The following is a 217,415-nucleotide window of genomic DNA, read 5'->3' on the forward strand; positions in this document are numbered from 1 at the left end:
CAATAATGACGGGGTTCATACATGTAAAAACATGCACTGGCTTTTAACACACTGTTGAGTTCTCAAGAAACGGACGCGTACAACCTTACTTGAAACCGTCTGGCTTCTCGCTCGGTGGCGTTCATCTCGTTGTGTCTTAATTCTTTCAGCCCTCCCGGTCCCTGTCAAATTGACCGGACCGGCTGGACTTGCGGGAATTAAGTCACCGACGAACACGTCACAACGCACACCATTGTCACCGGAGTGAGGAGGAGGGTTGTGCCGCACCGCGTCGGCTTCTAAAGATTAGCAGCGCTCCCGACTGCTCGGGACGGTTCGTCATCTTCCACGGACACAGAACGATCACAACCGAACATAGACTCCCCACGTGAGCAGTGACACGCCGCCAGTGGCGAAGAAGGTCCCGACTGAGCGCATCCACCATGGCGACACCGTCATCGACGAGTACGCCTGGCTGAGCAACAAGGAAGATCCAGATACCAAGGCCTATCTTGAGGCGGAGAACGAGTTTCTCAAGCAGCAGACCGCTCACCTCGCCGATCTCCAGGAGCAGGTGTTCCAGGAGATCAAGGGCCGCACCCAGGAGACCGACCTGTCGGTGCCGAGCCGCAAGGGCGCGTGGTGGTACTTCAGCCGCACCGAGGAAGGCAAGCAGTACGCGGTCTCCTGCCGTGTCCCCGCCGACAGCGACGCACCGCCGCAGATCACGCCGGGCGTCCGGCTCGACCGCGAGCAGGTCATCCTCGACGGCAACGAGCTGGCCGGTGACAGCCAGTTCTTCTCGATCGGCACGAGTTCCGTCACTTCCGACGGCACGATGCTGGCCTACTCCACGGACTACAAAGGCGACGAGCGTTTCTCGCTGAGGTTCAAGAACCTCGAGACGGGTGAGCTGCTGCCCGACGAGATCACGGACATCTTCTACGGGGGCGCCTGGTCGGCCGACGGCTCGGCGTTCTTCTACACGCGCGTCGACGACGCCTGGCGCCCGTACCAGGTCTACCGGCACACCCTCGGCACCGAAGAGGACGTGCTGGTCTACGAGGAGGCCGACGAGCGCTACTGGGTCGGCATCGGGCTGACCCGCAGCGAGAAATACCTGGTGCTCGGCGCGGGCAGCAAGATCACCAGTGAGGTGCGCGTCCTCGACGCCACCGACCCGGCGGGCGAGTTCCGGGTGGTCCGCCCCAGGAAGACCGGCGTCGAGTACGGCGTCGAGCACGCCGGCGACTTCTTCTACGTCCTGCACAACGAGAACGCCGAGAACTTCGAGCTGGCCACGGCCCCGCTCGACGACCCGGGCACCTGGACCCCGTTGATCGCCCACCGGGACGACACCAGGCTGCTGGAGATCGACGGGTTCGCCGGCCACGCCGTGGTGCACTTCCGCCGTGACGGGCTCACGGGCCTGCGCGTCCTGCCGTACGCGGACACGGGCGAGGGCTGGCGCGAGCAGGCCGAGGCCGCCGAGCGGAACGCGTACGAGATCGATTTCCCGGAGCCGCTCTACGACGTGGGCCCCGCCGGGAACCCCGAGTTCACGACCACGCGGCTGCGGCTGGCGTATACGAGCATGGTCACCCCGCCCAGCGTGTACGACTACGAGCTGGCCACCCACGAGCTGATCCTGCTCAAGCAGCGCCCGGTGCTCGGCGGCTACGACTCGGCTGATTACGAGCAGTTCCGCGAGTGGGCCACGGCCGAGGACGGCACGAAGATCCCGGTCTCGATCGTGAAGCGGAAGGATGCCGGCAAGCCCGCACCGACCGTGCTGTACGGGTACGGCAGCTACGAGACCTCCATCGACCCCAGTTTCTCGGTCGCGAGGCTGTCGCTGCTGGACCGCGGGTTCGTCTTCGCCGTCGCGCACGTCAGGGGCGGCGGTGAGATGGGCCGCCGCTGGTACGAGGAGGGCAAGCTCACCAGGAAGCGCAACACGTTCACCGACTTCGTGGCCGCGGCCAGGCACCTGAAGGCGACCGGCTGGAGTGAGCGGATCATCGCCAGGGGCGGTTCGGCCGGCGGCCTGCTGATGGGCGCGGCGGCGAACCTGGCGCCGGAGGAGTTCGCGGGCGTGGTGGCCGAGGTGCCGTTCGTGGACGCGCTCAACACCATTCTCGACCCGTCGCTGCCGCTCACCGTGATCGAGTGGGACGAATGGGGCGATCCCCTGCACAACCCCGACGTGTACGCCTACATGAAGAGCTACACGCCGTACGAGAACGTGGACGGCCGGTCGTACCCGCCGATTCTGGCGATCACCAGCCTCAACGACACCCGTGTCCTCTATCACGAGCCGGCGAAGTGGATCGCCAGGCTGCGGGCGACGGCGCAGGGCGGGCCCTTCCTGCTCAAGACCGAGATGGGGGCCGGCCACGGCGGGCGGAGCGGGCGCTACGACGCCTGGCGCGAGGAGGCGTTCGCGCTCTCCTGGATCATCGAAAGGGGTACGTCATGACGTATCAGGCCGACGACCAGCGCTACGAGCGCCAGCCGTACAACCGCAGCGGCCGCAGCGGCCTCAAGCTGCCCGCGGTCTCGCTGGGGCTGTGGCACAACTTCGGCGACAACCGGCCGATCGAGAACTCGCGGGCGATCCTGCGGCGGGCGTTCGACCTCGGGGTGACGCACTTCGACCTGGCCAACAATTACGGCGTCCCGTACGGCTCGGCGGAGCGGAACTTCGGTGCCATTCTGCGCGAGGATTTCGCCAAATATCGGGACGAGTTGATCATCTCCACCAAGGCCGGATATGACATGTGGCCCGGCCCGTACGGCGAGTGGGGCTCGCGCAAATACGTCCTGGCCAGCCTCGACCAGTCGCTCCAGCGCATGGGCCTGGAGTATGTCGACATCTTCTACAGCCACCGTCCCGACCCGGAGACGCCGCTGGAGGAGACCATGGGGGCGCTCGACCGGGCGGTGCGCTCGGGCAAGGCGCTCTACGCGGGCATCTCCAACTACTCGGCCGAGCAGACCACCCAGGCCGCGCGGATCATGCGCGAGCTGGGCACGCCGCTGCTCATCCACCAGCCGTCGTACTCGATGATCAACCGGTGGATCGAGGACGGGCTGCTGGACGCGCTGGAGGAGGCGGGGATGGGCTGCATCGTGTTCTCGCCGCTGGCGCAGGGCCTGCTGACCGACCGTTACCTCAACGGCGTCCCCGCCGACTCGCGGGCGGCGACCAGCCGCTTCCTGAGCGAGGACAAGATCGACCGGGAGCTGGCGCACGACCTCAACGAGATCGCCAGGGGCCGGGGGCAGACGCTGGCTCAGATGGCGCTGTCGTGGACGCTCAGGGACCCGCGGGTGACGAGCGTGCTGATCGGCGCGAGCAGTGTGAAGCAGCTGGAGGACAACGTGGCCTGCGTGGACGGCCCGGACTTCACCGAGGACGAGCTGCAGGCCATCGACAAGCTCACAGGTCCTCGTGCCGCTGGAGGAAGGTGAAGGAGGCCCAGCCGGGCAGCACCGGCAGCCAGAACGTGAGCAGCCGGTGCAGCAGGACGGCCGACGTGGCCACCGTGCTGGGCACCCCCGCCGCGATCAGCCCCAGGGAGAGCGCGGCCTCGACCGCGCCGAGCCCGCCGGGCGTGGGCGCGGCCGAGCCGATCGCGTTGGCCGTGAGGTAGACGACGGCGACGGCGGTGAAGCTGATCTCGCCGCCGAACGCCGCCACGGAGGCGTGGAGGCAGGCCACGAACGCGATGGTGATCATGAGAGTGCCCGCGCACGCCTCGACCATCTTGTGGGGCGACTGGAGCACGTCGAGCAGCCGCGGCAGCACGTTGGAGAACAACCGGCGCAACCGCGCGGTGAGTATCCTGCGCAGCGGCGGCACCCCGAGCACCACCACGACCAGCAGCGCCACCGCGAGCAGCGCCACGACGAGCCCGCGCGACGGCGTGAAGGAGGTGGCGGTGCTGGAGCCGGTGATATAGGCGAACAGCAGCAGCAGCCCGATGTGGAAGACCAGCATGGTGAGCTGGGAGGCGCCCACGCTGGCCACCGCGCTCGCCGGTGAGATGCCGCGTTTCTGCAGGTAACGGGTGTTGATCGCGACCCCGCCCACGGCGGCGGGCGCGACCAGCTTGACGAACGAGGACGCGAACTGCACCAGCACGGTGCGCCAGAGCGGCAGCGGCTCGGGTACGAATCCGCGCAGCATCAGCGCGGCGGCCACGAAGCTGACGAACGAGGCGACCAGCGCCAGCCCCGACCAGGCCCAGTTGGCAGTGGTGATCACCTGGTAGACGTTCACCTGGCTGAGCTGGGACAGCACGATGTAGGCGGCGATCGTGCTGGCGATGATCGTGATCAGCGTGCGCGGCTTGAACCGTTCGAGGCGGACCTCCTCGACCTTGCCCTGTGGCTTGAGCGCGACGATCTGCTCGCGGATGCCGGGCAGCACGTGCTTGGCCTTGCCCAGGGCCGCGCGGGTCTCCCTGGTCAGCGCGATGCGCTGGAGGAGGGGCATGGCGGCGGCCAGCGCGTCGGGGCCCATCACGGCGGCCGCGGCGCGGACGGAGCGCTCGGGCCCGACCCGCAGCGCCAGGTAAGTGAGCAGCTGGGCGATGTCGATCCGGAGCAGCAGGTCACCGGCGGCGATCTCGCCGCTGCGCGCGTCGGTCAGCACGACCCGTCCGCTCCGGTCGAGGTGGACGCCGTCGCCGGTGAGCCGCCGGTGCGCCAGGCGCTGGATCTGCAGCAGCTCGACCTGCTCCCAGATCTGGGCGAGCAGGGCGTCGTCGATCTCCTCGTCCGGCACCTCGTCCAGCGGGCGCGTCTCGATGTGCTCGTAGGCGAGCAGCGCGGCCTCGGTGCCGATCTCGCTGGTGCCGAGCAGCCGGGGCGTGCTGGCGCCGGCCGCCTGGGCCGCGTACGCCATGAGCGCCTCGCGTTCGAGCTCGGCCCGCAGCGACCTGATCGCCCTGCGGCGGGTTTCGGAGTTGAGCCTGATGCGCCGCCACAGCCGGTAGGGCAGCCCGGCCACCTGCCGGTCGCGGTCCAGCACGGTGACGTGGAGGCTGGTGCCGTCCCTGAGCCCGATGGCGTAGCGGCGGCTGCCCTGCAGGTCGTCCTCGATGCGGCGGGCCGAGACCACCGAGAACGACAGCTTGCGCAGCGCGGCCACCACGGCGCTGCCCGGCGGCCGGGTGTTGGGACTGCCGACGCCGTAGAGGGTGGCGTAGCCGATGGTCATGCCGACCAGCACCGTGACGATGGCGCTCGGGATCGTGATCTGCCGGCCGGAGAAGAACGCCAGGATGTACAGCGCGATGGTGGCCCACATCAGCATCCGCCACGTGGGGCGGCGCGAGATGCGTACGGCGGTGGCGTACGCGACGACCGAGGTGAGCAGCGTGTTGATCGGCTCGATCGTCCGGTCGCCGGTGAGCAGCACGCGCAGGTCGTCGAGGGTGCCCGAGACGAGCCACTGCCCGAGCAGGAACGATCCGGCCATGCCGATGATCGCGGCGATCAGCCCCTCGGCGACGCGCAGCCCGTCGCGGTGGAAGACCCGCTCGACCGCGAACGCCGCCGGCACGATGAGCACGGCCGCGCCGCCGAGGAAGGCCGCGATCCTGCTCAGGAGGGGTACGAGCTCGGCGCCTTCCTTGACGTCCTGCTCCAGGCCGATGAGCGTCTGCTTGGCGACCAGGGCGAGCAGGATGACCGCGCCGAGCACGATCAGCGTGGCGAAGAAGCGCAGCAGGTCGGAGGGGCGGCGAAGACGCTGGGGCAGGAGCGGCTCTACGACGTAGACGTCGTCGGCCGCGCGTGACTCGGCCACGGCTGGATCCCCCTCCGCGAGGTCCTCCGTGTCATCTCGTTCCCTGATTTCGGCCACCGACAGTGATTCTGCACCTTCCCGGCTGGACCGTACGATCTTTTAGTTTCCAGTCTGCTCAATCGTGCCCGTAGTCGTGACACCGGGCCGCGAACGCCGGGCATATTCCCCTGGCCGATCCGGCGTCCAACGTAGGCTATGTCCCATGTCGGGTGAATTGAGGATTCTCGGGGCATGTCCGCTGGACTGCCCCGACACCTGTTCCTGGATCGTCACCGTCGATGAGGGCAAGGCCGTGAAGCTCCGCGGCAACCCCGACCACCCCTATACCCGGGGCGCTCTGTGCGTGAAGGTCAACCGGTATCTGGAGCACACCCAGGCCGGCGACCGCATCCTGTACCCGCTGCGCCGCACCGGCCCCAAGGGCTCCGGGCAGTTCGAGCGCATCACGTGGGACGAGGCGCTGGAGGAGATCTCGGTACGGCTGCGCGCCATCGTCGAGGAGCACGGCGGCGAGGCCATCTGGCCGTACCTGGGCACCGGCACGCTCGGCTACCTGCAGGGCTGCGACGGAGTGGCGGGCCGGCGGTTCTGGAACGCGCTCGGCGCCTCCAAGCACTGGCTCAACATCTGCTCGGCGGCCGGCAACAGCGGCCTTAACCGCACGAACGGCACGGCGGCCGGCATGGACCCGGAGAACTTCGCACTCGCCAAACTGATCCTGCTCTGGGGCACGAACACGCTCACCAGCGGCCACCACCTGTGGAAGTTCATCCAGGACGCGCGGGCGGACGGCGCGTACGTGGTCGCCATCGACCCGATCCGCACCAGGACCGCCGACCAGGCCGACGAGCACCTGCCGATCAGGCCGGGCACGGACGCGGCGCTCGCGCTCGGGCTGCTCAACGTCGTGCTGGCGGAGAACGCGCAGGACGAGGAGTTCCTGGCCGCGCACACTGAGGGCTGGGAGGACTTCCGCGAGGAGATCCTGAGCCATCCGGTCGAGAAGGTGGCCGAGATCACCGGTATCCCGGCCGCGGCCATCCACAGCCTGGGGATGCGGCTGGCCCACACCCGCCCGACCGCGATCCGCGCCACGCACGGCCTCCAGCGGCACGCGGGCGGCGGCACGGCGCTGCGCACGATCGCCGCGATCCCCGGCGTCACCGGCGACTGGCGGCACCCCGGCGGCGGCGTCGCGTTCTCCACGAGCGGCCACGTCCACATGAACGTCGACACCCGCGAGGACCTGCTGCCCAAGCCGGTCCGCACGCTGGTCATGACCAAGCTGGCCTCGCAGCTGGATGACGTGAAGTGCCTGTGGGTGTACGCCGCCAACCCGCTCGGCTCGACCCCCGACGCGAACGCGATCAGGCGTCAGCTCGCCCGCGAGGACCTGTTCACGGTCGTCATGGAGCAGTTCCCGACCGACACCGTGGACTACGCCGACATCGTGCTGCCCGCGACCATGCAGACCGAGCACTACGACCTGCACGCCGGGTACGGGCACATGTACCTGCTGTGGAACGAGCCCGCCGTGGAGCCGTCCGGCGAGTGCCTGTCCACGACGGAGACGTTCCGGCGGCTGGCGGCGCACATGGGGATGACCGAGCAGGCGCTGTTCGACTCCGACCTGGAGCTGGCCGAGCAGCTGCTGTCGAGCGGGCATCCGTCGCTGGCGGGCATCACGCTCGACCGGCTGCGCAAGGAGGGCTGGGTACGTATGAACTATCCACAGCCCTTCGCCCCGTTCGCCGACGGCTTTCCGACGCCTTCCGGGCGGCTGCGCTTCCCGCCGTCCGGCCAGGCGTACGTGCCGCCCCACACGGTCCAGGCGTCGGGGCGTTCGGCGTACCCGCTGACGCTGGTCACGCCCGCGTCGCACACCTTCCTCAACACGATCTTCGGCAACAACCCCGAGCTGCGACGCCGCGCCAAGGACCCGGTGGTGCTGGTCAATGCGGCCGACGCGGCGGCCCGCGGTCTGGTGGACGGGCAGCGGGTACGGGTGCACAACGACGGCGGCGAGTTCCTGGCCGACGTGGAGATCAGCGACCGGGTGTCGGCCGGGGTGGTGGCCTCCACGAAGGGTCGCTGGCCGAAGCTCAGCCCGGGCGCCACCAATCCCAACGCGGTCGTGGCGGAACGGGACGCCGACATGGGCAAGGGCCCCGGTTTCCACGACAACCTGGTCGAGCTCAGCCCTTGTGCCGGGCCATGAACGCTTCGATCCGGTCGAGGATCGGCTTCCCGTGAGGGCCGCCGAGCACGGGGGCGGCTTTGGCGCGGTCCTCGTTCTCGTGGCAGCACCCCGAGACGCTGGGGCCGACGCCGACTATGTCTGAACTGACATAGTCGGTGATCGAGCACCATATCCTGTGGCGCACCATGACCTCAACGCTGGGATTCGCGATCCTCGCCGTGCTGGCGCGTGGCGGCCGCACGGGATACGACCTGGCCGCGGCCATGCGGCGGCCGGTCGGCTACTTCTGGACGGCCGGTCACAGCCAGATCCACGCCGAGCTGCAGAAGCTACGGGCCGGCGGGCTGGTCTGCTTCGAGACCGAGCGCGGTCCCGGCCCGCAGGACAAGAAGGTCTACCACTTGACCGCCGACGGCCTGGCGGCGTTGCGGGAATGGGTCACCGAGCCTCCGCGCGAGCGGCCGGAGCGCGACGAACTGGTGCTGAAGACGTACACGTCGTGGCTGGCCGAACCGGGGCTGCTCAGGCGGATGTTCGCCGACCAGCTGGCCAGGCACGAGGCCCGGCTGGCCGGGTACGAGCAGGAAAAGGCGGCCTTCGGCGGGCCGCCGCCGTTCGGCGATCCCCGGTTCGGGAACTACGCGACGCTGCGGTGCGGGCTGAGCTACGAGCGGCACCGCGCGGACTGGTGCAGATGGATGCTGGATCAGCTCAGCGCGAGCTTGTAGCCCTCGTGGGAGGCCGTGAAGCCGAGCGAGTCGTAGAAGCGGTGCGCGTCCGTACGCGACTTGTCGGAGGTGAGCTGCACCATGGCGCAGCCGCGCGCCCGCGCCCGGTCGACAGCCCACTTGATCATCTCGCGGCCGAGGCCCCGGCCCCGGGTGGACGCGGCGACCCTGACGGCCTCGATCTGGCACCGCTCGGCGCCCAGCCGTGACAGCCCGGCCAGGTACGTGAGCTGCATCGTGCCCACCACCGTCCCGCCCTGCTCGGCCACGATCAGCTCGTCATACGGGTTGGCGTCGATCCGCTCGAAGGCCGCCAGATAGCGCTCGTCCCCGGGATCGCCCTCGCGGGTGGCGCCGAGCGGGTCGTCGGCCAGCATCGCCACGATCACGGGCACGTCGTCCTTGCGGGCCTGGCGGAGGATCAGGGACGGCTCCCTGTCTCCTGGCCCAAGATGCGCAATGTCGGTTTCCTGCATGTCCGAATCATGTCAGGGACAGCTCAGGGTCCTTCCCCGATGCCCCTAGGGAGCCCGAAAAGGCAGCATGGCCATATGAACGAAATCAGTCGACGCGATGAGGTCTCGCTGTCGGGCGCCGCTCTTCGCGGTGCCCCTTGGAAGGCCGCCGCCATCGGCGGTGGCGTCGTGACCGCGGCCAGCTTCGGGATGGGCCTGCTCACGGGGGGCGGCGATCTGGTGTGGGCGCTGGGCCTCGGCATCAGCCTGTTCGCCCTGATCGCCGCGATCGGAGCGGTGTCCAAGCCGGAGGTGGGCGACCGGGTGACCCGGCAGGCCCGCATCTGGTCGCTGCGGCACCCGTGGAAGTTCGCGCTGCTGCCCGCGGGCATCACGGCGGTGCTGGACTATCCGGTGCAGCTGGTGCTGGACGGTGAAGGGGTGTTCGGCTCGGCCGTGCACGCGCTGTGGCACGGCGCGCTGGTCTATCTGATCGCCGGCATCCTGACGCTCACGATGCAGGGCCGGGCGCGCTCCGCCCGGTGACCCCGCGTGCGTGCGTTATCCGACCTGCGCTTCCCGCTCGGCCTGGCTTCTACAGACGCAGAACTCGTTGCCCTCCGGGTCGCGCATCGTCACCCAGCCGGTGCCATCGGGCTGGCGCCGGTCGTCGTAGACGGTCGCGCCCAGCCCGATCAGCCGCTCGACCTCCTCGTCCCGGGTCCCGCCCGCGGTCCCGTTGACATCGAGGTGGATCCGGTTCTTCCCGGTCTTGCCCTCGGGCACGCGAATGAACAGCAGGAACGGGTCCCGCTCGGTCCGCAGCATGACCTCGTCGTCGCCCGGCTTGTCGCCTTCGCCCAGCGGCAGCCCAGTGGCCTGGCTCCACCAGCTCGCGATCTCGTACGGGTCGGCCGCGTCGATGGTGACGGCATGAATTTCGATCATGCGGACACCCAATCCGACACCGTCAAAGACGTCAAGCCGGTGTCGCGTCAATCCCACCAAATGGTGACCCACCGGTCGCGGGGCACCGGCCACATGCCCAGCTCCAGCACCGTCGCCGCGACCTCGTCGGCCCTGGCCGGATCGAGGCAGACCCGCCGGCACGCGCTGGCCGCCAGCTCCTCCAGCGACGTGAAACGTTCCAGGGGCGCTTCCCGCTCCTCCACCTGCACCGGGTAGCCGAGCGCCGCCGCCAGCGCCACGCAATCCTCCGCGACCGGCCGCACCGGCCGGCTCACCCCGTGGAAGTGCTCCCACAGCGGTGTCATCCAGCTCATGGGATGGCGATGCGGCAGCTCCAGCACCACCCGCCCGCGCGTGCGCTCGTCGAGCGCCCGCAGGAAGTCCGCCAGGTCGGGCACGTTGTAGACCACGTGCGCGGCGATGGACGCGTCCACGACGGGCACCCGGTCCACGACGTCGGGCCAGCGGCCCTCGACCGTCGTGGCGGGGACCCCGAGCTTGTCCGCCCTGAGCGTCAGCCCCTCCAGCATGGCGGCCGAGGTGTCCACCGCGTAGAGATGGCCGATGCGCCCGCGCAGCGGGAGGGACGCCGCGCCGGGGCCGGAGCCCACGTCGAGCAGCGTGCCCTGGTCGGGCAGGGCCTCGGACAGACGCGTCATGGTCGGCCCGTCGTCCGGCTCCGCCAGCGCCCGGTCCGTACGGGTGCCGAACCGCTCAGGCGAATGGCTCCACGGATCTTCAGGAGCCTGGGCCATGATCTCCTCGGGGATGGCCCAGGATTCCAGTCGCTCTCGCCACTTGGCGGCGAGTTCTTCGGCGTCCATGGAGACGAGCATGCCATGCATGCCACGGGTTACCAGCGGGTAGCATTGCAGAGTAAGGTTACTCGCCAGTACATAAGAGCGCGGTTCAAGGAGATCGACCCCCCATGGGCCACTACAAGAGCAACGTGCGTGACCTGGAATTCAACCTCTTCGAAGTCTTCGGGCGAGGCGAGATCCTCGGCACCGGGCCCTTCGCGGAAGTCGACGAGGATGTCGCCCGCAGTGTCCTGGACGAGGTCAACAGGCTGGCGACCGGCGTGCTCGCCTCCTCTTTCGAGGAGGGAGACAGGACGCCGCCGGTGTTCGACGCGGCGGCCGCCACGGTGACCATGCCCGAGGGCTTCAAGAAGTCGTACAAGGCGCTGGTCGAGGGCGGCTGGGCGCATCTCGACCTGCCCGCCGAGCTGGGCGGTCCCGGCATCCCGAGGACCCTGGCGTGGGCGGCGGCGGAGATGGTGCTGGGGGCGAACCCGGCGCTCTACATGTACGCCGCGGGCCCGAATTTCGCCTACACCCTGTGGAAGCTGGGCACTCCGGAGCAGAAGCGCTTCGCGGAGCTGGCCATCGAACGCGACTGGGGCGCCACGATGGTGCTCACGGAGCCGGACGCCGGCTCCGACGTGGGCGCCGGGCGTACGAAGGCGGTGCGCCAGCCCGACGGGAGCTGGCACATCGAGGGCGTCAAGCGCTTCATCACCAGCGGCGAGCACGACTTGACCGACAACATCTTCCACCTCGTGCTGGCCCGCCCCGACGGCCACGGCCCCGGCACCAAGGGACTGTCGATGTTCCTGGTGCCGAAATACCACGTGGACCTGGAGACCGGCGAGCTCGGCGAGCGCAACGGCGTCTACGTCACGAACGTCGAGAAGAAGATGGGCCTGAAGGTCTCCACGACCTGCGAGCTGACGTTCGGCGACCAGCACCCGGCGGTCGGCTGGCTGGTCGGCGAGGTGCACGACGGCATCAAGCAGATGTTCATGGTGATCGAGCACGCCCGCATGATGGTCGGCACCAAGGCCATCGCCACGCTGTCCACCGGCTACCTCAACGCCCTGGAGTACGCCAAGGCGCGGGCCCAGGGCGCGGACATGACCCGGATGGCGGACAAGTCCGCCCCGCGGGTGACCATCACCCACCACCCGGACGTGCGGCGCGAGCTCATGCTGCAGAAGGCGTACGCCGAGGGCATGCGCGCCCTGGTGCTCTACACCGCCACGTTCCAGGACGCCGTGCTGATCGACCCGGAAGACCGGCACTCGATAGCGATGAACGACCTGCTGCTGCCCATCGTCAAGGGCGTCGGCTCCGAGCGGTCGTACGAGCTGCTCTCCCGCTCGCTGCAGACCCTGGGCGGCTCCGGCTACCTGCAGGACTACCCGATCGAGCAGTACATCAGGGACGCCAAGATCGACTCCCTGTACGAGGGCACGACCGCGATCCAGGGGCTCGACCTGTTCTTCAGGAAGATCCTGCGCAACCAGGGCGCGGCGCTCGGCTCGCTGCTGGGCGAGATCGGCGAGTTCGCCGCCTCCGAGGCGGGCAACGGCCGGCTCAAGGAGGAGCGCAAGCTGCTCACCGAGGCCGCCGGCGACGTCAAGGCCATGGCCGACACCATGGCGGGCTGGGCGCTCGGCTCGCTGGAGAAGCCGGAGGAGGTCTACAAGGTCGGGCTCAACACCACCAGGTTCCTGCTGGCGCTGGGCGACCTGGTGATCGGCTGGCTGCTGCTGCGCCAGGCCGAGGTGGCGCTGGCCAAGCTGGGCCAGGGCGAGGACCCGTTCTACCTGGGCAAGGTCGCCGCCGCCACGTTCTTCGCCAAGACCGTGCTGCCCCGCCTCGCGGCCGAGCGGCAGGTGCTGGCCGCGACCGGCCAGGAGCTCATGGAGTTGCCCGAGGAGGCCTTCTAAACCCGGCCACCCCGGCAGAACGCCCGCGTCCCGCGCGGGCGTTCTGCCGGTATTTTCCGCCGCGAAACCCGCTCCCGGCGAGTACCTTCACGGCATGAGCTCGTCTTCCCACGACCACCCGCTGTCCCCTCCGCGGGTCGAAGAGGTCTCCGACGGCGTCTACGCCTACATCTAGCCCGACGGGAGCTGGTGGATCAACAACACCGGCTTCCTGGCCGGGCGCCGCGGCGTGATCTGCGTCGACGCGTGCTCGACCGAGCGCCGCACGCGGGCGTTCCGCGAGGCCATCGGCAAGATCACGGATCGGCCGATCACCACGCTGGTCAACACCCACCACCACGGCGACCACACCTTCGGCAACTGGCTGTTCCCCGAGGCGACGATCGTCGGGCACGAGGGCGTGCGCGCGCAGATCCTGGCCGAAGGCGTCCCCACCTACCTCGCCGCATGGTCGCCCGAGGTGGAGTGGGGCGCGATGGAGCCGACGCCGCCGTTCCTCACCTTCACCGACGGCATCACCCTGCACTCCGACAACCTGCGCTGCGAGGTCAGGCACGTCGGGCACGCCGCGCACACGACCAACGACTCGTACGTGTGGATCCCGGAGCGGCGGCTGCTGTTCTCCGGCGACCTGGTCTTCAACGGCGGCACGCCGTTCGTGCTGATGGGCTCGGTGGCGGGCGCGATCGAGGCGCTCACTCAGCTCAGGGAGCTGGGCGCGGAGACGATCGTGCCGGGGCACGGCGCGGTGTGCGGGCCCGAGGTGTACGACCGGGTCGAGGGCTACCTGCGCTTCGTGCAGGAGACCGCCGGGCGCGGCCGGGAGGCGGGCCTGTCGCCGCTGGAGGCGGCCAGGGAGACCGACCTCGGCGAATGGGGCGGGCTGCTGGACTCCGAGCGCATCGTGGGCAACCTGCACCGCGCCTACGCCGACCTCGACGGCCGGGAGATCGATCTGGCGACAGCCGTCCTCGACATGATCACCTATAACGGGGGCCGGCCGCTGTCATGTCTCGCCTGAGGGGTGTGATCACAGATACCCGGGTATGACCGTGGGCGTACTCGCCGTTTGCCTGGAGGTCGTCATGGGTGTCGGGGTCAGCATCTTCTTCCTCACGCTCGGCGCCATCCTGAGATTCGCGATCGAGCCCGATGTGTTCGGTCAGAGCGTGCACATGGACATCATCGGCCTCATCTTCATGATCGTCGGTGGCGTCGGCGTGGTGCTGAGCATCGTGCTGGCCCCAAGGCGAGGCCAGACGTCCGACAACAGGCTGATGCACCGCGAGAACAACCCGCCGGAGCTCTAGACGCTCAGCTGCACGGCGGCGCGGCTCGCCAGGATGGGCTTGATGTGCTCCGCGATCACCGCCTGATGCTGCGGGTGGTCGCGGTAGAGCAGGTAGTCGTCGACGTCGTCGAAGTCGGCCACCACAGCGTAGTCGTGGTTGCCCTGGTTGATGCCCGCGTCCGGACCCACGGTGTAAGAACGTAGCTGCGGGATGACGCCGGGCAGCTTGCGCAGCTCGGCCGTCACCGCGGCCTTCTGCTCGTCGGTCGCGTCCGCGGTCCACGTGAACAGCACGATGTGACGAATCATGAGGTGAACCCTATCGACATTCCTTCACGATCAGAGTTATTCTCGAACTGAGATTGACTCAAACTGAGAAGGACTTGCTCGTGGAAGAGTTCCTGACCGCCTACAACCCGCGGCTCTACGCCCCGGTCGCGGTGACGGTCGACGTGGTGGCGTTGACCATCCGGGACCGGCGGCTGCACGTCCTGATCGTCGAGCGCGGCGTGGAGCCGTACGCGGGGGCGTGGGCCCTGCCCGGCGGGTTCATCAGGCCCGACGAGGAGCTCGCCGAGGCCGCGGTGCGGGAGCTGGCCGAGGAGACCGGCGTGGCCACCAGGCCGGCGCATCTGGAGCAGCTGGCGAGCTACGGCGGCCCCGGGCGCGATCCGCGGATGCGCGTGGTGTCGATCTCGTACCTGGCCTTCGCCCCTGACCTGCCCGACCCGGAGGCCGGCACGGACGCGGCCGCCGCCGTGTGGCAGCCGGTGGACGACGTGCCGACGCTGGCCTTCGACCACGCCCGCATCCTGGCCGACGGGGTCGAGCGGGCCCGGTCGAAGCTGGAGTACACGCCGCTGGCCACGGCGTTCGCAGGCGAGCTGTTCACCATCTCCGACCTGCGGCTGATCTACGAGACCGTGTGGGGCACGCCGCTGCACGCGGGCAACTTCCACCGCAAGGTCCTGTCCGTGCCCGGGTTCGTCGAGGGCACCGGCGAGACCACCGAGACGGGCGGCCCCAGAGGCGGGCCACGCGCCAAGCTCTACCGCGCCGGCGACGCCCGGCTGCTCCACCCCGCGCTGCTGCGGCCCGCGCGCGAGGAGGAGATCCGATGATCACCCACTCTTGAGGAGAGGCACATGGGCAGCGGAATCTGGTCCACGGACGTCTACATGTCGGCCGTCCACTATCGCTCGGCCACCGGCCGGAGCGCCTTCGCCTACAGCGACAACGGCGCCCGGAACGCGCACCCCGACCTCGACCCGTACGGCGTCACGCGCGAGAGCCGCGACTCCGCCGAGCACCCGGACTCGCTGGCCATCGCCGTCCTGTTCGATGTGACCGGATCGATGGGGCGGGTGCCGCGCGTCCTGCAGACGCGGCTGCCCGACCTGCTCGGCCTGCTGCTGCGCAAGAGGTACGCCACCGACCCGCAGATCATGTTCGGCGCGATCGGCGACGCCACCTGCGACCGCGCGCCGCTGCAGGTCGGCCAGTTCGAGTCCGACAACCGCATGGACGACCAGCTCGGCCTGATCCTGCTGGAGGGCGGGGGCGGCGGGCAGAAGCGCGAGTCGTACGAGCTGGCGATGTACTTCATGGCCCGGCACACCTCGATCGACTGCCACGAGAAGCGGGGCAAACGCGGCTACCTGTTCATCATCGGCGACGAGATGCCCTACCCCCGCCTGTCCGGGCGGGCGGCCAGGGACGTCATCGGCGACCGCATCCCCGAGCGGCTCGGCGTGGAGGCCATCGTCACCGAGCTGACCAGGAAATACGACACCTACTTCATCGTTCCCAAGGGCGCCAGCCACGCCGGCGACCAGGAGGTCCTGACCGTGTGGCGGCGCCTGCTCGGCCAGAACGTGCTGGAGCTCGACGACCTCGACGCCGTGTGCGAGGCCATCGCGCTCACGGTGGGGCTCGGCGAGGACGCGATCGACCTGGACGAAGGGCTGGACGACCTGGCCGAGCTGGGCTCCGCCGCGGGCGGGACGGTGTCGAGGGCGCTCGGCCGGGGGTCGCGGCGCGAATGAGCGAACACGTGATCGTCGTCGACCTCGGGTACGGCGACGCGGGCAAGGGCACCGTCGTGGACTGGCTGTGCGCCACGCGGGATGTGCGCGCGGTGGTGCGGTTCAACGGCGGTGCCCAGGCCGGGCACAACGTGGTGCTGGCCGACGGGCGGCAGCACACGTTCGCGCAGTTCGGGTCGGGGACGTTGCGCGGGGTGCCGACGTATCTGTCGCGGTTCGTGGTCGTCGACCCCCTCGCGCTGTCCGCCGAGGCGGCCCACCTGGCCCGGCTGGGGGTGCCGGATCCTTTTGCGCTGATCACCGTGGACCGGGACGCGTTGCTCGCGACGCCGTACCACATCGAGGCCGGACGGCGGCGGGAGCTGGCGCGCGGCGAGGCCCGGCACGGGTCGTGCGGGATGGGGGTCGGGGAGGTGATGGCGTACGCGCTCGAGCACGGGCCGTCGGCGCCGCGTGCGGGTGACGCGCCCGGAGTGCTGGAGCGGAAGCTGCGGGTGCTGCGGGAGGCGCTGGGTGTGCAGGGGCCGCCTGTGGAGGACTGCGTGGCCGCTTACCGGGCGTTCGGCGAGCGGGTGCGGCTCGTGGACTCCTCGTTCGGCGACCGGCTGGCCTCGTCCGGGCCGGTGGTGTTCGAAGGGGCTCAGGGGGTGCTGCTCGACGAGCGGTGGGGATTCGATCCCTACACGACCTGGAGCACGACGACGTTCGACAACGCCGAGGAACTGCTGGGCGGGGCCGGCGCGGTGCGGCTGGGGGTGCTTCGGACGTACACCACCAGGCACGGGCCCGGGCCGCTGGTGACCGAGGACCCCGCGCTGGCGCTGCCCGAGCCGCACAACACGACCGGGCCGTGGCAGGGGCCGTTCCGGTTGGGTCACTTCGACGCGGTCGCTCACCGGTACGCCGCCGAAGCGGCCGGCGGGGTGGACGCCCTCGCGCTGACCCACCTCGACGTGCCCGTGTCGCGGATGTGCATTGCCTACGATCCGCCGGTTTCCTTCGAGCCCGACACGGAGCGAACAGCACGAATGATGCGGGCGCGACCTATTTACCAGGAAGGTGTATCAAACTGGGTCGGCGCGGTCTCAGACGTGATGGGAGCGCCCGTGTGGATCGAATCGCACGGGCCCACCGCGGAGAGCAAGCGCGCTCTCGTGCCGGGCCCGCGGTGATCGCCGGAAGAGGGGTCCTTCCGGCGGTCACCACACTCCTTCTCAGCTCCAGGCCAGCATGCGGAGCGGGTCCTCCAGCATGGCGCCCACGTCCCGCAGGAACAGCGAGCCCTGCTCGCCGTCCACGATGCGGTGGTCGAATGAGAGCGCCAAAGTCGTGACCTTGCGCACCGCCAGCTCGCCGTCCACCACCCACGGCATGTCCCTGACCTGGCCGAACGCCAGGATGGCGGCCTCACCGGGGTTCAGGATGGGGGTGCCGGCGTCCACGCCGAACACCCCGACGTTGGTGATCGTGATCGTGCCGCCGGACATCTCGGCCGGCTGGGTCCGGCCTGCCCTGGCCGTCTCCGCGAGCTTGGCCAGGCTCTTGGCCAGGTCCGGGAGCGACATCTCATGGGCGTCCTTGACGTTCGGGACCACCAGGCCTCTCGGGGTGGCGGCGGCTATCCCGAGGTTCACGTAGTGCTTGACGACGATCTCCTGGGCCTCCTCGTCCCAGGAGGAGTTGATCGCCGGGTGGCGTCTGGCCGCCGTCAGGACGGCCTTGGCCACCAGGAGCAGCGGGGAGACCTTGACCTCGGCGAAGTCGGCCAGGGTGCGCAGGCGGTGCACTGCTTCCATGGTGCTGGTCACGTCGACCTGGAGGAACTCGGTGACGTGGGGCGCGGTGAAGGCGCTGGTGACCATGGCCTGGGCGGTCATCTTGCGGACGCCCTTGATGGGGATGCGCTCTTCCCTGCCGGGCCGGGTGGGGGCGGCCTGGGGGGTCGGCTGTGCGGCCTGCTCCGCTGCCGCGTGGACGTCCTCGCGGGTGATCGAACCCTCCGGCCCGGTGCCCGTGACGGTGCCGAGATCCACGCCGAGGTCCTTGGCCAGCTTGCGCACCGGTGGCTTGGCCAGGACGGTCACCCGGCCGGGCGCCGTATCCGTGTCGGGTGCGGAGGCGGCGGGGCGGACCCGGCCGTCGACCTCCGCTCTGGACGGGTCGGCCACCGGAGTGGCCGGGGTGCCGGCCGGAGGCTGCTTGCGGGGGCGGCGTTTGGCGGCGCCGGTCTTGACGCCGTAGCCGACCAGGACCGCCTGGCGTTCCTCCTTGGGCGCCGGGCTGCCGTGCGCGCCGGGTTCGACGGCGCCTTCCGCCGGCGGCTTGGGGACCATGTCGTCGGCCAGGGCCTCAACCCGCCCCTCCGGCGCGGCGACCCCGGGCACGGCCCCCTTGGGCGCGGCGGCCTCCGGAGCGCCCCTCTCCGGCGCTACGGGCCCTGGAGCGGCCCTCTCCGGCGCTACGGCCTCCTCGGTGGTGTCCACGGCGATGATCGGGACGCCCACCTCGATCGTCTGGCCCTCCTCGCCGAGCAGGCCCGCCACCACCCCGTCCCACGGGATCGGCAGCTCGACGATGGACTTCGCCGTCTCGATCTCCACGACGATCTGGTTGACCTTCACGTGGTCGCCCGCCTTGACGTGCCAGCGGACGATCTCGGCCTCGGTCAGCCCCTCACCGACGTCCGGGAGCTTGAACTCGCGTCGCATGGCTGCCCCTCCTCAGTACGCGAAGGTGCGGTCGACGGCGTCGAGCACCCTGTCGAGATCGGGCAGGTAGTGCTCTTCCAGCTTCGACGGCGGGTAGGGCGTGGAGAAGCCGCCGGCCCGCAGGACGGGAGCCTCCAGGTGGTAGAAGCAGCGCTCGGTGATCCGGGCCGCGAGCTCGGCGCCGAACCCGTTGTTGACCGGCGCCTCGTGCACGACCACGACCCGCCCCGTCCGGCGTACGGAGTCCAGGACCACCGGCTCGTCCAGCGGGTTGAGCGAGCGCAGGTCGACGACCTCCAGCGAGCGCCCGTCGTCCTCGGCGGCCGCGGCCGCCTCCAGGCAGGTCTTGACCATCGGTCCATAGGCCAGCAGCGTGACATCGGTCCCGGGGCGCACCACCTTGGCCGCGTGCAGCGGCGTCCACCAGTCGGTGGAGGTGGTGTCGATGTCGGCCTTCTCCCAGTAGCGGCGCTTGGGCTCGAAGAACACCACCGGGTCGTCGCTGCGGATGGCCTGCTGGATCATGGTGTACGCGTCGGCCGGGTTGGAACAGGCGACGACCCGCAGGCCGGCGGTGTGGGTGAAGTACGCCTCGGGGGACTCGCTGTGGTGCTCGACCGCGCCGATGCCGCCGCCGCAGGGGATGCGTACGACGACCGGCAGCTTGATCGCGCCCAGCGACCGCATCGGCATCTTGGCCAGCTGCGTGATGATCTGGTCGGCCGCCGGGAAGACGAAGCCGTCGAACTGGATCTCGCACACCGGCCGGTAGCCGCGCAGCGCCAGCCCGATCGCGGTGCCGACGATGCCCGACTCGGCCAGCGGCGTGTCGATGACCCGGTCCTCGCCGAAGTCCTTCTGCAGCCCGTCGGTGACCCGGAACACGCCGCCCAGCTTGCCGACGTCCTCGCCCATGATGAGGACCTTGGGGTCGTCCTCCATCGCCTTGCGCATGCCCTCGTTGAGCGCCTTGGAAAGGCTCATCACGCTCACTTCTCGAACCCCTCCAAGTAGGCGGCGAACTGGGCGCGCTCCTGGTCCATCAGAGCGTGGGGCTCGCTGTAGACGTGGTCGAAGATGGCCAGCGGCTCGGGGTCGGGCATGGCCAGGCAGCGCCTGCGCAGATCGGCGCCGAGCTGGTCGGCCTCGGCGTCGACGGAGTCGAAGAACGCCTGGTCGGCCAGCGTGTTCTTGAACAGGTAGGACTTCACCCGCTCGATCGGGTCCTTGAGCTTCCACGCCTCCAGCTCGCTGGCCACGCGGTAACGCGTCGGGTCGTCGGTGGTGGTGTGCGCCCCCATCCGGTACGTGAACGCCTCGATGAGCGTCGGCCCCTGACCGGTGCGCGCCGCTTCCAGCGCCTTGCGCGTCACCGCCAGGCAGGCGAACACGTCGTTGCCGTCCACCCTGATCCCCGGGAAGCCGAAGCCGGAGGCCCGGCGGTAGAGCGGGATGCGGGTCTGCTTCTCCAGCGGCTCGGAGATGGCCCACTGGTTGTTCTGGCAGAAGAACACGATCGGCGCGTTGAACACGCTGGCCCAGATGAAGGACTCGTTCACGTCGCCCTGCGAGGTGGCGCCGTCGCCGAAGTAGACGATCGTGGCGGCGTTGGCGTCGTCGCGCTGGATGCCCATGGCGTACCCGACCGCGTGCAGCGTCTGGCTGCCGATCACGATCGTGTAGAGGTGGAAGTTGTGCTCTTTCGGGTCCCAGCCGCCGTGGTTGACGCCTCTGAACAGGCCCAGCAGCTTCACCGGGTCCACGTCGCGGCACCATGCCACGCCGTGCTCGCGGTAGGTGGGGAAGGCCATGTCCACGTCGGTCAGCGCGCGGCCCGAGCCGATCTGGGCCGCCTCCTGGCCCAGCAGCGAGGCCCAGATGCCCAGCTCGCCCTGGCGCTGCAGCGCCACGGCCTCTAGATCGACGCGCCGGACGAGCACCAGGTCGCGGTAGAGCGACCGGATGTCCTCCGGGGTCAGGTCGATGTCGTAGTCGGGGTGCTCGACCCGCTCCCCCTCTGGGGTGAGCAACTGGACGAGCTCCGGGGGTGCGTCAGCACCGCGAGAGGCGTCGACTGTCACGTGCCGCTCCTGTGCGATCAGGGCCGGTGTCGGATGGGGTTGCCACCTCTGGCCAGCCTTCTAGGCGATGAACCATGTGGTGGTGGTTCGTACGCGTTTGGGGACATGGTGGCAGATATCACAGTCCTGCGCGCAAGCCCCATGTTCTCCCCGTTCCCGTTGTATCCACGGCCACACGCACCGGTAGGCTGGCTTTCCCAACACCACCCTTATGCAGGAGGAACGCAGTGGCGCGCGTCATCGTGGACGTCATGCTGAAGCCCGAGATCCTCGACCCGCAGGGCCAGGCGATCGCGCGGGCGCTGCCCCGGCTGGGCTTCTCCGGCGTCTCAGCAGTACGTCAGGGCAAGCGTTTCGAGGTCGAGCTGGACGGCCCGGCCGACGAGGCGGCGCTGGCCGAGGTGCGCAAGATGGCGGAGACGCTGCTGGCCAACACCGTGATCGAGGACTACAGCGTCCGGGTTGAGGACTAGCAGGGAGATTCGTCACACTGGTTTCCCCTTGGGTGCTTAAAGCCGCGTTCCGACGTGCCACAATGCCACGGGCGTGCCAACACTAAATAACAACAACGTGATTTTGCGGTTAGCCCCGTTTTCACAGGGAAACCTACTCAGGGTGACATTCTGGCGCCCGGAGGAGTCCGGTGGATATTGAGTTCTCGTTGGCACTGCCTCGGGATGCGATCGGCATACCGATGGTCAGGCGAGTGCTAGGCGATGCTCTTCGGTCGCTCAACGTGAGCGAGACCTGCATCGCCGACATGCTGCTCGCCGTGTCCGAGGCGTGTTCCAATGCGGTGCGGCACGGGGGACCCGCCAACCGCTACGAGGTGACGGCGTCGATCGGCTACGGCCGGTGCGACGTGCGCGTGGCCGACAACGGCACGGGCCTGCCGTCGATCCCACCGCACTTCCCCCCTCCCGACACCGAGAACGGCCGTGGCCTGCTGATCATGCGCTCCGTGGTCGACGAGCTCTCCTTCGGCGTCACGCCCGGTCGTGGCACCACGGTCCACCTGCGCAAGCAGCTCGAGCGCGACGATGCGGCCGATGCCCGTCCTCGCCAGCTCGCAGCCGTCTGACCTGCTTATACGCTGCTCGTATGAGCCGATGCGGACCACGTGGCGGCACCCGATAACCTGAATACACCGCCGCCGTCCGACCCCGAAGAGACGGTGGCGCGTGCGCGTTCGGAGGGGACGACTGTCATGAGCGCTGCCCGTGTGGGCGTAGTCACGTTTCCAGGAACTCTCGACGACCAGGACGCCGCCAGGGCCGTACGCCTCGTGGGTGCGGAGGCGGTTCCGTTGTGGCACGCCGACCACGACCTGAAGGGAGTGGACGCCGTGTTCCTGCCCGGCGGCTTCTCCTATGGCGACTACTTGCGTTGCGGCGCCATCTCGCGGTTCGCGCCGCTCATGGATGAGCTCATCCCGGCCGCCCAGGCGGGACTGCCGGTGCTCGGCACCTGCAACGGGTTCCAGATCCTGTGCGAGGCGCACCTGCTGCCGGGCGCGCTGACCCGCAACGGCTCGCTCCACTACGTCTGCCGCGACCAGATGCTCAGGATCGAGCAGACCGCGACCACGTGGACCAACTCGTTCGAGCCGGGCCAGGAGATCGTGCTGCCGATCAAGCACGGCGAGGGCCGCTACGTCGCCTCCGCGGACACGCTGGCCGAGCTGGAGGCCAACGGCCAGGTGGTGGTGCGCTACCTCGGCAATCCCAACGGCTCGCTCAACGACATCGCGGGCATCAGCAACGCGGCGGGCAACGTGGTGGGCCTCATGCCGCACCCCGAGCACGCGGTCGAGGAGCTGGTCGGCGCCCCGAGCACCGACGGCCTCGGCTTCTTCACCTCCATTCTCAAGAAGCTGGTGAACGCATGAGCGGGCGAAGCGAGCGACCAAACAAACACGCCGACAGCGTCAAGCGGGCGGCCGAGACTCCCGAAGAGCCGATGCCCTTCGCCGAGCTGGGGATGAAGCAGGACGAATACGACCGGGTCAAGGAGATCCTCGGTCGTCGTCCCACCGGCTCCGAGCTGGCGATCTACAGCGTGATGTGGTCGGAGCACTGCTCGTACAAGTCGTCCAAGGTGCATCTCAAGCAGTTCGCCACCAAGGCGCCCAAGTCCGAGGCGCTGCTGGTGGGCATGGGCGAAAACGCCGGCGTGGTCGACATCGGCGACGGCTGGGCGGCCACATTCAAGATCGAGTCGCACAACCACCCGTCATACGTCGAGCCGCACCAGGGCGCGGCCACCGGCGTCGGCGGGATCGTCCGCGACATCATGTCGATGGGCGCGCGCCCGATCGCGGTCATGGACTCCCTGCGCTTCGGCGGCGCCGACGCCGTGGACACGCGCCGGGTGCTGCCCGGCGTGGTCGAGGGCATCAGCCACTACGGCAACTGCCTGGGCCTGCCCAACATCGGCGGCGAGGTCGTCTTCGACCCCGGCTACATCGGCAACCCGCTGGTCAACGCCCTGTGCGTGGGCCTGCTCCGCAAGGACCAGATCAAGCTGGCCACCGCGCCCGGGCCGGGCAACAAGGTCGTGCTGTTCGGCGCGTCCACGGGTCCGGACGGCATCGGCGGCGCCTCGGTGCTCGCGTCGGCGACCTTCGAGGACGAATCGCAGGCCAAGCGGCCCGCCGTGCAGGTCGGCGACCCGTTCATGGAGAAGCTGCTCATCGAGTGCTGCCTGGAGCTGTACGCCGCCGACGTGGTCGTCGGCATCCAGGACCTCGGCGCGGCCGGCGTCTCCTGCGCCACCACCGAGCTGGCCGCCAAGGGCACCGGCGGCATGCACGTCGACCTCAACCGGGTCCCGCTCCGCGACCCCTCGCTCAGGCCCGAGGAAATCCTCATGAGCGAGTCGCAGGAGCGCATGATGGCCGTGGTCCGGCCCGACGACATCGCGGCGTTCATGGCGATCTGCGAGAAGTGGGACGTGCCCGCCACTGTCATCGGCGAGGTCACCGACACAGGGCGACTGGTGATGACGTGGGACGGCGAGGTCATCGTCGACATCCCGCCGGGCACCGCCGCTGACGACGGGCCCGTCTACGAGCGCCCCTTCCACGAGCCGGCCGGGCAGGCCGCGCTCAACGCCGACACTCCCGACCGGCTGGAGCGGCCCACCGATCTGCGGGCCACCCTCCTCAAGCTGCTCGGCTCGCCCAACCTGGCCTCCAAGGAGTGGGTGACCTCCCAGTACGACCGCTACGTCCGGTCCAACACCGTGCTCGCCCAGCCGGCGGACGCGGGCATGCTGCGGATCTCCGAGTCCATCGCCGGCGCCGAGCCGACGACCCGCGGCATCGCGCTGGCCACCGACGGCAACGGCCGTTACGCCAAGCTCGACCCGTACGCGGGGGCGCAGCTCGCGCTCGCGGAGGCGTACCGGAACGTGGCCGTGACCGGCGCCAAGCCGCTCGCCGTCACCAACTGCCTCAACTTCGGCTCCCCCGAGGACCCGGAGGTCATGTGGCAGTTCGCCGAGGCCGTGCGCGGCCTCGCGGACGCCTGCAAGACGCTGGGCGTGCCGGTGACCGGCGGAAACGTGTCCTTCTACAACCAGACCGGCGCGACCGCCATCAATCCCACGCCGGTCGTGGGCGTGCTGGGGGTCATCGAGGACGTGGCCAAGCGGGTGCCGTCCGGGTTCGTCGCGGAAGGCCTGCGCGTCGTGCTGCTCGGCGACACGCACGCGGAGTTCGGCGGCTCGGAGTGGGCCAACGTCGCACACCGTCACCTGGGCGGGCTGCCGCCGCACGCGAACCTGGAGGCGGAGCGGGCGCTGGCCACCGTGCTGGTGGAGGCCGCCCGGCGAGGGCTGCTCGAAGGGTCCCACGACCTGTCGGACGGCGGGCTGGCCGTCGCGCTGGCCGAGTCGTGCCTGGCGCGGGGCATCGGGGCCACCGTGGCGCTCAGTGGCGAGCCCTTCACCGACCTGTTCAGCGAGTCGGCCTCGCGGGCGCTGGTCGTCGTGCGGCCGGAGGCTTACGAGGAGTTCGCCTCGCTGTGCGGGCGGCACGACGTGCCGTGCTACGGGCTCGGGCGCACCGGGGGCGCTTCGCTGGTGGTCGAGGACGTGTTCGAGGTCTCGGTCGAGGAGCTGCGGGAAACGCACTCGGCGACGCTTCCCGCGCTGTTCGGCTAAGGGTTGCGGGGAGGGCCGGCACGGGGTTCCGTGCCGGTCCTCCTGCCTTGCTAGAAGGCCTTCTTCATGCAGACCACGTAGACGGTGCCGCTGACCGCGGTGCCGTTGTTGCCGCCGGGGCTCGCGCTGGGGCTGGGGCTGGGCTTGCTGTGGCTCTCGGCGCTGAAGTTGTCGTTGCCGCCGCCGTTGTCGTCCTTGGCCACGTCCACCGTCCAGCCGTTGCTGTTCGTCGGCATGCTGGTCATGACGATGGCGTTCTTCAGGGTGCTGAAGGAGAAGCCGCCGCCGGTCACCATGCCGCCGTAACCGCAGGAGGCCGTCGCGGAGCCGATCGAGTTCAGGGACGCCGTCTTGGTGTAGGTGGTGTAGGTGGCGCCGTCCTTGCCGTCCTTGCCGTTCTTGCCCGGGTAGCCGCGGGGGCCGGGGTTGCCGGGCTTGCCCTGAGGACCTTGCGGTCCCGCGGGGCCGGCGGGACCGGTCGCGCCCTTCTCGCCGTCCTTGCCGTCCTTGCCGGGCAGGCCCTGCTCGCCCTGCTTGCCCTGGGGGCCCGCGGGGCCCGTCTCGCCCTTGGGGCCCTGCGGGCCCATCGGGCCCGGCTTGCCCGGTGCGCCCTGATCGCCCTTCGGGCCGGAGGTGACGGCCGTCGACTCGGTGGCGCCGCCGATCACGATCCGCTCCTCCGTCTTCCGGCACTTCGTCGCCGGGTTGACGATGCGGGCGTACCGAGTCTTCTTGTGGACGCAGGCGTACACCTCACTGCCCGCCGACGAGGCGGTGGCGACGCCACCGACGGTGAGGAGCGAGGCGGCGAGCGCTCCGACAGCGGCGAGGGTGAACGTACGCCCACCACGGATCTTGATGGCCACGGCTTTCCTTCCAGCGGACATGTGTTGCTCGTGTTGTGCATGAGATTCACGTTTCAAACGTTCCAAAAGTTGGCAAGGGTCACATAACGCATTCATCACGAAACACAGTGTTACTGACGGTTTGACCGATTGTTGGCGACTTAGGTGTGTAAAAGGACGCATTGGTGTTGGCGATCTCCCGTGGATAATCGGTCTGTGCCAACCCCGAATCCCGCCCCCTACCTGCCGCCGGCCACCCAGCCGGTGCGCGGCGTGGTCTGGGGCGTCCACCTGGTCCTGCCGCTGCTGGGCCTCTGGGTGCTGCTGGCCCAGCCGGACTTCAACGTCCTGTGGCACCACAACCCCAGCCACTTCTGGATGATCATCGCCGTAGCCGGCCTCAACGTGGCGCTCGGCATGATGATCAGCGAGGCGTCGCGGCGCCGCCAGGACGCCCGGCTGTTCCTGGTGTCCATGGTCTTCCTGAGCAGCGCCGGGTTCTTCTTCATGCACGGCCTGGCCACGCCCGAGTTCCTCCTGCCGAAGGGCTCGCTGGGCTTCGACATCGGCCAGCAGGTGGGGCTCTCGGTCGCGGCGGCGTTCGCCTTCGCCTCCGCCCTTCCGCTGGGCGGGCAGGCGGCCAAGCGGGTGCTGGGCTCACAGCACTTCATCCGCGCGGCACTCCTCGGCTTCTTGATCATCTGGGGGGTCGCGTCGCTGGTGCCGGATTTGACGCCGCTCAGCGTGCCGCCGCTGGTGGCGCCGGTCCCCTGGCTGGTCTGGGGGTCCATTCCGGGCCTGCTCCTGTACGGGACGGCCAGCGTGATGATGTTCCTGCTGCACCGGCGGCGCCCGTCGGCCATGCTGATCAGCCTGATCACCGCGTACGCGCTGCTGGCCGAGTCCATGATCGCCGGAATGTCGCAGCTCAACTGGCACCTGTCGTGGTGGGAGTGGCACATCCTGCTCACCCTGGCCTTCGTCTTCGTGGCCTACAGCGCCTACCTGCAGTTCAGGCGGGAGGGGTCGAGCGCGGGCCTGTTCGACGGGGTGACGCTGTCGGCGACCGTGCGGCGCATCCAGCAGGACTACGACCAGGCGCTGGAGGAGCTGGTCGAGCACGTACGCCGCGGCGAGCCGCTGGCCGCGGCCCGGCTGTCGGGCAAGTTCCGGCTCAACGAGGGCCAGGCTGCGGTGCTCGACCGGGCCGGCGAGGCGCTGGCCAACGAGCGTGAGCTGTCCGAACGCCTGGCCGCGCTGGTGGACGTGAGCGCCCAAACCAAGGTGGGCCTGGCCGAGCAGGAGCTCCTGGCCACGTCGCTGGAGCGGGTGCGGCAGGCGTACGGCGACGTCAAGATCGCCCTCGTCGCGGACGGCAAGACGGAGATCGGCTCGCGCGTCTACCGGTTCACCGGCGGCGACCCGGTCAGGCATGACCACCTGCTGGCCTTCCCCCTGACCGTGAAGGGCAAGCTGGCGGGCGTGCTGGAGGTGCCCGTCGGGCGGACCCGCCACGACGAGGCGCTGGCCGCCACCCTGGCCGGGCAGCTGTCCCTCTCCCTGGAGAACGCCCGCCTCTACCGAGAGCTGCACACGCTGTTCCACCAGTACATGTCGCCCGACGTGGCGCACGCGCTGCTGGCCGACCCCGCGCAGGCGGCGCTGGGCGGCGAGCTGAGGGAGCTGACCGCGCTCTTCGCCGACCTCAAGGGCTTCACGACGTTCTCGGAGAAGGTCACGCCCGCCGAGATCGTCGAGATGCTCAACCGCTACCACACGGCCGCCGTCCCCTGCATCCTGAACAACGGCGGCACGGTCGTGCAGTTCGTCGGCGACGCGATGCTGGCGCTGTTCAACGCCCCCGCCACGCAGGCCGGGCACGCCAGGGCCGCGTGCAAGGCGGCGCTGGAGATGCAGCGGGCCGCGGCCGAGGTGGCCGAGGAGATGGCCTGGAAGCGGGTGGACGACGTCCCGTGGCCGACGTTCCGGATCGGCGTCAACACGGGTCCCGCCCTGGTCGGCAACATCGGAAGTCCCGAGCTGCGCGGGTTCAACGCGATGGGTGACTGTGTGAACGTGGCCGCCCGGCTCGAGGGCATCGCCGAGCCGGGCACGGTCGTCATCGGGGAGACGACGTTCAGCCAATTGGGCGGTGGCGCGTCGGTGACGCCTCTGGGGCGGCTGAGCCTCAAGGGCAAGGAGGAGCTCGTCGCCGCGTATGTTCTGACGGAATTGCCGTAGAAGCCTGGTGTCCGTACCGACATAATCGGGCGCATGGAGTCAGACCCCGGCGAGTTCCTGTCCATGCTGACCGACGAGGACAGGGCGGCCGTGCGCGCGGCCGGTCGGATCCGGCGGTGGGAGCGGGGCACGACCGTGATCAACGAGGGCGACACGTCCGACTGGGTCCTCGTGCTGCTCGATGGCCGGGTCAAGGTGTCCTCGCACACGAGCGGCGGAACCGAGGTGGTGCTCGCCATTCGCGGCCCCGGCGGGCTGCTCGGCGAGCTGACGGCCATCGACGGGTCGCCACGCTCGGCCACGGTGACGGCGCTGGAGCCGATCACCGGCATCGTGGTGCGGGACTTCCCCTCCTTCCTGGAGTCCCACGGGCGCATCGCCGTACTGCTCATGCAGCTCATCAGCGGCAAGCTGCGGGACGCGGACAGGAAGCGCATCGAGTACGGCGCGTACGACACCACGGGGCGCGTGGCGACGCGGCTGCTGGAGCTGGCCGATCGGTACGGGGAGCAGACCAACAGCGGGCTACGCGTGGCGCTGCCGTTGTCGCAGGACGAGCTGGCGGGCTGGACCGGCGCCTCGCGGGAGGCCGTCAGCAAGGCGCTGCGCACGCTGCGCGACCGCGGGCTGATCGAGACCGGCAGGCGACGCGTGACGATCCACGACCTGGAGGGGTTGCGCAAGCGCGCCAGGTGACCCCTGCGCCAGAAGGCGACGTACGCCGTACGTCATAGTGGAGGGCATGGTCGCGGTCACCCCCGAAGACGACAGCCGCCTGCGTTACGCCTGGCGAGTGTGCTCGGTCACCAGCCTGGGCCTGATTCTCATCGGCATCGCCGGCAGCACGCTGAACGTCGCGCTGCCGACGGTCGTGCGGCACTTCCACGCCAGCGCGCTCGAATCCGGCTGGATCCTGCTGGCGTTCCTGCTGGTCAACACGGCGAGCCTGGTGTTCTTCGGCCGGGTGGCCGACCTGCTCGGCCGGCGGGAGGTCTATCTGGCGGGGTTCGCCTTGTTCACGGTGGCCTCGTTGCTGGCCGGGCTGTCGCCGGACGTGTGGTTCCTGGTCGCGATGCGGGTGGTGCAGGCGGTCGGCGCGGCCATGATCCTGGCGAACGGCACCGTGATCATCGCCGACGCGTTCCCGCCCGAACGGCTCAGCCAGGGCATGGGCGTCTACATCGGCACGTTGTCGGTGGCGCAGCTGGCCGGGCCCACGATCGGCGGGCTGATCGCGGAGACCGCGGGCTGGCAGTGGATCTTCTGGGTCAACGTGCCCGCCGGGCTGATCGCGCTCGGCTGGGGCGCGGCGATCTTACGCAAGGTGCCCAGAGGGCCGCGGCAGCCGGTGGACGCGCTGGGCAACGTGCTGGTGTTCGCGGCGCTGTCGGCGCTGCTGCTGGCGCTGTCGGAGGCGGGCTCCAGCGGGCCGGCGAGCCCTGTGGTGCTGACGGGCGCGGCGGTGTTCGTGGTGCTGGTGCCGCTGATCGTGCTGGCCGAGCGGCGTTCCTCGAACCCGGTGCTGGATCTGCGGCTGTTCGGCGGGCGGCTGCTGGCGTGCGCGAACCTGGCCTCGTTCTGCAACGCGCTGGCGCGTTCGGCGCTGATCCTGGTGGTGGCGCTGTATTTCCAGGCGGCCAGGGGGCTGGACGCGTTCGAGGCGGGGCTGAGCGTGCTGCCGGTGCCGGTCGGGATCGGGCTGGCCTCGCCGATCGTGGGCATGCTGGGGCGGAGGGTGTCGCCGTACGCGCTGTCCATCGGCGGGGCGGTGATGAGCGCTCTCGGGCTCGGCACGCTGATGCTGACGGCCGATCGCGCGACGCCGTACTGGGTGATCGGGATCGGCCTGTTCGTGGCCGGGTGCGGCAGCGGAACATTCCTCACCGGCAACACCACGCAGGTCATGCGGGCGCTGCCGGTCGGGAGCCTAGGGGTGGTGAACGGGTTCCGCGTCATGGTCATGAACGTAGGCATCGTGATCAGTGTCGGCCTGTCGCTCAGCGTCCTGACCAGCGCCGTGGGTCCTGCGCTGCGGGCCCAGGTGTACGCCGGGACGCTGTCCACGCTGTCGCCGGTGGCGGTGGGGCAACTGATGGACGGGTTCCAGCGGACGTACGCGGTGCTGTTCGCGGTCGCGCTGGCCGGTGCCGTGCTCGCGGCCCTGGCCAGGGGTCAGAGGGCGGCGGCCAGCCTGGATTCCACGTCGCGGTAGCGGGTGACCGGGATGAGGTGGACGCCGGCGAAGGCGCCGGAGTCGCGCAGGGCGAGGACCTGCTCGCAGGCCGCCTCGACCCCCGCCATGCGGTCCGCGGCCACCCGGCCGATCAGCTCCTCCGGCAGGTCGATGTCCGGGATCGCGGCCGCCAGCGTGCGGGCGTGGCGTTCGCTGGCCAGCACCATGACGCCCGCGTAGACGGGCACGTCCACCGGGTTGGCCTCGCGCCAGCGGAGCTGGGCCTCCAGCGAGAAGCTGACCTGGGCGAACAAGAAGTCGGCGGCTCGCTTCCAGGACGGCAGCGGGCGCAGTCCCGCCGCGGCACCGACCCGCACGTCCGGCGAGAACCCCCGCGCTTCCGCGATCATCGAGCGGACCGTCAGGTCGCTGGTGCGGTTGCCGCTCATGGGCTTGTCGCCGTAGACGAAGAGGAACTGGTCCACGCCGTACGCCGCCGCCGTCAGCAGGTCGCGGCGGAAGCCCAGCAGGTTGCGGTCGCGGGAGTTGAGGCAGGCGATGCCGCGCCCGCCCATGGCCTGCACCTCGTGCGCCACGGCCACGCTCGACACGGTCGCCCGGCCGATGTGGTTGTCGGGGATGAGGAACGAGTGGGCGATCTTGCCCAGCGTGCCGATCTGGTGCCTGACGTGCTTCAGATCGGGCTTGGTCGGGGGTTCGATCTCGCAGATCAGCTCGAAGGTCACGGGCACGACCCTAACGTCTGGCCGCCAGCGCCTCTATGCCGCTGAGCACGAGATCGACTCCGAACGTGTCGTAGAGCCCTGAGTCCATCCCCTCCACCAGTGGCCCGGCCATATCCACCAAATGCGGATATTTCTCGATAGGCAGCGACTGGAGACCGAGGCGCTTCTGCCTGGTGATCTCGGAGATCTCCTCGGGAGTGTGCACGCCGGCGAAGCGCACCGGCGCGTCGGCGATGGCGATGGCGCTCTGCAGCACGTATTTGGTGATCAGGCAGCTCTCCTGCACGCTGAACCCGGCCTCGCGGCACAGGCCGAGCGCCTGGTCCCAGACTGCGAGGAAGTTGGGCACCGACGTCTGGTCCACCTGCTCCAGCACGTTCCTGGCGCATGGGTGGGTGCGCAGCGTGCGGATCAGCCCTTCGGCCAGGTCACGCAGCCGCTCGTTCCAGGCCTTGTCGTCCGCGGGCTTGGGGGCGAAGTCCGCGATCAGGTGGTCGGCCATGCCGCTCAGCAACTGTTCCTTGTTCTTGAAGTGCCAGTAGAGGGCCATCGGGGTCACGCCCAGGTCCGTGGCCAACCGCCTGATCGTCACGGCGTCGAGCCCTTCGGTGTCGCCGATCTCCAGGGCCCGCTCGACGATGGCCCTCGCGGTCAGTTTTCCCATCACGGTTGACAACTATACGCCGTACAAGTTCAACTATACGACGTACAAGTACGGCGTATAGGAGGAAATTTCATGCGATGGTGGGCGCTGGGTGCCGTGACTTTGGGCACCTTCATGACCTACTTGGACAACAACGTGGGCAACGTCGCGTTGCCGACGATCCAGCGGGACCTCGGGCTGACGATCTCCGGGCTGGAGTGGATCGTGAGCTCGTACATCCTGGTCTTCGCCGGCCTCATGCTGGCCGGCGGGCGGCTCGCGGACGTGTTCGGGGCTCGCAGGGTGTTCCTCGGCGGGCTGGCCGTCTTCACGCTGTCCTCGCTCGTGGCCGGGCTGGCCACCAGCGGGGCGACGCTGATCGCCGCCCGAGCCGTGCAGGGCGTCGGGGCGGCGCTGCTCACGCCCACCGCGCTGACGCTGATCAGCCAGATCTTTCCCGACCCCGCCGAGCGCGGCCGGGCCGTGGGGGTCTGGAGCGCGGCAGGGGCGCTCTCCATGGCACTCGGCCCGTTCGCGGGCGGCTTCATCAGCGAGAACCTGCACTGGGGCTGGATCTATCTGATCAACGTCCCGATCGGGCTCGTGACGTTCGGGCTGGGACTGTGGGCCATCAAGCCGGCCTTCAGGAAAGTACGGCACAGCCTCGACCTGCCGGGGCTGGCCACGTCCGCCATCGCCCTGTTCGCCCTGACTTATGCGCTCATCGAGGGCGAGGTCGCGGGTTGGACCTCGCCGGAGATCCTGGCCGCGTTCGGCGTGTTCGGGGCGGCGGCCGTCGCGTTCGCGCTGGCCGAGTCGCGGGCCGCGGAGCCGATGATCGCGGTGTCGCTGTTCAGGTCCAGGGTGTTCACCGGCGGGCTGCTCACCAGTGGCATCTGGTCGTTCGGGGTGTTCGGGATCTACTTCTTCAGCGCCCTGTGGCTGCAGAACGTGCTCGGCTTCTCCCCCACCCAGGCGGGCGCGGCGTTCGTGCCGATGGCCCTGGTCATGGCCGTGATCGCGGTCCTGTCGCAGCGGATCAGCGGGAAAATCGGCATCGGCCGCACGGTGGCCCTCGGGATGGCGCTCATGGGGACGGCGATCTTCCTGCTGTCCGGGGTGGGCGCCGACGGCGACTACGCGGACGTGGCGCCCTGGTTCCTGATGTACGGGCTGGGCGGCGGCATGCTGGTCCCCTTGACGGCCGCCGTCCTCGGCGGGATGCCCAAGAGCAGGACGGGCGTGGCCTCGGGCGTGCTCAACGTGTCACGGGAGGTGTTCGGCCTGCTCGGCATCACCGTGCTGGGCGCGGTGCTGAGCGCCAAGCAGAGCGGCAGCGACCGGGCGCCGCTGCTCGCGTTCCTCGATGCCTACCAGTTCACGCTGGTCGTCGCGGCGATCGTGGTGCTGCTGGCGATCCCGGTCGCGCTCTACTCCCTGCGCGTCACCCCTCAGGACGAGGACCCTCAGGCGGCCGCCCCCGTCAGCGTCGGGTCCTCGAACTGAGTGCGGTAGAGCTCCTCGTAGCGGCCGCCGGCGGCGAGCAGCTCGGCGTGCGTGCCGCGCTCGACCACCTGCCCGTCCTCGATCACCAGGATGAGGTCGGCGGCGCGGATCGTGGAGAGCCGGTGCGCGATCACCACGGCGGTCCTGCCCTCCAGCGCCTCACCGAGCGCCGCCTGCACGGCGGCCTCCGAGGTGGAGTCCAGCGCCGCCGTGGCCTCGTCCAGGATGACCACCCTGGGCTGGGCCAGCAGCAGCCGGGCGATCGTCAGCCGCTGTCGCTCGCCGCCCGACAGGCGGTAGCCGCGCTCCCCCACCACCGTGTCGAGGCCGTCGGGCAGCGACTCGATCAGCGCGGCGAGCCTGGCCCTGGTGAGCGCGTCCCACAGCTCCTCCTCGGTGGCCGTGGGCCGGGCCAGCAGCAGGTTCGCCCTGATCGTCTCGTGGAACAGGTGTCCGTCCTGGGTGACCATGCCGAGCGTGTCGCGGATGGAGTCGAAGGTCAGGTCGCGTACGTCCACGCCGCCGAGCCGGACCGCGCCGGAGTCGACGTCGTACAGCCTGGGCAGGAGCTGGGCGATCGTGGACTTGCCCGCGCCGGAGGAGCCGACCAGTGCCACCATCTGGCCCGGCTCGGCCCGGAACGAGACGCCGTGCAGCACCTCGACGCCGCCGCGGGAGTCGAGCGCGGCCACCTCCTCCAGGGAGGCGAGCGAGACCTTGTCGGCCGCCGGGTAGGCGAAGCGCACGTCGTCGAACTCGACCGAGACCGGCCCGTCGGGGACCTCTCTGGCGTCCGGGCGCTCCTGGATGAGGGGCTTGAGGTCGAGCACCTCGAAGACGCGCTCGAAGCTGACGACCGCGCTCATCACGTCCACGCGGGCGCTGGCGAGCGCGGTCAGCGGGGCGTACAGGCGGGTGAGGAGCATGGCCATCGACACGAGCGCGCCGGGCGCGAGCTGGTCACGCAGCGCGTAGAAGCCGCCGAGGCCGTACACCAGGGCCAGGGCCAGCGCCGACACCAGGGTCAGCGCGGTGACGAAGGCCGACTGGGTCATGGCGGAGCGCACACCGATGTCCCGCACCCGCCTGGCCCGGGTGGCGAACTCGGCAGACTCGTGCGCGGGCCGGCCGAACAGCTTCACCAGCGTCGCGCCCGGCGCGGAGAAGCGCTCGGTCATCTGCGTGCCCATGGCCGCGTTGTGGTCGGCCGCCTCGCGGCGCAGCTTCGCGATCCTGGTGCCCATCCGCCGGGCGGGCAGCATGAACACCGGCAGGAGCAGCAGCGCGAGCAGTGTGATCTGCCAGGAGATGCCGATCATCGCGGTGAGCGTCAGCATCAGGGTCACGACGTTGCCGACCACGCCGGACAGCGTGTCGGTGAAGGCCCGCTGCGCCCCGATCACGTCGTTGTTCAACCGGCTGACCAGCGCGCCGGTGCGGGTTCTGGTGAAGAACGCGATCGGCATCCGCTGCACGTGGTCGAAGACGGCCGTACGCAGGTCGAGGATGAGGCTCTCGCCGAGACCCGCGGACAGCCACCGGTTCACCAGCCCCAGCCCCGCCTCCGCGATGGCCAGGCCCGCGATCAGCAGCGCCACCACGACGACCACGTCGACGGGCTCCGACTTGAAGATCGCGTCCACGACCCGGCCCGCGAGCAGCGGGGAGGCCACGGCCAAGCCCGCCAGCACCACGCTGAGCAGCATGAACAGCGCCAGCCTGCGGCGGTGCGGACGGGCGAAACCGGCGATGCGCCGGAGCGTCGCCCTGGACAGGGGGCGACGCTCCGGCCGGTTGTTCATCGAGTACAGCTGTTGCCATGCGGTCACTTCCATGCTCATGGCATGGAAGGCTATTTCCTCAAGTTAAGTTGAGGTCAAGAGCCGATCTTCTTGCCCTGGCCGTGCCACACCACGGCGACCGACGGGCGCGGCTGGTCGCCGTCGGGCCAGCGGCTGGAGGGGTTCTCCGGGCTGGCTCCGTCGGTCTCGCCCGGGTGCTGCACCGCCACGAACACGCTGCGCTGGTCCTCCGTGATCAGCGGGCCGCAGGTCTCGGCGCCGAGGGGGACGGTGAGGAACTGACGCAGGTGGCCGCGCTCCTTGCCGCGTACGGGCATCACGAACAGGCCGTCGTTGCTGCCGAGCTGGTTGCCGTCCGTGGAGATCCACAGGTTGCCGTCGCGGTCGAACGCGAGGTTGTCCGGGCACGAGATCGGCGAGACCTTGGTCTTGTCGTAGCCGGCGAAGTACGTCGTCGCGTCATTCGGGTCACCGCAGACCAGCGGGAGCGACCAGGCGAACGTCTTCTCGCCCGCGTCGTTCCGCTTCTCCACGATCTCCAGAACCTGGCCGTGCTTGTTGGAGGGGCGCGGGTTGGCCTCGTCCACCTGTGCCGCGGTGCGGTTGCTGTTGTTGGTGAGCGCCACGTAGATGGCGCCGGTGACCGGGTTGCGCTCGACGTCCTCGGGGCGGTCCATCTTGGTCGCGCCCACCTTGTCGGCGGCCGTACGGGTGTAGACCAGCACCTCGGCGGCGGTCATGCCCTCCACGAACGACTTGTCGCCCGACACCAGCGGGATCCACTCGCCGGAGCCGTCGAACAGGCCGTCGGCGGGCAGCTTGCCGGAACCGTCGATCTCGGCCTTCGGGCTGTCGCCGGTGAACTTGGCCACGTACAGGGTGCCCTCGTCCAGAAGCGCCCGGTTGTGCCGGTCGAATCCGGGGATGTAGCGGTTCTTGGAGACGAACTTGTAGACGTACTCGAAGCGTGCGTCGTCACCCATGTACGCGACCAGGCGGCCGTCGCGGGACAGCGTGGTGGTGGCGGCCTCGTGCTTGAAACGGCCCAGCGCGGTGCGCTTGATAGGCGTGGCGTCGGGGTCGAACGGGTCGATCTCCACGATCCAGCCGAACCTGTTGGCCTCGTTCGGGTGCTTGGCCAGGTCGAAGCGCTCCTCGACACGGTCGAACCGGCGGTTGCCCGACGGGGTGCCGTTCGTGAGCGTGTAGCGGGCGGCGTACGGCTTCTGCTCCGCCGGCACCTTGTCGGCGTTGACGAAGTACTGGTCGAAGTTCTCCTCGGCGGTCAGCACCGTGCCCCACGGGGTGGTGCCGCCCGCGCAGTTGTTCAGCATGCCGACGGGAGTGCGCCCCTGGGGGTCGGCGGCCGTCTTGAGCAGGTCGCTGCCCGCGGCCGGGCCGCTGAACTTCATGGGGGTCTGGGCGGTGATGCGGCGGTTGTAGCGGCGGCGGCCCTTGGTGATCAGCTTCCACTCGCCGGAGCCGCCCGCACGCTCGATCTCCACGATGGAGCCGCCGTGCGCGGCCAGCCCGATCTTGATCTGCTCCTCGGTCGCGGCGGCGCCGCCGGTGTAGCCGCGGAACATCAGCTTCTCGTCGGAGTACTCGTGGTTCACCCAGAGCAGCGCGCGGTCGCGGCCCATCGGGAACAGCGTGACGTAGTCGCAGTTGTAGCCGAACTGCTTGCTCTGGGCGTCGGCGCTCTGGTTGTCGAAGTCGAAAGCCGGCGCGCCGGGCAACACCGGGTCGCCCCAGCGCACGACCACGGAGGAGCTGTAGCCGTCGGGAACGCGCAACGCGTCGTCCTTGTTCGGCGCGATAGGGGTGAAGCGGAGGTCGCCGCCACCGGGCCGGCCCTTGGCTGCGGCTTCCGCTTCCGGCTCGTCGGCGAGCGCCGGCGCCGCCCCCGCCACGCCCACACCCGCCACGAGGGCACCGAGCGCGCCCGCCCGCAGCATGCCGCGGCGCGACAGCGCCTCCTTCACCACGTCGCCGAAGTAGACGTTGTCCGTCGTGTTGGCCACGTCATGCGCGCACGCGTTGCCGCAGCGGAACTGACAGGTCAGCGCGGATCGGCCACCTTTGTGCGGGGTGGACAGCAACGGCAGCAGCCGTCCGGCCCCGGTGGGGTTCGCCACAGGTCCTCCATTTATGTGCGCGGTTGTACGGCCCGGAGGCTACGGTCGCCGTCGAAACCGGAGGTGAACGACGACCTCCGAATCGATGAACGCTTCCCGGGAGACAATGGTGGGGTGCCACCACGCAAGATGGACCAGGAAAAGCTGAGATCGGCCCTCGACGGCCAGCTCATCGCCCTCGACCGGCCGGCCTACGACGGGCCCGCATCCGCCCTGCCCGACGCTCTCGTCACGGCCGTGCTGGCCGCCTACGACCGGGGCCTGCCGCCGGAACGCGACGCGGCCAGGCAGGCCGTGCGCTACCTGCTCGACAAACTGGCGACCGCCGCGCCGGGCCGGACCGTCGAAATACGCGTGCCGCCGTACGCGGCCGTCCAGGCGATCGCCGGGCCCCGCCACACCCGCGGCACCCCGCCGAACGTGATCGAGACCGACGCCCGCACCTGGATCGAGCTCGCGCTCGGCCGCCTGACGTGGGACGAGGCCATGGCCAAAGGCGCTGTGTCGGCGAGCGGCGCGCGCGCCGACCTGTCAGAGCACCTGCCGCTCTAGGTTCGGAGACCGCCGTTCATCCAGGGGAATTTCTCCTGGAAGCAGCGGTCGGCCAGTTGACCGGGCAGTTGGGCGCATTCCTGGACGACGCTCCAGAACCAGATGGCCAGGATCGCGAAGAGGATCAGGGACAGGACGCTGATCACGATGCCCGCGACGGCGCGGCCCTTGCCGGCGCGCTTGGCGAGCGCCACGCAGCCGAAGACGATCGACAGGATGGCCGTGATCACGCCGATGAAACAGACGAACACCAGGAAAGGGCTGGCCACCCCCAGGACGAGTGCGGCGGTGGCCAGGCCGCTGCCGGTCCGGTCCTGCTGGTAGGGGCCGTAGGGCGAGCCCGCGGGTGGCGGGCCGTAGCCGGGCGGGCCGCCGTACGGGCTGGACGGGGTGGTGCCGGGCACGACGGGAGGCCCGTGCGTGCCGTACGGCGCAGGGCCTTCGTGGGCAGCGGCGCCGGGCTGAGCCGTGGGCTGCTCATAGCGCGACGGCGTCGGCTTGGGCGGCGGCTCCTCCTCCGGCGGCTTGCTCTCCCAGCCCGGATAGGGCGGGGTGGCGCCCGGGACCGGGAGCACCTGGGTCGTCTCGGTGTCGTCGCCCGCCGGCGGCGGGACCTCGGGCGCGGTCGGCAGGTCGGGATGGGGCGGTTCGCCGGGCCGCGGTTCGCCCGGCCGCGGTTCGTGCGTGGGCGGCACGTCGGCGGGCGGCACCACGGGCGGCGCCGGAGTGATCGGCTCCTCCTCCGGCGGTTCTTCCGGGGTGGGCGGCTTCTCGCCCGGGGTGGCCGGCTCCTCCTCGGGCGCCGTGCCGCCGGTGGGCCCGGTGCCGGGCGGGCCGCCTGGGGCCCACTCCGGCCGGGTCTCGTCGCCTCCGGTCGGCCCGCTCTCGTACGGCCGCGGTTCGGGCGGGCGCTCTTCCCGCCCCTGCTGGTCATCCTCCTGAGAGGCCTCGCTCCACCACTCGGGCGGGTGCTCGCCCTCTTCCCTGCGGCCTTCGCGCGGGTCCTGCCCCGGGCGGGGCTCGTTCGGATCCCCAGATGTGGTCACGTCTGCGTCTCCCGACGGGTCTGCATGCCGGATACTTCACCCTTTCGCGGAGGGCGACGGCTAAACCACGCCGACACGGTAAGAGGCCGCTCATGCTTCGGTCACTATGCGCCAAAGCGCGCAGGTCATCCCACGCACCGTGACATCGGACCCGGGGCGCGAGCACAGAAGCGCTCAACCTAGACTGAGTCATGTGCTGAAGGGCGACGGCCGGCTCGGCCATGACCTGGACCCCAACGACCGCGCACCTAAAGACGCCTGTGGCGTCTTCGGCGTTTGGGCCCCAGGCGAGGAAGTTTCCAAACTCACCTACTACGGGCTGTACGCGTTGCAGCACCGCGGGCAGGAGTCCGCGGGCATCGCGGTCAGCGAGGGGAGCCGCATTCTCGTCTACAAGGACATGGGCCTGGTCGCCCAGGTCTTCGACGAGTCGGTGCTCGGCACCCTGCGCGGCCACCTGGCCATCGGGCACTGCCGCTACTCCACGACCGGATCGAGCGTGTGGGAGAACGCGCAGCCCACGCTGAGCTCCACCGACGGCGGTGGGCTCGCGCTCGCGCACAACGGCAACCTGATCAACACTCCGGTGCTGGCCCAGCGCCTGACTCCGGGGACCACCAGGGCGACCACCGACACCGAGGTCCTCACGACGCTGCTGGCCCAGGACCGCACCCGCTCCGTCGAGGACTCCGCCGCCGAGCTGCTGCCGCAGGTCAAGGGCGCCTACTCGCTGGTGTTCATGGACGAGAAGACGCTCTACGCGGCCCGCGACCCGCAGGGCATCCGCCCGCTGGTGCTCGGCCGGCTCGAACGCGGCTGGGCGGTGGCCTCGGAGACGGCCGCGCTCGACATCGTGGGCGCCACGTTCATCCGCGAGATCGAGCCGGGCGAGATGCTCACCATCGACGAGCGCGGCGTCAGATCCCGCCGCTTCGCGCTGGCCGAGCCGAAGGGCTGCCTGTTCGAATACGTCTACCTCGCCCGCCCGGACACCACGATCGCGGGCCGCGGCGTCCAGGTCACCCGGGTCGAGGTCGGCCGCGTGCTGGCCCGTGAGCACCCGGTGGAGGCCGACCTGGTCATCCCCACGCCGGAGTCCGGCACCCCGGCCGCCGTCGGCTACGCCCAGGAAAGCGGCATCCCCTACGGGCAAGGCCTGGTGAAGAACTCCTATGTCGGCCGCACGTTCATCCAGCCCTCGCAGACCATCCGCCAGCTCGGCATCCGGCTGAAGCTCAACCCGCTGCGCGAGATCGTCGAGGGCAAGCGGCTGGTGGTCGTGGACGACTCGATCGTGCGCGGCAACACCCAGCGCGCCATCGTCAAGATGCTGCGCGAGGCGGGCGCTCTCGAGGTGCACGTACGCATCTCCTCGCCGCCCGTGGCCTGGCCGTGCTTCTACGGCATCGACTTCGCCACCCGCGCCGAGCTGATCGCGGGCTCGCTGACGGTGGAGGAGATCCGGGCCTCGCTCGGCGCCGACTCGCTCGGCTACATCTCCCTGGAGGGCCTGACCAAGGCCACCACCATCCCCGCCGACCGCCTCTGCATGGCCTGCTTCGACGGCTCCTACCCCATCCCCATCGACGAGGATCACGTGGGCAAGTTCGTGTTGGAGAGCAAGGCGTGAACGAGCGTAGCGAGCGAACAAACAGACACAGCAGTACTGTGCTCACGCTGCCGACGAAGGAGGCTGCGTGAGCACATATGAAGCCGCCGGCGTCGACATCGCGGCCGGTGAGCGCGCCGTCGACCTGATGAAGGACAAGGTGGCGCGCTCGCGGCGGCCGGAGGTGGTGGACGACGCCAGCGGGTTCGCGGGGCTGTTCGACGCCTCCGCGCTGCTGCGCTACCAGCGGCCGCTGCTCGCCACCTCCACCGACGGCGTGGGCACCAAGGTCATGATCGCCCAGCAGTACGGCAAGCACGACACGATCGGCATCGACCTGGTCGGCATGGTCCTCGACGACCTCGTGGTGTGCGGGGCCGAGCCGCTGTTCATGACCGACTACATCGCCTGCGGCAAGGTGGTGCCCGAGCGCATCGCCGAGATCGTCGGCGGCGTGGCCGAGGGCTGCCGCCTGGCCGGCGCCGCGCTGGTGGGCGGCGAGACGGCCGAGCACCCGGGGGCGATGGGACCGGACGAATACGACCTGGCGGGGGCCGGCACGGGCGTCGTGGAGGCGTCCGCCATGCTCGGGCCCTCCCTCGTCCGCGAGGGTGACGTGGTGCTGGGGCTGGCGTCCTCCGGCGTGCACTCCAACGGCTACTCGCTGGTGCGGCACGTGCTGCGCGAGTCCTCGCTGTCGCTCGACGCCGAGCTGCCCGAGCTGGGGCGGGCCCTGGGCGAGGAGCTGCTGGAGCCCACGCGGATCTACTCGCTGGACTGCCTGGAGCTGGCCCGCTCGGTCGAGGTCCACGCTTTCGCGCACATCACCGGCGGGGGGATCGAGGGCAACCTGTCACGGTCGCTGCCGGGGCAGCTGGACGCCGTGCTGGACCGGACGTCATGGACGCCGCCTGCCGTCTTCGGGGTGCTGGCCGGATACGGCCGGATCGCCCAGAAGGATATGGACCGGACGTTCAACCTCGGGGTCGGAATGGCCGCCGTGGTGGCTGCGGACGCGGCTGACGAGGCCATCCGGGTGCTGAGTGGCCGTGGGCTGCACTCCTGGGTCCTGGGCGAGATCGTCCCCGGAACCGGCCAGGCCCGCTACCGCTGAGTCTCTTCGCGGAGCCCGGCGCCGCACGCGTTGCCGCCGGGCTTCGCCGCCTGCAGACCCGCACGGTGCCACAAGACGGGTGCCCAGCATGGCGCACATGTCGCTTGCCAAAATGCGGCAAACGTGACGAAAGCCCCACGGTTGCCCGTGGGGCCCGACGAGCGTGGCGAGGGCCGGCGGGCAGCCGGGCCCTCGGCCACGTCAACCAGGAGTGCGGCTATCGACGACCGGACGGACGGCCATCATCGTCGTCCTCGGCGCCGTAGTCATCGGCGTAATCGGCATAGCGATCCGCCAGCTCATCGTTGAGGTCGTCGGCGTCGTCATTGCTGGAGTCTCCGACCCCGAGTTCGTCGCGAAGACGGTCAAGATCCGTGCCACCGCTGTTGTACTTCAGCTGGCGAGCAACCTTGACCTGCTTGGCCTTTGCTCGGCCGCGCCCCATTGGCTCGACCCCCTCGTGTGGGGTCGTCCCCGACCCCTCGTCGCTAACGCACCACACACTGACGCCGCCCGACTTTGGGCGTCAGCCTATCGTTCGCCTATTACCGTACCTGTTTTGTGCCCAGCTCGGTACGTCGTATGGGCGTGGGGCGTCAGTGGCCCAGCCAAATCGCCCGAATACGCCCGACTTCCGACATTCTGCGCTCAGCTAGCCTATCCGCTGCGACGGCTGGAGGAACGCCCTCATCGGCCGCGATCCCGAAGATCTTCAGAGTCGTGTCGTAGATCTGGGCGGCCTTGGATCTGGCCCGATCCATGCTGAACCCCCGGATCTCGTCCGCGACCTGGATCACGCCTCCCGAATTGACCACGTAGTCGGGCGCGTAGAGGATCCCGCGCTCGGCCAGTTGTTTCTCGACTCCGGGATGGGCGAGCTGGTTGTTGGCCGCGCCGCAAACGATCTTCGCTTTCAGCACGGCCACGGTGTCGTCGTCGAGCGCGCCGCCGAGGGCGCACGGAGCGAATACGTCGATGTCGGCGGAGGTCAGGGCGCGGGCGTCGGCCACGACCTCGACCTCCGGGTGGCGCAGGCGTACGCGCTCGACGGCCATGGGGCTGACGTCGCAGATCACCACCTCGGCGCCGTCTTCGCGCAGGAGATCGACCAGGCGGTGACCCACCTTGCCGACCCCTTCGACGCCGATTCGCCTGCCGTGCAGCGACGGCGTGCCGTACACGACCTCGGCCGAGGCGCGCATGCCCTGGAAGACGCCGAACGCCGTGAGGATGGAGGAGTCCCCCGCCCCGCCGTTCGCCAGCGTGCGGCCGGTGACGAAGCGTGACTCGCGGGCGACGATGTCCATGTCCTCGCTGTAGGTGCCGACGTCGCAGGCGGTGATGTAGCGCCCGCCGAGCGACTCGACGAACCTGCCGTACGCGCGCAGCAGCGCCTCGCTCTTGTCCTTGGCCGGGTCGCCGATGATGACGGCCTTGCCGCCACCCAGGTCGAGACCGGCCAGCGCGTTCTTGTAGGCCATGCCCTTGGCCAGATTGAGCACGTCGGCGAGAGCCGCCTGCTCGCTCTCGTACGGATAGAACCGGGTGCCCCCGAGTGCGGGGCCGAGAGCTGTGTTGTGGATGGCGATGATGGCACGCAGGCCGCTCTGCTCGTCGGCGCAGAACACGACCTGCTCGTGGACGTCCTTGTGGGACGAGCCGAAGACGTCGGTCACGGTAGTGACTCCCTGTCCGGTCCGCCGCTCCGTTGCGGCGGAGATCACCTACACAGTAGTAAGCCACAACGGTGCACGCAGGGTCGCTTCATGACACGATGCCACCGTGCTGCCCTATGCCGCCTACCTCCGCGTCTATGAGCCACTGACCGCGTTCGCCGAGTCCGAGCGCAAGGTGTGGGCCGACTACGCCGACTCACGAGACCGCCCGCGCCGCGCGAACGCGCTCAATGCGGAGCACGGCGAGTCGGTCATGCGCCTTCTCGGCATGCCCCCTCAACCCGTTCCCGCTCAGGAGAGCCCCAACGCCTATCTACGGCGCGTTGAGGACCGTCTGTACGTTTGCCCTTGGCAGACCAGGCTGCGCTCGTGGCTGGCGTTCTCAAGGCTGCGTGGCGCCACTCCCGTGAAGCTGATGGATCAGATGGTGCCCAAGACCATCGCCGAGCAGACCGCCGACGACTTCGATCGGTTCAAGCGGAAGGCCGGCGCGTCCGCCCTGCGGACGCATATTCGCACTACGGCGTGGCACGTGCCCCCATCGTGGTTCGTGCCGTTTGATGGAAACGAGCGCTGGCTGGTGCTCGGCTCGGCCACTCCTGGACAAGATGTGAAGACCACCGCTACCGGACGTAACCTCATCTACGTCACCTCCATGGCACAGGCCAGGAGGCGCGCGGCGCGGGCGCTCAATGTGCTGCGCAGGCACCTGGGCGATGTGGCGGCCAACTTCGACGTGGAAGACATCGCCAGGTGGCTGGAGGAGTTCCACCCGCACTCTCTGGTCGAGCTCGACTACGGCGGGCTCGTGCACCTCATGGACGACGATGCGCTGCAGGCCGACCAGTCGGTCGCGGAGCTCTCGGCCGCTCTGACGGGCCTGGACACGGGTCAAGAAGAACTTGCCTACGCCATGTACCAGAGGGTCATCCTCCGGTGGAAGTCAATGCAACAGCTGGAATCTGCCAACTGAACCCCAATAAGGGTGTCTGACCTGCATGAGTAGGTCACGTCTCACGGCTGCTCTCTTCTGCGAACTGAGTAGTTTGCCGTTTTCACTGCGATACCACGAAACGTGTCGCTAGAATCACCGAGCGTGACATGGCCACAGGGGCGCGCAGTTGGGTCGAAGAAGGGCTCGCCAATCGCTCTGCGTGGCGGTATGGTCACATCGGGTGATGCCGCATATGGTTCAGAAAAGCCGCACGCTCTGCGCCATAGGTGGACATCCGTGACACGCGCAAAAGGCAGTCACAGGATCGCGAAGCCGGTCCACACGGAGGAGAGGCCGCACAAATGTCAGCTCGTACACCCGAGGCCGAGCCACTGCTTACGCCCGCTGAGGTCGCGACCATGTTCAGGGTCGACCCCAAGACCGTGACGCGGTGGGCCAAGGCGGGCAAGTTGACGTCGATCCGTACCCTCGGAGGTCATCGGCGTTACCGGGAGACCGAGGTCCGCGCACTGCTCGCGGGGATTCCGCAGCAGCGCTCGGAGTAATCAGAGGGTCGTCACAGATCCTCAGGGGGGTTGCATAGGTGGACCTGGCCAGCACAGGGGCCCGGTCCACCAAGGTGACGACTTGACGTCGCAATGGAAGTTGGCGCCGCCCGCCCGGCGCCACTCTTCCGGGCCCCTCACACCAGGCGTTCGAGCAACCCGGTCACATTGTCGTCGTAGGCGGCGGCGACCCCGAGCAGCGCCACCATGTGATCGACGAGCATCCGCTCGAGCGCCGCACGCTCGATGTCGCGATGCTCGAGCCAGTCGAGACCGGCCGTCTCCACGGTGGCGATCCACGACCGCAACGTCATGCGCAGCACCGGGCTCGGCTCCGGAACGCCCATCTGCTTCTGCACGAGACGGAAGAGGCGCTGCCTGACGCCGTCCACGATCTCCCCGACCTCGCCCGTCCTGTTGGCCGGGCCGCCACGCAGCAGCGCCGCGAATCCGGCCGCGTGCTCCTCGACGAAGTCGAAATAGCGCCGGAGCCCGGAGGCCAGCTCCTCGATCGGAGTGCCGCCCTCCTGGGGGCGACGCAGCCGGGACTCCAACTGCTCCGCCGCGCTCTTCAGCGCGGCCACGTAGAGCTCCTGCTTCCCGCCGAAGTAGTGATAGACGAGGGCTCGCGACGCACCTGCCGCCGAGGCCACGTCGTCGATCGAGACGTCCTCCGCGTCGCGGGTGCTGAACAGCTCCAACGCCGCCGCCATGAGCTCTTCGCGCCGGCGGTCCACGCTGAGCCTGCGCCGAGCCGGCCGTGCCGTATCGGCTGACTTCCCGGGTGTCACACCTGCACAGTATCCGACTGCCTGACCAATAGCTGACGTGTGATTATGCCGGTCGAATGTCGCACTTGCCGTGAGCGAGATCAGTCAATCCGTGACCGAGGCCGTACCCTGCAGCGAACTCGATCGTTTGGTGAGACAGGTGCCCATATCCGCATCGCGGGGGAGACACATGTCAGGACCGCCCGTCAACACGTCCACCATCACTGAGCTGAGGGAGGTAGACGCCCTGCCTCGGCCCAGACCGACCATCCGCAACGTCGCAGAGCGAGCCGGCGTCTCGAAATCGCTGGTCTCTCTCGTGCTACGCGGATCCCCGCACGTGAGCGAGCATCGGCGCCAAGCTGTGCTGCAGGCCGCTCGCGAACTCGGCTATCGGCCGAACGCGGTCGCGCGCAGCCTGGTCGAAGGCCGTACCCACCTGGTGGGCGCGCTCGTCGCCGACCTGCACAATCCGTTCTACGCCGAGTTCCTCGACGGCCTGCAGGAGAGCCTGCACGGCGACGGCCTGCGCATGCTGATCGGGAACAGCCAGTGGGACCCCGCGTTCGAGGACGAGGCCGTGGAGGCCTTCCTCGAGCTCAGGGTCGACGGGCTGGTCCTGCTGGGCATCGCCCCCACCAGCGAAACGCTGATCGAGGCCACCGCCTACACCCCGACGGTGGTCGTAGGGGAACGTGACATCGAGCTCGGCGGCGTCGACATCGTGGTCGACGACGACCAGACCGGCGCCCGCCTGGCCATCGACCACCTGGTCGACCTGGGCCACAAGCGGATCGCGTACATCGAGGGTCCGCGCTCCTCGCGCTGCGAGGGGTATCTCGTGGCGATGCGCCGGCATTCGCTGGCGCCGTTCATCATGGTGGAGGCCGCGGACTCCTCCGAGGAGAGCGGCAGGGAGGCGGCGCTCGCGCTGCTGACCCGCGATCCCAGGCCCACGGCGATCTTCGCCGCCAACGACGTGGTCGCGCTGGGCGTGCTGGCCGCCGCCGGCGACCTGGGCCTGCGCGTGCCGGAGGACCTCTCGGTCGTCGGGTACGACAACACGCAGATGTCGGCCTCCCGGCACGTCTCGCTGACCTCGATCGACCAGCCCAGGCGCACCATGGGCAGGTCGGCGGCCGCGCTGCTGAGCGACAGGATCGGCGACCCCGCCAAGGTCTCGCGGCTACGTGAAGTGCCCCCCGAGTTGATCGTGCGACGGAGCACGGGACCCGCCTAAAAGACGCCCAAAGCTGGGTCAAGCCGTGTGGCGGCGCGGCCGCACGGCGGTTTACTCGGCAGGGTCATGCTAATTGTGGCCGGATCCGATCCGGTCACGATCTGATCCGGGGGAACAGTCATGCGTGATCCGGAACTGGTGTCCTGCGCCCAGCGCGCGGCGGCCGAACTCGAGCGCGCCTGGGGGCACTGGCGCGCGGGCAGAGGACGGGGCGCCGACGGCGGCGCGGAATCGGTCGCCAGCTATGTCGCCCACTCCCTCGACCATCCGTGGGGCCGCCCCCGCGTCGTCCTCGGACTCGACGCCGAGGACGCGCGGGAGCTGGCCGCCCTGCTGGATCGGCAGGAGGTCGGCGAGCACGTCTGGTAGGGCATAAAGGGCGTCCACGTAGCGGGTTTGACGTAAGTTGGACGCCATGCGTGCTCTCCCCGCCTCCGTCCTCGCCGTTTGCGGCCTGATCGCCTCAGCGTGCGGCGGCACCGGTTCCGGTGGCGTCACGGCAGGTCAGGCCGCTCCTGCGACCACGACCCAGCAGGGTCCCACGCAGGAGACGCAGCAGAGTCCCGCGAGGCAGGCGCCGCCGGAGGCCGAGCCGCTCGACGGCAAGGTCATCGTCATCGACCCCGGCCACAACGGCGGCAACTATCGCGACCCGGCGGCCATCAACCGCCAAGTCGATGTGCTGACCAAGCGGAAGGCCTGCGACACAACAGGCACCCAGACCGCGAACGGCTACAGCGAGGCCGCCTTCACCTGGGACGTCTCCAACCGGCTGGCCAAGATCCTCGAGGCCCGTGGCGCCACGGTCAAGCTGACCAGGGCCGACAACAACAGCGTCGGCCCCTGCATCACCGAGCGGGCCGCGATCGGCAACAAGGCCAAGGCCAACGCCGCGGTCTCCGTGCACGCCGACGGGGCTCCCACCAAGGAGCGCGGCTTCCACGTCATCATCCCGAAGAAGATCAACGGGCCCGTGGACAAGGTCGTGGGCTCCTCCAACAGGCTGGGGCTGGCCTTACGAGCCGCGTTCGCCGCGGGCACGGGCCTCCCCTACTCCACCTACATCGGGAGCAAGGCCCTGAGCTACCGCAACGACCTGGGCGGGCTCAACCTCTCGACCGTGCCGAAGGTCTTCATCGAGTGCGGCAACATGAAAAACCCGGTCGAGGCGGCCAGGTTCCAGGATCCGAAGTTCCGGCAGAAGATCGCATTGGCGCTGGCGGACGGATTGCAGCACTATCTCAAGGCATGATCCCACGTCCTGAGCTCCGCCATGATCTTTCCGTCTCTTATGAGCTGACCACCGGCGCGACCGTGTCCGGCGACCTGGTCGACGCCGTGCGTCTCGCGCTCCCCCAACTCGATCTGCGCCCGGGTGACTCCGGCGAGATCGACGTACGGCGCGATCCGGAGCTGGGCGAGGAGGCCTACCGGCTGACGGTCGGCTCGCGGGGCGTTGAGATCGCGGCGGGCGGGCGGGCGGGCGCGTTCTACGCGGCGCAGTCGCTGCACCAGTTGCTGCCCCACGCCTCCTACCGGTCCGCGGCGGCACCATCATGGCCGGTGCCCGGGGTGCGGATCGAGGACGCGCCGCGGCTCTCCTGGCGCGGGCTGCACCTGGACGTGGCCCGGCACTTCTTTCCCAAGCGGGAGATCCTGCGCCTCGTTGATCTGATGGCGGCGCACAAGCTGAATCGGCTGCACCTGCACCTGGTGGACGACCAGGGGTGGCGGGTGGAGAGCCGGGCGTACCCGCTGCTGCACGAGGTCGCCTCGCACCGGCCGCGGACGGCGATCAACTACTACCGGGAGCCGGAGGCGTACGACGACGTCCCGCACGGCGGCTACTACACGCTCGACGACCTGGCCGAGATCGGCGCCTACGCCCGGGCGCGCTGCGTCACGATCGTACCCGAGATCGACGTGCCGGGGCACGCGTCGGCGATCCTGGCGGCCTACCCGGAGTTCGGGGCCACCGGGGAGCGGTACGACGTGCTGGACCGGTGGGGCGTCTCCCCCGCGATCCTGTCGCCGCTGCCGCCGACCGTGGAGTTCCTGACCACGATCTTCGACGAGCTGATCGGGGCGCTGGGCGAGACGCCTTACGTGCACATCGGCGGCGACGAGGTGGTGCTCGACCACTGGGCCGCGTCGGCGGAGATCAGCGCATACCGCGACTCGCTGGGGCTGGCCACCGCCAACGACCTGCAGGCGTGGTTCCTGCGGCGGCTCGCTGACCTGCTGGCCGAACGGGGGGCGCGGGCCGTGGTGTGGGACGAGGCGTTCGTCAGCGGCGGGCTGCGGCAGGACACGGTCGTCATGCCGTGGCGCGGCATGGGGGTCGGCCGGCGCGCCGCGGCGGCCGGGCACGACGTGGTCGCGACGCCGGTGTTCCCGCTCTACTTCGACTACGCCGAGGCCGCCTCACCCGACGAGCCGATGGCGATCGGTGACACGATCACGGTGGAGGACGTGGCCGCGTTCCGGACCGCTCCAGAGGAGTGGAAGGACGAGGAGCGGGCGCGGATCGTGGGAGCGCAGGCGCAGCTGTGGACCGAGCGGGTGGCGGACCCCCGTACGGTGGACTACCGCCTGTGGCCGCGGGCCTGCGCGCTGGCCGAGGTGGCGTGGTCGGGCACCGGGCAGGCGGGCTTCATGGAGCGGCTCGAGGAGCACCTGGGGCGGCTGGAGGCGATGGGCGTGGAATATCGGCCGCTCGCCGGGCCGCGTCCGTGGCAGCGGCGGCGCCCGCACCGGCCGAGCGTGGTGCGGGTGGCGGACGTGATGGACCGCCTCGACACCATGACACACGACGCGGAGTCGACGCGGCCGAGCGTCTGAGTCACCTGGCGGGACGGTCGTTGAGTATGCGCTGGAACAGCCGGTGGTCCTGCCATCTGCCGTCGATCTCCAGGTAGCGCGGGGCGGTGCCGTAGAGCTCGAAACCGGCTTTGCGCAGGACGCTCTGCGAGGCGACGTTGTCGAGCAGGGTGCCCGCCGCGATCCTGTGCAGGCCCAGGTCCTGGTCGGCGATCCGGCACACCTCCAGCACGGCCTGGGTGGTCAGACCGCGCCCGGTGTATCCGGCGTCGATCCAATAGCCGAGGTCGGCGCTCAGCCACGGGCCACGGACGATGGTGTTGAGCGTCATGCGGCCCACGATCTCGTCGCCGTCGGCGAGCACCCATGCCACGGCCCGGCCGGCCGCCTGCTGCTCCAGCAGGTCCTTGAGCCGGTGCGCCTGGCCCCGCAGGGTGTAGAACTCCTCCGACCGGCGAGGCTCCCAGCGCCGCAGGTGATCGCGGTTGCGGAGGTAGGCGCGCAGCAGGGGCTCCGCGTCGTGCTTGGTGGCCGGCCGCAGGATGACGCCGTCGGCGAGAGGCACCGGTTCGATCACGGTCCCACCATAGGGCTCATGCGGTGCGGCCGATGGCCTCGGCGATGGATTTCATGCCGTGGCGGCGTACGCGCCTGGCGAGCCGGCGGTGGATGCGGGCGGCCCAGAGCGGACCGCCGTAGATCCAGCCCGTGTAGCCCTGCACCAGGGTCGCACCGGCGAGGAGACGCTCCCAGACGTCGTCCGCGTCCTCCACGCCGCCCACCGACACGAGCGTGAGGCGGTCGCCGACGCGGGCGCGCAGGCGGCGCAGCACCTCCACGGAGCGGCCCTTGAGCGGCCGGCCGGACAGGCCGCCGGTCTCGCCGCCGTGCCTGATCGTGGTGTTGGTCGCGATGATGCCGTCGAGTCCCAGCTCCAGCGCCAGGTCCGCGACCGCGTCCACGTCCTCGTCGGCGAGGTCGGGGGCGATCTTCACCAGCAGCGGGGCGCGACGGGGCGTGCTGTCGGCGACCTCCTTGACCGCGGTCAGCAGCGGCCTCAGCAGCGAGACCGCCTGCAGGTTGCGCAGCCCGGGAGTGTTGGGCGAGCTGACATTGACCACCAGGTAGTCGGCCAGCGGGGCCAACTCCTTGGCGCTGGCCACGTAGTCGGCCGTGGCCTGGGACTCGGGCACGACCTTGGTCTTGCCGATGTTCACGCCGACCACGACCGGCACGCCGCGGGGGCGGCGCAGCCGGCGGGCGGCGGCCACGGCGCCGGCGTTGTTGAACCCCATCCTGTTGATCACCGCGTGCTGCCGGACGAGACGGAACAGGCGCGGGCGCGGGTTGCCCGGCTGGGCGTGCGCCGTGATGGTGCCGACCTCGACGTGCCCGAAGCCGAGCGCGGCGACGGCCTCGGCGCAGGCGGCGTCCTTGTCGAACCCGGCGGCCAGCCCGAGCGGCCCGGGGAAGTGCACGCCGAACGCGGTCACCCGCAGAGCCGGGTCGTTCGGCGCGAGCGCCCGGTGCAGCAGCCGCTTGATCAGCGGCAGCCGCGCGAGGAGCGCGAGGGCGCTCACGGTCAGATGGTGCACGGCCTCGGCGTCGAAACGCCGCAAGACCTGCGTGAACACGAGGCGATACATCACGCGTCAGGCTATCAAGCCGGCCTCGTGGGCGATGATCGCGGCCTGTACGCGGTTGCGTACGTCGAGCCGGGTGAGGATGGCGCTCACGTACGCCTTCACCGTGCCCTCCACGATGTACAGCCTGGCGGCGATCTCCGCGTTGGACAGCCCGGCGCCGAGCAGGGCGAGCACCTCGCGTTCGCGGTCGGTGAGAGCCTCGATCCGGTCGCGCGCCTGCGCTCCCCTGGCCATCCTGCCGCCCGAGAGCTGGGCGATGACCCGCTGCGCGACCTTCGGCGACAGGTACGCCGCCCCTTCCGCCACGGCGTGGATCCCGGCGATCAGCTCACGCGGGTCGCCGGACTTCAGCAGGAAGCCGGAGGCCCCGATGTCGAGCGCCTTGGCGATGTAGTCGTCCTCCCCGAACGTGGTGAGCATCACCACGGCCGTCTCCGGCGCGACCCGGCGGATCTCGGCCGCCGCGGCCAGGCCGTCGAGCCTGGGCATGCGGATGTCGAGCAGCGCCACGCCAGGGCTGTGGCTGATGGCCAGGTCGACGGCCTGCCTGCCGTCACCCGCCTCGGCCACCACCTCCAGTGCGGGGTCCGAAGCGAGGATCGCCCGTATCCCCGCGCGGATCATGGCTTCGTCGTCGGCGAGAAGAATCCGGATCACCGCTCTATAGTGACGGACATGGCACAGGTGAAGGTGTACGGACGCAGGGACGTGTGGGCGGGGCGGCAGCGGGAGATCTCCGACCTGGTGCAGTCGTGCCTGGTGAGCGCGTGGGGCCTGCCGGAGGACAAGCGGTTCCACCGGTTCCTGCTGCTGGACGCCGACGACTTCGTGTGCCCGCAGCGCAGCGAGCGCTATCTGATCATCGAGGTGGTCTGCTTCACCGGGCGCAGCGACGACGCCAAGCGCGCGCTGATCCGGGAGATCTACGCCGAGTGGCCGCACGACTCCGCGGACCTGGAGCTCACGATCATCGAGATGCCCAAGGTCAACTGGGGCATCCGCGGAGTTCCCGCCGATGAGCTCGCGCTGTCGTACAAGGTGGAGGTCTAGCGAAGGCGAGTTGGAGGCGGACGGTATGGTCCGACTCATGAGCACTCACTATGACGTCGTCGTTCTCGGCGCGGGACCGGGAGGATACACGGCCGCGGTCCGCGCCGCCCAGTTGGGGCTGCGCGCCGCGGTCGTCGAGGAGAAATACTGGGGTGGCGTCTGCCTGAACGTGGGCTGCATCCCGTCCAAGGCGCTCCTGCGCAACGCCGAGCTGGCCCACATCTTCCACAACGAGGCCAAGACCTTCGGCATCAGCGGCGAGGTCACCTTCGACTACAGTGCGGCTTTCCAGCGCAGCCGCAAGGTGGCCGACGGGCGGGTCAAGGGCGTTCACTACCTGATGAAGAAGAACGCCATCACGGAGTACGACGGGCGCGGCACGTTCCTGGACGCCAACACGATCCAGGTGAACGGCGAGACGATCACGTTCTCCAACTGCATCATCGCGGCCGGGGCCACCACCAGGCTGATCCCGGGCACGCAGCTGTCGGAGCGGGTGGTGACGTACGAGGAGCAGATCCTCACCGAGGAGCTGCCGCGCAGCATCATCATCGCGGGCGCCGGCGCGATCGGCGTGGAGTTCGCGTACGTGCTGCACAACTACGGCGTCAAGGTGACGATCGTGGAGTTCCTCGACCGGGTGGTGCCGCTGGAGGACGAAGAGGTGTCGGCCGAGCTGGCCAAGCGCTACAAGCGGCTCGGCATCGAGGTGCTGACCTCTACCCGCGTGGACGCCATCGACGACACCGGCGCCTCCGTCAAGGTCACCGTCACCAAGGACGGCCAGACGCAGGTGCTGGAGGCCGACAAGGTCCTGCAGGCCATCGGGTTCCAGCCGCGGGTCGACGGCTACGGGCTGGAGAAGACGGGCGTGGCGCTGACCGACCGGGGCGCGATCGCGGTGGACGGGCGGTGCCGGACGAACGTGCCGCACATCTACGCCATCGGCGACGTCACGGCGAAGCTGATGCTGGCGCACGCCGCTGAATCCATGGGTGTCATCGCCGCCGAGACGATCGCCGACGCGGAGACCATGGAGCTGGACTATGTGATGATCCCGCGGGCGACGTACTGCCAGCCGCAGGTGGCGAGCTTCGGCTACACCGAGACGCAGGCCCGCGACCTGGGCTATGACGTGAAGGTGGCGAAGTTCCCGTTCACCGCGAACGGCAAGGCGCACGGGCTGGGCGACACGGCCGGGTTCGTCAAGATCATCAGCGACAACACACACGGCGAGCTGCTCGGCGCCCACCTGATCGGGCCCGAGGTCACGGAGCTGCTGCCGGAGCTGACGCTGGCGCAGCAGTGGGATCTGACCGTGCACGAGGTCGCACGGAACGTCCACGCGCACCCGACGCTCGGCGAAGCGGTCAAGGAGGCCATCCACGGCCTCGCCGGACACATGATCAACATGTGAGCTTCGGGTGATCGGTACGGCGGGACCGTACCGATCACTCCAGGCGTACGGTGCCACGGCCACCCGACGGTGACGGGTCTGCGAAGCCGTCGCTCGCGGCGATGGCCTCGCGCAGGCTGCCGGTCAGCATGTCGGCCTGGTCGATCAGCTGCCGCAGTCCCTCGGTGTCGCCGGTCCTGGCCAGCAGGTCCCGATAGGTGTCGTTGCTGCGCTGCAGATCGCAGGCGCGCAGCGCCGAATCCGCGGCCCGTACGCGGTGCGCGTACGCCTCCAGCTCCCGCACTCGCCCCGCGACGGCCGCCGCCGACCGGCCGAGCGCCTCTCTTTGGGGCCCCAGCACGGCGGCGAGCTCCGGTGTCATGACCTCGGCCAGCGCCTCTGCCTGCTCGGCTCGCAGGGCCGTCTGAGTACGCAGCAGGTCGGCGATGTCCCACAGCACCTCGGGGAGCACGACGTCGTTGGCGATGCCGTCCAGGAGGCCGAGCCGGTGCACCCGGGAGCCGGTCACGTCCTCGATGGCCTGCCGCGCCCTGGCCAGCAGGTCCAGCCCGGCCGGGTCCAGCTCCGCCGGGAGGACGTAGCGGCCGGCGTACCGTCGGGCCAGCCGCCCCGCGCTGGGCCGGGCGACACCGACGAAGAGCACCGTGATGAGGAAGACCATCATGGCCGCGAGCCCGGCGGACTCGTGGTCGGTGTGGAAGGCGGCCGCGGCGAACAGCGCCCCGCCCCCGCCGGTGACGGCCGCGCCGGCGCCGAAGAGCCAGCGCACCCAGCGCGGCGGCTCCTGGTCCGGGCGGCCGAGCAACGGCGAGGCCGCGCCCATCAGCCGCGAGCGGTCGCGCTTCGGAATGGCGGGATCCACGATCGGCTCGTCGATCCAGCCTCCCATCGCCGGCATCTCCTTCACCGCGCCACGGTCCGGATGGGCGGATATGCCGGCGGGCTGAGGGTGAGGAGCAGACGGATCGATGCTCGCACGGGACCTCCATGGCGGAATTGGACGCCCTTCGAGCACACCCCGCCCGGCCCCGGCCGGTCCAGCAGGCCGGTGTGCGGATGTCGTGCAGATGTCGTGCAGCTATTCTTGTGGGCCGTGTCCCGACTTCCCGAGCTGTACGTCGCCGTCGACGTGGAGGCGGACGGGCCCATTCCCGGCCCGTACAGCATGATCTCCCTTGGCATGGCCGTGGCCGGGCGGGCGGAGCTGACGTTCTACACGGAGCTGCGGCCGATCTCGGACGAATACGTGCCCGCGGCGCTGGCCGTCTCCGGCCTCGACCGCGACCGGCTGCTCCGCGAGGCCCCCGCGCCGGAGGAGGCGATGGCGGCCGCCGCCCGGTGGGTCAACGGGCTGCGCAGGATCGGGCGGCCCGTGTTCCTGGCCGCGCCCGCCGTGTGGGACGGGATGTTCGTGCACTGGTATTTCCTGCGGTTCACCGGCAAGAGCCCGTTCGGGGCGACCGGTTCCGGGGTCGACCTGCGCAGCTATTGGATGGGGCTGACCGGCTGCGAGTGGGCCGAGTCGCGCAAGGGGGCCATCAAGCACGAGCTGGGGCTCGAAGGAGTGCCGCACACGCATCACGCCGGGGAGGACGCCGCCGAGCTTGCGCAGGTGTTCGAGGGGGTTCTGGGGCGCCGGCGGCCGGAAGTCTGAGCCGACTCTCACCAGATCTTCAGATTCCGCACAGAATTCTCTGAGGCTGCGCGGAGAAGGTTCCGGATATGACCTCAACCTCGGAGAGGCCGGCGCAACGCCGCCGGCTTGCCCAAGCAAGCCCCATCACGCTGCGCACCGGCCTCTTGGGTCTGGTCGCGATCGGCATCGGAGGCGCCGCCTTCGAGCTCGCCGCCGAACGCCACTGGGGTGGCCCCGCGCAGCTGGTCCCCTGGGCGGCGCTGGCGTTCCTCGGCATCGCGCTGGCGATCCTCGCCCTGGGCGACTCCCCCCGGGCGGTCGCCGCGGTCCGCTGGCTGGCGCTGGTCGTGCTGCTCACGGCGGCGTTCGGCGTCTACATGCATGTGTCGGTCAACTACAGCGCGGGTGCGTTCGACCCGAACTGGGACACGCTTTCCATGCTGTCCCAATGGTGGTCCGCGCTCACCAAGTCGGTCGGTCAGGCGCCGCCGCTCGCGCCCGGCATGCTGGCCCAGAGCGCGCTCCTCCTCCTGCTGGCCACCCTGACCTCGAAGACACGAGCCGTGAACGGCTCGTGAACGCCGACAAACATATCCGGTGAAGCGGGAAACACGGGTCACCCCGGCCGCCGCCCGCGCCCGCGCTAAGGTCTGCACCTCCACCAAGGGCGCCGCCCTGACGTGCTTCGGCGGGCGCACCACGTACATCTTCGCCTGCGACACCAGCGCCGACGAATATCAAAATATCAGGCCCGCGCCGAATACTTCGTGGCCGGCGACCCGTCCGCCCGATTCGAGATCCACCAGCTCGCCGGGGTGGGCACCTGCGGCAAGGCCGAGCACGGCGATCTGGCCATCAGTATGTACCGGGCCTCGGTGTTCGACGACGACCGCCGGATTGCCACCAGGCTCACGGCTTCATTAGGGATCCTCAAGGATCGTAGTGGCTTGGTGACAGCGGCAGTTCTTCGGCTGCAAGGGCTGAGGAGGTATGGGGGTCGGTGAGTCCTGGAAGCGTTCATGCATCGCTCATACGTTCTACCCGGCAGGGCCGAAGGCTGGTAATCTTTCGGTCGCTGAGAGTGATGGCCTGGAGGTGGTTGGGGGTGCAGGTCGTGCGGGCGCGCCGGTTGGCTGTTGATCCGGCACCGCGCCGGGCGGGCGCACCGCCTGCGCACCCAGGGCTCGCGCAGGTGAAGCCTGCCAGGGGTCTGGCGGCGATGTCGGCCGATGCTCGCTGTCGCGTGCCCGCCGGGGGCGGCCGATGCCGCGAGAGCGGGGGTTGCCGGTGAGGCGAGGGCTGACGCTGGCCGCAGGTCAGAGTGCCCGGATGGCGTGTGCCCGGGTGTTGCTGCGCGGTGGGGTGGAGGAGCAGACGGGTGAGGTGGTGTCCGCGGCGGTGCTGGCCGAGCGGGCCGGCTGGTGTGCCGAGCTGGTCTGCGGGATGACGGCCAGTTTGCTGGGCGCGCATTGGACCATGGCCGATGTCGCTCTGCTGGCTTCTGGGGTGGATACGGGCGGGCGCGGGCTGCCGTCGAGCGCGTGGATGGCGTTGAGGCGGCTGGGCTGGACGGGCGGCGCGCCCGAGGGCATCACGGTCAACGACCGGATCGTGCGCATGGCTCAGGAGCAGGCCGGACGGCTGCTGCGCTCGGCGCACTGGCGGGCCGAGCTCGCCGCCGCGGTGCTGGCCACCTGGCCTGCCGACCCGGGCAAGCGTACGGCCGGGGAGTGGGATGCCGTGCGTGCTGCGATTCCCGGCGGGCGAGACCTTCCGTCCGCTGTGATCAAGGCGCGCACCCGGCAGATCGCCACCTTCCTGCGGGACAAGGGGCGGCTGCCGGCCGATGTGTTCGAGCTGGAGAACGCGCCGAGCGCGACGCGGATGCTGCTGCTGGCCGCCTGCGACCGGCAGCAGGCCACCATCCAGCGCAGCGAGAACGACCCGCAGCGGGCATTGTTGCGGCTGCAACTGCCCACCCGCCCCGACCCACGCTCCTATGCCGACTGGAGGTGGGTGGCCTGCCCGATCCCCCTGCCCCCCACCGTCCCGGCCGATGCGGTGCTGCACCTGCCCACCCTGCGCGTCCACGGCGGGAGCGTGCGCGCCGATCTGGCCTTCACCCATCCCGTCCCCGCGGCCCGGCGCGCCGGCCACACTGTCGCGCTGGGCGTGGACTGGGGGCTGAGCACCCTGCTGTCGGCCGGCGCGGTGCGCCTGCACGGCGACGGCCGGATCACCACCCTCGGCGCCGGCGCCCAGTTCCGCGCCGCCGGCGTGCTGGCCAAACAGCACCGGCTGCGTCGTCTGGGCGAGCAGCTGCACGCCAAGACCGGCCACTACCAGCACCTGCTCGACGGACGAGCACCCCATCCGGCCCTGCCAGGCAAGCAGGCGCTGCTGAGCGAGGAGATCCGGCACATCTGCGAGCGCCGCACGAACCTCAACGATGCCCTGGCCTGTGCGGCCGGCCGCTGGGTGGTCGATCAAGCCATCGCCGCCAAGGCCACGGTGATCTATCTGGAGGACCTGCGCTCGCTGGAAGCCCGTGGGATGGGCCGCACCCTGAACACCCGGCTGTCGCAGCAGGTGCGCGGCCAGATCGCCGTCCGTATCCGGCATCTGGCCGCCGAGGCAGGCATCGCGGTGGTGACCGTCCCGGCCAAGAACCAGGCGACGGCGCCGGGTGGGCCCGGTCTTGGACCGGTCCGTCCGGCGGGTCTTGGTGGCGGGCGGGCAACGGACCGGATGAGGCTGCCCCGCGCAGCCCACCGGCACCAGGACGGGACGACGATCAGCACACCCACCCAACGGCACCGGCCACGCGGGGCAGCATTAGGCGCAGGCTTCCACCTGCACGCCCACGCCACCGCGCCACGGTGGGCACCACCCATGCCAGACACAACGCCTGACATGGGATCGCTAAGCTGATCAGAGACGCTGTACAAGTACCACTAGGACTTGCGGAAAGGCGCGATGATCTCGCGTACGGCCGCGGCCGCGCCCCAGCCGTCATCGTTGTGGGCGATGTCACTCAGCAGCTCCCGCAGATGGAACACCCGCATGCGATCCCGCCAGCCGGGGGCCAGGGGCGCGGCTTCGGCGTACGCGGCGAAGAAGCGGTCGGCGGCGGGCGGGCGCGGCGAGTAATAGAGCATGCTGAGGTCGGCCTCGGCCCAGCTGTAGGAGACGGCGGGATCGATCAGTGCGGGGCCGCCGGCCCGGTCGGCGAGGATGTTCTCGCGCCACAGGTCGCCGTGCGTCAGCACGGGCGGCTGGGGCGGCATGAGCTCGGGCAGTGCGGCGCAAAGGCGTTCGAGCGCTCGCCGCTCCTCGCCGTCGAAGGCTGCCTCCACCAGCGGCTCGGTGAGCCAGCGCAGGATCCGGCGCTGGGCGAAGAAGGCGTGCCCGTCGGTGTCCCAGGTGTTGTCCTGGCGCAGGCGGCCGAGCCAGCCGTCCCGGTGCCAGCCGAAGCGGTCGCTCGCCGTGGCCGCGTGCAGGGCTGCCACGCCGCGGGCGAGGTCCTCCCAGAACCGCTCGTCGTCGTCGCGGCGCGGGCACAGCGGCTCCAGCACGAGCAGGTCGGCCGTCACCGCCAGCACCTCGGGGGTGGTGACGCCGCCGAGGTCGCGGAGCGTGCGCAGCCCCTCCGCCTCGATCTCGAAAAGGCCGGTCCCCGCGGCGCGCAGGGTCTTGGCGAACACGCGGGAGCCGTCGCGCAGGGTCACCATGGCGGCCGTGGCGACGACGCCGCCGGTGGCCGGCTCCGTGGACACGGCGTCGAATCCGGCTTCGCGGAGGCGTACGAGAAGGAGGTTCATCAGCGCTTACGGTAGACCAGCAGGTAGCGCCAGAACAGCAGCCTGCGGATGGTGGATCCGGGCAGCAGGACGTCCGCCTCCCGCCGGACCTCCGGCAACGCGAGCTGGGGCGGCTTGACCGGTGCTTCGACGGCATCCGCGGACGTCCCCGCGGTGGCGAGGCGGGCGAGGGCGTTGACCGGCACGGCAGCCAGGCTCCACGCGTAGTCCATGGGCGTCCGCTCCGGGTAGCAGCCGAGAATCGCCAGGACTCCCCCGGGCGCCAGCGCGTCACGCAGCGCGGCGACGGTGCCGAACGGCACGTGGTGGATGCTCGCCAGGCAGGAGATGTAGTCGTAGTGGCCGGCACGCAGCTCCATCCGCGTGATGTCGGCGTGGAGGAAGCGCGGACCCGCGCCGCCGGAGGCCGCGACGGCGGCTTCGATCACCTCGGCGGCCGGGTCGACCGCGTCGACCTCGATCCCGCGAGCCGCGAGCCGGTGCGCGAATCGGCCGGTGCCGCAGCCGACGTCCAGGGCGGTCTTGCAGCCCGCGGGGACCCGGCGCAGCATCGCGCGGTGGTAGTGGTCGTTGTGGTTGAAGGCCATGTCGTCCTTGTGTACGGCCGTAAGGAAATACTCGTCGAGTCCGGAGGCTACTCCATTACTGTCTGCGCCACCGCGGCTCGACATCAGGCCGGGCGCTTTCGCGTACCGGCGTCACCCGCCTCCGGCTCGGGGGCGCGGGGGATGATCGCCAGGCCGGCGGCCAGGCAGGCCAGGGGTATCGCGGGCAGCACATAGCGAGGGTCGTAGTCGGCGGTCGCGGCCGGGATCACCAGCAACGCGAGGGCCATGAGCCACGGCACCGGCGAGGCTCCATGTCGTCCCTGCCCGCGACGCCGCCGGATCGCGGCCACGGCGCCGGCCGCGATGCCGATCGCCCCGGCGACCATCAGCGCGCCCAGGGCGGGGCCGGGCAGATAGCAGCGGGCCTGGTAGGCGCGGACCCAGCGGGCGTAGGGCGGCACGACGCGGGTACGACCGGTGTCGCCCCCATAGGCGGCGGCCAGCCGGGTCCGGCCGACGGCGGCGGCGGTGTTGAGCGCTCCACGGGCACGTTTGGGGAAGCGGTATTTGGCCGCGGTCCAGGTGGTGGGGTACGGAGGGTGGCCGGGCGCGAACGCGCGCAGGGTGTCGCGGACGACCACGCGCAGATAGTCGGCCGGCTGAGCCTTGATCGCGGCCGTGGCGAACCGGCGGGCCAGGTCGTTGGAGCGCGGCCCGTAGATGCCGCCGACGCGGCGGAACGGCGAGTCCTTGGAGAACATGGCCGCGTACACCGGCGAGGCGACCCGCCGATCGCTCGGCGGCCACTTGGGGCACAGCACGACGAGGTCGGGGCCGGGCTTGATGCGCGCGCAGTCGGCGAAGGCGGCGGTCCGCCCGTACAGCCAGACCGCGCCATGCCGGTTGAAACCGAACTCGCCGTAGTGACTGTGGAACCACATCACGTACGCGGTGACCGGCGCCAGGAACGCCACGACCGCCACGATGATCCCCGCTCCCCGCCTGCGCCAGGGCACCGACGGGGCACCGCCTCCCGCGATCCCGGCCAGGATGATCAGGATCAGCGGAAGGCCGGCCGCCCGGGTCACCGCCGCGCACCCCACCAGGAACGCGGCGAGCCCGGCCGTCCACAGGGTCACGGGCCGCCGCCACAGCAGCGCGGTCACCGCCGCCATCACCAGGAACCCGAACAGCTCGTCGGCGACCAGCAGATGCTCCAGTTGGAGGCGGTCGCCATCGAACAGCACCGGTGCCGCCACCGCGCAGCCCAGCACCTGAGGCAGCCACCACCGGCGCGGCCACCGGGCGCGGGCCGTCCGCCACACCAGCGCGTACACCATGGCCCCGGTCAGGAGGCCCAGCACCGCCTGCGCGGCCACCACGGCGGTGAAGCCGTGGAACGGCCGCAGCAGCCACAACAGGATGGGATATCCGCCGGGGTGGTGTGCCGCGGGCGTCAGCGTCAACGCCGCCCGGACGTAGACGACCGAGTCGCCGGTCCACAGCATCGAGGGATAGCCCGCGGCGGCGACCGCCCGCAGCACGATCGCCGCGGCCAGCATCACCCCGAACAGCGTGTGCCGCGCCGTCCACCGGCCGCACCCCGCGAGCCGGATGCGGCGCGGCACGCCGTCAACCTGCCGATCCAACCCAACCCACCCCAGCAGCCCCCCGGCCGAACTCCCCTGCGCTGAGCATGCCCCTCAGCACACTGAGTCACGCGGGCGTGCGGCTGGACGGCCGGACGGGGATCTGGCCCGCCTCCTCTCTCATCCGTTGGCGGGTGCCAGCCACAGTGCGACGATCGCGTCGATCAGTCCGGTCGCGGCATCGTGCCAGTTGGCGCGCGGGGTGGGGATGCCGTCGGCGAGAGCGCGTTCGCGTTCGGCGCACATGTGGATGATCAGCTGACGTGCCATGTCGTCGCGCTCGGCCCGGACTTCGGCCGGCAGCTCGGGGCGGCATCGGTTGAGCCCGTCGACGATCCGCAGGAGCGTGGGCGAGGTAAGGGTTTCCTCGACCACGATGCCGCGCAGTGCCGGATCGGTCATCACCTGGGCGGTGAACCGGGCGTACCAGGTGGGGTTGCCCATGGCGTCCAGGTGGTCGGTGAGCGGGCGTACCAGGCAGGACACCCAGTCCCGGATCTCGTCCGAATCGCCGGTCTCGGCCAGCATCTCTTCGCTGAGCCGCTCGACCTGCTCGGCGTGTTTACGCATGATCGCGCGAATCAGGTCCGTTTTCGTGCCGAAGTGGTAGCCGACCGCGGCGTTGTTGCCCTGCCCGGCGGCCTCGCTGACCTGCCGGTTGGACACGGCGAACACACCGTGCTCGGCGAACAGCCGCTCGGCCGCCGTCAGAATCTGCGCCCGGGTGGCGCTGACCTGCTCGGCCCGTACGGACCTACCTGCCATGCTGCACCACGACCTCCTCCGAACCGGCGTTCAGTCCCCGGTCGGTCAACCGGGGACGCGTCTCTTAAGTCCCAGCGACCGGCTTACCTTTGGTTCTTCCGCCGGGAACGCACGGCCTCCGCCAGGACGCCGAGCAAGCTTTCCGTCTCGTCCCAGCCGACGCAGGCGTCGGTGATGCTCTGCCCGTAGGTCAGGCTCTCCCGGGGGGCAGGCTCCTGCCGGCCCGGCACGAGGAAGCTCTCCACCATGAGCCCGGCGATCCCGGTGTCACCCTCGGCGATGCGAGCGGCCACCTCCCGGGTCACCGCCGCCTGCCGTACATGGTCCTTGCCGCTGTTGCCGTGGCTGGCATCCACGATCAGCCGCTCCGGGCGCTGCGCCTTGCGCAGCAGGGCGAGGGCGTCGCGGACGGAGTCCGGGTCGTAGTTCGGGCCGCGGCGACCGCCGCGCAGAATTATGTGGCAGTCCGGGTTACCCGTCGTGGTGACCACCGAAGCGCGGCCTTCGTCGTCGATGCCGAAGAAGACCTGCGGGTGGGAGGAGGCGAGCACGCCGTCGATCGCGACCTGTACGTCGCCGTCCGTGGCGTTCTTGAACCCGACCGGCATGGACAGACCCGAGGTCAGCTGGCGGTGGACCTGGCTCTCCGGCGTGCGCGCGCCGATCGCGCCCCAGGTGACGGCGTCGGCGATGTACTGCGGGCTGGTGGGCTCCAAGAACTCGCAGCCGACCGGCAGGCCCGTGCTCAGCACGTCGAGGAGCACGGTACGGGCCATGCGCAGCCCCCGTCGCACGTCATGGCCGCCGTCGATGTCGGGGTCGTTGATCAGCCCTTTCCAGCCGATGGTCGTACGCGGCTTCTCGAAGTAGACGCGCATCACCACACACAAGGCGTCGCCGTGGTCGCGGGTCGCCTCGGCGAGACGGCGGGCGTAGTCGAGCGCCGCCTCCGGGTCGTGAACCGAGCACGGGCCGATGATGAGCAGCAGCCGATCGTCATCACCGGCGAGGACATCGCGTACGGCGCGGCGGCTCGCGGCCACCAGGGCCGCGCGTTCCTCCCCAAGCGGTTGTTCCGTACGCAGCTCGGTTGGTGTCGGCAGGGCTTCGAACGAGGTGATGCGCAGGTCGCTGGTCGTGGTCATGGGCTCGTGTCCTTTGTGTTAGACGGCGGTACGGCCCACGCCCAGTTATCCGGAGCCGCCCGCCAAACGACGAAAAGCAGAGACGGGATCGTCTCTGCTTTGTGGCTCCGGATGATCAATCAGTCAGCGCATGTGACCCTCGGCCCCATCCGGAGCCTGCACATAACGCCAAAATCGACTGACCAACATGAGGCCAGACGCTACCAGGCGCCTGGCACCAACCTCAAATCAAAACGGTGACCGCCCCCGAACCCACGGCCGGACGCCCGCCCCCATCTGGACGGAAGCGGGCGTCCTGCTGCTCGGTGCGGGAGGCCGCCGGCTCAGCAGTGCTTGCTCAGCGATATGCGCTTGATGGAGGAGAACTTGCGGTAGTTGAACTCGCCGGAGGCGGTCCACTCGTATTGATACCGCCGGCTGGGCAGGTTCTTGACGAACTTGGCCCGGTCGGTCGGGTCCTGGATGTCGGCGTTGGCCAGTGCGCCCATCACGGCGCCGTTGGAGTTCATGAGGCGCGCCCACATCAACCAGGCGTCGTTGTTGGCGCCGCTGGTGACCGTGGCGACGAATTCCGCGGTGCCGTCCGGGTACAGCGTCCATTTCGCGCCGGCGAACATCGTGCAGTCGCCGGTCCTCATGTCGTATTTCCAGGTGAAGACCTTGGGCGTCTGTGCCTGGGCGGTGCCCGCGGTGGCGAGAGACAGGCCCATGATCACGGCTGCCGTGGCCGCGGTCACGCTCGCCATCTTGCCGATCTTGCGCGTGGTCCTTTTTTCCGTTGGCTTCATGTGCACAGCGTGCGCGACGCGATGACCGTCCCACATGAGCATGGGGCTACTCAAATACCGCTTTCCCCTGGCACGTGGTCGGTCCTGCTCCTGGTCGTGTTCGTGCCGCCGGCCACCCGGCTGTACAAGCGAGCGGTCGGCCAGTGACCTCGAACACGGCCTCGGAGCATCGCCTCACCTGCCAACGGCCTCCTGGAGCGGGAAGTGGCAGGCGGCCGCGTGCAGGGGCTCGTCACCGGACGGCTCCAGAGGCGGCACCTCCTGGGCGCAGACGTCCTGAGCCTGCCAGCAGCGGGTGCGGAACCGGCACCCCGACGGCGGGTCGAGCGGCGAGGGCACCTCGCCCTTGAGCAGGATCCGTTCGCGCCGCGCTCCCGGGGTGACGTCGAGCACCGGCGCCGCGGACATCAGCGCGGCGGTGTAGGGATGGCGCGGGTGGTCGAACACCTGCTTCGTCGGGCCCGTTTCGACGATCTTGCCGAGGTACATGACCGAGACGCGGTCGGCGACGTGCCGGACGACGGACAGGTCGTGGGAGATGAACACGTACGACACGCCCAGCCTGGCCTGCAGGTCGGTGAGCAGGTTGAGCACCTGCGCCTGGACCGACAGGTCGAGCGCGGAGACGGGCTCGTCGCACACGATGACGTCCGGTTCGAGGGCGAGCGCGCGGGCGATGCCCAGCCGCTGGCGCTGACCGCCGGAGAACTCCTGGGGGTACCGGCGGGCGTCGCTCGCCCGCAGCCCCACCATCTCGAGGAGCTCGGCCACCCGCTTGCCGCGCTCCTTCGCCGGCACCAGGTCACGGTGCGTACGCCACGGCTCGGAGACGATGTCCTCGGCGCACAACCGGGCGTTCAGTGACGCGAACGGGTCCTGGAACACCATCTGGACCCGGCGGCGCCACCTGAGCAGCTCCTTGCCGCGCAGGGCGAACGGGTCCGTGCCCTCGAACCTGACGTGGCCCTGGTCCGGGCGCTCCAGCATGAGCAGCACCCGGGCGAGGGTGGACTTGCCGCAACCGGACTCCCCCACCAGGCCCAGCGTCTCCCCCTGCGCCAGCCGCAGGTCGACTCCGTCCAGCGCGCGCAGGCGACCGCGGCCGGCCACGTGGAAGGTCTTGCTCACCCCTGCCACGTCCAGCAGGGGCACCGCGGCCTCCTGCGTGGCGAGCGTCGGCGTGGCCGGCTCAGTCATCGGTCAGCTCCCTCCAGTGGTGACACGCGGACAGGCGTCCCGGTCCGGACTCGACGAGGACCGGGCGCTGCTCCGCGCACACGTCGCGGGCGATCGGGCAGCGTGCGCGGAAGGCGCAGCCCGAGGGCACCGAGTGCAGATCGGGCGGGCTGCCCGGGATGGACTTGAGGTTGGTGCCGCGCGCCACTTCGGCCGGCACCGAGTCGAGCAGCCCGCGGGTGTACGGGTGGCGGGGCCGGGCGAACACGTCCGACACCCGGCCGGTCTCGACGATGCTGCCCGCGTACATGACGGCCACGTGATCGGCCTGCTCGGCCACGACCGCGAGGTCGTGGGTGATCAGGATCAGCGCCGTCTGCTGCTCGGTGCGCAGCTCCCGCAGCAGCTCCATGATCTGGGCCTGCACGGTGACGTCGAGGGCGGTGGTGGGCTCGTCGGCGAGCAGCACCTTGGGGTGCAGGGCCACCGCCAGCGCGATGAGCAGCCGCTGCCGCATGCCGCCGGAGAACTGGTGGGGATAGGCGCCGACGCGGGCGGCCGGCTCGGGGATGCCGACCCGTTCCATCAGCTCGATGGCCCGCTGCCGCGCCGCGCGGCGCGACAGGCGCTCGTGGATCCGGAACGGCTCGGCGAGCTGGGCGCCGACCGTCTGGACGGGGTTCAGCGCGGTGAGCGCGTCCTGGAACACGATGGACAGGCCAGGACCGGCCAGCCGCCGGCGCTGCGACGGTGACAGGGTGAGGATGTCGGTCCCGTCCAGGCGTACGGCGCCGCCGGCCACGTGCGCCACCGGGTCGAGGAGGCCGACGATGGCCTGCGCCGTCATGCTCTTGCCGCAGCCCGACTCGCCGAGGAGCGCCAGCGTCTCACCGGAGTGGACGGAGAAGCTGACCTCGCGTACGGCGCGCACCGTCCCCGAGGGGGTCCGGATGTCGACCGCCAGCTGATCCACTTCGAGCGCCGGGGACTCGCTCATGACCGCACCTCCTTCTTGCCGCGGCGGGAACGGGGCAGGGTGAGCCGCCACCGCTGGCCGGGGTCCATGGCCAGGCGCGCCCAGGACGCGAGGATGGTCGCCGACACGGTGGTCACCACGATGGCGAGCCCCGGGAAGACGGCGATCCACCAGGCGCTCTGCAGCACCTGCCGCCCTTGCGCGACCATCAGGCCCCAGCTCATGTCCGGGGGCTGGATGCCGATGCCCAGGAAGCTCAGTGACGATTCGGTCAGCATCACGAAACAGAAGTCCAGGGTCGCGACGGTGAACAGGGTGGGCAGCACGGTCGGCGCCACGTGCCGGCCGATGATCGCCCAGCTCTTGGTGCCGAACGTGCGTGCCGCGTCGACGAAAAGGCGGCTCTGCAACTCGGCCGACTCCGCCCGCGCGGCTCGCAGGTAGATCGGGATCCGCGCGATCGCCAGGACCAGGATGATGTTCCCGGCACTGGGGGAGAAGACGTACAGCACGACCACGGCCAGCAGCAGCGAGGGGAAGCTGAGGATGACGTCGGCGATCCGCATGGAGACGTTCTCCCGCCAGCCTCGGTGATAGCCCGCCCACATTCCCCAGATCGACCCGATGACGAGGGAGACCACGACGGCCGGGATCGCGACGGAGAGCGTCGTGCGGCTCGCCACGACGAGCCTGGCCAGCAGGCTGCGCCCGAGCGAGTCGCTGCCGAGCGCGAACGCCCAGCCGTCGTCGAAGCTGAACGGCGGCCGGTTGGCCGCTCGCAGGTTCTGCTTCACGGCCAGATCGCCGAGCAGTATCGGCCCCACGATGGCGGAGAGTGCCACGACCAGCAGGATCACCACCGCCAGGCAGGCGAACCGGTCCCGCAGCAGCAACTGCCACCAGGTGGTTCGCCGGATGGCCTGAGTCGAGGTCATGCCGTCACCCCCTGACGGACCCGGGAGTCCAGGAGCGCGTAACAGGCGTCGATGACGATGTTGAGCGCGAAGATGGTGATCGCCGTCACCAGGACGGCGGCCTGCAGCACCGCGAAGTCGCGCTGCAGGATCGAGGTGATCATCAGCTTGCCGATGCCCGGCCAGCCGAAGATCGTCTCGACGACCACGGCCCCGTTGACCAGCCCGACCGTGAGGTCGCCCGCCACGGTGAGCGCCGGCGGCGCGGCGTTGCGCAGCGCGTGGCCGAAGACCACCCGCAGCTCCCCCGCGCCCTTGCTCCGGGCGACCTTGATGTAAGGGGCGGACAGCGCGGTGACCATCGCCCCGCGCACCACCTGTACGAGCACGCCGAACGGCCGGATCAGCAGGGTGACCACCGGCAGCACCCACGCCGCCGCGCCCTCCGTACCCGAGGTGGGCAGCCAGCCGAGGGCCACGGCGAAGACCAGCACGCCCATGATGGCGAACCAGAAGTCCGGCATGCTCGCCGCGGTGGTCGAGGTGAAGCTGGCGACCCGGTCGGCCAGGGAGTTCGGGCGGTAGGCCGCCCAGCTCCCGACGACGACAGCGCCGAGGATCGCGAGGATCATGGTGGCGCCGGCCAGCTGCAGCGTCGCCGGGAACGCCCGCAACACGGCCGCGGCGGCGGGTTCGGCGGTCCGCAGCGACTCGCCGAAGTCCAGCTGGACGACCTGGGCCAGGTAGTCACCGAATTGGACGAGCAACGGCTGGTCGAACCCGTGCCGGGCGGCGAACTCGGCCCGCATCTCCGGAGTGGCGCTGAGAGGCAGGTAGAGATTCGCCGGGTCGCCGGTGAGCCGCGCCAGGCAGAACACCCCGAGGACCACGACGACCAGCGGGATCGCACTGGAGGTGATGCGACGCCGCAGGAAGGTCAGCACTCCTACTCCTCTCAGCCGGCCGGGTGCATCTCGGCGAGGCGCATCTCGTCGTTCGTGGCGGCGTTGGGCTTGTACGTGACCTTCTTGGACAGAGCGAGGATGCCCGTCATGTGCGCCATGACCGCGTCCCGTACGACGTCCTTGTTCTGGTACTCCAGCGCCTTGGCGAACGCCGCCTGGCGTTCGTCACCCGAGGCCTCCTCGGCGGCGGCGATCAGGTCGTCGAGTTCCTTGGTGCCGAAGCTGCTCTGCGCGCCCTTGCTGCCGTAGATCTGGCCCATCGTGAAGGCCGCGTCACCGGCCTGGTTGCCGTGCTGGGCCTGCAGCAAGGTGGGGCCGACGTTCTTGGGGAACGGGGCCAGCAGGTACTCCAGCCAGGCGTTCACGTCGAGCATTTCGATCTTCACCGACAGCCCCGCCTCGATCAGCGAGTTCTGCACGACCTCCATCGCCTCGGCGGCCTTGGGGTAGATCCCGTTCCGTCCAATGATCTTGATGGGGGTGTCCGTGGGGACGCCGGCCGCCTTGGCTTCCGCGATCAGCTTCTTGGCCTGCGCCATGTCGTACGGCCAGGGCTGGACGGCGGAGCTGTGACCGGTCACGCCTTCAGGGACGAGCTGGCCCGCCGGCTTGCCGAGCCCGGCGAAGACGGAGGCGATGAGCCCGTCCTTGTCGATGGCGTAGTTGATCGCCTGGCGCACGCGGAGGTCGTCGAGCGGCGGCTTGGCGGCGTCGATGCGCAGGTAGGAGGTCTCGTTGTTGGGGAACTCGACGGCGGCGTCGCCGGCGCCGTCCTCAGGGGCGAGGCCGATGGCGACGTCCGCCTCGTCGCTCTTGATCATGGCCGCGCGGATGCTGCCCTCGCCGCGCCAGACGTATTCCGCCGCGGCGAAGTCCGGCGCCTTCCCCCAGTACCCGGTGAACCGTTCCAAGCGCAGGCTGCGGCCGGCGTCCCACTTGGCGATCTTGTACGGGCCGGTGCCGACGGGCTCGCGGACCTTGCCGGTCGTGCTCGTGGTGGTCGGCACGATCTCGACGAAGGACAGCCGCAGCGGCAGGATCGGATCCGGCTTGGCCGACTTCACCTTGAGGGTCGTCTCGTCCACGGCCGTCGCCGTGAGCTCGACGCCGCCGAAGACGTAGCCGTCCACGTTGCAGTCGATCTTGGAGCCGACCGTGCGGTCGATGGAGAAGGCGGCCGCCTTGGCGTCGAACGCGGTGCCGTCGTGGAACTTCACGCCCTTGCGGAGGGTGAAGGTCCACTCGGTCGGCGAGTCCTGCTTCCACTCCGTGGCCAGCGCCGGTTGGAGCTGACCGGTTCCGGGGTCGCGCTCCGTGAGCGCCTCGGTGATGTTGGCCCGGGTGACGCGCCCGGTCGCGGTGAGGGAGGCGTCGCACGGCTCCAGCGTCGGCGGCTCCTCGGGCAGCACGATGCGGACGGTGTTCACGGCCCCGGACGAGGCTTCCGGGCCGCTGTTCGCGACCGAGCAGGCGCCTGCTGACAGCATGGCGGTGAGCGCCAAGAGGGCGGAGGCCGCCTGGCGGCGGCGGGGGGTATTGGTGATCATGGTTCCTCCGAAATCGCCTGGTCCCGGTGCCGGGCAGGCCAGGTGCTATGCGACAGGCGTCACGTTGAGAGCGGCCAGGCCGCGCTCGATGATGCGGGCGAGCTGCTCGCGGTGCTCCGGGGTGACCTCCGCCAGCGGCGCGCGGACGGGGCCGGCGGAGCGGCCGCGGATGTCCAGCCCGGCCTTGACGAGGGAGACGGCGTAGCCGGGGGTCGTCTGGCGCAGCTCCGCGAGTGGGGCGTAGAACTCGCGCAGCAGGAGTTCCTGGGTCGCGTCGTCGTCGTTCTCGAACGCCTGGAAGAACGCGACGGCGACCTCCGGGACGAAGGCCAGCACCGCCGAAGAGTAGGCGCGGGCGCCGAGGCCGGCGTAGGAGCGGGCGAAGACCTCGGCGGTCGGCATGCCGTTCAACAGCGGGAGCCGTCCGCCGGTGGCGGTCCGAATGAGCTGCAGCAGCTCCATGTCGCCGTGCCCGTCCTTCAGCGCGACGATGTTGTCCACCTCGGCGAGCTCGGCCACCGCCTCAGGGGAGAAGATCGCCGTGCCGCGCTGGTAGAGGATCACGTCCAGATCCGTGGCGGCGGCCACCTCACGGTAGTGCGACACGAGCCCGGCCGACGGGCCGACCTGCAGGTACGGCGGGAGCGCCAGCAGCCCGTCGGCTCCTGCCGCCTGCGCGGCCCTGGCGAACTCCGCGGTCGTCCGGGTGCCTCCACCGACGCCGGCGAGCACGGGGACCGCTCCGGCGACGCGCTCGACGGCGGCCCTGACCACCGTCTGGTGCTCGGTTGCCGTCAGCGACGCCATCTCCCCGGTCCCGCAGGCGACGAAGATCGCGCCGGGCTTGGCGGCGAGCACGTCGGTGAGGTGCGCCCTGAAACGGGACAGATCCACGTCCCCCGATTCCGTGAACGGAGTGACGGGGAAGGCGAGGACACCGGACAGGGCGGCGACGACTCGCGAAGCGGTGGGAGACATCAACGGCAACCTCTTGTCTACATATGGAGACTGTATCTATATTTGTAGCCGAGACATTAAGATGGTGTTTCGGTAAACGTCAAGAGGTGGTTGATGACGCAACACGCCCCGGACCTACCCGCGCCGCCCGCCGAGACCGGTGGCGGCGTCCGCAGCGTCAAATCGGCCGAGCGGACCATCGCGGTGCTCGAATACCTGAGCTCCGCCACGCGGGCCTGCTCGCTACGCGAGGTGGCCACCACCTTGGGCCTGCCTCGGGCCAGCGGTTATGCGCTGCTCACGACGCTGGTGAACACGGGCTGGGTCGAGACCGACGGCGCCGGCCGTTACCAGATCGGCATCCGCGCGCTCCGTGCCGGGGCCGCGTACGTCGAGCGGGACGACGTGGTCCAGCGGGCACAGCCGATGATGAACGAACTGAACAACGATCTCGGCGAGACCGTGCACCTGGCCCGTCTCGACGGCGCCGAGGTCGTCTACCTGGCCACCAACATCTCCCGGCATTCCCTCGCCGTCGTCTCCCGGCCCGGCCGGCGCCTGCCGTCCTGGGCGACCGGGCTCGGCAAGGCGATCCTCGCCCACCGGCCCTGGGAGGAGGTGGACGAGCTCCTGCCGGAGACCCTGGAGCCGCGCACCGCCTATACGATCACCGACCGGGCGGCGCTACGCGCCGAGTTCGAGGAGATCCGGCGCCGCGGCCACGCCGTCGACGAGCAGGAGTCGACCATCGGCCTGCGCTGCTTCGCCGTCGCGCTCGACTTCGGGACCACCCCCAACGAGGCGCTCAGCTGCTCCGTCCCCGTCGTCCGCCTCAGCCCCGAGCGTGAGGAGGCGATCGTGGCCGCCTTGCTCCGGGCCCGGGCACGCATCAGCCACTGACCAGCCGCTGGCCGCATACCATGACCGTGGTAGCCGGAGCGGTGGGCCACCTACCGCCACTGGACGACGCGACCTGGGCGGGAGGTCGCATAACGTCTCTATTCATGGCGGTTTCGGATATGTCGCTGTTTTGTGTCGTGCGTCTGGCGGCCCGGCATCGGCAGGCCGTCGACCTGGGCCTCGCCGCGTTCATCGCGGCGGGGTATCTGCTCTCGATCGGCGCGCGCCCTTTTTTCGCCCGTGAGCTGAGCACTCTGGACGTCGTGATGGCGGCCGTCACGTTCGTGCTGATCGCTGTGCGGCGGCGATGGCCGCTGGCGGTGCTCGGTCTGGCGGTGGCGACGTCCATGGCGAGCATGGTGCTCGGTGAGCCGCGGGCGGCGGGGATCCCCGCGGCGGTGATCGGGGCGTACACGCTGGCCACGGTCAGCACCCGGCGGTTCGCGTGGACGGCCGGGGCCTCGGCGGCGGTGCTGCTGTACGGGGCGGGCATGATGTGGCCGGGTCCGGCATTGCCTGGGACCGCCTGGTGGGATCGGGGCAACATCGCCGTCCTGGCCGCGGTGGGGATGGCCGTGGCGGTGGGCGACGCCATCCGCACCCGGCGGGCGTACCTGGCGGAGGTGGAGGAACGGGCGCGCCGGGCCGAGGACTCCCGCGAGGAGGAGGCCCGCCGGCGGGTGATCGAGGAACGGCTCCGCATCGCGCGGGAGTTGCACGACGTCGTGGCGCACAACCTCGCGCTGATCAGCGTGCAGGCGGGGGTGGCCGGCCACCTGATGCAGAGCCGGCCGGAGCAGGCCGCCGCGGCGCTGGAGCACGTCCGGAAGGCCGCCAACACCGCGGTCGCGGAGCTCGGCACCGTCCTCAGCGTGCTGCGCCAAGATGGCGACCCGGAGAAGACCACCGAGCCGGTCCCCGGCCTGACCGCCTTGCCCGCGTTGCTGGACACCGTCGGGGCCGTCGGGCTCCAGGTGCGCTGCCGGCACGTCGGACCGGTGCGGGTGCTGCCCGCGGCGGCCGACCTGGCCGCGTACCGGATCATCCAGGAGTCGCTCACCAACGCCCACAAGCATGGCACCGGCGAGATCGCGGACCTGCGCCTCACCTACACCGACGACGGTCTGACCATCGAGGTGACCAACCCGGCCCACGCAGCGGAGTCCGGCGCCGGGGTCGGCACCGGACATGGGTTGATCGGCATGCGGGAGCGCGCCGCCGCGGTCGGCGGAACGCTACGGGCCGGTCCGCGACCGTCGGACACCTTCGCCGTGCACGCCTTCGTGCCGGCGCCGAGCCGACCTGGAGAACAGCCATGACGATTCGGGTGGTGCTGGCCGACGACCAGGCCCTCATCCGGGCAGGGTTCCGAGCCTTGATCGAGTCGGCGGACGATCTGGAGGTCGTCGGTGAGGCAGGGAACGGACAGGAGGCCGTGGACCTGGTCCGCGGCACCCGTGCCGACGTCGTGCTGATGGACATCCGGATGCCGGGGACGGACGGTCTGGAGGCCACCCGTCAAATCACCGCTGACGACTCCCTCGCCGGGGTACGCGTCCTCATCCTCACCACCTTCGAGATGGACGAGAACGTGCTGCGGGCGCTGCGCGCGGGCGCCAGCGGATTCCTGAACAAGGGCGTGGACCCCGGCGCGCTCCTCGACGCCATCCGGACCGTCGCGGCCGGAGAGGCGTTGCTGTCGCCGGGCGCCACCCGCACCCTCATCACCCGCTTCCTCAACGAGCCCGAACCGCCCGCGGAGCGCTCCGCGCGACCGGCGCTGGAGGTCCTGACCGATCGCGAGCGGGAAGTCCTCGGGCTCGTGGCCGTCGGACTGTCCAACGACGAGATCGCGGCCCGGCTGTACGTTTCTCCGCTGACCGCGAAGACCCACGTCAACCGGGCGATGACCAAACTCGGCGTCCGTGACCGCGCCCAGTTGGTCATCATCGCCTACGAGACCGGACTGGTCCGCCCCGGCGACGCGCTCCCCCGATAGCGCTCGGTGCCGTATGACCGGCCGGTGTCATGCCCAGGGCGCCATCGGGTACCAGGGGATGATCTCCCGGCGGGCGAGGACGCGAACGTCCCAGTAGAGCACCATGAACACGCCGGCCACGATGAACCCGGCGGCGATGATGACCGCGGACCGGCTCGGCTTGGCACTGATCCACCGCTGCACCCGGCCGCCCATCATCAGGCCGAACACGACGAAGAGGATCGTGATGACCGCGATGTTGCCGATGGACTGCAGCATGAAGGCCGCGGCTCCGTACAGGATGTTGCCGCTCTCGGCCGCGTCCCGGAACATCTGCCGGAACAGCGGGAACGGACGGCCGATCAGGAACGCGCCGATGAGCGCGCCCATGAGAATCATCGGGGCGTTCGGGAAGCGGGCCGAGATCCGCGCCAGCGGGTCCTTGACGACGCCTGCGGCGGCCAGCCCCAGATAGATCATGACGAGTCCGATCAGACCATAAATGACCATGGTCTGCACGGTGCGGGCGGACAGCTGACCCGCGACGCTCGGCGCCGTGGAGAACTGGGGCATGCTCGTGCCGACCAGTGCGACGATCACCCCGTACACGCCTGACACCACGAGCATCCCGGCCGACATCCAGCCGAGCGGCTTGAGCATGTGCGCGATCCGGGCGCGAATCGAGTGCGCGCCGCCGACCAGAGGAGCCAGCGCGCCGAACGCCGCGATGTTGCAGGCGGTGAACGTCCCGGCGATCCCGGAGACCAGAGCGAACGCGATGCCCGCCGCGATCCCGGCGATGGGCGTCTCCTTGGCGTCGTGGCCGAGCAGCGTGTTGGCCACGTTGTCACCGATGACGCCGTCGACGAACTCCGCGGACCAGATGACCGTCAGCAGGAACCCGGCCAGCGCGCTGAGCCCGACGACGAGCGCCCGGCGCCTGGGGAAGTGACCGCTCACGAACAGGGACGTGGCCTTGGGCCCGGTGTCGAGTTCGATCGAATTGGCTGCCTTTGGAAGTTTCGCATTCTTCGAGGTATCTACCATTGGAGGTCTCCAGTGCCGGGGGACGTGGCATCGCCCATGATGAAGGCGGACGCTGGCGATGTTTATGCAGCATTGCTCAATTCGCCGCACGCAAAGTGGGCAGGGTCGTCGAACTCAGCGGCTTCATGCTGAACCGTTCTATTGAACGCGACCCGCTCCGGCTTCGGCATCCGCCGCACGGGTGATGTGATCGACCGGTTCATCCGCTTCGGGGCTTACGTTCAAGGCGGACCCCACCAGCGGATTCGGCTCACAGTAAATTCCCAGAAAAGGCCGGTAGTCTCCCGCACCATGATGTGGCAGCGTAAGTTCAACGGCGCGCTGGCAAGGTATGCCGGGATCCGCATCGAAAGCACCAGAAAATCCCGGAAAGTGGCCGAGAGACCGAAAAAGGCCGCCGATGTACCGTTCAGGCCGCCCGCCGATCCCGAGGTCGATCGCCTGCTGTCGGCCCCCGTGTTCGTCATCTCCCCCGTCCGGTCCGGCTCGACGCTGTTGCGGGCGATGCTGAACGCCCACCCGGACCTGCACGCCCCGCACGAGCTGCACGTGCGCCGGCTGGGCGTGGAGTTCGGCACCAACCTGGCGGAGAAGGCGATGGCCGCGCTCGGGCACAACCAGGCCGATCTGGAGCATCTGCTGTGGGACCGGGTGCTGCACCGCGAACTGGTGCGCTCAGGCAAGCGGTTCATCGTGGACAAGACCCCGGCCAACGCCTTCGCCTACGAGCGGATCGCGGCGTGCTGGCCCGACGCCCGGTTCGTGTTCCTGCTGCGCCACCCGGCCTCGATCGCGGCCTCCTGGCACGAGGCCAGCCCGGACAAGCGCACGCCGCAGGAGGCGGCGGCCGACGCGTTGCGCTACATGAAGGCGGTGGAGCGCGCCAAGGCGGCGCTGCCGGGCCTGACCGTGCGCTATGAGGAGCTGACCGCCGAGCCGGAGAAGACCCTGCGCGGCATCTGCGAGTTCCTCGCTCTGGCGTGGGCGCCCGAGATGCTCTCCTACGGCACCCCGGACGTGGTGACCAAGGGGCTCGGCGACTGGAAGGACAAGATCCGCTCGGGCAGCGTGCAGCCGGGCCGTGATCTGCCCCGGCCGGAGGAGGTCCCGGAGGTGCTCCGGGACATGTGCCGGACCTGGGAGTACGTCACATGAAGATCCGGTACATGCTCCTGCACGCCTACGGCATGGGCGGCACCATCCGCACGGTGGTCAACCAGGCCAACGCGATGGCCGAGGCGGGTCACGAGGTCGAGATCGTCAGCGTGGTACGGCGGCGCAAAGAGCCGCAGTTCGCCATCGACCCGCGGGTGCGCCTGTCGGCGCTGGTGGACCAGCGGACCGGCGTCGCGGCCGACTCACTGGTCCGCAAGGTGTGGCGCCGGGCCCGCGGCAAGATCGTGCCGTACGGGGAGTTCGCCGCCGACTACTTCACCGAACGGGTGGAGGCGGCGGTCATCGACTACGTGTCCGCGCTGGACGACGGCATCCTCGTCACCACCCGCCCGGCACTGAACCTGATCTCGGCCCGCCGCGCGGGCAAGGGCGTGATCCGGGTGGCGCAGGAGCACATGAACGTGGCCGCCTACCACCCGGCGGTGCGCGAGCAGATCGCCCGCCACTACGGCCGCTTCGACGCGATCGCGGTGCTGACCGAGACCAGCCGGGCCGAATACCACGCCCTGCTGGACCGTACGCCGATCGTGCGCATCCCCAACGCCGTGCACATGGACGATCGCAAGCACTCCGACCAGAGCAACCCGATCGTGATCGCGGCGGGCCGGCTGGTGCCGCAGAAGGGCTATGACCTGCTCATCCCGGCCTTCGCCGCGGTCGCGGAGGCGTTCCCGGACTGGCGGCTGCGGATCTTCGGCACCGGCCCGTCCAAGGACCGCCTGCAGGAGCGGATCGACGAGCACGGCATGGGCGAGCGCATCCGGCTCATGGGCCGCAGCGACCACATCCACGAGGAGCTGGCCAAGGCGTCGATCTACGCGCTCAGCTCCCGGATCGAGGGGCTGCCGATGGCGATGATCGAGGCGATGGGCCACGCCCTGCCGATCGTCGCCTTCGACTGCCCCACCGGGCCCGCCGATGTGCTGACGCCCGGCAAGAACGGGCTGCTGGTGCCGCCGCGCGACGTCGAGGCGCTGGGCGAGGCGCTCGGCCGGCTGATGGGCGACCCGGAGCTGCGCCGCCGCATGGGCGCGGCCGCGGCCGAGACGGCCCACGATTTCACGCCCGCCGTGGTGATGCCTCTGTGGGAGGAGCTCTTCGCCGCCTTGGCCGGCGGCGCGCCGATCAGCGGCGATTTTCCGCGCTGATCAGGCGCTCTCGTGCGTCACTCCCCCGCGACCAGCCGCCCGCGCAAACGGGCTGGCCTCCAAGACCACCCGAACATTATTCTAGGTGCCGCCGCTACCACGGAAGGGGCCGCATGGGGACCCTCGTCACCTATCAGCTCAAGGACTCCGTCGCCACGATCACCATGGACGACGGCAAGGTCAACGTGATCTCGCTCCAGATGATCACTGAACTGAACGCCGCCCTCGACCGCGCCGCCGCCGACTCGGCCGTCGTGCTGCTCCGCGGCCGGGAGGGGACCTTCTCGGCCGGGTTCGACCTGGGAACGCTCAGTGCGGGCGGCGACGAGGCCATCGAGATGGTGCGGGGCGGGTTCGAGCTGTCCGCGCGGCTGCTGTCGTTCCCGACCCCGGTGGTCGTGGCCTGCACCGGGCACGCGGTGGCGATGGGAACGTTCCTGCTGGTGGCGGGCGACTACCGGGTGGGGGCGGCCGGGCCGTACCGGCTGGCCGCCAACGAGGTGGCGATCGGCATCACGATGCCGTACGCGGCGGTGGAGATCCTCCGGCATCGGCTCACGCCCGCCCACTTCACCCGCGCCGTGATACTGGCCGAGACCTTCGCGCCCGGCGATGCGGTCACGGCCGGGTTCCTGGACCGGGTGGTCGAGCCGGCGCGAGTGCACGACGTCGCCATGGAGACCGCCGAGACGCTGGCCAAGCTTGACCTGCGGGCGCACGCGGCAACCAAGCTACGCGCCCGGCGGCACCTGCTGGAGGCCCTGCGCGCCGGGATCGCCGACGAGTTCGGAACGCCGGCGAGCCTGACCTCAGGGAATCTGTGATGGTTCGCCGCCGCGACCCGCACGGGTGCCGGCCGAAGGCGCCGGCCGCCTGAACGTCCAGGTGCCGCCCGCCGACAGCTCCGCGATGAGACGGTGATCGGGTGAGAGCCCGCAGGCGGGGTCGGTGCGGCTCGCGTCGCCGGTCAGCGCGTACGCCTGGCAGCGGCAGCCGCCGAAGTCGAGCTCCTTGCGCGGGCAGCTCGCGCACGGCTCGCGCATCCAGCCGGTGCCCCGGTAGGCGTTGAAGGCGGGCGAGTGCTCCCAGATCCAGCCGAGCCGGTGATCGCGCGCGTTGGGCAGCTCCAGGGGCAGGTCGTACGCCGCCGGGCAGGGCAGCACGCGGCCGTCGGGCGCGATGGTGATCGAGATCGCGCCCCAGCCGCCCATGCAGGGCTTGGGCACGCCGTCGAAGTAGTCAGGGATCACCCAGATCAGCTCGACATTCGTGGCTTCCCGATATTTCCGCACCATGGCCTCGGCTCGGGCGAGCTGATCCCTGGTCGGCAGCAACGCGGACCTGTTGAGCAGCCCCCATCCGTAGAACTGGGTGTTGGCCAGCTCGATGCGCTCCACGCCCCACGCCAGCCCGAGCTCGATGATCTCGCCGACGGCGTCGAGGTTGGCCCGGTGCAGCACCACGTTGAGCCCGAGCGGCAGCCCGCTCGCGGCCACCACCGCGGCGGCCCGCTCCTTCCTCTCGAACGACGCGATCCCGGCGATCCGGTCCGACTCCCCCGCGGTGGCCGACTGGACCGACAACTGGACGCTGCGCAACCCCGCCGCCGCGAGCTCGTTCATCCTGCGCTCGGTCAGCCCGACACCGCTGGTGACCAGCTGCGTGTAGACGCCTGCGCGGTCGGCCGCCGCCACGATCTCCGCCAGATCGGGTCTCAGCAGGGGCTCGCCACCGGACAGATGCGTGTGCACGATGCCGAGTGCCGCCGCCTCCTCGAGTATCCGCCGCCACTCGTCGGTGCTCAGCTCGCTCGACCTGGCCGCCAGCTCGGTCGGGTTGGAGCAGTACGGGCAGCGCAGCGGGCAGGCGTGCGTGAGCTCGGCCAGCATGGCCCAGGGGGCGCTCACCGCCCCTGTTCCTGCGCCATTCACCGGAGCCATCCTTCCGCTCGGACCCGCTCGAGGAACTCCACCACGTCGGACCCGACGCCCTCGGGCAGCTCGGCGACGATGTCCGCCACGGTCCGCGCGCCGTCGCACAGGGCGACGATGGCCGCCGCCTCCTCGTTCAGCACGACGATCCGCTCGGGCACGATCAGCAGGTCCGCCTGCCGTACGGGGTCGTGGCGGAGCATGACCGATCGGGACAGCGCCGGGCGCCAGGTCGGCCCACTCATCGGTACGCCCCGTCCACCGCGTCGAGCAGGGCCCACAGCAGGTCGCACTTGTAGGTGAGCGCGGCGATGGCCTGTTCCTGGTCGGCCCGGGTTCCGGCCCAGTCGAGCACCAGGGCCAGGGCCTCGCCGCTGTCCTGGCGACCCTGGGAGACGCGTACCTGGAAATATCGCAGTCCCTCCGGGTCTATCCATGGGTAGTGCCGTTCGAAGGCCGCGATCCTCGTACGCATGAGGTCCGGCGCGAACAGCTCGGTCAGCGACGCCGCGACGGCTTCCAGCGCGGAGCCGTTGCGGCACAGGTTCACGTAGCCATCGACGGCCAGCCGCACGCCGGGCAGCACGCCCTCGCCCGACAGCAGCAGCGACCGCTCCAGGCCGGCCGCCTCGCCCAAGCGCAGCCACCGGTCGATGCCGCCCTCGCCGGGCGCGGCGCCGTCGTGGTCCTGGATCCTCCTCAACCACATCCTGCGCAGCTCTGGCGTGGTCAGCTTGGCGAGGATGAGCGCGTCCTTGATCGGAATGTGCCGCTGGTAGTGGAAGCGGTTGAGTATCCAGCCCCGCAGCTCGTCACGGGTCAGCTCGCCCGCGTGCATGCGCTGGTTGAAGGGGTGCAGGTGGTGATAGCGCTTCTCCGGTACGGCGCGCAGCTCGGCCTCGAAGCCGTTCACAGGTCGATCACCATCCCGTCGGCGGCCACCTCGATCCCCAGCTCGGCGAGCGCCTTGTGCTGCTCGGCCGCCGGGTCCACGAGGGGGTTGGTGTTGTTGAGGTGGGTGTACAGACGGCGGCCGGGCAGCCGGGAGAGCCGTTCCATGGTCGCCTCGATCGGCAGGTGGCCCATCTGGGTGGCGGTCTTGGTGGAGATACCGGTGCGGCGCGGCTCCTCGTCGTCCCAGAACGTGCCGTCGACGATCACGCACGCGGCTTGTTCGAATGCCTCGTCCAGTGCGTCCGGCCACACCCCCATGGCTGGCGCGTACACCAGCGGCCCGAGGCGCAACGCGGACACCCAGCCCGTGGCCTCGGGGGAATCGGCGGCGTACCGGGGCCGCTTCCCCGACACCGGGATCGTGTCGGCGTCGGCCCAGGTCAGCTGGAGGTAGGGACCCAGAAGGTCGGCGAAGGGGCGGAGCGCGTGCCGTACGACCGGGGTGGAACGCACCTCCAGCGCGTCGGCCTCCCTGAGCCTGAGCAGGCCGATCGTGTGGTCGAGCTCGGCGTCGGTGAGAATCACGCCCTTGAGCGGCGACTCGCGAGGGCCAGGGCCTGGCCGCAGCCACGCGCACGACTCGATCTGGTCGGCGATGTCGGGGGTGGCGTTGACGACGTAACCGCCGTCGTCGAGCTGGACGGCCAAGCTGGCATGACGTCGGCGGCGGCCCGGATGGGCGCGCGCCCCGGAGCAGCCGGGGCACGCGCAGTTCCACTGGGGCACGCCGCCACCGGCCGCGGTGCCGAGCACCTGCAGTCGCATGGCGACGCCCGGTTACCTGGAGGCCAGGAAGTACGCGGTCATCTCCATCGATGCCTCGACGACCTGGTAGTCGGGCTTGTGCCAGGTCGTTTCCTCGCCACGGCCCCTGACCTTCTTCTCGTGGGTCCTGGGGGGTTGCTTCTTGCCCTGATCGTTCGGCTGGGACATGCGTACCTGCCTTCCCTAGGGTGTTACAACCGATCTGACCTTGCGGAGAGGTCGGCGTCAATGCCTTAGATCGGAGCTATATCGCCGATATTCTTAACTTTTCGGCCTTTGGGACTAACCGCCGGCTTCTTCATCCGACGTCTCCCCGCGGTCTTGACACGCCACCCGGGCATCTCACTATCTTGCTCATATGAATAGCTCTTCAGATGACCGTGTGTTGGCGCTGGACAGTTGCGCTGCCCGGGTGGTCGACGCCGATCGGGTCGCCGCCGTGCACGAGCGGATGCCATCCGCCCAGGATCTGACGGACACGGCCGACGTCTTCGGCCTGCTCTCCGATCCGAACCGGCTGCGGCTGCTGGTCGCCCTGCTGGACGGTGAGCTGTGCGTGTGCGACCTGGCGGCGGTGACCGGCCAGAGCGAATCGGCCGTCTCCCATGCCCTGCGGCTGCTGCGCGCGCATCGCATCGTCGCCGCGCGCCGCTCCGGCCGGATGGCCTACTACCGGTTGGAAGACCCGCACGTACGGATGCTGCTCGACCTGGCGCTGGCCCACACCGAGCACACCGAGGCCCTGCACCCAGAACGCGACGGGAACGGCTGATGGGCGCCGGTCACGGACATGGGCACGGCCACGGGCACGGGCACGCGGGCAGCCGCCACCGCTGGCGGCTGGCGGTCTCGTTCGCCCTGATCGGCGTGTACTTCGTGGTCGAGCTCGTCTACGGCCTGCTGTCGGGCTCCCTCGCGCTGCTGTCGGACGCCGGGCACATGGCCGCGGACGTGGTCACTCTGGGCGCGGCGCTGGTCGCCACCCGGATCGCCACCCGTCCCGACACCACCGGCCGCCGCAGCTATGGTTCGTACCGGGCCGAGGTGTTCGCGTCCCTGCTGGCCGTGGTGCTCATGCTCGGCGTCTCGGTCTATGTGGTGGCCGAGGCCATCGGCCGCATCGGCGGCCCCGCCGAGGTCTCTTCGGGACCGATGCTCGTCGTCGGCGCCATCGGCCTGGTCGTCAACCTGGTCGCCCTGCTCCTGCTGCGCTCCGGCGCCAGCGAGAGCCTCAACGTCAAGGGGGCCTACCTCGAGGTCGTGGCCGACACCGCGGGGTCGGTGGGCGTCATCGTGGCCGGTTGGCTCGTCGCCTCGACCGGGCAAACGTTCTGGGACACGCTCATCGCCCTGGGCATCGGGGCGTTCGTCGCCGTACGCGCGGTCTCGCTCGGCCGCCAGGTCTTCGCCGTGCTGGGCCAGCACGTCCCGGAAGGCATCGACGCCGTCGCCGTCGCGAGCGACCTGGCCGCCATCGATGGCGTACGGGACGTCCACGACCTGCACCTGTGGACCCTGACCTCCGGCATGAACGTCGCCACCGCCCACCTCGTCACCGGCGACCAGAGCAACAACCACGCCGTCCTGGACCGGGCCCGCGACCTGCTCCGCCAGCGCCACGGCGTCGCCCATGCCACCCTCCAGGTCGAACCCGCCGACCACAACGGGTGCGACGAACTGGGCTGGTGATCGCCGGCCTGTCCACCTCGCTCGGCGCCCACCCCGTCAAGGCACCGGTGCGCGCCCGTCGCGGGCACGACGTCGCGGGCGGGGTGGCAGCCCGTCGGCGGCCTATCGGGAGCCCGGCCGGGCGGCCAGGTCGGTGACCTGTCCGGTTGTGCTCGTAGCGGCCAGGGCCGTGGCGAACAGGATGAGCTGGTTGAGGATTTTGAGGAACAGGAGCATGCCGGCGGCGCCCGCGACGACTTGGTAGGCGGGGTTGGCCGCGGTCAGGTTGACGTAGGCCTGGCCGAGGGTTTTGAGGATCTCCAGGCCGAAGGCGATGACGAGGGCCGGCCCGAGCACGCGGCGCAGTGGCAGCCGTAACCGGGGCGGCGCGGCGAGCAACGCCATGGCCAGCAACGTATTGACGCCGAAGCCGAGCACGACGACCGCGGCGGTGAGCACCCATTGGGCAGGGAGGGCGTCCACGCCCACGGTGAGCACGAGGAGCCAGGTCAGCAGCCGCTCCGCGGCGAAGGCGACGGCGAGCGACAGACCCAGCAGCAGTCCGAGGCCGACCACCACGCCGAGATCGATGAGCTGGCGCATGAAGAAGTTGCCCGGATACTCCTCCAGCCGCCAGATCGCTCTGCTGGCCGAGCGCAGCGTGTCCATCCAGAACAAGCCCGTCAGCGGCAACGCGACGAAGGCCACCAGGCCGGCGGTTCCCCGGGCGTCCCGCAACGCCTGGACGTCCAGGCGCGGGAAGTTCTCGCTCAGGTAGTGCTGCACCGTGGCGAGCACGGTCGGGTCGTCGAGAACGCGGCCCAGGATGGCGAAGGCCAGCAGTCCCAAGGCGAACGTGGCGAAGAAGGCGTAATAGGTGAGCGCGGCCGACAGTCTGCCGCCATCGGCCTGGTCATAGCGTGTCACGGCGCGTACCAGGTGGTCCATCCAGCCGTGCCGGCTGCGGGTCCGCCGCCAGCCGGCCGCCAATCCCTTGGCGGATCGCCGGAATGGCCCAGTGACGTTCATGTGGGTGCGCCTGCCTCTCCGCGGTGTTCACGCGAATGCTGATGGGACGATGCCATCGTGGCGGCCCTCCGCAGTGGCGTCACACGTAGACGTTGACCGTATCGTCTCGCGGCGATACGACCGCCATGCGCCATATCGCCGCCGCCCACCCCGAACGCACGGCCGCTACCCTGCTAGCCGCGCCAAATACGTCGGTAGGCCTCGCGGTAGCCGCGCGGTTCCCATGATGTGGTGTCGTGCACGTTTTCCGCCGTGGTCAGGTGCACCGGCGTCACATAGCCGCTCGGCGGCCGGCCGGCGAACGCGCGGTTGAGTTCGTCGATGATCTGGCTGCCCTGAGCGTTCAACGGCTCTGGGACGGTCGCCTGCTGGAACTGCCGGTCCCGGATTCGCTGGAACGCCGATGGATCACCGTCCCCGGCGCCGATGGAGTAGGGAGGCCCCTCCCCTTTTCTGCCGGCGGCGCGCATTGCCGGAGCGGCGTCGGCGAAATAGACGTCGTTGATGGCGACGGAGTACGTCCATCGGTCTTGGAAGCGTGACAGCAGGGCGGAGACCGCCTGCGGGGTGCGGCTGCCTGTGTCGGGAAGCGGGATGTTCTCGTACGAAAGAAGCTCGACGCCGGCGCAGCTCAACAGGGCCTTCTTGATCAGCCGGGACTTGTTCTCCGCGAAGGGGATCGAGGAGTCTGTGAAGATCACGACGCCGGCGTCGCCGTTCGACCTGGCGATGATCCAGTACGCGCTGATCCGCGCGACGTCCTCCACCCGGCTCGTGACATTGGTGAAGAGCTTGGGATTCGTGCTGGGGCCCGGCGACGTGGTCGCGTGCCAGCCGACGAGCGGGATGCCCGCGTCGTTGGCCTGCTCGATCTGCTGAGCCACGGAGGCCGGGTCGAAGCCGCCGATGACGATCCCGGACGGCCGGAGGGCGATCGCCTGGCCCACGGCCCCTTGTATGCCGGCGGGCGTGCCTTGGCCGTCGATCACGCGGACGCGCCATCCTATGGACTGCGCGGCCTCCCGCACCCCTTTGGCGGTGCCGGCCACGCCGGGGTTCGTCATGGTCGAAGCGACGAAGACGACGCTCTTGCCGGGAACGGCGCGTGGCCCGCTCGTGGGACCGTCCCAAGGGGTGTTCACCGCTTCGGCCCGCGCGACCGCCCGCTTGGCCGTGTTCGCCACGTCGGGGCACAGGCTCGTCGCCCCGTCCCGGCCTGGAGCGCGGTCCGGCGCCGGTCCGGGTGCGCCGCGCGAGCAGCCGCCGGCGACCACGGCGGCCAGCACCAGCGCCGTCACGCCACGCGAGAGGCGGGTGAGGTTCATGCCCGGTTCCCTGCCGAGGAGGTGGTGGCAGCGCCGGCGCGCGTCCGGCGCCGGGCGGAGTAGCCGGCCAGCCCGACCGCGATGAGCAGGGTGACACCGTTGAACAGGGGTGCCACCCAGAAATCCGCCCCGAGCTGGCTGATGCCGGACAGCCCGATGGCGAGGACGGCGATGGCGACGAGGGTGCCCCAGGGGTTGGCCCGCCCCGGCTTGATCGTGGTGGAGCCGAGCAGGGCGGCGACGAACGCCGGTAGCAGGTGCTCCAGCCCGACGCTCGGGTTGCCGATGTGCTGCTGGGCGGCGAGCAGGATTCCCGCGAAGCCGGTCACCAGGCCGGAGACCGCGAAGGCGAGGATGACGTACCGGCGGACGGGGATCCCGACGAGTTCCGCCGCCCGCGGGTTCGACCCGATGACGTAGAGATAGCGGCCCAGCGCAAGGCGCTCGAGCGCGACCCACAGCACGGCGGCCAGGACGAGCACGTAGAACGCGGGTATCGGCAGGTTGAGGAACGTCGAGTCGTACAGGTCGGTGAGGCCCGCGGGCAGACCTTGCGGGCCGGGGAAGATCCGGGCGCCGTGGGTCACCCAGCCCGTGACGGCGTACATGACGCTGCCGGTGCCGAGAGTGGCGATGAACGAGTCGATGCGCGCGTACTCCACGAGAAAACCGTTGATCATGCCGACCGCGATCCCGCCGGCGAGCACGGCCAGGCAGGCCTGGGGCCACGGCCATCCCAGGTTGACGATGAGGAGCAGCGTCATGACGTGGCCGAGGCCGAGGCCGTAGCCGATGGACAGGTCGAAGTTCCCCGTGACGATGGGGATCATCGCGCCCTGCGCCAGGATCGCGGTGATCGAATAGGCGGAAATGATCGCCGTCAGGTTGGCCATCGTGGGAAACGTGTCCGGCAGGGCGAGCGCGAACACGACGAACAGGACGAGGGCCAGCGCCGGCAGCCCGTAGCCGCCGATGAGATGGCCTGCGGAGAGCCGCCGCCGCACGAGCTCACTGATCAGCAACGGTCCGCCCGGCAGGTGGTGGCGTGGCCGTGGCCGCGTGGGTGAGGGCGGCGACGGTGAGGGCGTCACCGCTCAGCTCGGCGATCACCGCTCCGCGAGCGAACACCAGCGCGCGGTCACACATGTTCACGACTTCCTCGAAGTCGGCCGAGACGAGGAGGGCGGCCAGCCCGGTCGCCAGCGCCTCGCCGAGCAGCCGGTAGATCTCGACCTTGGCGCCGACGTCGACGCCGGCCGTGGGCTCCTCGAGGATCAGGAGACGGCTGCGGGCCCCGAGCCAGCGCCCGATCAGCACCTTCTGCTGGTTTCCGCCCGACAGAGCGGCGAAAGGCGCTTCTGTGTCGGCGGGGTGAACCTGCAGGCGCGTGATGACCGTCGCCGTTTCCGCGCGCTCCCGAAGCGGTCCCGTCAGGCTCAGCGGCGATCGGCCGCGGGTCGCGGGGTTCGCCAGGAGGTTCTCCCGCACGGTCAGCTCCCCGGCCGCGGCTTCTTCCTGCCGGTTGCCGGTCACGAGACCGACGCCCGCGCCGACGGCGGCCGCGACCGAGGACGGCCGGTACGGCCGGCCGTCGAGGAGCACCCGGCCCGACAGGACGGGGCTCGCGCCGGCCAGCGCCCGGCCGAGATCCACGTGCCCGGCGCCCGCGAGTCCGACGAGGCCGAGCATCTCGCCGGAGCGGAGGGCGAACCCGACCGGGCCCGTCTGGCCGGTACGCACGCCGGCCAGGCACAGGATGACCTCTCCTGGTCTGCGGAGCCGGTGCCGGTGGACCTTGGGCTCCCGGCCGACGATGTCGCGCACGAGACCGGCCGGCCGGCGACCGGCGAGCGGCCCCCGGCTGACGAGGCGCCCGTCGCGAAGAACGGCCACGCTGTCGGCGACCCGGTAGACCTCGTCGAGGCGGTGAGTGACGTACAGGATCGCGTGGCCCCGGTCACGGAGCGTACGCAGGAGGTCGAAAAGGACGACGCAGTCGGCAGCGGGCAGGGCGGCGGTCGGCTCGTCGAAAACGAGGATTTTCGCTTCTGTGGCCAGCGCGCGGGCGATGGCGACGAGCGAGCGCTCCGCCCGCGTCAGCCGCGCGATCGGCGCGTCCGGGTCGAGGCGGCAGGCGACCCTCTGGAGGGCATCCGTGCAGCGGTGACGCACCGCGCGCCAGGAGATGAGGCCGCCGCGCCGGGCGTATCCCATGCCGAGGGCGATGTTCTCCGCGATGGTCATCCACTCCACGAGGCCGAGGTCCTGATGGATGAACGCCATGTCGGCGGAGGCGGCCCGGCTTCCCAGTGGGTGGCCGGCCACGACGACCTCTCCTCCGTCGGCATGATGGATTCCGGCCAAGATCTTGATCAGCGTCGATTTACCGGCACCGTTCGCGCCGAGCAGGGCGAGGATGTGGCCGCGGTGGAGGTCGAGGTCCACTCCCCGTAGCGCGTGGATGCCGCCGAAGTCCTTACGGAGCCCACGGATCCGGACAAGCGGATCGGGGCCGGTCGCTGATCCCGGCCTGGCCGGGCGGTGACTCCAGATGTCGTCGTGCACAACTGCCTCCGCGGGAATTCACCACCCCGGCGGACCGGCTCCTTGAGCTCGCCAGATATCCGTTTCATCGTACAGAATCAATGGTCAAAGGCTTGCCGCGACATTCCTTCGACGTCACTCCCGGCGCGGGGCCCAGGATTTGACGATCTGTGCCCTCGACGTGAAGTTCAGCTTGCGGAGGATGTTCCCGACATGGCAGTCCGCGGTGCGTTGCGAAATGACCAGGGCATCGGCGATCTGCTTGTTGCTCAAACCCTTCGCGACGAGTTCGGCGATCTCCCGTTCCCTGCGGGTCAGGACGGACGTCACGTCGGATTCGGGCCGAGGGCTTGCCGCGCCGCGTACGAGCTTCTCATCCAGTGCGTAGGCGGCGGCCTGCTCAAGAGTGAACTCCGAACCGCGGATGAAGGCCGCCTCGAACGTCTCGTCTCCGAGGTGTCGCCGGAGCTCGGACTCGCACCGGTCGTGAGCATCCGCCAGATGCCGGAGCCCCGAAAGGGACGTTCCGATCGACCGCCAGACCACGTGGGCCGCACCCAGCGTTTGGGCGGCCTGCTCGTGGTGCTCGTCACCGGCCAGAATCCAGGCCAGTCCCTCGATGCTCTGAGCGAGGCCCAGATGGTCGTTGCAGCGCAACTTCAGCCGCACGGCGTCCCGCATCATGGTCCCGGCGCTGCGAAGATCGCCCCGCCGCCATCGGTCGAGGGCCGTTACCCACAGCGCGTAGGAGACCGACCACTCGGCCTTCGCGCTGCTGGATGTTTCCAGTACTTCTTCGCAGAGCGCCGAGGAACGCGGATCGTCCATGAGAACCGCGGTCATGGCCAGTTGGAAGATGACCACCCACGCATGACCCCGATTGCCGAGGGCGCGGCGCCGGGCCAGGGCCTCTTCCAGGAGCGCGAAGGCTTGGGCGAAATCTCCGGCCAGCAACGCGGAGAACCCGGTGATGTGGGCCGCCCCGGCCAGTTGAGCCTCATCTCCGTGCCGCTCCGCCAGTGTCCGGCACTCTTCCAGCAACGGCTTCGCGGCATCCGCGTCGCCTCGCAGGAGCACGAGCCACGCGTCGACCCACAAGGCTTTGGCCCGTATGGTGCTGGGCTCGTGGTCCTGGGCCAGCGCCCGCTCCAGCCAATGGTGTCCTTCACTCGGGGAACTCCAGGAGAGCCGATGACTCCACATGGCGGCGGCGATCTCGAGCGCGGCCCATGCCTCGCCCGGCTCGCTCAGGCAGAACTCCAGCGCGGACCGCACGTTCCCCTGCTCCTGGGTGAGGCGCCCGAGCCAGTCCATCTGATGCTCGCTGAACCATTCCGCCTCGGACCGCGCCGCCAGGCTGCGACACCAGTCGCGATGCCGCAGCCGTATGGCCTTGTCCTGGCCGGACGCGACGAGCCGCTCCCATCCGTATTCGCGCAGCGTATCCAGCATCTCGAAACGCACGGCAGAGCCCTGCTCACGGTGCTGCAGAATCGACTTGTCCTCCAGCTGAGCCAGCAAGTGCGGCACTTTTCCCGAGACCACCTCGTCCCCTGAGCACACGTGCTCGATCGCTTCGAGGTCACAACCGCCGGAGAAGACCGACAAACGTTCCCACAGCAGCTGCTCCTCAGCGGAACAGAGGTCATAACTCCAATCCAGCAGCCCTCGTAGCGTCTTCTGACGCGGCGGTACGTTGGAGGGCCCTTTCGTCAGCAGCCGGAATCGGTCGTCGAGGCGCTCGAGGATCTGCTCCACGGACAGAACCAGTACGCGCACCGCCGCGAGCTCGATGGCCAGCGGGATGCCGTCCAGTCGCCGGCACAGTTGCACCACCGCCATGCTGTTGGCGTCGTTGACCCTGAACTCGTGCACGGCGGACGCGGCACGGTCCTCGAACAGCCTCACCGCCTCGTTCTGCAGGGCGCCGTCCATGGACCCCTCAGCCGCCTCCGGCACCGTCAACGGTGGGACATCGAGAATCGCCTCGTCCGCGAGGTGCAGCGGCTGCCGGCTGGTGGCCAGGATGCGCAGCTCGGGGACCGCGGCCAGCAGGTCGCCCGCCAGGACCGCACACTGGACGGGGAGGTGCTCACAGTTGTCCAGGACCAACAGCAACTTCTTGTCGCGCAGGTATTCGGCAAGGGAGGCCATATCCGGCCAAGGGCATCCGACGGTGCCGGCGACCGTCTCAGCCAGCAGGTCCCCTGCCATCAGCGGCGCCAGATCGATCAGCCAGACGCCGTCCGGGAACTCCCGTGCCATCTCCGCGGCGATCCGCCGCGCCAATCGCGTCTTGCCCACGCCGCCGACACCGGTGAGGGTCAGCATCCGGCCACCCGAGAGCAAGCGCTTGCCCTCGGCTATTTCGTGCCTGCGGCCGACGAAACTAGTGAGCTCAAATGGCAGATTCCCCGCGCACGGTTGCGCCATGGCCCCCATAGCACCACAACCTGGTTCATCCTGACTCACGAAGTTCGTGAGAGAACGCACTGTAACCCTTCCTCCCAGGCTACCCGCCCGGTTCTAGGGCCGGAGCCACACCGCATCCGTATGCCCAGGTCAGTCCGCGTACGCGCGGGAGACCCGCCCATGGCCAGGCCTGCCGAAGCGCATCAGCCGGGGCGTGCCGCTTCCCGCCGAGCGGACAAGCCTTGGTAAATATCAAGCCTTAAAAATGGTCTCCCCGCCGTGCCGTATCGAATGGGCGCGAGCGGTCATTCCCGCCTGCATTTCCTTGATGACCGGCATGGCGCCCTCCGCTACCGCTATGCGGCATGAAACGGTGTACGAATTCTCCTGCCTTTGACCAGGAGCCAGATCATGAGCACGACCTCGCCCACGAAGGTGAATGTGGCGGCCTCGAGCGAGTAGCCCGGGACCAGGAGAACGCCGAGCTCGTCCACGAGATAACCGAGCCCGGCGATCGCGAGCAGGACACCGACCGACTTGGGCACGTAACCCGACTGGTACGCCAAGTATCCGAGCAGCAGCAGGTGAGGACCGAAAAGGCTGAGACCGGCGTGCCAGATGTCCTGGAAGGCGTTGATCTTCAGCAACGCCTCACCGTGGAGCTGATGTGCGGTGTATGCGCCTGGGTACTCGGCATTCCCGACGAGGGGCAGCGCTCCGGCGAGTTGGGCGATCGCAACGATGAACACGCCCGCGTACACCACCCTGGGCCAGGCCGCGAGCGTGGCGATGCCTTCGTGCACCGGCTTGAAGAAGACCATGAGCGCCCAGGCCGCGATCACGTCCAGAATGGCGGTCAGGAGCAGGTTCGACTCCGATCGACGTGGCGACGGCAGCATCGAGCCCCACGACGAGATGGGGCGAAGGCCACGAGCGCCTCGGGATGTAAAACTTTTTCGACATCACCAATGTAACGAGTCTTTGACGCGATGTCTAGAATCTTTTACATCCGCCGTCGTGCCGAGGGCCACCGCGTCGTCCAAACGGGCCCGTGTTGGACGGCGCGGTGGCGGTTCGGAATCGATGTGTCTACGGCAGGCGGTTCAGGAGGTGCCGCTGGCCACCGGTTCGGGCTGCGGGTGGGCGTCGGCGGGGGCGGCGCGCCGGCCGTCTCGCTTGGCGCGGCGCTTTTCCTTGCGGTTTTCCACCATGGTGTAGAGGGTCGGGACCAGGATGAGGGTCAGCAGGGTGGAGCTGATCAGCCCGCCGATGACTACCACGGCCAGCGGCGTGGAGATGAACGCGCCACCACCGGTGATGCCCAGTGCCATCGGCAGCAGGGCGAAGATCGTGGCCAGGGCGGTCATCAGGATGGGGCGCAGGCGCTTGCGTCCGCCCTCGATCACCGCCTCCTGCAGTGGCATGCCCTGCCGGCGGTATTGGTTGATCAGGTCCAGCAGCACGATGGCGTTGGTGACGACGATGCCGATCAGCATCAGCAGGCCGATCATCGCGGCCAGCCCGAGCGGGGTGCCGGTGATCAGCAGCAACCCGATGGCGCCGGTGGCGGCGAACGGGATCGACACCAGCAGGATCAGCGGCTGGATCAGGCTGCGGAAGGCGGCGACCATGACGAGGAACACCAGCGCCACGGCCGCGACCAGGGCCAGGCCCAAACTGGTGAACGCCTCGGCCTGGTCGGCGCTGGCGCCGCCGATGGAGTAGCTCGCGCCGGCGGGCAGGGTCAGGGTGGCGAGCTTGCTGTCCAGGGCGGTGCTGGCGGTGCCGAGGTCGGATCCGGTGTTCTTCCCGGTGACGCTCGCGGTGCGCTCGCCGTCGACTCGGGTGACCGCTGACGGTCCGTTGACCTGCTTGACGGTGGCCACATCCCGCAGTTGGACGTTCTCGGCCAGCTCCAGGTCGCGCAGCTTCGTGAGGGACGTGGGCGCGTCGCCCTGGGAGAGCACGACGTCGGCGGTGGTGCCGTCGAAGGAGAGCTGGGTGACAGTGGTGCCGGTGAAGGCCTGCGTGACCGCCTGGCCGATGCCGCTCTCCGTCAGGCCGTGTTCGGCGGCCTTCTCGCGGTCGACGGTGACGTCGACCCTGGGGGCGGTGTCGGCGATGCTGCTGGTCACCTCGGTGATGCCGGAGATGGACGCCATGGCCTGCTGCACGCTCTGGGTCGCTTGGCGCAGCACGTCGGTGTCGGCTGCCTTGACGAGCACCTCCAGGCTGTCGCCGCCGAAGCCGCCGCTCGCGCCGATGGTGAATTCTCCGGCGTCGGCGAGCGTGCCGAGCCGCTCGCGCAGCCGGTTCTCGACGGCCGCGGCGTCGCTGCCCTCGCGCAAGGTGAGGGAGTAGCTGGCGCGCGCGGTGTCACCGCCGCCGCCGCCCTGGGCGGCCCCGCCGAAGCCGACACCGCTGCCGCCGCCCACGGTGACCTGGTAGGACTCGATGGCGTCGAGCTCGGTCAGGATCTTTTCGGCCTCCTTGGCATGGGCGTCGGCGCTGGCCAGGGAAGTGCCGGCCGGGAAGGTCTGAGTGACGCTGACCGAGTCCGAGTCACCGTTGTCGATGAAGCTGGTCTCCAGGCGCGGGATCAGGGCGAGCGTGCCGATGAAAATGGCCAGCGCGGCGGCCAGCGTGGACATCCTGCGCCGGGTGGCGAAGCGGATCACGGGGACGTAGGCCCGCTGCAGCAGCCCGTCGCGTTCGTGCTGTTCGACCTGCTGGCGGTCGCTCTGCTTGGGCGCCTTGAGGAACCAGTAGCTCAGCACCGGGATGACGGTCAGCGACACCAGCAGGGAGGCCAGCAGCGCGACGGTCACGGTGATGGAGAACGGGCCGAACAGCTCGCCGACGAACCCGCCGACGAACGCGATCGGCAGGAACACCGCGACCGTGGTCAGCGTGGAGGCGGTCACCGCGCCGGCGACCTCGCGTACCCCGTTCTCGATGGCCTGGCGTTTGCGTTCGCCGTAGGACAGGTGGCGCTTGATGTTCTCCAGCACCACGATCGAGTCGTCCACCACGCGCCCGATCGCGATGGTCAACGCGCCCAGGGTGAGCATGTTGAGCGAGTAGTCCCAGCCCCACAGCGCGATCAACGCGATCAGCACCGACAGCGGGATGGACACCGCGGTCACCAGCGTGGAGCGGATGGAGAACAGGAACACCAGGATGACCAGGACCGCCATGGCCAGGCCGAGCAGTCCCTCGGTGGTCAGGCTTTCGATGGACTCGGTCACCCCCGGCGCCTGGTCGAAGACGATCGTGAGCGTCGCCGCGCCGCCCAGCGCCTTGGCCAGATCGGGCAGCGCGGCGCGTACGTCATTGGAGATGGACACGGCGTTGCCGTCGGGCTTCATCGTGATGGAGATGCCCAGGCTCGGCTTGCCGTTGGTGCGGGTCAGAGTGCTGGCCTTGGCCTGGCCCAGTTTCACCTCGGCGACGTCGCCCAGGCGGACCGGCTCGGGCGGGTCGGCGGGCTCAGCCGCGGGCTGCCCGGGCACAGGCTGACCCGTCTGCTGACCGGCCTGCGGCTGACCGGCCTGCGGCTGACCGGCTTGCGGCTGGCTTGCGGAGGGGGTCAGGTAGAGGTCCTTCAGGTCGTCGATGGAGCCGAAGCGGCTGCCGACCTGGACGCTCAACGTGGTGTCCGATTGGGTGAACGAGCCCGCGGGCAGGGGGTTGCCGGCGTTGCGGATGGCAGTGGAGATCGCTGAGGCGTCCAGCCCGTGCTCGGCGAGCTCGTCGGCGTCGGGCGTGATGGTGATCACCTGGTCGCGTACGCCGGTGACCGACGCCTCCTTGACCCCCTCGATACCGGACATGGTCGGCACGACCTGGGTGGACAGCTTGTCGGCCAGCTGCTGCTGGTCCTGATCGGAGGCCACCGCGATCTGCAGCACCGGCAGGTCGTCGGTGCTGCCCACCATCGTCTGCTGCTCCACCCCGTCAGGCAGGGGGACCCGGTCGAGGGCCTGCTGGACCTTGCCCTGGGCGTCGTCGAGGTCGGTGCCGAACTCGAAGGCCACCTGGACGGTCGAACTCGACTCACGTGAGGTCGAGGTCATCTCGGTGACCCCGGCCAACCCGCGCAGCCCCTCCTCCATCGGTACGGTCACCTGGTCCTCGACGATCTGCGGTGCGGCACCGGCGTAGGAGGCCACAACCGACACCTGAGGAAAGGCCAGGGAAGGCAGAAGCTGCTGTTTCAACGACGGGACGGCGAACACGCCCAAGGCCGCCACCACCAGAGTGACAAGCGCCACGAGCCCCCGGTTGGCGAGGCTCAATCTAGCCAGAAATGTCATGATCTACTTCCTATTGGGGGTGAGGTGACCGGCCACACGGACGGACGGCCGCCGACGGGTGCCGAGCTGAGCCGGACCTGGGGTGCTGAGCTGAGCGGGACCTCGGGCGAGGAGCCGATAGGGGGCGTGAGCGGGACCTCGGATGCGGAGCCGGTCCGGGCCTGTTCACCGCGGGCGAGCAGCACCACGCCGCACACCAGCCCGGCGGCCGCGACCGCGGCGAGCCCCACTGTCCCGGGCCGGAACTGCTCGCCCAACACGGTGATCCCGATCGCCGCGGCCGCCAGCGGGTTGGCGACGTTCTGCACGGCCAGCGGCAGCGCCAGTCCGAAGTCGCGGTAGGAGGCCTGCGACAACGCCGTCCCAGCCACCGCGAAGCAGCCGACCACAGCGCCGACGAGCAGCATCCCCTCGCCACCTGCCCCCGCCACCGCGGGCACCAGGGCTGATGCGGTGCCGAAGGCGACTCCAGCGCTCCCGGCCCAAGCCGCCGAACGGATCACCCGAGCAGGCGTGGTGCCAAAGGCCACTCCGGCGCTCCCACTCCAAGCCGCCGAACGGATCACCCGGGCAGGCGCCAGCGCCCCGGCCGTCAGCGTGGCAAGCGCGGCTGCGCTCACTACGCTGACGGTGACCATCTCGGTGCCGGTGAGCGCGCGGGAAGCCGCGACGGGCAGGGTCAGCCAGACCAGGCCCGCCAGCGCCAAAACGGTCAGCGCCGCCCCGATCCACTCCATCCGCGTGACCACCGCCGTACGGCGGCGCAGCCACACGGCCACGACCAAGGTCAGGGCACCCAGCGGCTGGACCATCGTGACCGGCCCGAACACCAGCGCCACCACGTGCAGGGCACCACCGGCCAGATTCATGCCCAGCGCATACGCCCACCCGGCCCGGCCCTCGCGCCCGGCCATGGCGATGCGCCGCTGTGCGATCGCCCCCTGGGCGTAGCACAACGACGAGGCCACGCAGGCGGCCACGGCGAGCATCGTGTCGGTCACGCTTCTAGCGTCGCGGCCCTCACCTGCGCGAACCTCCCCCTCGGGGAGGGTCAGGGACTGCTGCGAACGTGGTACGCGCCCGCGCCGGCTACCGCGACCGCGGACGGACCAGCCCCGTCTCGTAAGCGATGGTCACCAGCTGGGCACGGTCATCCCCCGAGCTCAAGCGATAGCCGTTCTCGCATCACCGGTCAACGTCGGCACACGTCGAAGTGCGGTACGGACGGAAGATAGGTGTTCCACTCCTGCGCCGTGAGCGTTCTGCCCGCCCGGGTGCAGGCCTCCTTCGCCATGCGCTCCGGGTCGATCAGGTGCTGGTGGACGGCGCCGTTCAGGGCGACGGTGACGACTGCCGATCCGTCAGGCGTGAAGGCCACCGACTGGAGCTGGGCGGCCGCAGGCACTTGGCCTCCCCCCGTGTCCACGAGCGTGCCAAGGGTCGTACCACTGGAAGGGTCGAACAGCTGCACCCGTCCGTCCGTCACACCCACCGCGACGAGGTCCTCGCGGGGCGAGTAGGCGGCGGCCGGCAAGATGCCGGGCGTTCCGTGCGATACCGGGCCACGGCGGCGGGTGACGGCGTCCCAGAGAGTCATGCGGCCGCGCGAGTCCAGTACGACCACCGACCGTCCCGAATGGGTGAAGAACACCTTGGCGCCGGAGGTGTCCATTCCACTGCTGCCAAAGGACTTTCCGCTGGACTTTCCGGTGGCGGCGTCGAGGAGGCGCTCTTCACCGCCCGCGACGGCAAGCGTCTTCCCATCGGGAGAGAAGGCCAGGTCCGTCACCTCGCCCAGGGTGGCGGTCCAGAGCCGGCGACCGGCCGCCCAATCCCACAGCTGGGTCGCATGGTCGATGACGGCGCGCCCGTCGTCCGGGCTCCGCAGAACGACCGCGAGGCGGGTTCCGTCGGGGCTGAAGACGGTGGAGACCGGCTCGAGATCTCCCTCACCGGGGACGATCTCGCCAATCACGGCCCGCGAGCCAGCGTCCATGATCGTGATCTTGCCTGGGTGGCCGATCGCGGCCAGGCCGTTCGTCGTGCTGAAGGAGACGCTCGTCACGTCGCGCTTGCCGGTGATCGTGCCGAGCCGCTTCCCGCTGCGCCAGTCCTGGAGGCGGGTGCCTGTGGTGGAATTCGACACCGTCATCAGCCGGCCGTCCGGGCCGAACGCGGCCACGTCCACGACGTCCTCATGGGGGACGGTGACCAGATCGGCGATGTCCACCGAGAACACCTGGTCCTCGACGAGGTACCGGAACGTGCGGCCGTCGGGATCAAAGCCGGATGAGGGGATGCTGTCGCTGTTGCCCATCACCGTTACTGTGGTGAGGAGCTGGGTGTCGGCCGTCCGCCAAAACTGGACGCTTTTGTCGGTCACCGAGGCGAGGAGCCGTCCGTCCCCGCTGAACGTCACGACGCCCTGGTTCCAGTCTCCCTGCTGCCCCGCCCCGTCACGGTCGCCGATGAAGTCGACGGTGCCGTTCGCGAGGTCGGTCAGGTGCAGGACCTTCTCCAGAGACTGCGCCAGCCACTTCCCGTCCGGGCTCACCGCCTCGGGGGGTCCGCAGTTCTCGCAGCCGGCGTCGCCCTCCACCCTGAGCCGCCGCTGGAAGGTCAGCCCCGGCAGGCTCCAGCGCTCCACTCTCCCCTTTTCCGTCATCACGAAGATCGAGTTCCCGGTGGGCGCCATGACGCCGGCTCGGGCCGGCACCTGGGTTCGGCGACCGGTGGCCAGGTCCCATACGTAGTCCTTGCCGCGTACGGTGACCACCGCGAGGCGGTCGGTGGCGCCGAAGGACGCCAGAGCGGAGCCGCTGCGCAGGTCCAGCGGGCGGCCGAAGGTCCACGTCCTGGCCACCTTGCCGCTGCGCAGATCCCAGGCCCGCGCTCTCTTGTCGGTCAGCACGATGAGGGTGCGGCCCGTGGGGGCGAACGCCACGCTCGCCATCTGCTCTCCGGAGATTCCCAGCTTGCCGATCTTGCCGGTCTGCTTGCCGGTCCGCACGTCCCGCACCAGCGCCGCGTCCTCGCTCACGCTCACCAGCGTGCGTCCGTCCGCGCTGAGCGTCCGCACGGTGTCCGCGGCGGTCGCGGGGTCCCTGAACATCGTCGTCTCGCGTCTGTGGAGTGAGGCGGTCAGCGCGGCCCTGGTCTGCGGGGTCCGGTCCAGTCGCCAGGCGGCCGTGCTGAGCAGCATCGCCAGCGGCGGATCGGTGTTCCGCAGGGTGTCCGCGAGAGCGGCGATCCGCGCCGCCTCGGCCTGGTCTCGCTGCGCCGCGATCCGGTCGGCGCGCTCGTCGGCGAGCATGCTCTGTTGCACGGCCAGACCACCGGCGACCAGCGAGATCACCAGCAGGCCGGTCAGGCTGAGCGCCACCAGGCGGTTCCGCCTGGCCCGGCGCCTGGTCAATGCCGCGCCGGCGGCCAGGAAGTCCCGCTCGGGCGGTGACAGCGTGATGTTCCGGCGCGCGGTGGCCGCCCACTGCAGCGCGTTCTCCAGGCTGTCGCCCTGGAGCAGATCGCCGTCCCTGCGTCCGGCCTGCTGCCACCGCCGCGCCCCGGAAAGGATCTGCTTGTGCACGGCCAGACCGTCCCGGTTGGCGTCCACCCACCGCCGGAACCGCGGCCAGGCATGCGGCAGCGCGGGACGCAGCAGCCAGATCTCCTCGCCCTGCCGGCCCAGCAGGTACGCGAACACCTCCAGGATCCGGGTGATCGCCGAGACCTCGGGCAGCGGCCTGCCCTCCACCAGCTCGGACACGGCGGCACGCCGGCCCGACAGGCGACCCTGTTCGTCCACGGTCACCAGCCGCAGGAACACCTCCGCCACCAGCTCGCGCTCCTCGGCGCCGAGCAGTCCGAAGGCGTCCTCGGCCAGCTTCCCCAGCGCCGGATCGTCGGCGGCCACACTGATGTGCGCGGCCTCCTTGCCACCCTGCGCGAGCAGGTACGCCGTCTCGGCCCGCGCGTCGCCGCTGACCAGGGCGAGCAGGAGCTGCCTGGCGGTCGGCCGGTGCAGCGGCTCCTTGGCCAGGGCGGCGGCCACCAGCGGGTGCAGCGAGGACGGCAGAACGCTGAGATCGGGATTGTCGGACAACACCCGGTGCATCACCCCGCCCAGGCTCTCGGCCTGGAACGGGTCCTCGCCGGTGGCCGCGTACAGCATGATCCCGCCCCACGCGAACACGTCGGCGGGCATCCCGGCCCGGTGCCCGCTGAACACCTCGGGCGCCATATACGTGGGCGTGCCCGTGACCAGGCCGGTCGCGGTCAGCGACATCTCCGCGGTCCGCGCGATGCCGAAGTCGATCACGCGTGGGCCGTCCGGGCCGAGCAGCACGTTGTCGGGCTTCATGTCGCGGTGGATCACCCCGGCGTCGTGGATCGCGGTCAGCGCCGTCGCCACGGCCGTCGCCAGCCGATGCAGGTCACCGCCGGTGAAGCGGCGCCCGCCGGTGACGGCCTTGCGCAGGCTGGGGCCTTCCACGTATTCGCTGACGATGTACGGCCTGGGCCCCTCCAGCTGCGTCTCGATCACCGTGGCCGTGCAGAACGAGGCCACCCGCTGCGCCGCAGCCGCCTCCCTGGCCAGTTGGGCCGCCTGGTCCCCGTGCAGCACCTTGATGGCCACCCGCTGACCGCTCTCGGCATAGGCCTCGTACACGACGCCCTGCCCGCCCGCGCCGAGGCGCCCGGCCAGCCAGTAGTCGCCCAGCCGCTGGGGATCCCCGTCGATCAACACGTCCATGGCTTGTTCGACGCCTGGGTTCTCGTGAAGGTTCTTCAACCCCGTTCGCCGGCTCCCTTCGACCGGCTGGTTCGGGAGCACCTGACGTGCGGGGACCCCCGGGATCCGGCGTTACTCGTGCTTCGCGACGTGTTTGTCGAAGAAGGCGAAGGTACGCCGCCATGCGTCGTCCGCTGCTGGGCGGACCAGGCCGTGACGCAGCGGGAACAGCGCGAGTTTCGCGATGGGGTGATGGCCGTCGGTCATGAAGGAATGCCCGGCGGCCGGATAGATCTCGACGTCGTGCTCGATGCCGAGCGCCCGCATATGCTCCTGCAGCCGTGCGCCGTGCGGCCTGAAGCCTTGGTCGCGACCGCCGTAGGAGCCTACGACCGGGCACACCGACCGCAGTTCTTCCTTGTCCCGCGAGACCGCGCCGTAATTCACCGATGCGGCTCGCACGCCGGGCGGCGTACTCGCCGCGTATGCGAGGGCGAACCCGCCGCCCATGCAGAATCCGATCACACCGAGCCGGTCCCCGTCGACGTCTTCGCGGCCGGCCAGCCATTGCCGGGTTGCGTCGATGTCGGCGGCCGGCCGACCTGGCTTACCGGTCGCGAGCTGGTGCATGGCTCGCGTCAGGCACCCGATTCTGGTGCCGTGGCTGTACAGATCAGGCAGGACCGCCGCGTATCCATGTTCGGCGAACAGGTCCACCACATCCAGCATGTCCGGCTCGACGCCGTAGACCTCGTGCACGACCAACGCCCCTGGCCATCCGGCCGCGGGTGTGATCCCCTCCGGCAGCGCCACCGTCGCCGCCAGTGAGCCGCCGTCTGGCAGCGGAATGCGCACGTCTTGCCTCATCAGCGCTCCTTAGCATCGCTTTCACTCGCCGGGGGATGTGTCAGGCCATCTGGCCGTTTCTCATCGAGAATCGCGTGTCACCTGCTTGAAAGCGGCGCCAAGGAGTAAGACCCCCTAACCATAGCCAAGCCGGACACGCTGATAGCGGGTGCCGGTCCCGTGTCAGCGCACGATCTGCCCGCCATCAGCGGCGGTCGGCATCGTTGCCCTCATCAAGGACGGCGAAGGCTGAACAGGAGCAACGATGTCGTACGCGATCCGGGCCGAGGGTCTGGTCAAACGGTACGGGGACAAGCTCGCGCTGAACGGGGTCGACCTGGAGGTGCCGACGGGCAAGGTGATCGGCGTGCTCGGCCCCAACGGGGCCGGCAAGACCACCACCGTGCGGATCCTGTCGACGCTGATGCGGCCCGATGCGGGCCGCGCCGCGGTCGGTGGCCACGACGTGGTGAAGGACCCGGTGCGAGTCCGCGCCCTGATCGGGCTCACCGGGCAGTACGCATCGGTGGACGAGAGCCTGTCAGGTGTCGAGAATCTGGTGCTGCTGGGCCGGCTGCTCGATCTGTCGAAGCGGCAGGCCAGAGCGCGGGCAGCCGAGTTGCTGGAGCGGTTCGAGCTCACCGACGCCGCCACCCGTCCGATCAGCACCTTCTCTGGGGGTATGCGGCGCCGGCTCGACCTCGCGGCGAGCCTGGTCGGCAGGCCGCAGGTGTTGTTCCTGGACGAGCCGACCACTGGGCTCGACCCGCACACCCGCAACGAGGTGTGGGAGGTGGTCCGAGGGCTGGTGCTCGACGGTTCCACGGTCCTGCTCACCACGCAGTACCTGGAGGAGGCCGACCAGCTCGCCGATCGCATCACCGTGATCGACGAGGGCCGGGTGGTCGCCGAGGGCAGGCCGGGTGAGCTGAAGCGGCGGGTCGGCGGTCAGATCCTTTACGTACGCCCGACGGTCGCGACCGACGCGGAGAAGGTGGCCTGGATCTTGACCGAGCTGACTGGTGCCGCTCCGATCCGTGATCGGAACACCGGTCTGCTCACCGTGCCCGCCGACGACCCGATGCTGGTGTCCGCGCTGGTCAGAAGACTGGATGGGACCGGCATCACCGCTGATGAGCTGGGTTTGCGCCTACCCAGCCTGGATGAGGTCTTTCTGGCGCTGACCAGGCAGAACACCGTTGCTGAGAGGAACGTCGCATGAGCACCCCGTACGCGGAGACGACCCCGCTGCGCATCAGCCCGGCCAGAGCCCTCGGGCACGGAATCGCCCTGGCAGGGCGGGGCATCGCCAAAGTACGCAAGTCCCCCGTGCACCTCGTCGACGTCATCCTGACGCCGATCGTGTTCCTGCTGATGTTCGTCTACCTGTTCGGCGGCGCCATCGGCGGTGGCGACGTCGACGGCTACCTGCAGACGATCGTCCCCGGGATCATGGTGATGACCGTGTTCCAGGCCAGCATCGGCATCGGCGTCTCGCTGAACGCCGACGCGAGCACCGGCGTTTTCGACCGCTTCCGCAGCATGCCGATCGCCCGCTCCGCGCCGTTGGTCGGCGCCGTGCTCGCCGATCTGGTCCGCTATGTCGTGTCGCTTGCCATCCTGCTGGCGCTCGCGACAGTGATGGGCTACCGGGTCCAGACCGGTGTCGCCGCCACGCTGGCCGGGGTCGGGCTGCTGCTCGCGTTCGGCCTGAGCTTCAGCTGGATCTCCGTCTACCTCGGGATGCTGCTGAAGACGCCCGGCTCGGTGCAGGGCATCAGCACGATCATGGTCCTGCCGCTCACCTTCGCCAGCAACGTGTTCGTCCCTTCGCAGACCATGCCGGGCTGGCTGCAGGCCTGGTCGGAGGTCAACCCGGTCAGCCTGATGGCGGAGACCCTGCGCGGGCTGATGAACGGCGGAGCCGTCGCCGGGCCGCTGCTGGGCAGCCTGGCGTGGATGGCCGGCGTGGTGGCGGTGTTCTTCCCGCTGGCGATGCGCGCCTACCGCAAGAACGCCGCCTGAGCGTTCATGACGTGACCGGATGACCGCCGAGCGCGGCCAGCCGGTCCAGCGCGTCCTGCCTGCGCATCTCGGCGCCCTTGCGGTAGGCGTCCCGGTATCCGTCCTCGCCCAGCCGACCGGTGAGTTCGGCGGCCAGCGCGCGCAGCTCCGGGTCGCCCTCGTCGAACCAGCCGCGGATGACCTGACTCATCCCCATCGCCGTGGCCGCGCCGGCCGGATCGTCTTCCAGCGCCAGCAACCAGGCCAGCAGCTCCGCAGGCCAGGCCAGACCGTTCGCCTGGCCGTGGGTGAACGCCACACGGATGACGCTGGGAAGCAGCTCGCGCGCCGGCCCTGCCGCTCCTTCGACGAGCCGATTGGCCATCCTGAAACCCGCGACCGCGTCGCTCGGCAGTCCCTCGAAGGACGGCAGCCGCCGAGCGAGCGCCTCCATCCTGTCCAGGCTCTCGTCAGCCTGTTCCAGGTCTTTCGCGAGGCGGTGCGCGGTGGACAGGGAGGACAGCATGTTGGTCTCAATACGCCGGTGGCCACGCTCTTTGGCCTGGTGCAGAGCCGCGTGGATGTCCCGCAGGGCGCCGTCCAGGTCGCCGCTGTTCATCCGCTCCCTCGCGAGCCTGGTCTTGGTCCAATACAGATGCATTTCCGTGCCGAGCTCAGAGCTGATCGCGACTGCTCGCTGCGCGACGGCGATGGACTGGTCGTGCTCGGCCCGCAGAGAATGATCGCGGCTGATGCGGAGCAGGCTCATCACCATCCCCCACCGGTCGCCGACCGCCTCGAAGCCGCGCAACGCCTCCTGCCGTGTCTGAGCACCTGTCGTCAGGTCGCCTTGTTCCACGCGGATATGGTCTTGCGTCCACAGCACGCTGGCCCGTACCCAGGGGTCCGGAGAGCTCAACGCCTGCCCGAGCTGGCGTCGTATGAGATCGGAGTCGTCCTCGAGGGAGCCGAGCTGCGCCATCCGCAGCATCGGCAGCGCGGGATGGAACCCCATCGTCGCCGTCGCGTCCGCATCCGTGATCTTCCTGCTGGTGAACAACGGGCCGGCAGCGCCCTGCACCACACCGAAGGCGGTACGCACCTGGTCGGGCAGTGCGTCGCCGAACTTGAGCACCTCCTCCACGGACGTCGAGAATTGGGTGCTCATCCCTCTGAGCCCCCAATACCAGAACAGCGACCTGACGAACCTGGACGCCGTGGGCGCGTCCCCGGCGTCCAAGGCCGCCCGCAGCCCCAAGGCCAGGTTGTCGTACTCGGTGTCGAAGACGGCGATCGCGCGCAGTTGGTCTCCGGTGCGCAGCAGCGGCTCGTGCTCCTCAGCCAGCGCCAGGAAATAGCCGGCGAACCGCGCGGAGACCTCGTCGCCTGACGCGGCGAGCTGGGAAGCCGCGTAGGCCCTGATCGTCTCCAGCATGCGATACCGATCGTCGGTCTGCTGGACGATGGATTTCTCGACCAGGGAGCCGGCCACGTAGAGCACGTCCTCTGCCGGCAGGGACTCGTCCGAGCAGACCGCTTCCAACGCGGCCAGGCTCGCCGCGCCGGGAAACACCGATAACCTGCGGGCCAGCACCCGCTCGGACTCGTCCAGGAGGTCCCAGCTCCACTCGACCATGGCCAGCAGCGTGCGCTGGCGCGGCAACGCGGTCCTGCTGCCCGAGGTCAGCAGCCGGAACCGGTCATCCAGCCGCCGCGCGATCTGCTCCACGCTCATGGAGCGCAGCTTGGCCGCGGCGAGTTCCAAGGCCAGCGGCACCCCGTCGAGCCGTCGGCAGATCTCCACCACGGCGTCCACCGTGGAATCGTCCAGCGTGAAATCCGGCCGGACACTCGCGGCCCGGTCGACGAACAGGCGTACCGCGGCCGCCCCGGCCGCCGCGGCGAGCTCCGGCTCTCCCGCGGGCACATCGAGCGGGCCGAGGTGGCACAATGCCTCCCCGTTGATCGCCAGAGGTTCCCTGCTGGTGGCCAGGATCCTGAGCTGGGGTAACCGGTCGAGCAGTTGCTCGGCGAGTTCCGCGGCCGCTTCGACCAGATGCTCGCAGTTGTCCAGCAGCAGTACGGCGTCGCCGACGTCGAGCCGCTCGACCACCCGATCCATCGGGGCGGCCTGCTGCGGCTGCCCGGCGCCGAACAGGCCGCCGAGAGCACCGAGGACCGCGTCGGTCAGCTGTTCCGGTGCGCTCACACTGGCCAGCGGCACGAACCACACCCGGCCACGCTGATAAGCCCGGTCACGGGTCACCGCCTCCAGCGACAGCCTGGTCTTGCCCGCGCCTCCAGGTCCGACGATCGTGACCAGCCGGGAGGCGGCCATCAGCTCGGCGAGCCGGCCGAGCTCGCCCTCCCTGCCGATGAAGCTGGTCAGCCGCGCCGGAAGCCGGCTCGATGCCGCCTGCGGTTGTGCCACCGGCCGGTCCAGCTCGCCGCGGAGCAGCGCGAGATGGACCTCCTGCAGCTCGGGCGACGGATCGATGCCCAGCTCCGCGCTCAGCGTGCCGCGGATCTCCTCATACACCGCCAGCGCGTCCGACTGGCGTCCCGCCGCCGACAGCGCGCGCATCCGTAGCTCGGCCAGGCGTTCGCGCAGCGGATGTGCGGCGCCCGCCGTACCAAGGTCGGCCAGGACCTCGGCGTGCCGGCCCAGCCGCAGCTCGGCGTCGAAGCGGTCCTCAAGGGCCGCGACCCGCAGCTCGTCCAACCTCGTGGCGGTGTTGCGGGCGAACGGGGCCTCGAGCACATCCGCCAGCGCCGCGCCCCGCCACAGATCGACGGCAGCGCCGGACAGAGAAGCGGCTTCTTGGAAACGGCCCGCCGCCAGCTCCCGCCTGCCCTGCCCGGCCAGGTCCTCGAACCGATGTACGTCCACGTCCTCGGCGCGCACTGACAGCCGGTAGCCTCCCGCCACCAGCTCCACCGTTCCCGCCCCGGACAGCGCCTTGCGCAACCGGGACACCAGCCCCTGCAGCGCGGCGGAGGCCCCAGAGGGCGCTTCGGCACCCCACAGATCATCGATGAGCGAGTCGGCGGATACCGGACGGCCCGCCTCAAGGGCGAGCCTGGCCAGCAACATGCGCAACCGAGCGCCGGCGACGTCGATCGGCCTCGCATCATCGGCGTGAACCTGCACCGGACCAAGCATTGCAATTCGCACGCTGACAGCCTGCCACGCCGGCCGACAAGGCGATCACGATCCCGTCATGGCCTCATCGTGATCTAGACATAATGGTCAAATGATCCGCATGCTCCTGGCCGAAGACCAGCACGTCATCAGGGAAGCGCTGGTGACCCTGCTCGGGCTCGAGCCCGACATCGAGGTCGTCGAGGCGGTCGAGTCGGGGGACGCGGTGGTCGCCGCCGCTCTGGTCCACCGGCCGGACGTGGCCGTGCTGGACATCGACATGCCCGGCGGGATCGACGGCCTCGCCGCCGCCGGCGAGCTGCGCGCCAGGCTGCCGGAATGCCGCACGCTCATTCTCACCGGCCACGGCAAACCGGGCCATCTCCGCCGCGCGCTCGCCTCCCAGGTGGACGGCTTCATGCTGAAGACCGCCTCACCGGAGGAACTGACGGCCGCGATCAGAAAGGTGGCACGGGGCGAACGCGTCCTCGACCCCTCGCTCGCCAGCACCGCGTGGGACCTGGCCGACAACCCCCTCACGCCCCGCGAGGCCGATGTTCTGCGGCTGGTCGCGGCGGGCGCCGAGGCGACCGAGATCGCCGGTCAGCTCTTCCTGAGCGCGGGGACCGTACGCAACTACATCACCACGATCGTCGCCAAGCTCAACGCCCGCAACCGCACGGATGCCGCCCGCATCGCGTCCGAGGCGGGCTGGATCTAGGCGGGAATCCCGGCTGAAAAATCTTGAAAAAACTTCTGGGCGAGTGTCGAATCAGGGTCTTCCCGTTCGCAGCGTACGCAGAGAGCCGGATGAAGCCGGCCCACACGCGAAGGACGATGACCATGACCCAGCAGCTCCCCCGCCCCGCCGCCCGCCCGATCTCCATCAAGCGCCCGCTGCTGGGCTTCGGCGTCGTCGCGGGCCCGCTGTACGTGAGCGTCGCCCTGGCCCAGGCGTTCACCCGGGAGGGGTTCGACCTGACCCGCCACCCCTGGAGCTTCCTGGCCAACGGCGACCTGGGCTGGATCCAGACCGCGAACTTCGTCGTCACCGCCCTGGCGACCATCGCCTGCGCCGCCGGGCTGCGCCGTAGCCTGTCCCCGGGGCGGGGCGCACAGTGGGCGCCCCGCCTGGTCGGCGCGTTCGGCGCCGGTATGATCGGCGCCGCGATCTTCCCCGCCGACCCCGCGATGGGCTTCCCGGCCGGGACGCCCGAAGGCCCGGGTGCGATCACCCTCTCCGGCATCCTGCACCTGGCCATCGGCGGCGTCGGATTCCTGTGCATGGTCGCGGCCTGCTACGTCATGGCCTCCCGGTTCGCCGGCGAGGGCCGCAGGGGCTGGGCCGGCTACTCCCGCGTCACGGGCACGCTGTTCCTGGGCGCCTTCGTCGGCATCGCCAGCGGCGGCGGCGTCGCGTGGGCCAATCTCGCGTTCGTCGCCGGCATCCTGGCGATCTGGAGCTGGCTGTCCCTCGTGTCGCTGAAGCTCTTCCGCGACGACGCCTGACCTGTCGTTTCACCGATCACCAAGTCACTGCTCACCAAGGAGAACACGATGCGTTACCTGATCACTCTCAAAATCGTCTCCCAGCCCGACGGGCCGCCGCCGGCCGAGCTCATGGAGGCCATCTTCAAGCTCGGCCAGGAGGCCACCGAGGCCGGGGCCCTGCTCGACAACAGCGGCCTGGCGCCCAGTTCCGAAGGGGCGAGGATCCAGTTGAGCGGCGGCCGGCTGACCGTCACCGACGGCCCGTTCGCCGAGGCCAAAGAACTGATCAGCTACGCCCTCTACCAGGTCAAGACCAAGGAGGAGGCCGTGGAGTGGGGCTCCCGCTTCCTCAAGTTGCACCGTGACCTGTGGACGGGCTGGGAGGGCGAGGCGGACGTGCTGCGGCTGTTCGGGCCCGAGGACTTCGCCCCTCCCGCCTGACCCGCCGCCCCCCGGCCGCGGACCGCGCACGCGGCCCGCGGCCGGATGCTGTATCCAGGACGCATGACGCTAGCGGACTCCCGCCGGGCGGTGGAGGCGGTGTGGCGGATCGAGTCCGCCCGGATCATCGCCGCTCTCGCCCGTATGGTGCACGACATCGGACTGGCCGAGGAGCTCGCGCAGGACGCGCTCGTCGCCGCCCTCGACGAATGGCCGCGCAACGGCGTACCCGACAATCCGGGTGCCTGGCTGATGCTGACCGCCAAGCACCGCGCCATCGACCAATTCCGCCGCCGCGACGTCTACGAACGCAAGCTGCAGGAGGTGGGGCGCGATATGGAGCTGCGACAGGAGTCGGCCGAAGCCGAACTCGACGACGTACTGGACGACCACATCGGCGACGACCTGCTGCGGCTGATCTTCACGGCCTGCCACCCGGTGCTGCCGGCGGAGGGCCGGCTCGCGCTCACCCTCCGCCTGCTCGGTGGGCTCAGCACCGAGGAGATCGCGCGGGCGTTCCTCGTTCCGGAGCCGACCGTGGGCCAGCGGATCTTCCGCGCCAAGCGCACCCTCACCGACAAGAAGATCGCTATCGAGCTGCCGCCGCCGGCCGAACTGCCCGGCCGGCTGGCCTCCGTCCTGGAGGTCATCTACCTGATCTTCAACGAAGGGTACGCGGCGACCGCGGGCGACGACTGGACCCGCCCGTCGCTTTGCGAGGAGGCCATGCGCCTGGGCCGGGTCCTGGCCGGGCTCGTGCCCGCCGAGCCCGAGGTGCACGGTCTGCTGGCGCTCATGGAAATCCAGGCCTCGCGCATCCCGGCCAGGACGGCGCCGGACGGCACCCCCATCCTGCTCCTCGACCAGGACCGCAGCCGCTGGGACCGGCTGCTCGTGCGCCGCGGCCTGGAGGCGCTGGGCCGCGCCGAGGCGCTGGGCACGCTCGGGCCGTACGGGCTGCAGGCCGCCATCGCCGCCTGCCACGCCCGCGCGCTGACCCCTGAGGCCACCGACTGGGAACGGATCGCCGCTCTGTACCGGCTGCTCGCCCACCTCGCCCCCTCGCCGATCGTCGAGCTGAACCGCGCGGTCGCGGTCGGCATGGCCTACGGCCCCGTACGCGGGCTGGAGATCGCCGACGCCCTTCTGGACGAGCGCGCGCTGCGTGGCTACGCGCAGCTGCCCGCGGTCCGGGGGGACCTGCTGGCGAAGCTGCGCCGGGCCGAGGAGGCCGCCACCGAGTTCGAACGCGCCGCCGGGCTGACCCACAACACGCGCGAGCGCACCCTGTTCCTCGACCGCGCCGCCGCGCTCCGGCGCGAGTAGGGGATACCCGGCAGCGCGATGCGAGAGCCTAGTCACGTGCGCCGATCGCCTCGGCTGGGTGTTGCCTGAGCGCCAGCCTGGCCGGCAGCGCGGTCGCCAGCAGCGCCAGCGCCGTCGCTGCGGCGATCACCGCCGCATACGTGCTCAGAGGTACGTACGGCAGCGCGGAACCGGTCATCCCGGTGCCGAAGGCCGACAGCGTGGCCAGAGAGATCGCGGTCCCGGCCACCACCGCGATGAGGACCGAGGTGAGGGTCTCCAGGCGCAGCATGCGCAGAATCTGCCGCTTGGTGGCGCCCACCAGGCGCAGCAGCGCCAGCTCGCGGGTGCGGTCGGCAATGGCCATGGCCAGCGTGTTCACCACGGCGATCGCGGTGAACGCGATGATCAGGCCCATCGCAACGTAGTTGACCTCGGCGTTGGGCGCGCTCAGTTCGGCCGCCTGCGCCTGGGCCAGGATGGTGGCGGCGGGCAGCGCCCTGCGCAGGGCGTCGGCGGTGCCGCCGGCCACCAGCAGCGTCCCGGACGGATCGTCCACGTGCCCCGCCACGAGCGTGCGGGCGAGCGTGAGCTCGCCGAAGCCGAGACCCCGCGCGTAGATCGCGGCCACCTTGAGCGTGGCGGGGGTGCCATCCCCGAGGGTCAGCTTGAGCTCGTCACCGACGTTCTTGCCGAGCCGGGAGGCGGCCGTCTGGCTGAGGGCGACCGAGTTCCTGCCGAAATCCTTGATCGAACCTGCGGTGATGCCCAGGTCCATGGTGCGCGGGTCGACGTCGGCGGCTTGGGCGCCGTACTTGGTCAGCCCGACCCGGACCGACGTGCGCAGCACCTGGCTGACCGCGACCACGCCGGGCACGTCACGGACCGCGGCCGCACTGACGCCGGTGACCACGTGATCCGCCCGGGCGCCGGCGGCGGCCTGCTGCTCGGCGGCGTGGCCCATCGTGGTCTGCACGAACAAGATCGTGCACGTGAGCGCCACCATCAGCGTGAGCGGGGAGATGACCGAGGCCATGCGTTTGGTTCCGGAGCGCAGGTTGCGCGTCGCCAGGTAGCCGCCGACGCGGGAGGCGGCCAAGGGCAGGGCCAGGAGCGCCAGCGCGGCGCGGGCCGCCAACGGGCCCAGCAGGGTAACGGCGGTGGTCCACACCAGCGCGGTGAGCAGGGTCACCGGACTGGAGGCGGCCTCGGTGTCGAGGAACGACAGCAGGATCGTCAACGCGACGCCGCCTGCCACACAGACCAGCCCCGCGATCAGCCGGCCCACGGGCAGGCCGGTGCGTTCCAGCGCTGCCTCACCCAGGGCTTCGACCGGCCGGATGCGGTTGGTGCGGCGGGCTGAGACGCGGGCTGCCGCCCACGCGGCGGCCACCGTGGCGGTCAGCGCGCCCAACGCGGGGAACGGGCTGACGACCAGGTCGAGGTTGGCGGGCATCGCGCCCAGTTCCACGAAGCGGGAACGTAGCCAGAAGCCCAGTCCGATCCCGGCGGCTGAGCCGAGCAGCCCGGCGGCCACGCTGAGGGTGAGGGCTTCGCCGCCGAGCAGCTTGCGAATCTGCTTGGGGGTGGCGGCGACCGCCCGCAGCAGGGCGAGTTCGCGCTGGCGTTGCTGGATGGACAGGGCGAAAGTGCCGACCACGACCAGAATGGCGACCAGGAGCGAGGTGGCGGCCAGCGCGCCGCCCAGACTGATCAGCTTGATCCGGGCATTCTCCGCACCCAGGAACTCCACCGCGCCACGCTCATCACCGGTGTAGGTGAGGGCGCCGTCGACGCGGACGTCCATCAGGGGAAAGACGCCGATGGCGGTGACCTGACCGGGACGTCCGGCGAGCTTGCGGGCTTGAGCGGTGGAGAAGAACAGGGTGTCCTGGCTGGGCAGCGCCTGCGCGGTCACCCCCACCACCTGGTAGCCGGCCAGCTTGGTGCCGAGCGCGTGAGCGTTGCGGGCATCGACGACGACCTCGTCATCGGCCTTGGGCTCGCGGCCTTGGGCGATGGTGAACGGCGTCAGTTCCGCCGACTCCCACCCATGCCCGAGGAAACGTCCCGCGATCGGGAAGCTCACCTCCGGCACCACCCTGGCGACCCCGGGCGTCCGGCGGAGCCGCTCGGCCAGTTCTGCCGGAATCCACCTGCGCTCCGACAGCGTCTTGGCCTTGGACTTCGTCTTGCCGCTGGACTTCACCTCCGTTTCGCGTACGAACTGGTCGCCGGCCACGATCAGCGGTGCCCCCGCGTACCGTTCCGGTGCCACGCTGCCGCGCAACCCGGTCTCCAGCAGCATCAAGCACGCGCACACCAGCGCCGCCGCGCACAGCAGCGCCACGAACGCGCCCGCGAAGGCGGCCTTGCGGTGCCGAATCATCTTCCAGGCGATCACTTCCACGCCCCCAGCCTGGTCATCCGCTCGGCGATCTTCTCCGCGCTCGGCGCGCTCATCGCATCCACGATCCGGCCGTCCGCCAGGAACAACACACTGTCGGCGTAGGAGGCGGCCACCGGATCATGGGTGACCATCACCACCGTCTGTCTCAGGGTGTCGACTACTTCGCGCAGCAGTTTCAGCACGTCGCGGGCGGTCATCGTGTCGAGGGCGCCGGTCGGCTCGTCACCGAAGACCACCTCGGGCCGGGTGACCAGCGCCCGGGCGATCGCCACCCGCTGCTGCTGACCGCCCGACAGCTGGGCCGGCCGCCGCTCGGTACGGCCTGTCAGACCGACCCGGTCCACGATCTCGGCCATCCAGGCGGGGTCCGCCTTGGTGCCGGCCAGGCGCAGCGGCAGTGTGATGTTCTCTGCCACGGTCAGCGACGACACCAGGTTGAAGGCCTGGAAGACGAAGCCGACGCGCTGGCGTCGTAGCTCGGTCAGCTGCGTTTCGGACATGTTCGCCAGCTCGGTGCCGCCGAGCCGGACCGAGCCGGAGGAGGGCACGTCCAGCCCGGCCGCGCAGTGCAGGAACGTGCTCTTACCCGATCCGGAAGGCCCCATCACGGCGGTGAAGGACCCGCCGCCGATGCTCACCGACACCTCACGCAGGGCCGCGACCGCGCCCTGACCCTTGCCGTACACCTTGCTCACCGCGTCCAACCGCACAACGTCCGTCATGCCTGCAAGCCTGCCGATCAGCCCGCCGGCAAACCAGAGAGTCGCTCACGGGCTGACCATGACCTCGTCATAATCCGGACACTGCGCTGGTCTTCCTTGTTGCCGCCGTCGATCCGGGTGCCCACCAGGGTGCACTTGCCGCCCTTCGGCACGTACCCGCCCGCCACTGCGCGGATCGCGCCGCGGCAGGTCCGCTCGTCGGCAAGAGCCGAAAACCCGTTCCGGTCACGTGAACAGCTGACCGCCGTTGACGTCGATGGTGGCGCCCGTGACGGCCTTGGCGTGATCGGAGGCGAGGTAGACGACGGCGCGGGCGACGTCCTCCTCCGTGGCGATGCGGCGCAGCGCCATCGCCGAGACGTCACGCGCGTGGATCTCCTCGAAGGTCACGCCTTCCGCCGCGGCTCGGGTGCGCATCCACTCATCCAGCACCTCGCTGGCGATCCAGCCGGGCGCGACGCAGTTCACCCGCACCCCGTACGGCCCGAGCTCGTCGGCGAGGCAGTGCGACAACAGGTGCGCGGCGGCCTTGCCCGCTGCGTAGTCGCTGCGCCCCGCGTAGCCCTTGCGGGATGACATGGAGGTGATGTTGACGATCGAGCCGGAGCCCTGGGCCACCATGTGCGGCGCGATGAACCTGCAGGCCAGCAGCGTGCCGTAGCCACCCGTCTCGACGGCCCTGCGCCAGGTCTCCAGGTCGTCGGCGGACATGTCGAGCACGTTCCTGCGGTGCGATCCCGGGAAGGCGGCGTTGACCAGCACGTCCACCCGGCCGAACCGCTCGATCACGGTGTCGGCGAGCCGCTGTACGTCATCGATTCCGGTCACGTCGGCGGGTACGGCCAGCACGCCCGGCACCTCGGCGGCGGTCCTCTCCACGGTGGCCGCGGTGCGGGCGGCCACGACGACCCTGGCGCCCTCCTCGCTCAGCAGCCGCGCCAGAGTCCGCCCCAGCCCGGGACCCGCCCCGGTGACGACCGCTACCTTGCCATCCAGCAGCACAACCTGACCTTACCAAGCGTTTGCTTGACAACTTGACCAACGCAGCCCAGCTGGAGGCCGTGGTCATCGCCGCCATCCGAACCTGGTGGGCTCAGGCGAGCCGGTGCTTGGCCATCCAGTCCGCGATGGCCGCCGCGATGGCCTGGGGATGGTCTTCCGGGGAGTGGTGCCCGGCGACGGCCTCATGGTGCGCGATCTCGAGGCCGGCCATGTTGGCCGCGCACCACGCGACGAGCTCGGGACCCATCATCGCGCCGGGGCCGGGCTGGAAGGTGATCAGCAGCTTCGGCACCTCCACGCTGGTGGCCAGCCATCGGTCGTACGCCTCGACCCTGGCCACGACGTCGGCGGGCGTCCCGCCCAGCGGCATCGAACGCGCCCACCGCAGCAGCGGCAGGCGGCTCTCCCTGGTGGGGTACGGCCGCAGGTAGGCCGCGATGTCCTCCTCGGCGAGCGGGGTGGCGACGGTGCCGGGCAGGGTCTGCTCGATGAAGGCGTTGTCGTCGAGGATCAGGGACTCCCCCACGCCCTCGGTCTTGATCGCCTCGAAGATCGGGCGGCCGCCCTCGGGGAACTCCTCCCAGGACATCGGCTTGACGATGGTCTCGTTGACGGCGATGCCACGCACCCGGCCGGGGTGGCGGGCGGCCCAGTCGAAGGCCAGCGCCCCGCCCCAGTCGTGGCCGACGAGCACCACGTCGTCGAGGTCGAGCGCGTCGAACCAGGCGTCCAGATAGCGGGCGTGGTCGGCGAAGGTGTAGTCGATGGCGGGCTTGCCCGACTCCCCCATGCCGATCAGGTCGGGGGCCAGGCGGCGGCCCACGCCGACGGACGATCGGCGCGCCCGCACCGAGTTCCTGGTAGGACATCGTGGAGTCGAGCACGTTCTGGATGGGCATGGTGGGGTTCCGTTTCAGGTGTTGAGCGTCATGGTCCGGTCCACCGCGATCTCGATCACGACCCGGCCGGGCGGGTTCGGCGGCGGTGAACCGTAGCGTTCGGTGTAGCGGCGGGCGGCCTCGGCCACCTGCCGGGGATCGTCGGACACCGTGGCGGCGCCTTCGAGGGTGACCCAGCGGAACCCCTCGACCTGGCAGAGCGCGGTTCGGCCCGGCGCGGCCAGATTGCGGGCCTTACGCGAGGTGGAGACGGTCAGTACGCGGGCGATCGCCGCGTCGGCGTCCCAGGTGAAGCGCACGGCCACCACGTGCGGACTGCCGTCGGGTCGCAAGGTGGTCAGGGTGGCCACGTGGGGCTCGGCCAGGAATGACTCGACTGAGCCGGACGGCCTGCTCACCGGAAGGCGGCGATGTTGCGAGCGGCCCAGTCGGCGAACGCACGCGGCGCGCGGCCCAGAATCCGCTCCACGTCGGGGCTGACCTGCTGCTCGGCGGCGGTCGGCGTACCGAGGATGGCCAGGGTGCCCTCGACGACCGGTTCGGGCATGAATTGCAGCATCTGCGCCCGGGCCTCCTCGCGGGTCTGCTCGACGAAGCGCACCTCCGTACCCAGCGCCTCGCCGATCGCGGCCGCGCGCTCGCGGGGGGTGACCGCCTGCGGCCCGGTGAGTTCGTACGTACGCCCTGAGTGCCCGTCCTCGCGCAGCACCGCGGCCGCGACCGCGGCGATGTCGGCCGGGTCGATGGTCGGCAAGCCGACGTCGCCGAACGGCGCGGCGGCGATGCCGTGTGCGCGGATCGGCTCGGCCCAGGCGAAGGCGTTGGAGTCGAAACCGCCCGGCCGCAGGATCGTCCAGTCCAGCCCCGAGCCGCGCACCGCCTCCTCGAAGGCGACGGGGTGGGGGTAGACATGGGGCCGGGTTCCGGCGCCCTGGGAGGAGAGCAGCACAACGCGGCGGATCCCGCCCGCCTTGGCCGCATCGAGGATGGCCTGCGCGTCCGGCCCGGCGACCAGCAGGAACAATGCGTCGGCCCCATCGAAGGCGGCCTTCAACCCGTCGGGCTCGGCCAGATCGGCCTGGCCGAGCCGGGCCCCTTCCGGAAGCGGGGCGGGCCGGCGGGAAACCGCGGTCACCTGCTCGCCTGCGGCGGTGAGCAGGCTGACCAGCTCGCGCCCGACATTGCCGGTGGCACCCGTTACTACGATCATCGTTCCATCCCGTGCAGTTAGTTAGTTGTCTGACTGACTCCGCAACCATAGCGACCCCCTCCCGCTTGTGTCCATAGTGAGTTGGATAACTAACTCGGTGAGCTCAGGCGTCGGTCATTTGACGTCGTCGGCCACCCGGCGGTGGGGCTACACGGCAGGAGCGAGGGCTGGACTGCCGGCGTTGCGCAGATGGACGGCGAGCAGGGCCAGCCACGCCCAGCCGACGGCGATGGTCAGTCGCTGAAGCAGCCCGCCGATCTCGGCGAGACCTGCAACCTGGGCAAAGGCCTGACCGGACAGGAAGAAGCCGATCGCGACCAGGGCGCCCGTGGCGGCCGAGTAGAGCGCCCACCCGCGTTCGCCCCAACCGGCGAAGCGCCGGGCGAAGACGAAGCACGCGCCGGTCAGCGCGGCGAAGACCAGCAGCGAGAAGGGGAAGTCGTGCAGGATGCCGTGCCAGGTGTGCACGCCTTGGGCGGGCGTACCACGCGGGTAGCCGCTGACCGGATCGGTCACGAAGACGCCGGCACCGACAAGTCCCATCGCGTACGCCCCCACCAGCAGCGGCCCCCAGGTCGAGCGTCGCCCGACAGCGTGAAGACCTCGGCGCAGGCCGATGGCGAACAAGAACATCAGCAGGCCGGTGATGACGAAGTTGGCGACCTGCGTCCACCCATACGGCCCCAGCGCCAGAGAGCTGACTGGATGCCGGAGCGGATCGTAGTCGGCCCGGGTGGCACCTTCGAGGAGGAAGGCGATGACGAACAAGGGGCCGCCAATCGCGCCACACAACAGGTAGGCGGACGTCGCGCTCGGGATCTTCAGAGCTCTCATCGATTCTTCTCGTCGGGAGGGGTCTCTTGACTGTCGACACGTGGCGCCGTCGCGGATCGCCGGCTCGACAGCGACGCCCCCCCATCCGATCGGCCAGACGTCTCAGGACTCCCAGCGCGGTAGACGATCACCGGGCTTGGGAGAAATGGCGATCTGTCCGCAGCGACATGGCGGCAACCATAGTTGACGAAACCAATCGGGGTCAACCCGGGTTGACGCACTGCACTTTGGAATACCGAAGGGAGACCTGCGTCATGCGCAGGCCTCCCGTTGGGTGCCAGTGGCGTATTCACCCCCTGCTGGCGCAGAGTTCGTCCAGTACGTGCGCCCTAGCGCGACTGCTGCTGCTGTTGCTGCGGGCGGCTCTGGCTGGGCGGACCGGTCGCCGATGTCGGCTCCAGCTGGGGCAGCAGGGCGTTGAGCGCCTGCTCGGTTTCCCGGCAGGCCTCGGCGCAGATGCGGCAGTGCTCGTGCCGGCTGCTGTGCTCGGCGCAGGAGTCGCCGCAGCTCTTTGTCGCCTGGATCGCGGCCTGCACCTGTGCCCGGGAAAGGTTGGCGTCGTAGCCGGTGTGCCGCGACAGGACCGCCGCCGTGGTCGAGCAGATGGCGGCGCAGTCGAGGTTGTCACGAATGCATCGGCTGAGCATCGCCAACCGGTCGGCGGGCTCCGACAGGCACGCGTCGGCGCAGGCCGTACATGCCTGGGCGCAGGATTCGAGCGCGTCGATGACGGCAGCCAACTGCCTGTGGTCGAGGTTGATCTGGGCCGGATAGGCGTCCAGCATCTTCTCGGTGTAGGTCATGTCGACCTCCTTGCTGTCGGGTGTCCGGTAACGCCTACCCGCCGACGCCATACGCAGGCCTGCGATATCGATAAGCAATCAGGCAAGTCGTGGAATTCGCCCCCGCGACGATCCGCGAGTACGCCGCCGTCCCAGATGCAGGTATGGAGCTCCCATCACTACGCACCTTGCGCCCGCGAATCATGGGTTTCGTTTCCGTTACCATTCAGGTCGGTGCTACGCCACTTGATCGGTTACCTGGCGCCTCACCCAGACCCCGCAGGAGAAGCCGGCGTTGAGCGAGAAGCCGATGGGGCCGCGAAAGCGGCCATCGCTGATCGACGTGGCACGCGTCGCGGGCGTTGCCCCGATCACCGTCTCCCGCGTGGCCAACGCCCAGGACAAGGTACGAGAGTCCACCCGCAAGAAGGTGCTCGACGCCATGGCCCAGGTGGGCTACCAGCCCAACACCGCAGCACGTGCCCTGGCCACTGGCCGCTTCGGCACGATCGGCGTCATAACGTTCACGATGGCGACGTACGGCAACGCCCGCACCGTCGCGGCGACCGTCGCGGCGGCCGAACGGCAGGGCCAAGCGGTGACGTTGCTGACCGCCCCCTCTACCAGCCAGGACGAGGTGCACAGCGCCGTCGCCAGGTTGAAGATGCAGGCCGTCGACGGCGTCATCGTGATCATGGAAGCGCGGCTGCTCGGCGGCGAGCAGCTGTCCCTCCCGCCCGGCATCCCGATCGTGGTGGCCGACTCGGGCGGGGCGTCGGAATTCTGTGTGGTGGACAGCGATCAGGCGGGCGGCGCGCGGCTGGCCACCGAGCATCTGCTGTCGCTGGGGCATCGCCATGTCTGGCACATCGCCGGTCCGATGCGGTCGTTCGCGGCCGCCGCGCGGGCGAAGGCGTGGAAGGAGACCTTGCGTGCGGCGGGTATCCGCGCGCCGCACATGCTCGCCGGCGACTGGAGCACTCAGTCCGGCTACCTGCACGGCAAGACACTGGCCGCGGACCCGTCGGTCACGGCGATCTTCGCCGCGAACGACCAGATGGCGCTCGGGGCGATGCGGGCCCTGCACGAGGCCGGCCGGTCCATTCCGGGCGAAGTCAGCGTGGTCGGCTTCGACGACATGGAGGACTCGGCCTCGTTCTGGCCACCGCTGACCACCGTCCGCCAGGACTTCGACGAGATCGGGCGGCTCTGCGTGGACAGTCTGCTGGACGCGATCCGCCACCACACTGGTGCGCTGCGCACCCACATCGTGCCGACCTCCTTGGTCGTCCGGCAGAGCACCGCGCCTCCACCTCCCGCATGACGCGGTGGCGAGACCGGTCATCTGGTCTCGCCTCCGTGTCACGCGGTATGGACGCTTACGAACGCCTCCACTGCTGGTTGGCAGCGCCGCTGCACTGCCCCACGTCGATCAGCGTGCCGTTGCCCGTTCCGGCGCCGGCGGCCTGCAGGCACAGGTTGGTCGCCGGGTTGGTGATGGTCAGGTCGGCGTTGATCACCCATTTCTGGACAGGCGTGCCGGCGCAGTCGTTGATCTGTACGGGACTGCCCGGTGAGACGCCGTCGCCGCCGATCTCCATGCACTTGTTGCCGTAGACCATGAACGTGCCGTCGGCGGAGTGGTTCCAGGATTGGTTGGCGCCGTCGTTGCAGTCCCACAGGTCGAGCTGGGTGCCGTTGGCGGTGCTCCATCCGGGCACGTCGACGCATCGGTTCGAGCCGACTCCCCTGAGTACCTCGCCGGGCGGGGCGGGCGGATCGTCGTTGACCGGCGGCTCGTCCCCGATGCCCCAGCCCCACTTCAACTGGGCGAGACCGGTGGCGCTGTTGGGCACCAGACGGCCGTCGGCCTCCTGGGAGAGCAGCGAGTAGGCGTCCCCGGCACGGAGTCCGGGCCAGTAGACCAGGCCCATCCGATTGTCCCGGGCCGTGTTCGTCACGGCGGCGAAGTAGGAGGTGTAGACGTTGCCGTTCCACGCGCCGTAGTTGAGCCCGGTGGTCATCGGAGCGCCGGCCTCGTCGATGAGGGTGCGGTGGGCGTACTCGCCGATTCGCGGGGCCAGGTTGGCCTTCCACTCGGCCTCGGTGGTGTGACTGGCCCAGAAACCGTAGAAGTGCAGTGACAGCAGTGTGCCCTGGAGCTCGGGTGCGGCGCCGACTCCGGTGACGTTGTCGTTGTAGCCGGTGCCGCTGACGATGAGCCGTCCGCGTGGCACGTGGCGGTGCGCGGCCAGCCAGTCGACGTTGATCGTGACCCACTGGTCCAGGCTGTAGCCGAACGGCTCGTTCATCGGCTCGAAGTAGACGCGGGGGTTCTTGCCGTATTTGCGGACGACGGTGTCCCACATGGCGTTCCACGCCGCCATGTCGTCAATTTTGCCGTCCTTGCTGCTGTTGGCCTCCCAGTAGCTGAGGATGACCTTCATGCCATGGCCGAGCGCGGCATCGATCGCGCCGGTATAGGAGGACCACCAGGAGGTCCCCACGCTTGAGGGATTGATCGGCATCCGTACGGTGTTGGCGCCCAGGACGGACCGGAATCCTGAGACGATCCGCTTCGCCTTGGCGTGGGTGGCGGTGTAGCCGTCGGAGGTGGACAGGCCGGTCGGCACGACCGGGTCGGCCGCGTAGTTGTCCCGCGGATCGGCCCAGTTCACCCCGCGGAAGTCGCTCGTTGCCAGGGGATTTGCAGCGGCCGGCTGGGCGAGCACCGCGATAAGGGGGCTCGCCAGCAGGACGGCCGCTGCTACCGCACGCGGGATCAGCCCGCGTGTCAGCGCAGCCATGCGCATACGTTCTCCTTCAAGGTGGGGGGTTCACGGGGATGGAGAAAGGGATGTGATGGTTGCGCAACCATTGAAGGGATACTGATAGCGCCGCGGGCACCCTGTCAACAGTCGGTTTCTCCTGGTAGTGGGCCAGAAGGCGTGGGCACACGCCGTACCACCGGCGGATGCGAGATCTCAGACGCCACCATGAGGCGACAGAACCCCGCCAACGTGGGGCATGGCACCGATGACGGTCAACAACCACTCGGCGCCGATTGGCCGCGTCGACGACATGGAACCCCGGCCGTGATCGCCGCCTCGCAGTGCCCGCACCATCTGTGGGCGGAGCTTCGCAGAGTCACCGGCTTCGGGCGTCGTGCTGCCGACGCTGAAGGTCAAGAAGGGCCGGATCCGCGTCTCCTACAGCACCGCCCACCGGGAGCGGTCATGACTCCGCTGTCAGGCGAGCGTAGGCCCGCCAGCAGCACCGCGATCGCGGTCGGGGCGCAGATCCGCCAGCGCCGCGAGCAGCGTGGCATGAGCAGTGCCGAGCTGGCCCGCCGGGCCGGCTTGAGCAAGGCGACGCTGTCGCAGTTGGAGGCCGGACGGGGCAACCCGACCATTGAGACCCTCGACGCCCTCGCGATCGCCCTGCGCATCCCGCTGACCGACCTTCTGGCCCGCGACATCGATCCCGGACCGGTGTACGTGCCCGGCACCGACCTGGCCGACGGCGAAGTGGGACGAGAGCTGCTGCGTCGTATCAGCAGCGGCAACAGCCTGGAAATCTGGCGGCTGCGCATGCCCCCCGGCACGCACCTGGACGGCGTTCCGCACGCGACCGGCACTATCGAGCACCTGCTCGTCTCTTCCGGACGCCTCACCGCCGGACCCGCCGACGCCCCCACCGACCTGCACCCCGGCGACCTGCTCGCCTTCGCGGGAGATGCCCCGCACGTCTACCGCACCGGCCCCGAGGCGGCCGACGTCACCGTCGTCATCGCCTCCCCCATCATCAGCTGAAAGACCCCCTGAACATGAGCGTCACCGCCTCCGCCGCACCCCAACGCATCGGACTTTCCCGTCCGCCGCGGCTCGGGACCTGGTCACTTGTAGCCCTTGCCTGGGGGCAGTGGCTTGTGCCCGCGTTTGGCCTGTCCCCCCTTGACGGCGGTCTTCTTGGCCTGGCCCGGTGGCAGGGACGCTGCATCTGTGCCTGCGGCAGGCGGATCGGCAGGGTGTCGGGTGGCAGGGGTGCTGCGCCTGATGGTCACCGGCTGGGCCTGCAAGATGCCGATGGGCGGCGACGTGGCGGGCGCGCCGGCATCGGGCCGCCGATCGGCGGGCGGCTGGCTGAGTGGCTCGTTCGGCCAGGAGGTGGTGGCCAGAACGCTGATGATCAGCGCCGCCACGGTCGCGGCCTGCCGCGCGTACGTGCCCGGCCGCCGGTGTCCGGCCGGCTTGGGGGACGTGCGGTGGGCCGATGGGCGGTCGTCGGACCGGGCAGGGGCTGGGCGCCTGGCGGAAGAGGGGTCGGCCGGGTGGGATGGCGGTGAGGTGGTTGCCGCCGTGGCCGGCTGGAGCGCGAGGGTGTAGGTGTGCGGGAGGTCCTGGGTGTCCGGGAGGTGCTCGGGGTGCGGGGCGCTGATGCGGTGAAGGTGCCGGCCGGCGTCGTCGCTGTCGGTGCGGCGGTCGGGGTCTTTGGCCAGCAGGCCGGTGATGAGCGGGGCCAGAGGGCCGGCGCGTTCGAAGGGGGCGGGGTCGGTGGCGAGCACCGCGCTGAGGGTGGCCAGGAAGCTGCCCTGATCGAACGGAGTGTGGCCTTCGACGGCGGTGTACAGCGTGATGCCCAGCGACCACAGGTCGGCCTGCGGGGTGGGCGGGCCGCCCTGGACGCGTTCGGGAGCGATGTAGGCCGGGGTGCCGACGACCGTGCCCGCCTGGGTGAGGTCGGTGGATTCCTGCAGGCTGGTGGCCAGCCCGAAGTCTGTCAGCACCGCGTGGTGGTCGGCGTCCAGCAGGATGTTGGCGGGTTTGACGTCGCGGTGCACGATCCCGGCGGCGTGCGCGGCCTGCAGTGCGTCCAGCACCTGCAGGCCGATCCGGGCCACGGTGGCGGGGGGCAGCGGCCCCTGTTCGGCGAGGACGTCGGCCAGGGTGGGGGCGGAGACGAGTTGCAGGATGATCCATGGCCGCTCGTCAGCCACCACCACGTCGTAGACGGCGGCGATGTGCGGGTGGCTCAGCCGGGCGGCCAGTCGCGCTTCGCGCATGGTCCGGCCGAGCAGCGCCTCGCGTTCGGGCTGCGGCCGGTGGTCCAGGGTGACCTCCTTGACCGCGACCGGGCGATCCAGCAGTTCGTCGTGGGCATGCCAGACTCGGCCCATGCCGCCCCGGCCGAGCTCGGACAGCAGCCGGTAGCGGCCGCTCAGTAACCAGCCCTGGTAACGCGAATCGGACATGGTGCCCGGTCTACCCGATCAACGTCCGTCCATGCGCGCCGCCATGCGGGCGGCACGCCGACGCCGGCCGGGAAAGTGGATCAGGGGCTCGGACCCGGAACCTACGGAGTAAAAGATCCCGTTCGGCCTGCCTTCGCCCGTTAGGCTGCGGCAGTGATGGATGTGATCTTCCCTCTCAAACTGAACGAGGGCGACGTCGTACGAGTGGTGGCGCCGGCCAGGTCCCGCGCGATGGTGATGGAGCACGACCACACTGACATCATCAGGTCTCGGTTCGCCGAGCTGGGCCTGACGCTCTCCTATGGCAGCCATGTCGACGAGCGAGACGCGCTCGACTCCTCCAGCGTCGCCTCACGGGTCGCCGACCTGCACGAGGCCTTCGCGGACCCGTCGGTGGCGGCGATCCTGACGGTCATCGGCGGCTACAACTGCAACGAGCTCCTGCCGTTCCTGGACTGGGAGCTGATTCGCGCCAACCCGAAGATCTTGTGCGGATACTCCGACATCACCGCCCTGCAGAACGCCATCCTCACGCGAACCGGGCTGGTCACCTACTCCGGCCCTCATTGGTCGACGTTCGGGATGAGAGACCATTTCGAGCAGACCCTGCGCTGGTTCACCTCGGTCATGTTCGACACCGCTCCGATCACTCTGGCGCCGGCGGCGCGATGGAGCGACGATCTCTGGTTCCTCGACCAGGACAAGCGCGTGCTCATCCCCAACGACGGATGGTGGTCGATTCGGCCCGGCACCGCCGAGGGACACCTCGTCGGCGGTAATCTCAGCACGCTGAACCTGCTGCAAGGCACCCCCTACATGCCATCCCTCGATGGCGCGATAGTGATCGTCGAGGACGACTTGGAGTCACATCCGGCGACTTTCGCCCGCGGCCTGACCTCGCTGCTGCAGCTTCCCGACGCTCCGGGAATCCGCGGACTGGCGATCGGACGGTTCCAGCACGCCAGTCGCATGTCTCGCCCACTGCTGGAACAGATCGTCGGCTCCCAACCGGCACTGACCGGCATCCCCGTCCTGGCCAACATCGACGTCGGCCATACCTACCCCTTGGCCACCTTCCCGATCGGGGGCCAGGGCCGGCTCACCATCACCGACACCGCGACAAACCTGACAGTGCTACGCCACTGATGCATCGGCCTATCCAACAAGACGTTCCGACCCAGCGCGGGTCGAGTAGTTAAGCTGCGTCACAGCGAGGTGATGGAGTGGCGGGAGAAGCGGCGCGGCTGCTGGTGCGGTTCGGCCGCCGGTACGCGGCCGCTGTGCGTCTGGCGACGCTGGTTCCGATCTGTGCGATCGCCCTGTTCCGGGCGCCTCCCGAGCACCTGGCGTCCACCGCTTCCGTGGTCGCCGTCGCGGCGGCCTGGACCTGCGGCTACGTATGGTGGCTGCGCGCGGGCCAGGGGACCGGGCCGGTCGCCCTCGACGTGGCCGTCCTGCTGGGCTTGTTCGCCAGCGTCTTCTGGACCGACGCCGTCGAGGACCGCAACACCGGGTGGCTGCGGCTGCTGGTCGTCTTCGCCTGCGTGACGTGCCAGTGGCACACCTCACCGCTGGCAGGCGGCGTGGCGGCGCTTGTGGCCGGGGGCGGGCCGGTGGCGCTCCTCGCCGCTGCGGGAGCGGCGGAAGTGGACGGGAGCTTGATCAGAGGGCAGGTGTGGGCACTGCCGGCGGCCGCGCTGTCCAGAGCGGCCTGGGTGCTCGTCCACCACGCCGCGGAACGGGCCGACCGGATGGCCGCCGAGGCCGCGCGGGCGCGCGGCGAGTCGCTGGTGGCCGCGGCCGTGCGCGCCGAGGAACGCGAGCTCGTCAACTCCCTGCACGACACCGCGGCCACGACCCTGCTGATGGTCGGCATCGGCCAGGTGCGCTCCGAGGCGGACTGGCTGGCCCCGCAGGCCCGCCGCGACCTGGACCGGCTGCGCTCCGACAGCGGGCGGGCGCCCCGGCACGCCGACCTCGCCGGCCTGCTGCGCGACGACCTCGACGCGACGCATCTGAGCGTGGAGTTCGACGCGCCCTCGCGGCTGGTGCTCCCGTTCGACGTCGCCAGGGCCATCGCCGACGCGGCAGGGGAGGCCCTCACCAACGTACGCCGCCACGCGGGCACGACGCGGGCGACCGTCCGGCTGCGTGGAGACGCCCGGGCGCTGTGGCTCGACATCGCCGATCAGGGGAAGGGATTCTCGCCCGCGGAGGTGCCGGACACCCGGCGCGGCCTGCGCGAGTCCGTGCGCGGCAGGATGGGCCGCATCGGCGGCACAGCCACGATCACCTCCGCCGAGGGCAAGGGCACCGTCGTACGGCTGGAATGGCGGGCCGGTGATGAGTGACGCCGTCGAGGAGCGGACGCGGGCGCAGTTACGGCACGGCCTGCGGATCGCGACGCTGCTCGTCGCCGTGGCGATCGTGTTCGGGCTCGGGCTGGCCAACATGCTGCGTCACCTGGACTCCTACGAGCCGGCGCTGGCGCAGGTGGCCGCCCTCACGGCGCTGGGGGCCGTGCTCGCCGGGGAGGCCACGCTGCTCGTGCGGCGGCGGTCGTGGGGGCGGCTTCGCTGGGCCGCCATCGCCGTCGTGCTGGTCGCGTCCGCGCTGTCGTACGCGACGCTGCCGGATGGGCGCACGTCGACCGGCCCGGACTGGATTTTCGGCGCCGCCAACTGGGTGGGTGTCGTCGTGCTGCTGGACCGTCCCTTGCGGAGCTCGGCGGCGTTCCTGCTCGCCCACGAGCTCACGGCCCTGGTGCACCTGCTGCTGTTCGACGAGCCCAGCCGGCAGGCGCTGGCCCGGTTCGCCACGGGCTCGGTGACCGTGTTCGGCTTCCCGCTGTGTGTGGCGGTGGCGGCGGCCGTCCTGCACGGCCTCAGCGCGGCGGCAGCGGTCTCCCAGCGGGAGATCGAGCGGGTGCGCGTCGCCGAGGCCGTCGCGGCCGAGTCACACCGCCGCAGGCAGGAGCGGTACGCCGAGCTGTCGGCGACCACGATTCCGCTGCTGGAGGGGCTCGCCGACGGTTCGCTGCGCCCCGAGGACCCGGTGGTCCAGCGGCACTGCGCCATCGAGGCCGCCCGGATGCGGCGGCTGTTCGCCGAGGCCGACACCGTCTCGAATCCCCTGCTGCACGAGCTGCGCCACTGCGCCGATGTGGCGGACCGCAAGGGCGTCGTGGTGGAACTGGACGCGCGTGGCCAATGGCCCGCGCCGCCTGTGGCCGTCCGGCGCGATCTCACCGAGGCGGTGCTCACCGTACTCGCCACCGCCGCGTCCCGAGCGCGGGTCACCGTTGTGGGCACCGCGGACCTGGTGTCGGTCAGCGTCGTCGCGGACTGCGGCGAGGTGAACGTGCCGAGCCCGGCGACACCCGGCGTACGAGTCGAGGCGTTGCGCAACGACGACACGATCTGGATGGAGGCCCAATGGCAGCCGACGAGCTGATCACCGTGGTGATCGTCGACGATCACGCGGCCATCGCGGCTGGCGTCCGCTACTGGTGCTCCCAGGCCGTGCCACCGATCGAACTCATCGACGCCGGGGACCGGCTCGCCGGTGTATGGACCGGACCCGGCGCCGACGCCGACGTGGTGATCTTCGATTTGGAGCTGGTGCCGGGGAGACCCGAATTCGGAGAGCTCCGTCGGCTCGTCGACAGCGGCAGGCGCGTGATCGTGTATTCACAGCACGCCGACGATGCGACCGCGATCAAATGCGTCGACCTCGGCGCGCTCGCCTACCTGACCAAGCGGGAGGGACCGGAGCACCTGGTGCCCGCCATCCGGGCGGCCGCGCAGGGCGAGCCCTACACCGCGCCGTCGCTGTCCGGGGCGCTCGTCTCCAACGACGCGCCGGACCGGCCGCGCCTGTCCCAGCGCGAAACCGAGGTACTGCGGGCGTGGTTCGTCTCCTCGTCCAAGGAGCTCGTCGCTGCGAAGCTCAACATCACCGTCAAGACTGTTGACACTTACATCGCGCGAGTCCGCGTGAAATACGCCAACGTGGGACGGGCCGCCGGTACCAAGAGCGGACTCGTCGGCCGCGCCCTCGACGACGGGATCATCACGCTCACTGAGCTCAACGAAGCGGAAACCTCGTTGTAGGGCGTTCACCGGACACCGGCGTGCCCTGTGCCTTCCTAGAGTGGCGGTCAGTCGTGGATATCCGCCTCGGGAAAGAATGTGAAGGCCATAGGGGGTTCTCGTCTTTGTCGTTGATCTTCGCGACGGGCACGTTCACGGTCACTCGCGGATTCAGTGAGGACTTGCGAGTGAAGTGAGTCGATTCGGTCCGTCCGATGTGGCGGCGTCGCAGTCCGGGCCTCGTGGCCACTTGACGGGGGCGGTCACGGAGTAGCCGACGGCGGGATGGGTGATGACGCCCTTTCCCCTGGCAGCGTCCAAGGGCCAGCACAATCATTCGGAGTGGCAGAAGCGGCACTTGAGGCGTTCGCGCTCTGCGCCGACGTCCCCGATTGCGGGCCTGACTGTGCTGCTCTCAGGAGCGCATGCCTCCTTCCCCGCCCCAGCGCAGATTTTGTGTCGGTTTGCCGCCTCTACGCGATACGACAGGGAGAGCCCCGATGGGACTGGAGATCAAACTCCTGGGATCATGGGAGGTCACGGCGAACGGTGAGCCGGTGAGGCTGACCGGTGAGCGGCGGGTTGGGCTCCTGGCCAGGCTGGCACTGAGCGTCGGCCGGGCGGTCCCCGCGGAGCAACTCCTCGCCGATGTGTGGGGCCAGAGCACGGTGGCTACACCGGGCAAGCAACTGCACATCGTAGTGTCGAAGCTTCGCGACCTGCTTTCACCGCACCAGGACGACGAGATCATCGAGACCGTTTCCGGCGGATACCAGCTGAACCTCGACCGCGAGAGCATCGACGCCCACCTGTTCACGCTCCTGGCCCGCCAGGCAGGCGCCGCACGGTCCCAGGGCGAGCTCGCGACGGCGGACAGGCTGTTCCGGCAGGCTCTGGCGCTGTGGCGGGGTGACGCACTGGCCGGCGTGACCGCCCCTTGGGCGGAGATCGAGTCCGCCCGTTTGCAAGAGGAGCGCCTCACCGCACTGGAGGACCACTTCGACCTCCGCCTGGCGGCCGGTGATCATCACGCGGTGGTGCCGACGCTCACCGCCCATACCGAGGCCCACCCGCTGCGAGAACGTCCTCGCGCCCAGTTGATGCTGGCGCTGTACCGGGCCTCCCGATCGTCCGAAGCTCTCGCGGCGTACCAGGAGACTCGCCGCCTCATGGTCGACGAGCTGGGCATCGAACCGGGAGCGGCGCTGCGTCGGCTGCAGCAGGCGGTGCTCCGGCGGGATCCCGCACTCGAGCTCGCCTCGGCGGCGCAGCGAACCACGCTCACCGAGCCCGCCATCCCGGCCGAACTCCCCGCCGGCACCCGGGCATTCACCGCCCGCGCCGCGGAGGTCGCGTGGCTGCACGACACGCTCACCGGCACCGCGCCCGGGCTGCCCGCAGTCGCCGCGATCGACGGTCCCGGCGGGATCGGCAAATCCGCGTTGGCCGTCCACGCCGCGCACGCCGTCGCCGACCGCTTCGCCGACGGCGTCCTCTACGTCGACCTGCATGCCGCCACCGCCGGGCGCCGGCCGGTGTCGCCGTTCGAGGCCCTGAGCCGGCTACTGCGCTCGCTCGGCGTTGACGGCACCGCCATACCGCCCAGCTTGGAGGAGGCCGCCGTCCTCTACCGCTCCCTCACCCTGACACGCAACCTCCTCATCGTCCTCGACAACGCGCTCGACGCCGACCAGGTCCGGCACCTCGTCCCCGCCGGGCCCGCCTGTGCGGTCATCGTCACCAGCCGCCAGATCATTGCCACGCTCGACAGTGCGAGCCCTCTGCACCTGACCGAGCTCGACCACGCCGACGCCATCGCCCTGTTCGCCCGCCTCGTGGATCCCGGCCGCGTCCATGCCGAGCCAGAGGCGGCGCAGCAGATCGTCCTGCAATGCAGCGGCCTCCCCCTCGCGCTCCGCATCTCGGCGGCACGCCTGGTCGCCCGTCCCGACTGGACGTTGTCCCATCTGGCCGATCAGCTCACCGATCCCGCCCACCGCCTCGATGCTCTCGAACACGCCGACCTGAGCATCCGCACCAGCATCGCGGTCAGCCTTCAGCACCTCCAGCAAGAACCCGCGGGCCGCGACGCCGCCCACGTGCTCCTCCTGCTCGGCCTCCTGGAAACCCCCGGCTACACAGCGGCTGCCGCATGCGCTCTCACCGGCTGGCCGGAGCACAGGGCGGAAGCCGCGCTCAACCGTCTCTTGGACGCCCACCTCCTCGAATCCGCTGGGCCTGGTCGCTACCGCATGCCCGATTTGATCCGGCTCCATGCCCGCGAGCAGGCCGCCCGCCACGTACCCGAACCCGGGCGGGTCGCCGCCGGCCGGCGGGTGTTCCATCACTCCCTGGCACCGGCAAGAGTGCCGGTGCGCTGACCGTCGCGCCACGTGCTTTGTGTTGACGCCTGCACTCTCAAAGCCGTCGACTTCCCAGGTGTCCTTGGCTACCCGCCGGAGGTGTGCTTGAGCCCCCCGGGGACGTGCCCACGCAGGAGATGAACGCCCACGGCGATGATCCAGCAGAAGCCGGTCAGCAGGGAGAGGTGTTCGAGCAGGCCTGCGGGGGCCGGTCGCCAGACGCCCAGGACGTCAAGGCGGTAGGCGATGCCTGCGGCGAAGGCGAAGGCGATGATCAGGGCGCCGGACAGGCGTGAATAGGCGGCCCAGCCCCGGCTTGCTTCACGTAGGCGCCGGGCCAGTACGAAGGCGACGGCGCTCAGCCCGGCGAACAGTGCGAAGCCGGCCACCTGGTGGATGAGGCCGCCGGTGGTGACCCCGGTCGGTTGTCCGGGCGGGTAGCCCAGCGCCGGGTCGGTGGGTACCAGCCCGGCCACAATGAGCCCGGCCGCCGCGGCCGCGAGCAGGACCGGCCCCCAGGTCGCGCCGCGGCCACCGCGCAGGACTCGGCGCAGCCCGGCCGCGAAGGCCAGTAAGAGCAACCCGCCGAGCACGAAGTTCACCGTCTGCAGCCAGGCACGCTCGCCGGTGCCGAGCTGGCTGGCGCCGTGGTGCCACAGGCTGTAGCCGGGCCGGGTGGCGCCGTCGGCCCACAACAGCACCGGCACCAGAACACCGGCGGCAACGCCGCTGCCGAGCAGCGGCTTGAGGATGCGGGTGGTCATCGGGAAGTCCTCCTTGTTCTCCGTGACCGCAAGGGGGTCACGGGCCGACCAGACTTCCCGGCTCTCCAACGGAACGCCCCTTGACGGGACGCATGCTTGATCAATACAGATATGCTAGCTCATACTGAAATAACTGTAAAAGGAGCTAGGCGTGACCGAACAGGATCAGTTGCTGGAGTGGGTGGAGCGCGTCGCCATGTACCTGGCGCGTGACGGGGTGCCGCCGATTGCCGGGCGGGTGCTGGGCTGGCTCATGGTCTGCGATCCGCCCGAGCAGTCCGCCGGGCAGATCAGTACGGCGATCGGCGCCAGCCGCGCGTCGCTCACCTCGAACCTGCGGCTGCTGACGAGCATGGGGTTTCTCACCTGGCGGACCCGGCCGGGCGAGCGCACCGTCTACTACCGGATGGCCGAGGACGCCTGGGCGGTCGTGGTGCGTCGCCAGGTCGCCGCCATCACCTCCTTCATGGACATCACCCGCGACGGCGTGGACCTGGTCGGCCCGGACGAAGAGCGTGCCTCTCGCGTCCGCCAGGCGCACGCCACCTTCGAGTGGATGGCCAAGGTCTTCGACAACGCGCCACCCCTGCAGGCTGACGGCCCCAATAGCGCCGAGGCCCTCGACGACGAGGAGACATCATGAGGAGACACGCCATCGTGGTCGGCGGCGGCATCGGCGGGCTGGCCACGGCGCTGGCTCTACGCCGGATCGGCTGGCAGGCCACGGTGCTGGAGCGGGCGGCCGAGCTGGGCGAGATCGGTGCCGGCATGTCCCAGGCGCCCAACGCTCTGCGCGCGTTGGCCGAGCTCGGCGTGGAGGAGCAGGCCCGCGCGGTTGGGGCGCCCACCTATTCCTCTGGCAACCTGCGCACGCCGGACGGCCGCCACCTGCAACAAGCGCGGCCGGGGGATGCGACCGCGCTGCTCGCCTTCGCTCGCGCCGACCTGCACCGGGTGTTGCTGGAGGCGGTGCCCACCGGCTGGATACGCCCGGACGCGGAGGTCACCGCCATCCGGCAGAACGCCGACGGCGTGACCGTCGGATTCGGCGGCGGCGAATTGACGGCCGACCTGGTCATCGCCGCCGACGGCATCCGCAGCACCGTTCGCCGGCTGCTGTGGCCGGACGCGCCGCCGCCGCGCTTCCTGGGCCGGACCGCCTGGCTGGGCATCGCCCAGGTCCCCGGCCTGCCCGGCAGCATGACCATGGGCCCGGGCGGCTACTTCCTCATCCACCCCATCGCGCGCGGTCGTGCGTACTGGGCCTACGTCACCACCGCCGACGCGCCGGGCGTCCGCTACGACCAGGAGAAGACCGAGGTGGCCCGCCGGGTCGGGACCTGGCACGATCCGATCCCGGCGCTGGTCGAGGCCACCCCAGGAGAGGCGGTGATCCATATCGACATCTGCGACCTGGATCCGCTGCCGGCCTACGTCCGCGGCCGGGTTGCGCTGCTCGGCGATGCCGCGCACGCGATGAGCCCCGACCGCGGCCAAGGCGCCGGACAGTCGATCGAGGACGCCGTCGTGCTCGCCGCCGCCCTCGCCGGCGAGCACACGGTCGACGCTGCGCTGCGCCGCTACGACGCCGACCGCCGCCCCCGCACCCAGGCCACCGCCCGGGGCGCCCGCAAGGACGGCGACCGAATCATCTCCAAGGCCGCCCACCGGGCGATGGTGACCATGATCCGGATGATGCCCGCGCGTTGGTGGCGCAAGGGCATCGCGGCCGACGGCAACGCCACCTGGCGGTGGCGGCCACCGCGCCTGCCGTCGCCGGCTACGCGCCCTTGAGCCGGCGAGCAGGGAGGTGCGCCTTATGGTGTCGGCTCTCCTTTCTCGCCCCTGCGCAGTCGCCGGGTGATGCCGTACCAGGCCGGAACCTCACGTTCGTCGTCGAAGCCACGGGCCACCACGATGTCGGTGGACGAATGCAGCAGGATGGACAGCACGATGGTGACGGCGACGATCTGGAACACCTGCTGGGCGGCGGCGATGCCGGAGCCGAGCACGAGCAGGCCGTACACGACGGAGGCGAAGCCCTTGGGCCCGAACCAGGCCACCGCGGCCTGCTCGCGCATCGACAGGCCGGAGCGCAGGAAGGACAGCCAGATGGCGATGGGCCGGGCCAGGAACAGGGCCCCGATGGCGAACAGCCATCCCGCCCAGCCGACCGATCCCAGCAGCGCGGGGGTGATGAGCGCGCCGAAGACGAGCAGCGCGGCGAGCTTGAACAGTTCGGCGATGAGCTCGCCGAAGTGCTCGAACGACTCGCGCTGGCGCGGCCCGAAGGTGGCCACGGTGATCCCGGCGGAGAAGGCGGCCAGGAACAGGTTGCCGTGCGTGGCCTTGCCGAGTGCGAGCACCAGCAGGCCGATGGCCAGGGCGTTGAGCGGCTCGTACTGGGTGGAGGCGGAGAACCAGCGGGTCTGCTCGAGCTTGATCGCCACCCACGGCACGGTCACGCCGATCAGGATCCCGAGGCCGAGCTCCAGCCCCAGCTCGCCGAGATGCAGGTCCTCGGAGCCGGAGGCGATGGCCAGGAAGAGGATGACGAACGGCAGCGCCAGCCCGTCGTTGACGCCCGACTCCACATTGAGCAACTGCCGCAGCCGTGGCGGCACCTTCTCGTTGCCGACCAGAGCGGCGGCGAACACCGGGTCGGTGGGCGCCAGGATGGCACCGATGAGGAGCGCCTCAATCCAGCCCAGACCGAGCAGGTAGTGCGCGCCCACGGCCGTGATGACCAGGGTGAGCGGCAACCCCCAGCCCAGGGCTCGGCCCGGCAGCCGCCACGCGCCGCGCAGATCCTGCCAGCCGACCCGCATGCCATCGCTGAACAGCACCGCGAACAGCGCCAGCTCGGCCAGGGTGGCGACGAGAGGATCGCCCGCGCTCAGCGAGACCACGCCGAGCACACCGTCGCCCAGCACGAAACCCGCGACCAGGAACAGCGCCGCTGTCGACAGGATCGTGCGATGGGCGAGGCTGGACAGCAGGACGGCCAGCAACAGCACGCAGGCGAACGTGGTTAGCAACACGACGGGAGAAGCCTTTCGGACAGGCGGAACGGACACGATCCCTGCCGACCAGACTTCCCGGCGCACCGCGCTCACCGTAACAGCAACGACCCGGTAAACCCCATACGGGTTGGCGACGCAATCATCACTGCGGCCATGATCGTGGCGTTGCTTCCCTCGACTACTGCAAAGGAATTTCGCCTGTGGCTCTCCAATCGATCTACACCTCCCACGGCGGCGAGCAGCACGTACGTCAGTGGTGCCGGGACCGCCTGAGCGCGTGGGCCACCCCACACGAGGTGAGCACGCTGGAGACGTCGCTGGGAGTGACCACGGTGGTCACCGCGGGGCAGGGCCCTGCGGTCGTGCTGCTGGCGGGCACGAACTTCTGCGCGGCGACCATGCTTGAGGTGGCCGACGCGCTGGCGCCGACGCGACAGGTGATCCTGGCCGACCTGCCAGGGCAGCCGGGTCTGAGCAGCTCTCAGCGGCCTCGCCGGGAGCGCGTGACGGCTTATGGACGCTGGACCGAGGAGGTCATGAAGAAGGCGGTTTCCGGGCCGGCCGTGCTGGTTGGGCATTCCCTGGGAGCGGCCGTGGCTCTGGCGACCACGCCGGGGCCGCATCTAGCCGGCCTCGTGCTGGTGTCCCCGGCGGGGCTGAGTCGTGCCCGCCTGACCCCGGCCGTGCTCCGGGCGACCCTGCCGTGGATCGCAGCCCCTTCCCCGGCGCGCAGCCGGGCCCTGCTCAACCTGATGAGCGGCCAGGCTCCCCATTCCGCGGGCACGGACCAGAACCTGGTGGAGTGGATGACACTCGTCGCCCGGCACACTCGTACCAGCCTGGCCCCGCCCCCACTGCCGGGCCCCCTGCTGCGTCGCTGGGCCGGCACACCGGTGCTCGTGGCAACCGGCACCCAGGACTGCTTCTACCCACTCGCTCGCATCGCCGGCTCCGCTCGCGCCCTGCTGGGCACCGAAGCCATCGCCCTGCCGGGGGTGGGGCACCTGGGACCTCACGAAGATCCCGCGCTGCTGACCGCCCTCCTCGACCGGCTCGACACCCACCGAGAATGACAGCCCATGCCGTCGGGCGGTGCGCATGAAGGACCGGCCGCCCCTCGGCGTGATCTTGGCGGTTGCTGCTACGTTGTCTACAGGTGTGCCGGGAAGTCTGGTCGGCGGTCCTTTGTCCTTTTCCGACCAGAAGGATGTGCTTGTGCGCGCCCGAGACCTGCTTGCCGACTTTCCCACAGTCGGCCTCGACTCCCCTGTGATCGACGCGGCCAGAATGCTCGCCGACCAGGATCTGCCCGGCATCATCGTCGTCGGCGACGACGGCACGCCGTTCACCATTCTGCCCGGGACCGAGGTGCTGCGGCTCGCCGTGCCCGCCTACTGCCAGGACGATCCGGCGCTGGCCCGGGTGGTGGATGAGGCCCACGCCGACACCTTCCTGAACGCGCTGGACCGTCGTACCGTGCGGGAGGCGCTGCCGAAGCGGCAGCGCGAGCTGCCGATCACCGACCCGGACGCCACCGTGCTGGAACTGGCCGCACTGATGGCCCGCACCCGCAGCCCGCTGGTCGCCATCGTCGGCGACGGGCGGCTGCAAGGAGCGGTGACCCTGCAGGCGCTGCTGGACCGGATGCTCGCGGCATGAGCGTGCTCTCCTGGGTGAGCGTGGCGGTGTTCCTGTCCGCCTACGTGCTGATCGCCACCGAGAAGATCCACCGGGTCGCGGCGGCACTGGGCGGTGCGGGGATCATGCTGCTGATCCACGCCACCGGCGCCGCGCCGGCCGCGCAACGCTGCCAACGCGCCCGCGGCCGCGGCCGCAGCGAATCGGGACCCGCGTGTGGTCAGCGGACGTGGAAGTCGGGGTTGCGGGCCTTGAACGTGCACTCGCCCACGAACTTGACCGTCTTGCCGGGCTTGATGTTCTTCCAGCCGGTGCTCTGCTGCCGCGAACCATTACCCATCATATTCTTGCACCAGTACACCAGGCGTGCCTGACCGGTCTTGTTCCCGTTGTTCCAGCACTTTCCCCAGACGGTCGTGTTGCCGGTGCCGGGGGCATTGCATCGCACCACCGCTCCGCTTTCCGTGAACGCGGAGGAGGCCGCCGCCTGGGCGACGCCGCCGCCGATCGACACCAGTACGGAAATCGCGCCGACGCCGATGGCCAGCGAACGCATCATCCTGGTCACTTTTGTTTCCCCCATGGTCGGATATTCGTGTGCCCGAACGGAAAAGGCGTCGTACCGCGCCTCGATCGCCATGCTGGCACGCGGCCCTCCAGCCGACCAAGGAATCTTTGTCCAGACCTGCCCCAAAGCGGCGCTCTGGCCGTTGGACAAATGAAACCGCAGGTCAGGGCTGGTCCACTTGGACATCGAGGAACACCGCGCGCTTGAGGGGGAACAGCACTCGGCCCTGCACATCGGTCATCTTCCAGTAGATGCGGCAGTTCCCAGGTTTCTCCGGAGCCTTGACCCGCACTGCGATGTCCACGGTCTGGCCCGGCGCCGTCGACGGTACGGTCACCTTTTCCGGTGACCGGCACGGGGCCTTGTTGACACGCGCCAGAAACCTGCCCTCCCAGGCGACCGTTCCCGTGTTGCGAATCCTCCATACTTTCTTGAAGGAAGAGCCCGGCCGTACTTTCGAACCGTCCGGGTACGTGACGTCGCCCACGAATTCGGAATTGTCCACCGGAGCCGGGCTCATCGTCGGCCCGGAAGGCGGGAGATCGTTACGGTCCGCCTTCGTGCCCAGGACGAAGAACACCGCTCCAGCCACCGCCATCGCGGCCGCGGCCACCACATAGAAAAGGCCACGGCGGCCCTGCGCAGGCCGGGGTGAGGGAGCCGGATCCGTCACCGCGTCAAGCGGCGACGTGTCTTCCTGCGTTCCGTCGGCGGCGCCTATGCCGGCAGGAGAACCGTCCGCCCTGGCGCGCTCCCAGCGGTCCCGCCACTCCTGCCGGGTCTTGTCCGGATCGCCGCCCAGGCGGTCGACTGCCAGGACCCGGACGTACTCCCAGGTCGTCTCCCACGTTGGAAGCTTGCGTCCTTGGGCGGCGCTGGCCAGGGACGACTTCGAGGCCGCCGCGCCGAGCCGGGACGCCATCTCCGCGTATGACGGGTCGCCGGCCTCCTGCTTCAGCCGCACCAGCTTGTCCGCGAACGCCCCCGCCGGCCCCGAATGGGGATCGGGCAGCGTGGGCTGCCGTCCTCGTCGCTTCCTGCGATCCCGAGTGTCCACGTCCTGCCTGCCTTCCTCGTGTGTCGACTACTGGTGGCTCGTTGCCGGCGCCTCCCTCTTCCTCCCATTGACTCCGTCCAATGACCGAACCCGGTCCTTGGACGGAGCCTGGACAAAGATGGCTGGGATTGGCGGCCATCCGATGGCAGGGTAAATATCGCCGGCTGGCACCCGCCGGGATTCCCGAGGTGACGTCCACGGTCACGGCGTCGCGCCCTCGCTCTGCGAAGGGACTCCCAACGGGGGATCATTCGGACGGCCGGCCGTCATCGCGGCCATCGGGGGCGTCGTCCCTGCCATCGACGTCCCCGAACATGCCGGTCCTGCGGGCCGAATCCCAGCTCGGCGAGGCGAACTGCTCACCTTGGAAAGGAACCGTTCATGTCCACGATTACTCGTAGGGCGAGCCTGCGTACCCGTGCGGCCGTCGTCGCCGCTTCCGCCGTCGTCACCGCCGGTCTGGGCATCGGCGTCAGCGCCACTCCGGCGTCGGCGGACGTCCACCGCGGTGTCGCCGGGTGTTTCGCCTGGTCCTGGGGGGACGGCAACACGTCCGTGACGGTGTACTGGCACAACCGGTGCGGCAACAAGCGCAAGCTGTACATCAAGTACAGCCTGGGCTGGACCACCAAGAGCTATACGGCGATCGTCAAGGCCGACGGCAAGGGGCACAAGAAGTTCCAGACCGCTTCGATCGTGTCCATCAAGGACGGCGGCCGAGTCTAGACCGAGGGCCACGCCATCGGGATTGAGCACATGACTCCTTGTCGGCGGAGGGTTCGAAGTCAAGACAGCAGGATGAACCACACTGACTTTGATGGAGACCTCAGCAGTAAGGTTCGTGTCGAGGCTAATAGATCACTTCTCGCTGAGTTGTTCTCAGTAACCGAAGATCGCGTTGTGTGATGACGACAGGGTCCAATCGTTCTCGCGGCAGAGCAGGACCAGCGCCGCCTGGACGATCTTCCCGACGCGCCTGGGGCCGACACTGGCCCGGCGCAGGGCCTCGAACGTGACGGCGATCAGGGCGTTGGCGCGTTCACCGATCCACGCGGGCCAGACATCGGCATGCACCCCTGACCGCCGCACCGGGGCCACAGCTGAGGGGGTCCGCCCGTCGAAGTGCAGTAGAGCATCGTCATCACAGGGATTCAACGGAGGCCTGCCCGACCGTCACCTGGGGCCGCCAGACGCCGATCGTGTCAGCCGCGAAGCAGGTCGAGGATGTGCGGCCAGGCGGCAGCTCCGAGTTCGGCGTCGGCGACAGCGTCACCCCCGTAAACGAAGTGCGGGGATGCGGGGGCGGGCCCTTCCCCTGGGAGACGCGGGCGATGGCCGGCTTCGGCGCTGCTGATCAGGCGAGCTGTACGGCCGGCGGTGCGGCGACGGGCGGCAAGTCGCTCGGCGAACGGCAGGGACGGCCACATCGCATCGTCCCCTCCTGCCACCAGCAGCACGTCAGCCCTCGTCTCCTCGATAGGGATCTCGGCGGCGAGGAACATGTCGGCGAACGTCCGTTCGCTGCGCTCGTACCAGCCGCGGATAGCTTTCGGACCGCCCGCAGGTTCGGCAGCCGTCCAGTCATCGTCGTAGGGGACGAAGGGCAGCGGCTGTCCCTTCCATGTCCAGGACGACCTGTACGGGCGATGCTGCCCATCTCGCCCTGGGCCGGCATTGCCCCATACCACCGAGGTGGGCGACATCGCCACGACGCCGTCAACACGCGGGTCATGGACGGAGGTGAGCAGGGCGGCCTCCGCCCCTTTGGAAGACCCCAGCAGGCAAATGCGGCGTACTCCGGTGGACTCGAGCAGATCGATGGCGGACGTGAAAGTCTCCAGAGGGATCTCGCAAATGCCCGGTGACTGTCCCGGACCGCCGAACCATCGAATCGACATCGCGGTCATCCCCTCCCGAGCGAGGATGCGAGCCCTCTCCCGTTCGATACGACCGCTCGACCCCGCCAGGACAAGGACGCCTGTGTGGCTGCCGGGCCCCGGGGTGATCAAGACGCCTTCCCACGGCTCGGTCAGTTCTTGCGCGTCCATGTTCACCCTCATCTCTCGGCACTTGGCGGCACCGCACTTTACTGGGGGCGCCTGCCACCGGCCGGAGGGCGTTCGGCGGTCAACCACGTTCAACTGGAGAGCGGCTATCGGGATCTGCGGTTCGAAGAGGGATCGATGACCGCCTTGAACCTGGCGGATGAGGTTGTTGGTGGCGCCGTCGCCCGGTACTCAACCGTCCACACACCGCCAGAGGCGTTGCCGACGGTATTCACTAAGATTCATCAGGTCCTGATCCGAGGGCGGTAGGAGGCCGAGGGTGGAGCTGCCCGGCACGTTGGCGACGGCCGACTGGGAAGCGCATCGCCCCGCGGTTTTCGGGGCGGCCTACCGAATTCTCGGCACCGTGGCCGAGGCCGAGGACGTGACGCAGGAGGTCTGGTTGCGCGCCGCCGCCGCCGACCTGTCCGAGGTGCAAGATCTGCGGGCCTGGCTGGTGACCCTGGCCGCCCGGACGTCCTACAACGTGCTGAAGTCGGCGCGCGTCCGGCGCGAGTCCTATGTCGGCCCCTGGCTGCCCGAACCGCTGCTGACCGGGCCCGACGCCGCCGCCCAGGTGCTCATGGACGAGTCGGTGAGCACCGCGATGCTGGTGGTCATGGAGACGCTCTCCCCCGCCGAACGCGTCGCGCTGGTGCTGCACGACGTCTTCGACTTCCCGTTCAGCCGGATCGCCCAGGTGCTCGGCGGCACACCCACCGCCAGCCGAAAGCACGCCTCCCGCGCGCGGGCGCGGGTCGCCGCGGTCAAGGAGCGGCCCCGGGCGTCCAAGGTCGAGACCGAACGCGTGCTCAAGGCGTTCAAGGCAGCCGCCGACGCGGGCGACATGGCCGCGCTCGTCGAGCTGCTGCACCCCGAGGCCGTCTATGTCGCCGACGGCGGCGGCAAGGTGACCGCCGCGCGCAGGCCGGTCCTGGGCGCCGAGCCGGTCGCCCTGCTGGCGGTCAGGCAGATCCAGCTCAGGCGCCCCGACGCGTTCCAGATCATCGAGGTGAACGGGCAGCCGGCCCTGGCGACCTACCGCGGCGGCGAGCTGGTCTGGCTCGACACCGTGGAGATCGCCGACGGGCGGATCACGGCGTTCAGGAGACTGGCCAATCCCGAGAAGTTCGCCCACATCGGTCACATCTGAACCCGCCATCTTGTCTCCCTGCCGAATCCCCCGATCCCCCGGGGCGAGGCTGAGAGAGGACGAGACGATGGCACACGTTGTGATCATCGGAGGCGGTTTCGCGGGCGTGTGAAGCGCGGCGGGAGCGGCGCTGGCACGCGGAGACGCGGACCTGCGCATCACGCTCATCGCGCCGAACGATCACCTGGTGCTGCGCCCGCGCCTGTACGAGCCGGATCCGGACCTGGCCAAGGTGGAGCTCAGCAGGATCCTCGAGCCGATCGGCGTCGAGCACCTGCGAGCCTCGGTGAGCACGATCGACATCGACCGCCGCGTGGTGGTGGCCGACGGCGCGGAGATCGGCTATGACCGCCTGGTGCTGGCGGCGGGCAGCAAGCTCGTTCAGCCCCAGGGCCTGCCGGGCGCTGAACGGCTCTTCGACATCGACACCCTGGACGGGGCCCGGCGGCTCACCGGCCATCTGCGCGACCGGGAGGACTATGCCGCCGTGGTCGTCGGCGCCGGGTTCGTCGGACTGGAGGCCGCGACCGCACTGGCGGCCCGGGGCCGGGTGCTGCTGGTGGACCGGTCGGAGGTGGTCGCAGACCAGCTCGGTCCGGGCCCGCGCGAAGAGATCGAGGCGGCGCTGGACGAACTGGGCGTCGAACGCCGCCTCGGGACCACGGTGACGGAGGTCGGCGACGGATACGCCCTCCTCTCCGACGGCACCGAGGTCGAGGCGGACGCGGTGGTCTGGTCCGTGGGGATCATGGCCAGCGAGCTCACCCGGCAGATCTCCGACGAACTCGACCACCTCGGCCGGGTGCCGGTGGACCAACGGCTGCGCGCCCTTCCCGAGGTGTTCGTCGCCGGGGATGCGGCCGCGGCGGCGTTCGACGCCGAGCACACGGTCATGCAGGCTTGCCAGCACGCCACTCCGCTCGGCAAGGTCGCCGGGTACAACGCGGCGGCCGACCTGCTCGACGTGCCGCTGCGCGACTTCACTCCCGGCCCGTACGTCACCTGCCTGGACCTGGGCGGCGCCGGCGCGATCTTCACCCGGGGCTGGGACCGCAGGGTGATGGCCTCGGGCGCCGACGGCGCGGCCGTCAAGAAGCGGATCAACCAGCACATCCACCCGCCGGTCGACGACGCCTCGAAGATCCTCGCCGCCGCCGGCCGGGTCTACATCGAGCTTCCCTTCTTCCCCCGCGACGAGAAGAAGGCCGCCCCCGCCGTATGAACCCCGTACCCCTCCAGAACGCGGCGGCCCACCGGGCCGCCGCGTTCCCCGACTCCCGCTCGGAAACGCGGGGTCCAGGGCTGTGCGGTGAGACCTGATGGAGTACGGCGTCCAGCCGGCCGCGATCATCCCGAGATGTGGTCCAGATCCTGACGAGCAGAGCGAACCGCCGGCACCGAACCAGGCACGCCACGGCAGGCGGGAAGGTGCAGACCGCCGCTTTCTCATCCGACGAGCCGCGTGCCAACGTGGGGTTCGCCTGCGTAGACGCGCTCAGGCTCGGCCACCCGGTGGTCGCCGAGCCGGTCTGACACCTCAGCCGTTGATCACGTGTTCCTGGAGGAATCGGCGGACGTGGGGTCGCATGATCTGCGAGCCCCAGCTGCCCCACTGGCCGGTGAAGTTGTGCTCGGCCCAGGGGACGGTCACGGCGGTGGCCGGCACGCCGGCGGCCTGGAGTTTGACGGCCAGGTCGGCGGCCTGGGTGGCGGGGATCATGTGGTCGCGGTCGCCCTGGATGAGCAGGGTCGGCGGAAGACCGGGCCGGGCGTGCGTGACCGGGGAGGAGGCCTCGTAGCGGGCGCGGTGGGCCTCGATGCCGCCGCCGAGGTAGTCGCCGACGGCACTGGCCGCCACGCCGGGCAGGCCGGTCTCCTCCAGCAGACGGGGCAGGTCGGTGGGCGCGTACCAGCCCATGACGGACTTCACCGGCGCCTGGGGCACCTGGCAGGAGGGCGGGAACTGAGGGTCGTCGGCGGTGTACGCGGCGATCATGGCGAGCTGGCCGCCGGCGGAGTCGCCGGCGATCGAGACGTTGGACGGTGCGATGCCGTACTCGCCGGCCTTGGCGCGGATCCAGCCGAGCGCGCATTTGACGTCTCCCACCGCGTCCTGCCAACGCGGCGGCGGAGCCAGCCGGTAGTCGACGGAGAAGACGGTGACGCCCTGGTCGGCCATCCAGCGCAGCCAGGGGGCGCTGTCGGCGCGGGTGCCGGAGTTCCATGAGCCGCCGTGGACGTAGAGCAGCGCGGGCTTGCTCGCGGCGAGCGTCCCCGGCCGGTACACGTCGACCTTGAGGTCCTGGCCGTCGAGGGTGGCGTAGGTCTCGGTCGAGGTGGGGGTCGCCGCGGCCGGTGAGGCGAAGTACGCAGACCAGGAGACCTCGCCGGTACGGACGGCCGCCGCCCAAGGCACGGCGACCATGAGCACGGCCAGCAGGCCTGCCAGCACGCCGGCGCCGAACAGGGCACGGCGGCCGGAGCGCCACGCCGCCACCGCGGTCGCGGCGGCACCGAGCGCGCAGACGATCAGGAACCCGGTCAGCCAGGGCACGAACAAGGCGATCATGCCGAGCGTGTCCTGCACCGGGCCCATGGGGAGGCGCGGCGCGAAGAACGCCACCCCCAAGACGCCGACCAGCACGCACATGGCCCAGGCCAGGATGCGGGCGACACGCCGCCACACGTTTCGGGCCTTGCCCTTCTGCGGAACCGCAACTGTCCGGCTAGCGGTCAATGTCATGTTTCCTCCTTAGCGCGTTGCGCACATTGTACGCATGATGCGAACGCTGTACGCAAGGGAGATGTCAAAGTGCACGAGAAAGCGCGATGTCGCTCAGGCGCCGGCGGGCGCCGTCCATTCCACGAGCCGGACCACGATCCCGCTGGGATCGGTCAGCTGGAACAGCCGCTCCGCCCACGGCTCCTCGCGTAGCGGCATGCTGATGGGAGCCCCCTCCCGCACAAGCCTTTCGTACTCGGCGGCGACGTCGGTGACAGTGAAGGTCACCACCACCCCGGTCGCCGGCCGCTCTCCGGCGCCTCGCAGTTGCAGCACGATGTCACTGGCGGCGTCCGGGCGGACGAGGCAGGCGTAGTCCCCGCCCGCCACGGACTCGTGGAACCCGAGGTGATCGATGAAGAAGTTGCTGGACGCCGCCACGTCGTCGACGTTCAGCGTCACCGCGGAAGCGATGATGTTCACGCCATCAGCGTGCCCGGAGGCCGCCCGGGTGGACAACGCCGGATCCGGTAGCGTGCCTTAACCTCTCGCTAAACGACGAACGGGACCGCGTGGAACTTCGCGACATCGAGATCTTCCTGACTCTCGCCGAAGAGCTGCACTTCGGCCGCACCGCGGAACGGCTGCACGTCACGCCGGCCCGCGTGAGCCAGGCGATCAAGAAGCAGGAACGCCGCATCGGCGCCGCCCTGTTCGAACGCGACAACCGCCGCGTCGCGCTGACCCCCATCGGGCAGCAGCTCTTCGACGACCTCCAGCCGATGTACCGCGGGCTGCACGCGGGCATCGAGCGCGCCGTCCTGGCCGCCCGCGGGACGACGAACGTGCTGCGCCTGGGCATGGTCAACGAGAATCCCCAGGACCTGCGCCCGCTGTTCGACACCTTCAAGAGCCGTCAGCCCGAATGCGACCTCCAGCTCCGCTACGCCGGCTTCGCCGATCCCTTCAGGCTGCTGCGGTCCGGAGACATCGACCTGCTGATCGCCTGGTTACCGGTCAGGGAGCCCGACCTCACCGTGGGCCCCATCGTCTGCACCGAGCCGGTCGTCCTCGTGGTCGGCCCCGACCACCGGCTGGCCGGCCGGGAATCGGTGTCGTACGAAGACCTCGGAGACGAGGTCGTCTTCGGCGGAGCCCGGCCGGACTACTGGCGAAACTGGCTCGTACCCACCCACACCCCCAGCGGCCGCCCGATCCGGGTCGGACCCATCGTCGCCAACTCCGCCGAAATGATCCCCCTCGTCGCGAACGGCGAGGCCGTCTCACCGTGTTTCGCCCACTCCATCCGCTACTACGCCCGGCCCGACCACATCTACGTGCCCATCCGCGACGCTCCCCTGGGCCGCTGGGCGCTCATCTGGCGCACCGCCACCGAGACCAACCTGATCCGGGCCTTCGCCGAGACCGCCCGCGACCTCGGCCCCATCGCCCTTTGAACCCGCACGCGCACCAGACCTTGTCGTCGGACCCGTTCGCCGCGCAGGTCACCGAACCTTCGGCTGTTCGCATCGCGGGTGTGTCCAGCCAACGGCCGCTGGTGCGGCTTCGCCTGATTGCGAGTGAGCGGCGGCTCAGAGGGGCGTGGCGGCGCAGGTGCGGACCGGCAGGCGCGTCAGCGCCCGCTTCATGCCGGGCTGCCAGCCGATCTCGGGGGCGGGCACTGCCGGCGCAAGCCTGGGGAAGCGGCGGAGAAGGCTGGTGAGCGCGATCTGGGTCTCGGCTCTGGCCAGGGCGGCGCCCAGGCAGTAGTGGATGCCGTGGCCGAAGCCGAGGTGGGCGATGTCCGGGCGGTGGAGGTCGAGCAGGTCGGGTTGGACGAAGCGGCGCGGGTCCCGGTTCGCCGCGGCGTACACGACCTGGACGGCGTCCCCCGCCGGGATGGTGACACCGGCGATCTCCACGGGCTCCAGCGCGTAGCGCATGACGGCGATCTCGGCGGGCCCGGTGTAGCGCAGGAATTCCTCGACCGCGTCCGCGACGTCGCCCAGCTCGTGCGGGCGCGTGAGCAGGAGCCAGACGCTCTGGCTGATGAGACCGACGGTGGTCTCGTGTCCCGCGATCAGAATGCTGATCGACAGCGCGATCAGCTCCTGGTCACTGAGCCGGTCGCCGTCGTCCTCCTGGACCCTGACCAGGTCCGACAGGAGATCGTCGGCCGGAGCGGCCCGCTTGACCCCGATCAGATCGGCCATGTAGCCGACCAGTCCCCGGGCCCCCGAAGCGATCCGGTCCAGGTCGCCCGCGCCAAGGTCGGCGGCCCAGGTGCGCCAGATGTCGCGGTCCTGCTCCGGTACGCCGAGCAGCTCGCAGATCACCTGGATCGGCAGCGGGTAGGCGAACCGCTCGATCAGGTCGAACTCCTCCGGCAGGCCGGACAGGAGCTCGTCGACGATCTGCTGGATGCGCGGACGCAGCCGTTCCACCCGGCGGGCGGTGAACTCGCGCGAGACCAGCCGGCGCAGCCGGGTGTGGTCCGGCGGGTCGTAGGCACCCAGGGTGTGCATCAGGTACGGCGCCACGTCCTCGGGCAGCCCGGCGGCCGCGGCTACGTCGATCTTGGACTGCTTGGTGACGTCGCTGCTGAAGCGCGGATCGGTCAGCACGGCAACGCTTTCGGGATAGCCGGTGATGAGCCAGATGGGGGTGCCGTCCACGTACTGGCCGCGGCTGACCGGCCCGTCCTTTGCCAGGCCGGCCAGGAATGCGTCCCGGTCGGAGGCCGTCAGCAAGCCGATGATGTTGGTCATGGTCAGGGCTCCAGAACGGGGAGGAGAACGGCTGAGGGCCGTGCGGGGTCGTGGTGGACGAGGCGTACGCCGGCTGCCGGGTTGCGGTCCCAGCGAGGGAATGCGCCTGCGGTGATCTGCACGCGGATGCGGTGGCCGCGTCTGAACCGGTACGCGGTCGGCCACAACCCGAACTCCGCGGATGCCGGTAGCGGGGTGAACCGCTGGAGCCCGTCGGACACGTGCGTGGCTTTGCCGGACGGCGCCAGGTCGCACACCCGCACGTAGAAATCGGCGCTCGGAGCTTCGGACGAGACGTGCAGCAGCGCCCGCGGGACACCGATGACGTCGAGGTCTTCCGGCAGCGGCTCGCCGGAATAGGTGAGCACGTCGGCGCGGTTGCGCAGGACCCGTTCGCCGTGTGCTCGTCTGATGCCGATCACTTGCGGTGGCGGCTGGGGGTCGGGGGTGGGGTCGGCGGGGTCGTAGCTGAGGCGGTCGGGCTCGGACTCCGGCGGCATGGCGGGCGCGAGCGCACCGCCCGGCTGCAGGCGCAGCGACTGCGGTTGAACTCCGGGCGGCGGGTAGCGGTCCAGGTCGAGCCACTCACCGGCGCCACCGAGGTGGATGCGGACGGGCGCCTCACGTAGTCCGGTCCGGTCGCCGAGCAGGTGCGCACGCAGCCAGAGCAGTCCTTCCCGGGTGCTGGTGAGCGACGCTTCGGTATCCCAGTGGCTCCACGGGCCGATCGTCAGGTACGGCTCTCGTCCGGCGCGGCGCAGCTCCCGATAGTCGCGGATCAGAGCTGGCAGCATGAAGTCGCGCCAGCCGCCGACCAGGTGGTTCGGCGCGGTGACCGCCGCGACCGTGGCGCTGTGGTCGCCGCGCACCCACCAAGGGTCATCGGCTCGCTCGTGGGCCAGCCATTCCCGCCAGTGCGGCACCACCGTACCGAGCGCGACCTCGTCGGCCTCGGCGACCGGGAGGCGCCGCGCCGCCGCCGTACGCCTGCGCGTGCCGCGGACCAGGGCGGACAGGTACGACAGCATCGGGCGTTCCTGGTGGTGGACCATGCCGATCCAGCCCAGGAAGATCTCCAGCGAGAGCGCGTCGCCCGGATAGACCATGCTGCGAAAGTCGGAGCTGGTCAGCTGGGTGGACATGGCCCGCAGCATCGGCCCGGCCTGGGCGGCGATGGCCCATTGGGTGTAGCCGAGGTAGCTGGCGCCGGTGGTGCCGAGCACGCCGTTGAACCACGGCTGCCGCTTCAGCCAGGCCAGCACCGCCAGCCCGTCGTCGCGTTCGCTGACGAACGGGTCCAGCTCGCCGCCCGACCCGCACGTGCCCCGGCCGCTGACGACCAGCACATGAAATCCTCGCTCGGCGATCAGCTCGGACATGAAGAAGCCCTTGGTGCGGTCGGTGTAGACCGAGCGGGTCATGACCGTGGGCCGCGCGCCGATGCCCTGCGGCGCGTAGTGATCGGCCAGCAGGACCACGCCGTCCGGCGTGGTGATGGGCAGGTCCTTCTCCACTGTGACGGTGCGGGTCTCGGCGGGCGGGAGCTTGGCCTGGCGGGCGAGGATGCGGCCGACGACGCTCATAACAGCGACTCCAGAATCTTCACGGCGCGATCGGCGCCGTTTTCGGCGCGGATGAGGTGCCCCAGGCTTTCGGCAGCGCGAGTGATGGCGGGGTCGGTGGTGGCTCGGCGGATGGCGGCGGCGAGCCCGTCGGCGGTGAGGCGGCGCTGCGGCTGAGGTGGCGGGGCGACACCGGCCGCGTGCATGCGGGCGGCCCAGAACGGTTGGTCGGCGACGAAGGGGCAGACCACCTGTGGCCGCCCGGCCCTCAGCGCGGCGCCGGTGGTACCGCTGCCGCCGTGGTGGACGATCGCGGCCATCCGCGGGAACAGCCAGTCATGCGGCGCCTGATCGAGCATGAAGACGGTGTCGGGCAGGTCGTTCACGCGGAGGCCGCCCCAGCCGGAGGCCAGCACCGCCCGCACTCCTGCCCGCCGCACGGACTCGACCACGACGCGGCCGACCCGCGCGGGATCGGTGCCGGCCATGCTGCCGAACCCGATGTACACCGGCGCGTCCCCGGCCTCCAAGAAGGCGGCCAGTTCGGCGGACGGAGCCCAGCCCGGCGGGGCGGGCAGGAACCAGAAGCCGGTGGTGTGCACCCAGGCCGGGTAGTCCAGGCCGTCCGGGAGCACGTGCCGGCTGAAGCCTTGCAGCACGGTGGCCGGGCTGCCGTCCGGCTGGCGCAGGAAGTCGTGGCGCCCGCGCCGCAGCGGCAGACCCAGCCGCTCCTTGCGCAGCCGGTCGGTGACGCCGCCGAACAAGCGCAGCATCAGCTTGATGGAGAGGTAGGAGACCCGGTTGAGCGCCTTGGGCAGCGGCAGTGGCAACATCGGGTTGCGGAAGGCGGCGGTCGGCACCCATACCGGCTGCAGCGCGGCAGGCACCGCAGGAACACCCAGCCGCTCAGCGAAGTGGTGAGCGGGGATGCCCGGCGGGTGCACCACCAGGTCGGCCCCCGCCTCCGCCACGGTGGCCATGTCGTCGAACACCTTCGCCATCAGCGGCTTGCTGCGCCGCATCACCTGCAGCGCGACCTTCTTGCCGCGCAGCCCTCGATAGTTGGTCTCGATGGCCTCCCGGATCCCAGGGTCATCGATCAGCTTGTTGGGCCCATCGTCCAGCGGAGCGAACGGGATGCCGTGCCCTCGTGCGATCGAGGCCAGCGCGGCGGGCGCGCCCAGGACCGCCTCGTGACCCGCCTGCCGCAGGGCCAGGGCGAGCCCTGCGTACGGCTGCACGTCCCCACGCGTCCCGTGGGTCAGGATGAGCACCCTCATCGCGACCGTCGTTCCTTCCTGACCGCGTCCCATGCCGTCAGGGCACGATCGTCGGCGAACACCCCGTTGGTGAAGATCTCGATGGCGGCTCGCGAGTACCGCATCATGGTGTCCATGTCGTGCAGGTCCGGCACGCCCAGCACCCTGGACAGGTGGGCGCCGAAGGCCAGCGGCGCGAGCAGCCAGGTCACGTAGATCGCGGCGCGGGCGCGCGGGTCCTCGCTGGGATGCGCCCACCCTTCTCCCACGCCCTGCTCCAGCCACCGCCCGCTGGCCTCGACGATCTCGTCGAACAGCGCCGCCGCCTCCGGCGTGCCGTCCAGGAACGCCCGGCCCAGGTACAGCCGCACCGGGGCGCCGGCCTCCAGCATCGCCGTCAGCCCTGCGGTGTCCTCCAGATCGGCTTCCGGGCCACCGCGCACCAGCGAGATCACATAGGCGTCGCACTCCTTGCGCAGGCCTTCCTTGGTGCCGAAATGGTGCAGGACCAGGGCGTGCGACACACCGGCGCGCGCGGCGACCGCCCGCAGGCTCACCCGGTTGACGCCCTCGGCGCCGAACAGTTCCAGCGCCGCGTTCCTGATCCTGGCCCGCGCCGTAAGATCGTCATCTACTGACCGCATGCTCAGTATCCTAACCAAATGGTCAAGCATGTGCGGTCTCCTCCCTCCACCAAGGAGCAACCATGAAGCTCACCCAGGCCGCCGCGGCGATGTTCGGACTCAACGACGAGTCCTGGAAGCGGCACGCCAACGCGTGGAGCGTGTGGACCCGGATGGCCGGGCTCGCGCCGATCCTGGTGTTTTATGTGTTCTTCGACTCCAAGGAGGCGCTTTATCTGAAGTTGATGCTGCACCAGAGCGGCGAGGTGAAGCGCAGGGTGGTCGACGGTGCCCTGCTGAGCACCGGCGACACCCGCGAGGGGCTGCGCCGCTTCCTGCACGCCACCCTCGCCGAGTTGTCGGCCAACCCGCTGTGGCGCCGACTGATGACCCATCCGGAGGAGATGCAGGCGGTGGCCCGTAAGCTGGATCCCACCAGGGTCACCGCCGCGGCGGACAACCCCGTCACCGCATTGAGCGAGATCGTCACCGCCAAGGCAGAGGGAGGGGAACTGATCGCGGCCGAACCCGCCGTGATCATCGGTGTGCTGCAGTGCGTGCTGCTGGTGCCGATGTTCGCCGAACGGCTCGGCGATCCCGCCCTCCACCTCAAGATCCTCGACCTGCTGATCGACATCATCACCGCAGGCCTCACCCCGGGGAAGGACTGATCCAACATGATCGTCACGGCCGGCCGGTTCGACGATGAGCGCGGCCTCTGCGTCAGGCGCGGCCGTGCTCACCGGCCTGCGGACGGGCACAGCCGCCAGAGGTGTCGATGAGGCGCAGCCGATGGGCCTCGGCCCTATTCGATCGCTTCCAGCATCCGGCACAGGTGATCGCGACCAGCTTCGGGGCCGCAATACTGCTGGGCACCGCTTTGCTGGCCTCGCCGCTGGCCACCGCCTCGGGTGAGCCGGCCGATTGGATCACGGCTCTGTTCACTGCGACCTCGGCGGTGTGCGTGACCGGCCTGGTCGTGGTGGACACCGCGGGGCACTGGTCGGTGTTCGGCGAGGTGGTGATCGCCGCCCTGATCCAGGTCGGCGGGCTGGGCATCATGACGCTGGCCACGCTGTTCACCGTGCTGGTGGCCGGTCGGCTCGGCTTGCGTGCCCGCATATTCGCCCAAGCCGAGACCAAGACGCTGAACATGTCCGATGTACGGCGAGTCGTGCGCAATGTGGTCGTGTTCAGCCTGCTCTGCGAGGCCGTGGTGGCCGTGGTGCTCACCATCCGTTTCCTGACCGGGTATGGCGAGCCGTTCGGCCGCGCCGTCTATCTCGGCGGGTTCCATGCGGTGTCGGCGTTCAACAACGCCGGATTCGCCCTCTGGCCCGACAACCTGATGAGGTTCGTCACCGACCCGTGGATCTGCCTGCCCATCGCCGCCGCGGTCATCGTCGGCGGACTCGGCTTCCCTGTGGTCTTCGAGCTGGCCCGCTCGTGGCGGCACCCCAGCCGCTGGACGGTTCTCACCAGGATCACAGTCGGGGTAACGCTGGTCCTGCTGGTGGTCGGCACGCTGGTCTTCCTGGCCACCGAGTGGCGCAACCCCGCGACGTTGGGCAGGCTGGATGAGCCCGGCAAGCTGCTGGCCGCCTTCTTCACCGGGGTGATGCCGCGCACGGCCGGGTTCAACAGCCTGGACATCGCCCAGCTGTATCCCACCAGCCTGCTCGCCACCGATGTGCTGATGTTCATCGGCGGTGGCAGCGCGGGCACCGCGGGCGGCATCAAGGTCACCACGTTCGGGCTGCTGGCCTTCATCATCTGGGCCGAGATGCGCGGCGAGCCCCGCGTCAACATCGGCCACCGCCGCCTGGCCGAAAACGCGCAGCGGCAGGTCATCTCGATCACTGCGATCAGCGTCGGCCTTGTCGGGATCGCCACCTACGTGCTGCTGGCGCTCACCCCGCACAGCCTGGACCAGGTGCTGTTCGAGGTGGTCTCCGCATTCGGCACCGTCGGGCTGTCCACCGGCATCACCGCCGACGCCACACCAGCCGGGCACCTGCTGCTGGTGCTGCTCATGTTCGTCGGCCGGATCGGTCCGCTGACCCTGGGCTCCGCGCTCGCGCTCAAGGAACGCGCCCGTCATTACGAACTACCCGAGGAGCGCGTCATCGTTGGCTGACACCAAGAAGAGCGACGCGGTCGTCGTGCTCGGGCTGGGGATCGACGACACCTGGGCGAAAGCGATCAGCAGGCGGCACGGCCGGATTCTCACCCGCATCGGCGTTCAGCACGTCGTCTTTCCTGAACACGACATGGGCGAGCGCGTCGCCCACCTGGTCGTTTCCGGCCGGCCCGAGCAACTCGAGCGCTTTGCCGAACTGCCCTGAGGAGGCCTGGTGCCCGGAAAGTCTCAGCCGTCCTCCTCCACCCGCACCGTGCCTGCGGTCCCGTCGATCGTGATCAGCTGCCCGGTCTTGATCCGGTGCGTGGCGTTCCGGACGCAGATGACGGCCGGGATGCCGTACTCGCGGGCAACGGTGGGGCCGTGTGCCACCGGCGATCCGGTCTCGGTCACCAGCCCCGCCGTCGTCATGAACAACGGGGTCCAGCCGGGATCCGTCGTAGGGGCTACGAGGATCTCGCCCGGCTCGATGTGCGCGCCGGCCGGGTCGCGGATGACCCGCGCCCTGCCGGTCGCCCGCCCGGCGGCCCCTGCCATCCCTGTCAGCACCCCGTCTTCCATGGGTTCCTGCGGGGCGAGCGCCTCCACATCGGTCCCGTCGGATAGGAGAGCGCCGGGGACGGCGGGCCGTCGCAGCTCCCGCTCGTATTCGGCGCGGCGCGCAGCGACCAGGTTCCGATGGTCGACTCCGTCGTGTACGGCGGACCGGGCCTCGAAGAGATCGAGGAACATGATGTCGTCGGCGCGCTCCAGCAGGCCGCGAGAGGCCAGATCGTCTCCTGTCAGCAGGAGTTGACGGCGCGCCGCCTGGAGCGCCGGCAGCCAGGCGAACTTCCCGATCTCCCGGAGCCCCGTGAGCTTGCGCGAGCGGCGCATGAAGAACGTCGCCAGCCGGCCACGGACCGGTCTGGTGCGCCGCGCTCGCCGCGACAGCGTCTCGATCATTTTCTCCGCCTTGTCGGCGGCCTGCTCGAACCGCCGGTCAGGCGCCTGCTCGGGGTCGTCCACGCGAAGGTAGTTGGCGATCGCGGCGAAGAGGGGTGCCGGGTCCTCCTCCCAGCGGGGCATGCCGACGTCGATCTCGGCGGCCGCCCGCATGCCGTATCTGTCGAGGAAGTCAGCCATCCCGATATCGGGAAGTTCGCCCGCGCGATGCTTCCCGGCGAGTTCCTCCAGCGGAGTGGTGAGGAACAGGTCGCCGTGTTCCCGTGCGTTCACCGCGAGCCTCCAGAGCGCGAGGTCCATCTCCGTGGTCACGTTGTGCGGCATCCCGCCCAGGACGATGTCCAGCTCGTCCTCGGCGGCGACGCCTTTGAGCAGCCCGGACGGCGCCACGCCGACGAGCATCCCGGTCAGCAGCGGCCACACGAGCCGCATCATGGCGGGACCCATGACAGCCGCATGGGAGTCCTCGATCACCCAGCGCAGCCGCTCCGCCGACGTGGCCGGCTCGGTCGGCGGCGCGGTCTGGCGCCTGATCTCGTCCAGGGCGCGATAGGCCATGACCCGGGCATCGTCCGGCCTGGCCAGACTCCGGACGAGGCCGAAGACCGCACCCGGCGCCAGCCGTAGCGTCATCTTCGCGGCATTGCCGGGGCGGAAGGGCAGGCCGCGCCGCGGAGCGAACCGCGGATCGTCCAGCATGCGCTCGACGGCGCCCTGCACCCGCGGCCCGTACACCTCCAGAGAAGTCCGCAGCCGCTTGCGCATGGACTTGTTGCGGGCGAAATCGGTCAGATCGAAGTAGAGCCGCCCGCCGATGGGGACCAGCCGAGGCAACGGATCGCGCGGATCGATCCTGGCACCCATCGCTTTGAACCACATGCCCGAACCCGTCTTGAGCAACGACACCCCCATCGGTGTAGTCGGCCGGAGCATCCCTTGAATGTGGCCGAACTCGAGATAGATCCGGGTGTCGCCGGTGTCCGGCGGAGCCGGGAACAGGGTGGTGACCGGCCGGGACTGCAGCAGCCACAGCGTTCCGTCCGCATCGATCGCCCACTCGATGTCCTGCGGCGACCCGAAGTGCTCCTGCAGCCGCCGCCCGGCGTCCCGTAACCCTTCGAGCTGCTCCTTGCCGAGGCACCCGTCGCCGTTCCGCACGGCCGGCGCCTGGTGGCCGACGACGTAGTGGTCGGGGACGACGGTGCCGTCGACGACGGCGGTCCCCAGCCCGGGGGCGGCGTCGACGACCATCTCGGTGCGGCAGCCGGTGATCGGGTTGGCAGTGAACATGACACCGGCGACCGCGGGGTCGATCATGCGCTGGACCACCACGGCCATGGCGGCGTCGTCGATGCCCACGGCGGCGCGGTAGGCCACGGCGCGCTCGGTGTACAGGGAGTCCCAGCACTTGCGGACCGCATCGATGAGCGGGCCGGCACCCTCGACATTGAGGTAGGTGTCCTGCTGGCCGGCGAAGCTGGCGTCCGGCAGGTCCTCGGCGGTGGCGCTGGAACGGACGGCCACGCGTCCGCCGCCGAGCCGCTCGTAGGCGTCGATCAGCTCTTTCTCCGGCAGATACCGGGACTTGTAGGACTCGACGGTCAGGCAGAAGCCGTCCGGGACGCGCTCACCTGCCTTGATCATCTCGCCGAGCCCGGTGGCCTTGCCGCCCACCAGATCGATCATGGAGGAGTCGATCTCAGACAGCTGGATCAGTTTCATCTCTTGTCCTCCTCGCGGCTTTCGCTTGGATCTTCACAGAGGGAACGCGATCTCCCGGGTGCTGCGAACGCGGCGGTCGGCCTCGTCCTCGTACCGCTCAGCAAGCCCATGCCGGACGCACGTGGTCAGGCCGGGGTCAGTTGCCCGCCAGATCTCGCCGCCGGAAGGCGCCGATGCCGGCCACGGTGAGCAGCGCGGCCACGGCAGTGAGCCAGATGAGCGGGAACGCGCTCACGTCACCGCCAGGCACCTGCGGCAGGTGCGCATAGGGTGACAGGCCCTGCAGCCAATCCTCCAGCCGCAGCACCTCGCCGAGCTGGCCGAGCAGGGCGAAGCCCACGAGGGCGGCCCAGGCCAGCGCGGTCAGCCTCGGCGCCATGCCGACCAGCAGCATCGCGATCCCGGCGAGCACCCACGCCGCGGGAACCTGGACCCAGGCGGCTGCCACCAGCCGTACGAACTGCCCGCCGGGATCGCCGGAGCGGATGCCGTGGGCGATCCCCGCCGCCAGCCCGCCCGCGGTCATGACCGCCGCGGTGCCGCCCAAGGCCAGGAGGAGGTGGCTGAGTGTCCATCGCACGCGCGAGACGGCTGTGGCCAGCACCGCCTCGGCGCGCAGAGCCGACTCCTCGCCCTGCAGCCGCAGTGTGGCCTGGACGGCGTAGCCGCCGGCGACCAGTCCGAGCAGTCCGATCTCCGCGGCGAGGAAGGTATCGACGAGCGCGCCCGCTCCGCCCATCCTGGCCAGGATCGCGGCGAGCTGCGGATTGTCGCCGACGACGTCGCTCACGCTGTCGGCCAGCGCACCGAGCATCGCCCCGCCGATGGCGAACCCCGCCGACCAGCCGAGCAGCGCACCCCGTTGAAGACGCCACGCCAGCATCAGGGGGCTGGACAGGTGCCGTCCGGCATCGGCCGGCCCCATCCGCGGCTGCAGCAGCCCGGCGCCCAGGTCACGCCGTCTGGCCAGCAACACGGCCAGCCCGACGAGCGCCAGCCCGGTCAGCGCGAACAGCCCTATGACCCACCAGCGTTCGCCGGCAAAAGCCCGTACGCGCTGTGCCCAGCCCAGCGGCGACAGCCACGACAGCGCCTCGACTCCGGCCGCGTCACCCGCGGCCCGTAGCAGAAAGGCCAGCCCCAGCGCCGCGAAGCTCAGCCCATTGGCGGTGCGGGCGTGCTCGGTCAGCTGCGCCGCCACCACGGCCACCCCGGTGAACGCCCACCCCACCCCGGCCACGGCCAGCCCGAAGGCCAGCGAGCCTGCAACCGGCAATCCCTGTCCAGCCAGAGCGACGGAGAGCAGCAGGGCGATGAGCAGGTTCGCTCCACCTGCCACGAGGACGGCGGCCGAGCCGACGGCGTGGCGGCCGACCGCGCATGACCCGATCAGCTCAGCCCGCCCGCTCTCCTCCTCCGCGCGGGTGTGCCGGGTGACCACCAGGACGCTCACCATCGCGGCCAGGACGGTGGCCACGGTGGTGGCCCGCCAGGCGGTCAGCCCGCCGATCGAGGCGGGGTCGAACACCGGGCCGGTGAGCGCCTGCAGCGCGGGCGCGGAGCCGATCGTGACGCCCAGCGCCACCCGCTGCTCCATCCCTGGATAGAGCTCGGCGATGGCTGAGGCCGTGCCGGCCACGGCTCCCGTGATGACGATGATCCACACTGGCAGCAGCAGCCGGTCCCGGCGCAGTGCCAGCCGCACCAGCTGGAGGGTCCCGGTCATGGCGTGCTCTGGTAGTGGCGCAGGAACAGCTCTTCGAGGGTGGGCGGCCGGCAGGTGAGCCCGTGTACGCCCGCTTCGGTGAGCAGGCGTAACGTCTCGCCCAGCCGTTCGGCGTCGACTTCGAAGCTCACGCGGGAGCCGTTGGCGGTCAACCCGTGCACGCCCGGCAGCTCAGGGACCCGCTCGAGGTCGGCGGTGACCGAGGTGCGGGTCAGGTGGCGCAGCTGGGCCAACGTCCCGCTCTCCACGGCCCGGCCGTCGCGGATGATGGTGACCTGGTCGCACAGCGCCTCTACCTCGGACAGGATGTGACTCGACAGCAGGACGGTCCTGCCGTTGCCCCGCTCCTCGTTGACGCACTCGCGGAAGATGGCCTCCATCAGCGGGTCCAGACCGGAGGTCGGCTCGTCGAGCAGCAGCAGTTCCACGTTCGACGACAGCGCCGCGATCAACGCGACCTTCTGCCGGTTGCCCTTGGAATAGGCTCGGCCCTTCTTCGTCGGGTCGAGATCGAAGCGTTCCAGCAGCGCCTTCTTGCGGCCCGCGTCGAGGCCGCCGCGCAACCGTCCGAGCAGGTCGATGGCCTCGCCGCCGGACAGCGTCGGCCACAGCACCACATCGCCCGGCACGTAGGCCAGACGCCGGTGCAGCTCCACCGCGTCGCGCCAGGGGTTGGCGCCCAGCAGTTCGGTATGCCCTCCATCGGCGCGCAGCAGCCCGAGCAGGATGCGCAGCGTCGTGGTTTTGCCGGCCCCGTTGGGACCGAGGAACCCGTGGACCTCGCCGGCGTCGACGGTCAGGTCGAGCCCGTCCAGAGCCCGCACGGGGCCGAAAGTCTTGGTGAGTCCGCTGATGAGCACCGCGGGGTTGCCCGCCATGGGCACCTCCCTAGCCGGTCCGATAAGACGTTGCCGACCAGGCTTCCCGGCGCTCCGCTATTGACAGTAGCAGCGCCGGATCCGCCGCACCAGCCCGCCTAGCTCTCAGTCGGTGGCGGCCGAGCTCGGCTGATTGTCGGTGCGGCCCGCCACCATGTCCCCCAGGACGACAACCGATCCCTTGGCCCCGTTCCGGTGGCTCAACGTGTCCGAGAGCGAGGGCGGCGGCCCACTGGGCGTGATCTTCAGCGTGGCCTTCTTCCGCGGGCTCGACCCCACGGAGGTGGTGCGCCGCTTCAGCCGCGGCGAGGATCCCGGCTCCGACCCTGACCGGCTCAACGCCTTCATGCTGGAGCTGGGCATGGGGCTGGACAAGCCGGAGGACGCGGCCGCGTGGGAGGACAACTACGACACCGCCGTGCCAAGGGGCTTCGCCCTGGCGGCGAAGGTCACCGGGGTGCCGTTCACGCCGGACATGCTCGGCCGCCCGATGCTCGTGGGGCCTATCGCGGAAAGATGATCGTTTTGTGGCCGTCCAGCGGAGCGCGGGCAGCGTTCGCGGCCAGTTCTCATCAGCGGCCTGCACCGGCCGACCTTTAGCATGTCGCACGTGACCACCTACGGCGATCCTGACGCGTTCGAGTATCTGGACTTCTCCGCTCTGCCGCAGCGCCAGCAGCGCATCCTGGCCACGATCCGGGACTGGGTGGTCAGGTACGGGTATCCGCCGAGCACACGCGAGATCGGCCGTGCGGTCGGGCTCCGGTCGTCCTCATCGGTGGCGAAACACCTCAAGAACCTGGAGGAGAAGGGTTTCCTCCGCCGGGGCACGTCGGTGACCCGGCCGATCGATGTGCGTCAGTTCCTGCGAGCCTCGGCGCCGGAACCGGCCGGCGACGTGGTGACCGTGCCCGTGGTCGGGGACATCGCCGCGGGCATTCCCATCCCGGCCGACGAGCACGTGGACGGCACGCTGACCCTGCCCCGCGACCTCACCGGGCGCGGCAATGTGTTCGGCCTCCGGGTACGGGGCGACTCAATGATCGACGCGGCGATCTGCGACGGCGACATCGTCGTGGTACGGCAGCAGCCCGAGGCGTACTCGGGCCAGATCGTCGCCGCGATGATCGACGGTGAGGCCACCGTCAAGGTGTTTCGCCGGCGCAATGGGCACGTCTTCCTCGAACCGCGCAATCCCGTCTACGACATCATCGACGGCGACGGCGCCGTGGTGCTGGGCATCGTGGTCTCGGTCCTTCGCAGTGTTTGAGCTCGGGCGTTACGCGAGGAACCGACCGCCCTCGACAATCTGACAGAGGACGATGGCGAAAACGGAACGCTCGTTGCGGCTATCGGCTTAGATCTAAGTCCTGCGCGCGAGGACAAGCCGGCACCGCGGGCTGCCGTCTTCGCGTCGGCCCAGGGCCGTCAAGGGGACTGTCGTCACGCTGAATCCGGCCGCTATCAGGTCGGTGCGGACCGCGTGCAGCGGGCAAGTGCCGTAGTACATGACGAAGGGGGGACGCCAGACGGCATTCCGTACCTGCATGGCCAGGTCGAATCCGAGCAGCGCCCAGTACCAGCCCGACGTGATGGGCGGCGGCGCGCCGATCGGGAAGGCGAAGAGCCCGCCAGGCCGTAACGCGCGGTACACCCCGGCGAAGAGCGTGGGCCGTTCGGCAGGCAGGAAGTGCCCGAGCGCGCCGAAGCTGACCGCGAGGTCGAAGCCCTCGGCAAAGGGCAGGGCTAGAACGTCGGCCTGTACCCACTCGGCGTCCGGGTGTGCTCGGCGCGCCTGCGCGAGCATGCCGGTGCTGAAGTCGACGCCCGTGATCCGTCCCTGGCACAGGGGTTTGAGCATCCGCATGCCCGCGCCGGTGCCGCAGCACACGTCCAGTCCCTGCCCGAACGGCCCGAGCGGACGCAGAGCGTCGGCGGTCGCGTCAAGAACGCTATCGGGGGTGCGAAAAGGCGTGTGCTCGAACTTCGGGGCAAGCAGGTCGTAGCCGCGCTCGACCGAGGACAGCGCCTGGACCACCAGTTCACGCAGCGACGGGCCTTGAGGCGAGAACACCAGCCAAGGGTACTTTCTCCGGTGACGGATCCCTAGGCGGGGCAGCTTCCCGTCCCTTGTATATCCGGCTACAGACCGACCAACTCGACGCCGCCCAGTTCGGCCTCTGGGAGCATGCCGAGGACCCCTGCGATCATCTTCGGGATACGGGCTCGACGACGAGACCCATCTCGTTGACGAGCGTGTCCAAGGCGTTACGCATGGTCTCGCCTCGGTTGTCGGCCACGATGGCCGCTTCGACGTAGTTGACAGCCGAAATACGACACACGGCTGCGGCGATGGCGTGGGCAAAGCGGATGGCCTCGGGCTCACCGTTGATGACGGCGATGATGGCGCTGGAATCGGATGATCAGGCGGCCCCGCGGATTCCGGGAGAGAGGCAAACCCCCTGGTCAAAAGGCTGAGGAATGGTAGGGCACCCGGGACTTGAACCCGGAACCTACGGATTATCGGTGCGGCGGGTACCACGGTCGGCGTGGCGTAGTTTCGCTTGGCGGCCGAAACCGCATCGGCAAGGGATCCGAGGTCTATAGGTCTGGCCTGCGGTGCCTCACCTCGAACAGTCATGAAGACGCTCGGCCACAGCCAGAACGCGCTGACCATGAACACGTACGCCCATGTGCTTCCCGACATCGAACGGGCGGCGGTCGACGCGGTCGCCAAGCAGCTCTTCGGATGACCTTCAGCACGACCAAGGGCCGGACTCCCACCAGCGGGATTCCGGCCCTCTTGGCTGTAAAAGCTGGCTGTACGACCCCATCCAACAAGATCGAGAGGAGGTGGTTTGCCTGGTAGGGCGCCCGGGGCTCGAACCCGGAACCTACGGATTAAAAGTCCGCAGCTCTGCCAATTGAGCTAACGCCCCCATGTACAGCAAGGGTACAGAGATTACCGTCCAGTACGCGACGCGGTTCTCGTCCCTCACACTAACGGATCGAGGCGCCCCCCGGTTTCCTGGTCGAACCAGGACACGGCGCTCAGATCCAGGTCCACCCGGCAGTAGGCCCCTGGATCAAGAAAGACATCCCCTGACATGCGGGCGTAGTGGAGGTCTCAGGGAATCGCCCAAGGTGAAGGCCACGACGGTTCGGTGCCCAAGTGCTCGACGACCACGACCTGGCCCCGTAGGCCGCCGGGCGAGGTGCTGATGGAGACCTTTTCCGCGCGGAGGCCCAGGTGGATCGGGCCGGGGGTGGGGACGCGAAGGTACGGGCCGCCCGGGGTGTGGGCACCTCGACCAGATCAACGATAGGCGGCGATCCCGGTGAGCGCCTCGCCGAGCACGAGCGTGTGGATTTCCTGGGTTCCCTCGTAGGTCAGGACGCTTTCGAGGTTGTTCATGTGCCTGATGACCGGGTATTCCAGTGTGATCCCGTTCCCGCCCAAGATGGAACGCGCCTGGCGGGCGATGTCCAGCGCAGCGCGTACGTTGGCCAGTTTGCCGAAGCTGATCTGCCGGGGCTCCAGCCGCCCCGCGTCCTTCAGCTCCCCCAGGTGCAGCGCGGTGAGGCCGGCCTGGGCCGCGCCGACGTACATCCAGGCCAGCTTCTCCTGCGTCAGCTGGAAGGCGCCGATCGGCTTGTCGAACTGCACGCGCCTCTTCGCGTATTCGACGGCGGCCTCCAGGCACGCGCGGGCGGCGCCCACGACGCCCCAGATGATGCCGAAGCGGGCCTCCGACAGGCACGACAGCGGACCCTTCAGGCCGACGACCCCAGGGAGCACAGCGGACGCAGGTAGGCGTACGTCGTCGAAATAGAGGGAGGAGGTGATGGAAGCCCTAAGGGACAGCTTCTTGCGGATCTCAGGGGCGGAGAAGCCGGGCGTGGAGGTGGGTACGACGAAGCCGCGGATGCCCTCGTCGGTCTGCGCCCAGACGACGGCCACGTCGGCGATCGAGCCATTGGTGATCCACATTTTGGCGCCGTTGAGGATCCAGTCGGATCCATCTTTCTTGGCATAAGTCCGCATGCCAGCGGGATCGGACCCGTGATCCGGCTCCGTCAGGCCGAAGCAGCCGATCGCCTCGCCGGCGGACATCCGGGGCAGCCACTCCTCCTTCTGCTCATCCGAGCCATACCGCCAGATCGGGAACATGGCCAGCGAACCCTGGACGGACACGAACGAACGCAGCCCGGAATCGCCCGCCTCCAGCTCGCGGCACGCGACCCCGTACGAGATCGCGTCCGTCCCGGCGCAGCCGTACCCCTCCAGGTGCATCCCGAGCAGGCCGAGCGAGCCCAGCGCGGGCGCGAGCTCACGCGCCGGGAAGGTGGCCTCCTCGAACCAATCCCCCACATGCGGGAGGATGCGGTCGGAGACGAAGGATCTGACCGTGTCGCGGATCAGTCGCTGGTCGGCGTTGAGGCGGTCGTCCAGGCGCAGCAGGTCGTCCATCGTGGATCCCTTCGTCAAATAAGGGGCTACCAGGGTTCTACCAGGGGGAATCCTGATGTGCGAATACCGGGCGCCAGGGCAGTCTTGAGGCATGAGCGAATACAACGTCAAGAAACTTCGTCGGACCCACAAAGGCAGGATCGTCGCGGGCGTCAGCTCCGGCATCGGCGAGTACGTCGGGATCGACGCGAACCTGGTGCGGATCGCGCTGGCGATCGCGACGCTGTTCGGCGGTCTGGGCATCGGCGTGTACGCGATCGGCTGGCTCCTCATGCCCGACGAGAGCAGCGACACCTCGATCGTCCAGGACCTGATCAGCAAGCAGCAGGACCGCAGCAGTACGCCGACGGACTGGAGCGGCGAGCACAAGCCTCAGCCGTGATCAGGCGGTGGCCCGGGCCCGCACCCGGGCGGCCTTGTCACCCCGAGACTCGGTCCAGATCATGGCGAGCACGGCCGCGCAGGTCACCCCTGTGATCCCGGACAACGCGACCACCGGCTCCGGACCGAGTCTCTCCGCCGCGAACCCGCCCACCAGGATCCCGATCCCCTGTACGGCCATCAGCCCCGACTGCACGAGGCCGAACGCCTGCGCGCGACGTTCGGCCGGCACGCACTGAACGAAGGCCGCATTCGCGGCGAGCTGGTAAGCCCCGCCGATCCCCGACAGAACCCACGCCGCCAGCACCACGGCCAGCGGCGGGCGCAGCGCCGTCACGACCAGGGGCGCGCAACTCAGCATGGCCATCCAGCCCATGAGCCGCAGGCGCCGCGGCGGCGCGACGAACCTGCCGAAAAGGAACGCCCCCACCACCGTCCCGGTCGGCATCGCCGCCATCAGCAGCCCGGTGATCACGGGAACCGGCAGCGGCGTGTCGGTGGCGAGCTTCGCCGCGTACGGCGCCGCGATGCCCTCGGGGAGCACATAAAAGCCGCACAGCCAGGCGAACAGCACCAGCGTCCGCAGCTTCGGCGACCCGAAGACGAGCCGGGCTCCGGTCCTGGTCATCGTCCACATGGACGGCTTGGAGCCGTCCCCGTGCGCGGCCGGGCGGCGGCGTACGCCCGACATCAGGATCAGCGCGGATCCGAGGAAGGTCGCCGCGTCGAGGGCCAGCGCGCGGTACGGGCCCATGGTGGCGATCAACGCTCCGCCCACCGCGAAACCGAGCATCTGGACGGCCTGGTTCGTCATGTTCTGCAACGCCGAGCCGATGACGTACGTGTCGCCTTGGAGCACCTCGGGCAGCAGCGCCGCCCGCGCGGCCGAGAACGGCGCGCTGAGCAGCACCACGAGGAACACCAGCGAGCACAGAGCCCAGAACGGCATGCCCGGCACCGCCATCGCGGCCACCAGCACGGCCCTGATCAGATCACAGGTCAGCATGACGCCCCGGCGCGCGAACCGGTCCGCCAGCCCCGCCAGCAGCGGCCCGCCGACGATCGACGGGAGGTACGTCAGCGCGTAAACCGCCGCCGTGGCCAGCGCCGAGCCGGTGCGGTCGTAGACGAGCACCGCGAGCGCCACCTGCGCGAGCTGGTCGCCGAGGAGCGACAGGCTCTGCCCATACCAGAGCGCGCGGAACTCCTTGATGGCGATGACTTCCCGATATGTGGCTTGCTGTGCTTCCGCACGTCGATGCCGTCCCGGCGGCCGGCGCGCCCGCATGGCCCCCATAGGACTCCGCTGTGCCTGACTCAGGGTGTTCGCTATGTCACCTAAGGTGCCCGATCACTTGGCAAGCCGCAACCCAAAGAGGTCAACCAAAAGCAAAGGGTTACCAGCCCAGCTCGTGAAGCCGGGCGTCGTCGATCCCGAAGTGATGCCCGACCTCATGGACGACCGTGATGCGGACCTCGTCGATCACGTCCTCCTCCGTATCGCAAATCTGGCAGATCGGATTGCGGTAGATCTCGATGCGGTCGGGCAGGACCCCTGAGTACCAGTCGCCGCGTTCGGTGAGGGGGATACCGGTGTACAAGCCGAGCAGGTGGGGCTCCGGCGGATCATCGACGACAACGACGACGACGTTATTCATGACACGCGTGAGGTCGGGGGGGATCGTGTCCAAAGCCTCGGCCACGAGTTCCTCGAATTTGTCCCGCGCTACCTCGATCACGCTTGTCATTCTGCCTCTTCTCCCGGGTGAGCAAGAAACCGTATGAAGTTCCTCCACAGGTCAACGGCAATAATCCGATCACGCGCGGCGAGGGTGGCTGCTGTGCTGCTCGTCGCAGCCGTGGGCGCCTGGCTGGGCATCTTCCTCAGCGGCACCGTACGAGCTCAGGTGGGTCCCGTCGAGACCGGCATGTCATTGCGGCCGGCCTGGAACGGCGAGACCGTCGTGGATGCCAGCCCGCTCGGCACGCTCACGTTCCGTACGCACGACGCGCCGCTGCGGCTCCGCATCACGCTCGAGAACGTCGACCAGGAGCGGGCCAGGGCATTCCTCGAGGACCCGCGCCTGGCCGACCGGCTCCCCCAGCTCATCGAGAGCGACCTGGTCGACGGAGTGCGCGCGCTCGTCATCCGCTCGCTCCTGTGCGCGGGGGCGGGGGCGCTGATCGCGGCCCTGATGGTCTTCAGACGCCCGCGTACGGCCCTTCTGGGGCTTCTGGCAGCCTCCGTGGCGCTCGCCGGCACGGGAGCGCTCGCCGCCCTCACCTTCCGCCCGAACTCGCTCGTCGAGCCCCGCTACTCGGGCCTGATCGCCGCCGCGCCCTCCCTCGTGGGCAGCGCGGAGTCGATCGTGACGCGCTTCGAGTCGTACCGGTCCCAGCTCACCAAGCTCGTCACGAACGTCTCGAAGCTGTACGACACCGTCTCCACCCTCCCGCTGTACGACGCCGACCCCAAAACCATCCGCGTCCTCCACGTCGCCGACATCCACATCAATCCGCTCGCCTGGAACGTCATCCGCTCCCTCAAGGACCAGTTCGCCGTGGACCTGATCGTCGACTCGGGCGACATTTCCGACCACGGCACCAAGGCCGAGAACAAGTTCGTCGACGAGATCGGCCGCCTCGGCGTCCCGTACGTGTACGTACGCGGCAACCACGACTCCATGACCACCCAGAAGGCCGTCGCGAGCCAGAAGAACGCCGTGGTCCTCGACAACCAGACCCGAACGGTGGCCGGCCTGACCATCTACGGCCTGGGCGATCCCCGCTTCACCCCGGACAGGTCGGTCCAGGTCGACTCGGATCCAGCGACACTCGCGCAATTCGCCCGTTCCCACCTCAATCGCGTCAACAAGCCGGACGTGATCGCCGTCCACGACCCGGACATCGCCAAGGGCTTCAGCGGCGCGACCCCCATGATCCTCACCGGCCACACCCACGACCGCAAGACGACCATGCTCCCGTCGGGCACCCGCATGCTCATCCAGGGCTCCACGGGCGGCGCGGGACTGCGCGCCCTCGAACACGACAAACCCACCCCGGTTCAGGCCTCGGTCCTGTACTTCGACAAGCAGACCAAGCGCCTGCAGGCCTGGGACGACATCACGCTGGGCGGACTCGGGGAGCAATCGGTGTACATCCAGCGTCACATGGAGCCCGACCCACAACGTATGATTTCCCCAGAGCCAACGAACGCCCCGTCGCCAACGGGACCGGTCACTGGCACGGCAACACCGACCGCCGGTCCGCCACTTTGGCATCAGGGGCAATCGTCCCCTATGCTTCAGAGGTCTCCAGCGGAAGGCGACAGGGAATCCTGAGCCCCCATCGTCTAGCGGCCTAGGACACCGCCCTTTCAAGGCGGCGGCACGGGTTCGAATCCCGTTGGGGGCACTGCGAGCGTTTGGCGCACCGGAAAACGGCTGGTCGAAGACCACCGAAGAGCTGGTAAGCTAAGCGAGCGCAAACAGCAAGAAACGCAAGGTCCTGTAGAGCAGTTTGGAGTGCTCGCCACCCTGTCAAGGTGGAGGTCGCGGGTTCAAGTCCCGTCAGGACCGCTCTGGGTCAGGTAGCTCAGTTGGTACGAGCGTCCGCCTGAAAAGCGGAAGGTCGGCAGTTCGACCCTGCCCCTGACCACTAGTCTTGAACAGCCAAGATGCCCCGAAGCGAAGATCGCTCCGGGGCGTTTTCGTGTCCGGTGACGGCAATAGGCGCGGCGGACGGTCATCCAGATGGAGTGTGAACGCACCCGACAGCTGACGGCGCAAAGGAGAGAGTTGCCCACCGGAGCGACTGTGTGGGTTGTGACGCTCCCGCATCGTTATCCGCCCTCTGTGTTCCAACATTGCGTGCAGGTCCAGATCGTGCACGGGCCAGGCAGCCGAGATCATCTCCATGATTGCTTCTTGGCTGGCGTCAGCAACTGTCGTGAAGGCTTCTTCCGGATCGTTCCCTCGATAGTGCCGGATGCCGTCCTCAGTTGCCTGCAGAGCCGTCCTCCTGGCCTCAATCAATGACGGAACAGGACGTCGAGTTCGCTGAAGTCTAGTGAGCCGTCCAGCGCCGTGAGACCTCCCGTGCCGAGCAGTTCCGCGGCGGCTCTGCGGGCTGCGGTGTAGGCGGCCTGGGCCAGCCCGGTGCCCAGGCTGATCCTGCGCACTCCGGCCTGCGCGAGTTCGGTGACACTCGGTCCACCGGCGACGACCATCGCGTTGACCGGCAGCGGCGACTCGGCACAGAGAGTGTTCAGCACGTCCAGATCGAGCAGGCCGGGGACGAAGATGCTGTCGGCTCCCGCCTTGGCGTATGCCGCCGTGCGCGCCAGCACCTCGCCCAGTCTGGCATCGGATGGCCCGATCGCGAACAGGAAGATGTCGGTGCGTGCGTTGATGAACAGTTCCGGCAGACCGGCCGCCGCTGCGGCGTTCTTGGCGGCGCCCAGCCTGGCGCTCTGCTCGGCGACGTCGAACAGAGGACCACCGGCGGCCGTGGAGTCTTCCAGATTGACGCCCACCGCACCGGCCTCAATCACCGCCCGCACGGTCGCGGCGACATCCGCCGGGGCCGGTCCGTACCCTCCCTCCACGTCGACCGTCACCGGCAAGTCGACGGAGTCCACGATGCGCCGGGCGGCCTCCACCATCTCGCCCCGGGTTAGCCGTTGTCCGTCCCCGCAGCCCAGGGACCACGACACGCCACCGCTGGTCGTGGCAATCGCCGTGGCGCCAGCTGCGGCGATCACAGTCGCACTGGCGGCGTCCCAGGCGTTGGGCAGCACCAGCACGGACTCGGTGCTCAGGGTGCGGAACAGCCGGGCCTTCCTCTTGGTCGCGGCATCAGTGGAGGGGGAGATGTCAACAGACATGTGCGTGACCGCCTTCGCGTTGTTCTGCTTCCCGGCACCCTGCCTCGTGGGCACCTGCTCACGGGATGCTGCCGGGCGGGGAAGCGAGCGTCCATTGATTAAGCTCGGACCGAATCGTGGAAGCAGCGGAGGCGGTATGAAGGCGCGACTGACCTTCTCGGTGAACGATCTGGCCGAGACCCGGTTCGCCGTCTCGCCTATGTGGGAAGTCGTCACCAGCTGCAGAGCGCTGGCGGCCGCTGCGGTGCCGGACCCACATCGCGGATGGGCCGACCAGGTACGCCCTCGGCTCGCAGCCGCGGGTCTCGATCGCGGTTGGCTGGCCGACATGATTCCGCCCATCGGGCACCTCCCCGACTTTCTCAACCCGGCGCCGGCGACCGCATCCCCCGACCTTTCCGACGAGTTGGCCGCCATCGAGGCCACCGACCCCGAGCAGGTACGGCGAGACCTCGACTGCCTGGCCGCCGAGCGCGACGGCCGGTTGTCCTCCCGGCTGCGGAGCCTTCACCGGACCCCTTGGACCTACCTGCCTCGGATCGTCGGGGAGATCGAGGACTACTGGCGGCTTGCGATAGCGCCTTACTGGGCCAGGATCCGCTCGGTGCTGGAGGCAGACGTCTTCCACCGGGGCCGCCAGGTGGCCGAGCAGGGTACGGCCCAGGCGCTCGACGAGCTACACCACACGGTGCGTTGGGCCAGCGGGGGCCTCCACCTGGTTCAGCGGCACTGCGCCATCACCAGGATCGAGACCGGTGCCGGGCTGCTCTTGGTGCCGTCTGTCTTCGCCTGGCCGCGAGTGCTGACCCGGTCCGTCGTCTCGGAATCACCTCAGCTGGCCTACCCGGCGCGCGGGATCGGTACGTTGTGGGAGCGTCGGACACATGAGCGCATGGACGCCCTCGCCGCCGTGATCGGCCGATCCCGCGCGCTGATCCTTGCCGAGCTGGACTCACCCGCCTCGACCACCGAGCTCGCCCAGCGGTCGGGCCTTTCCGCGGCGGGCGTGTCCCAACACCTCACCGCACTGCGGGCCGCCGGCCTGACCAGCACCCACCGAGCGGGCCGCTCGGTGCTCTACGCCCGCACCGGCCTCGCCGATGCCCTGCTCACCACACAGGCGTGAAAGCCGGATCCGCGCGGCGATGCGGGACCCTCCCCTGGAAGACGCGGACGATGGCCGGCTTCGGCCCGGCTGATCAGACGAGCTGTACGACCAGCAGTGCGGCGACGGACGACAAGTCGCTCAGCGAACGGAAGAGACGGCCACATCGCATCGTCCCCTCCTGCCACCAGCAGCACGTCAGCCTTGGCCTCCTCGATAGGGATCTCGGCCGTGTCCCAATGAGGTTGTAGAGCTATGCGGGTGTCAATAAGCAGCGACATCGGGTGAGTGATCCCGACGGAGACGGTCTGTGCGACGCGAGCGGCCAATCCTGCAGGAACGCCGGCGATGTGGATCCGCGACCGGCTCGTCGGATTGTCTACCGCGTCAACGACGACACCATCATGATCGCCGCCTGCCGCTATCACTACGAGAAGTAGCATCCGTCCGGCCGGCGAACCCCAGCATCCCGCCTCGGTTCAGCGAGGGAAAGCGGGGCTTGCGCTGCCTGCGGCGGCCCTCTTGCGGGAGATGCCCGCTACTCACCGGCTGCAGCCAAGGGGTCAACGCCGGGCCCGATGGAGGGCCCCGCATCGGGTGACCGCACCTATGCATCGCCATGTGACCGCTTGATCCCTTCTTGGCTGAAGTCAGTGAGCTTCATGAGAGCAAGGGGCACGCTTCGACTCACCGCGCAGGAGCCGACCACATCAGATAATCTGATTCCATGAAGGTGATGACTGCCACTGAAGCGTCTCGGAGCTTCGCCACCGTCCTAGACGAGGCGGAGCGCGGGGAGACCATTGTGGTGACTCGTGGCGGGAAGCAAATCGCCGTGATCGGCCCCGCACCCACCGCACCAGGGCGTATGGTCAAGGCGTTTCTGGCCAGGAGCGCGGGGACGCTGGACACGAATTTCGAGGCTGATGTGGCGGCGGCCCGCGAGGCGATCGACGACGAGATGAGGGGCACGTGGCCCGACGCCTGATCCTGGACACGGGTGTGCTCATCGCAGCCGAACGGGGCAAGGCGTCTGTGGACGCGGTGATCGAAGACGCCGATGATGTGGCGATCGCGGCGATCACTGTGGCGGAGCTGCTCGTCGGTGTGGAAATGGCCGATGCGGCTCGCCGGCCCAATCGGCAGGCCTTCGTGGATGAAGTCCTGGCGTTGATTCCAGTCGAGGAGTACACGACAGACGTCGCCAGAGTCCATGCTCGTCTTATGGCGCATGTCCGACGAGAAGGTAAGTCTCGTGGCGCGTACGATCTCCTGATTGCGGCGACGGCCGCGGCCACCGCGAGAACAGTGATCACGATGGACGCCTCGGCCGCATTCGATAACCTTCCAGGCGTCCGCGCTCAGGTGGTCCCCCGCTGAATGTCGACGGCAACGCTGACGGCAACGTCAGCCACCAGTCCTACACGGAAGGCACCGCAGGCGCCCCCCTCCCTGCCAAAATAGACAGAGGTAGCAAACAGGTACAAAACTCTGTGCTGAGGGCCGGGGAAGGAGACATCCCTTCGTGGGAGCAAGTGACCAGGATCCCGAGATCCCTGACCCACACGTACGCGAGCGAGCCGGCGCTCGCCGCTACACCGCCGCCTATAAGGCCCGGATCCTGGAGGAGTATGACCGGCTGAACAAGGCCGGCAAGGGCGCGTTGATGCGCCGGGAAGGCCTGCACTCCTCACTGATCTCCAGTTGGCGGACCGCGCGGGACCACGGCGCCGCCGAGGCACTGGCCCGCCCGGCCGGCCGCCCGAAGGCCGACCCGCGAGACAAGAAGATCGACACGCTGCAGGCGGAGGTCGAGCGGCTACGCGCCGAGCTCGGCAAGACCCGCCAGGTGATCGAGGTGCAGGGAAAGCTCTTCGCGTTGCTGGATCAGCTCGCCACCAGCAGCGAGACCCCGCCGGATCGGGGCGAGCAGTGACCAGGGTCATCCAGACGGCCCAGGCTGAGGCAATCACCGAACTGGCCCCGCTGCTCGGGCGTCGCAACGCATGCGCGGCGGTCGGGGTGTCGCAGGCCACCTGGTATCGCAAGAACCGCCAGAGCCCCGCCCCGGTCCGACCCGTCACGCCCCGAAAGCCGCACCCGGCCGCACTGTCGCAGGCCGAGCACGACCACGTCCGCGCGGTGCTGAACGAGCGCTTCGCCGACGCCTCCCCGGCGACGGCGTACTTCTGTCTGCTGGATGAGGGCCTCTACCTGGCCTCGCAATCAACGATGTACCGGATCCTGCGCCAGCACGACGAGGTCGGCCGGGATCGGCGACGTCAGGCCACCCACCCGCCCAAGACCATCCCCGAACTGTTCGCCGATGCCCCCAACCGCGTGTGGGCCTGGGACATCACCAAGCTCCGCGGCCCGGACAAGGGCGTCTGGTACTCGCTCTACACGATCATCGACATCTACAGCCGCTACGTCGTCGGCTGGATGATCGCCTCCCGTGAGTCCGCCGACCTGGCCAAACACCTCATCGGCCAGACCGCGCGCAAACATCACATCGACGAAGGCACCCTCACCCTGCACGCCGACCGCGGCAGCTCGATGAAGTCCAAGACCGTCGCCGAACTCCTCATCGACCTGGGCGTGGCCAAGTCCCACTCCCGGCCCAAGACCTCCAACGACAACCCACACGTCGAGGCCAGCTACAAGACCCTCAAGTACTGCCCGGACTTCCCCGGCCGGTTCGGCTCGATCCAGGACGCCCGCGCCTTCTGCCAGAGCTTCTACACCTGGTACAACCACAACCACTATCACTCCGGGATCGGCTACCACCATCCCGTCGACGTGCACTACGGCCGCGCCGCCGCCGTCCGCGACCGACGTGCCGCCGTCCTGGCCGTCGCCCAAACCACGCACCCCGAACGGTTCGCCAGCGGCGGTACTCCCACCCCACCCGCCCTGCCCGGCCCCGCCTGGATCAACAAGCCCAAAACCGAAACACAGAACGAGGACGCCACAGAGAAGTCGACACATAATTAGCCCAGCTCAACTGCCTTGATCAAATTGACAGGTACCGCCCCTACCTCCTGGTCACGGCCTACCAACAGGCTGATTGCTACATACGGCTCGAAAATCGGCGCTTTTCGTGGTGTTGGCGGCAACGTCGCCGTTCGGTCTTTCCCTAGTCTGCACTTCTAAGATCCGAGTGTGTCTGAGTACGTGTGGCCCGACGAGGGTCCTGAATTCGGGAAACGGGTGCGCGATGCCTGGACCGCGACGCGTCAAGCCCTGCCGATCGGGACGAGAGTGACCGGGACAGTCAGTCACCAGCATTGACCAGCCAAGATACCTCCGAAGCGATCATTGTTCTAGTTGTTCTGACGACAGCGCTGACGACAACGGCGGCGCCCGCAGTATGCGTTGCGGACATGGGTGCGCTGGGAGCGTGTGGCCGAGCTGGTCGTGGGGCCAGGAGGTGGGCTTCGTCCAGGATCAGGACGGGGGTGCGGCCCCGCTCGGCCAGTTCGGTGGCCATGTTCGGTTCCGGGATGCCGCTCCGGCGGCCAGCCGGGTGTTGTCCGAGGCGGCCAAGGCGGCCGGGCCGAGCGCGAGGAACGTCTCCTCGGGTTCGCTAGGCGGCCGACAGCGTGGGCTGTTTGCGGAGCAATTGACGTGAAGCGCTTGTGCCAGACTGGCCTTAATGATCTTCCGCACTGGACATCCGATGTTCCACCTCGTCGACGGCTCGCGAGGAGAGCTTCATGGCAGACGACAATGTGCTCAGATTCTCCGTCCTCGGCCCCGTGCGGGCATGGAGAGGAGAGAAGGAGATCGAGTTAGGCGCCTTTCAGCCGCGGTGCGTGCTCGCCGTTCTGCTACTCCGGCGGGAGCGCGCCGTGACCCGCGACGAAATTATCACCGCCGTATGGGGCGACCGGATGCCCAGACGAGCCGCTGCCGCGGTGCACACTTATGTCTCCGGCTTGCGGCGGGTGCTGGACCAGAAGACCAGAAAGATCATCTTATCGGGACGGACCGGCTACCAGCTCGCACCGGGGACATATGACCTCGATCTTGATGCATTCCGCGCGGGCGTGGCCGCCGCTCGCCGCGCCCGGGCACATGGCGACCTCGATACCGCGGTTGCCTGCTTCACCCAGGCGTTGGAGCACTGGCACGGCGAGGCGCTCAGCGGACTCGGTGGGCCCTTCGTGGAAACGGAGCGCGCCCTCCTCGCGGAGGTGCACCTGTCGGTGTTGGAGGAGTGCTTCGACGCCCAACTCAAGCTCGGCCGTCTCGAACCGCTTGAGCGGCTACCCCGCCTCGTGACCGAGCACCCGTTTCGGGAGCGTTTCCGGGAACAGCTCATGACAGCGCTCTATCTCGACGGCCGGCAGAGTGCGGCCATCGAGGTGTTTCATGAGACTCGGCTACTCCTGGACGAGGAACTCGGCGCGGAGCCCGGCCCGGCGCTGCGCCAGCTGTACGAGCGCATCCTGGCGAGTGTTCCCGTAACCGATGAGCCACGCATAGTCACAGTTCCGGTGCAACTACCGGCAGACATCGCCGACTTCACCGGCCGGGCGCAGGACGTCGGGCAAATCCGGCGAGTAATGGGCGAATTCGGCGAATGGCGTGGGACCGCTACGCCCGTTTGCGTCATCACTGGTACTGGAGGCGTGGGAAAGACGACCCTGGCGGTCCACGTGGCGCACCTCATGCGCCGGGACTATCCGGATGGGCTGCTCTATGTCGATCTTCAGGGTGCGACGGCGAACCCGATGCCCCCGATCGAAGTCTTGGCCCGCTTCCTTCGGGCCTTCGGCGTCGCCGACAGGGATCTTCCACGCTCGGAATCCGAGCGATCAGCGATGTACCGCACACTGGTGTCGGGCCGACGACTGCTCATCCTCCTGGACAACGCCCGCGACGTGCGCCAGGTGCTGCCGCTGCTGCCGGGCGATCCCGAAAACGCCACCCTCGTCACCAGCCGGGATCCACTGGTCACGCTCCCCGGCGCCCATCGTGTGAATCTCGGCGTGTTCAGCGAGTCCGAATCCGTCGCGTTCCTCACACGCGTCACCAGCGCGCGTGAGGCGGACGATACGGCAGAGGTCGCTCGGTACTGCGGGCATCTACCTCTGGCCCTCCGTATCGCCGGCGCCCGCGCCTGCCTGGCTGGACAGCCACTCACGGTTTTCGCCGATCGCCTCCGCGACCAGCACCAGCGGCTGGCCGAACTCGAGGTCGCCGATCTCTCCCTCAGAGCCAGCTTTGGGCTGAGTTACCAGCTCCTGCGGGAGCAGGCGGATGGAGCTGCCGCGCGCGCGTTCAGACTGCTGGGTCTGATCGACGCCAACGAGGTGACGCTCGGCGTGATCGCCCGGGTAGTGGACGCATCCGCGCAGGAAGCCGAGGATGTCGTGGCACAGCTCACCAGGCTGCAGTTCCTCGTTCAGTCCGGACCGGGCCGCTATCGCATGCACGATCTCATTCGCCTGTACGCCGCGGAGCGCGCCAGGAAGGAAGAGCCGGAACCGCAACGGCGGTTGGCGATGACGCGGGTGTTGGGCTGGTATGCCGCAGCCGCCCAGCACGTCGCCCAGTTGATCCAACCGGAGGGCGACGCGCCGGCGTCCATGGACGAGGTCGCCCTGCCGGAGCCCACAACGCCGGAGGAGGCGATCAGCTGGTTTCGCACCGAACGGCAGAATCTTCTAGCAGTCATGCGACAGGGAGGCGACCTAGCCGAAGCATGGCCTCTGTCGTGCAGGCTGGTGTCGGCGCTCTACTGGCTGTTCCGGGCGGACGGCCAGTTCGAAGAGTGGGCGGCCGGCGCCGTACGCGCCCTGCACGCGGCCCGCGCCCACACCGATTTCGCCGCCATCGCCCGGCTCACCACGCAGCTCGCGGATCTACGCCTTCACCAGGGCGATGACACCGGAAGCTTGCCCTACCTCCTTGAGAGCGCCTACGCGCATCGGAGGCGCAGGGACATCAGGGGGGAGATCCGCGCGCAGATCAACATCGGGGTGATCCACCATCGCATGGGCAAGCTGGCGGAGGCCGTGCGGAGATACGAGGTCGCACTGGACCGGGCAGAGACTGCAGCGTATCCACGCGCCGCGGCCTATGCCTTGATGAACCTCGCCGCCGCTCACCGTGACCGGGGAGACCATAGAGCCGCCCTTGACAGCGACACAAGAGCGATCTCTGTCCTGCGCGACATCGGCGATCGCCAGGGCGAGGCCGATGCCCTCGACGATCTGGCGGAGACTCACAGATCCGCCGGGCGGCACACTGACGCCATCGTCGCTCACGAAGCTGCCCTCGCGGTGGTGCGCGATCTGCGGCTGAGGTACAAGGAAGTGGCCTTTCTCTGCGAACTCGGGGAGACCTACCTGCAGGCGGCTCGACCCTGGCAGGCCACGTCGGTGCTCGAGCAAGCGCTGACGATCACGCGGGAGATCCACGATCAGTACGGCGAGGGACGCGCGTTGCTGCGCCTGGGCCGAGCGGCGCAAGCACTCGGGGATGAAGCTGGTGCGCGGCTACGGTGGCAGGCGGCGCTCCGCTTGCTGCGCGCATGCGGTGCACCGGAGGTGGCCGACGTGTGTGCCCTCCTCGACACTTCGGTTCGGGCCCGCTGACAAGCGGCTGGGCACCGCTTCAGAACCTCCTTAGCCGGCCGGTCTAGGCTTCCCCAGTCTTCGACCACTGGGGGAGAAGTGCACTTTCGGGTATTGGGACCAGTTTGCATCGCCAACGACTCGCAAACGATCACTTTGGGTGGTGCCAGGTCGAACGCGTTCCTGGTCACCCTTCTGCTCTTACACAATCGGCCGGTCTCCTTTGACCGCCTGGCCGAGTCGCTGTGGGAGGGTGAACCGCCGGCTTCGGCGAAGGCCAACCTGCGCAGCTACGCCTCCAAGCTGCGCCGCACTCTGGGCCCCGGGGAGCGCGATCGTCTCAAGGTCCAGGATGGCCACTACAACCTGCGGGTCGCCGCTAGTGAAGTCGACGCGGCCACCTTCAACGATCTCGCGCGACAGGGTAGTGCCGCTTTGCGGCGCGGCGATCTCGACCCCGCAGTCTGCCTGCTCCAAGAGGCACTCGGACTCTGGCGAGGTGCAGCCGCCCAAGACGTGCCACGGCTGCCCGGCCTCGCACCGCATCTGGTCACTCTGGAAGAGCGCAGGCTCGGTGCCGCGGAAGACCTGATGCAAGCCCTGCTCGCGAAAGGCGAACTGTCCACCGTGGTCTCCGAGGCACGCGCGTTCCTGGCCGACAACCCGTGTCGGGAACGCGCGTGGGCCCTTCTCATGCTTTCGCTCTACCGCTGCGGCGACGTGGCGGGGGCGCTCGGAGCCTTCGCCGACGCGCGGTCCACGTTCGTCAACCGCCTAGGCGTGGAGCCCGGCCCGGAGCTGCGTGATCTGCAGGTGGCGATCCTGCGCCGCGATTCGGCCGCAGGGAACAGCCGGCGGGAGCCGCTCACGATGGTCGGCGATTCTCCGCCGTGGACTGCGACTCCTGACGTCGTGCCTCGCCAGCTTCCCCGTGACGTCACCTATCTCGTCGGCAGGGAGAGGCAGGTGTCGGATCTGCGAACCAGACTGCTGGCCCACGGTGCGCCGGTCGTCGCCATCCACGGTCCAGCCGGCGTCGGGAAGTCCGCACTGGCCCTGCGACTGGCGCACGCCGTCAGTGAGAGGTTCCCGGACGGTAATCTCTACTTCGACCTGCGCGGCAACATGGCTGATCAGCCACCCGCCGACTGGCGTGCGGCGCTGGACGGCGCGCTGCGTGCGCTGACCCGCCGCCCCGACGAAAACAGCCCTTCGGCTGAGGAGTCCGTCGCCCGGTTCCGCTCGCTGCTGGCCGGACGCCGCGTGCTCCTCGTGATCGACAACGCAGTCGACGCCGACCAGGTGCGATCGCTGCTGCCGCCTCAGCCGCACTGCGCCTGCATCGTCACCAGCCGTCGCATGCTCGCAACGCTCGACGGCGCCTATCATTGCGACCTTCAGCCGCTGCCGACCACGGAGGCCGTCGGCCTGCTCGGCCATCTGGCGGGGGATCAGCGCGTGGCGGCCGAGCCCGATGCCGCTCGTGAGGTGGCCCGGCTGTGTGACCATCTCCCCCTGGCACTCCGCATCGCCGGCGCGCGCCTGGCCACCCGTCCGGCCCACTCCCTCGGCGACTTCGCGGCACGACTGCGAAACAGCCCTTGCCGGCTCGACGAGCTGGAGTTCGAGGATCTCAGCCTGCGCTCCCGGCTGCAGGCCAGCCTCCGCGTGCTGGAGGACAGCGAGAATCCGCTCGACCGCCTCGCCGTAGCCCTCTTCACCCTGGTAGGAAGGTTGCTCGTCAGCGCTGAACGCCCGGCGCGGACGACCACGGATCCCGGCCTCCTCCCCCACCGGGCGCTGGACCGCCTCGTCGATCTACGGTTGCTGGACAGCTCCGGCAGCGACCGTTACCGCATCAGCTCTTTGGCGGCGATCTTCGCCGTCGAGCGTGGTGTCGAGATCGCCGACAAGCCGGGTGCCGCCTCCCGATTCCGGGCGGGAGGCGGTGAGCCGCGGATGCGAGATCAGCAGGGGCTATTGCAGGCGGTGCACCGCTTCTCCCAGTAGCCATCCGAGCAGCAGATCGTGTAGCAGAAACGGTACCGAGAGCCGGCACAGTTTTCGCACGTCGTCTTGCACGTCCAGCACGACCGTGCCGCCGCGGTCGTCTGCGGGACCACCAGGCGCAACGCTCGGTCGGCCAGCTTTCCGACGAAACGCATGTTCGTTCTCCCTTCTGGGGGTTTCGGACACGAGTGATGCTGGCCGCTCGATGTTGCGGGCCCCGCACACGCGGCGCATACGTCCCTCTTCCGCCGCCGTGCACGCCGTATGCGCCGCCGTATGCCTGGAGAGCACACCCTCGTGGCGAGATACACGAGAGCAACGACCATGTCAGGCGAATCGATCTTAGGGAGAGCCCCATGCCAACCCTGTTCTCGCTCCTTGCCTTGATGGGCACGCTGACGCTGCTCAACCTCATCCTGACCTTCGGCGTGATTCGCAGGCTGCGGGAGCACACCGGCCTGCTGTCCTCACGTGGCGCGGACACCATGGCCACGGTCGGGACGACGGTCGCCGACTTCGCCGCGACCACGACGGACGGCGAGCCCATCACCAAGGAGGTGCTGGCCGGCCAGACGCTGGTCGGCTTCCTCTCTCCCACCTGCGGCCCTTGCAAGGAGACCCTGCCCGATTTCGTCCGCCACGCGCGTGAGGCGGTCGGTGGGCGCCGGCAGGTTCTCACGGTCATCTCCGGGGAGGAGGACGCGGCGACCGAGATGATCGCGCAGCTCACCCCGGTCAGCCGCGTGATCGTGGAGCCTCACGGTGGACCGATGGCCACCGCGTTCGAAGTACGGGGATTTCCGTCATTCGCCTTACTGGACGGCACCGGCACCGTGACGGCTGTCGGCCCGCTGGTGATGGAGATGGCGGCGGGGACTGTGATGCAGCGTGCGTGACCGGTTGGCGGCGCAAGGCCCTGTGGCCGACGCCGTGTTCGCCGTCCGGTTGGCGTGGCAGGGCGCGCGGGGCGCACTCCTGATCCCGGTGGCCCTCACTCTCGCCTCGGCCACCGCTCCTGTCGTGGTCGCCTGGCTGACCAAGATTGTTTTGGATCGGATCCTCGTCGCCTCCGACCAAGGCAACGTTCTCATCCTTGCCTGCGCGATCGCCGTCGCCGGTCTGGTGGCAGCCGTCCTGCCGCACGTCACGGAGTTCTTCGACGGGGAACTGGATCGGCGCATCGGCGCAGTCGCGTTCGACAAACTATATGCGGCAGTTGAGCGCTTCATCGGTCTCAGCCGTTTCGAGAACCCGGAGTTCCTCGACCGATTGAGGCTGGCCGATCAGAGCGCACGCAGCATCGGCCGCCTGCTCGACGCGGGCCTGAGCATCGTGCGTGGAGTGCTCATGGCCGCGGGCTTCATCGGCGTGCTGTTTTCCGTCAGCTTGACCGTCACCGCGCTGGTACTCACGGCCGTTGTGCCGACGCTGGTCGCCGAGTTGGCGCTCTCCCGGCGTCGTGCGCGGATGACGGTGGACGTGAGCCCGGCCGAGCGGCGGGAGTTCTTCTACAGCCAGTTGCTCAGCAGTGTGGACGCCGCAAAGGAGATCCGGCTTTTCGGGATCGGCGCCTTCCTGCGCGGGCGCATGCTCCGGGAGCGGCGCGCAGTCGACACCCTCCGCCGCCGCATGGACGGCAAGGAACTGATGGTGCAAATGGTCCTTGGCGCGCTCGGCACGCTGATAGCCGGTGGCGGGCTGGTCTGGGCGGTCCTCGCGGCCTGGCGTGGTGATCTCACGGTCGGCGACATCTCACTCTTCGTGGCCGCCATCGCCGGTGTCCAGACGGCACTCGGCGCGGTGATCGGCGGAATCGCCCGGGGACACCACGGGCTGCTGCTCTTCAGCCACTACCGCGCCGTGGTCAACGCCCCCGCCGACCTGCCCGTGCCCCCTTCACCTGCGCCCGTCGGACCGCTGCGGGAGAGCATCGAGCTGCGAGACGTGTGGTTCCGCTACAGCGCGGACCATCCGTGGGCGCTCCGGGGCGTCAACCTCCGAATCCCGTACGGCCAAGCCGTGGCCCTGGTCGGCCGCAACGGAGCCGGGAAAAGTACGCTCGTCAAGCTCTTGTGCCGCTTCTATGACCCCACGCGTGGATCAATTCTCTGGGACGGCGTGGACATCCGCTCGATGGCACCGGAGCGGCTGCGAGAGCGTGTGGCCGCCGTGTTCCAGGACTACATGGAATACGACTTGACCGCTGGAGAGAACATCGCCCTCGGCGACATATCCGCTCTCGCAGATCAGGCGCGCATAGCGGCCGCGGCCGGCCGGGCGGACATCCACGAAACTCTCGCTGCGCTGCCTCAGGGATACGAGACCATGCTGTCGCGCATGTTCCTGGACGAGGCGGACAGGGCTGACCCCCGAACCGGTGTCGTGTTGTCGGGCGGGCAATGGCAGCGGCTCGCATTAGCCCGGGCGTTCATCCGTGAGCGCCGAGACCTGACGATCCTGGATGAGCCGAGCTCGGGACTCGACGCCGAGGCGGAATACGAGATCCAGCGTAGTATCCGCGCCTATGGCGACGGTCGGACCAGTTTGCTGATCTCGCACCGCCTCGGGTCGGTGCGCGATGCCGACATGATCGTGGTCCTCGATGAGGGCGTCATCGTGGAGCATGGCCGGCACGCCGAGCTCATGTCCTCCGCCGGGCAGTACGCCCAGATGTTCGCTCTGCAAGCAGTCGATTATCAAACCCAGTGAGAGGGCCAAATGATCACGATCATCGCTGTGGCGGGGTTCATCGCGATCAGCCTTGCCTTGTGGTGGCTGCATAGACATTTCGTCATCGTGACCGTGCGCGGCACCAGCATGTTCCCTACCTTCAGCGACGGTGACCATCTGCTGGTGCGGCGGATCTCGCTGGGACGGGTACGTCGAGACCACGTCGTCGTGCTGGCCAACGATATGATCGACACCGCCCAGCCGCCGTGGGTCATCAAGCGAGTGCTGGCCGTGCCGGGCGATCCGGTGCCGAAGGCGGCCATCCCGTCATTGAGGTCCTCGCGCGACGTCGTCGTGCCCGAGGGGCGGCTTGTCCTCGTGGGCGACAACCCAGCGCACAGCCACGACTCCCGGCAATCCGGGTACTTCGCTGGCGACGGCCTGCTCGGCGTGGCCGTGACTCGCCTGCCGTATGCCCCCTCTGCCAAGAGTGCTCCTTCGAATGTCGTGCTGGTGGAGACTCCCAAGGCCGGCGTACAGCCAGCGAGCATCGTCGCACGATCCCCCCGCCCGCGGAGCTGACCGTGCAGTACCTCGTCCTGGGTGCCCAGTTCCTGATCGGAACAGTCTTCATCGCCGCTGTCATGTCCAAGCTGGTTGCCTTCCAACTGTTCGTTCAGTCGCTTCGAGAGATGCGCGTGCTGCCCGCTAGGTGGGTGCACCTGGCCTCGCTGACCGTCGTGGCGGCCGAGTGCGCCGTCTTCCTGTGCCTGGCCATCCCCGTGGCTGCGCCGGCCGGGCTCGCTCTCGCGTTCTGCCTGCTGGGCGCGTTCAGCATCGCCATCCTGGTGTCACTGCGGCGAAAGCAGCATGTGCCGTGCAGGTGTTTCGGTTCGTCCACGACACCGCTGGGCATGGCGCATGTGATCCGCAACGGGGTACTCGCCGTCGTCGCCGCGACCGGCCTCCTCCTGCCGGACCGTGATGCGCCGGGGGAGGCCGCCGCGATACTGGTCGCGGCGATCACAGGAACCTTCCTCGGCTTCGCAGCCGCACGACTGGACGACGTGATCAAGCTGTTCCAGCCTGTCTCAGCCGGTCGAGGATGATGGGACAACAGTCCGCGCCGAGTCCTCCCTCTTGGGCTGGACGAACTGGCGACGACCGCCGACGCGCTGGAGGGTTTGGATCACCTCCAGGGTGGCGGCCTCCACATCAACGTCCTGCCAGCGGAGCCGGGAAGTTCGCCGCGCCGCAGACCGAGGCAGACTTTTGGGTTCACGTGGATACTGCTGTCATGCAGTGGGGAAGGTGACCGCCACGGTGGCCACATTGGCGCGGGTGTGAGCGGCGCCCCGCTGATAGTGGAAGACGGCACGGTCGCCGGGATGGTTGTCGCAGCGGCGAAAGATCATCCGAACCGCGGGTATGCGCTGGCCGCCGAGGAAATCCTTCCCGTCGCCAACGACGCGACTGATGCCACGAGACATGTCTCAACCCTGCAGTGCGATACGGATCGCTGAGCGGTCGCCTCGCCCGCGTAACGGTCTGGAAGAAGGGTCGCAGCCCCCGGCAGGCGCACATGAACCCGGCGCACCCCGACAGCGATCACACGTGTACTGACTGTGGTAGTAAAGACCACTACACGTACATCTGTGGCAATCGGGGGCACTGTGACAATGCTCAGTCGGCGACGGCTTCTCCAGGCGGGCGTGGGTACCGTGCCGGCGGTCGCGCTCGGGGCGCGGCCCGCGCAGGCCGGCTCGGCCGACGTGCTGACCACCGGCGTGGTGCCGAGCGCGCTGGCCGGGTTCGACAAGGCGATGCAGGCGTTCATCACCGAGCGGAACATCTCCTGCGCCCAACTCGCGGTCGCCAAGAACGGCAAGATCCTGCTCGCCCGCGGCTACGGGGTCTACTCCAAGCCGGGCGCCACGATCGTGCGCGTGCAGCCGACGTCACTGTTCCGGATCGCAAGTCTCAGCAAGAGTCTCACCGGAGCCGCGATCGCCCGGCTGGCCCAGGACGGCAAGCTGGCCATGGGCACCAAGGTCGCCTCTCTGCTCGGGTTGCCGACCACGGCCGACCCTCGGCTCGCGAACGTCACCCTGTGGCGGCTGCTCCAGCACACCGGCGGCTGGGACCGTGGCGTGTCCCCGGACCCGCTCTGGAACGACCACACGATCTCCGCGTCGCTGGACGTGCCGCTGCCGATCGATCACGCTGACATCGTCAAGTACGTCACCGCGCGCAAGCTCGACTTCGACCCGGGCACCAAGTACGTCTACAGCAACTACGGCTACATGCTGGCGGGCCGGGTCATCGAGAAGGTGTCCGGCATGAGCTACGAGTCGTATCTCAGGCAGAAGCTCCTCGCCCCCCTTGGGATCACCCGGATGCGGCTCGGCCGCAGCCTCCGCAGCGAGGCCTTCTCCACTGAGGTGACTTACGCGTCGAAGTACACCCACAAGAGCGTCGTGGACGCGTCCGGCGCGGTCGTGCCGTACCCGTACGGCGGGTTCAACATGCCGAACCAGGACGCCAACGGCGGCTGGCTCGCCTCGGCCGTCGACATGGTCAAGTGGGGGTTCGCCTTCGACGCGGCCGGGCCGGTGCTCAACTCGACGTCGATCTCGCGGGTGTTCGCCAAGCCGGAGATCGGCGTGAACGCCAACGGCTCCTGGTACGGCCTCGGCTGGAGCGTACGCAACAACAACGTCGGCGGGCTGAACACCTGGCACAACGGCTCAATGCCCGGAACATTCAGCTTTCTCGCACGGGTCCAGAACGGCGTCAGCTACTGCGCGATCTTCAACCGCAGGGAGGAGGAGGGAACGCCCGACTTCGACGCGATCGACCCCATCCTCGGCGAGGCGATCGGCACCGTGAAGACGTGGCCGACGACGGACCTCAGCCCGCGGTACTTCTGATCCCTACGGCTGCTCACCCCGACCAGCAGGATCCGGTGAGCGTGGTCAAGCCGGCCGCGGCGGTGCTGTGCACCGCCGCGGCCGGTCAAGACGCTGGTGGATCGTGCTGGTCGCCGACGTCAGCCCGTGGCTGCGGTCAAATGACAGCTAACCCGCACGCGGTGGACCCGCCTTGACGCGCTGCACGAGTTGCTCCGTGGAACCCCGATATCCGTGGAGATGCTCCAGCCACCACGTAGCGCCCGCGTCGGCGTATGCCCTTACCGAGGAGCCGGGCTCGCTCACCCCGATGAGCGCCACCTCGAAATCTGCGTCCGAAGGCCGGTGCCGGCGCACCTCGCCGACCTGAGCGGCGAGTGAGCCGGGCGACAGCGTCATGCGGCCCTCCTGGTCGTCGCCGGCGACGACCCAGCCGTCCCAGCGAGCGGCACGGCGAAGAGCGCCCGGAGCCGAGCCCCCCACCCACACCGGGACCCGGGGGCGCTGTAGCGGCAGCGGCGACAGCCGTACCCCATCGACCGTGTAGTGGGCGCCCCGATGGCGCACTTCGTCGCCGGACCAGAGCGAGGAGATCACTTCGAGCGCCTCGTCGAGCACGTTACCGCCGGGGCGAGGCGAGCCGAAAGCGGTGAACTCGGCGGTCACCCCGCCCAGCCCGGCCCCCAGAATCGCCCGGCCGCCGCTCAACCTGTCGAACGTGGCCACGGTGTGAGCCAGCGTCTCCGGACGATGCCGGGCCACGGCGGTCACCGCCGTACCCAGCCGGATACGGGAGGTTTCCTGAGCCGCGGCGGCCAGCACCACCCACGGGTCGGCCGATGGCGTCCCCCAAGCGAAGGCAAGGTGGTCCCAGACCAGCACGGCGTCCCATCCGGCGGCCTCGGCCTCCCGAGCCAAAGCCACCAAGCGCGATGGCTCCGCGAGGTCACCGAGGATCGCGACGTCGATACCGTAACGCATAGCCCCACTGAAGCACTCGGCACCGACAGTGCAACGTACTGCCTGGCCGTTCCGTTGGACGGCGGGAAGCTCGTCGGCCGCGTCATTCTGCAGGGGCCGCACAGTAGGAGCGAATCGCGTCGGACATGACTGTGTGCAGCGTTACATGTGATGACCGTTACATTTTCTAGCTTGGCGGCACGTGGGAGGCGCATACTCCAGGCCATGCAAAATCACGTGATCGACCGGCGGGGACTCCTGCGCGCCGGCCTCGTCGTCGGAGGCCTCCTCGCCGGTACGGCATCCGCGGGCACCGCAGTATTCGCCCAGACCGCGGAGCCGCTGGACGGGACCGCGCCAGAGCAGCGTCCCGCCACCCCCGACCAGGCGTGGGCGGCCCTGCGCGAGGGCAACCGCCGCTGGGTGACCGGCGACGTCACCCACCCGCACCAGGACGCCGCGCGGCGCAAGGCGGTGGCGGAGAAGCAGGACCCGTTCGCGGTCGTCTTCTCGTGCATCGACTCGCGGGTCGCGCCAGAGCTGGTCTTCGACACCGGGCTGGGCGACCTGTTCGTGGTACGGACCGCCGGACAGACCATTGACCCGCTGGTCACGGGCTCCGCAGAGTACGGTCCGGCAGAGATGGGCACTCCGCTCGTCGTCGTGCTCGGCCACCAGCGCTGCGGGGCCGTCACGGCCGCCGCGGAGGCGCTGCACGACCACAAGAAGCTGCCGGGCGAGCTGAGCACGATCGAGTCCTCCCTCCGTTCGGCCTACAAGCGCTCGGACGGCGACGTCGACAAGATGATCCGCATCAACACCATCGACGTGGTGAACCAGCTCAAGAAGGACAAGCTGTTCGCTCCCCTCATCGCCAAGGACAAGCTCAAGGTGATCGGCGCGTACTACTCGATCGACACTGGTGAGGTCACCCGGCTCCGCTGACCCCGGCGGGCGGGAAGAGCGCCCCGGGAGAAAGGCGCTTGCGGCGGGCACGGCCCCGGCGGTTCGGCGCTGGTCCCTCGGCGCCCCCGGCGGTTCGGCGCTGGTCTCTCGGCGCCCCCGCCGGGCCGCCTTCCCCACGGTCCTCCCCCGCGCCGAACCCCCGGACGCGATAGGAGGCTTCCTCTCCATTAACCAGGTAGCACGCGAACGTCAGCGCTGGGCATGGTGGTCCACCAGCGGTCGTAGCGGCGGTAGACCCGCGGTTCGCGATCGGCCAGGAACGCCACGAGCGTCTTGGCTTCGGCGGCGAGTCCATCCCATGCCTCCTCCGGAAGCCGGTGGAACGCGGTGGCCTCGATTCCGCCTTCGACTGGGCGCCATACCCCGGCGACGTAGCCGTCGATGAGGAGCGTCGGCAGCACGTCGCCGTTCGACCGGATGACCAGCTTTCGGTAGTCGGGCGGGATGACGCGGCTGCGGTCGAAGTAGGCGAGCAGGATGCTGTCCCACATGGCCATCAGCCTGGGCGGGGCCGGTGTGTCCTCAGCCGGGCGCGGTACGCCGAGGACGTCGAACAGGTCCGTGCCGTCGGGGCCTTCCAGCCGCTCCAGCACGCCGGAGAGAGCACGTATGGCCTCCCGCACTCTGGAACGTTGAACCAGGGCGAACTGCGCCACGTCCGCCACGGATGCCGGGCCGAACCCCGCCAGATAGCGCAGGACCAAACTCTGCAGGCACTCGTCGGTCCCCGGGGTCGGCGGCGTCCCGGCGGTGATGAACGACGGCCGCGAACCGAACGACCACGGCGCGCCGGTAGGGGCGTGCCGCAGCGGCGCGAACGTCCGCAGCGCCCACCACACGCTCTTCGGGACGACGCCCAGCCGCGCGCCGAGCCAGGCTTCGATCTCGGCCGCCGTACGGGCTCGGTCTGCGAACTCCAGCAGCTCCGGGACCAGCGCGTCGGCGTCGGTGGCGGAAAGCCCGCTCACCGTGAAGCGCGGGTCGCCGAGCCTGGCGCCACGCAGCGTCGGCTGCATGGCGGCATGCATGACCGGATGGTCGTCTGCGTGCACCACGTGCAAAGTGATCCGCATCAGGGTGGCCTTCACCAGCATGCGGTCGCTGAAGGCCGTGTCCAGGTCGGCCGGGTCGAAGTCGGTCAGCCGGTTCCATAACGCCACATAGGGCGAGGCGGGCTGCTGCGCCTGCAGGGCGACCACGCGGCGGACCGCGTCCCTGACATCGAGTGCCTCCCTGCCAAGAAGCAACTGCCGGCTCAGCGTGGCTCGGTTGAGCTCCCGTGCACTCATACGCATGCCGAAAGTGTCTCGCAACCGACTGACATCCGCGGCTCGTGAAGAGCTCACGTGGCGAGCCGGCCGCTACCGGCAGGTCGCCGTCTCCACGGAGCAGTGTTTGACCTCGGGATAGCGCGCCGACGGCTTGTCCAACAAGGGCTGCGCCTTCTTACCCAGGTGCAGGTCGAAGAAGGCGCCAACGTACTTTCGGGTGATTTCCAGAGAACGAACCGGGGTCAGGCCGGCCCCGAGGTCGATGCCGAGTTGTCCGGCCAGCAGTGGAACGTCGGTGAAGGACGCGTGCTCCGCGCCGGCCACCACGAGCCAGCGCTTCCACCTGGTCAGGCGTTTCCAGTCGCGCTCCCACGTGCTGTCCTTGCCTCCAGGGCTGTGCATCTCCTGCGTGCCCAGGAACAGGAACGGCCGCGACAACCCGCTCGGCGGGATCGGGGCGAACGTGGTGCCGTCCATGTTGATCCCCGCACGCACCCGGGAGTCCTTCAGCATGGCGGCGATGCTGCTTGCACCTCCCACGGATTGGCCCGCCATCGCGATCCTGGACGGGTCGATCAGCCGGGCGCCCTTCCACTGCGAGCGCGACCGGGTCAGCTGGTCGAGCACGAAGGACACATCGAGCGCCCGGCTTCCCACCACTTTCTCCCCGAATCCCTCGCCCTTGGCCTGGCAAGCGACGCAGGTGGTGACCCGTCCATCGGGGAAGGCCGTGGCGGCGGACTCGTACGTATGGTCGATTCCGACCACCACATAACCTCTGCTCGCCAGATCCTCGGCCAGGGCCGTGAGCGAGCTTCGGTGCGAGTTGAAGCCGGGGGAAAGCACCACGAGTGGCAGGCTGCGGCTACGCCCTGCCGGGTTCGCGTCGCTGAAGGCGTTGGTCCGCGTCTTGCTCAGCACGTCGAACGGCACGCCGGGGAGCTGAGCGTCCTTCACCAGGAGCTCCGACTCCTTTGGCGTCACGTACTGCGCTCGCCGCTCGCCCCGCGGCTTCGCCGGGTACCACAGAGAGACCATGAGCTCCCTCGCTTTCGCCTCGGGGACCCAGGGGTCGTGGCGAGAGACGTCTTTCAGATGGAGGGACGTGGCGCCGACCGGATGGGAACCCGTTGGCTTGGGCAGGTACAGCGTGCTCGTCGGCGCGGCCGAACGGCCGGCGGACGCGGTGGAGGCGGACGCGGACGCCGTACAGGCAGAGGCCACGAGGGCGAGCAGTCCTACGACCGCGACCGCGCTGCCCCGCTTGATCGGAGCCCACGGCGTCCGCCTTCCGCTGCCGGAGAGCGTCGGCACGGCGACCGCCTCGTCCTCCTTGGCAGTCCACGTCGGCGCACCAGCGCCTTGCGCCTCGATCACATGACCCATGAACGTTGGTCCTTCCCGTTGGGAGGCCGTCTCGACGGGGAAATCGCCGTGCGACCTGATGACGGGAACGAAGCTAGGCGGAGCCGATGTTCACGCGCGTCGGCTGCCACGCCGACATCGGATACCTCCTGCGAACGACCCGGCCGCGATGTCATCCCTGAGATGTACTCCCGATGGCCACCGCCCCGGTCACTGAGAAGGATGCGCGGCAAATCACGCAGGCAGGACAATGTGCCGATGGCAGCAGAGGAACGACGGCTTTGGCGGCAGTACGTGCTGGACGTGCTGCGTCCCGAGGAGCAGACCGCCCGGCCGTCTCGCCGAGCGCTTGTCACCGACGTGCTGCTCGCGATCGTACTGACCGTCACCGCGGTGGCCGCGGTGGCGAGCTTCCGTGGCGGTGACCAGTCCACCGGTGAGCGACCACCGCACCTGGTCGAATCGTTGCAGCTCCGGCCCACCCCGCCGGCACGGCCGGCCGACCCGACCGCACCTTCCCAAAACACATCCGTCGACCGCCCGAGCAACGACCCCCACCCGCTCCTGGTGATTCTGACCACCCTGCCGTTGGCGGCCCGGCGCCGCTATCCGCTCACCACGTTCTGGGTGGTGTTGCTCGCAGCGCTGGCCACGTCCGAGGGCGCTACGTGGATCACCGTGCTCGCCTGCGCCATTGCCGCCTACAGCGCGGTCGCCCACAGCCGCCACCGGGCACCGGCGATGGCCGGCCTGGTGGCCGCGGCTGTGCTGGCCGGCACCATCTTCCGAGGCGTCGCGCCGGTGCTGCCGAGTTGGCTGGGGCCGTTCGTCGTACTGCTGAGCGCCGGTGGCCTCGCCGGCTTCGTCCGTTTCTGGCAGCGGCGGCTCAGAGCCGGCCGGGATCGGCTCACTCAGCTGCAGCAGGATCAGGAGGATGCCATGCACAGGGCTGTGGAGGAGGAGCGCTCCCGGATGGCCGGCGAGCTGCACGATATCGTCACCCACAACGTGAGTGTGATGGTGATCCAGGCCGGCGCCGCGCGCAAAGTGATGGACGCCGAGCCGGAGGAGTCGAAGCGGGCCCTGCTCGCCATCGAAGCGAGCGGCCGAGCGGCCATGGGCGAACTTCGCCATGTCATGGGCCTGCTCTCCGGCTCAGACAGCGGGCGCCCCGACGGCTCGGGCGAAGGGCTCGAACCGCAGCCCGGGCTCGACCGGCTCGACGCTCTGGTCGATCGGGTTCGCGCGGCCGGGATAGGGGTCAGTGTCGCGATGTCGCCGCCGCCTGATCCCCTGCCGCCCGGGGTCGACCTGACTGCCTACCGCGTCGTACAGGAAGCCCTGACCAACACGATCAAGCACGCGGCCCACGCGGAGGCGTCCGTCACGATCGGCCACAGCGGTGATTGGCTGGAGATCGAGGTCGCCGACACCGGTGGAGCGCAGCGGAACTCCTCGCGGACCGGCGGCGGTCGTGGGCTGATCGGGCTGCGCGAGCGCCTCGCCGTCTACGGCGGCACCTTGGACGCCGGGCGGAGACCCGGCGGCGGATACCGGGTCAAAGCGCGAGTCCCGTGGAGAGCCACATGAGCCGGCCCCTGCGCGCGGTGATCGCCGATGATCAGGCGCTGGTACGCACCGGCTTCCGGATGATCCTCGCCGCCGACGGCATCGAGGTGACGGCGGAGGCGGCCAACGGAGCCGAGGCGGTCACGGCAGTCCGGCGCACCAGGCCCGACGTCGTGCTCATGGACATCAGAATGCCGCAGATGGACGGCATCGAAGCCACTCGGCGAATTCTGGCCGATGGAGCGGACGAGACCCGCGTGCTCATCCTGACCACCTATGATCTCGACCACTACGTCTACACCGCCCTCACCGCGGGCGCCAGCGGCTTCCTGCTCAAGGACGTCACCCCCGAGCACCTGGTGACCGCGGTGCGTCTGGTGCGTTCCGGTGACGCCCTCCTCGCACCGACGATCACCCGCCGCCTGGTCGAGCGTTTCGCCCGCCGCGACGACGCGAAGGCCGCGCTCCATCGTGATCTGTCGGAGCTGACGCCGCGGGAGCTCGAGGTGCTGCGGCTGCTCGCCACCGGTCTGAGCAACGCCGAGCTCGCCGAGCGGCTGACTCTCAGCCCGACGACGGTGAAGACCCATGTCGCGCGTATCTTGTCCAAACTCGGCCTCAGGGACCGTGTCCAGGCCGTCGTGCTCGCCTACGAGACTGGACTGATCTCCCCGGGCGGTGGGGCCGGAAGAGAGTGAGTACGGCCAGGCGGCGGCCGGAGGGCTACGTCTGCCGCTTCGGCCGGCCGCCCTTCGATGACTACTGAGTCCTGCAGACGGTTCCGTTGAGGGTGAAGACGCTGGGAAGCACGTTCGGGCCGGAGTAGTTGCCGACGAAGCCGATCGTGGTCGACGCCCCTGTGGGGAGCGAGCCGTTGCCGGAGTCGTTGACGACCTTGACGTTCGATCCGTTCTGCGACCAGACGGCGCTCCAGCCGCTGCCCAGGCTCTGCCACGTCGCCGGCCAGTTGAAGTTCAGGGTCCAGCCGTTGATCGGGGCGCCGTTGTTGGTGATGTCGATGGCGCCGACGTAGCCGCTCGCCCAGTCGGACTGGATGGTCAGGCGTACGGTGCAGGAGCTGGAGGCGGGGGTGCCCGTGGTGAACGTCAGCGGCGGGGAGGCCCACGAGACGCCGCCGCCGCTGTCGCGGGCGATCACGTTGACGGTGTAGCGGGTGCCTGGCTGCAGGTTGTCCACGGTGAGCGAGGTGCCGGAGGTCTCCCCCAACTGCTCGCTGATGACGCCGTTCTGGCGGTGGACCTCGTACTTCGCGATCGGGCGGGCGCCGGCGGCCGCGGCGGGCCAGGAGATCGTGGCGGTCTTGTCCGTCACGTTGGCCGCGGTCGGCTGGCCGGGCGCGCCCGGGAGCCCGGTCTGGGCCGTGTCGGGGCGCAGGATGATCGTCGTCATGGAGAGCGGCGGCAGGGTGGGGGTGGCCGTCGTCGAGGTGGTGATGCTCGTGGCGCCGTTGGTGTGGGTCAGTACGGTGGGCGCCCCGGACGCCGGGCGGAAGCCGGAGTAGTCGAGCGCGACGGGGTAGGACGTGTCGGACGAGGTGTTGATCAGCAGCACGGCCAGGTCGCCGTTGGGGCGGCGGGCGGCGTGCGCGCTGACCTTGGCCTGGTCGGTCGCGGCCTTGATGAACTGGTCGCCGGGGCGGGCGAACTTGCTCACCATCTGCAGGGCGTAGTACGGCGCGAAGGGGGTGTTCAGCACCGGCTCGCAGACGCTGCCGTCCGAGGTGCAGGTCGCACTGGACAGCAGGCCGAAGTCGCCGTAGTCGGTGTACCCGGCGACCTGCGTGACGTTGCCGATGCCGTTGCGCACGTTCCACCAGTCGACCGTGAAGACCCCGTTCGCCAGCAGCGTCGCGTACGCGTCGGCGGCGGCCAGCGCCCCCGGCTGCGTGGTCGTGCCGCCGTTGCTGGAACCGGTGTTGAACTCGGTCATCGAGATGCCGATCCGCTCGGATCCGGATCCCGCGTACTTCGCGATCTGCTGGCGGGTGAGGTGGATCATGTCGGGTACGTGGCCGGCCTTGTCGAAGGCGCCCGGGTACCAGTGGAGGATCACAAAGTCGATCTTCGGTCCGGCGGTCGAGAGGACGACCTTGTTCCAGGTTCCGTCGTCGCCCTCGGCCACGATCCCGTCGGGCCAGTTGGCCGGCGTGGTCAGCACCGCGCCGATCTTGATGGTCGGGTCGACCGCCTTCATCGCGTCGCTGTAGGCGACGACGTGGCGGGCGTACTCGGCCGGGCTCTTGTCGGCGTGGTTGTCGGCCTCCCAGGCGGCGCCGTAGTGCCCGTTGCCGTAGTTCTCGTTGCCGATCTCCCAGTACTTGATTCCGTAGCCCTTGGTGACGTTGGCGTGGCGCACCCAGGCGGCGGCCTCCTCGGCGGTGCCGGTGCCGTAGTTGGCGGTCACCATGGCCTGCGCCCCCGTGCGCCGCACGCCGCCCATGAAGGTGTCGAAGTCCGTGTTGGGAGCCACGTAGCCGCCCGGAGCGGTGTGGTCGGCCCAGTGGTAGATGTCGGAGTACGAGCCGCCGGGATAGCGCAGCAGCTTCACGCCTGCGTCCTTGAGCAGGTCCGCGGTCTCGTCGGTGCCCAGGTAGGTGTCCCAGATCGCATGGTTCGTACCAATGCCGGTCTCGGGGACTTTCGCGAGCGCGGCGCGGGCGTTGACGGTCACCGCGACCGGTGCGGCTTCGTCGGCGTACGCCGCGGGGGCGGTCAGTACGGTCAGCGTCAGCAGGACGGCGGACATGGCTCGTAAGAGGGATTTCGGCATCGGCGCACCTCGCCATGGGTAGCGGTATTCAGTCGACACCCCCTCCCGACCAGGAGGCACCATGATCATGCGGTGCGACGTCACGCCCGTCAACCAAAGCTGAAACTTTCACGCCGCACGGCCCGCGGGGACCTCTTCGCCCGTCACGGGCGCGACTCGCCACAGGCGCACGGTCGCGAGCACCACGAGCACGGTGGCCCTTTGGGACCCCTACGAGGCGGGCTCGTATCGGGCGCGGCGGGCGATCGCGGAGAATCCGAGCCCCTGGAAGAGGGCGGCGGACGCGGGGTTGTTGACGTTGATGTCCAGGAAGACTTCCGTGTCGCCGTTCTTACGCATGCGTTCGAGGGCGGCGACGGCGAGTGCTCGTCCGAGGCCGCGCCGCCGCCATTCCGGTACGGCGCCGACCTGGATCAGGAAGCCTTGCGCGCAGGCCACGAAACCGACGGGCGTCCCGTCGGAGGTCTGCGCCACCAGGGAACACTGAGGCAGGAATTCGTCGTCGACCAGCCAGTCGGCCCACTGGGTCTGTGACCAGCCGGGAAAGCCGGGACGATCCGCGAAAGACGCCCGGTAGGCCGCGTAGAAAGCGCCCTGGTTGCCTTCCGTCCATTCTTCGACCCGAATGTCTTGCGGAAGTGGAAAGGGCGGAAGGGAAAACGTCAGGTCGCAACGGTAGACGTCTTCGGCGAATGCCTGCGTGAAACCCCGCGACACGAAAAGCTCGTGGGCTTCCGGGGTCAGCAACTCGGTCTCCACCTGAAGGCGCCGCGACCGTTGCTTCCCCACGTCGATGAGCTGGTCGAGAAGTCTGGAGCCCAGGCCGCGCCCGCGGTGGTCCGGGTCGACGAGGCCGACCAGCGCGGCGGCGTCCTTCACGGGGCGCACCGCTCCGCAAGCGATCAGGTGACCGTCGTCGAAGGCGCCCACTGCCGTCACCTCGGCGCCGGCGTATCGACGCGCCAGAAAGGCTTGCGATGTGGTGGCCTCGAGCCCGCCGTCGTGCGTCATGCATTTGTGCGCGAGGTCCGCGATCTCAGTAATGTTCGCCGGTGCCAGCGCCGCCCACACAACGCCCACGATCAGCCTCTCTCTCCATAAACGGAATGAGCATACTGACGACGGCAAGCGATTATCCGTGCGTGTCTCCGGGGACGGCCAGGCCGGTCTCATAGGCGGCGATCACGGCCTGGACCCGGTCGCGTAGCCCCAGCTTGGTCAGCACGTTGCTGACGTGCGTCTTCACGGTGTGCTCGCTGACCACCATGGTCTGCGCGATCTCCGCGTTGGACAGGCCGCGCGCGATCATCCGCAGCGTCTCCTGTTCGCGCGCCGTCAGTACGGCCAGCCGCTCCGACGGCGGTGCCGCGGGACGGGCGATCGCTCTGGAGGTGAACTCGGCGATCAGCTTCGTGGTGACCGAGGGCGAGAGGAGGGACTGGCCGGCCGCGACCACCCGTACGGCGTGGACGAGGTCGTCCCGGCGGACGTCCTTGAGCAGGAACCCGCTCGCCCCCGCGCGCAGCGCGTCGTAGACGTAGTCGTCCAGGTCGAACGTGGTCAGCATGAGCACGCGGCAGTCGCTGTCCGCGCAGACGACGCGGGCCGCCTCGATGCCGTCCATGACGGGCATGCGGATGTCGAGCAGGAGGAGGTCGGGACGGTGCGCGCGGACGGCCGCGATGGCTTGGGCGCCGTCACCCGCCTCGGCGACGACCTCGATGTCCGGCTGGGCGTCCAGGATCATGCTGAACCCGGCGCGTACCAGCTCCTGGTCGTCGGCTATCACGACACGCACGGTCATGCGGCCGCCACCCGGCCGAGCAGCGGAAGCCGTACGAGAACCCGGAAGCCCGGCCCGTCGGTGCGCCGGCCCATGGCGGCGGTGCCGCCGCAGGCCGAGGCCCGCTCGCGGATGCCGATCAAGCCGTTGCCGCCCGAGGGGAGGGCCGGACCGCCACCGCGGCCGTCGTCGGTTATGTCGATCATGAGAGCGTCGTCCTGCCAGGTGAGTACGATGTCGGCGCGGGTGGCGCCCGCGTGCTTGACGATGTTGGTGAGGGCTTCCTGGGTGATCCGGTAGGCGGCGATCTCGGTGTCCGGAGACAGCTGCCCCGGCCGGCCAGAGGTGGAGTATGTCACGTTGAGTCCGGTGGCTCGGACCTGATCGGCCAAGGTGGGGAGCGCGGCGATGGTGGGCTGGGGCGCTCGCGGGCCCTGGTCCTCCTTGAGGACGTTCAGCAGGCGGCGGATCTGGTCCATGGCGTCGCGCCCGGCCGCGGCGATCGCGTCGAAGGCGGCCTCCGCCCTGGCCGGGTTGCTCCTGACCACCACCGGCCCGGCCTCGGCCTGGACCACCATGAGGCTGACGGCGTGGGCCAGGATGTCGTGCATGTCGCGGGCGATCCTGGCCCGCTCGCGTTCGGCGGCCCGTTCGGCCTCGGCCTGACGTTCACGGGCCAGCTGAGCGGCCCGCTCCTCCAGTGCGGCGGCGTGGGCCCGGGAGGCGGCGGCCGCCCGGCCGATGGCGTAGGCGGCGACGAAGAGCACGACGCCGCGCAGCGCGGTCTCCGACGAGCCGACCAGGAGCAGGCCGCCGCCGACGGAGATGAGGAGCATGGTCACGCGGGTCCACCGGGTGGAATAGGCGGCGAGGGTGTAGAGCGCCACCAGGCCGCCGTACCAGATGGGCTGGGCGGCCACCTCGTCGACGCCGTCGTAGCAGGCCGTCGCGGTGAGGGTGGCCATCAGGACGATCACCGGCGCGCGGCGCCGCCAGATCAGCGGCACCGTGGCGGCGACCACGACGACGTATCCCCACCAGTGCCAGGGCCCGCCGTACGGGTTCTCGCGGGAGAGGAGCGGCCACAGCTGCACGAACAGCGCCAGCGCCGCCAGCCCCGCGTCCAGCCAGATCGGCGGCAGCGTGCGCGACCACCGGCGAATCGGGTCGAAGAACGGTAGATCGGACACGAGGTCCAATCTTGCCCTCTGTGTCATGCGAGGACGGTGGCGGGCTTGGCCGGGACGGCGGCGGCTTCGCGGGCGAGCGGCACGAACGACACCAGCAGGAAGACCGCGCCGACCGGAATGAGGTCCTTGTCCACGAACGGCAGGACGAGGTCGATCAGGACCAGGACCGGCGTCCACGCCTTGACCCGGCGCATGACGGCGAGCTGGACGACCAGGGCGAGCTGGCCCAGATAGAACAGGAACGGGCCGCCGTCGTAGACCGCGATCGACACGCCGGGGACGTCCTGGATCCGCTCGAACAGGACGCCCATCCCGGCACGGTCCGCGGACAGGAACCCGACGACGATGTCGATGCCGAACTGCGCGAGAAGGGCCACGATGCCGGCGGTCCCGGCCACCGCGCTCACGGTGGACAGGGCGTTGCGCCCCGCCATGCTCCGCATCCGCCAGAAGATGGGGACGAACAGGACAAGGGCCGCGATGAACGCGAGATGGCCGGTGGTCCAGGCGATGCCGGGTCCCCGGCCGCCGTCGAGACCGTCGAGGATGCGGATCACACCGTAGGCGAGCACGAGCAGAGGCGCGGCGATGAAGGCGATTCGGGGGTTCATGGGGTAAATCGTCGGCTGTCCGAGGGGGCGCGGACATCGCCGGTGCGAGCGATTCGGGCGCTCCCTCGCAGGAGTGAGTGCGAATCCGTCGCACCGGCGATCCAGGCGGCCACGCCGACGCCGAGCCCCTGTCCCCCGCCGGCGGTCATTCAGCCCGATCCCGCCGATCGACAAAGCGGCGTTGCGTCAGTCCATCGCCGGCCTGCCCACGGCTGACGCCACCGCCGCGATCGTCCGGATGGGCGGCAGCAAGGACTCCGGGAGGGACGCGACCGGCGTAGCCGGGCGATCTGACAGCCGTCGAGTAGATCTTTTACACCGTTTTGTCATATGGAGGGTACAGACGGCTACACTCCTGGAATGCGTTTTGTCCCTTTTGTCGTGATTGTTGCTGCATTCCTCATGGGTGCCGCCACACCCGCAACGGCCATCACCAATGGCTCCGCCGACGGAAACGCACACCCTGAAGTCGGAGCCCTCGTCGCCGAGAAGGCGCACCCTGACGGCACGTGGACGTACTGCACCGGCACCCTCGTCTCGCCCACCGTCTTCCTCACGGCCGCCCACTGCGGGAAACCGAAGCAGAAGACCGCCCAGGTCACCTTCGCCGCCCAGTACGAACCCGGGGCCACGCTCTACACCGGCCGCTACGTGCCGGACCCGCGATTCAGGGAAGAGTCCGAGTTCCACGACATGGCCGTGGTCATGTTCAGCAAGCCCATCCCGGGCATCAAGCCCGCCCAGTTGCCCGAGCTGGGCATGCTCGATCGCCTCAAGGCGGACAACGAGCTGAAGACGGCGCGGTTCACCCCGGTCGGGTACGGCTCGCTGGCCCCTACCAAGAAGGCGCGCGAGAGGCAGTTCCACTACACCGACCAGCGCAACAAGGCCTCGATCTCCTTCAAGGCCCTCTCTCGCAGATGGCTCGACCTCTCGGTGAAGTCCGCACAAGACGGCAGCACCTGCTTCGGCGACTCGGGCGGCCCCAACTTCCTGGGAGGGCCCGACTCGCACCTCCTGGTGGCCACGTCGATCAGCGGAGCCGACGACGACTGCAAGGGAACCAACTACGACTACCGTCTCGACACCACCACGGCCCGGCGGTTCCTCGGCAAGTTCCTCACCCTTCCCTGAACCGGACGCGACCGCGCCGGCGGGATGCCGGCGCGGCCGGATACGCGAGCGCCGGCACGTCAGCGGCGACGGCGCCGGCGGCGACGCGAGCGAGACGATTCGTTGTCAGGTCCCGGAGACGGGATCGGCAAGACACCGGTCAACCGTGGGCGGAACATCGCGACGCCCAGGTAATGCTGGATGGACATGATGGTCCCCCGTGGAATTCGCGGCACGAGCACCGGAACAGTGCGCCTCCCGGCGCTCCTCAAACCCAGTTAAATACCCCGGGCTCGGCCTGGCAACCGAGCGGCTACTTGACGGACAACCGGCGGCCCTTGAACATCGGGTGCTTGGTCTCCCAGTATCGCCAGCCCTCCACCCTCGCGGGCACGTTGGCGATTCCCGTGGCGATCTTGACGTGGCGGCACGTGCCGAGCACCGACCAGGCGGAAAAGCCGATGCGGTAACCGAACACGCGATACCACATGTTGCCGTACATTCCCTCGCTGATCTCCTGGGTGTATTCGTGTCCGGTGAAGACCATGTGCCGCTCTTCGAGGTGCGGCAGCCCCAACTTGCGCAGGCGGCGGACCACTTCGTCGGTGTCGGTCACGGTTTCGCTCTTGCTGGCGGTATCCGTTTCGCTCTTGTTGGTGGTCTCGGTTTCACTACTGGTGGCGGTATCGGTTTGCCGCGTGGTGGTGGTCTGGGTTCCCGAGTCGGTGGGGATCTCGGTCGCCCTCTCGATGGCGGTCTCGATCGCCCCCTCGATGGTGGTCTCGGACCCCTTCTCGACGGTGGTCTCGGACCCTCTCTCGGTGGTGGTCCCGGACTCCCTCGCGTCCCTGAACTCGATCTGCTTCTCGCCCTCGGTCTCGACGAACGCGAGCACTTCGTGTTCCCGGGTGACCGACACGGTCATCGAGCCGCCCGGACCGTCGATGAAGCGGGTGCGCGGCACGAAGAAGTTCCGCGGTGTGAGCCGATGGAGTTTGAAGAAGATGCGCGGCCCGCACTTGTCGCCGTCGATTTCGACGCGGACGTTGCTGCGGCGGCGATCGTCGTCCGCACTCGCCGCCGGAGCCAACGTGGCGACCAGAGTCATCGAAAGCGCGCCGCGCATCGCCGGCCTCGTCATTCTCTTCATCGATCGGCGCGCTTTCCGTGGGGCGGGAGTGGCGTGAGTTCTGGTCCGGGAAATGGGCGTGAACATGTACCGTTCCTCTCGGAATGCGACGCATGGTCGGCCGATCCGCAGGGCCTACGCGGCTTGCCCGCGGAGCGAGACCAAATCCGACCGATACGATCTTGACAGCTGTCGCACGCGACGCCGCCCTGCCACGCCGAATTCGAATTCCCCGTACCGGGAAAGAGCCGGCGAAAAGAAGTCAATATCGGGTTGACTCGTCAAACTGTGCGGGGCTCTCCCAGGGCCACCCGCACGCCGGGCTCAACGGCCGCGCGGAAGGCCGCGTCCAGTTCGGCGGGCGAGGCGCTCGTCTCGCCGTCCACCCACGCCCGCAGCAGTCCTGTGAACGCGCCGACCACGCACGTCACCAGGAGGTCGAGCGAGGCCGACGCCCGCGCGCCGGCGGCGACGAGCTCGTTCTTGACGATGGCGCTGAGGAGTTGCTCACCGCGCGCCATCACCAGCCCGCCGCTGCGCCGTCCCAGCAGCGCCCGGACGAGTTGCCGCTGCTCGCGCACATGCTCGAACATCGGCAGGCTGAACGCGAACAGCTCCCCGGATCCGCCGACCGGTGCGGGAGGGAGCAGGGGGAGCTCGTCGAGGTTGCTGAACAGCACGTCCTGCTTGTCGGTGAAGTGCGAGTAGAAGGTGGAGCGGCCCACGTCCGCGCGGTCGATGATGTCGGTGACGGTCACCGCGTCATAGCCCTTCTCCAGGATCAGCGCCACGAGCGCCTCCTGGATGCTCCGCCGCGTGCGCCGCACCCGCCGGTCTCCGGACACTTTCCCGCCCCCTGTTCAGTACGGCACAGCGCGGCCGATCTGCGCATTGCCTAGGCTCCATTATGAACGCATGATTCATAACCGAACACACTGTTCGACACTGGAGGAAACGCCATGGGCCTGGGAAAGCTGCTGCACAACCACGCGGAGCACGCCGACGAGGGCGGCACCATCGACCACCCGCGGGCGTACGACATCTTCGCCTCGATCGGCTTCATGGGCGCTCGCCGGGCCGCCTTCACCCGCGTCGCCATCGCGGCCAAGCCGCGAGCCGGCGACCGGGTCCTGGACGTCGGGTGCGGCACCGGTTACCTGACCCGGATCCTCTCCCCGGTCGTCGAACCCGGCGGCCACGTCACCGGGCTCGACCCGTCCCCCGCGATGATCGACTACGCCACCAGACGCAACCCCGGCAACTGCACTTACGTACGCGGCGAAGGACAGCGCCTGCCGTTCCCCGACGGCTCGTTCGATCTGGTGGTCTCCAGCCTCGCCGTGCACCACATGCCCGTCGGGGCGCGGCCGGAGGCGTTGCGCCAGATGTTCCGGGTGCTGCGGCCCGGCGGGCGGCTGCTCGTCGCCGAGTTCCGGCCGCCGGCCAACCGCCTGGCCAGGCACCTCGTCGGGGTGCTCTCGGGCCCCGCGATGCGCCACGACCCGCGCGACCTGCTCGGCACCATGATCCCCGACGCCGGTTTCCGGGTGGAGTCCGAAGGCGACCTGCCGTACCTGCTGTATTACGTCCGCGCGACCCGGCCGTAGTCACAGGGCGCCGGGCGTGAGCCGGCCTGACCCGCAGTATCGCTGCGCATTCAGCGCGTATTCCTCCCATATCCATATCTGCATGCCTTGAGCGCAATGGATGTCGCCGTACGTACCTCCAAGCGGCAGATTCCGGTTTTCGGGAGGTACGTCATGCACCGCAGAGTCGCCCTGCTCTCCGCCGTCGCGGTCACCATGGCAGGCGCCCTGGTCCCCACGGGCGCCGCCCAGGCCAAAGCCTGGTCCGGGCTCGACCCCAGGCCGGTCGAGTGGTCCGCCACGGACTCGTGGTCGGAGCGCAGGACCGTCCAGAGCTACTGGACGTCGCAGCGCATGCTGGCCGCGCAGCCGCTGGCGGCGCCCGCGCCGCGGCGCACCCGGTCGAGCGGGCCGACCCAGGGCGACCCGTGGGCGACCCGCGGCGCCTCGTCCACCACGACCCGGCGCAGCCCCTGGAGGGTTCAGGGCACCTCGGCCGTCACCGCAGGGCCGACGGTCCAGAGCGCCTCATACCAGCGGCAATCACTGATCCCCAACAGCCCCGGCCTCCGGTGGACCGACGGCGGCGCCGTCGTGCGCACGGTCGGACGGGTCTTCTTCACGACTGCCGACGGCGGCAACTCCTCCTGTTCCGGTACGGCCGTGACCAGCGCCAACGAGAGCGTCGTGATGACCGCGGGACACTGCGTGAAGCTGGACGGCGCCTTCCACCGCAACTGGGTGTTCGTCCCGGGCTTCGACAACGGCCGCCGCCCGCTCGGCACGTGGGTGGCCAGCAGGTTGATGACCACGCCGCAGTGGAACGCCAACGAGGACATCAACTTCGACGTCGCCGCCGCCGTGGTGGCGCCGCTGCAGGGACGGACGCTGACGGACGTCGTGGGCGGGCAGGGGGTGGCGTTCAACCAGCCCAGGCGGCGGCAGATGTTCTCCTTCGGCTACCCGGCGGCGGCTCCCTTCGACGGCTCGCGACTCATCTACTGCAGCGGGCGCACGTTCGACGACACCGTCATGACCAGGGACCTGGGGCTGCGCTGCAACATGACCGGCGGGTCCAGCGGCGGCCCGTGGTTCCAGGGGTTCAATGAGTCCACCGGGCTCGGCTGGCTGAACTCCGTCAACAGCTTCAAGTACAACTTCGCCCCCGATTTCATGTTCGGCCCCTTCTTCGGAAACGAGGCGATGGCCGTCTACCAGGCCGCACAGAACACCAACGCGACCTGAGGCGGGTTGCCGATCGGTTTTGCGGTCCCGACGCCGTCCAGGCCGCCGGCTCCAGCGGAGCCGGCGGCGCCCCCGACGGCGTGCTGACTAAGCCCGGACGAGCGGGGTAGCTCGGGCCTGACAAGCCCCTGCGTCGAGGTGGCACCATGAGGTCTACCTTCTGGTTTCTCCGGGTACGCGGCATCGCGATAGGCGCCCACTGGTCCTGGTTGTTCATCGCGTTGCTGGTGGTGTGGTCACTGGCCGCTGGACTGTTCCCCAGCACTTATCCGGGCCTGCCCGGCTCGGCCTATCTCGTCATGGCCATCGTCGCCACGGTGATCTTCTTTGTCTCCGTCCTGCTCCACGAGCTGGGACATGCGCTCACCGCGCAGCGCGAAGGCATCGAGATCCGGCAGATCACGCTGTGGCTCCTCGGCGGGGTCGCCCACCTGCGCGGCCGTCCCGCCTCGGCGGGCGCGGACTTCCGGGTGGCCATCGCAGGACCGGTCGTCACGCTGCTGCTGGGCGGGCTGTTCTATCTGGTCATGGCCGTGGGCCGGGCCATGGGGTGGCCGGCGGCGGTGGTCGGGGTCGCCGACTACCTCGGGCGGATCAACCTGCTGCTGCTGGTGTTCAATATGCTGCCGGCACTGCCGCTGGACGGTGGCCGGGTGCTGCGTGACTGGCTGTGGCACCGGCAGCGCAGTTACCTGCGCGCCACCCAGTGGTCGGCCGGCGTCGGCAAGGCGTTCGGGGTTGTGCTGGCCGCTCTGGGCGTGCTGAGCCTGTTCACCACCACGGGTTTCAGCGGCATCTGGTTCCTCGTGCTGGGCTGGTTCCTGGCGCAGGCGGCCCAGGCCGAGGCCGACGACGCGGTGACCCGCCAATCGCTGCAGGGCCTGACCGTACGCGACATGATGCGCCCCGATCCGGTCACCGTCGATCCCGACATCAGTGTGGACCGCTTCTTCGACACGGCGGCAAAGGCGCGATTCTCCGCGTTCCCGGTCACCGAGGAAGGGCGCCTGCGCGGCCTGGTCACGCTGAGCCAGGCCGCCATGGTCCCGCCTGACCAGCGGGAGGACCGTACGGTGGGCGACATCATGCTCGGCCGCGACCAGGTGCCGGTCCTGCCGGCGCAGCAGGACGCCGCCGAGGCGCTGGAGCTCTTCAGGGACGACGGGCGCCGCGCCGTGGTCGTCGACGCGGCGGACAGGGTGCTGGGGGTGCTGTCCACCTCGGACGTGGCACACACGCTGCAGGTACGGCTGGCGCGCGGGCTGCCCGAGGACCCGGGCGAGCGGCGGCGGGGGCGTTTCCTGGCGGTCGCGATCGTCGTGCTGGCCCTGCTGGTGGGGGGCGCGTTCTTCTACCAGCCACCGGTCGTCGTGGTCTCCCCCGGGCCCGCTTTCGACGTCTCCCGGGACGTCACCGTCCAGGGCCGGGACGTCACCCAGGTCAACGGCCGCTACCTGGCGACGACGGTACGGCTGGAGCAGCCCAACGCCGTGGAAGCGGCCATCGCCGGCGTCCGCCCGGATCGCGAGGTCGTATCGGCCTCGTCGGTGCTGCCGGCCGGGACGTCCCCAGAGGACTATGTCGCGCAGCAGCGCCGGCTCTACGAGCAGAGCCGGCAGGTGGCGGCCGCGGCGGCGGCCAGGGCCGTCGGGCTGCGGGTCAACGTGTCCGGGTCCGGGGTGATCGTCGCCGGGGTGATCCCGGGCGCGCCGGCCGCCGCCGCGCTCCGGCAGGGAGACGTCATCGTGGCCGTCGACCATCGGGATCTCCACCACACGTGGCAGTTGCAGGAAACCGTCGCCGCCCGCCCCGCCGGCACCAGGTTCACCCTGACCGTCGAGCGCGGAGGAGCGACCCGGCAGGTCTCCGCCACCAGCGCCGAGCTGCCCCGGCTGGCCCAGGGCGTCGGGATCGGCGTGCTCGGCCAGACCCGCGACCTGCGCGTCGATCTGCCGTTCCAGGTGCGCTTCGCGCAGCGTGAAGAGGTGGGCGGCCCGTCGGCGGGCGTGGCGTACGCGCTGGCCATCGCCGACCTGCTGGCCCGCAAGGACTACGCCAGGGGCCGGACGATCGCGGCGACCGGCACCATCGCCCTCGACGGCTCGGTGGGCCCCGTCGGCGGCGTCGCGGAGAAGGCCGTCAGCGCGAAGGAGGCGGGCGCGGACCTGTTCCTGGTGCCCGGCGAGGACGCGCAGGACACCGCCGAGCACGACCCCGGGCTGCCGGTCCACGACGTGCGGGACCTCGAGCAGGCACTCCGGGTGGTGAGCGGGTCGAGCTCCTAGATTCTCGCGGATGACCCGCCACGGATGAACACCGGTGAAGGCGGGTAGATAGCCAGTCTCCCCCACTGGATCTTGGGGTACCACCATGACCATTTCGCGTCGCCGCCCTGCGCCCGCCGCTCTCGACAGAGACGCCGCCACGCGCCCGTACGTCCTGCTCGCCCTGGTCAGTCTGCTGTACGGCGCGGCACAACTGCTGCTGATGTCGCCGCACACGGGCATCGGGTGGGACGAGGCGGTCTACGCCAGCCAGTACGCCTCCCATGCACCCCCGGCGATCTTCAGCGCGCCACGGGCCCAGGGAACCGCTCTGCTGGTGGCCCCGGTGGTGGCGTTGACCGACTCGGTGCCGCTCCTGCGTCTCTACCTGACGGCGATCTCGTCGCTGGCGCTGTTCGCGGCGTTCGCCACATGGCTTCGCGTACGCGACGGGTACGCCGTGCCGCTGGCGGCGCTGCTGTTCGCGAGCACCTGGCTGGCGCTGTTCTACGGCAACGAGGCGATGCCGAACCTGTACGTGGCCTTGGCCTGCGTCGCCGCCGCCGGGCTCGTCGTGCGCCCGTCGGGTGCGGCGGCGCTGGGGCTGGCGGGCGTCTTCGGCGTCATGTCGCTGATGCGGCCGTCGGACGCCCTGGTCGCGGGCGCGGTGCTGGGCATGGTGGCGCTGGGCGTGCCCGCGTGGCGCCGGCTGGCCTCGCTGACGGGCATCGCCGCCGGCCTCGCGATCGGCTGGGGCCAGTGGCTGATCGAGGCGGAGCTGCGGTTCGGCGGGATGGTGACGCGGCTGCGGGACGCGGGCGAGCACAACGCCGTGGGCTGGACGGCGTCGGTCATCGAGCACGCCAGGGCTCTCGACGGCCCTTCGCTGTGCCGGTTCGGCACCGACTGCGGCCCGGTCTCGCCCGTGGCGCTGATCTGGTGGCTGGCGCTCCCGGTCATGGCGGTGGCCGGACTGTGGGCAGCGCGGGGGACGCCCTGTTTCGGCCCTTTGCTGCTGGCCGCGGGCACCGGTGTGGCGATGGCGCTGCCGTACCTGTTCTATGTCGACTACGCGGCCCCGCGCTTCCTCATGCCCGCCTACGCGCTGCTGTCGCTGCCCGTCGCCGAGGCGGTCGTCGGATTCGCCGGCCGCAGCGGCTTGCTCGGCGCGCTGCTCGGGCTCGGCGTGCTCGCGCATGTGGCCCTGCAGGGCGCCTACGCCTACGCCATGTCTTCCAACGCCTTGGCCGACCGCGAGCGGATCCGGTGGGTGGCCGGGGACCTGCGCCGCCTGGGCGTGCGGCCGCCGTGCCTGGTCTACGGCCAGTCCGGAGTGCAGCTCGGCTACCTGCTGGGCTGCTCCTCGCGCGGGATCATCCAGCGGTTCGGCGACCGGCCGCCCGAGCAGCTGCGCCAGGCGCTGGATCGTGGAGACCAGGTGGTCGTGGTCCACAACGACGTCCAGCCGCCGCCGTACGTCACCGGCTGGCGCAAGGCCGGCCTGACCGGCCGGTGGACGGCGTATTTCGCAACCGGGTGACCGCTGCCCCGCGGTGGGCAGGGGGCTTGTGGGGACAGCAGCCGGAGGTGATCGGATATGTTCGCCGACCGCACAGACGCAGGGCGCCGCCTGTCCGCCCGGCTCCACCACCTGCGTGATCAGGATGTGGTGGTGCTCGGACTGCCCAGGGGCGGGGTGGCGGTCGCCTTCGAGGTGGCCCAGGACCTGCGGAAACCGCTGGACGTCATCCTGGTGCGCAAGCTCGGCGTCCCGTTCCAGCCGGAACTGGGCTTCGGGGCGATCGGCGAGGAAGGCGTACGTGTCATCAACGAGAGCATCATCCGGGTCGCCCACCTGGATCCCGACGACATGGACCGGGTGGAGGAGAAGGAGCGCGCGGTGCTCCAGCGCCGCGCCGAGCAGGTACGCACCGGGCGATCGAAGATCCCTCTGACCGGCAGGACGGCGGTCATCGTGGACGACGGGATCGCCACCGGCTCGACGGCCCGGGCCGCGTGCCAGGTCGCCCGCGCCCAAGGCGCCTCGCGGGTCGTGCTGGCCATGCCCGTGTGCCCGCCGGAGGCCGTCGAGCGCCTTCGCTCCGACGCCGACGAGGTGATCTGCCTGGAGACGCCCGCGGACCTCGGCGGCATCGGCCTGTGGTACCACGACTTCCGCCAGCTCGGTGATGACGAGGTCGTCGAGCTGCTGCGCCGCGCCGGCGCCCGGCCCATGAGGGTGGAGGAGGTACGCCTGCCGACGGAGGCCGCCGACCTGCCGGGGACGCTGGTCCTGCCGGGCGAGACCGACGGGATCGTGGTGTTCGTGCACGGCAGCGGCAGCAGCCGGCACAGCCCGCGCAACCGCTTCGTCGCCGAGGTGCTCAACCAGGCGGGCCTGGGCACGCTGCTGTTCGACCTGCTGACCCCCGCCGAGGAGATCGACCGGCGCAACGTCTTCGACATCGAGTTGCTCGCCGAGCGGCTGCGCGAGGTCACCGGCTGGATGCACAAGCAGGCGCCGGCCGCGCGCATCGGCTATTTCGGCGCCAGCACGGGGGCCGCGGCGGCACTGTGGGCGGCCGCCGACCGGGAGGCCGACATCTCCGCCGTGGTCTCCAGGGGAGGACGCCCTGACCTCGCGGAGGTCCGCCTGGCCGCCGTCACCGCGCCCACCCTGCTCATCGTGGGCCAGCTGGACGAGCCGGTGCTCGAGCTGAACCGGGCCGCCCAGCGGCAACTGCGCTGCGAGAACCGGCTGGACATCGTGTCCGGCGCCACTCATCTGTTCGAGGAGCCGGGCGCTCTGGAAGAGGTGGCCGAGCTGGCTCGCGACTGGTTCAGCCGCCACCTCTTCAGTTAACGGACCAGCAAAAAATGTCAAATCTCTCCCGTCCTGAATAAGGAGACAGGTGGTGGAAAGGGAAATGTGGAGAGATTTCCCCGCTTGGAGGAGGGATCATGGCCATTACCCAGCCGCGAGGGCGCGCCGCCGCCGTATCCGACGGGAGGGGGCCCAAGCGGCTCACGCTCGACCTGCCGATGCTCAGCGTCGAGGTCCGGCAGCCTGAACTCCGCATGCCGCACCTCGAAGCCAACGTCCCGATGCCGCACGTCAGCAGGCAGGAGCTCGGCCACTACGTCGACATCGCCAAGACCTTCCTCCCGCCGCCCGAGCGCATCGCCTACTACGGAGCGCTCGGCGCGCTGGCCGTCTTCGGGGCCATCGACTGGCCGGTCGCGGCCGCGATCGGCGTGGGAACGATCATCGCGCAACGTCAGCGGAGGCAAGGGCAGCCGATGTCGAGCAGGCCGCGCGAGACCCAAGCGCCCGCGCCGAGCAGGGGCGGCACGGCCACCACCGGTGGTGCGACCGCCAAGCCCGGGACCATGGCGGAACCCGCCTCCGGGCGCAAGACCACCTCGGGGACCACCAGCACGCGCAAGGCGGCTGCGGAGCCCACCAGCACGCGCAAGACCACCTCGGGGGCCACCGCCGGCACCCGCAAGACCACCTCGGAACCCACCGGCAAGACGAGGGCCGCCGGCACGCGTAAGACCGCCGCAGAGACCACCGGCGGCACGCGCAAGACCGCCTCCGGCAGCTCGCGCAAGACAGGAACCACCGAGAGCTCGCGCAAGACCACCTCAGGAACCACCACCAGCAAGCGGAAGTAAGCCGCGACGCCTTTAGACGGGGGGACAGATGGCGTTGTTCGGCTTGCCATCCGCCGACACATTGTTGAACATGCTGCCCGAGCCGGTGCGGAGCGTCCTCCCGCGCTCCCGCCGGGTTCAGCCGTGTCCGGGCGGAGTCCGCATCGAGCTGCGGAACATCGGCGGTCCGCGTACCGAGCGACGAGCCCGCGCTCTCGAAGAGCGGCTGCGCGCGGTGGGCGTGCCGCGCGCCGAGGTCAACGGGGCGCTCAGCTGCGTGTACGTGGCCTGCGGCGAGACCGCCGACGTGGACAAGCTCGTCACCATCGTGGATGAGCTGGACGAAGGAGACGAGCCGTCCGGGCCGGCCCGCGTGCTCGACGGCGTGGAGCAGCAGGCCCGCGCCGCGGTCGGGCTCGGCCTGCACCTGGCCGGCACCGGGTTGGCCATGGCGGGCGCGGTGGCCCGCATACCGCGGCTGCCTCCAACGGTGCCCACCTTCCTTGCGCTGGCCGAGCACACCCCGCGGGTCCGCAGGGAGCTGGAGGAGCGCATCGGCAAGCCGGCCGTGGACGCGGTGCTGGCGACGAGCCGGATCGTCGCGGGCACGCTGGCCATGCGGCCCATATCGCTGCTGATCGACTCCGTCGCCGCGGCCGGCCAGTACGTCGACACGCGCGCCGGACGCCGGGCCTGGGAGTGGCGGGAAAAGGAGTTCGCCGCCGAGGCGGGCGCGTACCGCCACAACAGGACCGCCACGCTGCCGCGACCGGCCCCGCTCCCCCGCGGGCCCGTGGAGAAGTACGCCGACGCGGCCAGTGCCGCGGCGCTGGCCGCCCAGGGCCTGACCACGGTCATCAGCCGCAGCCACCAGCGCGGCCTGTCCGTGCTGATCACGGGCATCCCCAAGGCGGCGAGCCTCGGCAGGAACGCCTTCACCAGCGCCGTCGCACGCTATCTCGCTAAATGTGGCGCCATCGTCCTGGACCGCGAGGCCCTGCGCCGCATGGATCGCATCGACACCGTCGTCCTGGACGCCGCCGTGATCTCCACGAGTTCGTGGACGATCGACGGCGTCGTCCCGCTCGTCCCCGACGTGGACCTGGACGACCTGCACGCCCGGCTGTACACGCTGCTCGACCTCACCGACCCCGCGGCCCGGCGGGAGCGCGACGGGTGGAGCGCGGCGCCCAGTCCGGAGACTCCGGAGGAGTGGCGCGAGCAGGAGGTCAGGGCCGTCACGGTGGCGCGGGATGGGATCCCGATCGCCGTGGTCGGCCTGGCCCGCGAGCTGCATCCCCTTGCCGAGGCGCTGGTCGCGGCGCCGAAGGAGACGTGCCGAGTGGTCCTGGCCGGCGGGGAGCCCGGCCTCGCCCGGCGGTTGGGCGTGGACCGGGTCGAGGGCGGGGCCGGGCTGGTCACGTCGGTACGTGAGCTGCAGGCGGAGGGGCACGGCGTGGCCGTGGTGTCGCGGCGCGGGCGGCGCGGGCTGCGGCAGGCGGACCTGGGCATCGGCGTGCTCGACGGGGCCCGGCGGGTTCCGTGGGACGCCGATGTGATGGGCGACTTCGACGGCGTTCACCTCCTGCTCCGCTGCCTTCCGGCGGCCAGGAGGGCGAGCGTGCGGGCCGTGTGCGTGGCGGCCGCAGGCTCGGTCGCCGGCACCGGGCTCGCGTTCCTCGGCCCGGCTGCGACCGCGGTCCGGCGCGCCCACCTGGTGCGTGATCTGGCGACGCTGGCCGCGCTCGTGGCCGGGGAATGGACGGGCCGGAGCGTGGGACGGGCGGCTCCGCCGATCCGCGCCGACCACACTCCCTGGCACGCCATGGCCGCCCGCGACGTCATGGCCAGGCTCGAGACCTCGCCCGACGGGCTCACCGAGGCGGAGGCGAAACGCCGCGGGACGGCCACGGCCCGTCCCGCGACCGCGGGGCCTGAGTCCCTGGCCAGCGCGTCCGTGCACGAGCTGGCCAATCCGCTCACTCCGGTGCTGGCCACGGGGGCCGGCGTGTCGGCCGCGTTCGGCTCGGTGCTCGACGCCGTGCTGATCGGCGGCGTGATCGTGGTGGACGCGCTGCTCGGCGGCGCTCAGCGCCGGGGCGCGGGCCGGGCGCTGCACCGCCTCACCGAGACCACCGCCGTCCGGGTACGGCTCCGCCGCCCTTCCGGCGGCCTGGCGGGCTACGCCGACGCACTGGTGCCGGGGGACGTGATCGAGCTGCGGGCCGGCGATGCCGTACCGGCCGACGGGAGGCTGATCCAGGCGGCCGGGCTCGAGATCGACGAGTCGCCGCTGACCGGCGAGTCGCAGCTGGTGCCCAAGACCGCCGCGCCGACCGCCGCGTCCGCCGTCGCCGAGCGCGCCTCGATGGTGTACGAGGGGACGACCGTCGCGGCCGGGCATGGCCTCGCCGTGGTCGTGGCCACGGGCGAGGCGACCGAGGCGGGCAGGACCGCCCGGCTGGCCCAGCAGAAGCCGCCGCCGAGCGGAGTGGAGCTGCGGCTGCGTGCGCTGAGCCGCCGGATCCTCCCGGCCTCCGTCATCTCAGGCCTGGTCCTGATGGCCGTCGAGCTGGTCCGCGGCTCGACGCTGTCCCAGGCGCTCGCCCCGGCGGTGAGCATGACGGTGGCGGCGGTCCCCGAAGGGCTGCCGTTCGTCGCCACCGTGGCCGAGCTCGCCTCGGCCAAACGGCTGTCGGCCCACAACACGCTGGTACGCAACCCGTCCACGATCGAGGCGCTCGGCCGGGTGGACGTGCTCTGCTTCGACAAGACCGGGACGCTCACGGAAGGCCACATCAGCCTGCGCCGGGTCTCGAACGGCCAGGTCGAGCAGGCGGTGGAGGAGGCCGCGCCGGAGCTGCGCGCGATCGTGGGCGCGGCGCTGCGCGCGGGGCCCAGGTTCGAGGGCGGGCGCGCCATCCCGCACCCCACCGACCGCGCGATCGTGGACGGCGCCGAGCAGCTCGGCGTCACTCCCCGGGACGGGCTGCGGACCTGGCAGCGCGTGGACGAGCTGCCCTTCGAACCGGCCCGCGGCTACCACGCCGTGCTCGGCCGGTCCGAGTCCGGACAGTTGCTGAGCGTCAAGGGCGCTCCCGAGATCGTGCTCACCCGGTCCACGAGCATCGTCATGGACGGGAAGACCGTGCCGCTGGACGACGAGATCAGGAAGCGGCTGGAGCAGGAGGTGAACCGGCTGGCCCTGCGGGGCTACCGCGTGCTCGCCGTCGCCGAGCGGCCCGCCTCCAGCCGCGCCGACCTGGACGAGTCCCGTATTCAGGACCTGCGCTTCCTCGGGTTTCTCGGCTTGGCCGACCCGGTACGCCCGACCGCCAAGCGCAGCGTGGAGAGGCTCATGCGGGCCGGCGTACGGGTCGTCATGATCACCGGCGATCACCCCAGCACGGCGGAGGCCATCGCGGCGGAGATCGGCGCGCTGAACGGCCTGCGCGTGATGACCGGCCCCGAGCTGGAAGAGCTGGACGACGACGCCCTGACCGAGGCGCTGTCGGAAGTGGCGGTCTTCGCCCGGGTCACGCCCGAGCACAAGGCACGGATCGTCACCAGCCTGCGGAAGGCGGAGAAGGTCGTGGCCGTGACCGGCGACGGCGCCAACGACGTGCCCGCGATCCGCCTCGCCGACGTGGGGATCTCCATCGGGTCGCACGCCGCCCCCGCCACCAAGGCCGCCGCCGACATCGTCATGATCGACGATCGCATCGAGACGATCATCGATGCGATCGTCGAGGGCCGGGGCATGTGGGCCTCCGTCCGCGACGCGCTCGGCATCCTGCTCGGCGGCAACATCGGCGAGATCGCCTTCACGCTCGGATCCAGCCTGCTCACCGGCCGCAGCGCGCTGAACGCCCGCCAGCTCCTGCTGGTCAACCTGCTCACCGACATGCTGCCGGCGATGGCGGTGGCCATCCGGCCGCCCAGCGCCGCCAGTCCCGAGCGGCTGCTCGCCGAAGGGCCGGAGGCCTCGCTCGGCGCCGCGCTGACCAGGGACATCTATCTGCGGGCGGTGACCACGGCGGCGGCGGCGGGCGCGGCGTGGCTGCTCGCGCGGGTGACCGGGACCCGGGGCCGGGCGGACACCGTCGGGCTCATCGGTCTGGTGGGGGCCCAGTTGGTGCAGACTCTGGTGCTGGGCGGGCGGGACCGTATGGTGGTGCTGGCCGCGGTGTCGTCGCTGGCCGCGCTCGGCGTGATCATCTCGGTGCCCTTCCTCAGCCAGCTCTTCGGCTGCCGCCCGATCGGCCCGTTCGGCTGGGGCATCGGGCTGGGCTGCGCGGCGGCCGCGGCGCTGGTGGCCAGGATGATCGAGCGGTCAAGCACGCGATAGTCACGGGCTGTTCACCCTATGGACATTTTGGCCATACCCTTATATACACGTTTGTGCCGAAATATGTCCTTAAGTGTAGTTCTGACCCCGTGAGGTAGAGAGTTGTCCGAGTTCCTGGCCTCGTTGCTCGCCAAGGCCGCCATGATGCTGCTCGAAGCGCTGATCACGCGCTTCGTCCAGAGCCTCGCCGCGTCGATCATCCAGCCCGCCGGGCTCCGGCTCGCCTAGCAGTCGTTCGTCAGGGTTCTCCGTGCCGTCGGTTCGGCGTCATCGGGTGGTGTCCACCGCTTGCTGAGATTCGCGCATGCGCAAATCTCTGTTTTTGGCCACCCTCATCGCCTCGTCGCTGGTCGTGCCGTCCGGCGCGGCGCACGCGGATCCCAGCCCCGCCGTCACCTTCGCCCTGATCGGGGACACCCCGTACGGCGACGCCCAGCAGGCCGCGTTCCCGAACCTGGTCGAGTCCATCGACGCTGACGCGGACGTACGTTTCGTGCTCCACGCCGGTGACGTCAAGAACGGCTCGTCCACCTGCGACGACGCCCGCTTCACCACGCTGGCCGGGCTGTTCGCCACCTTCGACGACCCGTTCGTGCTGACGCCGGGCGACAACGAGTGGACCGACTGCCACCGCACGGCCGCCGGCGGCTACGTCCCGACCGAGCGGCTGGAGGCGGTCCGCCGGATCTTCTACCCCGTCGCGGGACGTACTCTCGGCGGGCATCCCATGGGCGTGCGGACCCAGGCCCGCGATCCCCGCCACCGCGACTACCGGGAGAACGTGCTCTTCACCCGGGCCGGCGTGGTCTTCGCGACTGTGCACGTGGTCGGCAGCGAGAACGACCTGGCTCCGTGGAGCCAGTTGCCCGGCGGCGACCGCCCGGCGGAGCGGCTGGCCGAGTTCGAGGCGCGCAAGGCCGCCGCGCTGGACTGGATCGACAACGCCTTCGCCGTCGCGAGCCGCACCCAGGCGCCGGGCGTACTGCTGCTGATGCAGGCCGAACCCCTGGACACCCCCGGGTTCACCGAGATCCGGGCCCGCATCGTGGAGCTGGCGCGGGCCTACGGCAAGCCGGTCGTCCTCGCGCACGGTGACGAGCACGTCTACGAGGTGGAGCCCGGCTACGCCGGCGTGTCCAACCTGACCCGCCTGGAAACGTACGGCGACACCGCCGCCCACTGGCTGCGCGTCACCGCCGACCCCAAGTCATCCACCGTCTTCTCCTGGCAGCCGCAGCAGGTATCAGCCGGCTGAGCGGTCCCAGGGAGCCGGCAGCCGCCCGGACGCGAAACGGGTCCGGCCCTCACTGAGGACCGAACCCGTTCGAGGCATCCGCCGTCAGGCGGGGATGATGTTCTCCGCCTGCGGGCCCTTCTGGCCCTGCGTGATGTCGAAGCTCACCTTCTGGCCTTCCCGCAGCTCGCGGTAGCCCTGGCCAGCGATGTTGGAGTAGTGGGCGAAGACGTCGGCGCCGCCGCCGTCCTGCTCGATGAAACCGAAGCCCTTTTCGGCGTTGAACCACTTGACGGTGCCGGTCGCCATATCGATCTCCTTTAAGGCCGGAACCCGCACCTCGCGGGCCCCTATGTCGCCGCAATGACCCATCCGGAAATGACCGGCGAAACAAGAAATGCGCCCGACGCTACATACCGTCAGGCGCACACGTAATTCATGGGTACCAAAACTGCAACATCATCACGCTACCACATACGAGCCTCATGAACGCCAGGATGTGAGGCGACTTTCTTGCGCTCTTGCCTCGGCGGCGTCGGCCGCGTGCGGCCCTTCTCAAAAGTTCACTCCTTCGTCATCTGTTCATGTCATCATCCGTTGGATCTTTTGACCTTGTGACAGGAGAAGGATGACTCTGTTAGCGCGTCGCGCGCTCCATGCCGTGTTCGCGGCCGGCCTGGCCGCCACCGCGGCATTCTGGCCGGCCGGCGAGCCGGCGCAGGCAGCCGCGGCCACGGCCGTCTCGGTGGACTTCACCCGGCCGATTCGCACGCTGTCCCCCACCGACTACGGCATCGGCATCACGGGGTACGGCGAGGGCGCGTACATTACGAACAACGCCCAGCACCGCGAGCACCTGCGCAAGCTGAAAGCCGGGCGGATCCGTATAGAGCTGCACTACCAGGAGCCGGGGAACCACGCCAGCCCGATCATCTGCGGCGGCTACAAGTGCGCCACGGAGGTCTCGGGCGATGCCTGGATCGCGGCCATCCGCGACCTGGGCGCGGAGCCGGTCGTCATCCTGCAGGTGGACGCCCGCCAGAGCGCCGAGGTGAACCGCGATGACGCGGTGGCGCTCTACGAGCACTTCGCCGCCTCGGGCCAGCCGGTACGGCGGTTCATTCTGGGCAATGAGCTCAACTGCACATGCACGCCAGAAAAGCCGGAAATGTCGGCATCGGAGTACAGCCGACGGTTCAACATGATCACCGACGCCCTTCGCGCGAAGGACGCGGCGGTGAAGGTCGGCGGCCCCGCCACGGCCTGGAACCACCTCGAATACATCAAGACGTTCCTTGAGGGCTCGCGGGATCGCGTCGACTTCCTCGACTACCACGACTACGGCAACGGCGACGAGATCGTCACCGACGAATACCTGCTCGGGGACGTCATCCGCGGCTACGAGACCGAGATGAACCAGGTGCGCGAGCTCGCCGAGTCCGTGCTGGGCCGGAAGATCGACATCCAGATCGGCGAGTTCAACTCCGACCATCGGGACGACGACGGCCACCGTACGCTGACCCATTTCAACACCCTGTGGGGTGCGGCGGCGCTCGGCCAGATCCTGCACGCCGGGGGTTCCGCCTACCAGTACGGCGACAAGAACGGCCAGCTCGGCCTGACCAGCGAGAAGGGCGAAGGCGGCGTGCCGCGCAACGAGCCGCTGCCCATCTACCACGGCATCGGCATGTTCACCGGCGAGAGCCTGTTCAGGCCGTTCGGCACCACCATGGTGCAGGCGACGGCCAGCGACCCGCGGCTGCACGTGTTCGCCTCGGACAAGGCCAAGAACGTCGTCCTCGTCAACGTCGGCGCCGAGCCGCTCGACACCACGTTCGCGTTCACCGGCCTGACGGCGGGCACCGCCGCGATCTGGCAGAGCACCGCCGACGCGTGGGCCCCGCACCACACCGGCACCGCCGCCATCGCGAACGGCGCCACCAAGCTCACGCTCCCGCCGGGCACGGCCACAACCCTGGTCATCGATCAGCAGGGCCTGTCCGCGACCTACTTCGACAACGCCGACCTGACCGCCCCCAAGGTCACCAGGATCGACCCCGGCGTGAACTTCGACTGGGGCATGAACGCCCCGGACCCGGCGGTGTCGCCCGACACGTTCAGCGTGCGCTGGACGGGGAAGGTGATCGCGGATCGTGCGGACACCTACACGTTCATCACCACGAGCGACGACGGCGTGCGGCTCTGGGTGGACGGCACGCTCCTCGTGAACAACTGGACGGACCACTCCAAGCGCGACGACAGCGGGCAGATCGCGCTGACCGCAGGAGCGCATGACATCAAGATGGAGTTCTACGACAGCGGGTACGACGCCATCGCCCAGCTCCACTGGTCCAGCCCCAACCTCCCCCGCCAGACCATCCCGGCCGCGAAGCTGATCGCCGGGTAAGCCACGAGCGCCGGCCGCGACGTGACCACGCCGCGGCCGGCGCCCGCCGCGGGGCGGTCAGGCGGCGGCGCGGGCTACAGCGTCCAGTTGCGGCGGCCGCGGCGGGCCCGGGCGATGAGGAAGCCCGTCGCTCCGGCGCCCACCCCGAGCACGGACGCCGCGCCGGTCAGCCAATAGGGGCCGCTGCCAGGGGTGGACTGGTGGACGATCGCGGGCCGGGGCTGGGCGCTGGGCTTGCTGAAGACCACGTCGGAGCAGGAGTAATAGGTGTCCGGCGTATCGGTGTTCTGCCAGATCGTGTAGATCAGGTGGCGGCCGGTCCGGCCGGCGGGGAGGCGGCCCTTGATGGCGTACGAGCCGTCCGCCAGCTTCGGGTCGGTGGCCTTGAGGAAGGGCTTGCTTTCCAGGTCGGACCACTTCAGCGGCTTGGTGGGGTCGTAGCCGTCCTTCGTGACGTACAGCCGGAAGGTGCCTTTGTGCGGGATGGTGCCGCGGTACTTGAAGGTGAAGCCGGCTCCGGGCTTCAGCCTGGTGGCGGGCCAGTCGGCGCGGGCCAGGTCGAGGCCCTTGAAGCCGGGGATCCCGCCGCTGCACAGTTTGCCGTCGGGGATCATCTTGCGGTCCCTGCCCGCGACGTTCGCGACCCGGAGATTGTCCCAATCGGCGGGCATGGCCGTTCCGCTCACCGCCGCGGCCGCGCGGCAGGCCGCCGGCCTGGCCGCCAGCGGGCTCTCCGCGCCGCAGGCCGCCGCCCTGCTGAGCGGGCTCTCCAGCGCGCCGTGCGCACCCGCCGGCGCGGCCGTCAGCACCGTCGCCAGCCCCAGCCCGACACCTAAACCCATGATCCAGCGCCGCATGTGGCCCACCTCCACAGCGAGGTACGGCCGCCCGGCCGCGCTGGTTCAGCCAACGAGTCCCCAGATCGGCCCCCGCATGGGCCATGACGACGCCCGCGACCACCGACCTGAATTCCCAACCAAGTTGAAAACCGTTATCGTTGCGCACTGGTGGACGGCGAGGGGAGACAACGTGCGACGACGAGCCGCGATCGTGCTGGCCATGCTGTTAGCGGTGACGGGCTGCGGCAGCGGGGAGTCCGCGGAGCAAGAGGCCGGCCGGCTCACCCTGGCGGCCCCGCGCGACCTGGTCGCGGGCCCCCAGGATCCGTATTTCACGCACCAGACGCTCCAGGTGTGGGAGCCGCTGGTGACCGTGGACGACAAGTTGCGGCCGGTGCCCGCGCTCGCCACCGCGTGGGCCGGCGCCGACGGCGGCAAGCGCTGGACGTTCACCCTGCGCGACGGGGTGCGATTCAGCGACGGAACACCGCTGACGGCCGACGCGGTGGTCGCCAACGTCCGGCGCTTCCGCCAGATGGCGCCGAGGCAGTCGGCCTTCTTCAGCCTCGACGCCGGCATGGAGGTGGCCTACGGCAAGCTGGCCGACGTACGGGCCGAAGACGGCAAGGTGGTGTTCGTGCTGCGCGAGCCGGTGGCCGACCTGCCGGGGCGGCTGGCGGGCTTCTACAGCATGGTGCAGTCGCCGAAGGCGTTCACCGCGACGGGCGACTTCGCCGGCAACCCGGTGGGGACGGGGCCGTACACGCTGGTCAAATGGGTCAAGGGACAGCAGGCCGAGCTCGCGGCGAACCCTCACTACCACGGCGGCGCCCCGCCGTACCAGAAGATCGTCGTCAAGGTGATCCCGGACGCCAACGCCCGGGTGGCCGCGTTGCGGGCCGGTGAGGTGGACGGACTGGTCGACAAGGGCGCGCTGCTGTCCGGGCAGGTCGCGGCGGTCGCCGCGGACGACCGGTTCCGGGTGGTGCGCACGCCTTCGGCGCTGACGCACTACCTGACCTTCAACGGCTCGCGGGAGCCGTTCTCCGACCCGCGGCTGCGCGAGGCCGCGGAGCTGGCCATCGACCGGAGGACGATCGCGGACAAGCTGCTCGCGGGCACGGCGCGGCCCGGTGCGGCGTTCCTGTCCCCGGCCTTCGGCGAACTGTCCGATCCCGGCGTCGCCGCCGCCTACGACCCGGCGAAAGCCCGCAAGCTGGTCGAGACCGCGGGGCCGCCCGCCGCGCCGGTCACGATCCTGATCTCGTCGGCCGAGACCGGCCAGTTCCCCTACACCGACATCGCCGAGGTGTTGCGGGCCGCCCTGGAGCAGGTGGGAATGCCGGCGAAGGTGACGGTCGCCGAGGCGACAAAGTCGGTGATGGAGGCCGGCGACTACGACATCTTCCTCAGCGCGTACAGCGTGCCCAACGGCGACGCCGACTACCTGTTCCGCCGGTTCCTGCGCTCCGACGCGTCCTGGAACGTCGAGCGCAAGCTCGGCTACCGCAGCGAGGAGTTCGACAAGCTCGTCGACCAGGCCGCCGCGGAGGTGGAGCCGGCCCGGCGGCGGGAGCTGTACCACCGGATCCAGCGGCTGCTGGCGGACGACCGGCCGATGATCCCGCTGGCGTACCAGGACAATCCCATCGTGACCACGGAGAAGGTCGGCGGAGTGGTGCAGAATTCGGCGTATGTCGTGGATCTGGGCAAGCTGACGCCGTCGCGGTGAGGTTACTGCTGCGGCGTGCCTCCGAGACGTTGCTCGTGCTGCTGGTGCTGTCCGTGCTGGCCTTCCTGCTGACCTCGCTGGCGCCCGGCGATCCGGCCGAGGAGATCCTGCGCCGTGGCGGGATCCAGCCGAGCGCGGCCAGCGTGGCGGCACTGCGGGCCGAACTCGGGCTGGATCGGCCGCTGCTCGAACGGTACGTGCGGTGGCTGGGTGACGTGCTCCGCGGCGACCTCGGGTCCTCCTACGCCGACCGGTCGCCGGTGGCGGGCGAGATCCTTGCCCGCGTCCCGGCCACGGCACGACTGGCGGGCGCGGCGGCGCTGGTCGCGGTGGTGCTCGCCGTGCCGGCCGCGCTCCATGCCGCCTTCCGGCCGCGAGGCCTGGGCAACCGGGCCGTCGCCGCCGTGATGGTGACGCTCGCCGGCGTCCCGCCGTACATCGTGGGGATGTTGCTGGTCAGCGTGTTCGCGGTGGGGCTGCGCGCACTGCCCACGGGCGGCGACGGCAGCCCGGCCGCCGTTATCCTGCCGGCGCTCACTCTCGGCCTGGCGGGCGCCGCCACGCTGCTGCGGCTGCTGCGAGCGGACCTGATCGACGCGGTACGGCTGCCGTTCGTCAAGCTGGCCGCCGCGAAGGGGCTGGCGGCCCGCCGTGCCGTGGCGGTGCACGCGTTGCGCCTGGCCGCGCCGAACGCGATCACGGCGGCCGCCATGATGGCCGCCGACCTGCTGGCGGGGGCCGTGGTGGTGGAGACGCTGTTCTCCTGGCCCGGGCTGGGACAACTGGCGATCACGGCGATCAGGCAGCGGGACATTCCGGTGGTGCAGGCGTACGTGCTGGTCATCGGCGCCGCGACCGTGTTGCTGCTGGCGCTGGCGGACCTGTGTGTCACGGCGGCGGATCCCCGGGTGCGGCGGCCGTGATGAGCCGCGTCGGCATCGTGCTGCTGGCGGTGGTCGTGGTGGGCTGCGGGCTCACGCCGGTCCTGTCGCCGTACGACCCGTACCTGCCCGATCCCGCGCAGGCCCTGCTGCCGCCGGACGCGCGGCACTGGCTCGGCACCGATCAGCTCGGCCGCGACCTGCTCACCAGGACGGCCGCGGCCGGGACCGTCTCCCTGCTGGTCGCGCTCGCGGTCACCGTGGTCACCACGGCGCTCGGCACGATCCTCGGCGCGGCGGCCGGGCTGGCGGGCGGGGCGCCGGAGCGGCTGCTGCGGTTCGCCGCCTCCGTGGCGCTCGCGCTGCCCGGGCTCACGCTCGCGATCGCGCTGGCGGGCGTGCTGCCGCCGGGGCCGGCGACCGTGCCGGCCGCGCTGGTCCCGTTCGGCTGGGTGAGTTGCGCTCTCGTCGCGCACACCGCGACCAGGCGGGTGGCCACGTCGGGGTTCGTACTCGCCGCGCGGGGCATGGGCGCCTCGCCGTACTACCTGCTGCGCCGGGCGATCGGCCCGCACATCGCCGGGCCCGTGCTCACGGTCGCCACCGCGGACTTCGCCAGGACGCTGATCGCGGTCACCTCGCTCGGCTTCCTCGGGATCGGGCTGCCCCCGCCCGTGACCGACTGGGGCGGCATGGTCGGTGAGGCCACGCCGCTCCTGGTCGCCGCGCCCCGCCTGGCGATCGTGCCCGCCCTCGCCCTGGCCACGACCGGCTTGGCGGTGGCGCTCCTGGCCGACGCCCGCCGCCGGCCCCGGATGAGCTGATCTGCGATGCGGCCGGCGTGCTCAACCGCGGTCAGCTCCCTCCGCCGCCGCCGCCGCACCCGCCGCCACCGCAGCTTCCGCTCGCGCAGCTGCTGCCTGCGCCGTCGCTCTCCCTTGGGGTGGGGGATCCGCTGTTGGCTCTCGGTCCGCCGGCGTCGGCCGGGTAGCGGTGGCCGTCCGGGATCGACCGCTTGCTGAGCTCGGCGGCCAGGTCGGGGTCGCCGAGATGGCTCAGCCCGTAGAGCGCGAGCGGCATGGCGACCATGTCGGTGACGACGCCGTACGGATGCGCCTGGCGGGCCTTCTCCAACTGGTAGCGGCCCGTCCGGCCGAGCGTGACCGGCCGGTTCTTGACGTAGAGGGAGCCGGCTTTTCTGGCCACCAGCCAGCTCGCGCCGAATCCCGCCAAGGCGGCCACGCTGAGCGCCGGCGACCTTTGAACCATCATGTAGATCACATTGATCGCTACGGCGGCGGCGGCCACCATCGGGATCATCTTCAGCACGTCATATGAGACGCGGAAACCGGCCGTGCCCCGGGGGTTGACGAGCAGGCCCAGGCCGACGAGCCGGTCCCTGATCTCGGCGACCTCCGCGCTCTCCGCCACGCTCCGCTTGACCCGGACGACCGATGAGCCCGGCCCCTTGGCCACGATGGCGAGCACTCTCTCCTCCACCGGGTATCCCGCGGACACGGCGGTGGAGACCTGGTGCAGTTTGCCTCCCCGGGAAACGCGGATCTCACCCTCCCCGGCCAGCAGTCCGATCGCGACGTCCGCCACCCGCGCGGGACCGCCCGCGAGGTAGGCGATCTCGTAGTGGCCGAGGTCGACGTCCCGCAGGCCGCCCAGCCTCGAGCGGGCCCGGGCCCGAGATAACTCCGCGGTGAGAATCGCGCCAACGGTGACCGCCCCCAAGAGCACCGACAGCATTGCCAGAACAACGTCCATTCGCACCTCCCCGTGTTCCGTATCAACGCATAAGCCGGAGATAAAGGTTCCTTGAACGCCGCCGTCGGCTACCCGTCGCCTTCCGGGGCCAGGGACCGCTGCATGAGCACGGTGTCGATCCAGCGGCCGTGCTTGTAGCCGACGCCGCTCAGCCGACCGGCCTCGGCGAAGCCGAAACGGCGGTGCAGCGCGGCCGAGCTGTCATCGCCGGTGTCGGCGACGACCGCGATCATCCGCCGCATCCCGGCCGCGCTCGACTCGGCCACCAGTGCCCCCAGCAGCGCCTTGCCCAGCCCCCTGCCGGTGTTGCCGGGGGCGAGATAGATCGAGTCCTCCACGGTGTGCCGGTAGGCCGGCTTGGGGCGCCAGGGGCCGGCGTAGGCGTACCCGGCCACCTCGCCGTCCAGGTCGGCCACGAGGAACGGCAGGCCGCGCCCGGCCAGGTCGTCCAGCCGCCGCTGCCAGTCGGCGATGGTCGGCGGGGTCTCCTCGAAGGTGATCACGGTGTTGGTGACGTAGTGGGCGTTGATCTCGGCGATGGCCTTCAGGTCCGCGGGAACCGCCGGCCGGACGACGACCTGGGAGAGCGCCACAACGATCGCCTTTCTCTATAGCGAAACTCGATTACATTAAAGTGTAATACTCCTGGTCACCCAGCGACGTTGCCAGGGTGTCTCAACGGCTCGGGAGTGGTGGTGCCGCCGCGTCCAGGCGACGGCGTCCGCCGGGTCCAGGCCGGACAGAATGGCCAAGCAGGCGATGACGGTGCCGGTACGGCCCACGCCGCCCCCGCAGGCGACCTCGACCGCAGCCCCCGCCCGCGCCCGCTCGTGCAGCGCCCTGATGTGCCGGATGGCCAGTTCCCGGTCGCGGGGCAGCAGGAAGTCGGGCCACTCGATCCACTCGTGCGGCCACGGCAACGCCCCGTCGAAGCGGCGACGCAGCCGGCCGGACCCCAGGTAGAGGCCGAAGTCGGGCACCGGCCCAGCGGGGAGTGGACGGCGCAGGCCGCGGCCGCGCACCCAGGAGCCGTCAGGAAGGCGGATGGCGCCCGCGAGAGTGGAGCCGCTCATGAGACCCAGCTCTCGGTGCGCTGCCGGGCGCGGTGGCTCGCGACGTTGACGCGGTTGCCGCACAGATCCGGCATGCAGTACGAACGCCGCCCCGCCCGGCTGGTGTCGACGAAGACCCCGCGGCAGCCCGGCGCGGCGCAGGCGCGGAAGCGCTCGTGGCCCAGCGCCCGGACGGCGCCGAGCAGGCCGACGCCGATGAGCGCGGCGAGTTCGCCGGCGAGCGGCGCGCCCGGCGCGGTCGGGACGTACCACTGCCACCGGCCGCCGGACCCGCGGCGCAGCACCGGGGCGAGACCGGCACGCTTGGCCAGCACGTTCGCGCCCGCGACGACGTGCTCCTCGGTCTCGGCCTCCATGATCACGCGGACCTCCCGGCGCAGGAGGTGCACCTGGTGCAGGTCGTCGCTCTCGGGGACGAGCGGTACGCCGTGCTCGGCCAGGAAGGCCGCCAGCGCTCCCGGGCAGGGGAGGGCTTCAGCGGCCCGCACGGTGGGCGAGGTGTTGACCAGCTCGGTCGCCACCGTCGCGCCCACCGCGTAGTCGGTGATGGAGATGTTCACGCCCGACGTTCTACCATGATGTAACCGGTATAGGCGAGCTATAACCCTTACAGCGAACATCGGTGTTTCTCTATGACAGAGTTCCATCCTGTTTTCCCAGGTAGTAGGGGATGGCCTGGCGCGGTCGGATGTGGTCTCCGCTGGTGAGTG

At 69.8% G+C, this 217,415-nt stretch carries 198 protein-coding genes, 4 tRNA genes and 1 pseudogene; 102 read left to right on the forward strand and 101 right to left on the reverse strand.

All coding sequences use genetic code 11. The features are described 5' to 3' along the window. Positions 1–367: 367 nt before the first annotated feature. Both ACTMTI_RS37480 and mgrA read left to right on the forward strand, forming a co-directional pair. Positions 368–2,458 carry a S9 family peptidase gene (locus ACTMTI_RS37480; RefSeq protein ID WP_441125437.1) on the forward strand — a complete coding sequence of 697 codons (2,091 nt, stop codon included), beginning with the start codon at positions 368–370 and terminating at the stop codon, positions 2,456–2,458. After that, positions 2,455–3,453 (forward strand): L-glyceraldehyde 3-phosphate reductase, encoded by a 999-nt coding sequence (gene mgrA, locus ACTMTI_RS37485; protein WP_441125438.1) that lies wholly within the window; start codon positions 2,455–2,457, stop codon positions 3,451–3,453. Before ACTMTI_RS37480 ends, mgrA begins: the two co-directional genes overlap by 4 nt. On the opposite strand, the gene ACTMTI_RS37490 is transcribed toward mgrA, so the two are convergent. Beyond that, positions 3,422–5,797, reverse strand: coding sequence for a lysylphosphatidylglycerol synthase transmembrane domain-containing protein (locus tag ACTMTI_RS37490; RefSeq protein WP_441125439.1), 2,376 nt, complete (start codon positions 5,795–5,797; stop codon positions 3,422–3,424). The two genes, mgrA and ACTMTI_RS37490, sit on opposite strands and share 32 nt — an antisense overlap. 202 nt (positions 5,798–5,999) lie before the next feature. Between ACTMTI_RS37490 and ACTMTI_RS37495 the strand changes: the two genes are divergently transcribed. Then, positions 6,000–8,015 carry a molybdopterin-containing oxidoreductase family protein gene (locus tag ACTMTI_RS37495; RefSeq protein WP_441125440.1) on the forward strand — a complete coding sequence of 672 codons (2,016 nt, stop codon included), beginning with the start codon at positions 6,000–6,002 and terminating at the stop codon, positions 8,013–8,015. Here the strand turns inward: ACTMTI_RS37495 and ACTMTI_RS37500 are convergent. Continuing rightward, the gene (locus ACTMTI_RS37500) at positions 7,993–8,184 is read right to left on the reverse strand and encodes a hypothetical protein (RefSeq protein WP_441125441.1); all 192 of its coding nucleotides are present in this window, start codon (positions 8,182–8,184) and stop codon (positions 7,993–7,995) included. The genes ACTMTI_RS37495 and ACTMTI_RS37500 overlap by 23 nt on opposite strands. On the opposite strand from ACTMTI_RS37500, the gene ACTMTI_RS37505 reads away from it, so the two are divergent. Beyond that, entirely contained in the window at positions 8,183–8,725 is a 543-nt protein-coding gene (locus tag ACTMTI_RS37505; RefSeq protein WP_441125442.1) for a PadR family transcriptional regulator, read from the forward strand. The genes ACTMTI_RS37500 and ACTMTI_RS37505 overlap by 2 nt on opposite strands. Here ACTMTI_RS37505 and ACTMTI_RS37510 read toward each other — a convergent pair. Next, positions 8,704–9,201 (reverse strand): N-acetyltransferase family protein, encoded by a 498-nt coding sequence (locus tag ACTMTI_RS37510; protein ID WP_441125443.1) that lies wholly within the window; start codon positions 9,199–9,201, stop codon positions 8,704–8,706. The genes ACTMTI_RS37505 and ACTMTI_RS37510 overlap by 22 nt on opposite strands. 75 nt (positions 9,202–9,276) lie before the next feature. Between ACTMTI_RS37510 and ACTMTI_RS37515 the strand changes: the two genes are divergently transcribed. Continuing rightward, positions 9,277–9,726 (forward strand): hypothetical protein, encoded by a 450-nt coding sequence (locus tag ACTMTI_RS37515; protein WP_441125444.1) that lies wholly within the window; start codon positions 9,277–9,279, stop codon positions 9,724–9,726. Between the two features lie 15 nt (positions 9,727–9,741). On the opposite strand, the gene ACTMTI_RS37520 is transcribed toward ACTMTI_RS37515, so the two are convergent. Both ACTMTI_RS37520 and ACTMTI_RS37525 read right to left on the reverse strand, forming a co-directional pair. Next, positions 9,742–10,128, reverse strand: coding sequence for a VOC family protein (locus ACTMTI_RS37520; RefSeq protein WP_441125446.1), 387 nt, complete (start codon positions 10,126–10,128; stop codon positions 9,742–9,744). Positions 10,129–10,175: 47 nt separating this feature from the next. Continuing rightward, on the reverse strand, positions 10,176–10,973 hold the full coding sequence (locus tag ACTMTI_RS37525) for a class I SAM-dependent methyltransferase (protein WP_441125448.1): 798 nt from the start codon (positions 10,971–10,973) through the stop codon (positions 10,176–10,178). A 104-nt stretch (positions 10,974–11,077) separates the two neighbouring features. Between ACTMTI_RS37525 and ACTMTI_RS37530 the strand changes: the two genes are divergently transcribed. The 3 genes from ACTMTI_RS37530 (at position 11,078) to ACTMTI_RS37540 (ending at position 14,193) form a co-directional block, all read left to right on the forward strand. Beyond that, positions 11,078–12,883 (forward strand): acyl-CoA dehydrogenase, encoded by a 1,806-nt coding sequence (locus ACTMTI_RS37530; RefSeq protein ID WP_441125449.1) that lies wholly within the window; start codon positions 11,078–11,080, stop codon positions 12,881–12,883. Between the two features lie 193 nt (positions 12,884–13,076). Next, a complete protein-coding gene (locus tag ACTMTI_RS37535; RefSeq protein WP_441125632.1) occupies positions 13,077–13,904 on the forward strand; it encodes an MBL fold metallo-hydrolase in 828 nt (275 codons plus the stop codon). Positions 13,905–13,968: 64 nt separating this feature from the next. Then, the gene (locus ACTMTI_RS37540) at positions 13,969–14,193 is read left to right on the forward strand and encodes a hypothetical protein (RefSeq protein ID WP_441125450.1); all 225 of its coding nucleotides are present in this window, start codon (positions 13,969–13,971) and stop codon (positions 14,191–14,193) included. Here ACTMTI_RS37540 and ACTMTI_RS37545 read toward each other — a convergent pair. Further along, positions 14,190–14,483 (reverse strand): Dabb family protein, encoded by a 294-nt coding sequence (locus ACTMTI_RS37545; RefSeq protein ID WP_441125451.1) that lies wholly within the window; start codon positions 14,481–14,483, stop codon positions 14,190–14,192. The two genes, ACTMTI_RS37540 and ACTMTI_RS37545, sit on opposite strands and share 4 nt — an antisense overlap. Before the next feature lie 74 nt (positions 14,484–14,557). Between ACTMTI_RS37545 and ACTMTI_RS37550 the strand changes: the two genes are divergently transcribed. Genes ACTMTI_RS37550 through ACTMTI_RS37560 form a run of 3 tightly spaced genes read left to right on the forward strand, consistent with a single transcriptional unit; the run spans position 14,558 to position 17,391 of the window. Then, positions 14,558–15,295, forward strand: coding sequence for an NUDIX domain-containing protein (locus tag ACTMTI_RS37550; RefSeq protein ID WP_441125633.1), 738 nt, complete (start codon positions 14,558–14,560; stop codon positions 15,293–15,295). Positions 15,296–15,319: 24 nt separating this feature from the next. Next, complete coding sequence (locus ACTMTI_RS37555; protein WP_441125452.1) at positions 15,320–16,219, forward strand: hypothetical protein; 900 nt, start codon at positions 15,320–15,322, stop codon at positions 16,217–16,219. Continuing rightward, positions 16,216–17,391, forward strand: coding sequence for an adenylosuccinate synthetase (locus ACTMTI_RS37560; protein WP_441125453.1), 1,176 nt, complete (start codon positions 16,216–16,218; stop codon positions 17,389–17,391). The genes ACTMTI_RS37555 and ACTMTI_RS37560 overlap by 4 nt, the downstream gene beginning before the upstream one ends. Positions 17,392–17,433: 42 nt before the next feature. Here ACTMTI_RS37560 and ACTMTI_RS37565 read toward each other — a convergent pair whose 3' ends face one another. The 3 genes from ACTMTI_RS37565 to pdhA are packed head-to-tail and all read right to left on the reverse strand — an operon-like array spanning position 17,434 to position 21,008. Further along, positions 17,434–18,927: a 2-oxo acid dehydrogenase subunit E2 gene (locus tag ACTMTI_RS37565; RefSeq protein ID WP_441125454.1), complete on the reverse strand. Its 1,494-nt coding sequence runs from the start codon at positions 18,925–18,927 to the stop codon at positions 17,434–17,436. Between the two features lie 12 nt (positions 18,928–18,939). Beyond that, positions 18,940–19,911, reverse strand: a complete 972-nt coding sequence (locus ACTMTI_RS37570; protein WP_441125455.1) for an alpha-ketoacid dehydrogenase subunit beta — start codon at positions 19,909–19,911, stop codon at positions 18,940–18,942. A 5-nt stretch (positions 19,912–19,916) separates the two neighbouring features. Next, positions 19,917–21,008 (reverse strand): pyruvate dehydrogenase (acetyl-transferring) E1 component subunit alpha, encoded by a 1,092-nt coding sequence (gene pdhA, locus ACTMTI_RS37575; RefSeq protein WP_441125456.1) that lies wholly within the window; start codon positions 21,006–21,008, stop codon positions 19,917–19,919. 227 nt (positions 21,009–21,235) lie between these two features. Here pdhA and purS point away from each other — a divergent pair, with 227 nt between their 5' ends. The 4 genes from purS (at position 21,236) to purL (ending at position 25,172) form a co-directional block, all read left to right on the forward strand. Beyond that, entirely contained in the window at positions 21,236–21,481 is a 246-nt protein-coding gene (gene purS / locus ACTMTI_RS37580) for a phosphoribosylformylglycinamidine synthase subunit PurS (protein WP_441125458.1), read from the forward strand. A 221-nt stretch (positions 21,482–21,702) separates the two neighbouring features. Further along, a complete protein-coding gene (locus ACTMTI_RS37585; RefSeq protein WP_441125634.1) occupies positions 21,703–22,089 on the forward strand; it encodes an ATP-binding protein in 387 nt (128 codons plus the stop codon). 126 nt (positions 22,090–22,215) lie between these two features. Continuing rightward, positions 22,216–22,896 (forward strand): phosphoribosylformylglycinamidine synthase subunit PurQ, encoded by a 681-nt coding sequence (gene purQ / locus ACTMTI_RS37590; protein WP_441125459.1) that lies wholly within the window; start codon positions 22,216–22,218, stop codon positions 22,894–22,896. Further along, entirely contained in the window at positions 22,893–25,172 is a 2,280-nt protein-coding gene (gene purL / locus ACTMTI_RS37595; RefSeq protein WP_441125460.1) for a phosphoribosylformylglycinamidine synthase subunit PurL, read from the forward strand. Before purQ ends, purL begins: the two co-directional genes overlap by 4 nt. Positions 25,173–25,222: 50 nt before the next feature. Here the strand turns inward: purL and ACTMTI_RS37600 are convergent, their stop codons facing one another. Beyond that, entirely contained in the window at positions 25,223–26,038 is an 816-nt protein-coding gene (locus ACTMTI_RS37600) for a hypothetical protein (RefSeq protein WP_441125461.1), read from the reverse strand. 195 nt (positions 26,039–26,233) lie between these two features. Here ACTMTI_RS37600 and ACTMTI_RS37605 point away from each other — a divergent pair, with 195 nt between their 5' ends. The 3 genes from ACTMTI_RS37605 to ACTMTI_RS37615 are packed head-to-tail and all read left to right on the forward strand — an operon-like array spanning position 26,234 to position 30,470. Continuing rightward, a complete protein-coding gene (locus ACTMTI_RS37605; RefSeq protein ID WP_441125462.1) occupies positions 26,234–28,258 on the forward strand; it encodes an adenylate/guanylate cyclase domain-containing protein in 2,025 nt (674 codons plus the stop codon). 33 nt (positions 28,259–28,291) lie between these two features. Continuing rightward, positions 28,292–28,954 (forward strand): Crp/Fnr family transcriptional regulator, encoded by a 663-nt coding sequence (locus tag ACTMTI_RS37610; RefSeq protein WP_441125464.1) that lies wholly within the window; start codon positions 28,292–28,294, stop codon positions 28,952–28,954. 46 nt (positions 28,955–29,000) lie between these two features. Then, positions 29,001–30,470 carry an MFS transporter gene (locus ACTMTI_RS37615; RefSeq protein ID WP_441125465.1) on the forward strand — a complete coding sequence of 490 codons (1,470 nt, stop codon included), beginning with the start codon at positions 29,001–29,003 and terminating at the stop codon, positions 30,468–30,470. Here the strand turns inward: ACTMTI_RS37615 and ACTMTI_RS37620 are convergent. Both ACTMTI_RS37620 and ACTMTI_RS37625 read right to left on the reverse strand, forming a co-directional pair. Next, the gene (locus ACTMTI_RS37620; protein WP_441125466.1) at positions 30,431–31,177 is read right to left on the reverse strand and encodes a methylenetetrahydrofolate reductase; all 747 of its coding nucleotides are present in this window, start codon (positions 31,175–31,177) and stop codon (positions 30,431–30,433) included. The two genes, ACTMTI_RS37615 and ACTMTI_RS37620, sit on opposite strands and share 40 nt — an antisense overlap. A 10-nt stretch (positions 31,178–31,187) precedes the next feature. Next, entirely contained in the window at positions 31,188–31,841 is a 654-nt protein-coding gene (locus ACTMTI_RS37625) for a TetR/AcrR family transcriptional regulator (protein WP_441125635.1), read from the reverse strand. 72 nt (positions 31,842–31,913) lie between these two features. On the opposite strand from ACTMTI_RS37625, the gene ACTMTI_RS37630 reads away from it, so the two are divergent. Further along, positions 31,914–33,326 (forward strand): MFS transporter, encoded by a 1,413-nt coding sequence (locus ACTMTI_RS37630; protein WP_441125467.1) that lies wholly within the window; start codon positions 31,914–31,916, stop codon positions 33,324–33,326. Here ACTMTI_RS37630 and ACTMTI_RS37635 read toward each other — a convergent pair. Together ACTMTI_RS37635 and ACTMTI_RS37640 are read right to left on the reverse strand one after the other, a co-directional pair. Continuing rightward, entirely contained in the window at positions 33,287–35,167 is a 1,881-nt protein-coding gene (locus tag ACTMTI_RS37635; protein ID WP_441125468.1) for an ABC transporter ATP-binding protein, read from the reverse strand. The genes ACTMTI_RS37630 and ACTMTI_RS37635 overlap by 40 nt on opposite strands. Before the next feature lie 35 nt (positions 35,168–35,202). Next, positions 35,203–37,266: a PhoX family protein gene (locus ACTMTI_RS37640; RefSeq protein WP_441125469.1), complete on the reverse strand. Its 2,064-nt coding sequence runs from the start codon at positions 37,264–37,266 to the stop codon at positions 35,203–35,205. Positions 37,267–37,395: 129 nt separating this feature from the next. Between ACTMTI_RS37640 and ACTMTI_RS37645 the strand changes: the two genes are divergently transcribed. Then, a complete protein-coding gene (locus tag ACTMTI_RS37645) occupies positions 37,396–37,818 on the forward strand; it encodes a sterol carrier family protein (RefSeq protein WP_441125636.1) in 423 nt (140 codons plus the stop codon). On the opposite strand, the gene ACTMTI_RS37650 is transcribed toward ACTMTI_RS37645, so the two are convergent. Then, the gene (locus ACTMTI_RS37650; RefSeq protein WP_441125470.1) at positions 37,815–38,864 is read right to left on the reverse strand and encodes a DUF4190 domain-containing protein; all 1,050 of its coding nucleotides are present in this window, start codon (positions 38,862–38,864) and stop codon (positions 37,815–37,817) included. The two genes, ACTMTI_RS37645 and ACTMTI_RS37650, sit on opposite strands and share 4 nt — an antisense overlap. 193 nt (positions 38,865–39,057) lie before the next feature. On the opposite strand from ACTMTI_RS37650, the gene purF reads away from it, so the two are divergent. Then, a complete protein-coding gene (purF, locus tag ACTMTI_RS37655; protein ID WP_441125471.1) occupies positions 39,058–40,494 on the forward strand; it encodes an amidophosphoribosyltransferase in 1,437 nt (478 codons plus the stop codon). Positions 40,495–40,561: 67 nt separating this feature from the next. Continuing rightward, on the forward strand, positions 40,562–41,587 hold the full coding sequence (gene purM / locus ACTMTI_RS37660; protein ID WP_441125472.1) for a phosphoribosylformylglycinamidine cyclo-ligase: 1,026 nt from the start codon (positions 40,562–40,564) through the stop codon (positions 41,585–41,587). 217 nt (positions 41,588–41,804) lie between these two features. On the opposite strand, the gene ACTMTI_RS37665 is transcribed toward purM, so the two are convergent. Together ACTMTI_RS37665 and ACTMTI_RS37670 are read right to left on the reverse strand one after the other, a co-directional pair. Continuing rightward, positions 41,805–42,032 carry a DUF3073 domain-containing protein gene (locus tag ACTMTI_RS37665; protein WP_441125473.1) on the reverse strand — a complete coding sequence of 76 codons (228 nt, stop codon included), beginning with the start codon at positions 42,030–42,032 and terminating at the stop codon, positions 41,805–41,807. A gap of 151 nt (positions 42,033–42,183) precedes the next feature. Next, positions 42,184–43,263, reverse strand: a complete 1,080-nt coding sequence (locus ACTMTI_RS37670; protein WP_441125474.1) for a Leu/Phe/Val dehydrogenase — start codon at positions 43,261–43,263, stop codon at positions 42,184–42,186. Positions 43,264–43,369: 106 nt separating this feature from the next. On the opposite strand from ACTMTI_RS37670, the gene ACTMTI_RS37675 reads away from it, so the two are divergent. After that, the gene (locus ACTMTI_RS37675; RefSeq protein WP_441125476.1) at positions 43,370–44,236 is read left to right on the forward strand and encodes a hypothetical protein; all 867 of its coding nucleotides are present in this window, start codon (positions 43,370–43,372) and stop codon (positions 44,234–44,236) included. A gap of 323 nt (positions 44,237–44,559) precedes the next feature. Then, positions 44,560–44,763, forward strand: coding sequence for a developmental transcriptional regulator BldC (gene bldC, locus ACTMTI_RS37680; protein ID WP_013133571.1), 204 nt, complete (start codon positions 44,560–44,562; stop codon positions 44,761–44,763). A 137-nt stretch (positions 44,764–44,900) separates the two neighbouring features. On the opposite strand, the gene ACTMTI_RS37685 is transcribed toward bldC, so the two are convergent. Continuing rightward, positions 44,901–45,554 carry a TetR/AcrR family transcriptional regulator gene (locus tag ACTMTI_RS37685; RefSeq protein WP_441125477.1) on the reverse strand — a complete coding sequence of 218 codons (654 nt, stop codon included), beginning with the start codon at positions 45,552–45,554 and terminating at the stop codon, positions 44,901–44,903. Between the two features lie 169 nt (positions 45,555–45,723). Between ACTMTI_RS37685 and ACTMTI_RS37690 the strand changes: the two genes are divergently transcribed. The 4 genes from ACTMTI_RS37690 to ACTMTI_RS37705 all read left to right on the forward strand — a co-directional run bounded on the left by ACTMTI_RS37690 (position 45,724) and on the right by ACTMTI_RS37705 (position 49,614). Continuing rightward, positions 45,724–46,773: a LacI family DNA-binding transcriptional regulator gene (locus tag ACTMTI_RS37690; protein WP_441125478.1), complete on the forward strand. Its 1,050-nt coding sequence runs from the start codon at positions 45,724–45,726 to the stop codon at positions 46,771–46,773. A gap of 120 nt (positions 46,774–46,893) precedes the next feature. Then, positions 46,894–47,142 carry a hypothetical protein gene (locus ACTMTI_RS37695; protein WP_441125479.1) on the forward strand — a complete coding sequence of 83 codons (249 nt, stop codon included), beginning with the start codon at positions 46,894–46,896 and terminating at the stop codon, positions 47,140–47,142. A 46-nt stretch (positions 47,143–47,188) separates the two neighbouring features. Next, the gene (locus ACTMTI_RS37700) at positions 47,189–48,025 is read left to right on the forward strand and encodes an N-acetylmuramoyl-L-alanine amidase (protein WP_441125480.1); all 837 of its coding nucleotides are present in this window, start codon (positions 47,189–47,191) and stop codon (positions 48,023–48,025) included. After that, positions 48,022–49,614 (forward strand): beta-N-acetylhexosaminidase, encoded by a 1,593-nt coding sequence (locus ACTMTI_RS37705; RefSeq protein ID WP_441125481.1) that lies wholly within the window; start codon positions 48,022–48,024, stop codon positions 49,612–49,614. Before ACTMTI_RS37700 ends, ACTMTI_RS37705 begins: the two co-directional genes overlap by 4 nt. Before the next feature lies 1 nt (position 49,615). Here ACTMTI_RS37705 and ACTMTI_RS37710 read toward each other — a convergent pair whose 3' ends face one another. The 3 genes from ACTMTI_RS37710 to ACTMTI_RS37720 are packed head-to-tail and all read right to left on the reverse strand — an operon-like array spanning position 49,616 to position 51,896. Beyond that, positions 49,616–50,170, reverse strand: a complete 555-nt coding sequence (locus ACTMTI_RS37710; RefSeq protein WP_441125482.1) for a GNAT family N-acetyltransferase — start codon at positions 50,168–50,170, stop codon at positions 49,616–49,618. Between the two features lie 16 nt (positions 50,171–50,186). Continuing rightward, complete coding sequence (locus ACTMTI_RS37715) at positions 50,187–51,239, reverse strand: quinone-dependent dihydroorotate dehydrogenase (protein ID WP_441125483.1); 1,053 nt, start codon at positions 51,237–51,239, stop codon at positions 50,187–50,189. Between the two features lie 6 nt (positions 51,240–51,245). Next, entirely contained in the window at positions 51,246–51,896 is a 651-nt protein-coding gene (locus ACTMTI_RS37720; RefSeq protein ID WP_441125484.1) for a response regulator, read from the reverse strand. Positions 51,897–51,914: 18 nt separating this feature from the next. Here ACTMTI_RS37720 and ACTMTI_RS37725 point away from each other — a divergent pair, with 18 nt between their 5' ends. Beyond that, on the forward strand, positions 51,915–52,289 hold the full coding sequence (locus ACTMTI_RS37725; protein WP_441125485.1) for a tautomerase family protein: 375 nt from the start codon (positions 51,915–51,917) through the stop codon (positions 52,287–52,289). 37 nt (positions 52,290–52,326) lie between these two features. Then, positions 52,327–53,706: a dihydrolipoyl dehydrogenase gene (gene lpdA / locus ACTMTI_RS37730; protein ID WP_441125486.1), complete on the forward strand. Its 1,380-nt coding sequence runs from the start codon at positions 52,327–52,329 to the stop codon at positions 53,704–53,706. 34 nt (positions 53,707–53,740) lie between these two features. Here lpdA and ACTMTI_RS37735 read toward each other — a convergent pair whose 3' ends face one another. Continuing rightward, positions 53,741–54,595: a hypothetical protein gene (locus ACTMTI_RS37735; RefSeq protein WP_441125488.1), complete on the reverse strand. Its 855-nt coding sequence runs from the start codon at positions 54,593–54,595 to the stop codon at positions 53,741–53,743. Between the two features lie 204 nt (positions 54,596–54,799). Between ACTMTI_RS37735 and ACTMTI_RS37740 the strand changes: the two genes are divergently transcribed. The 3 genes from ACTMTI_RS37740 (at position 54,800) to ACTMTI_RS37750 (ending at position 58,273) form a co-directional block, all read left to right on the forward strand. Continuing rightward, the gene (locus ACTMTI_RS37740) at positions 54,800–55,360 is read left to right on the forward strand and encodes an exonuclease (protein ID WP_441125489.1); all 561 of its coding nucleotides are present in this window, start codon (positions 54,800–54,802) and stop codon (positions 55,358–55,360) included. Between the two features lie 68 nt (positions 55,361–55,428). After that, positions 55,429–55,920, forward strand: coding sequence for a hypothetical protein (locus ACTMTI_RS37745; protein WP_441125490.1), 492 nt, complete (start codon positions 55,429–55,431; stop codon positions 55,918–55,920). 751 nt (positions 55,921–56,671) lie between these two features. After that, positions 56,672–58,273 (forward strand): zinc ribbon domain-containing protein, encoded by a 1,602-nt coding sequence (locus ACTMTI_RS37750; protein WP_441125491.1) that lies wholly within the window; start codon positions 56,672–56,674, stop codon positions 58,271–58,273. Between the two features lie 23 nt (positions 58,274–58,296). On the opposite strand, the gene ACTMTI_RS37755 is transcribed toward ACTMTI_RS37750, so the two are convergent. The 12 genes from ACTMTI_RS37755 to ACTMTI_RS37810 all read right to left on the reverse strand — a co-directional run bounded on the left by ACTMTI_RS37755 (position 58,297) and on the right by ACTMTI_RS37810 (position 70,614). After that, positions 58,297–59,163 carry a fructosamine kinase family protein gene (locus tag ACTMTI_RS37755; protein ID WP_441125492.1) on the reverse strand — a complete coding sequence of 289 codons (867 nt, stop codon included), beginning with the start codon at positions 59,161–59,163 and terminating at the stop codon, positions 58,297–58,299. Next, positions 59,163–59,750, reverse strand: coding sequence for a methyltransferase domain-containing protein (locus ACTMTI_RS37760; RefSeq protein ID WP_441125493.1), 588 nt, complete (start codon positions 59,748–59,750; stop codon positions 59,163–59,165). The genes ACTMTI_RS37755 and ACTMTI_RS37760 overlap by 1 nt, the downstream gene beginning before the upstream one ends. Before the next feature lie 83 nt (positions 59,751–59,833). After that, entirely contained in the window at positions 59,834–61,360 is a 1,527-nt protein-coding gene (locus ACTMTI_RS37765; protein WP_441125494.1) for a hypothetical protein, read from the reverse strand. Between the two features lie 120 nt (positions 61,361–61,480). Further along, entirely contained in the window at positions 61,481–62,125 is a 645-nt protein-coding gene (locus ACTMTI_RS37770; protein WP_441125496.1) for a TetR/AcrR family transcriptional regulator, read from the reverse strand. Positions 62,126–62,208: 83 nt separating this feature from the next. Then, positions 62,209–63,270 carry a 3-deoxy-7-phosphoheptulonate synthase gene (locus ACTMTI_RS37775; protein WP_441125497.1) on the reverse strand — a complete coding sequence of 354 codons (1,062 nt, stop codon included), beginning with the start codon at positions 63,268–63,270 and terminating at the stop codon, positions 62,209–62,211. Between the two features lie 323 nt (positions 63,271–63,593). Further along, positions 63,594–64,058: a DUF6294 family protein gene (locus tag ACTMTI_RS37780; protein WP_441125498.1), complete on the reverse strand. Its 465-nt coding sequence runs from the start codon at positions 64,056–64,058 to the stop codon at positions 63,594–63,596. Positions 64,059–64,232: 174 nt separating this feature from the next. Continuing rightward, positions 64,233–65,255, reverse strand: coding sequence for an ABC transporter ATP-binding protein (locus ACTMTI_RS37785; protein ID WP_441125499.1), 1,023 nt, complete (start codon positions 65,253–65,255; stop codon positions 64,233–64,235). Further along, entirely contained in the window at positions 65,248–66,231 is a 984-nt protein-coding gene (locus ACTMTI_RS37790; protein ID WP_441125501.1) for an ABC transporter ATP-binding protein, read from the reverse strand. The genes ACTMTI_RS37785 and ACTMTI_RS37790 overlap by 8 nt, the downstream gene beginning before the upstream one ends. Continuing rightward, complete coding sequence (locus ACTMTI_RS37795; RefSeq protein WP_441125502.1) at positions 66,228–67,145, reverse strand: ABC transporter permease; 918 nt, start codon at positions 67,143–67,145, stop codon at positions 66,228–66,230. The genes ACTMTI_RS37790 and ACTMTI_RS37795 overlap by 4 nt, the downstream gene beginning before the upstream one ends. Then, a complete protein-coding gene (locus tag ACTMTI_RS37800; RefSeq protein ID WP_441125503.1) occupies positions 67,142–68,068 on the reverse strand; it encodes an ABC transporter permease in 927 nt (308 codons plus the stop codon). The genes ACTMTI_RS37795 and ACTMTI_RS37800 overlap by 4 nt, the downstream gene beginning before the upstream one ends. 11 nt (positions 68,069–68,079) lie before the next feature. Continuing rightward, positions 68,080–69,636 carry an ABC transporter substrate-binding protein gene (locus ACTMTI_RS37805; RefSeq protein WP_441125504.1) on the reverse strand — a complete coding sequence of 519 codons (1,557 nt, stop codon included), beginning with the start codon at positions 69,634–69,636 and terminating at the stop codon, positions 68,080–68,082. A gap of 45 nt (positions 69,637–69,681) precedes the next feature. Beyond that, positions 69,682–70,614 carry a 5-dehydro-4-deoxyglucarate dehydratase gene (locus tag ACTMTI_RS37810; RefSeq protein ID WP_441125505.1) on the reverse strand — a complete coding sequence of 311 codons (933 nt, stop codon included), beginning with the start codon at positions 70,612–70,614 and terminating at the stop codon, positions 69,682–69,684. A gap of 93 nt (positions 70,615–70,707) precedes the next feature. On the opposite strand from ACTMTI_RS37810, the gene ACTMTI_RS37815 reads away from it, so the two are divergent. The 3 genes from ACTMTI_RS37815 (at position 70,708) to ACTMTI_RS37825 (ending at position 73,492) form a co-directional block, all read left to right on the forward strand. Beyond that, entirely contained in the window at positions 70,708–71,493 is a 786-nt protein-coding gene (locus ACTMTI_RS37815; protein WP_441125507.1) for an IclR family transcriptional regulator, read from the forward strand. Positions 71,494–71,597: 104 nt separating this feature from the next. Then, positions 71,598–72,812, forward strand: a complete 1,215-nt coding sequence (locus ACTMTI_RS37820) for a sensor histidine kinase (RefSeq protein WP_441125508.1) — start codon at positions 71,598–71,600, stop codon at positions 72,810–72,812. After that, positions 72,809–73,492: a response regulator gene (locus tag ACTMTI_RS37825; protein ID WP_441125509.1), complete on the forward strand. Its 684-nt coding sequence runs from the start codon at positions 72,809–72,811 to the stop codon at positions 73,490–73,492. The genes ACTMTI_RS37820 and ACTMTI_RS37825 overlap by 4 nt, the downstream gene beginning before the upstream one ends. Positions 73,493–73,519: 27 nt before the next feature. On the opposite strand, the gene ACTMTI_RS37830 is transcribed toward ACTMTI_RS37825, so the two are convergent. Next, positions 73,520–74,431, reverse strand: a complete 912-nt coding sequence (locus ACTMTI_RS37830) for a hypothetical protein (RefSeq protein WP_441125510.1) — start codon at positions 74,429–74,431, stop codon at positions 73,520–73,522. Positions 74,432–74,890: 459 nt separating this feature from the next. Here ACTMTI_RS37830 and ACTMTI_RS37835 point away from each other — a divergent pair, with 459 nt between their 5' ends. The 3 genes from ACTMTI_RS37835 to ACTMTI_RS37845 all read left to right on the forward strand — a co-directional run bounded on the left by ACTMTI_RS37835 (position 74,891) and on the right by ACTMTI_RS37845 (position 77,666). After that, positions 74,891–75,673 carry a sulfotransferase family protein gene (locus tag ACTMTI_RS37835; protein WP_441125511.1) on the forward strand — a complete coding sequence of 261 codons (783 nt, stop codon included), beginning with the start codon at positions 74,891–74,893 and terminating at the stop codon, positions 75,671–75,673. Continuing rightward, the gene (locus tag ACTMTI_RS37840) at positions 75,670–76,842 is read left to right on the forward strand and encodes a glycosyltransferase family 4 protein (RefSeq protein WP_441125512.1); all 1,173 of its coding nucleotides are present in this window, start codon (positions 75,670–75,672) and stop codon (positions 76,840–76,842) included. Before ACTMTI_RS37835 ends, ACTMTI_RS37840 begins: the two co-directional genes overlap by 4 nt. Before the next feature lie 113 nt (positions 76,843–76,955). Further along, a complete protein-coding gene (locus ACTMTI_RS37845; protein ID WP_441125513.1) occupies positions 76,956–77,666 on the forward strand; it encodes a crotonase/enoyl-CoA hydratase family protein in 711 nt (236 codons plus the stop codon). On the opposite strand, the gene pqqE is transcribed toward ACTMTI_RS37845, so the two are convergent. The 5 genes from pqqE to pqqA are packed head-to-tail and all read right to left on the reverse strand — an operon-like array spanning position 77,652 to position 80,660. Next, positions 77,652–78,749 carry a pyrroloquinoline quinone biosynthesis protein PqqE gene (gene pqqE, locus ACTMTI_RS37850; protein ID WP_441125514.1) on the reverse strand — a complete coding sequence of 366 codons (1,098 nt, stop codon included), beginning with the start codon at positions 78,747–78,749 and terminating at the stop codon, positions 77,652–77,654. The genes ACTMTI_RS37845 and pqqE overlap by 15 nt on opposite strands. 20 nt (positions 78,750–78,769) lie before the next feature. Continuing rightward, positions 78,770–79,018: a pyrroloquinoline quinone biosynthesis peptide chaperone PqqD gene (pqqD, locus tag ACTMTI_RS37855; RefSeq protein ID WP_441125515.1), complete on the reverse strand. Its 249-nt coding sequence runs from the start codon at positions 79,016–79,018 to the stop codon at positions 78,770–78,772. Next, positions 79,015–79,686: a pyrroloquinoline-quinone synthase PqqC gene (gene pqqC, locus ACTMTI_RS37860; RefSeq protein WP_441125516.1), complete on the reverse strand. Its 672-nt coding sequence runs from the start codon at positions 79,684–79,686 to the stop codon at positions 79,015–79,017. The genes pqqD and pqqC overlap by 4 nt, the downstream gene beginning before the upstream one ends. Then, positions 79,683–80,492 carry a pyrroloquinoline quinone biosynthesis protein PqqB gene (gene pqqB, locus ACTMTI_RS37865; protein ID WP_441125518.1) on the reverse strand — a complete coding sequence of 270 codons (810 nt, stop codon included), beginning with the start codon at positions 80,490–80,492 and terminating at the stop codon, positions 79,683–79,685. Before pqqB ends, pqqC begins: the two co-directional genes overlap by 4 nt. A gap of 12 nt (positions 80,493–80,504) precedes the next feature. Beyond that, positions 80,505–80,660, reverse strand: coding sequence for a pyrroloquinoline quinone precursor peptide PqqA (gene pqqA / locus ACTMTI_RS37870; RefSeq protein ID WP_441125519.1), 156 nt, complete (start codon positions 80,658–80,660; stop codon positions 80,505–80,507). A 244-nt stretch (positions 80,661–80,904) separates the two neighbouring features. On the opposite strand from pqqA, the gene ACTMTI_RS37875 reads away from it, so the two are divergent. Both ACTMTI_RS37875 and ACTMTI_RS37880 read left to right on the forward strand, forming a co-directional pair. Next, a complete protein-coding gene (locus ACTMTI_RS37875) occupies positions 80,905–81,264 on the forward strand; it encodes an ArsR/SmtB family transcription factor (protein ID WP_441125520.1) in 360 nt (119 codons plus the stop codon). After that, the gene (locus tag ACTMTI_RS37880; protein ID WP_441125521.1) at positions 81,264–82,181 is read left to right on the forward strand and encodes a cation diffusion facilitator family transporter; all 918 of its coding nucleotides are present in this window, start codon (positions 81,264–81,266) and stop codon (positions 82,179–82,181) included. The genes ACTMTI_RS37875 and ACTMTI_RS37880 overlap by 1 nt, the downstream gene beginning before the upstream one ends. A gap of 102 nt (positions 82,182–82,283) precedes the next feature. On the opposite strand, the gene ACTMTI_RS37885 is transcribed toward ACTMTI_RS37880, so the two are convergent. The 10 genes from ACTMTI_RS37885 to ACTMTI_RS37930 all read right to left on the reverse strand — a co-directional run bounded on the left by ACTMTI_RS37885 (position 82,284) and on the right by ACTMTI_RS37930 (position 99,385). Further along, entirely contained in the window at positions 82,284–83,189 is a 906-nt protein-coding gene (locus ACTMTI_RS37885; protein ID WP_441125522.1) for a YhjD/YihY/BrkB family envelope integrity protein, read from the reverse strand. Between the two features lie 173 nt (positions 83,190–83,362). Continuing rightward, entirely contained in the window at positions 83,363–84,514 is a 1,152-nt protein-coding gene (locus tag ACTMTI_RS37890) for a substrate-binding domain-containing protein (protein ID WP_441125523.1), read from the reverse strand. Continuing rightward, positions 84,511–85,536, reverse strand: a complete 1,026-nt coding sequence (locus ACTMTI_RS37895) for an ABC transporter permease (protein WP_441125524.1) — start codon at positions 85,534–85,536, stop codon at positions 84,511–84,513. The genes ACTMTI_RS37890 and ACTMTI_RS37895 overlap by 4 nt, the downstream gene beginning before the upstream one ends. After that, positions 85,523–87,079 (reverse strand): sugar ABC transporter ATP-binding protein, encoded by a 1,557-nt coding sequence (locus tag ACTMTI_RS37900; protein ID WP_441125526.1) that lies wholly within the window; start codon positions 87,077–87,079, stop codon positions 85,523–85,525. The genes ACTMTI_RS37895 and ACTMTI_RS37900 overlap by 14 nt, the downstream gene beginning before the upstream one ends. Before the next feature lie 114 nt (positions 87,080–87,193). Next, positions 87,194–89,389: a LuxR C-terminal-related transcriptional regulator gene (locus tag ACTMTI_RS37905; RefSeq protein ID WP_441125527.1), complete on the reverse strand. Its 2,196-nt coding sequence runs from the start codon at positions 89,387–89,389 to the stop codon at positions 87,194–87,196. 437 nt (positions 89,390–89,826) lie between these two features. After that, positions 89,827–90,369: a DUF4386 domain-containing protein gene (locus ACTMTI_RS37910; RefSeq protein ID WP_441125528.1), complete on the reverse strand. Its 543-nt coding sequence runs from the start codon at positions 90,367–90,369 to the stop codon at positions 89,827–89,829. A gap of 204 nt (positions 90,370–90,573) precedes the next feature. Continuing rightward, on the reverse strand, positions 90,574–93,786 hold the full coding sequence (locus tag ACTMTI_RS37915) for an efflux RND transporter permease subunit (protein WP_441125529.1): 3,213 nt from the start codon (positions 93,784–93,786) through the stop codon (positions 90,574–90,576). Next, the gene (locus ACTMTI_RS37920; RefSeq protein ID WP_441125530.1) at positions 93,783–94,787 is read right to left on the reverse strand and encodes a hypothetical protein; all 1,005 of its coding nucleotides are present in this window, start codon (positions 94,785–94,787) and stop codon (positions 93,783–93,785) included. Before ACTMTI_RS37920 ends, ACTMTI_RS37915 begins: the two co-directional genes overlap by 4 nt. 191 nt (positions 94,788–94,978) lie before the next feature. After that, entirely contained in the window at positions 94,979–98,578 is a 3,600-nt protein-coding gene (locus tag ACTMTI_RS37925; protein WP_441125531.1) for a protein kinase domain-containing protein, read from the reverse strand. A 72-nt stretch (positions 98,579–98,650) separates the two neighbouring features. Further along, positions 98,651–99,385, reverse strand: a complete 735-nt coding sequence (locus tag ACTMTI_RS37930) for a dienelactone hydrolase family protein (RefSeq protein ID WP_441125532.1) — start codon at positions 99,383–99,385, stop codon at positions 98,651–98,653. Positions 99,386–99,629: 244 nt separating this feature from the next. Here ACTMTI_RS37930 and ACTMTI_RS37935 point away from each other — a divergent pair, with 244 nt between their 5' ends. Continuing rightward, positions 99,630–100,586, forward strand: coding sequence for an ATP-binding cassette domain-containing protein (locus ACTMTI_RS37935; RefSeq protein ID WP_441125533.1), 957 nt, complete (start codon positions 99,630–99,632; stop codon positions 100,584–100,586). Then, positions 100,583–101,389 carry an ABC transporter permease gene (locus tag ACTMTI_RS37940; RefSeq protein ID WP_441125534.1) on the forward strand — a complete coding sequence of 269 codons (807 nt, stop codon included), beginning with the start codon at positions 100,583–100,585 and terminating at the stop codon, positions 101,387–101,389. Before ACTMTI_RS37935 ends, ACTMTI_RS37940 begins: the two co-directional genes overlap by 4 nt. Positions 101,390–101,393: 4 nt before the next feature. Here ACTMTI_RS37940 and ACTMTI_RS37945 read toward each other — a convergent pair whose 3' ends face one another. Further along, complete coding sequence (locus tag ACTMTI_RS37945) at positions 101,394–104,519, reverse strand: BTAD domain-containing putative transcriptional regulator (protein WP_441125535.1); 3,126 nt, start codon at positions 104,517–104,519, stop codon at positions 101,394–101,396. Positions 104,520–104,622: 103 nt separating this feature from the next. Between ACTMTI_RS37945 and ACTMTI_RS37950 the strand changes: the two genes are divergently transcribed. The 4 genes from ACTMTI_RS37950 to ACTMTI_RS37965 all read left to right on the forward strand — a co-directional run bounded on the left by ACTMTI_RS37950 (position 104,623) and on the right by ACTMTI_RS37965 (position 107,768). After that, positions 104,623–105,231: a response regulator transcription factor gene (locus ACTMTI_RS37950; protein ID WP_441125536.1), complete on the forward strand. Its 609-nt coding sequence runs from the start codon at positions 104,623–104,625 to the stop codon at positions 105,229–105,231. Between the two features lie 122 nt (positions 105,232–105,353). After that, positions 105,354–106,019 (forward strand): DUF998 domain-containing protein, encoded by a 666-nt coding sequence (locus ACTMTI_RS37955; RefSeq protein WP_441125537.1) that lies wholly within the window; start codon positions 105,354–105,356, stop codon positions 106,017–106,019. Positions 106,020–106,067: 48 nt separating this feature from the next. Then, positions 106,068–106,442, forward strand: coding sequence for a YciI family protein (locus ACTMTI_RS37960; RefSeq protein ID WP_441125538.1), 375 nt, complete (start codon positions 106,068–106,070; stop codon positions 106,440–106,442). 63 nt (positions 106,443–106,505) lie between these two features. Continuing rightward, positions 106,506–107,768 carry an RNA polymerase sigma factor gene (locus ACTMTI_RS37965; protein WP_441125539.1) on the forward strand — a complete coding sequence of 421 codons (1,263 nt, stop codon included), beginning with the start codon at positions 106,506–106,508 and terminating at the stop codon, positions 107,766–107,768. A 28-nt stretch (positions 107,769–107,796) separates the two neighbouring features. Here ACTMTI_RS37965 and ACTMTI_RS37970 read toward each other — a convergent pair whose 3' ends face one another. From ACTMTI_RS37970 to ACTMTI_RS38005, 8 genes are all read right to left on the reverse strand, one after another. Continuing rightward, a complete protein-coding gene (locus ACTMTI_RS37970; RefSeq protein WP_441125540.1) occupies positions 107,797–110,157 on the reverse strand; it encodes an ABC transporter permease in 2,361 nt (786 codons plus the stop codon). After that, on the reverse strand, positions 110,148–110,879 hold the full coding sequence (locus ACTMTI_RS37975) for an ABC transporter ATP-binding protein (protein ID WP_441125541.1): 732 nt from the start codon (positions 110,877–110,879) through the stop codon (positions 110,148–110,150). Before ACTMTI_RS37975 ends, ACTMTI_RS37970 begins: the two co-directional genes overlap by 10 nt. 225 nt (positions 110,880–111,104) lie before the next feature. Then, positions 111,105–111,881, reverse strand: a complete 777-nt coding sequence (locus ACTMTI_RS37980; RefSeq protein ID WP_441125542.1) for an SDR family oxidoreductase — start codon at positions 111,879–111,881, stop codon at positions 111,105–111,107. Between the two features lie 91 nt (positions 111,882–111,972). Beyond that, positions 111,973–112,731 carry a haloalkane dehalogenase gene (locus ACTMTI_RS37985; protein WP_441125543.1) on the reverse strand — a complete coding sequence of 253 codons (759 nt, stop codon included), beginning with the start codon at positions 112,729–112,731 and terminating at the stop codon, positions 111,973–111,975. 63 nt (positions 112,732–112,794) lie between these two features. Then, positions 112,795–113,178, reverse strand: coding sequence for a pyridoxamine 5'-phosphate oxidase family protein (locus ACTMTI_RS37990; protein ID WP_441125544.1), 384 nt, complete (start codon positions 113,176–113,178; stop codon positions 112,795–112,797). Then, complete coding sequence (locus ACTMTI_RS37995; protein ID WP_441125545.1) at positions 113,175–113,990, reverse strand: NAD(P)H-binding protein; 816 nt, start codon at positions 113,988–113,990, stop codon at positions 113,175–113,177. Before ACTMTI_RS37995 ends, ACTMTI_RS37990 begins: the two co-directional genes overlap by 4 nt. Before the next feature lie 147 nt (positions 113,991–114,137). After that, positions 114,138–114,824, reverse strand: a complete 687-nt coding sequence (locus ACTMTI_RS38000) for a DUF998 domain-containing protein (protein WP_441125546.1) — start codon at positions 114,822–114,824, stop codon at positions 114,138–114,140. Between the two features lie 329 nt (positions 114,825–115,153). Next, on the reverse strand, positions 115,154–115,627 hold the full coding sequence (locus ACTMTI_RS38005; RefSeq protein ID WP_441125547.1) for a four-helix bundle copper-binding protein: 474 nt from the start codon (positions 115,625–115,627) through the stop codon (positions 115,154–115,156). A 274-nt stretch (positions 115,628–115,901) separates the two neighbouring features. Between ACTMTI_RS38005 and ACTMTI_RS38010 the strand changes: the two genes are divergently transcribed. Then, positions 115,902–116,930, forward strand: a complete 1,029-nt coding sequence (locus tag ACTMTI_RS38010) for a LacI family DNA-binding transcriptional regulator (protein ID WP_441125548.1) — start codon at positions 115,902–115,904, stop codon at positions 116,928–116,930. 55 nt (positions 116,931–116,985) lie between these two features. On the opposite strand, the gene ACTMTI_RS38015 is transcribed toward ACTMTI_RS38010, so the two are convergent. Further along, positions 116,986–118,413: a ricin-type beta-trefoil lectin domain protein gene (locus ACTMTI_RS38015; protein WP_441125549.1), complete on the reverse strand. Its 1,428-nt coding sequence runs from the start codon at positions 118,411–118,413 to the stop codon at positions 116,986–116,988. Between the two features lie 429 nt (positions 118,414–118,842). Here ACTMTI_RS38015 and ACTMTI_RS38020 point away from each other — a divergent pair, with 429 nt between their 5' ends. After that, positions 118,843–119,418: a helix-turn-helix domain-containing protein gene (locus ACTMTI_RS38020; RefSeq protein ID WP_441125550.1), complete on the forward strand. Its 576-nt coding sequence runs from the start codon at positions 118,843–118,845 to the stop codon at positions 119,416–119,418. 83 nt (positions 119,419–119,501) lie between these two features. On the opposite strand, the gene ACTMTI_RS38025 is transcribed toward ACTMTI_RS38020, so the two are convergent. Next, the gene (locus ACTMTI_RS38025; RefSeq protein ID WP_441125551.1) at positions 119,502–120,857 is read right to left on the reverse strand and encodes a protein kinase domain-containing protein; all 1,356 of its coding nucleotides are present in this window, start codon (positions 120,855–120,857) and stop codon (positions 119,502–119,504) included. 156 nt (positions 120,858–121,013) lie between these two features. Between ACTMTI_RS38025 and ACTMTI_RS38030 the strand changes: the two genes are divergently transcribed. The 5 genes from ACTMTI_RS38030 (at position 121,014) to ACTMTI_RS38050 (ending at position 127,329) form a co-directional block, all read left to right on the forward strand. Next, positions 121,014–122,003, forward strand: a complete 990-nt coding sequence (locus ACTMTI_RS38030) for a S66 family peptidase (protein ID WP_441125637.1) — start codon at positions 121,014–121,016, stop codon at positions 122,001–122,003. Between the two features lie 77 nt (positions 122,004–122,080). After that, positions 122,081–123,208 (forward strand): sensor histidine kinase, encoded by a 1,128-nt coding sequence (locus ACTMTI_RS38035; RefSeq protein WP_441125552.1) that lies wholly within the window; start codon positions 122,081–122,083, stop codon positions 123,206–123,208. Then, the gene (locus ACTMTI_RS38040; protein WP_441125553.1) at positions 123,201–124,310 is read left to right on the forward strand and encodes a hypothetical protein; all 1,110 of its coding nucleotides are present in this window, start codon (positions 123,201–123,203) and stop codon (positions 124,308–124,310) included. Before ACTMTI_RS38035 ends, ACTMTI_RS38040 begins: the two co-directional genes overlap by 8 nt. Positions 124,311–124,315: 5 nt before the next feature. Continuing rightward, on the forward strand, positions 124,316–124,969 hold the full coding sequence (locus ACTMTI_RS38045) for a response regulator (protein WP_441125554.1): 654 nt from the start codon (positions 124,316–124,318) through the stop codon (positions 124,967–124,969). Positions 124,970–125,448: 479 nt separating this feature from the next. Further along, positions 125,449–127,329, forward strand: a complete 1,881-nt coding sequence (locus ACTMTI_RS38050) for a BTAD domain-containing putative transcriptional regulator (RefSeq protein WP_441125555.1) — start codon at positions 125,449–125,451, stop codon at positions 127,327–127,329. A 68-nt stretch (positions 127,330–127,397) separates the two neighbouring features. Here the strand turns inward: ACTMTI_RS38050 and ACTMTI_RS38055 are convergent, their stop codons facing one another. After that, complete coding sequence (locus ACTMTI_RS38055; RefSeq protein ID WP_441125556.1) at positions 127,398–128,075, reverse strand: DUF998 domain-containing protein; 678 nt, start codon at positions 128,073–128,075, stop codon at positions 127,398–127,400. A 151-nt stretch (positions 128,076–128,226) separates the two neighbouring features. On the opposite strand from ACTMTI_RS38055, the gene ACTMTI_RS38060 reads away from it, so the two are divergent. Both ACTMTI_RS38060 and ACTMTI_RS38065 read left to right on the forward strand, forming a co-directional pair. Beyond that, positions 128,227–128,718: a GbsR/MarR family transcriptional regulator gene (locus ACTMTI_RS38060; protein WP_441125557.1), complete on the forward strand. Its 492-nt coding sequence runs from the start codon at positions 128,227–128,229 to the stop codon at positions 128,716–128,718. Next, entirely contained in the window at positions 128,715–129,869 is a 1,155-nt protein-coding gene (locus tag ACTMTI_RS38065; protein ID WP_441125558.1) for an FAD-dependent monooxygenase, read from the forward strand. Before ACTMTI_RS38060 ends, ACTMTI_RS38065 begins: the two co-directional genes overlap by 4 nt. A 23-nt stretch (positions 129,870–129,892) precedes the next feature. Here ACTMTI_RS38065 and ACTMTI_RS38070 read toward each other — a convergent pair whose 3' ends face one another. After that, a complete protein-coding gene (locus ACTMTI_RS38070; protein WP_441125559.1) occupies positions 129,893–131,116 on the reverse strand; it encodes a cation:proton antiporter in 1,224 nt (407 codons plus the stop codon). 182 nt (positions 131,117–131,298) lie between these two features. Between ACTMTI_RS38070 and ACTMTI_RS38075 the strand changes: the two genes are divergently transcribed. Together ACTMTI_RS38075 and ACTMTI_RS38080 are read left to right on the forward strand one after the other, a co-directional pair. Beyond that, a complete protein-coding gene (locus ACTMTI_RS38075; RefSeq protein ID WP_441125560.1) occupies positions 131,299–132,171 on the forward strand; it encodes an alpha/beta fold hydrolase in 873 nt (290 codons plus the stop codon). A gap of 142 nt (positions 132,172–132,313) precedes the next feature. Further along, complete coding sequence (locus ACTMTI_RS38080) at positions 132,314–132,757, forward strand: CBS domain-containing protein (RefSeq protein ID WP_441125561.1); 444 nt, start codon at positions 132,314–132,316, stop codon at positions 132,755–132,757. Positions 132,758–132,956: 199 nt separating this feature from the next. Here ACTMTI_RS38080 and ACTMTI_RS38085 read toward each other — a convergent pair whose 3' ends face one another. Both ACTMTI_RS38085 and ACTMTI_RS38090 read right to left on the reverse strand, forming a co-directional pair. After that, positions 132,957–133,490: a hypothetical protein gene (locus ACTMTI_RS38085; RefSeq protein WP_441125562.1), complete on the reverse strand. Its 534-nt coding sequence runs from the start codon at positions 133,488–133,490 to the stop codon at positions 132,957–132,959. Then, the gene (locus ACTMTI_RS38090) at positions 133,468–134,226 is read right to left on the reverse strand and encodes an NBR1-Ig-like domain-containing protein (RefSeq protein ID WP_441125563.1); all 759 of its coding nucleotides are present in this window, start codon (positions 134,224–134,226) and stop codon (positions 133,468–133,470) included. Before ACTMTI_RS38090 ends, ACTMTI_RS38085 begins: the two co-directional genes overlap by 23 nt. Before the next feature lie 516 nt (positions 134,227–134,742). Between ACTMTI_RS38090 and ACTMTI_RS38095 the strand changes: the two genes are divergently transcribed. Beyond that, positions 134,743–135,087, forward strand: a complete 345-nt coding sequence (locus ACTMTI_RS38095; RefSeq protein ID WP_441125564.1) for a hypothetical protein — start codon at positions 134,743–134,745, stop codon at positions 135,085–135,087. 153 nt (positions 135,088–135,240) lie between these two features. On the opposite strand, the gene ACTMTI_RS38100 is transcribed toward ACTMTI_RS38095, so the two are convergent. Together ACTMTI_RS38100 and ACTMTI_RS38105 are read right to left on the reverse strand one after the other, a co-directional pair. After that, positions 135,241–135,435 (reverse strand): hypothetical protein, encoded by a 195-nt coding sequence (locus ACTMTI_RS38100; protein WP_441125565.1) that lies wholly within the window; start codon positions 135,433–135,435, stop codon positions 135,241–135,243. A gap of 128 nt (positions 135,436–135,563) precedes the next feature. After that, a complete protein-coding gene (locus ACTMTI_RS38105) occupies positions 135,564–136,409 on the reverse strand; it encodes an acyl-CoA thioester hydrolase/BAAT C-terminal domain-containing protein (RefSeq protein ID WP_441125638.1) in 846 nt (281 codons plus the stop codon). A 277-nt stretch (positions 136,410–136,686) separates the two neighbouring features. Here ACTMTI_RS38105 and sigJ point away from each other — a divergent pair, with 277 nt between their 5' ends. Then, positions 136,687–137,559, forward strand: a complete 873-nt coding sequence (gene sigJ, locus ACTMTI_RS38110) for an RNA polymerase sigma factor SigJ (protein ID WP_441125566.1) — start codon at positions 136,687–136,689, stop codon at positions 137,557–137,559. Between the two features lie 130 nt (positions 137,560–137,689). Continuing rightward, a complete protein-coding gene (locus ACTMTI_RS38115; RefSeq protein ID WP_441125639.1) occupies positions 137,690–138,781 on the forward strand; it encodes an NAD(P)/FAD-dependent oxidoreductase in 1,092 nt (363 codons plus the stop codon). 315 nt (positions 138,782–139,096) lie between these two features. Here ACTMTI_RS38115 and ACTMTI_RS38120 read toward each other — a convergent pair whose 3' ends face one another. Then, the gene (locus ACTMTI_RS38120; RefSeq protein WP_441125567.1) at positions 139,097–140,302 is read right to left on the reverse strand and encodes an alpha/beta hydrolase; all 1,206 of its coding nucleotides are present in this window, start codon (positions 140,300–140,302) and stop codon (positions 139,097–139,099) included. 93 nt (positions 140,303–140,395) lie between these two features. Then, on the reverse strand, positions 140,396–140,764 hold the full coding sequence (locus tag ACTMTI_RS38125; protein ID WP_441125568.1) for a VOC family protein: 369 nt from the start codon (positions 140,762–140,764) through the stop codon (positions 140,396–140,398). A gap of 89 nt (positions 140,765–140,853) precedes the next feature. On the opposite strand from ACTMTI_RS38125, the gene ACTMTI_RS38130 reads away from it, so the two are divergent. Then, the gene (locus tag ACTMTI_RS38130; protein WP_441125569.1) at positions 140,854–141,738 is read left to right on the forward strand and encodes a LysR family transcriptional regulator; all 885 of its coding nucleotides are present in this window, start codon (positions 140,854–140,856) and stop codon (positions 141,736–141,738) included. Positions 141,739–141,873: 135 nt separating this feature from the next. On the opposite strand, the gene ACTMTI_RS38135 is transcribed toward ACTMTI_RS38130, so the two are convergent. The 4 genes from ACTMTI_RS38135 to ACTMTI_RS38150 are packed head-to-tail and all read right to left on the reverse strand — an operon-like array spanning position 141,874 to position 146,514. Next, positions 141,874–143,049: a cytochrome P450 family protein gene (locus tag ACTMTI_RS38135; protein ID WP_441125570.1), complete on the reverse strand. Its 1,176-nt coding sequence runs from the start codon at positions 143,047–143,049 to the stop codon at positions 141,874–141,876. A gap of 2 nt (positions 143,050–143,051) precedes the next feature. Next, the gene (locus ACTMTI_RS38140) at positions 143,052–144,632 is read right to left on the reverse strand and encodes a CocE/NonD family hydrolase (RefSeq protein WP_441125571.1); all 1,581 of its coding nucleotides are present in this window, start codon (positions 144,630–144,632) and stop codon (positions 143,052–143,054) included. Further along, positions 144,629–145,891: a glycosyltransferase gene (locus tag ACTMTI_RS38145; RefSeq protein ID WP_441125572.1), complete on the reverse strand. Its 1,263-nt coding sequence runs from the start codon at positions 145,889–145,891 to the stop codon at positions 144,629–144,631. The genes ACTMTI_RS38140 and ACTMTI_RS38145 overlap by 4 nt, the downstream gene beginning before the upstream one ends. Then, positions 145,888–146,514, reverse strand: coding sequence for a TetR/AcrR family transcriptional regulator (locus ACTMTI_RS38150; protein ID WP_441125573.1), 627 nt, complete (start codon positions 146,512–146,514; stop codon positions 145,888–145,890). The genes ACTMTI_RS38145 and ACTMTI_RS38150 overlap by 4 nt, the downstream gene beginning before the upstream one ends. Before the next feature lie 62 nt (positions 146,515–146,576). Between ACTMTI_RS38150 and ACTMTI_RS38155 the strand changes: the two genes are divergently transcribed. The 3 genes and pseudogenes from ACTMTI_RS38155 to ACTMTI_RS38165 form a co-directional block, all read left to right on the forward strand. Next, entirely contained in the window at positions 146,577–147,164 is a 588-nt protein-coding gene (locus ACTMTI_RS38155; protein WP_441125574.1) for a DUF6653 family protein, read from the forward strand. A 107-nt stretch (positions 147,165–147,271) separates the two neighbouring features. Next, entirely contained in the window at positions 147,272–148,630 is a 1,359-nt protein-coding gene (locus ACTMTI_RS38160) for a TrkH family potassium uptake protein (protein ID WP_441125575.1), read from the forward strand. Between the two features lie 46 nt (positions 148,631–148,676). After that, a pseudogene (locus ACTMTI_RS38165) lies at positions 148,677–148,802 on the forward strand (TrkA family potassium uptake protein); the annotation flags it as partial. Positions 148,803–148,861: 59 nt separating this feature from the next. Here the strand turns inward: ACTMTI_RS38165 and ACTMTI_RS38170 are convergent. The 3 genes from ACTMTI_RS38170 to ACTMTI_RS38180 all read right to left on the reverse strand — a co-directional run bounded on the left by ACTMTI_RS38170 (position 148,862) and on the right by ACTMTI_RS38180 (position 153,904). Then, complete coding sequence (locus ACTMTI_RS38170) at positions 148,862–151,300, reverse strand: PEP/pyruvate-binding domain-containing protein (RefSeq protein WP_441125576.1); 2,439 nt, start codon at positions 151,298–151,300, stop codon at positions 148,862–148,864. A 136-nt stretch (positions 151,301–151,436) separates the two neighbouring features. Continuing rightward, positions 151,437–153,026 (reverse strand): ABC transporter permease, encoded by a 1,590-nt coding sequence (locus tag ACTMTI_RS38175; protein ID WP_441125577.1) that lies wholly within the window; start codon positions 153,024–153,026, stop codon positions 151,437–151,439. Further along, positions 153,023–153,904, reverse strand: coding sequence for an ATP-binding cassette domain-containing protein (locus ACTMTI_RS38180; protein WP_441125578.1), 882 nt, complete (start codon positions 153,902–153,904; stop codon positions 153,023–153,025). The genes ACTMTI_RS38175 and ACTMTI_RS38180 overlap by 4 nt, the downstream gene beginning before the upstream one ends. Before the next feature lie 205 nt (positions 153,905–154,109). Here ACTMTI_RS38180 and ACTMTI_RS38185 point away from each other — a divergent pair, with 205 nt between their 5' ends. Together ACTMTI_RS38185 and lexA are read left to right on the forward strand one after the other, a co-directional pair. After that, complete coding sequence (locus ACTMTI_RS38185) at positions 154,110–154,424, forward strand: DUF6461 domain-containing protein (protein ID WP_441125579.1); 315 nt, start codon at positions 154,110–154,112, stop codon at positions 154,422–154,424. Positions 154,425–154,505: 81 nt separating this feature from the next. Further along, positions 154,506–155,174 (forward strand): transcriptional repressor LexA, encoded by a 669-nt coding sequence (lexA, locus tag ACTMTI_RS38190; RefSeq protein ID WP_441125580.1) that lies wholly within the window; start codon positions 154,506–154,508, stop codon positions 155,172–155,174. Between the two features lie 93 nt (positions 155,175–155,267). Here the strand turns inward: lexA and ACTMTI_RS38195 are convergent, their stop codons facing one another. Continuing rightward, complete coding sequence (locus ACTMTI_RS38195) at positions 155,268–155,978, reverse strand: class I SAM-dependent methyltransferase (RefSeq protein ID WP_441125581.1); 711 nt, start codon at positions 155,976–155,978, stop codon at positions 155,268–155,270. A gap of 133 nt (positions 155,979–156,111) precedes the next feature. Beyond that, entirely contained in the window at positions 156,112–156,309 is a 198-nt protein-coding gene (locus ACTMTI_RS38200; protein ID WP_441125640.1) for a type II toxin-antitoxin system VapC family toxin, read from the reverse strand. 234 nt (positions 156,310–156,543) lie between these two features. On the opposite strand from ACTMTI_RS38200, the gene ACTMTI_RS38205 reads away from it, so the two are divergent. Continuing rightward, positions 156,544–156,657, forward strand: a complete 114-nt coding sequence (locus ACTMTI_RS38205; RefSeq protein ID WP_441125582.1) for an integrase — start codon at positions 156,544–156,546, stop codon at positions 156,655–156,657. 110 nt (positions 156,658–156,767) lie between these two features. On the opposite strand, the gene ACTMTI_RS38210 is transcribed toward ACTMTI_RS38205, so the two are convergent. Both ACTMTI_RS38210 and ACTMTI_RS38215 read right to left on the reverse strand, forming a co-directional pair. Further along, positions 156,768–156,843, reverse strand: a tRNA-Lys gene (locus ACTMTI_RS38210). 377 nt (positions 156,844–157,220) lie between these two features. Further along, positions 157,221–158,375 (reverse strand): acyl-CoA dehydrogenase family protein, encoded by a 1,155-nt coding sequence (locus tag ACTMTI_RS38215; protein WP_441125583.1) that lies wholly within the window; start codon positions 158,373–158,375, stop codon positions 157,221–157,223. A 91-nt stretch (positions 158,376–158,466) separates the two neighbouring features. Between ACTMTI_RS38215 and ACTMTI_RS38220 the strand changes: the two genes are divergently transcribed. Then, positions 158,467–158,757: a PspC domain-containing protein gene (locus tag ACTMTI_RS38220; RefSeq protein ID WP_441125584.1), complete on the forward strand. Its 291-nt coding sequence runs from the start codon at positions 158,467–158,469 to the stop codon at positions 158,755–158,757. Here the strand turns inward: ACTMTI_RS38220 and ACTMTI_RS38225 are convergent, their stop codons facing one another. Both ACTMTI_RS38225 and ACTMTI_RS38230 read right to left on the reverse strand, forming a co-directional pair. After that, the gene (locus ACTMTI_RS38225; protein ID WP_441125585.1) at positions 158,758–160,044 is read right to left on the reverse strand and encodes an MFS transporter; all 1,287 of its coding nucleotides are present in this window, start codon (positions 160,042–160,044) and stop codon (positions 158,758–158,760) included. It lies immediately after the preceding gene. Positions 160,045–160,153: 109 nt separating this feature from the next. Continuing rightward, entirely contained in the window at positions 160,154–160,504 is a 351-nt protein-coding gene (locus ACTMTI_RS38230) for a metallopeptidase family protein (protein ID WP_441125586.1), read from the reverse strand. 93 nt (positions 160,505–160,597) lie between these two features. Here ACTMTI_RS38230 and ACTMTI_RS38235 point away from each other — a divergent pair, with 93 nt between their 5' ends. The 4 genes from ACTMTI_RS38235 to ACTMTI_RS38250 all read left to right on the forward strand — a co-directional run bounded on the left by ACTMTI_RS38235 (position 160,598) and on the right by ACTMTI_RS38250 (position 162,413). Then, complete coding sequence (locus ACTMTI_RS38235) at positions 160,598–162,097, forward strand: metallophosphoesterase family protein (RefSeq protein ID WP_441125587.1); 1,500 nt, start codon at positions 160,598–160,600, stop codon at positions 162,095–162,097. Further along, a tRNA-Glu gene (locus ACTMTI_RS38240) sits at positions 162,098–162,170 on the forward strand. It abuts the gene before it with no gap. Positions 162,171–162,259: 89 nt separating this feature from the next. Beyond that, positions 162,260–162,334: transfer RNA gene (locus ACTMTI_RS38245), tRNA-Asp, on the forward strand. A gap of 5 nt (positions 162,335–162,339) precedes the next feature. Further along, positions 162,340–162,413 (forward strand) — tRNA-Phe (locus ACTMTI_RS38250). Positions 162,414–162,786: 373 nt separating this feature from the next. Here the strand turns inward: ACTMTI_RS38250 and ACTMTI_RS38255 are convergent. Beyond that, the gene (locus ACTMTI_RS38255) at positions 162,787–163,641 is read right to left on the reverse strand and encodes an isocitrate lyase/PEP mutase family protein (RefSeq protein WP_441125588.1); all 855 of its coding nucleotides are present in this window, start codon (positions 163,639–163,641) and stop codon (positions 162,787–162,789) included. 136 nt (positions 163,642–163,777) lie between these two features. On the opposite strand from ACTMTI_RS38255, the gene ACTMTI_RS38260 reads away from it, so the two are divergent. Then, positions 163,778–164,767 carry a DUF5937 family protein gene (locus ACTMTI_RS38260; RefSeq protein WP_441125589.1) on the forward strand — a complete coding sequence of 330 codons (990 nt, stop codon included), beginning with the start codon at positions 163,778–163,780 and terminating at the stop codon, positions 164,765–164,767. On the opposite strand, the gene ACTMTI_RS38265 is transcribed toward ACTMTI_RS38260, so the two are convergent. Then, positions 164,719–165,027 carry an acyl-CoA thioester hydrolase/BAAT C-terminal domain-containing protein gene (locus ACTMTI_RS38265; protein ID WP_441125641.1) on the reverse strand — a complete coding sequence of 103 codons (309 nt, stop codon included), beginning with the start codon at positions 165,025–165,027 and terminating at the stop codon, positions 164,719–164,721. The two genes, ACTMTI_RS38260 and ACTMTI_RS38265, sit on opposite strands and share 49 nt — an antisense overlap. A 3-nt stretch (positions 165,028–165,030) precedes the next feature. Between ACTMTI_RS38265 and ACTMTI_RS38270 the strand changes: the two genes are divergently transcribed. The 10 genes from ACTMTI_RS38270 (at position 165,031) to ACTMTI_RS38315 (ending at position 177,119) form a co-directional block, all read left to right on the forward strand. Continuing rightward, complete coding sequence (locus ACTMTI_RS38270) at positions 165,031–165,186, forward strand: hypothetical protein (RefSeq protein ID WP_441125643.1); 156 nt, start codon at positions 165,031–165,033, stop codon at positions 165,184–165,186. A gap of 296 nt (positions 165,187–165,482) precedes the next feature. Further along, a complete protein-coding gene (locus ACTMTI_RS38275) occupies positions 165,483–165,734 on the forward strand; it encodes a type II toxin-antitoxin system Phd/YefM family antitoxin (RefSeq protein WP_441125590.1) in 252 nt (83 codons plus the stop codon). Next, positions 165,719–166,126 carry a PIN domain-containing protein gene (locus ACTMTI_RS38280; protein ID WP_441125591.1) on the forward strand — a complete coding sequence of 136 codons (408 nt, stop codon included), beginning with the start codon at positions 165,719–165,721 and terminating at the stop codon, positions 166,124–166,126. The genes ACTMTI_RS38275 and ACTMTI_RS38280 overlap by 16 nt, the downstream gene beginning before the upstream one ends. A 145-nt stretch (positions 166,127–166,271) precedes the next feature. Continuing rightward, positions 166,272–167,740 (forward strand): IS3 family transposase gene (locus tag ACTMTI_RS38285; RefSeq protein ID WP_441125592.1). Its coding sequence is split into 2 segments (ribosomal slippage): positions 166,272–166,611 and positions 166,611–167,740, totalling 1,470 coding nucleotides; the frame shifts between segments, so codons are not numbered across the junction. 722 nt (positions 167,741–168,462) lie between these two features. Then, positions 168,463–171,351, forward strand: a complete 2,889-nt coding sequence (locus ACTMTI_RS38290) for an AfsR/SARP family transcriptional regulator (RefSeq protein WP_441125593.1) — start codon at positions 168,463–168,465, stop codon at positions 171,349–171,351. Between the two features lie 93 nt (positions 171,352–171,444). Further along, complete coding sequence (locus ACTMTI_RS38295) at positions 171,445–173,340, forward strand: BTAD domain-containing putative transcriptional regulator (RefSeq protein WP_441125594.1); 1,896 nt, start codon at positions 171,445–171,447, stop codon at positions 173,338–173,340. A 356-nt stretch (positions 173,341–173,696) separates the two neighbouring features. Continuing rightward, positions 173,697–174,236, forward strand: coding sequence for a TlpA family protein disulfide reductase (locus ACTMTI_RS38300; protein WP_441125595.1), 540 nt, complete (start codon positions 173,697–173,699; stop codon positions 174,234–174,236). Beyond that, positions 174,229–176,049 carry an ABC transporter ATP-binding protein gene (locus tag ACTMTI_RS38305; RefSeq protein WP_441125596.1) on the forward strand — a complete coding sequence of 607 codons (1,821 nt, stop codon included), beginning with the start codon at positions 174,229–174,231 and terminating at the stop codon, positions 176,047–176,049. Before ACTMTI_RS38300 ends, ACTMTI_RS38305 begins: the two co-directional genes overlap by 8 nt. A gap of 9 nt (positions 176,050–176,058) precedes the next feature. After that, positions 176,059–176,592 (forward strand): S26 family signal peptidase, encoded by a 534-nt coding sequence (locus tag ACTMTI_RS38310; protein WP_441125597.1) that lies wholly within the window; start codon positions 176,059–176,061, stop codon positions 176,590–176,592. 2 nt (positions 176,593–176,594) lie between these two features. Beyond that, positions 176,595–177,119: a MauE/DoxX family redox-associated membrane protein gene (locus tag ACTMTI_RS38315; protein WP_441125598.1), complete on the forward strand. Its 525-nt coding sequence runs from the start codon at positions 176,595–176,597 to the stop codon at positions 177,117–177,119. Positions 177,120–177,305: 186 nt separating this feature from the next. Here the strand turns inward: ACTMTI_RS38315 and ACTMTI_RS38320 are convergent, their stop codons facing one another. Further along, complete coding sequence (locus ACTMTI_RS38320; RefSeq protein ID WP_441125599.1) at positions 177,306–177,500, reverse strand: hypothetical protein; 195 nt, start codon at positions 177,498–177,500, stop codon at positions 177,306–177,308. A 222-nt stretch (positions 177,501–177,722) separates the two neighbouring features. Between ACTMTI_RS38320 and ACTMTI_RS38325 the strand changes: the two genes are divergently transcribed. Continuing rightward, positions 177,723–178,940: a serine hydrolase domain-containing protein gene (locus ACTMTI_RS38325; RefSeq protein ID WP_441125600.1), complete on the forward strand. Its 1,218-nt coding sequence runs from the start codon at positions 177,723–177,725 to the stop codon at positions 178,938–178,940. Between the two features lie 147 nt (positions 178,941–179,087). On the opposite strand, the gene ACTMTI_RS38330 is transcribed toward ACTMTI_RS38325, so the two are convergent. Continuing rightward, a complete protein-coding gene (locus tag ACTMTI_RS38330; RefSeq protein WP_441125601.1) occupies positions 179,088–179,900 on the reverse strand; it encodes an LLM class flavin-dependent oxidoreductase in 813 nt (270 codons plus the stop codon). Between the two features lie 204 nt (positions 179,901–180,104). On the opposite strand from ACTMTI_RS38330, the gene ACTMTI_RS38335 reads away from it, so the two are divergent. Next, positions 180,105–180,824 carry a carbonic anhydrase gene (locus tag ACTMTI_RS38335; RefSeq protein WP_441125602.1) on the forward strand — a complete coding sequence of 240 codons (720 nt, stop codon included), beginning with the start codon at positions 180,105–180,107 and terminating at the stop codon, positions 180,822–180,824. A gap of 188 nt (positions 180,825–181,012) precedes the next feature. Here the strand turns inward: ACTMTI_RS38335 and ACTMTI_RS38340 are convergent, their stop codons facing one another. Together ACTMTI_RS38340 and ACTMTI_RS38345 are read right to left on the reverse strand one after the other, a co-directional pair. Next, complete coding sequence (locus ACTMTI_RS38340; protein ID WP_441125603.1) at positions 181,013–182,140, reverse strand: winged helix DNA-binding domain-containing protein; 1,128 nt, start codon at positions 182,138–182,140, stop codon at positions 181,013–181,015. Positions 182,141–182,206: 66 nt separating this feature from the next. Beyond that, positions 182,207–183,502: an alpha/beta hydrolase family protein gene (locus tag ACTMTI_RS38345; RefSeq protein WP_441125604.1), complete on the reverse strand. Its 1,296-nt coding sequence runs from the start codon at positions 183,500–183,502 to the stop codon at positions 182,207–182,209. Between the two features lie 237 nt (positions 183,503–183,739). Between ACTMTI_RS38345 and ACTMTI_RS38350 the strand changes: the two genes are divergently transcribed. Together ACTMTI_RS38350 and ACTMTI_RS38355 are read left to right on the forward strand one after the other, a co-directional pair. Next, a complete protein-coding gene (locus ACTMTI_RS38350; protein ID WP_441125605.1) occupies positions 183,740–185,071 on the forward strand; it encodes a sensor histidine kinase in 1,332 nt (443 codons plus the stop codon). After that, entirely contained in the window at positions 185,068–185,748 is a 681-nt protein-coding gene (locus ACTMTI_RS38355) for a response regulator (RefSeq protein ID WP_441125606.1), read from the forward strand. The genes ACTMTI_RS38350 and ACTMTI_RS38355 overlap by 4 nt, the downstream gene beginning before the upstream one ends. Positions 185,749–185,809: 61 nt before the next feature. On the opposite strand, the gene ACTMTI_RS38360 is transcribed toward ACTMTI_RS38355, so the two are convergent. The 5 genes from ACTMTI_RS38360 to ACTMTI_RS38380 all read right to left on the reverse strand — a co-directional run bounded on the left by ACTMTI_RS38360 (position 185,810) and on the right by ACTMTI_RS38380 (position 191,424). After that, positions 185,810–187,840 carry a cellulose binding domain-containing protein gene (locus tag ACTMTI_RS38360; protein WP_441125607.1) on the reverse strand — a complete coding sequence of 677 codons (2,031 nt, stop codon included), beginning with the start codon at positions 187,838–187,840 and terminating at the stop codon, positions 185,810–185,812. Between the two features lie 210 nt (positions 187,841–188,050). Next, on the reverse strand, positions 188,051–188,920 hold the full coding sequence (locus tag ACTMTI_RS38365; protein WP_441125608.1) for a GNAT family N-acetyltransferase: 870 nt from the start codon (positions 188,918–188,920) through the stop codon (positions 188,051–188,053). 52 nt (positions 188,921–188,972) lie between these two features. After that, positions 188,973–189,644 (reverse strand): response regulator, encoded by a 672-nt coding sequence (locus ACTMTI_RS38370; protein WP_441125609.1) that lies wholly within the window; start codon positions 189,642–189,644, stop codon positions 188,973–188,975. After that, entirely contained in the window at positions 189,641–190,813 is a 1,173-nt protein-coding gene (locus ACTMTI_RS38375; protein WP_441125610.1) for a sensor histidine kinase, read from the reverse strand. The genes ACTMTI_RS38370 and ACTMTI_RS38375 overlap by 4 nt, the downstream gene beginning before the upstream one ends. Before the next feature lie 23 nt (positions 190,814–190,836). Further along, on the reverse strand, positions 190,837–191,424 hold the full coding sequence (locus tag ACTMTI_RS38380) for a hypothetical protein (protein WP_441125611.1): 588 nt from the start codon (positions 191,422–191,424) through the stop codon (positions 190,837–190,839). Positions 191,425–191,805: 381 nt separating this feature from the next. Here ACTMTI_RS38380 and ACTMTI_RS38385 point away from each other — a divergent pair, with 381 nt between their 5' ends. Next, on the forward strand, positions 191,806–192,558 hold the full coding sequence (locus ACTMTI_RS38385; protein WP_441125612.1) for a trypsin-like serine protease: 753 nt from the start codon (positions 191,806–191,808) through the stop codon (positions 192,556–192,558). Between the two features lie 292 nt (positions 192,559–192,850). Here the strand turns inward: ACTMTI_RS38385 and ACTMTI_RS38390 are convergent, their stop codons facing one another. Both ACTMTI_RS38390 and ACTMTI_RS38395 read right to left on the reverse strand, forming a co-directional pair. Further along, the gene (locus ACTMTI_RS38390; protein ID WP_441125613.1) at positions 192,851–193,663 is read right to left on the reverse strand and encodes a hypothetical protein; all 813 of its coding nucleotides are present in this window, start codon (positions 193,661–193,663) and stop codon (positions 192,851–192,853) included. Positions 193,664–193,947: 284 nt separating this feature from the next. Then, positions 193,948–194,511 (reverse strand): TetR/AcrR family transcriptional regulator, encoded by a 564-nt coding sequence (locus ACTMTI_RS38395; protein WP_441125614.1) that lies wholly within the window; start codon positions 194,509–194,511, stop codon positions 193,948–193,950. Between the two features lie 114 nt (positions 194,512–194,625). On the opposite strand from ACTMTI_RS38395, the gene ACTMTI_RS38400 reads away from it, so the two are divergent. From ACTMTI_RS38400 to ACTMTI_RS38440, 9 genes are all read left to right on the forward strand, one after another. Further along, complete coding sequence (locus ACTMTI_RS38400; RefSeq protein ID WP_441125615.1) at positions 194,626–195,273, forward strand: class I SAM-dependent methyltransferase; 648 nt, start codon at positions 194,626–194,628, stop codon at positions 195,271–195,273. A gap of 153 nt (positions 195,274–195,426) precedes the next feature. Further along, a complete protein-coding gene (locus ACTMTI_RS38405; RefSeq protein WP_441125616.1) occupies positions 195,427–196,497 on the forward strand; it encodes a trypsin-like serine peptidase in 1,071 nt (356 codons plus the stop codon). A 146-nt stretch (positions 196,498–196,643) separates the two neighbouring features. Beyond that, complete coding sequence (locus ACTMTI_RS38410) at positions 196,644–198,782, forward strand: site-2 protease family protein (RefSeq protein WP_441125617.1); 2,139 nt, start codon at positions 196,644–196,646, stop codon at positions 198,780–198,782. Positions 198,783–198,867: 85 nt separating this feature from the next. Then, positions 198,868–200,301, forward strand: coding sequence for a hypothetical protein (locus tag ACTMTI_RS38415; protein ID WP_441125618.1), 1,434 nt, complete (start codon positions 198,868–198,870; stop codon positions 200,299–200,301). Positions 200,302–200,358: 57 nt separating this feature from the next. Next, complete coding sequence (locus ACTMTI_RS38420) at positions 200,359–201,624, forward strand: phosphoribosyltransferase family protein (RefSeq protein WP_441125619.1); 1,266 nt, start codon at positions 200,359–200,361, stop codon at positions 201,622–201,624. A gap of 98 nt (positions 201,625–201,722) precedes the next feature. Further along, complete coding sequence (locus ACTMTI_RS38425) at positions 201,723–202,439, forward strand: hypothetical protein (protein WP_441125620.1); 717 nt, start codon at positions 201,723–201,725, stop codon at positions 202,437–202,439. A 70-nt stretch (positions 202,440–202,509) separates the two neighbouring features. Next, on the forward strand, positions 202,510–206,766 hold the full coding sequence (locus tag ACTMTI_RS38430) for an HAD-IC family P-type ATPase (RefSeq protein WP_441125621.1): 4,257 nt from the start codon (positions 202,510–202,512) through the stop codon (positions 206,764–206,766). Positions 206,767–206,868: 102 nt separating this feature from the next. Beyond that, entirely contained in the window at positions 206,869–206,994 is a 126-nt protein-coding gene (locus ACTMTI_RS38435; RefSeq protein WP_263008709.1) for a hypothetical protein, read from the forward strand. A gap of 76 nt (positions 206,995–207,070) precedes the next feature. Beyond that, positions 207,071–208,021: a metallophosphoesterase gene (locus tag ACTMTI_RS38440; RefSeq protein ID WP_441125622.1), complete on the forward strand. Its 951-nt coding sequence runs from the start codon at positions 207,071–207,073 to the stop codon at positions 208,019–208,021. An 84-nt stretch (positions 208,022–208,105) separates the two neighbouring features. On the opposite strand, the gene ACTMTI_RS38445 is transcribed toward ACTMTI_RS38440, so the two are convergent. Next, positions 208,106–208,309, reverse strand: coding sequence for a cold-shock protein (locus tag ACTMTI_RS38445; RefSeq protein WP_441125623.1), 204 nt, complete (start codon positions 208,307–208,309; stop codon positions 208,106–208,108). Positions 208,310–208,628: 319 nt separating this feature from the next. On the opposite strand from ACTMTI_RS38445, the gene ACTMTI_RS38450 reads away from it, so the two are divergent. Continuing rightward, on the forward strand, positions 208,629–210,407 hold the full coding sequence (locus ACTMTI_RS38450) for a PA14 domain-containing protein (RefSeq protein ID WP_441125624.1): 1,779 nt from the start codon (positions 208,629–208,631) through the stop codon (positions 210,405–210,407). Between the two features lie 74 nt (positions 210,408–210,481). Here ACTMTI_RS38450 and ACTMTI_RS38455 read toward each other — a convergent pair whose 3' ends face one another. Next, positions 210,482–211,264: a lytic polysaccharide monooxygenase auxiliary activity family 9 protein gene (locus ACTMTI_RS38455; RefSeq protein WP_441125625.1), complete on the reverse strand. Its 783-nt coding sequence runs from the start codon at positions 211,262–211,264 to the stop codon at positions 210,482–210,484. 172 nt (positions 211,265–211,436) lie between these two features. Between ACTMTI_RS38455 and ACTMTI_RS38460 the strand changes: the two genes are divergently transcribed. Genes ACTMTI_RS38460 through ACTMTI_RS38470 form a run of 3 tightly spaced genes read left to right on the forward strand, consistent with a single transcriptional unit; the run spans position 211,437 to position 214,683 of the window. Further along, positions 211,437–212,978 (forward strand): ABC transporter substrate-binding protein, encoded by a 1,542-nt coding sequence (locus ACTMTI_RS38460; protein ID WP_441125626.1) that lies wholly within the window; start codon positions 211,437–211,439, stop codon positions 212,976–212,978. Further along, complete coding sequence (locus ACTMTI_RS38465; RefSeq protein ID WP_441125627.1) at positions 212,975–213,901, forward strand: ABC transporter permease; 927 nt, start codon at positions 212,975–212,977, stop codon at positions 213,899–213,901. The genes ACTMTI_RS38460 and ACTMTI_RS38465 overlap by 4 nt, the downstream gene beginning before the upstream one ends. Then, complete coding sequence (locus tag ACTMTI_RS38470) at positions 213,901–214,683, forward strand: ABC transporter permease (RefSeq protein ID WP_441125642.1); 783 nt, start codon at positions 213,901–213,903, stop codon at positions 214,681–214,683. The genes ACTMTI_RS38465 and ACTMTI_RS38470 overlap by 1 nt, the downstream gene beginning before the upstream one ends. A gap of 31 nt (positions 214,684–214,714) precedes the next feature. Here ACTMTI_RS38470 and ACTMTI_RS38475 read toward each other — a convergent pair whose 3' ends face one another. The 4 genes from ACTMTI_RS38475 to ACTMTI_RS38490 form a co-directional block, all read right to left on the reverse strand. Then, entirely contained in the window at positions 214,715–215,632 is a 918-nt protein-coding gene (locus tag ACTMTI_RS38475) for a TIGR04222 domain-containing membrane protein (RefSeq protein ID WP_441125628.1), read from the reverse strand. A 68-nt stretch (positions 215,633–215,700) separates the two neighbouring features. Then, positions 215,701–216,225 carry an N-acetyltransferase family protein gene (locus ACTMTI_RS38480; RefSeq protein WP_441125629.1) on the reverse strand — a complete coding sequence of 175 codons (525 nt, stop codon included), beginning with the start codon at positions 216,223–216,225 and terminating at the stop codon, positions 215,701–215,703. Positions 216,226–216,261: 36 nt separating this feature from the next. Further along, positions 216,262–216,705, reverse strand: a complete 444-nt coding sequence (locus ACTMTI_RS38485; RefSeq protein ID WP_441125630.1) for a phosphatase domain-containing protein — start codon at positions 216,703–216,705, stop codon at positions 216,262–216,264. Next, positions 216,702–217,265 carry a CGNR zinc finger domain-containing protein gene (locus ACTMTI_RS38490; RefSeq protein ID WP_441125631.1) on the reverse strand — a complete coding sequence of 188 codons (564 nt, stop codon included), beginning with the start codon at positions 217,263–217,265 and terminating at the stop codon, positions 216,702–216,704. Before ACTMTI_RS38490 ends, ACTMTI_RS38485 begins: the two co-directional genes overlap by 4 nt. Positions 217,266–217,415: the final 150 nt, after the last annotated feature.

Origin of the sequence: Nonomuraea sp. H19 (genome assembly GCF_052068215.1) — a bacterium.
GTDB lineage: Bacteria > Actinomycetota > Actinomycetes > Streptosporangiales > Streptosporangiaceae > Nonomuraea.

What these genes read in the sequence shown, in the direction of transcription:
- ACTMTI_RS37695 (WP_441125479.1), top strand. Translation starts at nt 46,894, where the DNA reads ATGCGTGATCCGGAACTGGTGTCCTGCGCCCAGCGCGCGGCGGCCGAA.
- ACTMTI_RS38225 (WP_441125585.1), bottom strand. Translation starts at nt 160,044, where the DNA reads ATGCGGGCGCGCCGGCCGCCGGGACGGCATCGACGTGCGGAAGCACAG.
- ACTMTI_RS38430 (WP_441125621.1), top strand. Translation starts at nt 202,510, where the DNA reads ATGCTGCCCGAGCCGGTGCGGAGCGTCCTCCCGCGCTCCCGCCGGGTT.
- ACTMTI_RS37555 (WP_441125452.1), top strand. Translation starts at nt 15,320, where the DNA reads ATGGGCAGCGGAATCTGGTCCACGGACGTCTACATGTCGGCCGTCCAC.
- ACTMTI_RS38085 (WP_441125562.1), bottom strand. Translation starts at nt 133,490, where the DNA reads ATGTCCAAGTGGACCAGCCCTGACCTGCGGTTTCATTTGTCCAACGGC.
- ACTMTI_RS38340 (WP_441125603.1), bottom strand. Translation starts at nt 182,140, where the DNA reads ATGCGTATGAGTGCACGGGAGCTCAACCGAGCCACGCTGAGCCGGCAG.
- ACTMTI_RS37825 (WP_441125509.1), top strand. Translation starts at nt 72,809, where the DNA reads ATGACGATTCGGGTGGTGCTGGCCGACGACCAGGCCCTCATCCGGGCA.
- ACTMTI_RS38300 (WP_441125595.1), top strand. Translation starts at nt 173,697, where the DNA reads ATGCCAACCCTGTTCTCGCTCCTTGCCTTGATGGGCACGCTGACGCTG.
- ACTMTI_RS37735 (WP_441125488.1), bottom strand. Translation starts at nt 54,595, where the DNA reads ATGGGAGGCTGGATCGACGAGCCGATCGTGGATCCCGCCATTCCGAAG.
- ACTMTI_RS37805 (WP_441125504.1), bottom strand. Translation starts at nt 69,636, where the DNA reads ATGATCACCAATACCCCCCGCCGCCGCCAGGCGGCCTCCGCCCTCTTG.
- ACTMTI_RS37950 (WP_441125536.1), top strand. Translation starts at nt 104,623, where the DNA reads ATGATCCGCATGCTCCTGGCCGAAGACCAGCACGTCATCAGGGAAGCG.
- ACTMTI_RS37525 (WP_441125448.1), bottom strand. Translation starts at nt 10,973, where the DNA reads ATGGACGCCGAAGAACTCGCCGCCAAGTGGCGAGAGCGACTGGAATCC.
- ACTMTI_RS37755 (WP_441125492.1), bottom strand. Translation starts at nt 59,163, where the DNA reads ATGAACCTCCTTCTCGTACGCCTCCGCGAAGCCGGATTCGACGCCGTG.
- ACTMTI_RS38335 (WP_441125602.1), top strand. Translation starts at nt 180,105, where the DNA reads ATGCAAAATCACGTGATCGACCGGCGGGGACTCCTGCGCGCCGGCCTC.
- ACTMTI_RS37775 (WP_441125497.1), bottom strand. Translation starts at nt 63,270, where the DNA reads ATGACCACGACCAGCGACCTGCGCATCACCTCGTTCGAAGCCCTGCCG.
- ACTMTI_RS38320 (WP_441125599.1), bottom strand. Translation starts at nt 177,500, where the DNA reads ATGTCTCGTGGCATCAGTCGCGTCGTTGGCGACGGGAAGGATTTCCTC.
- ACTMTI_RS38470 (WP_441125642.1), top strand. Translation starts at nt 213,901, where the DNA reads ATGAGCCGCGTCGGCATCGTGCTGCTGGCGGTGGTCGTGGTGGGCTGC.
- ACTMTI_RS37560 (WP_441125453.1), top strand. Translation starts at nt 16,216, where the DNA reads ATGAGCGAACACGTGATCGTCGTCGACCTCGGGTACGGCGACGCGGGC.
- ACTMTI_RS37785 (WP_441125499.1), bottom strand. Translation starts at nt 65,255, where the DNA reads ATGACTGAGCCGGCCACGCCGACGCTCGCCACGCAGGAGGCCGCGGTG.
- ACTMTI_RS37845 (WP_441125513.1), top strand. Translation starts at nt 76,956, where the DNA reads ATGGGGACCCTCGTCACCTATCAGCTCAAGGACTCCGTCGCCACGATC.
- ACTMTI_RS38000 (WP_441125546.1), bottom strand. Translation starts at nt 114,824, where the DNA reads ATGAGAGCTCTGAAGATCCCGAGCGCGACGTCCGCCTACCTGTTGTGT.
- ACTMTI_RS37745 (WP_441125490.1), top strand. Translation starts at nt 55,429, where the DNA reads ATGACCTCAACCTCGGAGAGGCCGGCGCAACGCCGCCGGCTTGCCCAA.
- ACTMTI_RS37570 (WP_441125455.1), bottom strand. Translation starts at nt 19,911, where the DNA reads ATGAGCCTTTCCAAGGCGCTCAACGAGGGCATGCGCAAGGCGATGGAG.
- ACTMTI_RS38405 (WP_441125616.1), top strand. Translation starts at nt 195,427, where the DNA reads ATGCACCGCAGAGTCGCCCTGCTCTCCGCCGTCGCGGTCACCATGGCA.
- pqqD (WP_441125515.1), bottom strand. Translation starts at nt 79,018, where the DNA reads ATGAGTGGGCCGACCTGGCGCCCGGCGCTGTCCCGATCGGTCATGCTC.
- ACTMTI_RS38400 (WP_441125615.1), top strand. Translation starts at nt 194,626, where the DNA reads ATGGGCCTGGGAAAGCTGCTGCACAACCACGCGGAGCACGCCGACGAG.
- ACTMTI_RS37965 (WP_441125539.1), top strand. Translation starts at nt 106,506, where the DNA reads ATGACGCTAGCGGACTCCCGCCGGGCGGTGGAGGCGGTGTGGCGGATC.
- ACTMTI_RS37705 (WP_441125481.1), top strand. Translation starts at nt 48,022, where the DNA reads ATGATCCCACGTCCTGAGCTCCGCCATGATCTTTCCGTCTCTTATGAG.
- ACTMTI_RS37890 (WP_441125523.1), bottom strand. Translation starts at nt 84,514, where the DNA reads ATGAACCTCACCCGCCTCTCGCGTGGCGTGACGGCGCTGGTGCTGGCC.
- ACTMTI_RS37665 (WP_441125473.1), bottom strand. Translation starts at nt 42,032, where the DNA reads ATGGGGCGCGGCCGAGCAAAGGCCAAGCAGGTCAAGGTTGCTCGCCAG.
- ACTMTI_RS38105 (WP_441125638.1), bottom strand. Translation starts at nt 136,409, where the DNA reads ATGGACGCGCAAGAACTGACCGAGCCGTGGGAAGGCGTCTTGATCACC.
- bldC (WP_013133571.1), top strand. Translation starts at nt 44,560, where the DNA reads ATGTCAGCTCGTACACCCGAGGCCGAGCCACTGCTTACGCCCGCTGAG.
- ACTMTI_RS37645 (WP_441125636.1), top strand. Translation starts at nt 37,396, where the DNA reads ATGGACCAGGAAAAGCTGAGATCGGCCCTCGACGGCCAGCTCATCGCC.
- ACTMTI_RS38015 (WP_441125549.1), bottom strand. Translation starts at nt 118,413, where the DNA reads ATGGCTGCGCTGACACGCGGGCTGATCCCGCGTGCGGTAGCAGCGGCC.
- ACTMTI_RS38410 (WP_441125617.1), top strand. Translation starts at nt 196,644, where the DNA reads ATGAGGTCTACCTTCTGGTTTCTCCGGGTACGCGGCATCGCGATAGGC.
- ACTMTI_RS37885 (WP_441125522.1), bottom strand. Translation starts at nt 83,189, where the DNA reads ATGAACGTCACTGGGCCATTCCGGCGATCCGCCAAGGGATTGGCGGCC.
- ACTMTI_RS38120 (WP_441125567.1), bottom strand. Translation starts at nt 140,302, where the DNA reads ATGACATTGACCGCTAGCCGGACAGTTGCGGTTCCGCAGAAGGGCAAG.
- ACTMTI_RS38140 (WP_441125571.1), bottom strand. Translation starts at nt 144,632, where the DNA reads ATGAGCGTCGTCGGCCGCATCCTCGCCCGCCAGGCCAAGCTCCCGCCC.
- ACTMTI_RS38025 (WP_441125551.1), bottom strand. Translation starts at nt 120,857, where the DNA reads ATGTCCGATTCGCGTTACCAGGGCTGGTTACTGAGCGGCCGCTACCGG.
- ACTMTI_RS38135 (WP_441125570.1), bottom strand. Translation starts at nt 143,049, where the DNA reads ATGACCAACATCATCGGCTTGCTGACGGCCTCCGACCGGGACGCATTC.
- ACTMTI_RS38005 (WP_441125547.1), bottom strand. Translation starts at nt 115,627, where the DNA reads ATGACCTACACCGAGAAGATGCTGGACGCCTATCCGGCCCAGATCAAC.
- pqqB (WP_441125518.1), bottom strand. Translation starts at nt 80,492, where the DNA reads ATGCGACTGCAGGTGCTCGGCACCGCGGCCGGTGGCGGCGTGCCCCAG.
- ACTMTI_RS37795 (WP_441125502.1), bottom strand. Translation starts at nt 67,145, where the DNA reads ATGACCTCGACTCAGGCCATCCGGCGAACCACCTGGTGGCAGTTGCTG.
- ACTMTI_RS37960 (WP_441125538.1), top strand. Translation starts at nt 106,068, where the DNA reads ATGCGTTACCTGATCACTCTCAAAATCGTCTCCCAGCCCGACGGGCCG.
- ACTMTI_RS38390 (WP_441125613.1), bottom strand. Translation starts at nt 193,663, where the DNA reads ATGCGCGGCGCGCTTTCGATGACTCTGGTCGCCACGTTGGCTCCGGCG.
- ACTMTI_RS38030 (WP_441125637.1), top strand. Translation starts at nt 121,014, where the DNA reads ATGGATGTGATCTTCCCTCTCAAACTGAACGAGGGCGACGTCGTACGA.
- ACTMTI_RS37515 (WP_441125444.1), top strand. Translation starts at nt 9,277, where the DNA reads ATGAACGAAATCAGTCGACGCGATGAGGTCTCGCTGTCGGGCGCCGCT.
- ACTMTI_RS38275 (WP_441125590.1), top strand. Translation starts at nt 165,483, where the DNA reads ATGACTGCCACTGAAGCGTCTCGGAGCTTCGCCACCGTCCTAGACGAG.
- ACTMTI_RS37725 (WP_441125485.1), top strand. Translation starts at nt 51,915, where the DNA reads ATGGCACAGGTGAAGGTGTACGGACGCAGGGACGTGTGGGCGGGGCGG.
- ACTMTI_RS38215 (WP_441125583.1), bottom strand. Translation starts at nt 158,375, where the DNA reads ATGGACGACCTGCTGCGCCTGGACGACCGCCTCAACGCCGACCAGCGA.
- ACTMTI_RS37520 (WP_441125446.1), bottom strand. Translation starts at nt 10,128, where the DNA reads ATGATCGAAATTCATGCCGTCACCATCGACGCGGCCGACCCGTACGAG.
- ACTMTI_RS38355 (WP_441125606.1), top strand. Translation starts at nt 185,068, where the DNA reads ATGAGCCGGCCCCTGCGCGCGGTGATCGCCGATGATCAGGCGCTGGTA.
- ACTMTI_RS37540 (WP_441125450.1), top strand. Translation starts at nt 13,969, where the DNA reads ATGGGTGTCGGGGTCAGCATCTTCTTCCTCACGCTCGGCGCCATCCTG.
- ACTMTI_RS37880 (WP_441125521.1), top strand. Translation starts at nt 81,264, where the DNA reads ATGGGCGCCGGTCACGGACATGGGCACGGCCACGGGCACGGGCACGCG.
- ACTMTI_RS37585 (WP_441125634.1), top strand. Translation starts at nt 21,703, where the DNA reads ATGGTCAGGCGAGTGCTAGGCGATGCTCTTCGGTCGCTCAACGTGAGC.
- ACTMTI_RS37780 (WP_441125498.1), bottom strand. Translation starts at nt 64,058, where the DNA reads ATGAAGCCAACGGAAAAAAGGACCACGCGCAAGATCGGCAAGATGGCG.
- ACTMTI_RS38350 (WP_441125605.1), top strand. Translation starts at nt 183,740, where the DNA reads ATGGCAGCAGAGGAACGACGGCTTTGGCGGCAGTACGTGCTGGACGTG.
- ACTMTI_RS37700 (WP_441125480.1), top strand. Translation starts at nt 47,189, where the DNA reads ATGCGTGCTCTCCCCGCCTCCGTCCTCGCCGTTTGCGGCCTGATCGCC.
- ACTMTI_RS37790 (WP_441125501.1), bottom strand. Translation starts at nt 66,231, where the DNA reads ATGAGCGAGTCCCCGGCGCTCGAAGTGGATCAGCTGGCGGTCGACATC.
- ACTMTI_RS37915 (WP_441125529.1), bottom strand. Translation starts at nt 93,786, where the DNA reads ATGACATTTCTGGCTAGATTGAGCCTCGCCAACCGGGGGCTCGTGGCG.
- ACTMTI_RS38345 (WP_441125604.1), bottom strand. Translation starts at nt 183,502, where the DNA reads ATGGGTCATGTGATCGAGGCGCAAGGCGCTGGTGCGCCGACGTGGACT.
- ACTMTI_RS38290 (WP_441125593.1), top strand. Translation starts at nt 168,463, where the DNA reads ATGGCAGACGACAATGTGCTCAGATTCTCCGTCCTCGGCCCCGTGCGG.
- ACTMTI_RS38425 (WP_441125620.1), top strand. Translation starts at nt 201,723, where the DNA reads ATGGCCATTACCCAGCCGCGAGGGCGCGCCGCCGCCGTATCCGACGGG.
- purQ (WP_441125459.1), top strand. Translation starts at nt 22,216, where the DNA reads ATGAGCGCTGCCCGTGTGGGCGTAGTCACGTTTCCAGGAACTCTCGAC.
- ACTMTI_RS38485 (WP_441125630.1), bottom strand. Translation starts at nt 216,705, where the DNA reads ATGAGCGGCTCCACTCTCGCGGGCGCCATCCGCCTTCCTGACGGCTCC.
- ACTMTI_RS38155 (WP_441125574.1), top strand. Translation starts at nt 146,577, where the DNA reads ATGAAGCTCACCCAGGCCGCCGCGGCGATGTTCGGACTCAACGACGAG.
- ACTMTI_RS38050 (WP_441125555.1), top strand. Translation starts at nt 125,449, where the DNA reads ATGGGACTGGAGATCAAACTCCTGGGATCATGGGAGGTCACGGCGAAC.
- ACTMTI_RS38205 (WP_441125582.1), top strand. Translation starts at nt 156,544, where the DNA reads ATGAAGACGCTCGGCCACAGCCAGAACGCGCTGACCATGAACACGTAC.
- pqqA (WP_441125519.1), bottom strand. Translation starts at nt 80,660, where the DNA reads ATGTCCCAGCCGAACGATCAGGGCAAGAAGCAACCCCCCAGGACCCAC.
- ACTMTI_RS38145 (WP_441125572.1), bottom strand. Translation starts at nt 145,891, where the DNA reads ATGAGGGTGCTCATCCTGACCCACGGGACGCGTGGGGACGTGCAGCCG.
- ACTMTI_RS37930 (WP_441125532.1), bottom strand. Translation starts at nt 99,385, where the DNA reads ATGAGGCAAGACGTGCGCATTCCGCTGCCAGACGGCGGCTCACTGGCG.
- ACTMTI_RS38180 (WP_441125578.1), bottom strand. Translation starts at nt 153,904, where the DNA reads ATGGCGGGCAACCCCGCGGTGCTCATCAGCGGACTCACCAAGACTTTC.
- ACTMTI_RS38370 (WP_441125609.1), bottom strand. Translation starts at nt 189,644, where the DNA reads ATGACCGTGCGTGTCGTGATAGCCGACGACCAGGAGCTGGTACGCGCC.
- ACTMTI_RS38420 (WP_441125619.1), top strand. Translation starts at nt 200,359, where the DNA reads ATGTTCGCCGACCGCACAGACGCAGGGCGCCGCCTGTCCGCCCGGCTC.
- ACTMTI_RS38220 (WP_441125584.1), top strand. Translation starts at nt 158,467, where the DNA reads ATGAGCGAATACAACGTCAAGAAACTTCGTCGGACCCACAAAGGCAGG.
- ACTMTI_RS37810 (WP_441125505.1), bottom strand. Translation starts at nt 70,614, where the DNA reads ATGTCTCCCACCGCTTCGCGAGTCGTCGCCGCCCTGTCCGGTGTCCTC.
- purL (WP_441125460.1), top strand. Translation starts at nt 22,893, where the DNA reads ATGAGCGGGCGAAGCGAGCGACCAAACAAACACGCCGACAGCGTCAAG.
- ACTMTI_RS38440 (WP_441125622.1), top strand. Translation starts at nt 207,071, where the DNA reads ATGCGCAAATCTCTGTTTTTGGCCACCCTCATCGCCTCGTCGCTGGTC.
- ACTMTI_RS38040 (WP_441125553.1), top strand. Translation starts at nt 123,201, where the DNA reads ATGAGTGACGCCGTCGAGGAGCGGACGCGGGCGCAGTTACGGCACGGC.
- lpdA (WP_441125486.1), top strand. Translation starts at nt 52,327, where the DNA reads ATGAGCACTCACTATGACGTCGTCGTTCTCGGCGCGGGACCGGGAGGA.
- ACTMTI_RS37625 (WP_441125635.1), bottom strand. Translation starts at nt 31,841, where the DNA reads ATGGGAAAACTGACCGCGAGGGCCATCGTCGAGCGGGCCCTGGAGATC.
- ACTMTI_RS38150 (WP_441125573.1), bottom strand. Translation starts at nt 146,514, where the DNA reads ATGCGGTCAGTAGATGACGATCTTACGGCGCGGGCCAGGATCAGGAAC.
- ACTMTI_RS37505 (WP_441125442.1), top strand. Translation starts at nt 8,183, where the DNA reads ATGACCTCAACGCTGGGATTCGCGATCCTCGCCGTGCTGGCGCGTGGC.
- ACTMTI_RS37760 (WP_441125493.1), bottom strand. Translation starts at nt 59,750, where the DNA reads ATGGCCTTCAACCACAACGACCACTACCACCGCGCGATGCTGCGCCGG.
- ACTMTI_RS37955 (WP_441125537.1), top strand. Translation starts at nt 105,354, where the DNA reads ATGACCCAGCAGCTCCCCCGCCCCGCCGCCCGCCCGATCTCCATCAAG.
- ACTMTI_RS37770 (WP_441125496.1), bottom strand. Translation starts at nt 62,125, where the DNA reads ATGGCAGGTAGGTCCGTACGGGCCGAGCAGGTCAGCGCCACCCGGGCG.
- ACTMTI_RS38455 (WP_441125625.1), bottom strand. Translation starts at nt 211,264, where the DNA reads ATGCGGCGCTGGATCATGGGTTTAGGTGTCGGGCTGGGGCTGGCGACG.
- ACTMTI_RS38170 (WP_441125576.1), bottom strand. Translation starts at nt 151,300, where the DNA reads ATGAAACTGATCCAGCTGTCTGAGATCGACTCCTCCATGATCGATCTG.
- ACTMTI_RS37630 (WP_441125467.1), top strand. Translation starts at nt 31,914, where the DNA reads ATGCGATGGTGGGCGCTGGGTGCCGTGACTTTGGGCACCTTCATGACC.
- ACTMTI_RS37545 (WP_441125451.1), bottom strand. Translation starts at nt 14,483, where the DNA reads ATGATTCGTCACATCGTGCTGTTCACGTGGACCGCGGACGCGACCGAC.
- ACTMTI_RS37615 (WP_441125465.1), top strand. Translation starts at nt 29,001, where the DNA reads ATGGTCGCGGTCACCCCCGAAGACGACAGCCGCCTGCGTTACGCCTGG.
- ACTMTI_RS37840 (WP_441125512.1), top strand. Translation starts at nt 75,670, where the DNA reads ATGAAGATCCGGTACATGCTCCTGCACGCCTACGGCATGGGCGGCACC.
- ACTMTI_RS37910 (WP_441125528.1), bottom strand. Translation starts at nt 90,369, where the DNA reads ATGCTGCCGTCGCCACGTCGATCGGAGTCGAACCTGCTCCTGACCGCC.
- ACTMTI_RS37940 (WP_441125534.1), top strand. Translation starts at nt 100,583, where the DNA reads ATGAGCACCCCGTACGCGGAGACGACCCCGCTGCGCATCAGCCCGGCC.
- ACTMTI_RS38090 (WP_441125563.1), bottom strand. Translation starts at nt 134,226, where the DNA reads ATGGCGTCCCGGCTCGGCGCGGCGGCCTCGAAGTCGTCCCTGGCCAGC.
- ACTMTI_RS37510 (WP_441125443.1), bottom strand. Translation starts at nt 9,201, where the DNA reads ATGCAGGAAACCGACATTGCGCATCTTGGGCCAGGAGACAGGGAGCCG.
- ACTMTI_RS38330 (WP_441125601.1), bottom strand. Translation starts at nt 179,900, where the DNA reads ATGCGTTACGGTATCGACGTCGCGATCCTCGGTGACCTCGCGGAGCCA.
- ACTMTI_RS38160 (WP_441125575.1), top strand. Translation starts at nt 147,272, where the DNA reads ATGAGGCGCAGCCGATGGGCCTCGGCCCTATTCGATCGCTTCCAGCAT.
- ACTMTI_RS38415 (WP_441125618.1), top strand. Translation starts at nt 198,868, where the DNA reads ATGACCATTTCGCGTCGCCGCCCTGCGCCCGCCGCTCTCGACAGAGAC.
- ACTMTI_RS38255 (WP_441125588.1), bottom strand. Translation starts at nt 163,641, where the DNA reads ATGTCTGTTGACATCTCCCCCTCCACTGATGCCGCGACCAAGAGGAAG.
- ACTMTI_RS38380 (WP_441125611.1), bottom strand. Translation starts at nt 191,424, where the DNA reads ATGAACCCCCGAATCGCCTTCATCGCCGCGCCTCTGCTCGTGCTCGCC.
- ACTMTI_RS37750 (WP_441125491.1), top strand. Translation starts at nt 56,672, where the DNA reads ATGGCGTGTGCCCGGGTGTTGCTGCGCGGTGGGGTGGAGGAGCAGACG.
- ACTMTI_RS38310 (WP_441125597.1), top strand. Translation starts at nt 176,059, where the DNA reads ATGATCACGATCATCGCTGTGGCGGGGTTCATCGCGATCAGCCTTGCC.
- ACTMTI_RS38020 (WP_441125550.1), top strand. Translation starts at nt 118,843, where the DNA reads ATGACTCCGCTGTCAGGCGAGCGTAGGCCCGCCAGCAGCACCGCGATC.
- ACTMTI_RS37610 (WP_441125464.1), top strand. Translation starts at nt 28,292, where the DNA reads ATGGAGTCAGACCCCGGCGAGTTCCTGTCCATGCTGACCGACGAGGAC.
- ACTMTI_RS37495 (WP_441125440.1), top strand. Translation starts at nt 6,000, where the DNA reads ATGTCGGGTGAATTGAGGATTCTCGGGGCATGTCCGCTGGACTGCCCC.
- ACTMTI_RS37715 (WP_441125483.1), bottom strand. Translation starts at nt 51,239, where the DNA reads ATGTATCGCCTCGTGTTCACGCAGGTCTTGCGGCGTTTCGACGCCGAG.
- ACTMTI_RS37935 (WP_441125533.1), top strand. Translation starts at nt 99,630, where the DNA reads ATGTCGTACGCGATCCGGGCCGAGGGTCTGGTCAAACGGTACGGGGAC.
- ACTMTI_RS37995 (WP_441125545.1), bottom strand. Translation starts at nt 113,990, where the DNA reads ATGATCGTAGTAACGGGTGCCACCGGCAATGTCGGGCGCGAGCTGGTC.
- ACTMTI_RS37690 (WP_441125478.1), top strand. Translation starts at nt 45,724, where the DNA reads ATGTCAGGACCGCCCGTCAACACGTCCACCATCACTGAGCTGAGGGAG.
- ACTMTI_RS37975 (WP_441125541.1), bottom strand. Translation starts at nt 110,879, where the DNA reads ATGACGGACGTTGTGCGGTTGGACGCGGTGAGCAAGGTGTACGGCAAG.
- ACTMTI_RS38230 (WP_441125586.1), bottom strand. Translation starts at nt 160,504, where the DNA reads ATGACAAGCGTGATCGAGGTAGCGCGGGACAAATTCGAGGAACTCGTG.
- ACTMTI_RS38265 (WP_441125641.1), bottom strand. Translation starts at nt 165,027, where the DNA reads ATGTCGCTGCTTATTGACACCCGCATAGCTCTACAACCTCATTGGGAC.
- ACTMTI_RS38450 (WP_441125624.1), top strand. Translation starts at nt 208,629, where the DNA reads ATGACTCTGTTAGCGCGTCGCGCGCTCCATGCCGTGTTCGCGGCCGGC.
- ACTMTI_RS37530 (WP_441125449.1), top strand. Translation starts at nt 11,078, where the DNA reads ATGGGCCACTACAAGAGCAACGTGCGTGACCTGGAATTCAACCTCTTC.
- ACTMTI_RS38475 (WP_441125628.1), bottom strand. Translation starts at nt 215,632, where the DNA reads ATGGACGTTGTTCTGGCAATGCTGTCGGTGCTCTTGGGGGCGGTCACC.
- ACTMTI_RS37820 (WP_441125508.1), top strand. Translation starts at nt 71,598, where the DNA reads ATGGCGGTTTCGGATATGTCGCTGTTTTGTGTCGTGCGTCTGGCGGCC.
- ACTMTI_RS38445 (WP_441125623.1), bottom strand. Translation starts at nt 208,309, where the DNA reads ATGGCGACCGGCACCGTCAAGTGGTTCAACGCCGAAAAGGGCTTCGGT.
- ACTMTI_RS37500 (WP_441125441.1), bottom strand. Translation starts at nt 8,184, where the DNA reads ATGGTGCGCCACAGGATATGGTGCTCGATCACCGACTATGTCAGTTCA.
- ACTMTI_RS37905 (WP_441125527.1), bottom strand. Translation starts at nt 89,389, where the DNA reads ATGCTGACCCTCACCGGTGTCGGCGGCGTGGGCAAGACGCGATTGGCG.
- ACTMTI_RS38065 (WP_441125558.1), top strand. Translation starts at nt 128,715, where the DNA reads ATGAGGAGACACGCCATCGTGGTCGGCGGCGGCATCGGCGGGCTGGCC.
- ACTMTI_RS38260 (WP_441125589.1), top strand. Translation starts at nt 163,778, where the DNA reads ATGAAGGCGCGACTGACCTTCTCGGTGAACGATCTGGCCGAGACCCGG.
- mgrA (WP_441125438.1), top strand. Translation starts at nt 2,455, where the DNA reads ATGACGTATCAGGCCGACGACCAGCGCTACGAGCGCCAGCCGTACAAC.
- ACTMTI_RS37565 (WP_441125454.1), bottom strand. Translation starts at nt 18,927, where the DNA reads ATGCGACGCGAGTTCAAGCTCCCGGACGTCGGTGAGGGGCTGACCGAG.
- lexA (WP_441125580.1), top strand. Translation starts at nt 154,506, where the DNA reads ATGTCGCACGTGACCACCTACGGCGATCCTGACGCGTTCGAGTATCTG.
- ACTMTI_RS38175 (WP_441125577.1), bottom strand. Translation starts at nt 153,026, where the DNA reads ATGACCGGGACCCTCCAGCTGGTGCGGCTGGCACTGCGCCGGGACCGG.
- ACTMTI_RS38095 (WP_441125564.1), top strand. Translation starts at nt 134,743, where the DNA reads ATGTCCACGATTACTCGTAGGGCGAGCCTGCGTACCCGTGCGGCCGTC.
- ACTMTI_RS38360 (WP_441125607.1), bottom strand. Translation starts at nt 187,840, where the DNA reads ATGCCGAAATCCCTCTTACGAGCCATGTCCGCCGTCCTGCTGACGCTG.
- ACTMTI_RS37635 (WP_441125468.1), bottom strand. Translation starts at nt 35,167, where the DNA reads ATGAGCATGGAAGTGACCGCATGGCAACAGCTGTACTCGATGAACAAC.
- ACTMTI_RS38055 (WP_441125556.1), bottom strand. Translation starts at nt 128,075, where the DNA reads ATGACCACCCGCATCCTCAAGCCGCTGCTCGGCAGCGGCGTTGCCGCC.
- ACTMTI_RS37815 (WP_441125507.1), top strand. Translation starts at nt 70,708, where the DNA reads ATGACGCAACACGCCCCGGACCTACCCGCGCCGCCCGCCGAGACCGGT.